This window comes from Notoacmeibacter ruber, assembly GCF_003668555.1.
GTDB classification, from domain to species: domain Bacteria; phylum Pseudomonadota; class Alphaproteobacteria; order Rhizobiales; family Rhizobiaceae; genus Notoacmeibacter; species Notoacmeibacter ruber.
In genome coordinates, this window is sequence record NZ_RCWN01000001.1 from 1,412,501 (window position 1) to 1,641,377 (window position 228,877).

Here is a 228,877-nt window from a genome sequence, read left to right on the forward strand (position 1 = left end):
AAGAGTGCCCTCGAAGTCATCATGACGACGCTGCACGCCGGCGGAAAGTTTGACAGCAAGGTCTATGAAACCTCCGGCGGACTTCATGGCGTCGGTATCAGCGTCGTCAATGCCTTGTCCGACGATTTGACCGTGGAAATCGCGAGAGGACGCCGCCTTTACCGCCAGACCTATTCGAAAGGTCTCCCGCAGGGGGACATAGAAGACCTCGGACCGGTGCAGAATCGGCGAGGTACAAAGCAGCGGTTTCATCCTGATCCGGAAATCTTCGGACGCAATGCGCAGTTCGACCCCGATCGCCTCTACCGCATGGCTCGTTCCAAGGCCTACCTCTTCGGCGGTGTCGAGATTCGTTGGCGCTGCGCGCCTGAACTTCTGAATGAGAAATCCCTAGCAACGTCTTCTGATACCTTCCATTTTCCAAACGGACTGAGAGACTACCTCGCAGCATCGATCGGCAAGGAGCGCCAAGTCACGAACGAGATTTTCGCCGGTCTCAGCGAAAAGAAGAGTGGCCATGGCCGTGTCGAATGGGCGGTGACATGGCACGGCGGCGACGGCTTTCTGGACTCTTACTGCAACACTGTTCCGACGCCTGAGGGCGGGACACACGAAGCAGGAATGCGGGCAGCGCTCGCCAAGGGCCTGCGCGCCTACGCGGAATTGAAGGGCAACAAGCGCGCTGCCATCGTGACCAATGATGATGTCATGCTCAGCGCGGCAGGCATGTTGTCGGTCTTCATCCGCGAGCCCGAATTTGTCGGACAGACAAAGGACAGATTGTCGACGATCGAGGCCTCACGAATCGTCGAAAACGCAATGCGTGACGCATTCGATCATTGGTTGACCGCATCACCGGCCCAAGCCGACAAGCTTCTGGAGTGGGTGATCGACCGCGCGGAAGAGCGCCTTCGCCGGAAAAAGGAACGCGAAGTCAACCGCAAGAGCGCCGTGCGCAAGCTCAGGCTGCCCGGCAAGCTGGCGGACTGTTCGCAAAACGCGGCTGCTGGGGCCGAGCTTTTCATCGTGGAGGGCGACAGCGCTGGGGGCTCTGCCAAACAGGCTCGCAACCGCACCAGCCAGGCGATCCTGCCCCTGCGCGGCAAAATCCTGAATGTCGCTTCCGCCGGACGAGACAAGACCGCGGCCAGCCAGCTGATCCAGGACCTTGTTCTGGCACTCGGCTGCGGCACGGGAAGCAAGTACCGCGACGATGATTTGCGCTACGAGCGCATCATCATCATGACCGATGCCGATGTGGATGGCGCACACATCGCATCTCTTCTCATCACCTTCTTTTATCAGGAAATGCCGGATCTCATCCGAAACGGGCATCTCTATCTGGCCGTGCCGCCGCTTTACCGCATGAGCCAGGGCGGCAAGACTTACTATGCACGCGATGATGCGCACCGTGCGGAATTGATGGAAACGGTTTTCAAAGGTCGGGGAAAGGTGGAAATCGGGCGCTTCAAAGGTCTCGGCGAGATGATGCCGAACCAGTTGAAGGAAACGACCATGGATTCCCGGACGAGAATGCTCTTGAAAGTCGCAATCGAGTCGGAGCCCGAGGCGACCAAGAGCGCGGTCGACGCGCTTATGGGAACCAAGCCGGAAGCCCGCTTCCGCTTCATTCAGGAGAATGCCGCCTTCGCTTCGGAAGAGATGCTGGACGTCTAGATCCAGAGAGCGGGAAGTCAGGCGACGAGGCTCACTTCTCGCCACTCTCCTTGCAGGGAGGCGTTTCAAGTGCATCCAGTTCGACAAGTTTCTGGCCAACGGTGAATTCGCCGTAGTCCATTTCGTAATCGCGAGAGACGCCATTGACGTAAAGGTCGAAGGACAGTCGGAAGATCGGTTCGTCCTCGCCGCTGGCTGGCCGTGAAATGTTGTAATAGGACATGGAGATGGGCCAGAAGGCGCCATCGGCCAACGGTCCGAGATCGGCGGAATCGCCATCGCTTTTCGCTGCCTGATCCACCTTGTCGCCGATTACGATATTCGTCAGAAGGACCTGATCTCCATTTTCCGTGCCGTCGAAGACAGTGGATTTGTAGATTCGCTCACCGGCCTGCGCGCGCCGTAGTAGATCCTGCATGTGACTGACCGGAAAGAAGGCTTCGGGCAGGTCCACCGCTTGGCTGCTGGGTTGGGACAATGAGACCGATACCCCATCGGCCTGACGCGTCGCCTCGCCCTTCACTTCCTTGTCCAGTTCGTTGTCGTTGAAGGTCTGCGTCGTGAAGGAAAACCGCTCCTCGGACGGATTCTCGAACGTCGTCGCCCGCTGATCGATGACCTGCTCCCCCACCTCGCTGCCAAAGGCTGCGACTGAACGGAACCGGACCGCATAGCCCTCGCACTCGCTCCCGCGAAATTCATAGACCATACGTCCGCGAACACCCGTAAGACCGGATTTTTCGCTCGCCTCGATCAGTTCCATGTCATAGACGGCGCGATGCGACGCAAGTTCGGCAGCGCCAGCCATCGTCGGTACAATGATCGCCGCGACGGAGATAGCGAAACCAAGACGTAGAATCATGATCGAGAAATCCTTTTCCAATTTATAGTCCGCCCTATGCTGGCTTTGAAACAGAATCGAGAGCCCCATGACCAACGCCATCGAAAAACGCCTTGCCGACGCGGGCATTGAGTTGCCCGCACCCGGAGCGCCCGTCGCCAATTACGTCGCGACCGTCAAGACCGGCAACCTTCTCCACATCTCCGGCCAACTCCCTCTGGAAGCTGGAAAGGTGGCGGAGACCGGCCTGCTGAAGACAGACACGGATGTTGATCGGGGACAGCATGCGGCGAAGCTCTGTGCCATCAATATCCTGGCTCAGGCAAAATCCGCACTGAGCGGTTTCGATTCGCTCGAACGCCTGGTCAAGATCGGGGTGTTCGTCGCGTCCGCGCCGGAGTTCACGAGTCAGCATCTGGTGGCCAATGGCGCATCCGATTTACTGGTCGAAATCCTCGGAGAGGATATCGGCAAGCATGCGCGCGCAGCCGTCGGCACGGCGGTTTTGCCGCTCAACGCTTCGGTGGAGATCGAGGCGATCTTTTCTCTGAAAAGCGATCAATGATTCCGTGGCTGTTGCCGGCGCCTTTCTGACCGAACGTCCGATCGCGCATCGCGGCCTTCACGATGTTGGCTCAGGGATACCCGAGAATACCCTTGGCGCTGCTTCCGCTGCGATGGAAGCAGGCTACGGCATTGAGTGCGATGTTCGTCTGAGCGCCGATGGTGTCGCTATGGTCTTTCATGATCGCGAACTCGGGAGGCTGACAGCCGAGACCGGCGACTTCGCGGCGATCGGCTCCAGTCAAGCAAACTCTCTTCCCGTAGCGGGATCCAGCGAGCACATCCCGTCCCTGGAGTCCCTGCTGTCGCTTATCGGCGGAAAGGTGCCGCTTCTCATAGAACTGAAGGCGGATGGCCCCACTGCGGATGAACTACCGTCCGCCGTGGCCGATCTCGTAAAGCGCTACCCGGATCAGGTCGCCCTGATGAGCTTCTCGCACGAACAGGTGCGGCAGTTGCAATCGCTCCGGCCGTCTTTCCCGATCGGTCTGACCGCCGCGGGCAGCAGCCCTGGCGATCTTCGCGAGCACCGGCGATTGCTGGACGTCATCGACTTTGTTTCCTTTGAAGTTGAGGAGATCGACAACTCCTTCTGCACAGAAGTGCGTCAGCGCAGCCTGCCCCTCCTCTGCTGGACCGTGAGGAACGCGCAAACCGCCGCCCGGGCGCGGCAATATTGCGATCAAATCACTTTCGAAGGTTTCCGCCCCTGACCTCGGGCAAGAAAAGCCCCATATTCCGCGCATGTCCGATCAATCCCCGCCTCCCGCCGACGGTGAAAATGTTGCCTTGCGCCTTGTCGAGGGCATGGGCGGTTTCAGTCCTCAAGAATGGCGAGGACTAACTGGCACGACATCCGGAAGCGCCGGCTACAATCCTTTTTCCTCCCATGCCTTCCTGTCATCACTGGAAGAGAGTGGTTGCGTATCGGATGAAACCGGATGGCTGCCCCGCCATCTTCGCCTCGAGACCGGGAGTGGCGGCCTCCTTGGTGCGATACCGACCTACGTGAAAAGTCATAGCCAGGGCGAATATGTCTTCGACCATGGCTGGGCGGACGCCTTTGAAAGAGCAGGCGGCCATTATTATCCGAAACTGCAGAGTTGCTATCCTTTCACCCCCGCTAACGGGCCCCGGCTGCTGGTGGCTGATGGGGCCGACGAGTATCGACCTCTGCTCGCGCACGGCCTTCGCTCCGCCTGCGACCAGATCGGACTTTCATCGGCCCATGTCACCTTCCTTCAGAAGGCCGATCGGACTGCGCTTCTTGAAGCCGGTTTTTTGGAGCGCCAGGACATTCAGTTCCATTTTCCGAACCGTGGATATGGCACTTACGACGACTTTCTCGCCACTTTGGCATCGCGTAAACGGAAGGCCTTAAAGCGGGAGCGGCGCGAAGCGCTTGCGGATAATATCGAGATCGAGTGGCTCACGGGCAGCGATCTGACCGAAGAGGTCTGGGACGACTTCCACACCTTCTACATGGATACGGGAAGCCGCAAATGGGGCCGTCCCTATCTCAACCGTGAGTTCTGGTCGCTCATTGGTGAGCGTATGGCCAATGATATTCTGCTCGTAATCGCGAAACGCGACCAGCGCCGCATCGCCGGCGCAATCAACTTTATCGGATGCAAGACGCTCTTCGGGCGCCATTGGGGCTGTGTCGAAGACCACCCCTTCCTTCACTTCGAGCTCTGCTACCATCAGGCCATCGACTATGCCATTCAGCACGGCTTGGAGACTGTCGAAGCCGGCGCCCAGGGAGAGCACAAATTGCAACGGGGCTACATGCCGGTTCTCACACGCTCCGCCCACTATCTGCGGCATGGGGGGCTACGTCAGGCCATCGCGGATTACTTGGACAACGAGCGCCAGGACGAGGCTGCCATCGCGGCCCTTCTGGAACGTCACTCGCCGTATAAGGCCGATACGATGCCAGATCGAAAGCCGGGTTGAGACCGCGATACAGTCTGGATGGAATAAACGAGGGAGAAATGCAGATGTCCGAAACTGAAGCCGCCTACGATGAAAACAATATCTTCGCAAAGATTCTCCGCGGCGAAATCCCGTCGAACAAGATCTATGAGGACGATCAGTGCATCGCGATCATGGACGTTATGCCGAGCGCAGACGGCCACTGCCTCGTCCTGCCGAAAAAGCCTTCGCGCAATCTGCTGGACGCCGATCCGGCCACGCTGAGCCACCTCATCAAGGTAACGCAGACAGTCGCCAAAGCCGCGAAGAAGGCTTTCGATGCCGATGGCCTACGCATTTCACAGTTCAACGAGGTCGCAGCCGGGCAAACGGTGATGCATCTCCATATCCACATCATTCCGATGAAAGAGGGGGTTTCCTTGCGTCGCCACGCCGGCGAGATGGCCGATCCCGAACTCCTGAAAACGCACGCCGAAAAAATTAAGAGCCAGCTTTAAGACTGACGCTCAACATACTGTTATAAAAAAAGGCCCGCTCAATAGCGGGCCTTTTCTTCATTGAGGTCTGGTCAGGCATCCGAGTCGGAAGCTGTCTCTTCGGAAGCTCGATCGTCGCCATCCTTACGGGGCGCAACGGGCGTATCGTCCGGAATGCTCTCCAGCTTCAGGCCCTTCTTGCCGTCCGGCTTCTCTTCAACAGAAACCTTGACGGTCCCGCCATGCTTGAGTTTTCCGAACAGAACCTCTTCCGCCAGCGGCTTCTTGATGTGCTCCTGAATGACGCGGCCGAGTGGACGCGCTCCCATCTTCTGGTCGTAGCCCTTGTCGGCCAGCCATTCGATGGCATCCTGCGTGAGTTCGAAGGTCACGCCACGCTCGGTCAGCTGCGCTTCGAGCTGCATAACGAACTTTTCGACCACGCGATGGATGACCGGCACCGGCAACGGACCGAACGGAATGATTGAATCCAGACGGTTGCGGAATTCCGGCGTGAACAAACGATTGATCGCCTCCTCGTCCTCGCCTGTCCGCCGCGAAGAGCCGAAGCCAATCGCCGCCTTGCTCATCTCCGCTGCGCCCGCATTGGTCGTCATGATCAGTACGACATTGCGGAAGTCGATCTTCTTGCCGTTATGATCGGTGAGCGAGCCATGATCCATGACCTGAAGAAGGATGTTGAACAGGTCCGGATGAGCCTTCTCAATCTCATCAAGGAGAAGGACACAGTGCGGATGCTGATCGACACCGTCGGTCAGAAGACCGCCTTGATCGAACCCGACGTAACCGGGAGGGGCGCCAATCAAACGGCTGACCGTGTGCCGCTCCATATATTCACTCATATCGAAGCGGAGCAGTTCAACGCCGAGCGATGAGGCAAGCTGCTTTGCAACTTCGGTCTTGCCGACGCCGGTCGGACCGGAGAAGAGGTAGGAGCCGATCGGCTTGTCAGGCTCGCGCAGCCCGGCACGCGCCAGCTTGATTGAGCTGGCAAGCGCTTCGATTGCAAGATCCTGACCGTAGACCACCGTCTTGAGCTCTTTCTCCAGATTGGCGAGAACGGCCTCATCGTCCGCCGAGACGGTTTTCGGCGGAATGCGGGCCATGGTCGCGATCGTCGCTTCGATCTGATCCACATCGATCGTTTCGACACGCTCTTCCTTGGCAAGCAGTTTCTGGGCAGCGCCTGACTCGTCGATCACGTCAATCGCCTTGTCCGGTAATTTGCGGTCCGTAATGTAGCGATTGGACAGTTCAACCGATGCCTTGATGGCCTCATCGGTATAGGCAACCTTGTGGAAGTCCTCGAAGTAAGGCTTCAGACCGCGCATAATCGCAATGGCGTCATCCAGAGACGGCTCGATGACGTCGATCTTCTGAAAGCGCCGGACGAGCGCCCTGTCCTTTTCGAAGAACTGCCGATATTCCTTATACGTCGTCGACCCAATGCAGCGGATCGACCCATTGGAAAGAGCCGGCTTCAGCAGGTTGGACGCGTCCATGGCCCCACCGCTCGTCGCACCAGCTCCGATAACGGTGTGAATCTCATCGATGAAAAGGATCGCGCCGGGAAACTCTTCCAGCTCCTTGACCACCTGTTTGAGCCGCTCCTCGAAATCGCCACGATACCGGGTGCCCGCCAGGAGCGTGCCCATATCGAGCGAAAAAACGGTATCCTCAGCGAGAACCTCCGGCACATCGCCTTCCACGATGCGCTTGGCGAGACCTTCCGCGATGGCCGTCTTTCCGACACCGGGATCACCGACGTAAAGCGGATTGTTCTTGGACCGGCGGCAGAGCACCTGAATGGTCCGATCGATCTCAGATTTGCGGCCGATCAGCGGATCGATCTTGCCGTCGCGAGCCTTCTCATTGAGATTGACACAATAGGCCGTCAGGGCGTCCTGCCCCTTCTTGGCACCCGCCTCATCATCGCCATCCGCATCGGCCGCGTCTTCGGTTGCGCCTTTGATGATCCGGCTTTCAGCCGCTCCCGGCTTCTTGGCGATACCGTGACTGATGAAGTTGACCGCGTCGTAGCGCGTCATCTGCTGTTCCTGCAGGAAATAGGCCGCGTGGCTTTCCCGCTCGGCAAAGATGGCGACCAGAACATTGGCGCCCGAGACCTCGTCCCTGCCGGATGACTGAACATGGATAACGGCGCGCTGGATCACGCGCTGGAAGCCGGTGGTCGGCTTTGAATCCTCATCATAGCCAGTGACCAGATTATCGAGCTCATGATCGACGTAATCGGTGACGGTCTTGCGTAGTTCATCCAGTTCCACGCCGCATGCGCGCATCACGGCCGCAGCGTCCTGATCATCGATCAGCGCCAGAAGCAGATGCTCAAGCGTTGCATATTCATGCTCGCGCTCATTCGCGTAGGTCAGCGCGTCATGAATGGCTTTCTCTAGACTATCGGAAAATGCCGGCATCTAAGTCCTCATTTCTTTTCCATCACGCACTGCAGTGGATGCTGGTTCTGATGCGCAAAATCCATCACCTGCGTGACTTTGGTTTCGGCAACCTCGAACGTATAGACGCCGCATTCGCCCACACCCTGCGTGTGAACATGCAACATCACCCTTGTGGCCATCTCGCGGTCCATCTGAAAGAACTGCTCGAGCACAAGGATCACGAACTCCATCGGAGTGTAGTCGTCATTGAGAAGGAGCACCCGATACAGGTTCGGCCGCTTGGTCTTCGCCTTGGTGCGGGTAATAACGGCCGTGCCACGGCCGGTTCCCTCGTCACCGTGATCGGAATTGTCCTCTGGACCAAGATGAAATGGACTGCCGCCGAGAAGCCCTTGCGTCATGCCAGTTGATGTACCTCGTCGCTGCATTTGCGTTCGCAAATCAGATAGGTATTTCCAGACGGAGTTTAAGCCCCTTCGCCCACCATTCAAGCGCGGAATTGGAAGAGACCACTCGCCGGTCTCTCTATCACGGTCACACAAGCACCTGCTTGGAGACCAGGCACGCGACACGCACGGCGTCCCACATACGCAATAGAGGACAAGAGCGAGGCTGATACGGCAAAGAGAACAGTCGTCGTAACCAACAAAAAACCCGCCGGAAAACCGGCGGGTCAAACAGAAATCCATCCCCGCCTTGCTACGGCGGGCGGTTTTGCAAGTCGCTTATTTCGCCTGAGCGGCGGCCTTTTCCATCGGCTTGGCCATTTCCTTGGCCAGATCCTGATAGAGCGCGCCGAACTTCTTGCTTTCGGCAACGAAGTTTTCATAAGCGGTGCGGGCGTATTCCGACTGCACTTCCATGGCGCCTTCCAGGGACTTCTGGCCCATCAGCTTTTCGAAGTAGGAGGCATTCATCTCCATCGACTTCTTCGCGTAATCGGCGGTCTCTGTAGCAATCGTCTGCATCGACTTGGAGACGGCGGCGACGCTTGCGAGCTGGCTGTCCATGACTTCCTTGGAAGCGGCGTTAATCTGTTCGAAGTTCTGGTACATCTGTGTTCCTCTCACTCGTTCCTCGTGTCAGGGCTTCGAGGCCCTTGATCACTTGCCGACTGACTTATTGTGCAGTGCACAAAATGTCAATGGCGCCGCGAAATATTTTCCCCAACGTCAGTGTCTCGATATGGGACGGACTGTTGAGATTGAGGTTTTGCTTAAACGATTTCGAAAGGACGCTTGGCCTATCGATAGTGCTGACGATGGTTGGCCTGTCCCCACTTCTCACCCGTTGGGCCAGCCCGGAACATTGATGCACAGGTGAAGTTTTGCGTTTGCCACCGTCCCCAAGCCCCCTCGCCCGCCGTCTGACTGCAGTCACCGCCATCGCGGCGTCGGTGGTTCTTTCCGGTACAGTTCAGTCCTACGCCGCAGAATATGCCGGTATCGTGGTCGATGCGAAAACGGGCGAAACCCTCTACTCGCATCGGGCTGACTCGATCGGATATCCGGCGTCTCTTACGAAGATGATGACGCTTTATATCACCTTCGAAGCGATGAAGGCCGGCAAGGTCGGGAAGAATACCGAGATCCCGATGAGCGCCTATTGCTCGCGTCGCCCGCCGACAAAAATTGGCATCCGGCCGGGCGGTTCGATCAAGCTCGAGCCCGCCATCCTCTCGCTTGTCACCAAGAGCGCCAACGATGTCTCCTGCGCCCTTGGCGAATATTTCGGCGGCAGTGAAAGCAAGTTCGGCAAGATCATGACCGCCAAGGCCCGCGGCCTCGGCATGTCACGCACCGTCTTCCGCAACCCGCACGGGTTGCCCGACAGCAAGCAGGTGACGACCGCCCGCGACATGGCTCGGCTGGGCATCGCGCTACGCGAGCATTTTCCGGAATATTACTCCTATTTCTCGACCCGCAGCTTTTCCTACCGGGGCGCAAGGCACGGCAACCATAACAAGCTGCTCGGCCGCATCCGCGGCGTTGACGGCATCAAGACTGGCTACACGCGGGCCTCCGGCTTCAACCTCGTATCCAGCGTTCGGGACGATGGCCGCTCGATCGTCGCCGTCGTCATGGGCGGCCGCACGGGCGCGTCTCGCAATGCCCAGATGACCAAACTGATCAACAGCTACCTGCCAAAGGCCTCGCGCAGCGGTGCCGGATCGCTTGTGGCGAGAGCCAACCCGGCCAACGTCCATGCGGGCGCCACGATCGCGATGATCGATCCCGGCAAGCTGCCGGTACCGATGCGCAACCCAGCGCTTCGCCAACCGCAGGTCATCGCTCAGTCCAATTCGGTGGTCGCGGTGGCCGCGGCACCGAAGCTGCCGCCGGCACCCGCCTCGGCCTACGCCCCGGTTTCCAGGCCACAAAAGGCGCTTCCGCAGCATTCAGCAGCCCCGCGCCCTTCGGTAGAAATCGACAGCATCAAGACCTCATCGACCGTCCCCACAGGTGAATGGGTCGTGCAGGTGGCATCCGTCGGTAGCCCGGAGCAGGCGCGCGACATGATTGACCGCATGCAGGCCCGTGCCGCCGGTCTTCTTGGAAAGCGGCAGGGTTTCACCGTTCCGTTCGTCAAGAACGGCACCGAATATCACCGGGTCCGCTTCGCCGGATTTGGCGGCAAGTCCGAAGCCTGGTCGACCTGTTCCGGCCTGAAGCGCCAGGACATCGCCTGCTACGCCGTCCAGCAATAGGCCCCGTTTCGAATACCTTTGGCATCGCGCCTCCGGTTTGTATCCAGTCGAAGGAGTACGCATCCATGAAGATGCAGCACGCACAGAGCAACGATCACGAGCTCGTCCAGCAGAGCCCGTCAGAGAAAATCCACGACAAGGATGCTGCCGTCAGTTCACTTCGTCGCGCGGCGCGCCATCTGGCGGAAGTAGGCACCGGAAAGACCCGGACGCGGGAGATCGTCGGCGTCCTCCTCACTCATGCTTCGCGCAGCAGAAGGGTTGCCATGCCCACAACAGCCATTCGGCTGCGTGTTCAGGGCCCAAAGGGAAAGCCGGCGATCGGTCTTCGTGTCTGAACCAACCTTCGCCTTGATTCTCAAAAACCCGGCACTCTGCCGGGTTTTTATTGAGCTGTTGAATCTAGTGAAGCAGTTCGGCGATCCGGGTTCTGAACTCATTCGGACGGCCAAGCTCGCGACGAATGGCAGCCCTCTGTGCGCCTTCCGCCTCGAGTGGCAAACGCAGCGCTCTTACGAGCCGTTCGATCTCCGCCTTGCCCGCCAAATGCGACGGACTGGTGCGGCTGCAGACGTTGAGGTCATAGAGGACAGCGGAGTCCATAACCGTCAGTCCAAGCGGAAAAAGCTCCCGAAAAACGACCCGTTCCCCGATACCATCGACGAGCCGAAATCCCATCTGCATGGCCAGCTGCCGTAACCCATTATCGACCTTTCGCTCGTTGCGCGAACTGAAGGTCGCCTGCCGGTTACGAACGATCACCCAGTCGAGCATCGCGCCATCGGCATGGCGCCGTTCGCGGCGCGCATGACGGACCGTATCGGCATAATGGGATGTTCCGCCGAACTGGCCGGTCACTGGGTCGATGGAACCAAGAACATCAAAGTCGACGAAACTGTCATTCATCGGCGAGATAAGCGTGTCGGCCTGGCTATGCACGATATCGGAAAGGTTGGTGGAAGCGCCAGGCGTATCGACAATCACGATGTCGCAGTCATTACGCAGATCGAGCAGCAGACGAAAAAGCTTGCATCGCTCTTCATGCTCCACGTCGGCTACCCGCTCGCGACGGACAGCCGGCAAGATCTCGACGCGCGGCATCGGCAGGGCCAGTTTCTTTATCGAAGCTGTCCGCGCCCGGTAAGCGAAAAAGCGCGCCATTGTCTGCTGACGGATATCAAGATCCAGAATGCCGACTCGCAGCCCTCTGTTAAGTAGATCGGTCGCGATATGGATTCCGAGCGTCGATTTGCCGGAGCCACCCTTCTCATTGCCGCAGACAAGAAGATGCGCCGCCCCGCTTCGACCCGACGCCTGCACCCTCTGCCGACCGAACATCGCGTTTCTCAAGCTCCCATTGGTAAAGAAACGCTAGAGAAAGATGGGTAACAAAAGGTTACCAAGGAGAATCGCTTGTTCCAGCCCGCTCAAACGAGACCAAGACTGACAAGCTGCGCCATCAATTCTGGCGGCACATCATCGTCAATGTGTTGGGAAAGATCGGCGGGAGCGCTTTCGGCATCAAGATATCGCCAGCCCTGAAAGGCTTTGCGGGCAACGGGGCGCACGGGATGCAGAACCGGTTCGAGAACGATACCGCAACGCTTCAGCCCATCCGTGTCGGAGAGCGCGCGCAGTTCAAGAATCTTCTGGCGGGCCTGCACCGCCCCCTTGATGACCCAGTAAAGCGAGCCGCCCTGAAGAATCTCGTCTGACCGCTTTGGCATCATCCGGGTCACATGGATCTGCTCGACCGGAACACCTCTTCGCCGCCGGTCCTGCAACCGGCTTTCGATGCTATCACGCAATTGCGTTACGCTATCCACACCAACGCAGAGTTTGATGAGATGCAACGTCATGCTGTGCTTTCAGTCGTTTCAGGCGATTGCAATGAAAACGCCGGCTCCCGGCCGGCGTTTTCGAAACTCATGATTTCTGACAGCTAGGTCTGTTTTCAGTTGGCTGCAAGGATGGTTGCTTCTGCGCCACCAACAAGCCAAGCGACGAAGATCACCGTCGCAAAGGCTGCCACTGCCCAAGCGGTTACGCCCCAGCAGCTCTTCTGGACATTTTCATCCATTCAGATGTGAAACCCCGTTTTTGTGAATCCGGCATACGCATTCACCTGCGAAAGCGCCCCCACCGGAGAAACCAAACATTATGGTAACAAATCCGTGAACGCAAGTGAGGCGACCCAATTCGGCCACAATAAAGCCGCGCCGTCGCCGGAAGTGTTGTTATAAGGTATTGAAAGCCAATACCTCTGCAAAAACATCATGTCTGTTACGCAAAGAGCACAACGCCGTCATAGATGGGATAAGAGAGCCAGCTTGACCCGATAAGGCGAGCCATGGTTTGCCTGTCGCGGCGGTCAATCGGGAGCTTCTATGGATTCGGGTCCAATCGCTGAGCGGGTGCCGCGCGTAAATGCGATCGATGTGGCGCGTACGATCGCCCTGATCGCCATGGCGATCTACCATTTTTCATGGGATCTGGCGATTTTCGGCTATGCTGCGATCGACCTTCCTCAACGCCCCGGGATGATCGTCTTCGCGCGGATGATCGCGGGCAGCTTCATTTTTCTGGCGGGCATTTCACTCGTCCTGGCCCATGGCGAAGGGATACGCTGGCCCTCCTATCGCAAGCGCCTGTTGCAGATCATTGTCGCTGCCGTCCTCGTTACAATCGCAACCCTCATCGCATTTCCCGAAACATTTATCTTTTTCGGCATTCTGCACCTGATCGCGCTCGCTTCGCTTCTCGGTCTCGCCTTCCTCCATTTGAACGCGCTTCTTACCGTGTCTGTAGCGGTGTTCTTTTTAGCGCTGCCACACTTTTTCCGTTCCGAGTTCTTCTCGGCGGGCCCCCTTCTATGGCTGGGGTTGGCAGAGACACCGCGCGTCTCGAACGATTATGTTCCGCTCTTCCCTTGGTTTGGCGTGTTTCTGTTCGGGATGGCGTTCGGGCGGATCGGCCGAGATCGCGGCTGGTTTCGGCGCTTTTCCGAAACCACTTTCGATCGCAGCCTGCCAAACTGGCTTGCGGTGCCCGGACGGCACTCCCTGATTGTCTATCTTATCCACCAGCCGGTTCTGCTGGCGTTGGTCTGGCTGGCTGCGACTCTGGTCCCGCCAGGCATCTCGATCGCGGACGTAAGGGCCCCGTGCGAACGCAGTTGCCTGGCGCAGTCCGAGGACGCAGCTTTCTGCACGCGCTATTGCGGCTGCATCCTGTCAGCCATGGACGAGGAAGACCTTCTTTATCGTGGAGCCTCCCTTGATTCTCTGACAGACGAGCAATTGCAGATGGTCGATCAGCAGAGAAATCAGTGCATGCGAGAGGTCGACACGGAATTATACGGCTCTCCATCCGGCGCTGACGACACCCAGGAAGAGGACTCGACGCGATGAGCAATTCATCGAAATCCGCCCGCTCCAAACACAAATCTTCAGTCGAAACGCCAGCGGGCCAATCAGCTCCGACACGATTCCCATGGCCTCCCGTGATCGCCCTGATCGCCGGCGTTACAGCCTATGTCCTGGGCCGATTTCTGACGCCGCTTGCGATTCTACCCGCCTCGTTCGTGCCCGTTCTTGCAGCTTTTGGATGGCTTCTCGTCGTGATGGGCCTCGGACTGGACCTCTTGGCGATGTGGACACTGCACCGGCACGGGACGACCGTCTCGCCAATGCACGGCTCGGCGAAGCTGGTCACGAGCGGCCCCTACCGGATCAGCCGAAATCCCATTTATCTCGGCAATACGATCATCCTGATCGGCCTTGGCTTCGCCTTCAACAATTTCTGGTTTCCGATTCTCGCCGTCCTCGCCGGATTCGCGGTTACCAAGCTCCAGATCATACCGGAAGAACGGTATCTCGCCGCACGTTTTGGGAAATCCTGGCGGCATTACAGCAAGCGTATCTCGCGCTGGTTCTGAAAAAGAGAGGAACAGCCGCCGCGCGGCGGCGCCTAGCCTTTCACGCCCAGCTCAGCCAGCCGCTCGATGCAGGCTTCTTCACTGGCATTGAGTTCGGCAATCGTCTCCTCGATGTCACGTCGCTTCTGACGCAGCTCGTCGCGCTTCTCCTCGATCTTGGTCACGATCTGCTTCAGTTGCCCGACCTCGCCCGGAGGGTCCCGATACATCTGCACGATCTCGCGGATCTCCGCGATGGAAAACCCCAGTCGTTTGCCGCGCATGATCTGACGCACAAGGTGGCGGTCGGCAGGTCGGAAGAGGCGCGTACGCCCTCGCCGGACAGGCGAAATCAGGCCTTCATCCTCGTAGAAGCGTAGCGTTCGGGTCGAGATACCGAACTCCCGCGTCAGCTCGGTAATCGTGTAGAACTCACGCATCTGACGGACCTGTCTTTCTGCACACTTATTCGATTGAAAATCGTCAGCCAAACTTACGTAAAAGTCAATTTACGCGAGCATCTTTCTGCGGTTTGCTCACAGCAGGTCGAACCACCAGGCAGCAAGGCCGAGAAATGCGAAAAAGCCGACAATATCAGTGACTGTGGTGACAAAGACTCCGGAAGCGATAGCCGGGTCGGCACCAATCTTGTCGAGAACCAGTGGAATCAGAATTCCCGCAAGGGCCGCAGCAAGCATGTTGATCACCATGGCTGCCGCAATGACGCCGCCAAGCGACGGATTGTCGAACCAGAAACCGGCGACCAGACCGATCAGCGCAGCAAACATGACTCCATTGAGGAGCCCGACCAGCGTCTCGCGCCGGATGATCCTCGCGGCATTGTAGATATCGATATCGCGTGTCGCGAGCGCTCGCACGGCCACCGTCATGGTTTGCGTGGCGGCATTACCGCCCATCGAGGCAACAATTGGCATGAGAACAGCAAGTGCGACCATCTGTTCGATCGTGGCATCGAAAAGGCCGATGACCAGCGAAGCCAGCACGGCCGTTCCGAGGTTCATCAACAGCCAGATAAAGCGTGACCGCGCGATCTCCACGGTCGTATCGGAAAGTTCCTCGTCGCCGACGCCGCCCAGCGCCTTGATGTCTTCTTCCGCCTCTTCCTGAATCACATCGACCACGTCATCGATGGTCAGAACGCCGACGAGCCTGTCGTTTTCATCAACCACGGCGGCGGAGAGTAGGTCATAGCGCTCGAAAAGCTGTGCCGCCTCCTCCTGGTCCATTTCGACCGGAATGGCATGACGCGTCTCGTGCATGACCGTCTCGATCTTCTCGGCACGCTGCGTACGCAGAATACGATCCAGATCGACCGCGCCCAGAAGCCGAAAGCCGGGATCGATTACGAAGATCTGGCTAAACGTTTCGGGAAGTTCCTTGTCCTCGCGCATGTAGTCGATCGTCTGTCCGACGGTCCAGAACGGCGGCACCGCCACAAACTCGGTCGCCATGCGGCGGCCAGCCGTCTCCTCTGGATAGTCCAGAGAGCGGCGCAACCGGATACGCTCGGTAAAGGGCAGCTGCCCAAGAATCTCTTCCTGATCCTCAGGCTCGAGATCCTCGAGAATGTAGACCGCATCGTCGGAGTCCAGCTCCTGAACAGCCAGCGCGATCTGATTGTTGGGCAGTTGATCGACGATCTCCAGCCGGATCGCTTCGTCGACTTCCGTTAGCGCGGCAAAGTCGAAATCCGCCTTCATCATCGCCACCACAGCAATACGCTGTTCTGGCGGCAGGGCTTCGATCACATCGCCGAGTTCGGAGCTGTGAAGATGGCTGAGTTGCTCCTTCAGCCAATCTTCGTCCGTATCCTCGACAGCCGCAGCGATAGCCGCCAGGAAATCCTGGCGAACAGCACCCGTCTCGGTGTAGATCGAGCTGTCCTGGTTCTCCTCAGAGACCAGTTCTTCCTCGGTCATGGCAGGATCATCCTCTGGCAGGGGTGCTGGCGATAACGCATCTTCCTAACGGCCTTTCCCGACAGACGTAAAGAAGCAAGAACGCGCCGGACTGCAACTCTTTGGGACTTTGGTACGTCACGTAAGGGTCGTGCAGCGCCGGAGGCCGCCATGTATCCAACTCGCCAATTTCTTTTCGCCCTTGTTCTAACAGCCGCGTACGGCGTTGCCGGCGCCTCGGCAGACGAGCTTTCACCCTGGCAATCCACCGTCGATCAACAATTGCAGTCCTTCCAGTCTGGCGATGATGCCGAGGCCTACTCTCACGCGGCACCCAACATAAAGCGGTTCTTCCCGACGCTCGAAGGTTTCATGGCCATGGTTGAGGGCGGTTATCCGCAGGTCCGCCGACCCAAGAGCTGGTCCATGGGCCGCTCGATTCCTCTTACCGCCAGCTCTGTCGCCCAGGAAGTGATCATTGTCGGTCCGGAGGGAAAGCTCTGGAAAGCGCTCTACACACTAGAACTTCAGGAAGACGGCTCGTGGCAGATCAGCGGTGTGTCGCTTCAGGGAATGAAAAGTTTCGGCGTGTAGCCGTTACCCCCCTGCCCCGTCCCAGATCGCGTTTGCGATCCAGACCGTGGCTGCGGCGGTGAAGCCGGAAATGATCGCCCCCCAGATCGTATCCACCACGGCAACCACCGGATCGTAACCCTCAAGGACCGAATAGCTCGTCGCATCATAAGTGAGATAGGCGAAGAAGCCAAAAAGAGCGCCGTTCAAGGCGGCCTGCGTCCAGCCGGCTCCGCTCATAGCCGGCGAAATGGCGAAATAGACCAGACCGATCACATAAACGGCATAGAAAACGGCCGCGACGCCTAATTTCGGGCTATCGCGCATGATGGAGCCCATCCGCTCGGCATAGAAATTCTTGGCAACGAAACCGAGCCAAACGAAGTCGATGACGAAAAAGATCACAAGCGCGATCAGGTAGAGATAGACAGATCTCATAGGCACTCCATGCAACAGCCGATTAGCGTGTCCTGTCGGGTTGCAATGAAACTGGTGCTCAACTGCGGGGCGGCAAGTCGCCCTTCGCCCAGGCTGCGCGTACTTTTTCGGCATGCTCCTGAAGCCGCGCTTCGGAGATCGCGGCCCTGATGCCGGCCATGAGCTGCTGGTAATAGGCCAGATTGTTCCAGGTCAGCAGCATCCCTGCCAGCGGTTCGCCGGCACGAACCAGATGGTGCAGATAGGCGCGGCTGTAATCGCGCGCCGCCGCGCAGTCACTCTCCTCATCGAGCGGCCTGTCATCTTCCGCATGGCGGGCGTTCTTCAGATTGATCTTGCCATGGCGGGTGAAAGCGAGGCCGTGGCGCCCGGCGCGCGTCGGCATAACGCAGTCGAACATGTCGACCCCGCGTTGAACGGAGCCAAGAATATCATCGGGCGTACCGACGCCCATTAGATAGCGCGGTCTGTCCTTCGGCATGGACGGAATGACGGTTTCGATCATGTCGAACATCACGTTCTGCGGCTCGCCAACCGCCAAGCCGCCAATCGCATAGCCCTTCAGGTCGAGAGCAGCCAATGCCTCCGCAGATTCGATCCTCAGACGAGCATTATCCCCACCCTGAATGATACCGAACATCGCCTTGCCCGGCTGATCACCAAACGCCGCTTTGCAACGCTCGGCCCAGCGTAGCGACAGTTCCATGGCACGGCCGATTTCTTTTTCTTCGGCGGGCAACGCGATGCACTCGTCAAGCTGCATCTGGATATCGGAATCCAAAAGCCCCTGAATCTCGATCGACCGCTCCGGAGACATGAAGTGTTTCGTCCCATCGACATGGCTCTGAAAGGTCACGCCTTCTTCCGTGATCTTTCGCAACCCCGACAGGCTCATCACCTGAAAGCCGCCGCTATCGGTCAGGATCGGATAGGGCCAACGCGCAAAATCATGTAGTCCGCCGAGCCGGGCCACGCGCTCCGCGCCCGGACGCAGCATCAGATGATAGGTGTTGCCGAGAATGATGTCCGCGCCGAGATCCCGGACCTGATCGAGATACATTGCCTTGACGGTGCCGGCCGTCCCGACCGGCATGAAGGCAGGCGTGCGGATCGACCCGCGCGGCATGTCGATCCGGCCGCGACGGGCGGCGCCGTCTTCCGCGAGCTTCGTAAAGAAAAATTGCCCCGAAGGTGTCTGTTCGCGATCAAGATTCATCAGATATCTTTCCGGAAAAGGAGGCACGCATCGCCGTAGGAATAGAAGCGATACCCTTCCGCAATGGCGTGGCTGTAGGCGGCCTGCATCGTGTCGAGGCCACTAAAGGCGCTGACAAGCATGAAGAGCGTCGAGCGCGGCAGATGAAAATTCGTCATCAACACGTCGATGACGCGAAAACGGTAGCCGGGCGTGATGAAAATATCGGTAGCTCCGGACCATGCCGATAGCTGGCCAGCTTCATCCGCCGCACTCTCCAGCAGTCTGAGCGATGTGGTTCCGACGGCAACGACACGCCCGCCATTGGCTCGTACGCGGTTGAGCGCCTCGGCGGTTTCGCCGCTCAGCGTGCCACGTTCGGAATGCATCACATGATCGTTCGTATTTTCCACCTTCACCGGCAGAAAGGTCCCGGCCCCGACGTGCAGCGTCACGAAATGCCGCTCGATGCCAGCACTATCAAGGCGCTCCATCATGGCGTCCGTAAAGTGCAACCCCGCCGTCGGTGCTGCCACGGCCCCGTTTTCACGCGCATAGATCGTCTGATAATCAGCACGATCGCGTTCATCCGCCGTCCTCTTGCCGGAGATATAGGGCGGCAAAGGAACCTCACCCAAAGCATGAAGCGCCTCATCGAGCGCCGCTCCCGAAAGGTCGAAGACCAGGGTGGTTTCTCCACCGTCCCCCTTCTCTTCGACCGCCGCCGACAACACGCCCGACGGATCGGCACTTTGCGCCGAGCCGAACAGGATCCGATCACCCGGCTGAAGCTTTTTCGCCCCGCGCACGAATGCCTTCCAGCGCGCCAAATCGAGCCGCATGTGAAGCGTGGCAGAGATACGCGCGGGCAGAGCCCCTTCTCTCTGCCTGACACCCTCGAGCTGGGCCGGGATGACCTTTGTGTCGTTAAAGACGAGCGCATCTCCCGGCCGGAGGATATCCGGCAGATCCTTTATCCGTGCATCGTTCAGGGCGTCGGGCGCACCCGGCCGCACTTCCAGAAGCCGCGCGGCTTCCCGCGGTTCCGCAGGACGCAGCGCAATCGCGTGCTCGGGCAGGTCGAAATCGAAGAGATCGGTTTTCATGGCGCGGCCATAGCGGGCTGGGAGCGGCTTGGGAAGCACCGAAGGCTATTACCAGCCGCCTCCACCTCCCCCGCCGCCTCCGCCGCCGGAAAATCCACCGCCACTGGAGAAGCCGGAGGAGGACGAGGATGGGGTCGGCATCGCGGATGTGACAGCGCCCCCCATCCGATCGCCGATATCCGCCATGCTGTCGGTCCAGCCGATCCTTTCACCCGGGCCGTCATACCAGCCAGGCGCCCAATGACTGACATAGGCTCCACCCGCAGCCGCGCTTGCCGCGAGCCAGGACCGAAATGTTGTATTCCACGGCTTTTCCAGATCAAGCGCGACAGCGTAGGGCAACAAGCTCTCATAGTGGCTTGGCGACATGGCCGGTGCGCCGCGCAGGTTCATCCGGTCCGCTTCCGCGAGTTCGATGTACGTTCTGAGCCCCTCGATCTCATCCATCTTCTTTCGACCCAAGGGGGTCGGAGCACCCATGATCATCACAAAGAGTATGTTGACCATGATCAGCGCTCCGAGCGCGACGATCGACCAATCAAGCGTCATATTGGCGAGAATCTCGATCGCCGCTCCGACGACGCCCGACAGAAAACCGAATGCGAACAGGCCCGCGAAGAGCACATTGAATATACGTCTTGGAAGGCCAGCGCCGTTCGAACGGAAACTGTTCGCTACGAAGATCGAAATGATTATCGAACCCAAAACCAGCGGAAGACCGATTGGCAGGATTTCAAGCGGCAAAGCACCGGCTGCGAATGCTGCGATCAGAACGAGAGCACTCAGAACGATGCCGAGGATGGTCCAGCCGGCATTGCTCCGATAATACGTATCGCGATGCTCCTTCACCATGACGCGGCGCAGCGCCTTGACCATCTCACGGACCGGCTGGCCGTTTTCCTTGTCGAGCGTCAATCCCTCCTGATAGGGAAGGAGTGAACGCGCCAGCACAGCCTCGCCCACCGGCAGGGCGGCGCTTGCCTGGCCACGCAGCCTTGTGGTCGGCACGATCCGCAAATCGTCCCGAACGTCGTCAAGCCGCACGAGTCCTTTGATCGCCAGGGAAAGCAGGGCTGCGCTTATCATCCGATTGTTTTGGGCCGAACGCTCCTCGATATAGGTGACAAGCGCCGGTGAAAGATCCGCGGGCGGATCCCAGCGTGGCACCATGATCCCTTTTTCAGGGTCACGTCCGACACGACGCCAAATCCAGAAATAATAAGCACCGACCAGTAGCGTCCCGATGGCGAGAATGAGTGTCCCGAGATGGTCTCTCAGGAACCATCTTCCGACCTCGTACGCGTCCGGGGGACTCACGATGTTTTTGGGAAACGCGATACCGACGGTCAGCCCTTCGCCTGCCGCCAGAGGAGCCGTTGTTCGGAAGCTGGCGGTCCTGCTATCGTCCATCAACGAGGCGACCGCATCCTGAGCTGTTTCTCCATAAGCACCGGTGTAGACGACGGTGTTCGATATCTCTCCGCTGGGGAGCGTAATCGTGGCGCGCGCTTTATCGATGGGGAACGCCCATTCCGTGCCGGTCACGTTCCACAGCAACTCGTCGTGATCGTCGAAGAATCGAACCTGTCGATCAGTCTGATAACGGATCTGATAGATATGGCGGCCCGGCACAAGGAAATGGTCAGGATCACCGATGCGAAGGCGGCTGCCGCCAGAAGCGCTTTCCAGCTTGTAATCTTCGGTTTCGCCATCACGCGTGACAGACAAAATGTCGAACGCGACCAACTGCCGCCGGCCTTCGGAACTCATCTGATATCGCGCAAAGTCGCGGTAGATACCGCGCCGGATCTCGTCCCCTTCCGCATCGACCGTTATCGTCTCTCGGACCGTCAACCGACCGTCCGCGGCGACCTGAATAGCACTCTCGTAATCAAGTATCCGTTCGTCGCCAAAAGCGTCCGGAACAAAGTGCAAGAAGAGGAGTAGAGCGAAACCCAGCCCGCCAAGGGAACGTCTGAGGGGTAAAGGGTGGATCATGGACTAGCCCGCGGGGTCGAATTGGACCTTCGGAACAGCCCTATCAGCGGCAGAATCCACCTCGAAATAGCTCGCTTGCTCGAAGCCGAACGGACCGGCCACGAGATTGGAAGGGAAGCTCTCCACCCTCACATTAAGCTCGCGAGCAGCGCCATTGTAGTACCGGCGAGCCATCTGGATTTCGGCCTCGATTTCCTGCAGCGAATCCTGCAGTTCACGATAATTCTCGCTCGCCTTGAGATCCGGATAGGCTTCCGCGACAGCAAGAAGACGCCCCACGGCCTGGCTGAGCATTGATTCCACGGCCGCCCGCTGCTCAACGTCTTCGGCGGGCACGTTCGACGCTCGCGTTCTTAATTCGGTGACGCGTTCCAGCGTCTCGTTTTCATGCGCGGCGTAGCCTTGAACCGTGTTGACGAGGTTCGGAATCAGGTCCGCACGCCTCTTCAATTGAACGTCGATCCCGCTCCAGGCTTCCTTCACCATCTGCCGGGCCTTCACTAGGCCGTTATAGATGATGATGACATATAAGATCACAGCCGCAACTGCGGCGAAAACGACCCAACCGACCATTCTTCGTCTCCCCAGCGCGCCCCGCTCCTCAAATTATATTAAAGCGAGAAGGGGGCAAGGGACGAAACGAAAAACTTGAGCGATTCCCTATACTAAACGGCTGTTTTCCACGGCTGCCTCAATAAAGCTCGCAAAAAGCGGATGCGGCTCGAATGGACGGCTTTTCAACTCAGGATGGTACTGAACGCCGATGAACCACGGATGATCGGGGTACTCGACGGTTTCCGGCAGGACGCCGTCAGGGCTCATGCCAGCAAAGCAGAGCCCGGCCTCTTCCAGCCGTTCACGATAATCGATGTTCACTTCATAGCGATGGCGGTGACGTTCGCTGATCGTTTCCGAACCGTAGATCCCGGAGATTCTGGAATCATCGGCCAGCTTCGACTTATAAGCGCCGAGACGCATCGTCCCGCCGAGATCGCCACTTGCCTTGCGTTTCTCCAGCATATTGCCGCGCAACCATTCGGTCATCAGACCGACCACGGGCTGATCCGTCGGCCCGAATTCCGTCGACGAGGCTTTCTCGATGCCAGCCAAATTGCGAGCAGCTTCGATGCACGCCATCTGCATGCCGAAACAGATTCCGAAGTAAGGCACTTTCCGTTCGCGGGCGAATTGCACGGCCGCAATCTTGCCTTCCGCGCCGCGCTCCCCAAACGCTCCGGGAACGATGATGCCGTTGACCTTCTCCAGATAGGGCGTCGGGTCTTCGCTCTCGAAAATCTCCGACTCGATCCAGTCGAGATTGACCTTCACGCGATTGGCCATGCCGCCATGATTCAACGCCTCGATCAGCGATTTGTAGGCGTCCTTCAGGCCTGTATATTTGCCGACCACGGCAATCGTGACTTCACCTTCCGGATTATGGATCCGACGGGTCACCTCTTCCCACCGCTCCATACGCGGTTTTGGTGCCGGGTCGATGCCAAAGGCCGCGAGAACTTCCTCGTCCAGCCCTTCGCTGTGATAGGCCATGGGCACGTCATAAATATTAGCGACGTCCAGAGCCTGAATGACCGCACTCTCCCGCACATTGCAGAACAGCGACAGCTTGCGGCGCTCCTCCGACGGAATAGCCCTGTCGGCGCGCACGAGAAGAATATCCGGCGCGATACCGATCGAGCGCAACTCCTTGACGGAGTGCTGGGTCGGTTTGGTTTTCAGTTCGCCCGCCGCGGGAATCCACGGCATCAGAGTGAGATGAACATAGATCGCGTTGCCGCGCGGCAGATCGTTGCCGAGCTGGCGGATCGCTTCGAGAAACGGCATCGCTTCAATATCGCCGACCGTACCGCCGATCTCGCAGAGAACGAAATCATAGTCGTCATTCCCGGACAGAACGAAGTCCTTGATCTCGTTCGTCACGTGCGGAATGACCTGAACGGTGGCCCCAAGATAGTCGCCTCGCCGTTCCTTATCGATGATGTTCTTGTAGATGCGGCCCGTGGTGATGTTGTCATCCTGAGTCGCCGACCGGCCCGTGAACCGCTCGTAATGCCCAAGATCGAGATCGGTCTCGGCCCCGTCATCAGTCACGAAGACCTCGCCGTGCTGATAGGGACTCATCGTACCCGGATCGACGTTCAGATAAGGGTCGAGCTTGCGAATGCGGACTCTGTAGCCACGCGCCTGGAGAAGCGCTGCCAAAGCAGCCGCTGCTATACCTTTTCCAAGCGAGGAGACCACGCCGCCAGTGATGAAAATATACCGCGCCATGGGTTTATGGGTCTAACTCGTTCGTTGCGATTCCGAAAGAGCTCAATCGCTGCTTCACACATCTTTGCGCGGCAGCGATGGCCAAAGTGAAATACGGCATGGCCGCAAACCGGACGGACCGGCCAAGAAGTCGAATTTCCTACGAACCCGCCGTATAAAAACGGACAGAGATACGCCCTATCCGCCTGATGGCACCGAAGGCTCGTTATCCGCGGGTGCAGCAGGTTCCGCAGCCGGGGCCGGAGCGTCGGTCCCGCCAGCCGGCGCCGCATCGCCACCAGGAACGGAGGTATCGGGCGCGGCCGGCTGATCGTCGGCTGGGCTGGAAACGCCTCCCCCCAGCTGATCGAGAAGGTTGCCGCCCTCCTCGGTCGTCTGGCTCTGCGGGATCTGGTCCAGAATATCGGTTGGCCGCTCGCCATAGCGGGCCAGAAGGGACAGCCCTAGCGAGGTCGCGAAGAAAAGCGCAGCCAAAATGGCCGTGGTCCGCGTCAGCGTATTTGCGGTTCCCCGGGCGCTCATGAAGCCGGATCCGCCGCCAATACCGAGTCCACCGCCCTCCGACCGCTGGATCAGCACGATCCCGCATAGGGCGACGACGATGATGAGATGAATGACGATAAGGACCGTAGACATGAGATTCCGCTATTGATGTTGGCACAGGCCGCGCCTGAGCGCCGCGCTTCTAGCGCCAATTCACTTCTGTTCCAACCCCGGATCGCTCAGCCGGAGTAAACCGCCGCGATACCGAGAAAATCATCGGCCTTCAGGCTTGCCCCGCCGATCAGCGCGCCGTTGACGTTTTGGACCGCCATCAGTTCCGCCGCGTTGGCTGGCTTGACCGAGCCGCCGTAAAGGATGCGGACGGACTGGCCGGCCTCACCCAACGCTTCAACGAGCCGCGATCTGATATGAGTATGCGCTTCAGCGACATCCTCCACCGTCGGGGTCAGTCCGGTTCCGATCGCCCATACCGGCTCATACGCCACCACCGTGTTTTCGGCATTTGCCTCAGCCGGAACCGAGCCCGCAATCTGCCTTTCCAATATGTCGAGCGTTTCGCCGGCCTTCCGCTGCGCTTCCGTTTCGCCGACGCAGATAATGGCAGTCAGGCCAGCGCGCCAGCCCGCCTTCGCCTTTTGCGCCACCGTCGCGTCGTCCTCGCCATGATTGGTCCTGCGTTCGGAGTGGCCAACGATAACGTAGCTTGCCCCGCAATCGGCAATCATCTCGGCGGAGATATCGCCGGTGTGGGCGCCCTTCTCTTCAACATGGCAGTCCTCAGCGCCAATCGCGAAATCGCTTCCTGCGACGCTCTTGACCGCGCGGTCTATGAGGGTCGCGGGCACGCAGATGAGTGCCTCGGCCGCACCGCCCGAAGCGTCTTCAAAGCCCGTCGCCATCGTTTGAAGCTCCGACAGATGAGCAGCAAGGCCGTTCATCTTCCAGTTACCTGCGACAAGAGGGCGGATAGAAGAAGGCATTTGGCGTTCCTTTGCGCATTGCGTGGCAGATCGGGCGCCTTCTTGAAGCAATTGCCGCGCCGTTGCAATCGAAACTCCATGAGTCGATCACGCGTCAAAGGCGAAGTTCTATGCCTTGATCCATCACCGCCGAGACCGTAAACCGGCCCGAACAGAAACGACCAGACAAGACGGTTTTCATGCTTCAAATGCTCCGCCACGCGGCCGGGACCTGGGTCGCCAAGCTCCTGCTACTCCTCCTCGTTGCCAGTTTTGCCGTCTGGGGGATTTCCGGCCAGGTCGCCGGCGGCTTTGGAGACAAGGTCGTTGTCGCCGGCGATGCGTCTGCCTCCACCACCGATTACCGTCTGGCCTATGACAGAAGAATCCTGACGCTGTCCCGACAGTTCGGCCAGCGGATCACGCGTGAACAGGCGCGCTCGCTCGGGGTCGACAACCAGGCTCTCGCCGAGTTGGTCTCTGGAACATTGCTCGATGCCCAGGCCCAGGATCTCGGCCTCGGTCTTTCGCGTCAGCGCCTTGCCCAGATCGCCGGATCCGATCCGACATTCCGCGGCCCCGACGGGCGTTTCGATCGTGGCACATTCAACGCAGTCCTGCGCGAAGTCGGCATGCGGCCAGAAGATTATCTCCGCAGCCAGTCTCAAGTTGCCGTCCGCCAGCAGATCGTGGCCGCCATTGCCGACGGCACGGACGTTCCCGATACCTACCTGTCAGCGGTTGCCCTCTATCGTGGAGAGCGCCGAAACGCCGAATATATAAGCCTGACACCGAAGGCCTTGCCGGAGCCTGCCGCACCAAGCGACGAAGAGCTTACCGAGTGGTACGAGCAGAACGCCGCACAGTTCGATGCACCGGAATATCGGGATGTGTCTTTGATCGTTCTCGATCCTGCCGCCATCGCGGATCACGAATCGATTACCGACGAAAAAGTAGCCGACGAATATGAACGGACCCAGAGCCGTTATGGCCAGCCTGAAAAGCGAACCGTGCAGCAGCTTCTCTATCCTGACATGCAAGCGGCGGAAGCCGCGCTTGCAAAGCTGGAAGGCGGCGCCGACTATGATGTTCTCCTTTCCGATGCGGGACGCACCGTTTCGCAGGCAACCCTCGGCTCGGTAACCAAATCGGACATTGCCGACCCCGCGATCGCCGATGCGGCCTTTGCGCTTGAGAGTCCCGGCACGACCGACATTGTGGAGGGCAAGTTCGGACCGGCCATCCTGCGTGTTACCGAAGTGACGCCGCCCTCCGCCACGCCACTCGACGAGGTCGCTGATGATATCCGCGAAGAACTTGCCCTGTCGCAGGCGCGCAACGAACTGCTGTCGATTTACGACACCTATGAAGACGCCCGCGCCGGCGGCGCCACCTTGACCGAAGCGGCCGAACGGATCGGCGTGCCGGTCCGCCGTATCGAAGCGATCGATGCGCAGGGCGCGGGCAAGGACGGCGAACCGGTGGCCGACCTCCCGGAGGCTGAGAACCTTCTGACCGGCATCTTCGATGCGGATGAAGGGCTGGAGAACCCCTCAGAGAACCTCAGGGGCGACGGCTTCGTTTTCTACGAGGTGAACGGCATCACCCCTGCTCGTTCACGGCCTCTGGACGAGGTCCGCGAAGAAGCGCTCGCCGCCTACAAGGCCGAAAAAGCGCGCGGCGCGGTCAACGAACTGGCCACGACACTGGAACAACGGCTTCGCGAAGGCGATGAACTTGCCGCAATTGCTGGTGAACTCGGCCTTTCCGTCCAGACGGTCACCGACCTGAAGCGGGACAGCCAGAACCAGTCGCTCGCAGCCAATGCCGTCGAGGCCATCTTCGGCGTACCCAGTGATGGGGCGGGCAATGTGCGCGCTGCCGACGGCCAGACCTACATCGTCTTTCATGTCGCCGATGTCTTCCGTCCTGTCGCAAGTGGCGCGGGCGCGGTGGCCGACAGCGAGCAGACGGCATTCAGCCGGGCTGTTAGCGATGATCTGCTGCGGCAGCTCGTTGATCGCCTCGAGACAGTCTATGCACCCCAGATCGATCAGGGCGCAGCCCAGCGCGCATTGAGTTACTAGGATCGACAATGACTGATGCAATGAAGCCGCTGATCGCCAAACTGGCCGATGGCGCACCCCTGGACCGCAAAGAGGCCTCCAACGCATTTTCCATCATTATGGATGGCGAAGCGCATCCTGCCCAGATCGGCGCATTTCTCATGGCGTTGCGACTGAGGGGTGAAACCAAAGACGAAATCGAGGGCGCCGTCAGAGCGATGCGCGAACGGATGAGCCCTGTCCAGGCACCCGCGGACGCCATCGATATCGTCGGCACAGGGGGGGACGGCTCGGGCAGCTATAACGTCTCGACAGCCGCCGCCTTCATCGTGGCCGGTTGCGGCGTACCGATCGCCAAACACGGCAATCGGGCGCTTTCCAGTCGCTCAGGCACGGCCGATACATTGGCAGCACTGGGCATCAATATCGAGATCGGTGCCGGCGAGATCGCGCAATGCATAAAAGAGGCTGGGATCGGCTTCATGTTTGCGCCCAATCACCACGCTGCGATGCGCCATGTCGGGCCGAGCCGCGTGGCGCTCGGCACACGCACGGTCTTCAATCTCGTCGGACCGATGTCCAATCCAGCGGGTGTCAGGCGTCAACTGATCGGCGTCTTCTCTCCGCAATGGCTCGAACCGATGGCAAAGGCTTTGCGCGAACTCGGCTCTGAAAAACTCTGGATTGTCCACGGTAGCGGACTCGATGAACTGACGACCGCCGGAGAAACCGAGGTCGTCATCCTCGAGAACGGCGAAATCTCGCGGCGTCTCCTGACGCCGGAGGATGCCGGCTTGCCTCGCGGCAACCCCGCCGACCTCAAGGGCGGCGACGCCGAACATAATGCCGAAGCACTCCGCAGACTGCTGGACGGCGAGAAGAGCGCCTATCGCGACATTGCGGTGCTGAACAGCGCAGCCGCACTGGTTATCGCAGACAAGGCAAATGATCTCCGAGAAGGCGCAGAGATCGCCGCAGCGTCGATTGATGAAGGACGGGCCGCGGCAACTCTCGACAGGCTGGTCGAGGTTTCCAACCGCGAAAGCGCTGAGACATGACCGATATCCTGAAGAAGATCGAAGTCTATAAACGCGAGGAAATTGCCGCGGCAAAAGCCTCGATCTCATCCGACGAAATCAGACGACGCGCGATGGAGGCCGCCCCTCCGCGTGATTTTGCCGGCGCTTTGCGAAAGCGCATCGCGGAAGGTCGCCCCGGCCTCATCGCCGAGATCAAGAAGGCGAGCCCATCCAAGGGCCTCATCCGACCCGATTTCGATCCGCCCGCCCTCGCCGCGGCTTATGCGGCAGGCGGTGCGGCCTGCCTGTCGATCCTGACCGACCGGCCCTCCTTTCAGGGCCACCCCGATTATCTGACCCAGGCGAGGAGGGCCTGCGAGCTGCCGGCGCTGCGCAAGGACTTCATGTTCGAGCCCTATCAGGTCTATGAAGCACGCAGTTGGCAGGCCGACGCCATTCTGATCATCATGGCCAGCCTCTCGGACGATGAAGCGCTTGCGCTTGAAGAGACGGCCCATGAATTGGGGATGGCCGCGCTCATCGAAGTGCATGATGAAAACGAATTGGAACGCGCACTTCGCCGTCTCTCATCGCCTCTTATCGGCGTCAACAATCGCGATCTGCGGACATTCGAAGTCACTCTCGAAACATCAGAGCGGCTGGCGGAGATGGTTCCTGACGACCGTATCGTAATTGCAGAGAGCGGCATCGCCACGGCCGATGATTGTGCACGCCTGTCGCGCCATGGTATCGAATGCTTCCTCGTCGGTGAGAGTCTCATGCGTCAAGCCGATGTGACGTCGGCGACGCAACGACTGCTCGCCCGCGCTCAGGCAGGTGCGACGGTATGAGCGAAGATGAACTGACCCATCTGGCCGCATCGGGCGAAGCCAATATGGTCGATGTCGGCGACAAGGCGGAGACAGTTCGCACCGCCGTTGCAGGTGCCACCGTCACAATGAAGCCCGAGACCCTCCGGATCATCCTCGCCGGCGATGCGAAGAAGGGCGATGTCATCGGCACGGCGCGCATTGCCGGCATCATGGCTGCCAAGCGCACCCACGAACTGATTCCCCTCTGCCATCCGCTAATGCTGACCAAGGTCGCCGTCGAAATCGAGCCCGATCAATCCTTGCCGGGCTTGCGCATTCGTGCGCTCGCACGATTGACGGGCAGGACCGGCGTCGAAATGGAGGCGCTGACTGCAGCTTCCGTCACGGCTCTCACCATCTACGACATGGCCAAAGCCGTCGATAAAGGCATGCGAATCGGCGACGTGACTCTCATTGAAAAGACCGGAGGCAAATCCGGCGACTGGCGAACGGAATAGGACGATCCATGGCGTTGCTCCCGGTTGACGAGGCTCTTTCACGCCTTCTGAAGCAGGCATCCCCCTTGTCTGCCGAGACGGTCGCTCTTGACGCTGCGGTGGGACGCATTCTTGCATCGCCGCTTCATGCGAAACGGACCCAGCCTCCCTTTGAAGGCTCCGCCATGGATGGCTATGCCGTGCGGGCTGCTGATCTCGATCCGGATGGCGTGCCCTTGGAACTGATCGGCGAATCGGCCGCCGGACACCCCTTCCCTGGTTCTGTCGAACCGGGCCAGACTGTGCGGATTTTTACCGGCGCGACCATGCCGGACGGCGCCGATACGGTTCTGATGCAGGAAAATGCCGAACGTATTGACGACAAAACCGTCAGACCGACCCAAAAGGAACCGGTGGGACGGCATGTAAGGCCTGCCGGCGTCGACTTTTCCGAGGGCGATCTGATGCTGGAAAGCGGAACGAAACTTGATTTCGCTGCCCTCTCCCTCGCTGCCGCAGCCTCGCATCCCACCGTCGACGTCCACCGCAAGCCGCGCGTCGCCATTCTCGCCACGGGCGACGAACTGAAAGCGCCCGGCGAAAGCCTCGCTCCCGGTCAGATCATCGCTTCCAACACGTATGGCATCTCCGCAATCGTGAGCGAGATGGGCGGCGTTGCACTCGATCTGGGGATTACGCCTGATAAGCCTGCGGCCCTGCAAGCCGCGATCGACAAGGCTCAATCGCAGGACTGCGACGTCATCGTGACGCTGGGAGGAGCTTCGGTCGGTGACCACGATCTGGTGCAGAAGGCCATGGTCGACGCTGGTATGGTCCTTGATTTCTGGAAGATCGCGATGCGGCCCGGAAAGCCCCTCATGGTGGGGCGGCTTGACGGCATTCACGTCCTGGGCCTGCCGGGCAATCCTGTCTCCTCCATGGTCTGCGCGCACCTCTTCCTGCGCCCTCTTCTGTGCCGGCTTCTGGGCTCCACTTACAAACCGAAGACAGTGGCGGCCCAATTGACCGCACATCTCGAGGCCAATTCCGGTCGCCAGCATTACATGCGCGCCTCGGCCTCCTATGATGGCGACTGCTGGACGGTCGAACCGGCCGGTTCGCAGGATTCCTCCCTCCTCCGCGTCATGACCATCGGCAACGCGCTCATTGTTCGCCCGCCGCACGCGCCAGCTGCTGAACCTGGCGAAAAGGTACTTGTCGACCTCTGGCGCTGACCTTACCCTGCGGGACCTACTTGCAGAACATGAGAAGAACAGATAGTGTCTGTTCATTCTATGTATCGCTTTGATTCTGCGAGGCGCAGCGATGTTGACTAAGAAACAGCGTGAACTTCTTCTCTATATCGACCAACGGTTGAAGGAGACAGGCATTCCACCGTCCTTCGACGAGATGAAGGATGCGCTCGATCTCGCATCGAAAAGCGGCATTCACCGACTGATTACGGCACTGGAGGAGCGTGGTTTCATCCGCCGTCTGCCGAACAGGGCGCGTGCGCTGGAAATCATCCGTCTGCCGAATACGGCTGCGCCGGGCGGCAATACGGGTTTTCGTCCCTCTGTCATCGAAGGCAGTCTCGGCAAGAAGAAAGAAGCGCCCTCTTCTTCGGGTCCTGGTCGCGGCCCGTCTGAGGCCGCCAATGAATCTGGCATCAGTGTTCCGGTCATGGGCCGCATCGCCGCGGGTGTTCCGATTTCCGCTATTCAGCAGCAGACCGACAGTATCGCGGTTCCGCCATCCATGATCGCCGGCGGCGTTCATTACGCATTGGAAGTGCGCGGAGATTCGATGGTCGAGGCGGGTATCCTCGACGGTGACACGGTCATTATCAAGGATGGCACCGTTGCTGATCCGGGCGATATTGTGGTCGCTCTCGTCGATGACGAGGAAGCGACGCTGAAGCGCTTTCGCCGCAAGGGAGCCTCCATCGCACTCGAGGCAGCCAATCCCGCCTATGAGACGCGAATCTTCCCCCCCGATCGGGTCAAGGTGCAGGGTCGCCTTGTCGGCCTCCTGCGCCGGTATTAAGGCGCGGCTCGGCCCGCAGCGATTTTCAGGGTTTGTCCTTGTCTCCAGACGTATCGCGTTTGCGCGGAGTCCAGTCTGGCAGGCCGCGGGCGGGGCGGCTCCATCGCCTGGCATCGTGCCAGGGCATCGACATGTCTTTGAACGAATAGCTGACGCTCCAGCCGCCGCCCTCTTTTCTCCACAGAGCGGCGGAGCCGTGTTTGGCCAAATCCATGCGATCGATCGTAAGGGTCGGTGAACGCGTGGAGCATCGTCCGGCCTTGGGCTGCGTCGTGTCCCCAATGACGATAATGGCGGCGCGCCCGCACCATGACGCGCGATCCTCCGCATATTTCAGCCATATGATGGGGAGGCTGTCGGGTGGGTCGTAAAGACAAAGGCGTTCGCTGCAGAAGAAACGCTCGTCAGATCGTGCGATCATAGGGGCGCCACTCGGTTCGACAACTTTTTGGGGACCGATGAGACGTTCAGCGCCGAGCGCAGCCATCCACTGATCGCCGACAAAGTTCGATAGTCTCGCCCGATTGGAGATCATCGTACCCTCGGCACCCGCCAGCGCGACGGCGCGCCCATTATCCAGAATGAAACCGGCGGGCCTCTCGCCGGTCCCCAGCAGGCCGAGGCCGATGATCGCGAACGGAAGTGCTGTCCAGCGCAGGGCGGTCTGCAGGACGGCAAACAGGGCCAGAGCGATTGTCAGAAGCATAACGCCTTGGCCGGCGACGAGCCCGGCACGATCGGGGGGCGAGATTTCCGAAACAAATCTGGCGATCCATAGCATCGCCTCGATGCCCTCACCCATCAGTTTGAGAAACGGTGCTTCGAGTCCGAACGGCATGAGCAGAAGCGAAAGAACGGCCATCGGCATGACAAGGATAGAGATAACCGGCGCCGCGAGTAGATTGCCGAGCGGTGCGAGCGGCGCGACCCGCTGGAAGTGCCACAGCGCGAAGATGGTCGTGGCGGCGCCGGCAATAAGCGTCGTGGCGAGAATACCCGCTCCGAAACGAACCGGTAAATTCAGCAGGCCTGCACCGGCACGGCTCTCGCGGGCGAGGTGTCGCCGCCTCTGCCAGAGGCTGTGCGAGCGATACGCCGCGATGAGCGCGGCGGTCGCCGCGAAAGACATCTGAAAACTCGGCCCTATGACCTCGTGAGGCGCAATCAGAACCACCAGAACCATGGCCAATGCCAGGTTGCGCATGGTGATAGCGGTACGGTCGCACAACAGCGCCGCGAGCATGATCGCCAGCATGATAAAACTGCGCTGTGTAGCGATCGCCGCGCCGCTGAGCACAAGATAGCCACCAGCCGCCAAAAGACCTCCAGCGGCCGCCCATTTACGGATGGAATACCGCGCCGCCATTGTTGGAAACAGGGCAAGGGCAAGCCTGATGGCGCCGATGACCGTGCCCGCAGCGAGGGCCATATGGAGGCCGGAGATGGACAGAACATGCGCCAGGCCGCTAACCCGCAACGCTTCGCGTTCGTCGTCCCCGATCGCTGCGCCGTAACCGGCAATAAGAGCGGATGCGATGGCTGCGCTCGGCCCGTTGAGAACCATCGCGATCCGTCGGTCGATCGTCTCGCGCAGCCGATTGACCCTTGCCTTCACCTGTTCCGCCATGTCGGGCGAAGGCGCTATCTTCACCCGCTCCATTTTTCCCAGGGCGAAACCGATGGCACCCAGCCCGTCGAACCATGCATTGAAGGAAAAATCATATCCGCCAGGTCGGACTGGCCCGGATGGCGGCAGCAATCGTGCGCGTAACCTCACCACCTCGCCCGCTTGGGCCTCGGAACTGCCTCCGCGTATGGTCACGCGCACCTTGTCAGGCGCATAGCGCAACTCCGGTCGGGTTGTTTCCACGACCGAGAGAACCAGCCGTCGGCGCCCATCTCCCAGCCGTTCACTGTTGAGAATACGCCCCGTGAGCACTGTCGCGACGGGTGAGCCGAGGGTCTGGTGATTGCGGAAGGCCACATGCATTGCAGCGGTCGCGGCGCCCGCAAGCATGGCGAACAGCAGCAGAAAAATCGCGCCACTCATTCGCCCCCGCCGGACAAAAGCGATAGCCAAAGCGGGCGTGCCTATCGCGATGAGCTGCCAGTGCTCAAGGGGAGCGCGCATGGCGAAATAGAGAAACGCTCCGCTAGCGAAGAGAAGTGCGGAAGCAACGAAGAGGCTGCCTCGTTCGGTTTCCTCTATCAGAAGCGATCGGGCTTTTCGAAACGTCCCGCGCAAAGCTTGGGCCATTCGTTGCGCCGAATTCGTCGAACGTTTCTCTATGCCTGGTTCGAATGAGGATCTCGCGTCAGTCGCCGGGTCGCCGCGCAGGTGAGAGACGACGCCATCGACGAGCCGCCGTTCATCGATATCTCGCTGCCCGGAAACAGGGTTCATGCTCATATCGCCTCATCCGCGGCTCGGCCTTGCACCGCCGCAGACCTATGCTACACGGGCGGACCGGCCTTGCAAAAATCCGAAGGCCGAATGTCATCAAAGCAGTCCGAGATTTTATGACCGATAAAATTGTCACGCGCTTCGCCCCTTCGCCCACCGGCTTCCTTCACATCGGAGGCGCCCGCACGGCTCTTTTCAACTGGCTCTTTGCGCAAAGGCACGGGGGAACGATGCTGCTCCGTATCGAGGATACGGACCGCGCCCGCTCGACCGAAGAAGCGACGGCGGCCATTCTCGAAGGGCTGTCCTGGCTTGAGCTCGGATGGCAGGGAGAGCCGGTCTCCCAATATGAATGCGCCGGACGCCACCGCGAGATCGCCCAGCAGCTGTTGGAGGCAGGACAGGCCTACAAGTGCTTCGCCACGCCTGAAGAACTCACCGAAATGCGCGAGCAGGCGAAAGCGGAAAAGCGTCCGCCACGCTATGATGGTCGCTGGCGCGACCGCGACCCTGCCGAGGCACCGGAAGGCGCACCCTACTCCATCCGCCTGAAGGCCCCGCGGGATGGCGAAACGATCGTCAGAGACAAGGTGCAGGGAGATGTCCGTTTTCCCAACAAGGATCTGGATGACTTCATCATTTTGCGATCGGACGGGAATCCGACCTATATGCTGGCCGTGGTCGTCGACGATCATGATATGGGCGTGACCCATATCGTTCGTGGCGACGATCACCTGACCAATGCTGCTCGCCAGACTCTGATCTATCAGGCCATGGGTTGGGACGTCCCCGTCATGGCGCATATTCCGTTGATCCACGGCCCGGACGGAGCGAAACTCTCCAAGCGGCACGGCGCACTTGGCGTGGAGGCGTACCGCGCCATGGGCTACCTGCCGCAAGCGCTGCGAAACTATCTCGTGCGACTTGGCTGGAGCCATGGCGACGATGAGGTCATGAGTCTCGATCAGATGATCGAGTGGTTCGCGCTGGAAGATATCAACAAGGGCGCCGCCCGTTTCGACTTCAAGAAGCTCGAAGCGCTGAACGGTCAGTATATGCGGGCGGCAGACGCCGATGAATTGACGCAAACACTGCTAGAGACGCTGCCCCACCTGCCCGGCGGGCCCGAATTAGCCGAGAGGCTCGACGATAGTCGCAAGGAACAGCTTCGCCTCGCCATGCCCGGTCTGAAGGAGCGAGCCAAGACACTTGTCGAACTCGTCGGGGCCTCTGAATTCATCGTGGCGAGCAGACCTGTCCCGCTGGAAGAGAAGGCCGCCCAGCTTCTGGATGCGGATGCAAAGGCACTGCTTTCCAGGCTGGAGCCGCAACTTCAGGCAGTTGATAACTGGGCACCCGAACCGTTGGAGCAGGTTATTCGGGACTTCGCCGAAGCCGAGGAACTGAAGCTCGGCAAGGTGGCGCAGCCGCTCCGGGCCGCGTTGACCGGGCGGGCGGTATCACCCGGCGTCTTTGACGTGATGGTGGTCCTCGGTCGCGACGAATCCCTTGCTCGGCTTGGCGATCAGACGAAGGGGTAGAGCGACCTATCGTGTTGCAGCGCAAGCGAAACGGAGTCGATTGCTTGGCATGGTCTCACAAATAGGATAGTCAGTGCGCAACCCTGCCTTTGGTGCGGCGCAACAAGGTGCGGGAGGAGGTGTGCAAGAACGTGAGGATTTTTTATGAGCGATAAAAAAGCGAAACTGGAACTGGGTGGCGAAAGCTACGAGTTCGGTGTTCATTCCGGCACACTCGGTCCCGACGTTGTGGATATTTCATCACTCTACGCATCGACCGGTGCTTTCACCTATGATCCGGGCTTTACGTCAACTGCAAGCTGTGAATCCGACATCACCTTCATCAACGGTGAAGAAGGCGTCCTACTGCATCGCGGCTACCCGATCGACCAACTCGCCGAGAAAGGCTCGTTCCTCGAGGTCTGCTATCTGCTGCTCTACGGCGAATTGCCGAACAAGGAGCAGATGGAAGATTTCGAATATCGGGTAACGCACCACACCATGGTGCACGAGCAGATGAACCGGTTCTTCTCCGGCTTCCGCCGTGATGCGCATCCGATGGCGATCATGTGCGGCGTGATTGGCGCGATGAGCGCATTCTACCACGATTCCACGGATATTTCCGATCCCCGTCAGCGGATGATTGCGTCGCTCCGCATGATCGCGAAGATGCCGACAATCGCCGCAATGGCTTTCAAGTATCATATCGGCCAGCCCTTCGTTTATCCGAAGAACGACCTTTCCTATGCCGGGAATTTCCTGCGCATGTGCTTCTCGGTTCCCTGTGAGGAGTACGAGGTCAATCCGGTCCTGGCCCGCGCCATGGATCGCATCTTCATCCTCCACGCCGACCACGAGCAGAACGCGTCGACATCGACCGTTCGTCTCGCAGGTTCGTCGGGTGCCAACCCCTTCGCGTGTATCGCGGCCGGTATCGCCTGCCTCTGGGGTCCCGCACATGGCGGCGCCAACGAAGCGGCGCTCAACATGCTGGCCGAGATCGGTTCGGTCGATCAGATCCCGGAATACATCAAGCGTGCAAAGGACAAGAACGATCCCTTCCGCCTGATGGGCTTTGGCCACCGCGTCTACAAGAACTACGATCCGCGCGCCAAGATCATGCAGAAAACCTGCCACGAGGTTCTCGCCGAGCTCGGTATCAAGGACGATCCGCTTCTCGATGTTGCGATGGAGCTGGAAAAGATCGCCCTGACGGACGACTACTTCGTCGAAAAGAAGCTTTATCCTAATATCGACTTCTATTCAGGCATCACGCTAAAGGCGCTCGGTTTCCCGACGACCATGTTCACCGTGCTCTTCGCGCTCGCGCGAACCGTCGGCTGGATCGCCCAGTGGAAGGAAATGATCGAGGATCCGCGCCAGAAGATCGGCCGTCCGCGCCAGCTTTATACCGGCGCCCCGCAGCGCGATTATATTCCGATGGAAAAGCGCTGATTTCTTCTCAGCAGCAGGAAATGGCCAAACCGCCGCGGTCTCCGCGGCGGTTTTATTTTGACCCGCCGAGGCGACCCGCGGAAGCGCTTTCAATCACTTCCATGAGCATACGCGCTCCCACGCGGCCGGGCGGCTCGGAGACATCCATCCGATCCCGGATGGCCGCAAAGCCTTCCTTCTGGGCTCCGCGTGCCTGTTCGCTCTCCAGAAGGCGTGCGAGCTCGCGGGCGATATTGGACGGACGTCCATCGAAATCGTGAAGCTCTGGAATGATTGGCCTGTCCGCGACAAGATTGGGCAATGAGGTCGACCAGACCGGAATGAATTGATGTGCCCACCAGGCGACCTTGTCGATGCGGTATGTGGAGACGAAGGGCAGCCCGCCAAGCGCAAGTTCCAGCGTGACCGTTCCCGATGCGGCTACCGCAATATCGGCTGACGCGAAGGCTTTATGGCGCGCCTGCTCGCCGGTCAGGATGGTGACCTCGCGGGGCCAGTCCGCGACGAGCTCCCGTACGAGCGGTTCGATCCGCGCAACGGTCGGCAGGACAAGCCGCGGACGATGCCCCAGCTCCTCAAGAAGAAGAATGGCTTCTTTGTAACGCGGGAGCAGAACCTTGGCGTCACGGCCGCGAGATCCGGGCAGAAGAAGCAATGTCGGTTCATCGCCCACCTGCCGCGCCTTCTGTACCTCGAAGCTGCTCTTGAGGCTTTCCAGCCGCGCCAGCCGGTGGCCGACATAAGTGGCCGCTGGCCCCTCTAACCGCGCCAAGGCTTCCGGCTCGAAGGGCAGGAGACAGAGGACATGGTCGATGTAAGACGCCATCTCCTTCGCGCGCCACTGACGCCAAGCCCATACCTGAGGGCAGACGAGGTCGATGACCGGAAGGTCCGGCAATGCGGCTCTCACTCGACGCGCGACGCGGTGCGTGAAATCGGGACTGTCGACGATCAGAAGCGCGTCTGGCCGCGCCTTGACGATTGCAGAAGAAACGCGGCGAATATGGTTCAAGAGCTTTGGCAGGCTCGTCAGGACTGCCGCGATGCCTTTGATCGAAATATCCTCTGGATCGATCAGGGAACGCTGTCCGAGCTTTGCAAGATGTTCGCCGCCCGTACCGATCAGATCGATCTGGCGACCGGTCAGGTCCCGCAGCTCGGCAATGAGATCGGCAGCCAGAATGTCACCCGACTCTTCACCGGCGACCACCGCGATCGTAAGCGGTGAACTCAAAGCGTTTCCTCCTTTGCGCCCCAGAGAAAGAGACCCGCTTCGTCAGCGGCGGCAATCGTGTCCTCCAACTTCAGAATCAAAGATCGTTCGGCTTCGACTGCAATTCCGGAAAGGCGGGCATTCAAAGCCTGGCGAACGGTTTCCGGCCCGATCGAGGGCAAGTCGCTGCGCATATCCTGTTCCGGCTTTGCGCATTTGACCAGCACGCCCCGCCTACCACTTCCGATCCGGCCATGGTCACGCATCTCGCCCACGCGGTGGAGCAACCCTTCGGTCCCTTCGATCCCCTCGACTGCGACGGCCCGCTTGCCGAACACAACCGCCGCCTGCCCGATATCGAGTTGGCCGAGTGCCTTGGCGGCGCGAAAGCCAGCAGAGATCGAATCCAGATCTGGTTTGAGGGGCTTGATTTCACCAATCTGACCTGCCGGGGCCAAAAGTTCAGGCAGGATTTCCTGCACCGGCACAAGCTCGACGCCCATCTGCTCCAGCGCCGCGTGAGCCGTCCGAAGGAGTGCGTCGTCTCCGGCCGAGAGCGCGCGGACGGCGGAGGGCAACACGGGCAGAAGTTTCAGCGGAAGGCGGATCGACTGCCATCGGGGTCGCCTGACGATGCCCCCACCCATCACCATCTGCGAAACGTTCTCGCGCGCGAGGATTCGGGCCAATGAGCGCAGATCCTCTATCGGAGCGCGGTAAACTGGCAGGTCGCCAAAGTCCTGGTCAGCCTCGCCTTCGATAGCGAGGATCACCACACGCCTTCCTTTTTGGGACAGGCCTTTCGCCAGCAGAAGAGGCAGATCGCCGCTACCGGCAAGGATTCCAATCGTGGGTTCCTTATCGGTTGTCATTCTACATCAGTGGTGCGTCATCGGATTCGGAACCGGACGAACCAAGCTCACGCCTCGGCCGCATGACGGGCCTCTTCCCACGCTTTTCGAGAAAGTCGATGATCTCCGCGACGATCTTGTGATCGCCGAATTGCTCGCGTGCCAGTTCAAGATTTCCAGCTATGGTCCCGTCCGTCGCATAGATGACGCCATAGGCGGCACGCATCGTATCGATATCCGATCGCTTCATGCCCGACCGCCTCATCCCGATCAGGTTGAAACCATGAAGGACGGCAGGATCGCGCGCCGCGAGACCGAAAGGAATGACATCGTGCCCGACCGCTGAAGCGCCCCCGATGAAGGCGTGATGGCCGATCCTGACGAACTGCAATACCGCCGTGAAACCTCCGACGCTGGCATGGTCCGCGACTTCGACATGACCTGCCAGCGCGCTGGCGCCGCCGATGATCACATGATCGCCGATGTGGCAGTCATGCGCGACGTGACATTGAGCAAAGAGGTGGCAATGCGATCCGATAAGCGTTTTGCCGGTACTGTTCGAGGAGCCGACATGCACCGTGGCGCTTTCGCGAATGATTGTTTCGGCTCCGATCTCCAGAACCGTATCCGAGCCTTCATGTCGAAAGTTCTGCGGTTGCCCACCTAGGACCGCGAAAGGATGGACGACGCACCCCTCCCCCAGTGTGGTCCGACCACTCACGCTGACATGGCTGATCAGCTCCACACGATCATGCAGAACCGCCTGTGAGCGGACGTGGCAGAACGGCCCGATAGTAACATCCGTGCCGAGCTGGGCGCCGTCCTCGACGATTGCGCTGGGATGGATATTCGCCATTAACTTGCGGTCTCGGAACTGCCGAGCATGGCTGAAACGGTAGCCTCGGCGACTTTCTGGCCCGAAACGATGGCCTCGCAGGCAAACCGCCAGATATTGCGGCGCTGCTTTTCTTTCTTCACATGGAGTTCCAGCACATCGCCCGGCCCAACGGGACGACGGAACTTGGCATTATCGATCGTCATGAAATAGACGACGCTCTTGCCGCCACCGCCCGTATGGCGCGCGCAGATAGCTCCGGCCGTCTGGGCCATCGCCTCGATGATCAGCACGCCAGGGAAAACCGGCTGGCCGGGAAAGTGCCCCATGAACTGCGGTTCATTGGCGCTGACATTCTTGATACCGATCGCTTCTTCATCGTCCTTGATGCTGACGATCCGGTCGACCATCAGAAAAGGATAGCGGTGCGGAAGCAGTCCCATGATCTCGGTCATGGAAAGGCTGGGGCGTGTCTCGTCAATCTCAATCATTTCTCGTCATCACTCTTTTTGCGTTCGGCTGGCCGCGCGAGGCGTTGAATGGCTGCGGTCAGGCGGAAGAACTGGCGTGCCGGCATGGCTGGAGCGCCAGCCCACCGCTCTCCGGCAGGTATATCGTTCATGACGCCCGCCTTGGCGGCGATCTGCGCCCGCGATCCGACCTTCAGGTGGTCGGCGAAGCCGACCTGTCCACCGATCAGCACGCCGTCGCCTATCGTCACAGAGCCACTCATGCCCGCTTGGGCAGCAACAGCACAAGCTTGTCCGATGTGAACATTGTGGGCCACCTGCACCTGATTATCGATCTTTGTGCCAGCACCGATAACAGTATCGTCGAGCGCGCCGCGATCGACAGTCACATTGGCGCCGAGTTCGACGCCGTCCTGGATGATGACGCGGCCAATCTGCGGCACTTTCTGCAAACCGCGCGGCCCCGGCACGTAGCCGAACCCGTCCTGGCCGATACGACAGCCCGGGTGAAGAATGACGCCGTCGCCGATATGCGCGCACTGGACGGTCACGCCCGCTCCGATGAAGCAACCTCGCCCGATTGTAACGTCCCGGCCGATTACGACATGCGGCGCGACGACCGAGCCGGCGCCAATTTGCACTCCCGCACCGATAACGGCGAACGGCTCGACAGTGACGCCCTCTTCAAGACTGGCTTTGGGATCGATCGACGCCTGCTCGGACACACCGGTCCCGCCCGTCAGCGATGAAGGCGTGACGGCCTGCGGATAAAGTCGTGCAGCGACAATTGCGAAGGCGGACTGCGGCGAATCGTGGAGCAGACAGGCAATGCCGTTCGGCACCTTATCCCTCAGATCCTTCGGAACCAGCACGGCACTGGCCCGCAGATCGGCAAGTTGGGCAGCGTAACGGGGCGACGCGACCAGAGTGAGATAACCCGGACGAGCGGATGAGAGAGACGAAAGGCCCTCGATCTGGCTGGTGGCATCGGCGCCATTCAGATCGAGACCCGCTCCGGTCAGCTCTGCAATTTCGGCCAGGGACAAAGATATGTTCGGTGAAAAAAACATGCATCCCTCAAAATCAAAGGCCCGCCACTCCTCAGGATGTGACGGGCCTTTCATATAATTGGAAAAAAGCTCCGGTCTAGAACTGCGAGCCGATACCAAAGCTGAAACGCTGAACTTCGTCCTCGTCTTTCTTGACGATCGGCTCGGCGTAATTGACCCGCAACGGACCAAAGGGCGAGGCCCACTGGATCCCGACACCGACCGAAGCGCGGATACCGTCCGACTCGTTGACATCGTCAAACGGGGTACCGCCGACGGTCGCGACGTCGGAGAACACTGCGCCGCGGAAGCCGAGGCTTTCAGGCAGGACCGGCATCGGGAATGTCACTTCGGCGCTGGCGTTGGCGTAAGCCTGATACCCCAGATGATCGCCCGAATCGACCGGACCGATACCGTTATACTCAAAGCCGCGGATCAACCGGTCGTTACTGCGGAACAGGTCGAACGTGCGAAGCTCCTCGTCACCCCAAGAGTCGACATAACCGCCACCGACAGTTCCGACAAAGGCCAGATCATACTCTTCATTGAGAAGGGCGAAATACTGTGCTCGAGCCGTCAGCTTGTAATAGCTTGCGTCGCCACCGACACCCGCCAGTTCTGCTTCGGTTTTTGCGTAAATACCCTCGCGCGGCGAGGTAATGCTATCCAGCGTGTTGAAGGTCAGGCCCAGCGTGACCGCCGAGGTCTGCCAGTCACCACGTGCGATGTCTCTGCCAATGAAGTTGGACAGACCACACGTATTGCTGCCCGTGGAGCTATCGGTGATCGAACAGTCATCCAGATCATATTCATCGATCTTGTAAGTGTAGCCGATCTGCGCCGAAAGCGCTTCCGTGATCGGCAGACCGAACCGTACCGTACCGCCGGTCGTGGCGGTGTCGTAATCGTCCAGCTCCGTAGTCGAACGGAACAGGTCGAAACCTGCGGATATCCGACGGCCGAGGAAGTAAGGCTCGGTGAAGGAAATACGGTAATCACGGCTGTTGGTACCGCCGCTGCCTGCCAGGCGAATATATTGCCCCCGGCCAAGGAAGTTGCGTTCCGTCACCGAGAGTTCGACGCTCGGCCCGGAATTGCTGCCGCCGGTCGAATAACCGCCGCCGACCGTGAATTCACCGGTGCTCTTTTCCACCACGTCGACGACCATGACGACCTGGTCGGGCTCAGAGCCCTGCACGGTCGAAATATTGACGGTTTCGAAGAAGTTCAATGCTTCCAGCCGGCGCTTGGCACGCTGAACCAGAACCTGGTTGAAGGCATCGCCTTCCGCGATATCGAATTCACGCCGGATCACATAATCGCGTGTCCGGTCGTTTCCGCGGATTTCGATGCGCTCCACATAGGTGCGCGGGCCCTGATCGATCGTGTAGACCACCGAAATCGTCCGGTTCGCGACATCACGGTCACCGCGCGGGTTCACCTGCGCGAAGACGTAACCACTACCCGCAACGGCCTCAGCCAGCGAAAGGATCGAATCCTCGACATCCTTGGCCGAATAGACTTCACCCTGCTCGGTCTCAACGTAGCGGAGAAGATCCTGACCACCCAGTTCCGGGATGGTCGAGTCGATCGAGATGTCGCCGAAACGATAGCGCTCGCCCTCTTCGATCGCGAAGGTGACGACATACTCGTTTTCGGCTTCGTTCAGAATGCCGTCCGAGGAAACGATCTGGAAATCCGCATAGCCGCGATTGTAATAGAAGCGGCGCAGCGCCTCTTCGTCCGCACGCAGACGGTTCTCATCGTAGACGTCATTGCGGAAGAGGAAGGAGAGGATGTTCGACTTCTTGGTCGAGATCACATCGCGAAGGCGGCGATCCGAATAGGCATTGTTGCCGACGAACTCGATCCGGGCGATCTTCGTACGGTCGCCTTCCTGGATGTCGTAAACGATATTGACGCGGCCATTTCCGACTTCGCTCACCTGCGGCGTCACCACCACATCGGAGCGACCAATCCGCGAATAGACCTCGCGAACAGCTTCAGTGTCCTGATCGAGCGCCGCCTGACTGAACGTGCCGCGCGGCTTCAACTGAACGGCTGCGGCCAGCTGATCGTCCTTGGCCTTCTTGTTGCCGCGGAAGATGACCGCATTCACTGTCGCGTATTCGGACACTTCGACGACGAGTGTGCTGCCGCTCTGAACGACGCTGACGTCGGAGAACAGACCGGTGCCGTAAAGCGATTTGACCGCCTGATCGACATCGCCAGGGCCATAGTTCTGGCCCGGCCGAATACCGGTATAATTGATGATCGTCTGGTCATCGACGCGCTGATTGCCACGCACTTCGATACGGCTCACAACCGCTGCAAAAGCTGCGTCCGCGCTGAAAAGAAACGCCGCGCCCGAAACCGGCCCCACCAGGCCAACGGTCAAAGCTGCGGCTGAAACAGCACGGGTGAATTTGGAAGATGCCTTCATCGGGCTTGCTTACCTCTTGTCGTATCGTCCGGGCCTTCTGCCCCGCACACGAACCCCCGGAACCGTATGGCCGTGTTCTGGCCACCTAACAAGGTCGGGAGTTAATCCTCGTTTACTAATTCTGCGGTCGTTGCATTCAGGACACGCCCATTCTGTCCGGATGGTAAAGCGCTTCTAAAGATTGAGATTCGCTGCCCCCGGGCCCCTCGAGCGTGGTCTAGCAGCCAAAAATGTCGTTGAACAGTACGAATCCCATGAAGATGAGAACAACGACAAATCCGAACCGGTACCCCATCTCCAGAAGGCGCTCCGACATTGGCCGGCGCATCACCGCCTCTGCTGCATAAAAGACAAGATGGCCGCCATCGAGCGGCGGTATCGGCAGCAAATTCAGAAACCCGATGCCCACCGAAAGCAACGCGATCAATTCGACCAGCCTCTCAAATCCCTGAGAGGCTGCCTGCCCCGCCATATCCGCGATCTTCACCGGTCCGCCAAGCTGACACTTGTCTTCGCGGCCCATGGCAAAGCGGCGCATGAAATGAAACGTACGCTCGAGGATGGAGCCGGTCTCGACAATGGAGCGGGTAAAGGCGGCAGGCAGTTCCATCGTCTGGTGGCGGACGGCATCACTTCCCCGCGCCATTGATGTGATCCCCACAATGCCGATCCGTACCGTATTGCCAGCAGAATCGGTCTGTTCGATGTATTGGGGCGCCGCCGTCAGTTCGATTTGCGAACCGTCACGCTCGACCAGAAAGTCGATCCGATCGCCCGTCCGGCCCGACACGTATTTCTGAATGTCGGAAAACTCGGAAACCTTCCAGCCATCGACCGCGACCACGCGGTCTCCAGGTTCGAAACCGGCTTCCGCCGCGGGCGAATTGGGCCGGACTTCATTGACCACCGGCTCGATGACTGTGCGGCCATAGAGATTGAGAAAAACGGTGAAGACGGCGATGGTGAGGATGAAGTTGGCGACCGGACCGGCCAGCACGGTCAGAAACCGCTTCCAGACCGGCGCGAGATGAAAGGCCCGTTTCCTGCTCTCATCATCGAGGTTCGCCGCTTCGCTCGACGGCGAGCTCGTCACCGTCATGTCGCCGACAAACTTGACGTAACCGCCCAGTGGAATGGCGGACAGTTTCCAGCGTGTGCCGTTCCGATCCGTAAAGCCGGCGATCTCGGGACCGAACCCGATAGAAAAGGCGGTCGCGCCGATTCCGCACCACCGACCGACGAGATAGTGCCCCATCTCGTGGACGAAGACGACGACCAGAATGACGAAGAGAAAGGGCAGGATCGTCCCGATCAGCAGCCCGTCTGTCGAAAGAAACGCGGAAATAAGATCGTTCACGTGCCCGCCGGCTCCCCGTCTGATCGTTCACGTCGTGGATGTGTCAGCGCTGCAGGACCGTTTCGCCCAAAACGTCGAAACCACCCAGCGACAGGCCAATGGCGTAAAGACAAACCGCTGCGACGACAAGCCCGTCGACGCGATCAAGAACACCGCCGTGGCCCGGAATGAGATGGCTCGAATCCTTGACGCCGACTCGCCGCTTGGCTCCGGATTCGAACAGATCGCCCAGTTGCGCCGCGATCGAGAGCAGCAAAGCGATAGGCAACACGACCCAGATGGCCTGGCCTGCATGGGCGCTCACCACCGCAAAACCGCAAAGCGATGCAAGGATCGCACCCCCGATCGCGCCCGACCATGTCTTGCCGGGAGAAATTTTCGGCGCCAGCTTCGGCCCGCCCAACGTCTTGCCGGTAAAATAGGCGAAGATGTCGGTGCCCCAGACGACGGCAAAGAGAAAGAGGATAGCAGCGAGGCCGCCCTCACCGCCGCCTCGCACAACGATCATCGCCAGCGCGGGCAGCGAAGCATAGAGGTAGCCGAAGGCGATACTGTGCGAGAGCTTGCCGCCCCGCCGTCCCGAAACGGATGCGATGACGGCCAGGAAGACATAGACGATGACGATCATCGACAGAGCGCCCATGCCGGTCAGTCCGGCAAGGAGCGCGACACTCGTGATAGCCACTGCGGCCGTTACCGCCATCAGCCAGAACCGCTGCTGAGCGCGACCGAACATGCCGACCCACTCATAGAAGATGGCGGCGGCGGTTATGACAGCCAGAAACCGGAAGGGAAGCCCACCGGCCCAGGTCAGAAGCAGCGCAACGGGCGCCAGAACAACGGCGGAAAGAACACGAGTCGCAAAATTATTTTTCATCGACTAGCCCGTCGCCGATTTCACGGCATCGAGTCCGCCATAGCGTCGCTCCCGGCCCGAAAACTCGGAAACCGCAGCCACGAGGTCATCGAATCCGAAGTCGGGCCAGTGCGTGTCCGTGAAGACCAGTTCGGCGTAAGAGGCCTGCCACATCAGGAAATTCGACAAGCGCCTGTCTCCACCCGTACGAATCAACAGGTCGAGAGGCGGCTGTCCCGCTGTATCGAGACGCGAGGAAATGGCGTCTTCAGAGATATCATCGACCGCAAGATGTCCGGCAGCGACCTCTGCCGCGAGCTGCTGCGCGACCCGGGCGACTTCGTCGCGCGAACCATAATTGAAGGCGATATTGAGTTGGAGTTTGCCATTATCAGCGGTCAGTTGCTCGGCTTTGAGGATCAGAGTTAGAATATCGCCGGCGAGCGTGCTCCGATTGCCGATCATTCTGACGCGAACCCCCGCCTCATGGAGCTTGCGCAGATCGCGCTCCACGAAATGGCGGAACAAACCTAGCAGGTCACTGACTTCCGATTTGGGGCGAGACCAGTTCTCGGACGAGAAGGCGTACACCGTAAGGACCTCGACGCCGATATCGCCAGCCGCACGGACCGTACGCCGAAGAGCCTCCACACCCGCGCGGTGTCCGGCAGATCGCGGCAAGCCGCGAGCCGTGGCCCAGCGTCCATTGCCGTCCATGATGATCGCCACATGACGCGCGGTTACCATCGACTGGCTCCCCTCCCTCGGTCCATTACACGGACAGATCGTCAGACCTGCATGATCTCCTGCTCTTTCTCTGCGACAAGAGCGTCGATCCGGCTGATCGTGTCGTCCGTGTACTTCTGCACCTTATCGGAAAGCGCGTGGCTGTCATCCTGGCCGATCTCGCTGGCCTTTTCCGCTTTCTTGATAACGTCCATGCCATCACGCCGAACGTGACGTACGGCGACACGTGCCTTTTCGGCATAATCGTGGGCGATTTTCACCAATTCCTTGCGGCGCTGCTCGTTCAGTTCCGGTAGCGGGATACGCAACGTCTGGCCGTCGACAATCGGATTGAAGCCGAGATTGCTCTCACGGATCGCCCTGTCGATCGAACCGACCATCGACTTGTCCCAGACATTGACCGCGATCATGCGCGACTCGGGGACGGTGACGTTGGCGACTTGGTTGAGCGGCATCTGCGAGCCATAGGCTTCGACGGTGATGGGGTCGAGAAGATTGGCCGAGGCGCGACCGGTGCGAAGCGACGCAAGATCGCTTTTGAAGGCCTGAACGGCGCCGTCCATACGGCGCTGAATATCGGAAAGGTCTATGGCGTCTGCCATGTTTCACTCCTGTCTTTTCGAGCCGGCAAGAACTGTGGGTTCTAGTCCGCCGGCACCAGAGTATGTCGCCCCTCGCCCGAAAGCACGCCGGCTAGGCCGCCTTCCTGCAGGAGCGAGTAAACGATGATGGGTATGTGCGAATCGCGCGCCACCGCGACAGCGGCCGTATCCATAACGCGCAATCCGCGTGCGAGCACGTTCTCGTGAGAGATCACGTCAAACCGTTCGGCATCCGGATTCTTTTGCGGATCAGCCGAATAAATACCATCCACCTGTGTCGCCTTGAGCAGGACATCGGCGCCGATTTCCGCCGCGCGAAGCGCCGCTGCCGTATCGGTGGTGAAGAACGGGTTGCCTGTGCCTGCCGCGAAGATCACGACACGTCCCGCTTCGAGATGCGCCATGGTCGATCGTTGCGTGAAGCTGTCGCAGATCTCTTCCATCGCAAGAGCCGACAGCACAACGCAATCGACACCGGCCTGGCGCAGCGCGGTCCGCAGGGCCAGCGCGTTCATGACGGTCGCCAGCATACCCATATGATCGCCGGTAACACGATCGCCCCCGGTATTGGCGACCTGCACGCCACGGAAGATATTGCCGCCACCGATGACAATGCCGACCGAGACGCCCTGCTCCCAAACGGTGCGGACATCCTCGGCAAGCCGCTTGCAGATATCCTGATCGATCCCGAACGCCTTCTGCCCCATGAGCGCCTCGCCCGATGCCTTGAGGAGGATACGTTTGTAGCGGGGCGCGTCGGCCATGGAAAACAACTCGTCTTTGGGCGTTTGCAAAAGTCACAGCCCGATACACGAAGGGCGCGGCGATGTCACGCCGCGCCCTTGCCGGATTTCTTTAAACCAAAGATGATTACTTGCCGGCAGCCGCAGCCACTTCGGCAGCGAAATCATCGGCTTCCTTCTCGATGCCTTCACCCACCAGAAAGCGGACGAAACCGGTGATCTGGGCGTCGTCGCCGAGACCCGCATCCTTGAGCGCCTGCTCGACCGTGACGTCCGGGTTCATGACGAAGGCCTGCTTGATCAGCGCCGATTCCTGATAGAATTTGCGCATGCGACCTTCCACCATCTTTTCGATGATGTTGTCCGGCTTGCCGGATTCGCGGGCCTGCTCGATGAAAATCGACTTCTCGCGCTCCGCAACGTCGGCGGGAATATCGTCAGGCGTCAGCGCCACCGGATTGACGGCAGCCACATGCATCGCGACCTGGCGGGCAAAGGCCGCGGCCTTTTCCTTGTCGCCCGACGTCTTCAGCGCAACGAGCACGCCGAGCTTGCCAAGATTGTCGGCAACGGCGTTGTGCACGTAGTTGGCGACCACACCGTTTTCTTCGCTCAGCTTGGCAGAACGGCGAACGGTCATGTTCTCACCGATCGAACCGACGGCCTCGGCGATCGTGTCCTTCACGTTCTTCTCGCCGCCCGGATAGGCGGCATTGGCGACGGCGTCGACGGAACCGTCCGTGCCGAGTGCGGTCTGCGCAACATTGCGAACGATGTCCTGGAAGGCTTCGTTGCGGGCAGCGAAGTCGGTTTCGCAGTTGACCTCGACGACCACCGCGCTGTTGGCGGCGGCGGCAATGCCGATCAAACCTTCGGCAGCGGTGCGTCCGGCCTTTTTATCGGCCTTCGCGATACCCTTTGCGCGCAGCCAGTCGATAGCGGCTTCCATGTCGCCATCATTTTCCTGCAGCGCCTTCTTGCAGTCCATCATGCCAGCGCCGGTCTGGTCGCGCAGCGCTTTCACGTCAGCAGCAGTAAAGCTCATTTTTTTCTTCCCGTGCATGTCAGTTTCTCTGGCATTCCAACGCCTTCAAAGCGCCTACACCAGAAATGAATCGGTCTTGAAACAGAGAGGCCGGCGCGAAACCGCCGGCGACAGCGCCAAAATGGGCGCTCGATAAGCCTGCTTCAACAAGTGGGCGGGCCTATCCGGCCCGCCACGAGTTTGGATCGGTCAGGCGTTGCCCTTAAGCGCATCGGTATCGAGCGGTGCGCTCTTGCCGGCGACGTCGCTGTCGAGGCCCGGCGCTGCGGTGTTGACGTTCTCCGCACCCTCAACACCGGGGACCGGCGCTTCCAGGGTCTCTTCGGCAGCCGGTTCGGCGGATTCGCCGATATCGACGCCCATCGAGCCCTGCTGACGGGCGATACCATCAATCGCAGCCTTGGCGATCAGATCGGCAAAGAGCGCAATGGCGCGGGCCGCGTCGTCATTGGCCGGGATCGGATAATCGACCACTGCCGGATCGCAGTTCGAATCGACCAGCGCGACGACCGGGATGCCAAGGCGCTTGGCTTCCTGAATGGCGATCGCTTCCTTGTTGGTGTCCACGACAAACATCAGATCCGGGATCGAGCCCATATCCTTGATGCCGCCGAGGGCGCGGTCAAGCTTGTCACGTTCGCGCTCGAGATTCAGACGCTCTTTCTTCGTGTAGCCCTGATCTTCACCTTCAAGAAGGTTCTCCAGATTGCGCAGACGGTTGATCGAATTGGAAATGGTCTTCCAGTTCGTCATCATGCCGCCGAGCCAGCGCGAATTGACGTAGTACTGGGCCGAGCGCTTGGCGGAATCGGCGATCAGTTCCGACGCCTGACGCTTGGTACCGACGAAGAGCACGCGACCACCGCCGGCGACCGTGTCGGACACGACCTTGAGCGCCTGGTGCAGCAGCGGCACCGTCTGGGAAAGATCGATAATGTGAATGTTGTTACGTGCGCCGAAGATGTAAGGCGCCATTTTCGGATTCCAGCGGTGTGTCTGGTGTCCGAAGTGCGCACCAGCTTCCAAAAGCTGACGCATGGAGAAGTCAGGCAGAGCCATCTCATATCCTTTCCGGTTGAACCTCCGCGGGCGAAAGGCAGTCTCCTGCCACCGGTGGACCAGACGGGATGTCTCCCCGTCAGGCCCGAAGCCCACGTGTGGAATGATCGCGCAGATAAGCGAAAACGAGCGGGGACGCAAGTGTGGAAGGATTGATGACGGCACGGATGATGCGATCTCATCGCTGCGCAGTCTCGTATTCCTAGCGTTGACGGCGGCGTTGGGTGGAAAGGAGATGGTCCGCTTATGTATGCAGCCGGCTGGAAGCAGACTTTGAGATCGACACAACCAGTGGCATAGGTGCCATCATGGAATGGCTGGAATGGGTGGGTAGGTCCGGTCCGCATTCGGACGACCAACGCGAATGAAGAGACGGTCCATTCAATCAACGTGGCCGACCAGACTGCGCCTTCCCGGCACTTCCGGACGTCGAGCCTAATTCGCCGAACCGGACACTCAAATGCCCATGGCCGGAGGAAAAGATCCTCGTTGTCCTACATCTTTGAGATTTTTGTCGTCAGGCCGCGTCCAATTTAGCGACAAGACAGAGCGCGAACTGGACGATCTCGGCCTAAGGAACCGAGCGAATTTGGTCACGTGGATGACCTTATTTTATCGATCAGTTCCCGACCACCTGAATCGTGAAATTCGCGGACTATTCCGGCTACGACGTTCATAATCCGAGCAACAGTGTTGCAGAATTCTCGATCGAACCTAAACCGGTCGGGTTGCATTAGATGCCTGTTCGTAATTCTGGAAACTCTCTCAGAAGTCACAGGATGGGTGAGCACTGCTCCGTTGGTTGGCGCGGGCGCATCCTTTGTGTCGATAGACCGAAGAATGTCGTTCGCCATAAGTACGAGAACACCCCCGGCGCCAGTCGCTATGTAAGGATTGTCGATCTGAAGGGGTTCGGAACGTAGCTGCTCAGCCAAGCTCATCGCGAAGCTGTCGGCAGCGTATTCTTGTTTGATCGGGTTGTCGCCAACGTTCCGGTGAACGAGTGCATGATGGCCGTATTCATGCGCGAAGGCAAAGTACTCCGTGGCCCAGGCAACCTGCTCGAACAGAAATAGCTCCATCTCCGTTGCAGGCCGGTAAGGGACTAGGGCATGGGTACCTGTCGAGGCAAACGAGACGAAGATTCGATTCCAATAGAGGGTAAGTTCAATATCCCGCAGCAAGAGAAGTCGATCCTCTTCCGGTGACAATTCGGAAGTGCTCCAGTATTTCGGATCGAGCAGGAGAGTTCGCGTGTAGGCTCTTGCGATCAGACCGCACCAGCGAAAAAAGAACGATGTAACCGTGAGGATTGCTTCATCGGTCATGATAACGTTCGTTAGTCCGGCCTCTACGCCAGGCCGCGGATCAATGCCAACAAGAACAGGTGTGTGTGCCAAGCCCTGAGCTGTTATTGCTGCCGAAACGCGATCGGCTATGATCTGCGCGTGGGCTTCTAGATTGGGTGCCACCCCTGGACTCGTCGGCTGTAAGGGCTGCTCAAGCTGCGCATACGCTTCATACCGAGCGTTTATCTTCTCGTCACTCCATCCGGCAGCGCGTAGTGCTTCGCGGAAGCGTTGCGCCTGCTCGCCTTCATTCTCCGGCCTATTGATCGCGGCATCCGGCAACTCCAAAGCGCGACTGAAAATTTGACCCCAAAGATCCTTTGCCGCGTCAGTCATCTGATTCTCGAAGGATTCGTGAACGAATTTATGCTTTCCATACCGGAGTTGTTATTGGCAGCCAACTAAAGACTCATTCCGGTAGAAAGCCAATTGAAAGCGATTGACCGCTTTCGGATGGACTTAAAGTCCCTTGGAGCGGCTCGTTCGGGGTCGAAAGCGGTCGTTGAAGAGTGAGCAGTTATTTCGGCATAGATCCGTCCAGCACGCGCCTTTCTCAAGCCGCTTTCGTGATCGAGAGCGCGTGGCTTCTGGCATTGCGGCGCAATTCATCCAGGTGCATTGCGCGGATCATAGCCAGAATGTCGTCATTTCCGGGCGTCGGCAGACCTTCACGCTCTGCTTCCAACGACTTCATGATGCGATAGCAAACTTCCTGTACCCCGAGGGAACTGCGCCCGTCCGCAACTTCGCGCCAGAGCCGCAGGGCATTGATAATCACATTGGAGCCCGGCTCAGACAGCCCAGCCTTGCGCAGAAGGGCCGCCAGCGCATTGCGACGGCCGCGCGCGAGAATCGCATCCACGCGTAATTTCTCGTCGCCAATGAGATTGCGCAGAACCGCCGACAGAAAACCGAGCCGCCCATGCGCCGCAAGCCGGATCAGAAAGTGTTCGGTCAGGTCGCCGCGCAGCCGAAAATGTTCCGCGAGTGCCGGATAGTCGGCCTTCGGCGTCTTCGTCACCAGTTCAACGGACGCGCGGTGGCACGCTTCCCGCAGCACCCGTGTCGCCCGCATCGGTCCCATCAGGCGTTGAAGAAGCGGCGATTCCGTCAGCACCTCGCCGACCTTGACCAGAAGGAGATGACGGACGTCACCCGGCAGGTCGCTGCGGGCGAAAAGAGCCTCACGCACCGCCCCGACCTGCCCGAAACGCTCCGCCACGCGGCGCAATGAATGACCGGCGGGTCTGGCGGCGCTGTTTTTCACGAGAGCCAGACAGGCATTGCGATCGCCGAGTTCGGAGAGCGTCGCGCAGACGACCGAAGACAGTGGCGCGCGCCGGGCTATGATGGCCTGCGTCCGCGCGTCCCCATCACGAACGCGTTCGATCAGGTCGGCGTCAGATAGCAGAGGAGAGCGCAAAAGCACGTTGCCGGCCACATCCGGCTGGTCGGCCGCCAGCGCCGCGACGATCTGTGGCGGCGCGCCACGCACCGCACAGAAAACGTCGGCCAGCGCCTGACGGACCTTCGGGCTTGGATCATCCAGCAGAAGGGTCAGCGCCGCTTCCGCATTGGCGCGTTCGTCGAAATCGAGACCGGATTTCAGCCAGGCTCGGGCCAGAGCGTTGGCCGCCTGGGCGCGCTGATCGACTTTCGCAGTTTCGAGCCATTTGAGAAAATGCTGTACGATCATACTGGTAACCCGAACGCTGGTAAACTTTGCCCAACATGACAGGCAAAGGTTTACGTTCGGTTCACCATGACGGTCAGCCTTTCGCTAACCATCTCTCAGTCGTTGGTAAAGGGCCATTTCGGCCGGTACATCTCGAAAACCGCGTCGGTGGAAAGGTAGTCCATATAGCCGAGCCGGGCGAGCAGGCGCGCCTGAGTCACGTCGAACCGGCCGTCGCGGATGGCCCCATCGGCAATGTGAACACCGACGACCTGCCCCTTTACGAGGTGATTGTCCGTCTCATTGCCGTCCATATCGATCACGGTCTCGACACTGATCAGCTTGCATTCCATGGCGGCTGCGGCTTCAGCGACCCGCGGCGCCGAAACGACCTCGCATTGGCCCCGCGTTAGACCGGCTATATCGAACTCCGACACATCGGTCGGGGCCGCTGCGGATGAGCGGTTCATCGCCTCGGCCAGATCGTGCGTGGCGATATTGACGACAAACTCGCCGCTTTCCTTTGCGGCACGCGCTGCATCCTTGATACCGACGGACGAGAACATCACGATCGGTGGAGCGGCGGAGATGGCCATGAAGAAGGAGTAAGGCGACAAATTGTCGCGGCCATTGGAATCGCGTGTCGAGATCCAGCCTATCGGTCGCGGCGAAACCAGCGCCTTGAAGGGATCGTGCGGCAACCCGTGGCCGTCTTCGACACGGTAAAACACGAGCTTAGCCCTTACCGTCCGGCGAATAGTCGGTCATCAGGTCTTCGACGCGCGGCCGCTCTCTGTCCGGAAGGTTGATATCCGTGCGTCCGATGTGAACGAAGCCGGCAACACGCTCCTCTGGCTTCAGGCCAAGCAGAGTCCGCGCCTCGGCGTCATCGGAATACCAGTTGGTGATCCAGTTCGCCCGATAGCCGAGCGCCGATGCCGCATGAAGCAGATTCATCGCAACGGCCCCGGAACAGAGGAACTGCTCCCATTCGGGAATCGGCTTCGGGCCGTTATCCTTCGGCACGAAGACCACGCCCACGACGAGCGGAGCGCGCGAAAAACGCTCCTCTTCCTTCTGCCGAGCCGCATCGGAGAGAGGGCCGTCCCGCTCCTGAAGACGGTCGGCCAGCCGCTGTCCGACGACCGTTCGGCTATCGCCGCGATATAGAATAAAACGGAACGGCACCAGCATCCCGTGATCCGGCACGCGAGAGGCGAGTTCGAGCATGCTGCGAATATCCCCATCCGGCACCTCCCCTCCAAGGGACGCGATGGGGGGTGAGCGGCGTGTCGAAAGATGCTGTTGCAGGGCCTGATCGGTCATCCGCGCTTTCCGGTCTTTGGAACAATTCGGTCCGTTGCATCGCATGGCGGTCTTGAAATTGCCACCCATGCAGGTTTGATGGCGTCTCCGAATATTCCCGAGACGATGATGCCAGGCCTCATGAAGCGACTGAAATCTCCTATATTGGCGCTCCTAGCTCTCTCGCTTCTCGGCCTCAATATCGGCATTTCAACTTCCATAGCCGCTCCCTCCGCCACGACCGGGCGCCCTCTGCCGCCTGCACCGATGGCGCGTCCCGGCCACCCGGATCCCCGGCATGATGCGCCGATCCAGCCCCGCTCCGACGCCGCGCAAGCCGCCACGCCCTCCGACGAGATGGGCAAGCCTGATCCATTCTCCGAACTGGACCTGCCCCGCATTCGGATTCGACGTGGAGACCTGAGCGGATCGCGGGACGAAATTCCCCGGGCGCAGCCGCAGGGAGAGGGAAACCTCATCCTCTCCGCGCGATTGGTGCCAGATGGCGATATCGTGCCATCCGGCATGACGTTCCGTGTCTTTGAGCCGGAAACGGGGCCGGAAGGAAACCTGCCGCTGGTCGCTACCGCGACGGGAGGCGAGGCCAAGCTAACGCTACCCGCGGGCTCCTATCTGGTTCATGCCACTTTCGGCCGGGCTGGCGCGACCCGCCGCATCAACATCATGCCAGGCAGCGACAGCGCGGAAATCCTCGTTCTCGATGCTGGAGGCCTCAAATTGTCGGCGCGGCTTCCCGATGACAGCCCTATCAGCGACAGTAAGGTTCGCTTCGCGATCTACGAAAAGCTACCAGGCGTGCCGGCAGAGCGCGGCCCTCTCGTTCTGCCCGATGTGAAGCCGGATGCGATCATCCGCCTGCCTGCCGGCGACTACCATGTCGTCTCCAGCTACGGAAAGGTGAATGCATCGACCGGTGTCGACATTCGCATCGATGCCGGCAAACTCACCGATGCATCGATCGAGGTCGCGGCCTCGGAGGTAACGCTGAAGCTGGTGCGCAACGCCGGTGGCGAGGCGATTGCGGATACGTCATGGATCATTCAGTCCGATACGGGTGAGAAACTCGCGGAGCGAATCGGCGCATTTACGACGCTGGTTCTTGCGGAGGGAGAGTACAATATCATCGCCCGCAACCGCGATCAGTTCTATACCGAGCAGATCAGCGTGACCGCGGGCGACCGCAGCGAGATCGAGGTGGTGGCCAGCCAGGCCAACCAGGCCGACAGCAGCGAATTCCTCCCCGACCGCCTGGAATAAACGAGGTCGCCTGATTTTTAGACGGCTTAAACAGAGTTGCCGCCATAGCTGATCTCATGAGCGTCTCGAAATCTTCTCGCAAGCCGGCTATTCGCCCCTTCCTCAATCGCCTTTATGAAGGCGAGACACCCGGCGCGAAGCGATTTCGCTGGGCGCTTCTGGCCTTCGACATTGTCACCATCGGTTATTTCATCGTCACAGCCTTCGGCCCGATCAGCACCGGCATGGTGGTTCTAGACACCTTCATCGGCGTGGTGCTTCTTGCCGATTTCGTGGCCCGGGTCATCATCAGCAAGCCACTTTGGCGTTTCCTCCTATCGCCGGTGACCTGGGCGGATATCATCGTGCTTCTGTCGCTTCTGGCCCCTCTTCTCATCGGGCCCAACTTCGCCTTCCTGCGGGTCCTACGCGCACTGAGGATCATTCGTTCATTCCGGATCGCGCACGAATTGCGACGGATCACCGGTGATATGCCTGTCAACACCCGCGTGGTGGTTGCTGCCACCAATCTCATGGCGTTCATTTTTGTCGTGACCAGCATCGTCTGGGTGCTCGAGCACGAGCGCAATCCAGCGCTCGATAATTATATGGATGCGCTGTACTTCACCATCACCACCCTGACGACGACCGGCTATGGCGACATCGTTCTGTCGGATCGGCTGGGACGTTTCATCACCATCATCATCATGGTGTTTGGCGTGGGCTTCTTTCTCAACCTGCTGCAGGCGATCTACCGCCCGAACAAGGTCGAGGTGCCCTGCCCCCAATGCGGTCTGCGTCTGCACGATTCTGATGCCAGCCATTGCAAGCATTGCGGTCACATCATGAATATCGAGACCGAAGGCAGCGTCTGAAACGAGAAAGGCGGGCCCGGGAGCCCGCCTTACACGTTCTTGAAATGTCGATCGTTCAGCCGATTGGCGATCGAGCTTCAGTTCGTGGCCATATCCGGCGCCTTCGCCTCCGCCGAAAGTTGAGCGATGGCTTCCTCAACCGTCATCGAGGACTGATCGCGGCTGCCGAGACGACGCATATTGACCGTCCCCTCTTCCGCCTCCCTCTTACCGCAGACCAGTATGACCGGCACCTTTGCCAGACTGTGCTCGCGCACCTTGTAGTTGATCTTCTCGTTGCGAAGATCGGTGTCCACGAGAAGGCCCGCCGCCTTGAGCTTTGCCGCGACTTCGCCAGCATAGCTGTCGGCATCGCTCGTAATGGTTGCCACAACCACCTGAAGCGGAGCGAACCAGAGCGGCATGTGTCCGGCATAGTTCTCAATCAGAATGCCGAGAAAACGCTCCATCGAGCCGCAAATCGCGCGGTGTATCATCACCGGCTGCTTCTTCTCGCCGTCCTTGTCGATGTAGAAGGCGCCGAACCGCTCCGGCAGATTGAAATCCACCTGGGTCGTCCCGCATTGCCAGGACCGCCCGATCGCGTCTTTCAGCACATATTCGAACTTCGGACCGTAAAACGCGCCCTCGCCTGGGTTGATGCCCGTCTTGATCCGATCGCTGGATGCGGCGATCCGCTCCAGAACATCGCCCATGACCGCTTCGGCATGATCCCAGCTCGCATCGTCGCCGACGCGCTTCTCGGGACGGGTCGACAGTAGAACCGTAATTTCTTCGAAGCCGAAATCCTTGTAGGTCGAGAGGATGAGGTCGTTGATCATCATACACTCATCGGCAAGTTGCTCTTCCGTGCAGAAGATATGCGCATCATCCTGGGTGAAGCCGCGCACGCGCATCAGCCCATGCAGCGCGCCGGATGGTTCGTACCGATGTACGTTGCCGAATTCTGCCATACGAATGGGAAGATCACGGTAAGACTTCAAGCCATGCTTGAAGATCTGAACATGGCCGGGGCAGTTCATCGGCTTGATGGCGAAGACCCGGTGATCGGCCTCCTCATCCTTCGGATTGGTGAGAGCGTGCGCACTCTTCACCGCGAACATGTTCTCCTGATACCACCCCCAGTGGCCCGACGTTTCCCATAGCGACTTGTCGAGAATCTGCGGCGCGTTGACCTCTTCATACCCCTCGCTATCAAGGCGGCGGCGCATATAGGAGATCAGTGACTGGAACATCCGCCAGCCCTTGGAATGCCAGAAGACGACACCCGGGCCCTCTTCCTGGAAATGGAAGAGATCCATTTCACGGCCAAGCCGGCGATGGTCCCGCTTTTCGGCTTCTTCCAGCATGTGGAGATAGGCGTCGAGCTGCTTCTTGTCGGCCCAGGCCGTCCCGTAAATACGTGTCAGCATCGGGTTGTTGGCATCGCCGCGCCAGTATGCGCCGGCGACCCGCATCAGCTTGAAGGCATCGCCCACCCGACCGGTCGAATCCATATGCGGCCCACGGCACAAATCGAACCATTCACCCTGCGAGTAGATCTTCACGTCCTGATCGGCCGGGATCGCATCGACCAGTTCGACCTTGTAGGCCTCGCCCTTTTCATCGAAGACCTGCTTGGCCTTTTCCCGGTCCCATACCTCTTTCGCAAAAGGTTTGTTGCGCGCGATGATCTCCCGCATCTTCTTTTCGATCACCGGCAGATCATCGGGGGTGAACGGCTCTTCGCGGGCGAAATCGTAATAGAAACCGTTTTCGATAACCGGGCCGATCGTCACCTGTGTACCCGGCCATAGCTCCTGCACGGCCTCTGCCATGACGTGAGCGGCGTCGTGCCGGATCAGTTCGAGCGCGCGCGGATCGTCGCGCGTGACGATCTCGATGGCGCCATCAGAAACAGGATCGGCGATATCGCGTAGCTCGCCATCAAGCGCGATCGCGACAGACTTTTTGGAAAGCGATTTGGAGATGGAATCAGCGACATCCTTGCCGGTCGTGCCGGTCGGATAGTCGCGAACGGAGCCATCGGGAAATGTCAGAGAAATGGAAGAAGCCATGGAATCGATTCTCCTTTTCCAGTCCCGCCTACGAGCGCGGGTGGCCATGAACGTCGCTGCCACTTAGCGATCCGCAACCTTAGCGTAAAGTCTTCATTCCAGCTCGGCCGCAATGGCGAGGCCTTTAAACCGGCGTGCCACGAGGGAGAACAGCGCGACCGGAATCTCGGAGACGCTCTCCACTTCAATCAGAAGCGGCGTTTCGACTGGTCTGATTGTGAGGGACCGGATCGTATCCTGTTGTCCCACCGGGACGACATTTCACGATGCGACGTGCACCGAGCCATCCTCCGCGTAGCAGGCCATGGCGCGCAATCGCCTCATAGGCGTATTCGGAACAGGTTGGAAGGTGACGGCAGCCATGACCGACGAAGCCAGAAAGCGTAAGCTGGTAGATGCGCACCAGCCCGGTCCCCAGCAGACGGCCCGGCGTCTTGCGCCACGGACCGGAATAATTGCGGCTGGTCAAAATTTTAGGCCGCTTCCTCGGCGCGCTTCTTCTCGATCTGGTCGAGACAGTCGATCACGGCATCGAAGGTCAACATCGTCGACGCATGACGCGCTTTGTAATCACGAACAGGTTGAAGATATTTCAGATCAGCGAAGCGCCCTTCTGGCGGCGCGCCGTTCTCTTTGAGCATGGCACGTAGCGCTTCACCGGCTTCGCGAATTTCATCGGCGCTTGCGCCCACGACATTCTGTGCCATGATCGAAGAGGAGGCCTGTCCAAGCGCGCAGGCTTTCACCTCATGCGCGAAATCGCTGACGACGCCGTCCTCCATCGCAAGGTCAACAGTGACCTTGGAGCCACAGAGCTTGGAATGGGCGGTCGCGGTCGCCTCTGGATCCGCGAGGCGTCCCGTCCGAGAGATATTGCCTGCAAAGCCGAGAATTTTCTCGTTGTAAACGTCGTCGATCATGGGCGCCTTCCGTTTCCGGATACCTTCACCTATATAGGGGCCGAAGCCGCAGACCGGCAAGGTATGGACATATTGAAAATCAAGCCGGTCAGGCCGGGTTTCCACACCCCGGGCACCAGCTGTTTCGACCGTTCAACTCGTCGCGCCATCGAGCGGGACTACGGGAGATACTTATCATGGACGCCACCATCCATAAATTCCTCGACAAGAGCGACAAGAATGAACGCCCGACGCGTTCCGAGGCGGAAGAAGCGGTGCGGACCCTGCTTCGCTATATCGGCGAAGATGAGACACGCGAAGGGCTTCAGGATACGCCATCGCGTGTGGTGCGCGCCTATGAGGAGATGTTCGCCGGCTATGAGCAGGACCCCGAACAGATTCTTGGGCGCACCTTCGAGGAGGTTGCCGGCTACAAGGATATCGTCCTGATCCGCGATATCGCCTTCCACTCGCATTGCGAGCACCACATGGTGCCGATCCATGGCAAGGCCCACATCGCTTATCTGCCCGACGGTAAGGTGCTTGGCCTTTCCAAGGTCGCCCGACTGGTCGACGTCTTCGCCCATCGCCTCCAGACCCAGGAGGCCATGACCGCCCAGATCGCCGATCAGATCCAGTCCGTGCTGCAACCTCTTGGCGTCGCGATCATGATCGAAGCGGAACATATGTGCATGGTGATGCGCGGTATCCGCCGCGAGGGGTCAGATACTGTGACGACTGCATTCACGGGGATTTTCTCCGACGAGGCCTCCGAACGCGCCCGCTTCTTCGATCTGATAAGAACCGGTTCGGGACGACGCTCGTAAAAAACGCTAGGCAAATTAAGTGTCCAACGACGACTATCGTTTTCCCGCCCCACCGCGCGAGAAGACCGAACTTGAAGAGGGAGCGCTCTTCTCTCCGCGCTTCGACGCGAACGGCCTCGTCACGGCAGTCGTGACGGATGCGGAAGACAATACTCTCCTGATGGTCGCCCATATGAACGCGGAAGCGCTGTCGAAGACCCTTTCGACCGGCATCGCGCATTACTGGTCGCGCTCCAGGCAGTCGCTCTGGAAGAAAGGCGAGACCTCCGGCAATCGTCAGCACGTCATCGAAATGCGCACCGATTGCGATCAGGATGTGGTTCACCTCAAAGTACGGGTCGAAGGACACGCTGCGACGTGCCACACTGGGCGGCGCTCGTGCTTCTATCGCATAGTGTTGACCGATGACGGCGAGGCCCGCCTCGAACATGATGGCAGCGCGCCGCTCTTCGAAATCGACGAGGTCTATGGCAGGAAGGGCTGAGAGAGCCCTTCCGATTCGCGCGGAGACCGATGGATCAGCGCAGCCACGTTCCAGACCATCATCCAGACGGCATCGCTTTGGCGCTCGGCGGCGGCATCGGCCGTGGCTGGATTCACATCGGCGTTCTGAGAGCGCTGGATGAAGGCCGAATTCCTATCAATATGATTGCCGGCACTTCGATCGGCGCGATCGTCGCCGGCGCTTATCTGGCCGGCAAGCTCGATGAACTCGAAGCCTTTGCCCGGGCAGCGACATGGCGGCGTATGTTCGGCCTCTTTGATCTGCGGTGGGGCGGCCAAGGCCTCGTGACGGGCGCGAAGATCGAGCGCCTCCTGCGCGCATCACTCGGCGAGATGCAGATCGATGATCTCGACCGTCCGTTCGTCGCCACGGCAACAAGCCTGCCCGGCGGCGAGGAAGTCTGGATCAGTTCCGGCAGTCTGGTCATGGCGATGCGCGCCTCTTACGCCGTACCCGGCATATTCGAGCCGATCAGCTGGGGAAACCGAATGCTCGTCGATGGTGCTTTGACCGCGCCGTTGCCGGTGCGCGCCTGCCGGCTGCACAGCCCCTGCCCAGTTGTCGGCGTAACGCTCTCCGGCGACCCCGGCGTCCGCGAAATCGTCATCGAAGAAGCCAGTATCGATACCGACCCGTCCAGCGTCTACAAATCGTCGGGCGTGCAATCCTCCGGTGGTCAGCTCGGCTTCGGCGGCGTGATTCTCCGGTCTTTTGCCGTCCTGCAGGATCAGATCATACAATCGCTGATGCTCAGCTCGCCGCCGGACATGCTGCTGGCTCCCCCGAGCCAGACCATCGGACTTCTCGACTTTCACCGCGCGGATGAAGCCATCACGATCGGCTACGAGTCCACGATGGCCCAGATCGACGAGATACGCGCCTTTGCGAATGCATAATCCGATTTAAATCAGCACCCTAAGACGATATTTCGATTCAAATTCTCAATCGCCTGAAGCGCTCTCACGTGATCTCCGCGGCATCGTCGACCCGAAACTGAACACGTCTTTGTCCGTTCCAGTGATTGACGCTGAGGGTTCCCGCAAAGTGCAGTGTTTCACCCTGTCGATTCCTGAGAAAGCGACCGAGATCGTTATCGGCGCAGCGAAAGGCGACGGCATCGAGACGACCGCCACTCTGTGAGCGAAGAGAAAGGCGGAGGTGGGCACCATCCCTTCCCATGCTCGCGATGTTCTCCATCCGGTGCCGCGCGAGAACGAAGAACGGGCTGGAATGGCCGGCACCGTACGGTCCTGCCGCCTCGATCCTGTCGCAGAGATCGATCGTCAGGCCTTCCGCGCTGAGCGATCCATCGATCCGACGTGCGGCGGCTTGGCGTAGTACCGCAACAAGCCTCGCCAGCCTGTCTTCCAGAAAGCTGCGAAAACCTCCCAATTGCTCTCGCTGGATTGTGATGCCGGCCGCCATCGCGTGGCCGCCGCCCTTTGCTAGAAGACCACGCTCGACGGCTTCCCGAACAATCTTACCGAGATCGACCCCGGCGATCGACCGGCCTGAGCCGGTGCCTTTTCCATTGCGGTCGAATGCGATTGCAAAGGCAGGCCGGCCGAAACCGTCTTTCAGGCGGGAGGCCAGGAGGCCGACCACGCCAGGATGGAAACGATCGCTCTCGGCGATGAGCACGGCAGGCCCATCGCCTCTGAGAGTTTCAGCCTCGGCCTGGGCTCGCGCGACAGCCAGCATCTCGGCTTCCATCGCCTGGCGTTCACTGTTGAGCCCATCCAGCTTTTCGGCGATCGATTCCGCTTCGGTTGAATCCTCGGTCAGCAGCAGTCGCGAGCCGAGCGAGGCATCACCGATGCGGCCGCCCGCATTGATGCGCGGACCCAGAATGAAGCCAAAATGGAAGGGCCGCAGAGGTTCTCCCAATCGCGCCACCTTCGAGAGGGCAGCAAGACCAGGATTATCCTGGCGGCGGGCAACATCCAGGCCTCGGACGACGAAAGCGCGATTGACGCCGACAAGGGGAACAACGTCACAAACCGTCGCCATCGCAACGAGATCAAGAAGACCCATAAGATCAGGGACCGTCTGTCCCCCATCGCGCAGCACACTGTTTGCCGCGACTAGGGCCAGAAAGGTGACACCAGCCGCGCACAGGTGCCCCTGCCCAGACACATCGTCCTCCCGGTTCGGATTGACCACGGCGAACGCTTCCGCTGGCATGGGACCGGATGGCTGATGGTGATCCAGCACCACGACATCGGCACCTGCCGACTTCGCCGCAGCGATGGCTTCAGCGCTATTGGTCCCGCAGTCCACCGTCACGATCAGCGAGGCTTCGCGCGCAAGCGCTTCCATCGCCGGTGCATTCGGGCCGTAACCCTCGAAAATGCGGTCGGGAATATGGATGGCCGCTTCAGTGCCGAAAGACCGAAACCATCGCGCGAGAATGGCGGCCGAGGCGGCACCATCGACATCGTAGTCCCCGAAAATCGCGACCCGTTCTGCCGTGCGCGCCGCCAGAGCAAGCCTCTCGGCCGCAGGAGCCATATCGGTCAATGTTCTGGGGTCCGGCAGGAGATCGCGTATGGTCGGTTTAAGGAAACCGGCGGCGGCCTGTTGCTCCACCTTTCGCCCCGCGAGGATGCGCGCCACGATCTCGTCGATTCCGTCGCTCTGCGTCATCGCCAGAGCCGTTCGCTCCTGGGCTTCGGTCAGACGATGGTGCCACGCGTGGCCTGTGGCACTCTTTTTGACATTGAGAAAGAATCGCGGCTGCATGGTCTCACTTCCTAACATAGTGATCCATGTCAGCGACTGCGATAATGGTCAGGTTTCGCCGAACTTGGCGAGATCGGTATGGCGCGCACGAATTTCCCGGACTGTACCGGTCGAGGAGCGCATGACAACGGTGTGCGTTTCAATCCGGTCCGGACCGAAGGCGACACCCTCCAGCATGTTGCCGTCCGTGACGCCGGTTGCGGCGAAGATCACGTCGCCGCTTGCCATCTCCTCCATGGAGTAGATCCGCTCCGGGTCGGAGATGCCCATGCGCGCGGCGCGCTCGACCTTTTCCTTACTATCCAGGATGAGCCGCCCTTCCATTTGTCCGCCGATGCAGCGCAAGGCCGCGGCCGCAAGGACCCCCTCGGGTGCACCGCCTATGCCCATATAGATATCGACGCCGGTCTCCTCCGGGTCGGCAGTATGGATCACGCCGGCAACATCGCCGTCTCCGATCAACCGTATGGCGGCACCGGTCGCGCGCACCTCCTGTATCAGTGCCGAGTGGCGGCTGCGATCCAGAATACAGGCCGTTATCCGGTCTGGCTTGACGCCACGGGCCTCGGCCAACGCTTCGATGTTCTGAGTGGGGGTTTTCCGCAAGCTGACTAGCCCCGGCTGAAAGCCAGGTCCGATGGCGATCTTTTCCATATAGACGTCCGGCGCGTTCAGCAGACTGCCTTTCTCCGCGAACGCGATCACCGCCAAAGCATTCGGCAGGTTCTTCGCGCAGATCGTCGTCCCCTCAAGCGGGTCGAGGGCGATGTCCACGGCATCGCCCGTCTTCGTGCCGACCTCTTCGCCGATAAAGAGCATGGGCGCTTCGTCGCGCTCGCCTTCGCCGATGACGATTTTGCCGTCTATGGGCAGACGGTTCAGTTCGGTCCGCATGGCGTCGACCGCAGCCTGGTCAGCCAGCATTTCATCGCCCCGCCCCCGCACGCGAGCTGCTGCGACAGCCGCCGCTTCGGTAACACGGGCGATTTCCAGCGTCAGGATTCGATCAAGTCGCCGATTCTCAGCCATATCAATTCCCCCAAAAAATCGCGGCTGCCCTGCGATCCAGCGCGAAATTGGAGGGCTTGTGTCAGATCGTCGTGACAGGGGCAAGAAGCGCCGGCGCTGCGATCGAGCAAGCAAAGCGGGACACGATAGCCGTGAGAGCCGGGCGTGCGGTAATCGAACCGATTGAACCGTTTCCGGTGGAAAGATACGCGGGAAAGAGCCGGAGCTATCCCGCGGGTTCCATCCGGATCACCTGAGCCGAACCGCGCAAATGCCCATCCGACTCAATATCGGCGATCGCCTGCCGCACAGCGGTCTCCATCGTGGCATGAGTGGTCAGGATGATGGCCTTGCTGTCTTTCTCGGGACTATCGGGATCGTCGCGCTGAACGATCGACTGCAACGAGATATTCGCAGCCGCCATGCGTTGTGCGATCGCGGCGAAAACGCCCACCTCGTCTCGGACCAGAAGCCGGATGAAGTAGCCACCTTCATGGCTGCGCATGCGCGCACGCTGATAGGGAGCCAGTTCCTTCGCCGGGGTGACGAGCGCGGGTACATGCTGACGGCCGGGCCGGCTTTTCGCGATATCGGCAACATCGCCCATCACGGCGGAGGCCGTCGCCTCGCCGCCCGCGCCCGGGCCGCTCATCAGGAGTGCGCCAAGCAGGTCGGTCTCCAGCACGACAGCGTTGATCACGTCATCAACCTGCGCAATCTGCGATTCGATCGGCACCATGGTTGGATGCACGCGCTGTTCGATCCCGCGTTCGGTCTTCTGGGCGACACCAAGAAGCTTGATCCTGTAACCGAGGTCGCGCGCGGCGCGAATATCGGCCAGCGTAATGTTTGAAATGCCTTCCAGATAGATATCGTCGCCCGCAATCTGTGTGCCGAAGGCAATGGAGGTCATGATCGCGAGCTTGTGCGCGGTATCGTTGCCCTCGATATCGAAGGTCGGATCGGCTTCCGCGTAGCCGAGGCGCTGCGCATCGGCCAGTACCTCGGCAAAACCGATTTCTTCCTCCTCCATGCGCGTGAGAATGTAATTGCAGGTGCCGTTGAGAATGCCGTAGAGGCGCGAAACAGTGTTTCCCGCCAAGGCTTCGCGCATTGTCTTGATAACGGGAATCCCCCCCGCCACAGCCGCTTCGAAATTCAGCAGAACACCCTGCTCTTCGGCGAGAATGGCCAATTCAACGCCGTGCTTTGCGATCAAAGCCTTGTTGGCGGTGACAACATGCTTGCCCGACTGGATGGCGGCCTTGACGGCGGACAATGCCGGCTCGCCATCGCCGCCGATCAATTCGACGAAGACATCGAGGTTCGGCGCTTCCGCCAGCTTCACCGCATCGTCATACCATTCCACATTGGACAGATCGACGCCGCGATCTCTGTTTCGGTCACGAGCGCACGCACTGAGCACTTCGATGGGCCGCCCGCACTGACGCGTCAGCAGTGCATTCTTCTGTTCCAGCAGCTTGATGAAGGCCGCGCCGACTGTTCCCAGCCCCGCGAGCCCGATACGGAGGGGCTCGGTGCTCATAGTACCATCCTTGTGTCTGTTCATTTCTTGAGCGGCCCACTTTCATCGCCGCCGATCTCCGGAGAGTTTCCGGAGAGAAAACGCTTGATGTTACGCGCGGCCTGACGAATGCGATGTTCGTTCTCGACAAGCGCGAGACGCACATGGCCATCGCCATGTTCGCCAAAGCCGATGCCAGGAGCCACGGCCACATGGGCCTTTTCGACGAGAAGCTTGGAAAACTCAAGCGACCCCATGTCGCGGAACCGCTCGGGGATCGGCGCCCATGCAAACATGGTCGCGGCCGGAGGCGGAACATCGAAGCCGGCCCGTCCGAAGCTCTCGACCATGACGTCGCGGCGCTTGTGGTAGATTTCGCGAACTTCTTCGATATCCGATCCGTCACCGTTGAGGGCGGCAGCGGCGGCAACCTGAATGGGGGTGAAGGCGCCGTAATCGAGATAGGACTTCACGCGCGCCAGAGCTGCGATCAGACGCTCATTGCCCACGGCAAAACCCATGCGCCAGCCCGGCATGGAGAACGTCTTGCTCATCGAGGTGAATTCAACCGCGACGTCCATCGCGCCCTCCACTTCCAGAATGGAGGGAGGCGGCGTGTCGCCGAAATATATCTCCGAATAGGCAAGATCCGACAGGACGATCAGCTCGTGCTTGCGGGCAAAAGCGATCACATCCCGATAGAAATCGAGTGTCGCGACTTCTGCGGTCGGGTTGGACGGGTAATTCAGGATCAACGCCAGCGGCTTGGGAATGGAGTGGCGCACCGCACGCTCCAGAGCCGGCACGAAATTCTCATCCGGCGCCACGGGCATCGAACGGATGACGCCACCGCTCATGATGAAGCCGAAGGCGTGGATCGGATAGGTCGGGTTGGGACAGAGCACGATATCGCCCGGCGCAGTAATGGCTTGCGCCATGTTGGCGAAACCTTCTTTGGAGCCGAGGGTCGCGACGATCTGGGTATCCGGATTCAGCGTCACGCCGAAGCGTCGCTTATAATAGGCCGCCTGGGCGCGGCGCAGCCCGGGAATGCCGCGAGAGGTCGAGTAGCGGTGGGTACGCGGGTCCTGAACCACCTCGACAAGCTTGTCGACCACGGCCTTCGGCGTCGGCAGATCCGGATTTCCCATCCCGAGATCGATAATGTCGGCTCCCGCCGCCCGTGCCGCCGCCTTGAGCCTGTTGACCTGCTCGAAAACGTAGGGCGGCAATCGGCGAACTTTGTGGAACTCTTCCATCACTCGATCTCGTTGGTTGTGGTGCGATCAGCCGGAGCAATTACCGGCCGGATTGGCGATGCCGGCCTATACACGTTTCGCCGGCCTGCGAGAAGGCATGCGCCGAAGCGCGTTTCGGTCAGTTGGCGTTGGCGGAAGATGCCTCGATCTGACGAATGGCGTCCTGCCCGTGCGTCTGGCCAAGACGGCGTAGCCGCATGGCCTCGGCTTCGGAGGTCGGCAGACTGAGCTGGCCGGGCTCTGACGATTCCACGGACCGGATGGTCGCCTGCGCCTCGGCTTGGCCAATCGCCGGCGCTGCCGCGCCGGATGCCAGGTTAAGGTTGGGGTAGCTACCGTCATCCGCGACCGAATCGGAATAAGGCATGATTTCCGTCTGGCTGCACGAGGCAGAGAAGCCGGTGATCACAATAAGGCCGATCATGACCATGAGCCTTTGCATCACATGTCCTCGCTTCGTGACCGAAATCAGCCTGGGTCGTCTCACCCATTTTACCCATTGGGAATTTTTCTTCTCTGCCATAGTGTTGAAACCATGTCACCTGCGCTGTCGCCAGCGCTGGCGAAATGAACCCTGGGAGGTGGTTCTATGAATAAGCGTGAGGATCCGAAAAAGCCTGATTGCAAACCGCAGACTGACCCGGTCCCCATGACCGTCGAGGATACTGAAGCCTTCACACGGAACATGGCCGTAGCGATCGAAAACGCGGGCAAGGCCGCCGCCGCATGGCTTCGACCGCGCGAACAGCATCCCGAAGACTACCCGTCGGAAACACCGGAAATCGTTCGATCGACGGTCGAGACAATGATGCGTGTACGCCAACACTGGCTGTCGAACCCGGTCCGGGCGATGGATATGCAAACCAGGCTGATGGCCGGAATGCTGGAGGCCTGGAGCACGAATGTCAGCCGCATGGCGGGACAGGATATCCAGCCTGAACCCACCGTGCAGAAAGACAAGCGCTTTGCCGGCGACGACTGGTCCGCGAATCCCTTTTTCGCCTTCTTACGCGACAGCTTCTTTGTTCTGGACAAGTGGACGAAGGGTCTCGTCGAAGACATGGATGAAATGGACCGGGATGAAAAACGCAAGGCGGAGTTCCTGCTCGGTCAGGTGATGAACGCGCTGTCTCCCAGCAATTTCCTTCTGACCAATCCGACCGTGATGCGCGAAATGTTCGAGTCGAACGGCGAGAATCTCGCACGCGGAATGAAGATGCTCGCAGAGGACGTCGAGCGGGGCAAAGGAGAGATCAGACTCCGCCAGGTCGATACGACGCCGTTCAAGGTCGGCGAGAATATCGCCGTCTCCCCCGGCAAGGTCGTCGCCCGCAACCGTCTTTGCGAAATTCTTCAGTACGAGCCAACGACGAAGGACGTTCTGAAACGCCCGCTTCTTATCGTGCCGCCCTGGATCAATAAGTTCTACATTCTCGACCTCAACAAGAAGAAGAGCTTCATTTCCTGGGCGGTCGCGCAAGGCCACACCGTGTTCGTGATCTCTTGGGTCAACCCGGACGAGAGGCACCGGCAGGAGAGTTGGTCCGACTATGCCCGCGATGGCGTCGGCTTTGCCGTGGATACGGCGGAAGAGATTACCGGCGAGGACCGGATCAACACGATCGGCTATTGCGTCGGCGGCACGTTGCTGGCCTCCACGCTGGCCCTGATGGCTCAGGAAGGCGATAAAAGGCCGGCCTCGGCGACACTCTTTACGACACAGGTCGATTTTGAATTTGCCGGCGATCTAAAGGTGTTCGCCAACGAACGCCAGGTCTCGGAGATCGAGCAGGAACTGGACCGAAACGGCTATCTGTCAGGCGACAAGATGGCGACCGCTTTCAATCTTCTGCGATCCAAGGAGCTCATCTGGCCGTACATGGTCAATAATTACATGCGCGGCCAGGAGCCAATGGCCTTCGATCTACTCTACTGGAACGGCGACCAGACGCGGATGACGGCAGCCAATCACAGCTTCTATCTGCGGAACTGCTATCTCGAGAACAACCTTTCCACCGGGCGGATGAAGATCGACGGAAAGTGCGTCAGCCTCTCGGACATTGAGATACCCGTCTATAATCTCGGGACACGAGAAGACCATATCGCCCCGGCAAAATCCATTCACAAGGGCTGCCGGCAATTTGGCGGGCCGGTCCAATTGGTCATTTCCGGGTCGGGTCATATCGCCGGGGTGGTCAATCCACCGGCAGCCGGAAAATACCAGTACTGGACGAATGATAAGGCCGATTTCTCCGAGAGCTTCGAGGGATGGCTGGAAGGAGCAGAGGCGACACCGGGTTCGTGGTGGCCCCATTGGCAGGCCTGGATCGAATCCATGTCCGATGAGAGAGTGCCTGCTCGCCAGATCACCGGCCTGGCGGGAAAAGTGCTCGGCGATGCACCCGGCTCCTATGTCCAGGCTCGGATTTGAGGCCCTCCTGACAGGTTTACCGCAATTGTGCCCAATTCCTGTCACAGCATTGCCAATACTGCTTCGGTGGAGCGCGGGACACGCTAACCAGCAATTAATCGACTCACGATAAGTGGTCGTAATTCTTACGGACTGGCTTCAGACCAATGAGGCCAGTCGCCTAGAGGGGATCACCGGTTGCGCGAGTTGACCACGAGCAGGCGCAGTATGCGACAGGCAGCGCTGCTTCTGCTATCCGCGACGAGTCTTTCCCTCGCCGCCTGCACATCCGGCACTCCCGTCCCTCCCCTCGGACTTGCTTTGGCAGAAGTCGCCGAGTCGCAGGATACCGACGCGACGACCAGCTATAGCACCGATGCGGGTGATCTCATCGAACAGGGCGACGGCGGCGACGAGAGCGAAGACACCACGCTCGCTCTTGCGGCTGACGAGACGTCTGCAGCAGAGAACGGCCCTGCGGTGGGCCCCGAGGCTCTTTCCGCAAATCTGCTCGCACCGCCATCCGGATCCGCGACCCCGCCCCCGCCGATCAAGCTGGCGGCCGCAACGCCGCAGGCTGAGGCGAATCGTGTCGGCGCCGTTACAGCATCTCAGTCCCTCGCCACCAAGGCTTCGGCTGATATCCCAACGCCGATCCGCCTGCCCGACAATGCGATTCCCCGCGCCAAGGGCCAGGGCGAAATCGCGCTTGCTCTTGCCGAGCCACCTCAGCCGATTCAGCTCGACCGATCCATCGCGGCAAGGCCGAGCGCGCCGCCCTCGCCCGTTTCCTCCGTTGCGGCTCTGCCGCAAGATGCTCTGCCCGGCGTGAACAAGGACCGGCTTTTCGAGATCGAACGGCGGGATGGTCAGACCGATAATAGCGACATCGACCTCGACGAACGATCCGAACCGGTGGAAGTGGCGTCCCTTTCGGGCCTTGCACGCTTGGCGCCCAACGGGCTGCGGAAACAGCATGACGATGTCGACGTCAATTGTCTGAAGCCATCCTTGGTTCGCGTCCTGAATCAGGTGGAGAGCAAGTTCGGTCGCCCCGTGGTTGTCACGTCGGGTTACCGCTCGCCCCAGCGCAATCAGCGCGCCAGCGGGGCCAAGAAGTCATTGCACATGTTCTGTGCGGCCGCCGATATCCAGGTCGAAGGCGTCAGCAAGTGGACGCTGGCCGAATATCTGCGGTCCATGCCGGGCCGCGGCGGCGTCGGCACCTATTGCCACACCAAATCGGTCCATATCGATGTCGGTCCGGAGCGCGACTGGAACTGGCGCTGCAAGAGGCGCCGTCGCCGCTAATTCGCCTTCAGTGCTCATGATTGCCGCGGCTCCCTAACCCGCACGCGGCATAAAGTTTTCCCCAAACGTCTTTTTTCTCACTTTCGCAGCAATCCGCACTTGCGTTTCGACGGACCTTCCGACTATACGGCTCACACCTCAGGCGCGCCCTTCGTCTAGCGGTCTAGGACGCCGCCCTTTCACGGCGGAAACACGGGTTCGAGTCCCGTAGGGCGTACCACCTTACTTCTTCTCGACATGATGAAGACTTGCATTTGCGCAGCGACCTTGCCATGTCGCTGCCATGTCCAGCCGACCATACGAAGAAACACTTTTTCGAGAGGGCCCCGATGACACTTTACATTGAGGCGGAGGATGACGTGCGCCGCAATACCGGCCAGATACGTCTCTATGGCCCTGAGGCCTTCGAGGGCATGCGTAAGGCCTGCCAACTCACCGCACAGTGTCTCGATGAACTGGCGCCTCTCGTGACCCCGGGCACGCCGACGCAAAAGATCGACGATTTCGTTTTCGCGTTCGGCATGGACCACGGCGCTGTTCCAGCGACGCTGAATTATCGCGGTTATCGCAAGAGTACCTGCACGTCCAAGAACGAGGTGGTCTGCCACGGCATTCCCGATCGCAAGCCTCTCCGTGAGGGCGATATCGTCAATATTGATGTCACTTACATTCTCGACGGATGGCACGGTGATTCCTCGCGCATGTATCCGGTCGGACGAATCAAGCCGTTCGCCCGAAAATTGCTCGAGGTCACGCATGAATGCCTCATGAAGGGAATCGAGGTCGTCCGCCCGGGCGTCAAGACGGGCGCTATCGGTGAAGCGATTCAGTCTCATGCCGAGGCGCACCGTTATTCCGTGGTACGGGATTTTTGCGGCCACGGCGTCGGCCAGCTTTTTCACGACGCTCCGAACATCCTGCACTATGGCACAGCTCGGGACGGGGTCGAAATTCAGCCGGGCATGATTTTCACGATCGAGCCAATGATCAATCTCGGTCGCCCGCATGTTCGCGTCCTGAACGATGGCTGGACGGCCATTACGGCTGATCGCAAGCTGACGGCGCAGTATGAGCACACCGTGGGCGTAACCGAGGATGGCTGCGAAATCTTCACCCTCAGCCCCGGCGGGCTTGACCGCCCCGGCCTCGACGACCCAAGCTGATCGGGTAGGAGCAGATCATCACTGCGGAGGGAAAATGGACGAGACGGATGAACGAGACTTTCTTGACCGTTTCAACCAGACCAGCCGTCCGAATGCGCCCTCAAAGGCCGCTGCATCCGACAAGCCGAAGAGTTCGAGACCAAAAGACCGCAAGCACTTTCACGGTCACCGGGAGCGGCTGAGAGACCGTTTCGACAGCTATGGCGACGAGAATTTTCGCGACGACGAACTGCTTGAGCTGTTTCTCTTTCGCATCATTCCCCGCGCCGATACCAAGGTCATCGCCAAGGCGCTTCTGGAGCGCTTCGGTACTCTCTCCGCCGTGCTGGCGGCGCCCCGTCACCTCTTGTGCGAAGTTCAGAACGTCGGCGACGCCGTCGCTCAGGAGCTCGCCATCACGGCCGCCCTGCACCGTCGCTGCCTGAAACGCAATATCCAGGGCCGGAAGGTCATCTCGTCATGGTCGTCGCTCATGGATTATTGCCGCACGGCCATGCAGCATGAACCGAGGGAGCAGTTCCGAATCCTCTTCCTTGACAAGAAAAATGCGCTGATCGCCGACGAGGTCCAGGGCGTTGGCACCGTCGACCATACACCGGTTTATCCCCGCGAAGTGATCAGACGCGCTCTGGAGCTTTCGGCGACGGCGCTGATTCTCGTTCACAATCATCCGTCCGGAGACCCGTCGCCCTCGCGGGCAGACATTTCGATGACGAAGACCATTATCGACGTCGCTGCGCCGCTCGGTATCGCAATCCACGATCATGTCATCATAGCGCGGTCTGGCGAAGCCAGCCTGAAGGCCCAAGGATACATCTGAGGCTCCTGCCGCCGAAAGTCACCTCCCAGAAACATGGGCCGGAAAGATAAAGGCCGCGGTCCAGGGACCGCGGCCTTCAAAACGCTTACTGAAAAATCAACGGTATCAGGCTTCGCTGGTCGCCTCGGCCTCCGCAGAAGCCGTTCCCGTGCCGAATTCATCGTCATCTTCAGCCATCAGCTCTTCACGGCTGACGGTCTTGTCGCTCACCTCGACCTGTTCCATCAGGTGGTCGATGACCTTCTCTTCGAAGATCGGGGCGCGAAGCGCATTCACCGCATCGGGTGTATTGCGATAGAATTCCATCACCTGCTGCTCCTGACCGGGATAACGGCGAAGCTGTTCACCGAGAGCCCGCTGCAGTTCTTCATCGGTGACGGTGATGCCTTCCTTCTCGCCAATAGCCGAGAGCACCAGGCCAAGGCGAACCCGGCGGGCGGCAAGCTTGTTATAATCCGCGCGCGCTTCTTCCTCGCTCGTACCTTCGTCCTCGAAGCTCTTGCCGTTGCGCTCCAGGTCTGCTGACACCTGGTTCCAGATATTGTTGAACTCGGCCTCGGTCAGCTTCTCGGGCGTCTCGAACTGATAGCGCTCATCCAGAGCATCGAGCAGCGAACGCTTCACCTTCTGCCGGGTCATCTGGCCGTACTGGCCCTGGATCTGGTCGCGAACGATCTCGCGAAGCTTGTCCATGCTCTCCAGACCGAGCTTCTTGGCCAGTTCGTCGTCGATTTCCTGATCCTGTGGAGCAGCGACTTCGTGCACTGTCACATCGAATGTGGCTTCCTTACCCGCAAGGTGTTCGGCGCCATATTCCTCGGGGAACGTCACGGTGATCGTCTTCTCGTCACCCTTTTTCAGACCGACGAGCTGTTCCTCGAAACCCGGAATGAACTGGCCGGATCCGAGAACAAGATTGGCGCCCTCGGCCTTCCCGCCGTCGAACGGCTCGCCATCGACCTTGCCGAGATAATCCAGTGTCACGCGATCGCCGTCTTCCGCAGCGCCGTCCTTGGTCTCATAGGTCCGTGCGGACTGGGCAATCTGCTTGACCTGGTCCTCGACTTCCTCGTCGGCGACCTCGACCACCGGCCGCTCGATCTTGATGTCGGAGACATCCTGTAATTCGAACTTCGGGACGATTTCGTATTTCAGATCGAATTCGAAGTCCTGCTCGCCGGCAAGAATCTTTTCGGCCTCGTCCTGATCCTCGGTCATCACGACCTCGGGCTGCATCGCCGCCTTCTCGTCGCGCTCGGAAATCACGTTGCGCGTGGAGTTGGAAACGATGTCGTTCACGATCTCGGCCATGAAGGACTTGCCGTACATGCGGCGCAGGTGAGACGTCGGCACCTTGCCGGGCCGGAAGCCCTTGAGCCGCACCTTATCCTTGGAATCGTTGATCCGCTCCATCAGACGCGATTCCATGTCCGCGGCCGGAACGACGACCTTGATTTCGCGCTTCAGGCCTTCGTTGAGCGTTTCGGTTACCTGCATGTTCACTCTCTTTTGTCGCATGTGGGAGATGAACCGGCTTCCTCAGTTCGCCGGATGCACCTCCTGCAAAATTCGGTCGTTGCGAGACTGGACCTGCGGGTGGAGGGACTTGAACCCCCACGCCTTGCGGCACCAGAACCTAAATCTGGCGTGTCTACCAATTTCACCACACCCGCCCATGCCGATGGGAATCCACCCGCAAAAGCGCGGCTCTCTTATCACGGGCTTTCGCCGCTTCAAAGGGAAAATCGGCGCCGTTTCGCAGGAATTCCATCGAATGTGCCGGCAGGTCCCCGACCGAAATCGCTGACGGGGCAGTAAAGAAACCGTTAAACGAAAACGCCTCCAGCCTTGCGCTGTTTGCACCGCACCATTGCAAAGCTATCACTTCTCTTGTGGGTCCAAAAATAGCAAATGCATATCCAGCAGGCAGCAATCAGATGCCTTCTTGTGCAGACGCATTACGAGGAAAACGAAATGAGCATTTTCGCAAACTACCGCCGCTGGCGCATGTATCGCAACACGGTCAACGAACTGTCCCATCTGAGCGACGAACAGCTGCGCGACATCGGCGTTTACCGCGGTTCTATCGAGAAAGTGGCACGGCGCAGCCTTTGATGCTGAGCCAGATCTACGGACGACACAAATTGAAAACTGTTTAGGGCCGCTCCGCAATTGGGATGGCCCTTCTGCTATTCGCTCGCGGAAGGCCAGCGAGGGCAGATATCCCCCTCATGCAATGCTGCTATGCAACATAAATGGTAGCGACACCGACCGCGGTCGCTTAAATGTTTTCTCGACCGGGGCGGAAAACTCCTCCTCCTAATACCGCGCCGGACCATATTCGCCGAAGCCAACTCCTCCTCCCATGGCTTCGACGGAAGGCGAGAGCCGGTCATCCTCCTCCCAGACCGGTTCGAACGCAAAAGGCGCCCGTCGGATCCTCCTCCCCCGACGGGCGTTTTGCGTTTCGGGGGCACTGCCGAAACCTTGTTGTGTCTGAAGAGACAAGCCCCTATTGCCGGCGAAGCAGCTACGGGAGATGTATCATGACGGATCAACCCATTCATGTTGTCGGCGGCGGACTTGCGGGCTCCGAGGCGGCCTGGCAGATCGCGCGTTGTGGTATTCCCGTGATATTGCACGAGATGCGAGGCGTGCGCGGTACTCCCGCCCATCATACCGACGGCCTGGCCGAACTGGTCTGCTCGAACTCTTTCCGCTCGGACGACGCGTCCGCGAATGCCGTGGGCGTCATTCATGCGGAAATGCGCCTGGCGGGATCACTGATCATGCAATGCGCCGATTCCAATCAGGTGCCGGCGGGCTCGGCTCTGGCTGTCGATCGAGTCGGGTTTTCCGACGCGGTCACGGCTGCGATCGACAACGAGCCACTGATTACGGTGACGCGGGAAGAAGTGACCGGTCTCCCGCCCTCTGAATGGGACCAGACGATCATCGCCACCGGCCCTCTCACCGCGCCCTCATTGGCCGAAGCAATTGCCAAGGTAACAGGTTCAGATGCTCTGGCCTTCTTCGACGCGATTGCCCCGATTGTGCACTTCGATTCGATCGACCTCGACACGGCCTGGTTCCAGAGCCGTTATGACAAGGTCGGGCCTGGCGGCACTGGAAAGGATTACCTCAACTGCCCAATGGATGAGGCGCAATACGGCGCCTTCATCGATGCTCTGCTTGCCGGCGACAAGACGGAATTCAGGGAGTGGGAAGGCACGCCCTACTTCGATGGCTGCCTGCCGATCGAGGTGATGGCGGAACGTGGTCGTGAAACCCTGCGCCACGGTCCCATGAAGCCGATGGGCCTGACGAATGCGCACCATCCCGACAAAAAGCCTTATGCGGTGGTTCAGCTTCGGCAGGATAATGCGCTCGGCACGCTCTACAACATGGTCGGTTTTCAGACGAAGCTGAAATATGGCGCTCAGGCTGAGATCTTCCGAATGATCCCGGGCTTGCAGAATGCGGAGTTTGCCCGGCTCGGCGGCATACATCGCAACACCTATCTCGATTCGCCGCGGCTTCTCGATTCGTCTCTTTCGCTCCTGGCCCGTCGCGGGCTTCGCTTCGCCGGCCAGATCACCGGTTGCGAGGGTTACGTCGAATCGGCTGCCATCGGCCTTTTGGCAGGACGTTTCGCAGCCGAGGAGCGCGCCGGTGGCGTCCCCGACATTCCGCCCGCGACCACGGCGTTCGGCGCGCTTCTTAATCACATTACGGGCGGCCACCTCTCAACCGATGACGAGCCCGGTAAGCGTTCGTTTCAGCCCATGAATATCAATTTCGGGCTTTTCCCACCTTTGGCGCCGGGGACCAAGCTCAAGCCCGACGATTGGGAAGGCCGTTTCCGGGGCAAAGACAAGGCTCTGGCAAAGAAGCACGCCCTTTCCGCGAGGGCCTTGGGCGATTGCAAAGCATGGCTGGGCGGAAACGATGGAGCAGCGCAGGCGGCAGAATAGTTTCAGCGACGAAAGGCAATCCAGTCTTGCCGCCTGAAGAGAAGACTGCCGTCCAGGCGGCCCAACTGCTCGTCCTTGTCTGCCTCCGGTTCCGGCCATACCCAGCGCTGCACGAGAAAGCGGACTTTCCGTGCTCCTGAGGAGAGTTCCAGACTACGCGGCAACGGCTCTCCCGGCGCCAAAGATCGCGTCTCTGCCTGCAGGTCGAACGTGGCGCTTTCAGCCCCCACCGTCATGACGATTGTGTTGTTCTGCAAACGCGCTGTTATCGCGGGAGCATTGTCGTCGACCGCTACCTGAAAGGCAGAGCGCTGCTCTTGGTCCGAAAGAAATACATTACGGATCATCACATCGTATCCGGTCAGATCGATCACCTGCCGATCCAGATCGTGCATACCGCTACTCAGATTGCTAGGCGTGCGGTCAGGGTCGAGACCGAAATGCCGCGCATACGCCGTCAAATTGTTTCTATCGTCTACCGTCTTTAGAGGTTCATCGACGGTACGATCGAGAACCCCGGCCTGGTTAAGATAGGCTAGAGCACCCATTGCCTGGAGTTCCGCCTCGGCCTCTCCGTCGCGAAAATCGGCAATTTCCCTCTCAAAACGGGCCAGTTGACTCTCGATGGAGATCGACCGTGCGCTCCACGGGCCGACGCAGGAAAGCAAAAGAGCGCCACCGCCAAGGCAGAGAAGAAGGCGGTAATCGTTTCTCAGCCATTTCGAGACCTGCATGACAGCCCAGACGAGAACAACAAGACCGCCAAGGCCGAGAAGATATCGCTCTTCCGTCACACCGTAGATGCCGACGCGTTCGTAAAGTGAGACGAACAGCAGGCCAACCGGTACAATGATAAGAGCCGGCCAATATCGCATCATGAACCGGCTCGTTGCCGGGCGTCCGGTACGTTCATGCCCGGATGTTATGATCAGCGTGCCAAACAGTGTTAAAAGGTAACCGAGAACCATCCAGCCGATCTGGCCTCTCGGAAGGCTTGCGCTGATTGCAATCTTTGCCGCGTACGCATGAAGGACAAGTGTGTAGATAATCAGCAGCGGAAATGCGCCGAAATCGAACAGCGCCAGCGCAGCGCGGTCGAGCAGAATACGCCCGCCGAGATTGATTTCGCCTCGCTCCGGGATACGACCAAGGGCGAAAAGCGGCGCCACGAATAGGCCAGTCCAGATCCACGTCTGTGCAAAAACACGATCGGGTACCGGCAGTCCGAAAAGATAGCGCAGACTGGCAAGCGTCCCGGACAAACCACCAGCGAAAATCGCCAGCGTGAGTAGACCGAGAGCAGCAGCGAAACCAAGCCCGCCGAGAACGACTGGCAAGTCATCGCGCTTCGCGTTTGATGCCGCCGCAGGCACAAGCAACACCAGCGCGCCCACGATGGACGGTAACGCGTAATCGTCGTCGAGTTGAAAAGCAGCGATCAGCCCCAGCACGACGGCGACAACAACTTCGATCAACCGTATCCAACGATATGAATGTGCCTCACTTGCCAGCCTGATAACGAGGCTCGAAAGGGCCGCGACAAGAAAGAATGCACCGAAGCGCTCAAATGTATTTTCATCCAGCACATCGGCCTGGGCGAGCGATGCTGAGAGACTGAGACCGAAAAGGGCTGTGATGGTGACCGAGAAACGCGCAAACGCCCGCTTCACGCCCTCGGCGGCAAGACCGCGAAGATTTGTGATCGAACGAAGTTTTCGCTGAGGCCAGCCTGCCATGACCGATGTTTTCTTTTCAGTTCCGGATGCGACGTTGCAATAGCGCCAAATGATAGCGAAAGGGCGACAAGTGAAGCGGCGTGCGAGCGACCTCTGCGCTCATTCTATCTGCCTGTCGCAAGAGAAGCCTCGCACCCGCCAACGGCAGATAGACCTGACGAGCCTCTTGCTTGAACTGCTCTATGGCCCGGTTGGCCTTGTCCAGATGCTCCTCGCCAAGCGCGACCATGGCGCCAACCACACGACCAAGAAACGCATTGTCCTCAGCCTTCAGCCAATCTTCGGCGGTTCCGCCAGCGCTCTGCAGCAGATCATCGGGTATCCGAATCTTGCCCGCCCCCCGGTCCATCGCGGCGCTGCTTAATATCTGGCCGATTCCCCACGCACAGCCTGCATGGCCGGAAGCATCGGCAGACAGGGTGAGAGCTTGACGATCTACGATCTGAAGCAACAGTTGAAACAGCGCGCTACGGGTCTGGCCACAATAGGCCTCGAGCTCGGTACGGGTTTCAAAACGGTCCGAGTAGAGATCGGAAATGCGGCCGTCCAGCATCATCCCGAACCCGCTCATCGGCAGCTCGTATTGTGCGACCACATCCATGAGCTGTGAAGCCAAAGGGTGGCTTCGCCCCTCCCCCTGACGTTCGCCCGACAGCACTTCACGCCACCATTGAAGCCGGATCTCCCCGGCCATGGGCTCCTTTATCAGGCCCGGAATACGTGCCAGTTCGAGGTCGAACAGATGCAGTGTCGCCAGCGCTGCCCGATGATCCTCGGCGATGTAGAGGAGCGACGCATATCGCGTCCGGTCGGCGTCACGAAGAGCAGAAAGCGGGTCGAACTCCGCCATCGCCTCAGTCCACCGCGATCAGCATGGCGGCGACGGCGCGTTCCTCGGCGAGAAGAACATTATAGGTTCGGACGGCCGCGCCGGTACTCATCGGATCGGAGGAAATGCCTGCCTCTCGCAAAGCCGTGCGCAATTCCGCAGGTAAAGGCCGAAGGTCCTTTCCCATCCCGACGAGAAGAATCTCGATCTGATCCGCTTCCGCCAGGACACGATCGATATCCGCGGATGAAAGCTTCCCCTCCTCCTCCGGCTCCCAGCCGTGAATACCGGACGGAAGAAGAAGCAGGGAGCCGCGATGGCTCATATCGGCAAAGCGAAAGCCGCCATTGCCGTAAGCGTCGATCGGCGCCCGCCCGGGGAAATGGGCAGGACGCAGAACAATGGGGCCTCCGCCTTCACTCATCTGCGATCAAACCCGCGCACCGGCGGGCGTCACCTTGTCTTCCTCGTCCTTGACCATCTTCGAACCACGCAGCTTGAAAAGGATCAGCAGCGGCGCGGCGTTGAAGATCGACGAGTAGGTGCCGATGAAGATGCCGAAGATCATCGCGGCGGTAAACGAGCGGATCACCTCACCACCGAAGAAGAACAACGCGCCCAGCGCCAGCAGCGTCGTCAGCGATGTCATGACTGTTCGCGACAAGGTGTCGTTCATCGACACATCCAGAAGCTCCGGCAGCGGCATCTTGCGGTATCGCCGCAGATTCTCCCGCACGCGGTCATAGACGACGACCGTATCGTTCAGCGAATAACCGACAATCGTCAGGATGGCCGCAATGGAGGAGATATTGAATTCGATGCCCGTGAGCACGAAGAACCCGATGGTCATGATCACATCGTGCATCGTGGAGATGATCGCACCAAGCGCGAACTGCCACTCGAACCGGAACCAGATGTAAAGCAGGATAGCCAACAAAGAGACACCAACCCCAATCGCGCCGGCGCGCGCCAGCTCGGAACTGATCGTCGGTCCCACCACCTCGGTCCGGCGGAAGTCATAATCGGAAGCCAGTTCATCCTGGACCTTCGTCGCCGCACTCTGCTCCGCATTGTCACCGGCATCCTGAGCGCCGACGCGGATCAGAACCTCACGCTCCGACCCGAAGGACTGAACCTGAACCTCGCCGAGATTGAGGTCGGAGAGCCGCGAACGGATATCGCCGATATCGGCCTGACCCGTCTTGGACTGGGCTTCGATCAGCGTACCGCCCTTGAAGTCGATGCCGAGATTCATGCCGACCGTGAAGAACGCGACAAGCGCGGCCACGGACAAGATTGCGGAGATCGTGAACCCGGCCTTGCGAAGCCACATGAAGGGGATCTTCGTGACGTCCGGCACCAGTTTGATCGGCGCACCCGGCAATTCCTTTGCACGCGTGCGCTTGTACCAAAAGCCGACCAGCCACCGGGTCAGGGTGAAAGCAGTGAAGACCGTCGTGACGATGCCGATCGCCAGCGTGACCGCAAAACCGCGAACGGGCCCGGTTCCAAGATAGAACAGGATCACCGCGGCGATCAGCGTGGTCACATTGGCATCCACGATCGTGCTCAGCGCGCGCTCGAAGCCCGTTTCGATGGCGTTCAGAACCTTTCGCCCATTGCGGCGCTCCTCGCGGATACGCTCATAGATCAGAACGTTCGAATCGACCGCCATGCCGACCGTCAGGACGATACCCGCGATGCCTGGTAGGGTAAGGGTCGCACCAAGAAACGTCAGTATCGCGATCAGGAGCACGATGTTAGCAACCAGAGCAACGTTCGCGATCAAGCCGAGCGTGCCGTAAACGGCGAACATGAAGCCAACGACGAGAATGGACCCGATGATCGATGCCATAAGTCCCGCATCGATGGAGTCCTGCCCGAGCCCCGGGCCGACGGTCCGTTCTTCTACGATATTAAGCGTGGCCGGCAGTGCGCCGGCTCGAAGCAGAACGGCCAGATCCTTGGCCGACTCCGTCGTGAAGCTACCGGAAATCTGTCCCGAACCACCCGTGATCGGCTCACGGATAACAGGGGCCGAAATGACTGCCTCGTCGAGAATAATGGCGAACGGACGTCCCACATTCTGCTGGGTGGCCTGACCGAAACGAACCGCTCCGCGATTGTCGAAACGGAAGGAAACAACGGCTTCACCAGTCCGCTGATCGAAGGTGGGCTGGGCGTCCACAAGGCTCTCGCCCGAAACGATCACCCTGTCCTCAATGAGATAGGGAACGGGCGGGTCATCCGTCGAATACATAATGGTCGACCCTGCAGGCGGGCGCCCTTCGATGGCGTCCTGAACAGGCGTCGAGGTGTCGACCATCTGGAAGGTGAGCTGCGCGGTCTGACCGAGAAGGTTTTTCAAGCGCTCCGGATCATCCAGGCCCGGCACCTGAACGAGAATGCGGTCATCCCCCTGACGCTGAATGACGGGCTCCGTCGTGCCGAGCTCATTGACGCGGCGACCGACCACCTCGACCGATTGCGTCAGGGCCGAAGAGACCCGATAGGCCAGCCCCTGTTCGGTCAGGTTCAGCCGGACGAGACCGTTCTGCGCCTCGTCCATTTCGACTTCCGTCACCTGACCACCGGAAAATAGACCGGCGGAGATGGGCGAAAGCGTATCGGACAGCGCTTCACGGGCCGCATCCATCTGGCTCGGGTCACGCAGACGAAACTGCACAGCATTGCCACTGACCGCCAGACCCGTGTAGCCGATGCGCTCGCCACGCAGTGCGCTACGCGCCTCGTCGCGGATCGATTTCAGCCGGTTTTCGCGTATCTCGTTGGTATCGATCTGCAGAAGGATGTGAGAACCGCCCTGCAGGTCGAGACCAAGTGTCATCTGCCGGGTCGGAACGAAGTCCGGCAGGGCATCGAGCGTCGAACGCGAGAACAGGTTCGGCAGAGCCACGATAACGCCGGCGAGAACCGTCAGCCAGATGAGTACGGTCTTCCAACGGGCAAATTGCAGCATAACGGTTCCGGGGTCCTGAATAAGATTGCACCGCCTTTTGGCGGCGCAAGGCGGCAGAGATTTGGCAAGAAGGGCGGCAGAGCCGCCTGCTTCGAATTATTTCGTATTGGCCGGCACGGGCTCGCCCTTGACGCGAACGTCCAGGAGGCTGGTGCGCAGGACCTTGACGCGGGTATCGGGCGCGATTTCGACTTCGAGTTCAACGTCGTCGGCTTTCGTCACCTTGCCGACAATGCCGCCGCCGGTCACAACCGTATCGCCGCGACGCACCGCCTTCAGCATCTCGTCGCGACGCTTGGCCGCCGTGCGCTGCGGACGGATGATGAGGAAATACATCACCACGAAGATGAGAACGAAGGGCATGAACTGCAAAAAGGCGTCTCCTGCACCGGCCGCGCCGGTCCCCTGTGCGAAGGCGGGGGTTACGAACATGAACAAGCTCCTGCGGAAATAACGGTTGAAAGGGCGGCGAATCCGCCATCGAAACGCGCGCGAAATATAGGACTTTGCACCCTCCGCGCAACCGTGGCACATGACGACACGGCAATGAGGCCGTCCCATGCCCTTTTAAATGCAGGAGAACAAGTGCTGATGGTCGACAAGGAAGAGATATGCCTTCAGTTGGCAGGCATCCGCCAGGCATTGGAACGACTGGCGCCGGCACCGCCCATGTCACTGGATATCTCTTCTGCGTCTGCATTCATCTGGCAGCCCGAGCCTTTTCCAGGTTGGCTCGAACCTGTGGATGAGGTCGCGCGTGTGCCCATTTCCCTGATCCGCGGCGTGGATTCCAGCCGCGACCGCCTGCTGAATAATACGAGACGTTTCGCCGCGGGCCTGCCCGCCAATAATGCCCTTCTCTGGGGCGCGAGGGGCATGGGCAAATCATCGCTCGTCAAAGCCGTTCACGCCGTCTGCTCGGACGAGCTTCCGCCCGGCGAAAGCCTCAAACTCGTCGAGATCAACCGCGACGACATCGAAACGCTTCCGCGGCTTCTGTCGACACTGAAGAAGGCCTCGGCCCGCTTCATTCTGTTTTGCGACGATCTGTCCTTCGATCACGATGATACATCGTACAAGTCGCTGAAGGCGGCGTTGGATGGCGGGATCGAGGGGCGGCCCGAAAATGTTCTCTTCTATGCCACGTCGAACCGTCGACATCTCCTGCCGCGCGACATGATCGACAATGAAAGGTCGACCGCCATCAATCCGGGAGAAGCCATCGAAGAAAAGGTGTCGCTTTCGGACAGATTCGGATTGTGGCTGGGCTTTCATAAATCCAACCAGGACGAGTATCTCGCAATGGTGACAGGCTACGCCGACCATTTCGGCTTGGAGGTTCAGCCGGACGATCTGCGCCGCCGCGCGCTGCAATGGTCTGCGGAGCGAGGCAGCCGTTCGGGCCGCACCGCATGGCAGTTCATCCAGGATCTGGCCGGACAATTGGGCCAGCGGCTGTGAACCCGTAATGCGCAAAAGAAAAGGCCGGCTTGCGAGCCGGCCTTTTTGTATTTCAGTTTGAGCGGCTTTTATTCAAGCCACTTTGCCGGATCAACCGGGTTCGACTTCTTGCGAACTTCGAAGTGAACCTGCGGCGCGCTCGCATTTCCGGTCGTGCCTGCCCGTGCAACCTGCTGTCCACGAACAACCTTGTCGCCCTTCTTCACCGACAGCTCCGAGGCGTTGCCATAGACAGTGGTGGTGCCGTCATCGTGCTGAATGAGAACGGTGTTGCCGAGATCCTTCAAACCGCTGCCGGAATAGACGACCACGCCGTTTTCCGCAGCCTTCACCGGAGTGCCCATCGGCACGGCGATATCGATACCCGAATTGCCGCCGCCGAAGCCTCTGATGACTCTGCCCTTGGCCGGCCAGCGCAATTTGGAAACACCGGTCGCCTTCGGCGCGTTTTCGGTAGCCTCAGCCGCCTTGGCAATGGTTTTCACCTCTTCGCTCTTGGGCTTCTCATAGCTCGGCAACTTGGCCTTGGCTTCGGACTTGGCCGCCTCGGTCTTGGCGTTGCTCTTCGCCTCGAGCGGCCCGGTTGCGATCGGATCGACGGAAGCGCTGGAGGCACCGCCCGCCGACGCCAGTTCGCGGCCGGGCAATGTCAGGACCTGCCCGACCCGGATCGTATCGTCCGACATGCGGTTAGCAGCCTTCAACGAAGAAACGCTTGTGCCCGCACGCCGGGCAATCGCTGCCAGCGTATCGCCGGCAACCACCCGGTACTGCCCATCCTTGCCGCTCGAGGACGAAGGTGCTGTGGCCGCAGACGCACTGCTGGCCTGATTCGAGGCCGGAGCAGCGTTCGACTGACCGAAGGAAAGACGGGGAATGACCAATGTCTGACCCGCACGCACATCGGATGCGTTACCCAGATTGTTGGCCTTCGTAATCGCTTCGACCGGAACGCCGTAGCGCCGCGAAATACTGTAAACGGTCTCGCCGTCGCCAAGTGTGACCTTCGTGCCTTGCCCGTTCCACTCGGCCTTATTGGCGGTCCTAGCGGGGGTTGGAGAGGAAGTCGTCGTTTCAGCCGGCGAACCTTGCGATTGGGAGGCCGGCGCAAGCGGCGCACTGACCACACGGGTGGGCACCGATCCCGTTGAGATGGTGTCGGCACGGCTGGGCGGCGCCAGCAGCGTCGAGCCGCCGTTAGAATTGGAAGGCGGAAGCTGGCGTCGATCGTAAATCGGCGTCCGCGCCGCTGATGGCTGAGAGCTGTAGACCGGCGTCGTAGGCGCAGCACTTGCGTAAGTGCCGGGTGCATTTGCCACCGCAGCCGAGCCTCGGAGATCCTGATTGGGCCGTGCCGGCCCTCCTACCCGCTGAGGACTGGAGCTGACCGAGCCGGTGCTCATGGAGTCCACGCCGCCGGCGCTAGGAACCGCACTGTTGTAGAACCCGTCCTGATCGAAGCGAAGCGCGTCCGTGCTACAACCAGCCAGAAGACCCGCTGCAAGAAGAAGGACAACACCCCTCCCTGTCACGAGACGGTTGCGCCGCGTTACTGAAACGTCACTCCGCATGAAACACCTGCCCTTATACCCAAAACGCGTACTGGCCGGCATTAGAACCTATTAATCTTACTGCCCGGTTAAATCATTGGACCGACAGACGAGAAGCGTCCTCATGGCGAGGCGATGCTCAGAGAAAAAGCGCCTTTTCCTCGGCAAGAGGCTGCATCCGGGCAGTGGCAAAATCGGTTCGCTCGAACCGGCTGCCAACCTTCTCCAACCGGGCGACGGTTTGCTGCTGCTCAGGCTCTCCGATGGCGAGCACGGCGATACCGCCGCTGGCCATCATGTTCGAAATATTTCGCGGGAGTTCGGAAAAGGAGGACCAGACGATCATCCGGTCGAACGGCCCCTCGCCCGTCTCCAACACGTCGAAGGCACTGCCGTGACGTATCGAAACATGCGTAAAGCCCAGACGCTTCATCTGACCGGCGGCGGCGGTGGCCAGTGTTCGGTAGCGTTCGACGGATATGAGCTTTTCAGCCTGCGCTCCGATTACGGCGGCTGTGAACCCGCTACCGGTTCCTATTTCCAGCACATTTAGGCCGGGCTTCAGATCGAGGCGGGCGAGAATCCTGATCTGCTGATCCGGGCTTTCCAGCGTCTCTCCGCATTTGATCGGCAAGGAACGCGGCTGCCAAATAGCGTCGCGATACGCCGGATCAACGAAATGATCGCGCCCCGCCTTCTCGAAGGCGGAAACAAGAGCGGGATCGGTTATGCCGTTCTCCCGCGCACGCAGCGCGAATGCGGCAAATCCTTCACTCATCATCAGCCGAGGCGATCTTTCAGCGCGCCGAGTGTCTCATCATCGGTCAGGTTCAGCTTAAGCGCCGAGACCGAGATGTGCTTGTTCCGCAGGGCCTGAATGTCGGTTCCCTCCTGCTCGTCAACCTTCTCGCGTCCGAACCGCACCCAGTAATACGGGAAGCCGCGACCATCGGACCGCTGCTCGACACCGATCGTATGCATCATCCGTCCTTGGCGCGTCACTTCCACACCTTCGACCTCATCGGCGGCACATAGCGGGAAGTTGATATTGAGAAGGGTACCATCCGGCAGATCCATGCCGACGAGTTTTTTGAGGACCTCGGGACCGTGAACCTCTGCTGGCTCATAAGAGACGCTTCGTTCGCTGCTGCCGTCCCATTGATAGGCCTGGCTCAACGCGATGGATGGAATTCCCATCAACGTGCCCTCGATAGCTCCCGCGACAGTACCGGAATAGGTCACGTCGTCGGCAATGTTTACGCCGGAATTGATGCCGGAGAGGATGAGATCGGGCGGACTGTCCATAATGTGCTTGACGGCCATGATGACGCAATCGGTCGGCGTCCCGCGCACGGCATAGTGCCGCTTGTCGATTTCTCGCATCCGCAAGGGGTGCGACAGGGTGAAGGAGTGGGACAGACCGGACTGGTCCGTTTCCGGCGCCACTGTCCAGACATCGTCCGACAGTGTCTTCGCCACACGCTCCAGCGCGGCCAGTCCTTCGGAGAGAATACCATCGTCATTGGTCAGCAGAATACGCATTCGGTCCTCGTTGCCTCTCCTCGGAGCAAATGAATCATCGCATTGATGAATTCGCCCAGATCGTTCTTTTGATTCAGCTTATGCCTTCGCGACCCGATCGATACCGCCCATATAGGGCCGCAGGACATCCGGCACGGTGATGGACCCGTCCTCGTTCTGATAGGTTTCCATCACAGCAATCAACGCACGGCCGACCGCCACACCGGATCCGTTCAATGTATGAACAAACTGGGTCTGTTTCTCACCCGCGCTGCGATAGCGGGCATTCATGCGGCGCCCCTGAAAGTCACCGCAGACAGAACACGATGAGATCTCCCGATAGGCATTCTGGCCCGGCAGCCAGACCTCGATATCGTAAGTCTTGCGAGCGCCAAAACCCATATCGCCCGTGCAAAGCACGACCGTGCGAAAATGGAGCCCAAGTTTGTCCAGGACGGTCTCGGCGCATTTCGTCATGCGCTCCAGCTCTTCAACACTGCTGTCAGCGTCGGTAATGGAGACCATCTCCACCTTGTAGAACTGGTGCTGGCGCAGATATCCGCGCGTATCGCGCCCGGCTGAGCCCGCCTCGGATCGGAAACATGGCGTCAGGGCCGTATAGCGCCTCGGCAGATAGTCATGGTCGATGATTTCCCCGCTGACGATATTTGTCAGCGAGACCTCGGCCGTCGGGATCAGCCAACGATCGTCCGTGGTACGAAACAGATCCTCGGCGAATTTTGGCAATTGCCCGGTGCCATAGAGCGCTTCGTCACGGACGAGAAGCGGCGGCTGGCATTCGGTGTAGCCATGCTCTTGCGTATGCGTATCGAGGAAGAACTGACCAAGCGCCCGTTCCAGTCGAGCCAACGGGCCGGAGAGCAGCGTAAATCGCGTGCCGCTCATCTTGGCTGCCGTTTCAGGGTCCATCATTCCGAGTGCTTCGCCCAGTTCGAAATGCTCTTTCGGGGCAAAAGCGTATTCGCGCTTTTCGCCGACCTTGCGCACCTCGACATTGTCGTCTTCATCCGCACCAACCGGCACGTCGGGCAATGGGACATTGGGCAGCGTCGCCAGAAGATCATTCAGCTCGGCGTCGAGCTCGCGCGCCCGCGCCTCTCCTGCCTGCAGATCGCTTTTTAGCGTCGACACTTCCGCCTTCAGGGCTTCGGCTGTTTCCTTGTCGCCCTGCCCCATCGCCTGGCCGATCTGCTTGGAAGCCGCGTTACGGCGCTCCTGCATATCGTTCAGCTTGGCCTGGTGAGCACGGCGATCGGCATCGAGGCCGAGAATTTCGCGTGCTTTGGGCTCTGCGCCGCGATAAGCCAGCGCTTTATCGAGGTCGTCGGGATTCTGGCGAATCCATTTGATGTCGAGCATGAAAAGGCTCTCGAAAAGGAGATGTCGGGATCGTTCGAATACTGGCGCCCCTCTTGCCATGCGTCGGCATGAAAGAAAACCGCCAACCGACCCTCATCACCGGAAAGACAGAGAGCCTATTCGGAAGCCGTTTCGTCCCCGTCCTCGACTTCGCGCGGACGCTCGACACGCTTCGCCATGAAGATCGCGATCTCGTAGAGAATGATCGTCGGCAGCGCGAGACCGATCTGACTGATCGGATCGGGAGGTGTGAGGACTGCTGCCGCTACGAAGGCCAGCACGATCGCATATTTGCGCTTGTCCTTCAGCCCTTCGGAGGTGACCATACCGACCCGGGCCATCAGCGTGGTCGCCACGGGAAGCTGAAAGACCAGCCCGAAGGCGAAAATCAGCGTCATGCAGAGGCCGAGATATTCCGAGACCTTCGGTAGAAGCGAAATTTCCACCTGGCCGGGCGTACCGATCTGTTCCTGGCTCAGGAAAAACCACATCACCATCGGCATCGTGAAGAAATAGACAAGCGCCGCCCCGACCAGAAAGAGGATCGGAGAAGCCACCATGAACGGCAGAAAGGCAGAGCGTTCGTTTCGATAGAGGCCCGGCGCGACGAATTTCCAGATTTGTGCAGCGATCAACGGAAACGCCAGTACGAGGCCGCCAAACATGGCGATCTTCAACTGGGTGAAAAAGAATTCCTGTGGCGCGGTGTAGATCAGCTCTACATTACGGTGATCGAGCCCGGCCCAATCCACCGCCCAGCGAAATGGCTGCACGAGAAGGTTGAAAAGCTGCTTGGCAAAATAGAAGCAGATGAGAAATGCGACGAAGAATCCGCCAACAGCCCAGATGAGGCGTTGCCGCAATTCGATCAGATGCTCGATCAGCGGAGCGCTGGAGCTCTCGATATCGTCGTCATCATTGAAGGTGCTCACGTCCGCCCCTCTTCAGCCGGATCGGCTTTCGAGGCAGACGCCGCGGGCGCGCTCTGGCCTTCTATAGGTGCAGTCTGCGCGGGAGCCGGCGCCTCGCCGTCGCTGGCACCCGAGCCCTTGACCGGCGTCGCCGGCTTCGCATCGGACGGCTTCGTGGTCGTCGCGGTCCGCAGGTCGGATTCCATCTCGCGCCCGATCTTGTTCAGCGACGAAAGTTCACGGCGAATCGCGGTTTTCGGATTGAGAGAACGGGCATCGTCGACGATGCTTTTGACATCGTCGAGTTCCGCCTCCTTCAACGCTTCATCGAACTGCTTGCGAAAATCGCCCGCCATGGATCGCATTTTCGACGTGGTTCGGCCGAAGGTCCGCAGCATGCGCGGCAGATCCTTTGGTCCAACCACCACGACCAGCACGATCGCGACGACCAGCAGTTCTGGCCAGCCAATATCAAGCATCAGACTTCAGCGCTCCGAAGACCATCACGCATGGACGTGGAATCAGGCCTTGCGGTCTTCCGACGTCGGCTCGTTATCGATGGTCGTACCGGTTGCATCACGGCGATGCTCGACGGAAGCCTTGTCGCTGTCCTCGTCGCTCATCCCCTTCTTGAAACTCTTGATACCCTTGGCGACATCGCCCATCAGTTCCGGGATCTTGCCGCGGCCAAACAGCAGCAGAACCACAACCAGAACGATCAGCCAGTGCCAGATCGAAAACGTACCCATTGTCTTTTCCTCAATCCCCGGCGTTGGAACCTCGATGTAGGCCTAGTCGGGCTTCGATGCAAACACAAGAACGTCTGAACGACGCAATGAAAGCCTGACTTTTTTTACCTCGGGCGGCAGATAGCCTTCGCGTATCGTCGCCCGGACCCGCTCTTCCGCCCCGGCCACGGCGAGCTCTAGAATTTCACTCACTCCGAGAAACCGGCGCTTGACGATTCGCGCCTCGATGTCTCCCTCAGCTTCGGAAACCCCGATACCCACTAGCCGAATGGCGACATGGACTGTGGAGCCGTTGACGAAGCCTCTCGCCTCCATGATGCCCAGCGGCGTCTCGACGGTGCCGTTCTCGACCGTCCCCTTGAACAGGTTTACTTCGCTGAAGAAACGTGCGGTGAAGAGGTCGACAGGCTGATGATAGAGTGTCTCGGCCGTACCCACCTGAACGACGCGACCGTCCTTCAAGAGCGCAATCCGGTCGGCGATGCGCATCGCTTCTTCCGCGTCATGTGTCACGATGATCGCCGTGGTCCGGCTTTGCCGCAAGATAGCAAGCGTCTCGGCCCTCACCGTGTCCTTCAGGCGCGAATCGAGGCCCGAGAACGGCTCGTCCATCAACAGCACGGCCGGCCGCGGGGCAAGTGCGCGGGCAAGGGCGACTCTCTGTTGCTGCCCGCCGGAAAGCTCATGCGGATAAGCATCAACCTTATCGGAAAGGCCGACCCGCGCCAAAGCCACCCTGGCTTCCGCGGCACCATCCTTGCGGCTTAATTCCGTCAGGCCGAAACGGGTGTTTTCCAGCAAGGTCAGGTGCGGAAACAGCGCGAAATCCTGAAACACCATTCCAATGGAGCGTTTTTCCGGGGGCAGAAAATGCGACGGCCCGGCAATCTCCCTGTCATTCAGCATGACCCGTCCGGCACGTTGAGGCTCGATCCCGGCCGCAATGCGCAGAAGGGTCGATTTACCCGACCCGGAAGGCCCAAGCAGGCAGAGAACCTCACCGGCTTCGGCGACCAGATTGACGTCATTGAGAACCGGCTTTTCGTCGTAGGCATGTTCGACATGCTCGAAGGCCAGACGCGCCGCGAAACTGACACCCACGGATGTGGGCAGATCATCGACCTTCTTATGAATTACGGACATTCGATCACGCTTCGCTTTATCCATCGCCTCCGTCGTGAAGCATGGAACTGGCTCGGGTCAATATCCAGACTCAAGAAAGAAGGAATTCAGGCCAGAACGGCCGTCAGTTCCTCAAACTCCGAGCGGCATGCGCCTTCATCGGCATAATCTTGTCGGCCCAGCGGTTTCAAGGCGCGCTCCGCGCGCTCGGCAATTAGACCAGTCACTGCGGGCGTACGGCTCGCCAGATCGATCATCTCGTGCAATTCACCGTTACAGTGCAGCGCCATATCGCAACCGGCGGCAAAAACGTCAGCTGCGCGCTGGGCATAGCTACCGCTCATCGCATGCATGCAGAGATCGTCGCTCATCAAGAGGCCGTCAAAGCCGATCTCGCCGCGAATGATCTCCTCGACGACCTTGCGGGACGTCGTCGCCGGTCGATCCGCATCGAGAGCCGAATAGATGACATGCGCCGTCATGCCCATCACGGCTTCATTCAAACCACGAAACGGCGCGAAATCCTGTTTCAACTCGTCAAGCGAAGCATCCACCACCGGCAGTTCAACATGGCTGTCAGCACCCGCGCGACCGTGTCCCGGAATGTGCTTGATGACCGGCAGAAGCCCCCCGTCGAGCAGGCCCTGCATGACGGCGCGGCCGATAGCCTCGACCTGCTCGGGCTGATGGCCGTAGGCCCGATCTCCGATAATATCGTGCGCACCAGCTACGGGAACGTCAAGGATCGGCAGGCAATCGGCATTGATGCCGTAGCGGGCGAGGTCGAATGCATGCAGGCGAGCGAGAAGCCATGCCGCGCGAAGGCCCTCGTCACGATCGCGCTCGTAGATACGACCAAGAACCGCTCCTGGCGGATAATGGGGTGCCAGCGGTGGCGTCAGGCGCTGAACGCGCCCGCCTTCCTGATCGATGAATACGGGCATGTCCGGGCGACCGACACAATCCCGAACCGAAGCCACGAGGTCGGTTAATTGGTCCGCCCCGCCGATATTGCGCGAAAAGACGATAAATCCCCACGGCCGCTCATCGCGGAAGAAGGCGATCTCATCGTCCGTTAGCGCCTTTCCGGCAGCTCCGACGATCATGGCTTTCGATTCGGTCATGGATGATGGTTGCGCCGGTTGAGCGTGGTCTGAAAGAGTAAGAAAACGTTTTGCACGGGGAAAGTTCACCAGTGCCAGTGTCGCCGCCACACCAGCGGTGAGCCCGAGCGCCGTACGTCGTGTGAATGGCCTCATGCGCTCACCGTGGGTGCGTTGATCAGCGGCGTGGCAGGCAATCGCCTCCGGCAGACTTGATCTGTCCGCAAAGGGCCTGCGCATCGGAGAAGCTGGATGCCGAGATATTGACGCGATAATAGGTCCCGCGCCCTGGAATATCCGCGGGCACGATGTTTACGCCACGACCGGAAAGCAACGATCCATAGCGCTGGCTCATCGCGGTGTAGCTGACCTGAGCCGCCTCGCGGGACGGATGCGAGGAGATCTGCACCCAGGCCGCAGGCGTCGCACCCGAAGACGTGGTTTCTGCAACCGGCGCCTGTGCGACCGACGCGGATGCCTGCGTGTTTTCTACCGAAGCAGTTTGCTGCGGCGTGACCCGGCCAACATTCGGTCGAACCTGCGGCAGTGGGATTTCGACGATTTGCGCGGCAATCGACGCAGCATCGGGATCATCGTCCACCGCCTCGGCGGCCGCGGCTTCCGTCGCGCTGGAGGCTAGCGATTCGGTCGACGCATCACCGCTAGCAGGCGCAAGAGCAACCTCCAGGCCGCTCTGATCGTTCGCGCCACCATTCTCATCGATGGTTGACGCAGCCGAAGCACTCGCAGTGTCGGGAGCGAGAGCGCCCGCATCGGGATTCGCTGCCTTCTCGGCTGCATCCGCGCTGACGACGGCTGTCGCGCCGGCGGCAGTCGAACCTGTGGCCGCGACATTGCTCGATGCTCCTCTCGGAACGATCGAGCCGTCAGGCTTCACGATGAAGGTACGCACCTTTCGTGGCTCAATGGACACCACATTCGGGCGATCCGCTGTGCCACCTTCGACATCTTCGGCTGCAATACGGGTTTCGTCCTTACTGGCGATCTCGAGCGGTTGCTCCGTCGTATCGACCAGCTGATCCTGTCGGGGTTGCTCTCCGTCGCGTCCTTCGACGGTCTCGTAGACCTCGTTTTCAGCGACGGCGGATTTCGCAGCGGTCGATTCAGCCGGCTTTACCTTTACCGGCTCGCTGTCGGCCCGCACGATGGCAACGTCGCCATCCGACTCTCCGCCAGAGAAATAGGCATAACCGCCGCCGGCCAGAAGCAGTACCGCGAGTGCGACACCCCCGTAAAGCCCGTAGCGGGAAAACGACGAACCCCGGCTCGGTGGCAGAGCACCAAGCCGCTGATCACTGTCGGCAAAATCGTGACGGAAGTCTTCCGAATCTTCGGCAGGCGATAGCTGGCTCACATCAAAGGCAGGATCGGCAGCGGCCGTGGCGTACAACCATTCCGCATTACCATTCCGCTCGATGGCACCATCAGCATCGGCAGACAGGTTTTCCGCGTCATCATCGGACGCCGCATAGACGTCCTGAGGCGCGGCCGTCATGCCCTCGGCACGAAGGATATCGGCGAACTCGTCCGCCAGCGCATCCTCTTGTAGTGTAGTGCCGGCGTTCGTCTCCCCGGAAGACAATTCCGGAAGATCAAGCGGCTCGGTAGCAGGAACAACGGCTTCGTCATAAACGCGTGTTTCGATTTCCGGGGCTTCTGGATCGCCATAGTCCGAAACATCTGCGACAGGTTCTTCGGCAGCGCTATCGTACGCTTCATAGGCGGCCGCCGAGACTACAGCGACCATCGCCTCATCCTCGTGATCGATCATCGAGCGATCGTCCGCCGCCTCGGATCCGTCTCCATCAAGCTCGAACTGAAAATCATCTTCGGAGACCGCGGAAGTGTCCTCATACGAAACCGCATCGTCATACGATAGATGATCGTCGTTGCTGGCATCCGCGCTGTCGAGAATCTCCGTCAATTCAGCAGTTTCCGTTTGCGAGGCCTGCGCCCCCGGCTGCATATCGGCCGCACCGAGTGTTTCCCAAACGGCTCTGGCATCTTCATCACCGGCCGTAGCGGTCATCTCATCATAAGAAACCGGGGCCTCTGCCTGATCCGCATCGGCAAGGTCTTCGCGCAAAGCCGCATCGAATGCGTTGGCAAAGTCCTCTTCATCGAATTCGGCGGCAGTGAGCGTTTCCTCTGCTTCAGCAGGTCGCTCGTCGAAAAAATTGCTCTCATCGAACTCGGTCATGTCGAGATCGTTGGCATCGAGATCGATATCGAACTCATCGGGGCTGGAGGCGGACAGGGAGACATCTTCCATATCGTTGCCGGCAGCCGAAGCCTCATGAGACGCGTCCGGCATCGGCTCGATCCCGTCTTTTTGGAGAAACTCATCAGGCCGAGACGCGGGCAGGTCCGAGCCTGACAAAATAAGGTCGAGATCGTCCATCTCGCGGGCTTCCACAGCCACCGAAGACTCATCAGAAAGAGCCGGTTCAGGAGCGTCAAGCTCACTACGCTCGGCCTCGAAATCATCCGGACCGATGTTCGAAACTACGGCCTCTTGGTCAGAGTTCTCAGGCGAGACCGCTGCGTCCGAGGGTGAGGCATGCCAACCCTCTGTGACGGCCTGACTTTCGGTTTCGACAGGATCGTCGACACCGGAGAAATCGAAATTCGGTTCGTTGTCGCCATAGGCCGGCGATTCGGTCGTAGGCTCTTGCGGGTCGCGCAGCAGTTCGTCGTCCTGCATCGGGACAAATGAGGCATCCAGCATTTCTGCCAGATGCGACTCGACCGGCTCGTCTGCCGGATCATCGGCCCGTGATGAATTATCGAGCCCGATAATACGCGTCAGCTCGGCCAGCGGATCGTCGTCCGCTAGCGAGAAGTCGCGATCAGAAGGCTTCTTCTGCGAATTGGCTGCCATAATTTTCTCCGCACGCCATACCTGCTCGGAGCGCTGCAGGCATCCGGCCCCACTGTGGCCGGATAGCAACGCAATGTGGGCAAATGGTGACGGTAACTATGCAGACGCCTTGACAGATCTAGCGCATCTCTTCCGGAGCTGAGGCACCGGTGACCGCAAGACCCGCAGAAAGAACATTCCGCACGGCCATCACCAGACCCAACCTGGCTCGCGTCAACACTGCATCATCATGCTTAACGAACCGTAACTGAGCGTTCTCGGTCCCGCGATTGTAATGGGTATGGAAAGCACTGGCGAGATCGTAGAGGTAAAAGGCAACACGATGCGGCTCCATCGCGGTCGCCGCCGACTCGACCAGGCGCGGCCACTCGGCGAGCTTACGGATGAGCGCGATCTCGCCTTCGTCCGTCAATTGATCCGCGCCCTGACCGATCCCCTCCTGTGCGGCGACCTCGGGCCCGAAAGCCTCGACGGCCTGGCGAATGATCGAATGAGCGCGTGCGGCGGCGTATTGCACGTAAAAGACCGGATTATCCTTGCTTTGCTCGGTCACCTTCGCGAAATCGAAGTCGAGCGGCGCATCGGCCTTGCGGTAAAGCATCATGAAGCGGACAGCGTCGACACCCACCTCATCGACAACGTCGCGAAGCGTAACGAAATTACCCGTCCGCTTGCCCATGCGAACCGGCTCGCCTTCCCGGTACAGCTTGACAAGCTGGCAGAGCAGAACATCGATATCGATCGTCTCGGAGATCGCGCGTGCCAGCGCCTCCATGCGCTTGACGTAGCCGCCATGATCGGCGCCGAGCACGAAGATCAGCTTGTCGAAGCCGCGCTCGAACTTGTCTTCCATATAGGCGACATCTGCGGCGAAATAGGTGTAGGCGCCGTCGCTCTTGACGAGCGGCCGATCCATATCGTCCCCGACCTCGGTCGAGCGGAAAAGGACCTGCTCGCGGTCCTCCCAGTCTTCCGGCAGTTGACCCTTCGGCGGAGGCAAAGTGCCCTCATAGACGAAACCTTTCTGCCGCAGACCCTCGACAGCTGCACCGATCTTTCCGCCATTGTCGCCGTGAAGAGTCCGCTCTGAGAAGAAAACGTCATGCCGGATGTTGAGGGCGGCCAGATCTTCACGGATAAGATCCATCATCATCGAGACGGCCTTGTCCTTGGCGATAGCGAGCGCATCCGCTCCGCTCATGTCCAGCAAGGCGCGGCCATGCTCTTCGGCCAGCGCCGTGCCGACCGGAACCAGATAATCGCCCGGATAGAGCCCTTCGGGAATTGAGATCGTCTCGCCGAGCGCCTCGCGGTAACGCAGAATCACCGATTCACCGAGAACGTTGATCTGCCCGCCCGCATCGTTGACATAATATTCGCGCGTGACGGCGTAGCCTGCGAAAGCGAGAAGTCGTGCCAGCGCATCGCCGACGACCGCACCACGGCAATGGCCGACATGCATCGGGCCTGTCGGATTGGCGGAGACATATTCCACATTCGTTGCGCGACCCGCCCCAAGATCGGAGCGGCCATAATCCTCGCCAGCATCGAGCATAGTCCGCAACTGACTGTGCCAGAAACCGTCAGAGAGCCGCAGATTGATGAAGCCGGGCCCCGCCACCTCAATCGAGGAGACGTCCTCATCCTTGGCCAGTTCATCGGCGATGTTCTGCGCCAGATCACGCGGTTTCATGCCGAGGGATTTCGCCAGGACCATGGCCACATTGGAGGCAAGGTCACCATGGGCAGGATCGCGCGGCGGCTCAACCGTCAGGCGTGACAGATCAGGCGACACACCCTCTTTATCTTTAAGATCAAGAGATTGGACGACCGAACGGATTCTCTGCGCGAAATCGGCAAAAAGGTTCATAGGAGTTCTCGTTTCTTATCGGCGGCAGGGTCTCTGAACGGCGAGCCACGTCGGGCTGCCGCGTAGCCGATCGCTTGTCAGGCGTCAAACAGCCGTTCGATCTCTTTCAGGGCGTAACTGTCGGTCATACCGGCGATAAAGTCGGCTACGATACGTGCTGCTCGCGCCTCATCACCCTGTAACACCGCCTCACGCCGCCACTCGGAAGGAATCGAGGATAGATCTGTGATATAGCGCTCGAACAAGCGTGTGACTGTGTCTTCGGCCAAGGCCCGAAACGTCATGATGCCCGGCGCGCGATACATGCGATCGAAGAGAAAGGCCTTCAGCAGACGGTCCGTCTCTCTCATCTCCGGCGAAAAACCGACAGTCTGCGAACCGCGGCGGCGGATCGCGTCAGCATTCTCGGGCTTCTCTTGCGAGATGATCGTACGCGCGCCTTCGATCACGTCTTCCACCATAGCGGTGATCTGACGGCGCTGAAATTCGTGAGTGATGCGCGAAAACTCCAGCCCCGGCCAGCGGTCCCTCACCTCATTCAGCGTGTCTGCAACGAAGGGGACCGCCTCGGCCAAATCGTCGAGCGTGAAGAGCCCGGCACGAATGCCGTCATCAATATCGTGCGTGTTGTAGGCGATGTCGTCGGCAATGGCGGCCGCCTGCCCTTCAATGCCGCACCACTCGGACAGTCCCAGAGGAAATTGCGCATCGAACTCCAGAAAATAGGCAGGCACTGTCTCATCGGCCGAAGCACCGTCTCCCGTTACCGGCCCGTTATGCTTGACCAAACCGTCCAGCGTTTCCCAGCACAGATTGAGCCCATCGAAGGCGGCATAACGCCGCTCCAGCTTGGTGACGACCCGTAGCGATTGCGCATTATGATCGAAGCCGCCGAACGGCTTCATCATCGCATTGAGCGCATCTTCGCCGGCATGACCGAATGGCGTATGGCCGAAATCATGGCAAAGCGCGACCGCTTCCGCAAGATCCTCGTCGGCTTCCAGGGCACGGGAAATCGCTCGCGCGATCTGCGAGACCTCGATCGTATGTGTTAGCCGGGTCCGATAATGATCGCCGTCATCGCTGATGAAGACCTGTGTCTTGAGCTTGAGCCGGCGAAAGGCCGTGGAATGGATGATTCGATCTCGATCGCGCTGAAATGCCGTCCGCGTTGGGCTTTCGGGTTCGGGGATCAATCGGCCTCGTGTCGCTTCCGGGTCACACGCCCAGGGGGCGCGAGGCCTGTAGCCGAAACCGATTCCGGTCAATCTGGATGAGGCGTCTTCTTGCATTTCGTTCTCTTGCTTCGAGTAGCCTGCGTTGACGTTACGCCGAATGCTTCTTACCTCTGTCAGGAAACCAGACAAAGGCGACCTGCGCCATGAATGCTATCGACCATCCCATGAAAACGGTCAGCATCACTGAGAGTGCTGCCAAGCGCATCGTGCGCATCGTCGACGATTCGGAAGACAAGATCGGCCTTCGCGTCACCGTCGAGGGCGGCGGGTGCTCGGGCTTCTCCTATCTGATCGACCTGACCGATTCCAGGAACGATGACGACAAGGTGTTCGAGCGTGACGGCGCCAAAGTCCTGATAGATGAGCTTTCCATGGTTTACATGGCGGGTTCGCAGATCGATTTCGTCGACGATCTGATCGGCCAGGCCTTCAAGATCGACAATCCGAACGCCGTCGCCTCGTGCGGCTGCGGCACCTCCTTCTCTATCTGAGATCGTCTGCCGCTTTACCTCGCCTTCGTGTCCCGCTAGGTCCTTCAGCCTGAGTATGGGAGACCGGGCAGCATGAAGATCGCGACCTTCAACATCAACGGCATCAAGGCACGCCTCGATGTTCTGCTGGCCTGGCTGGATGAAAGCCAGCCGGATATTGTCGGTCTCCAGGAGATCAAGAGCCAGGATGAAACCTTTCCTCGCTCGGCGCTTGAAGATCGTGGCTGGCATGTCGAGACACATGGCCAGAAAGGTTTCAACGGCGTCGCCCTGATCTCAAAGACCCCGCCTTCGGAAGTCAATCGCGGCCTGCCAGGGGACGATAATGGCGACGCCGACGAACAGGCCCGCTTTATCGAAGGCGTGTGGGAAACGGCGGACGGGCCGCTGCGTGTCGTCTCGCTCTACCTTCCCAATGGCAACCCCGTCGGCGAGGATCGCAAATGGGGCTACAAGCTGCGGTGGATGGAACGTTTGCAGCTCTGGGCACGCGAACGGCTGGATTTCGAGGAGATGCTGGTTCTCGCCGGTGACTACAACGTCATCCCTCAGCCCCGCGATGCCCGGCATCCGGAGAACTGGAGCGACGACGCGCTGTTCCAGCCTGAGAGCCGCGAAGCCTTTCGCAAATTGCTGGCCCTCGGCTTTACCGATGCCATAAGGGCCTGCCAGAGCGAAGGCGATATCTACACGTTCTGGGACTATCAGGCCGGCGCCTGGCAGAAGAACAACGGCATCCGCATCGACCACATGCTTCTTTCACCGGAAGCTGCCGATCGCCTGGTTTCAACCGATGTGGAAAAGCACGTCCGAGCCTGGGAAAAGCCGTCCGACCATGTGCCTGCCATCGTTAATCTGCGTTTGAGTTGATCCGGGTCGGAAACCGCTATTCCGCGCTGACGACGATCTCGCCAAGCTGGTGACGGCTCATTTCATAGGCCAGTCGCCGTTCGGCCTCCGAAGCCAAACCGAAAGCCTGTTCCTGCCGCTGGCGGATCCAGCCGCGGTCGTTGCTGCCTGCCTTGTTCAGCGCTGTCGTCAGCATCGCCAGTCCCTCGACGGTCCGCCCCTTCTGGAAAAGCAGGTCTCCGAGTAGAGCTTGGGCGCCGGCATGGCCCTTGCCCGCTGCAAGCTGCAGCCAGCGCGCCGCACGGCGAAGGTTGCGCTGCTCGTCCAGAAGCATGTGACCGATCTCGAACTGCGCCTGTGTGTTACCGTAAACGGACGCGGCGCGAACATAGAGATCCATGGCCGCGCTTTCATTGGGCCGCACTTCCGTATTGGCTATGCCGGTGCGGAAATAACGCGCCAGCGCCACAAGCGCGTCGGAAACGAAAATTTCTTCCTGCGAGCCGGGAACGGCTCCATCGTCCACGATCTTCCGGAACATCTGGAAAGCGCGATAATCATCTTCAGCGATGCCATCGCCATCAGCATACATCCGCGCCATTTTCCACTTGGCGCCGGCATGTCCTTCCTGAGCGGCCTTAGCATAGGCGGCAAGCGCCCCGTCCTTGTCTCCACTACGATAGAGTTGGTAGCCGCTGCGAAACTGCGCCCACGGATCCGCGCTGCGCTCGCCCTCGTCGGCGGCAAGCGCACTTGTCCCGATCGAAACGACCAACGCTGCAGCAGCCACGAACGGCCCACAAAAATCCCACGGTGATGAGCGTCGCAAACGCATCATCGCATCCTCTCTCATGCCCCTTTACCCAACCGGATCATCTCATCGAACCGGTCGCCATCCCCTTAAGAGATGATCACGCCGTCCACGCAGCGGCGTCGTCCTCTCACCTGTAACGGGTTTGTGGCGGCATCCGGGCACAGTTCCGAATCGCACGCCGCTTTCCAGCGACGTGACGCGAGTCTGTTGCGCAATTCACACAGATTCGTGCCGAGCCTCGGACTCGTCTCCCATGGGGCCGGACTTGCCGTGCTCGGGATCGGAAGCTGGAAACAGCCGCGACAGTATTATGCCTCCGGCGAGGATAAAGAGTGTACCGAGAAGGACAGCCATGGACGGAACGTGAACCACCTCGTGCAGGAGCATACGCGCGCCGATCAAGACGAGGATCAGCGCGAGAGCGGGCTCCAGAAAGCGGAAATGCCGCATTACTCCCGCCAGAATGAAGAACAGGACGCGCAAACCCAAAATCGCGAAAACATTGGACGAGAACACAATGAAGGCGCGGTCCGACACGGCAAGCACGGCCGGAATGGAATCGACAGCAAAGATCAGATCCGTCACCTCGACGGTGACCAGAACGATGAAGAGGGGAGTCATCCAATAGCGGCCATCGCGCCGGATCAGAAAACGCTCGCCATGATATCTGTCGACGGCGCGGCCCGTTTTCATCAGTAGACGGACAGTTCGGCTCTGCTGCGGGTCGAATTCCTCGCTGCTGTCGCCGAACATCATTTTCGCGCCGGATACCAGCAGGATCAGTCCGAGCACGTAACCAATCCAGTAATAGCGATCGACCAGTTCCGCACCTGGCAGGATAAGCGAAAGCCGGATCAGGATTGCCCCCGCAATACCGTAGAAAAGCACTCTGTGCTGGGCCTCCTCAGGAACCGAGAACGCCTTGAAGATCAGGGCAATGACAAAGATATTATCGAGGGAAAGCGAGACCTCGATCAGATAGGCTGTCAGAAATTCCGAGCCCGCATCCGGTCCATCCAGCGTGAAGAGAGCTGCGGCGAAAAGGAAAGCAAGCGCCACATAGCATGACCAGGTGATGACTGCTTCGCGAACGCCGATAATGTGCGCTTTGCGGTGAAAGACAAAGAGGTCGAGAAAGAGAAGAAGAGCGACGCCCGACAGAAATGCTGGCCAGAGATAGGGAAAGTCGAGCACGTTCGTGTCTGTCCACTTCAGGGTGAGAGGAGGCGCGGTAAACTTCTGTATGGTTCGTGACCAAGAGATAAGAAGGCCAGTGCCAAGATAGAAGCCCGTGGCGTGGCTTCCTGTCCGGTTATCCGGTCATCTTGACGCCACGTTGCCGAAACTGAATGTCGACGCGGTGCGTACCGCAGATTCTTGCAAAACCAAAGGAGTCGACACAATCCGTCGCATTCTGTCCGGTATAGGTGATCTTCTGGCGGCTATCGTGCTTCTTGGCACAGCCATCGTTGCATGCGCCGGTGTGTGGTTGGCCAGCATGACGGTCGATGGCGACTATGACCGCGCGTCTCTCCATCACCGCGCTTACTCGTCTTGGGCTCACGTCGACCCGGGAACAAACGGCATTCGTAGCCAGGATGTCCAGATCGTCGCTCCTCTGCATCTGCAACCGCACCAGATCTCGGAAACCGTGCGAGAGGCATTCCTGACGGCCGAGGATCGCTGGTTCGAGGTGCATCCGGGCTTCAACCCGCTCACCTTCGGCCGCGCCATCCTTCAGGAGATGCAGGCGACGCTCGGGTTTGGGGGTAGCGGCGGCGGTGGCTCGACCATCACCCAGCAACTGGTCAAGAACCTCATTCTGACCAGTGAGCGGGACTATCTCAGGAAATTTCGTGAACTGCTGATCGCTTTGCGTCTGGAGACCATCTTCAGCAAGGACGAAATCCTTGCCATGTATCTCAACAACATTTTCTTCGGTCACGGCGCCTACGGCATCGAAGCGGCGTCACGCACCTATTTCGGTCGTAGCACGGTTTGGCCCCGGCGTAGCGGCACGATCAACATCGGCGAAACCGCATTACTCGCGCTCAGCGTTCGCGCGCCTTCGCGCAGCAACCCCGATAATGGCCGCGTACGTCTCGAAAGCGAAGCACGCCAGCTCATCAGCGCTATGAAGACACGAGGCTTCCTGACCGCTGCGGAGGCGAGAAATGCCGACGCGCAACTGCATCGCGCCAAGGGCGATCTCGACTGGGCCATGCATATTGCTCGAGCTCGCGATTTCGCGCTTGGCGTGGGCCTGCCGGAAGACCTTCAGAACCGAGCACAGCCAATGGTGGTCTCCACAACGCTTGAGCCGGAGGCCCAGCTCTATGCCGACCGGGCGGTTGAGCGTCTGCTGCAACGCGCGCGCAGAGTGGATTCCGCCTATGATGATGCAGCTGTGGTCATTCTTCGGCCCGACGGGGCCATCGCAGCCATGTCTGCCGCACAATCCTATCGCGATGCGGGTGGCTTCAACGTGCTGGCCGAAGGACGGCGATCGCCGGGCTCCACGATAAAGCCCTTCATCTATCTGTGCGCCTTCGCCGATGGAAAGACGCTGGAAACCCCTGTCCAGGACACCGCCAAGGAGTTCCGCGATGGATGGACGCCGCGCAATAGCGATGGGCGCTATCTCGGCCGGATGACGGCAGGCCGCGCACTGGCCTTGTCGCGCAATCCGCCCGCTGTCGCCCTATGGTTCGATTACGCGAACTGTTTCAATCGAACCATGCAGCAACTTGGAATCAGCGGCACGTTGCCGAACCAGCCGAGCGCCGTTCTCGGAACAGCTTCGGTGGCACCCCTCGATATCGCCCGCTGGTATGCGACGCTTGCGAATGGTGGTCGTACGGTCGAGCCCTATGCGATCTGGCACGCCAGAAGCACGGAGGGTCGAACCATCTATCACCATGAACTGCCGCCTGCCGAACCGACCCTGCTCTCTACGAACCGCTCTGCGCGCTGCACTCTCGAACGTGGTCTGAAAGGCGTCGTATCGTCAGGGGGAACGGGAAAACGCGCCGCGTTCGCCCATCCTATGGCCGGCAAGACCGGCACCAGCCAGAACGGTCGTGATGCCTGGTTCGTCGGCTATACCGGCCGCTATGTCGCGGTGGTCTGGCTGGGCGCCAAGCAGCGAACCCCGAAGCAAGCCATATCGGGTAGCGGCCTGCCGGCGCTTATCTTCGCCAATATGATGGCCACCCTCCATCAGGGCAAAGCGCGTCTGCCCCTGCCTTGCGACAGCCGGTCGCCGAGACCCGAAGGCCCCGGCGACCTAGCGCTGACGGACTGACGCTCGTCAGGAACGAAGATTGGCGACAGCCAGTTCTAGCCGCGCCGCCTGACGCGAAAGTTCGGCCGCTTTTTCCCGTTCGGCAGCGACAACTTCGGGGTCCGCCTTGGCGACGAACTTCTCGTTGGCAAGTTTCTTTTCGCTACGCGCAAGGTCATCCCTCGCCCCTTTCAGGGCCTTCTCCAGACGAAGGGTCTCGGCATCGATATCGATGAGTTCTCCAAGCGGCAGACAGAAGGTCGATTCGCCAATCACGACCTGGGCAGACCGTGGCGGAGCTGCCTCCTGATGATCGATGCTCTCGATGCGAGCCAAGCGTTCGATCGCGGAATGATGGTGACTGAGCCGGCGCTTCGTTTCGTCCGGTGCGCCCGTCACGACCAGAGGCGCCTTTGCCGCGGCCGGAACATTCATCTCGGCTCTGAGCGAGCGAACACCGCTGATGACATCGATCAGCCAGTTGATCTCCAGCGCAGCATCTTCGTCCCGCATTTCAGCGCGGGGCCATGCAGCATGGCAGAGCAAACCGTCGCGCTCCGCAGTGCCAGCCCAGAGCTCCTCGGTCAGGAACGGCATGAACGGATGCAGCAGCGCGAACGACTGGTCGAGAACATAGCCGAGGCAGGCGCGTGCTTCGGCTTTCGCCGTTTCATCTTCACCGTTGAAAACCGGCTTCAGCAGTTCGAGGTACCAGTCGCAGAGATGGTTCCATACGAACCGGTAGAGAGCCCCGGCAGCCTCGTTGAAGCGATAGTCGCCGAGCGCCTTGTCGACCGTGTCGACGGTGCGGGATAGCTCGGTCAGGATCCAGCGATTGAGCTGGTCGCTGGCCGAGGCCGGATCAAAATCGCCGCCATGGACCGCACCGTTCATACCGGCGAAGCGCACCGCGTTCCAAAGCTTCGTGCCGAAGTTGCGATAGCCGGCGATCCGCTGTTCGTCGAGCTTCACGTCGCGACCCTGTGCGGCCATGATCGCCAGAGTGAAACGCAGGGCGTCCGCGCCATATTCATCGATCAGCTTGAGCGGATCGATAACGTTGCCCTTGGATTTGCTCATCTTCTGGCCGTGCTTGTCGCGCACGAGCGCATGGACATACACCGTCTCGAACGGCTCCTTCTCCATGAAGTGAAGCCCCATCATCATCATCCGAGCCACCCAGAAGAAGATGATGTCGAAACCCGTGACCAGAACATTCGTCGGATACCAGGTCGCCAGTTCCTTGGTCTCGTCGGGCCAGCCCAGCGTAGAGAAAGGCCAGAGCGCCGAGGAGAACCAGGTGTCGAGGACGTCGGGATCCCGGGTCAGAAGATCGCCCGGCTCCAGATTTTCCAGCTTCTCCTCGACGAAGGCCTTCCACGGTCCTTCATGAGCGATGTAGTGCTGGATGGCGGCGCCAAGCGCCTCCTCCTCGGTCTTGCGAACAAAAACCTGTCCATCGGGACCGTACCAGGCCGGAATGCGATGGCCCCACCAGAGCTGCCGCGAGATGCACCACGGCTCGATATTCTCCATCCACGCAAAGTACGTGTTTTCCCAGTTCTTCGGCACGAAGTTCGTGCGTCCCTCCCGGACCGACTCGATCGCCGGCTCGGCCAGAGTCTTGGCGTCGGCAAACCACTGATCGGTCAACATCGGCTCGATGACATCACCGGACCGATCGCCAAAGGGCTGCATGATCTTCTTGTTTTCGACCAGAGGGATCGTCTCTCCCTCTTCATTGGTCACGGTAACCGCAAGGCCCTCTGCATTGATCGCTTCGACCACACGTTTGCGGGCCTCGTAACGATCGAGGCCTCTCAGCTCATCGGGAACCAGATTGATCGCGTCGACCGTGACCGGGTCCGGCTTTTCGCCGGAGCGGACCAACGCCATCGCCTTTGCGGCCTCATCAGCGTAAGGCTCTCCATCGGCGCGCATCTGTGCCTTTTCGTCCATCAGCCGATAGAGCGGAATATCGTTACGCTGAGCGACGCCATAGTCGTTGAAATCGTGCGCGCCGGTGATCTTAACGGCTCCGGAACCGAATTCGGGATCCGGATACTCGTCGGTGATGATTGGAATCAGGCGGCGATGCTCTCTAGGGCCGACCGGAATTTCGCAAAGTTTGCCGATGATTGGCGCATAGCGCTCGTCCGATGGATGGACGGCAACCGCTCCGTCGCCCAGCATCGTCTCCGGCCGGGTCGTGGCGATTGAAATGTAGTCGCGCGTTTCACGAAGGGTTTCGTTGCCCTCCGCATCCTTCTCGACATATTCGTAGGTCTCGCCGCCGGCCAGCGGATATTTGAAGTGCCACATATGGCCGTCGGCTTCCTTGTTCTCCACCTCCAGATCGGAGATGGCCGTCTCGAAAGTCGGATCCCAGTTCACCAGCCTTTTGCCGCGATAGATCAGGCCCTCATCATAGAGCCGAACGAAGACCTCGAGCACGGCTTCCGAGAGACCGTCATCCATCGTGAACCGCTCGCGGCTCCAGTCGCAGGAGGCCCCGAGGCGCTTCAACTGGTTGAAGATCGTGCCGCCCGATTCCTCTTTCCACTGCCAGATACGTTCGACGAAGGCATCTCGGCCCATGTCCCGCCGGCCCTGTTCTCCCCGCTCGGCCAGTTGGCGCTCGACGACCATCTGCGTTGCGATACCGGCATGATCCATGCCCGGCTGCCACAAAACATTGTCGCCCAACATACGACGCCAGCGGATCAGCACATCCTGCAACGTATTGTTGAGGGCATGGCCCATATGCAGCGAGCCGGTTACATTCGGAGGCGGAATGACGATGCAGTAAGGATCCGCGCCTGACTTGGACCCCGCGCCGGCAGCGAAAGCATCGGCATCATCCCAGCGTGCAGCGATCTTCGGTTCGATGGAGGAAGCGTCGTAAGTCTTGTCCAGCATGGCCTTCGGGTCCTTTTAGGGAAGGCCATGCATATCGCGAGCGTGCGCCCCGAAGTCAACCGAACTTCTGGCAGCGACCTGGTTTGTGCGCCGAACCTAGTCAGCCGCCCTGAGCGATCCGTTCGATTTCTTCCTTCACGAGACGCTCCACAAGCGTCGGAAGATTGTTGTCCAGCCAATCCTGAAGCATCGGCCGCAGCATCTCTTCGGCCATCTCGTCGAAATTGCGCTGCCGGCTGGCAAAGAACGCCTCTTTCAATTGTCCGAAGGAGTCGGCCACGGCACGTCCGGCCTCGCGAGAGAGGATCGGCGTCAGCCCGCCCGCAATGTCCAGCTCCCGGTCAGTCGAGGCGGCCGGTTCGGAAGGGCGGGACGCCGGCTGGCTCGGCAGCGACTGACGTTCAAGGGCCTTGCCGCGCTCAAGACGCTCGGCAACGGCGCGGAAACTATCTTCCGACGGCACCCTGTGCGGCATATCCGCTACCTTTTCAGCAGGGGAAGTCGCATCGTCTGGCGTTGCGGTTTCAGCGCTTGCAGTCGTCTCGGTCGCTTCGGTCTCTGGCTCTGATTCCACCTCAACCTCAGCCTCAGCCTCGGTCAAATCGTCGTCGCTTTCGGAGATCAACGAAGACTGCCAGCTTGGCGTTTCCGGTTTCGCGTCGACCTCATCCTCGGAAGTCCCGCCAAAATCATCGGCCGAGCGCGAAAGCCGTGCCTGAATGTCGGCGAGGCTGAGCGGGCGGCTGACTTGCGGTTCGCCCGATGCGACAGAAGGAGAAATCTCCTCCTTTTCAGCGAAGACCTCTTTTGCAGCAGGAGGCGGTGCCGGCGACGTATCGGTGACTGCTTCGCGGAAGGCGTTCAGTTCCGCTTCACCGGCTGCGATCACATCGCTGTCGACATCGTCGCCGTTATCATCGTCAAAGCTGACGAAATCATCGAGAACAGTGCTGGCCTCGTCGCTCTCGTCTTCATCGCGGTAGCGGTCGAACCCGGTCGTCTGTCGCTCATACCGCTCCTTCTGCCCTTCGGCAGCCGAAGCCGCTGCATCCGATTCCTCGATAATCTTGCGAATGGATGCGAGTATCTCATCCATCGAAGCCTCGCGTGCAGCACCGCTAGCCTGCGACATTACTACGCCCTCTCCCCGAACATTATCCGGTCTATGGCAATACGAATCGCCCTGACCCTACCGGAGGCCGGATCGGATGAGAATCCCTCTCACACCGTCACGGGTGGCGATTCACAGCTATCGGAGTCAGCGGTTTTCAGCGGCCGTCGGGCGTCCGCAAGCCATACCAGGCGTCCTCGACCGCTTCCAGATGCTCGTCCGGATCGTGGCGCTTCACGCCAAGACCAAGCGAATCGGCGGTCAGACGTCCGGTGGCCGAAAGAATACCGAGCGATGCGACAACCGCATCGCGCTCCGCCCCCACCTGGGTGACCTGCGCCGTGATGAGAGCCGACTGTGCATCCAGAACGTCAAGCGTCGTGCGCTGCCCGACATTTCGCTCCTCAATGACCCCGTTCAGGGCCAGCGTCTGAGCTCCGATCAGATCGAGGCCGGCGGTGATGGCCTCGCGGGCAGCGACATACTGGTTCCACGCGGCGATCACATTGGCGCGCACCTGATCGATAGTGACGTCGACATTGATCCGCGCCTGGCTGAGCTGTTCCTTGGCCTGCCGGGTCTGGGCCGAAGCGATGCCGCCCTGATAGATCGGTACGGTGACCTGCGCACCGATCGTCGCCGTCAGCGTGTCCGTCGACGATGAGGGCGCCGGGCCGTCGATGGAAGTATCGCTGAACCCCTGCTCGATTGAGGCCGTCGCACCCACCTGAGGCATGAAGGCGCCTTCACGCGACTTGACGGTGAAACTGGATGCATCGACGAGGTGCCGGTTGGCCTGAATCGCCGGATGGTTGTTCAAGGCGATGGCCATAGCGGTATTGAGCGAACCGGGAAGGTTCTTCGTCAGCGGCGAGGTCGGCCGCAGGTCGCCGGGCATGCGACCAACGACCTGGCGATAAGTGGCTTCGCTGACCGCTAGATTGGAACGCGCCAGATAGAGCAGCGCCTGCGCCTGCGAGAGCGACGCCTGCGCCTGCGAAACGTCCGTCCGGGTCGATTCGCCCACATCGAAACGGGCCCGGGCACTGCGAACCTGCTCGCGCAGGAATTCAAGGTTGCGCGTCCGAAGGTTGACGAGTTGGCGGTCCCGCAGAACGTCCATATAGGCCGTACCGGCGTTAAAGAGCGTATTCTGCTCGGTATTCACCAGATTGGCCTGGCTGGCATACACATTCGATTCGGCAGACCTGACATTGTTACGGGTCTGAAACCCGTCGAAGAGGGTCTGATTGATCTGAACGCCGAAATCGATCGAAAGCGTATCGGAATCCCTGGTCGTGGTCGCGCCGGCGGACGACGTTTCCTGACGCTGGGCGACACCGGCCAGCGAACTCGTCGCGCTGATCTGTGGCCGCATCCCGCCCTTGGCGATCGGGATATTCTCATCGGCCACGCGGACGCCCGCACGAGCACTGTTGAGGTTCGCATTATAACCATAGGCCGACGCCATCGCGCCGAAGATCGTTTCCGCATTTGCCGGAGCAGTTGCCAATGCGAAAGCGCATGAAAAGCTTATCACCTTGAGAGTGTTACGGAACACGTTCTCATCCAATCGCAGTACTTTGACTCTTACGTTTTCGTACGGGGCCGGATCGAAGAGGTCCAGTCCCAAGAGCCGAGCATCGAAATCGCTTCCGAAGATCGGCCATCAGGTGTGTCTCAAAAGACAAAGCCGGGCTGACGACGAAATCCGGGAACCGGTTTGACAGCGCAATTGAACGCCGTCCTGCCGCCGCCGACTCCGTTACCGCCAATATAGAGAACGGCGTTGGCGGCATTGCCGTGACCTTCAACGGTCACAAGGCGGCCGCCCGGCTTGAGCTGCTTGAGAATCGCATCGGGCACATAGTCCACCGCTCCGCCGATCAGAATGACGTCGAACGGCGCTTCGTCCTCACACCCATTTTCCGGATTGCCGTTGAGCACAGCAACATTGTCGTAACCGAGGGCCGAAAGACGCTCGCTCGCTGTTTCCGAAAGGCCTTCATCAGGCTCGATGGCAATCACGCTCGAGGCGATCGTCGCCATGATTGCCGAGGAATAACCCGTGGCGCAGCAGAGATCGAGAACGACGTCGCTGGCCTTCACATCCGCCAGCTGGACCATCTTAGCCAGGGGCCCCGGCTCGATAAGGTAGCGCGCCGGCGCCACTTCGATGTCCTCATCGATATAGGCGAGATCGCGAAGCCGCGATGGCACGAACTCCTCGCGCGGAACGTTAAGGAAGGCCTCGAGCACCGGTAGTGCCGTCACGGCGGTCGTCCGTAACTGTCCATCAACCATCTTGCGGCGAAGCTCTGTAAAACCCTGGCTCATCATCATCCCCATTACGCTGCGCGGATCGTCTCCGGCAGGCGGATATTCGATCAGGTCGATAGCAACAAGCCTGCGGCATCGCAAGGCGGCAGCCTTCCCATCTGATCTTGCCAAGCGCCTACAAAATTGCGCCACGCTCGCGGTGAAGAGGGCTTGACGGAGCGAAACCAGTGAAGATATGCAAAGCCCGCTGAGGACGGAGATTTTTATCCGGCTAGTTGTTTAGCTTCAAGTCTTTGGCATAGCGTGTTTTTCCACGTAAATGGCCTCGTGGCGGAGTGGTTACGCAGAGGACTGCAAATCCTTGCACCCCGGTTCGATTCCGGGCGAGGCCTCCATCACTCTTCATCAACCGATTTTTTCGTGCTTCGCCGCGCGTTGCGCCAGCGTCCGAACCAGCTGACGAAGCGCCGACGTGTCCGCCGCATCCGTGGATTGTCGATGGAAAGCACCGTCAGGCCGAGCGGTATCATCCAGAAACCCAGAACGGGCAGAAAGCCAAGCGCTCCGCCGGCGACGAGAGCCCAGCCAAGAATGAGGCGACCCGGACGCGAGCGGGGAATCGCCACGGACCGGCCGAAGAGGTCGAATGTGCGCCGACCCTTGCGAGGCTCGTGATCGTCCATCGATTTTTTTCCTTGTTGAACATCGCGAATGGCCGGGAAGCGACAAAAGATCGAGAGATTTTTTAACATGGCGGCTTGGCAAGTCGGAAAGGCCTCTGCTATAGGCCGCTTCGCTTGAGCCGCTGTTCCCCGGTAGCTCAGTGGTAGAGCAACCGGCTGTTAACCGGTTGGTCGCTGGTTCGAATCCGGCCCGGGGAGCCACTTTCTTCCATTCATCGTTCGCCACTTTGATCGACACCGACGCTATATCTGCTGTTCGGTAGCGCTTCTTTATAGGTCGAAGCCCGACGAGCCGCTCCTACAATCCGCCTTCCCTAACGGACCGTCTTCCATTTTGGGTGTTGATGGAATCGGACGGAACGCCAAGAGTGCTGAACTGATCCGTAAAGGTTTGGATTCATGATCAAACGTGACACCAGCATCGACGAAGCGGCGCGGGCCGGCTGGCTCTATTATGTGGCCGGCAAGACCCAGGATCAGATTGCGACTCAACTCGGGGTCTCACGCCAGCGCGCGCAGCGTCTTGTGAGTCGGGCGGTCAGCGAGGGATTGGTCAAGGTCCGGATCGACCATCCCATCGGCGAGTGCATGGAATTGGCAAGACAACTCGCCGCCCGTTACGATCTTAGATATGCCGAGGTCGCACCGACAGATCTGGATGCGCCCAATTCGCTGGTCGGTCTGGCGACACAGGCTGCCGCCGCAATGGAATACTGGCTGCGAAAGCCCGAGCCGCTGACGATCGCCGTAGGCACCGGCCGCTCTCTCAAGGCCATGATCGAACAGCTTTCCCCGATCCAGTGTCCGCAGCACAAGCTCGTTTCGCTCACCGGCAATGTGCGGCCCGATGGTGCGGCCGCCGTCTATAATGTCATTTTCACCCTGAACGACATTCTGAGCGTCAATGCCTACCCCATGCCCCTCCCGGTCATCGCTTCGTCGGCTGAGGAACGGCAAATGCTGCTGGCCCAAAAGACCGTCGCGCATACGATGAAGCTGGCTGCGCAATCGGACGTCGCCTTCGTCGGCGTCGGTGAACTGGACGAGCGTGCTCCCCTCATGGTCGAGGGCATGGTGACAGCCGACGAACTATCTGATCTCCGAGCCCAGGGCATTGTTGGGGAAATGCTCGGCTGGGTTTTCGATCGCGACGGACGACTCGTCGAAAATGCCCTCAATGCGCGCGTTGCAAGCTCGCCGATCCCCGACCGGGAAACATGCCTGGTTATTGGTGTTGCAAATGGCGAGCGCAAATTAGGCGCGATCCGCGCCGCACTGGTCGGGCGGCTTGTCAATGGAATGATGACCGATGAGAGCACGGCCCGTGCGCTTCTCCAGGACGACGTCTCCTCCCCTAACGAGCCCTAAAGTTCCATCGTTTCACCCACACAAATATCGGCAAAATTTCCTGTCGGAACCTTGCAGAGAGCTTTTGCTCATGCGAAATGCAACTGCTCACCGACATCGCCCTTCAATACCGGTGAACCGCAAGCAAGGCTTGCTTGCCGTGCCGCTCAGGCGGCAGCTTGCCACAGATGGCGGGGGCTCATAACACACCGGGCATTTAGTCGTTTGCCCGCAGGGAGGAAAGTTGGATTGCTGATTCTGCTCGCCCCGCCTTCGGGCTGCGTGGTGCCCGCACCCGCGCCGATCAGCGCCCGCCGCGCCACCTGCCAGTGAAATGTCACGCGAGGATCCTTTGATGGCCGTTGCCCTGAAGTCTTCCACCCTTTCCGAGATCGAGAACGCCAAGGTCCCCTCCTACGACCGCACGGCTCTGAAAGCCGGCATCCTTCACATTGGAGTCGGCAATTTTCATCGCGCTCATCAGGTCGCCTATCTCGACCGCCTGTTCGAAAGTGGAGAAGATCACGATTGGGCCATCTGCGGGGCAGGCCTCATGCCCTTCGATACGACGGTTCGCGACACGCTGGCGAAGCAGGATTTTCTCTCCACGATCGTCGCGCAGGAAGCGGGAAGCTCGGCGGCCCGTGTCACCGGTCCGATGATCGAGTTCGTCGAGCCGGGGGATCCGCAGGCCGTTGTCGACCGTCTTGCAGACCCGGCCATCCGCATTGCCTCGCTGACGATCACGGAGGGCGGCTACTTCCTCGATGCGTCGGGCCATTTCAATCCGGACCATCCGGCAATCGTTGCCGATAGCCGAAAACCGGAGAGCCCGGAAACGGTCTTCGGCGTTCTCGTCAAGGCCCTGAAGCAAAGGCGCGACAGTGGCCAGACGCCATTCACGGTGATGAGCTGCGACAACCTCCCGCATAATGGCGTCATCGCCCGCGAAGCGGTCACAGGGCTCGCGCGCCTTTCCAATCCCGAACTGGCCGACTGGATCGATATAAATGTCACCTTCCCCAATGCCATGGTGGACCGCATCACGCCCGCCACGGGAGATCGCGAACGAGAGCTGGTTCGCGAACTGTTCGGTATCGCCGATCAATGGCCGGTTTTCTGCGAAGAGTTCATTCAGTGGGTTCTGGAAGACAAGTTCGTCAATGGCCGTCCTTCGCTCGACAAGGTGGGCGTGCAGTTCGTAACGGACGTCACGCCCTACGAGACGATGAAGATCCGCATTCTGAACGGCGGTCATGCGGTGATCGCCTATCCGAGCGGACTGATGGACATTCACTTCGTCCACGAAGCAATGGAAAACGAGCTTGTCCGTGACTTCCTGACAAAGGTCGAGCAGGAAGAGATCATTCCAACGGTGCCACCTGTCCCAGAGACCGATCTCGACGAGTATCACCAGCTCACCCAGCAACGGTTTGCCAATCCCAAGATCGGCGACACGGTGCGTCGCCTCTGTCTCGACGGGTCGAACAGGCAGCCCAAATTCATTATTCCGTCCATTGCGGACAATCTGAAGAGCGGTCGCGCGCCGAACGGCCTGGCTCTGGAGAGTGCTTTGTGGTGCCGCTATTGCTACGGAGAAACGGAAAGCGGCGCCGTCATCGAAGCGAACGACCCGAACTGGGACCGCCTGAAGAAACAGGCCAGGGCTGCCAAAGACGACCCGATGGAATGGCTCGCTATGGATGACATCTATGGCACCGTCGGAGCCGATCATTCCTTCCGCGAACTGTTCGCCGGCTGGTTGAACATGCTTTGGCGCGTCGGAACCCGAAAGACTCTGGAGACATATCTCGAGCGCTGACCGAGCGGCGCTTTCAGCGCAATTTCACATCTTTCAACGAAGGGTGCATTGAACCCTGCACCGCGCGCGATACAACCATCCGGAGAACCCTCAGACACGGATGGATCGTGCCCTCACCAGACGACAATCGCCCGGCTCTGGTCCTGTTTCGCAACGATCTGCGGCTTGAGGACAACCCTGCCCTGAATGCCGCTCGGCTAAGCGGCTGTCCGCTCGTGTGCGTCTACATTTACGAGACCGAGGGCGACGCGGCGTTTCGACGACCGGGTAGTGCAAGCCGCTGGTGGCTGCACCACTCGCTGGAAAGCCTCTCCTCGTCAATCCGGTCAAAAGGCGGAAGCCTGATTTTGCGCTCTGGTCGGCTTGTCTCCGCCGTTGAAAGCCTCATTGCCGAGACAGGTGCTTGCGAAGTCCACGCATCGCGCCGTTATGATCCGGCCGGGCTGGAGGCGGATACCGAACTGGCCGACGCACTTCGCGACGGCGATATCCCCTTTTATCGGCATGAAGGCTTTCTGCTTCACGAGCCCTCCTCGGTCCGAACGTCGTCGAACCGATTTTACCGTGTTTTTTCACCGTTCGCCCGCAAGGTCATTCCGCTGGTTCAGGATGCGCGGCCAGAAACATGCGATCTGCCTTTCCATTTCGCATCGCCACCCGAGAGCGATAAACTCGGCGATTATGCATTTCTGCCCAGCGAGCCGGACTGGGCTTCAGGTTTCTCGCCGCAATGGCAACCCGGTGAGGAAGGCGCTCAGACAACGCTTCAACACTTCCTGTCAAACGGTTTGAGTGATTATACGGTTGGCCGCGATCATCCCGGCAAATACGGAACATCTCGCCTCTCGGCGCATCTGGCTTTTGGCGAGATCAGCCCTCGCCAGGTCTGGCACGGTGTGGAGACGGCGGCGCCACGTAATCCCGGGCGCGGCGTCACGACCTTTCAGCGCGAATTGATCTTTCGGGAGTTTGCCTGGCATCTGCTGACCAACCTGCCCCAGATGGCCTGGAGCAATATCGACAGCCGGTTCGACCGTTTTCCCTGGCAAGAAGACGCCAACGACCCTTCGCTTATCGACTGGCAAAAGGGCCTTACGGGCTATCCCATCGTCGACGCCGGCATGCGCGAGCTCTGGCAGACAGGCTGGATGCACAACCGTGTCAGGATGATCGTCGCAAGTTTTCTGACCAAACATCTGATGGTGCATTGGAAGCGCGGCGAAGAATGGTTTTACGACACGCTTGTCGATGCCGACCCGGCCAATAATGCTTTCAACTGGCAATGGACAGCAGGATCCGGCGCCGACGCTGCGCCTTTTTTTCGTATTTTCGCGCCCGTGACCCAGGGACGCCGCTTCGATGCCGACGGCAGATATGTCCGGGCGTTCGTGCCAGAGATCGCTGCCCTTCCAGACAAGTTTCTGCATGCCCCATGGGAAGCACCGGATGACGTACTTTCCGCCGCCAATGTGAAACTCGGCGTCGACTATCCTCGTCCTTTGGTAGACCACGCTGCGGCACGCCAGCGAGCGCTCGACGCATTTAAAGGCCTGAAGGACGATTGATGAATTTTGTAGACCCTGCCCTGTCCCGCCAAACGCGTGAAGGCCAAAAGGAAAAGCCCGACATTGCGGTCATAGGCAGCGGTATTTCAGGCGCCTCTTGCGCATGGGCCTTGCGGCATTGTGCCAATGTGACCCTTTTCGAAGCCGAAGACCGTGCAGGTGGCCATACAGCCACACGCGACGTGCAGATTGGCGACCGGAAGATTCCGGTCGACACCGGCTTTATTGTTTTCAATACGCTCACCTACCCCTTGCTGACCACGCTTTTTGATCATCTGCGGGTCAGGACGGAAGAGAGCGAGATGAGCTTTTCGCTCTCGATGGATAACGGCAGTTTCGAATGGGCTGGCTCCGATGACTGGCGGCAGGCAATCGCTCAGAAACGCAACATATTCCGTCCGCGGTTCTGGCAGATGCTCTGGGGCATGAAGCGTTTCAACGAACGCTCCGCAGAAGAACGGGGCTCCGCCTATCTGAAATCGCTCACCCTTGGGGAGTGGCTGGATCATCATAATTTCAGTCAGGCATTCCGCGACGATTACCTGATCCCGATGAGCGCAGCTATCTGGTCGACACCGCGCGAAGCGATGCTCGATTTTCCCGCAGACGCGTTCCTCTCCTTCTTCCACAACCACCGCCTCAACAGCATGGACCGGCCGAAATGGCGAACCGTGAGCGGCGGTGCGCGCAACTATCTCGATCGCCTTCTGGCTCCGGTCGGCCGCGATGGCCGAGTGCTGCTGAATGCGAAGGTGGACGCCGTGCTTCCATCGGAAGCCGGACCGATCGTCCGGACGAGCCGGATCGAGCGGCGGTTCGACCATGTGGTTCTCGCCAGCCATAGCGATCAGTCGCTCGCAATGCTGTCAGCCGATACCAACACGCGGAGGAAGTCGGTTCTCTCCGCCATTGGCTACCGGCCGAACCGTGTGATTTTGCACAGCGACTCATCTTTCATGCCCAAGCGTCGGCGCGCATGGGCAGCGTGGAACTATCACCGCTCCTCAGAGGAAGAGGGCAACGGAGAGGTCTCCGTGACCTATTGGATGAACAGGCTGCAGAATATCGATTCCGAGATTCCGCTGTTCGTCACGCTCAATCCCAGTACCGAGCCCGATCCTGCAACGATTTTCGGCGAATGGCGCTACGATCACCCACAGTTCAATGCAGGTGGAATGGCGGCGCAAGGCATTCTGGAGGCGGTTCAAGGCAAAGACGGCATCTGGCTGGCTGGTGCATGGACCGGTTACGGCTTCCATGAAGATGGCCTCCGTTCGGGCTTGCGTATCGCCGCCGCCCTCGGGGCCGACATCCCATTCCCTGCCGAATTGGAGCCGTTTTATCCCACCGATGCGGACGTCGAAACACCAAAGGACGGCTTGAGGAGAAAAGAGGCGGCCGAGTGAAGCGACGCCTGCCCTCCACGATGACTGCAAACGGTGCGCCGCCAGAAGACGCCGCCGTCCTCTATGCGGGGAAGGTGATGCATCATCGCCTTCATCCTGTCGGCCATCGCTTTTCCTACAAGGTTTATTCCCTGCTGATCGACGTCGACCGCCTGGACGAGGCCAACCGCCTGTCTTTCCTTCTGGGTATTGAAGCTCCCGGTCTTCTCTCCTTTCGTGCGACCGACCATCTGCGAAAAGACCAGACAGACCTGCGCCACCAGGCGGACGCTTGGTTTCGCGAGGCAAAGCCGTCCTCACCCCTACCCCACCGCTGGCTCCTGCTGTGCTATCCGCGCATGTTCGGATGGGTCTTCAATCCGATCAGCGTCTGGTTCGGATTGAGCGAGGACGATACGGTGCAGATGATCGTCTACGATGTCCGCAATACCTTTGGCGGAAGACATGCATATCTCGCGCCAGTGATTGAGAGCGAAATCAGCAATGCGGGGATCCGGCAGAGCAGCGACAAGCGCCTCCACGTCTCGCCCTTCATCGGCCCTGAGATGACCTATGATTTTCGCGTCCTGCCACCGGGAGAGGCGGTCAAGCTGCGTATTCACGAAACCGACAGGGAGGGGCCGCTGTTCGAGGCCGTGTTTGCCGGTCGGCAGCATCCCGTCACTACCCGCTCTCTGCTGGGGTACCTCTTCGCCATCCCCTTCCTGCCGTTCAAGATTTATGCTGCAATCCACTGGGAAGCCTTGAAGCTCTGGATCAAAGGCGTGAAATTTCGTGGCGCCGGTGATCAGGACCGTGACGATCATGACACGATCCAAAGCCGATCTGCTTCTTGCGGCGCGCGACCTGAAGGACACGAGTTTCCATGACCGACACAAGCCTTCAAGAGATTCACATTCGTCCTGGCATGGAATTGCCAAAGGCTCTGAAGGACATTCCCCTTACTGCTCGCAAGGCATTGGCCAGCCTCTCCTCGATCCGCGCCGGGTCGTTGCGAGCGACCCTGCCGGACGGCCGCCTCATCGTTATAGAGGCCAACAAGGCTGGCCCTGCCGGCCAATTGCATCTCTACAATTGGCGCCTACCACGCCGTGCTTTTATGGATGGAACGGTTGGCGTTGCCGAGAGCTGGTTTGACGGCGATTGGGACAGCCCCGACATCGTCACCTTTCTGGAGCTTTTCCTCGCGAATACCGAAACCTTGAACGAGGTTGCGAGCACCGGCAGCAGGCTCTCGCACATGGTGCAGAAGGTCCGGCACTGGCTGAACAGCAATTCGCGAAGGGGTGCCCGTCGCAATATCTCGGCTCACTACGACCTAGGCAACGATTTCTATCGTCTCTGGCTCGACCCTACCATGACGTATTCATCGGCCCTTTGGCAGGCTGGCACCGAGACGCTGGAAGAGGCGCAGAAAGCGAAATACGAGGCGTTGCTGGATGCCATGAATGTGAGCGCCGGCGAACACATTCTGGAAATCGGCTGCGGCTGGGGGGGCTTTGCAGAAAGCGCGGCCCGGAGGGGATGCCATGTCACGGGGCTGACCATCAGCCAGCAGCAACATGATTTTGCCGAGCAGCGCCTTGCGGATGCCGGGTTTGCTGACAGGAGCGAGATCATTTTTCGCGATTACCGGGACGAAACGGGCCTTTACGACCATGTTGCTTCCATCGAAATGTTCGAGGCGGTGGGCGAGCGTTGGTGGTCTACCTACTTCGAAACGCTCAGGCGAACGCTCAAGCCTGGGGGCACGGCAGGGCTCCAGATCATCACGATTCACGAGAGCGCATTCGAGGATTATCGCCGCTACCCCGATTTCATACAGCGTTACGTCTTTCCAGGCGGCATGCTGCCGACGCCCACCCATCTGCGAGCGCTGGCAAGCGAGGTGGGCCTCTCCATCGAATATGAAAATCCATTTCCTCAGGATTATGCCCGCACGCTTGCCCTCTGGCGTGAGCGGTTCGAAGAGGCATGGCCGAAGGTCCGGGCTCTGGGATTCGACGAGCGCTTTCGAAAGGTCTGGCTGTTTTATCTCTATTATTGCGAAGCCGGTTTCCGGCAGGAGCATATCGACGTTCGGCAGATCATCCTGCGCAAGCCCGCTTAGGAAAGCCCACCGAGTTTCTGAAACCGTTCAGGCTCGCTCAATGGCCGTATCGTGCCCTGCGAGCGCTCGGTGACTTCAAATCCGAAACGCTGATAGAGCCGTAATGCAGCGGGGTGATCGAGCGACGTCGTACCGATCGTGACGCGCTCCGTCCCTTCATTCCATGCTGCCGACAAGGCCGCGTGAAAGAACCAGCGCGACAGTTTGCGCCCCTGAGCATGCGCCATAAGGCCGAAGTGGACGATATGCGCAACGCCGTCACGCTTCCGGTCGATCTCGAAAAGCCCGGCTGGTGCGCCATCAAGATAGAGCACCGCGATATCCGTCGTGGATGCATCGAGGATGGACCGCAACGTATCGTCCGGAAGACGCATCCGCTGCACCCAGTGATGATTGCGGCCGATCTGGTCGAGGAGGAACCGATAGAATGCAAGTGGCACGTTGGATACGCGCATCAGGGCCATCTGCCCCGCCAGAGGCGCCGGCGGCATCGGGCCGGGTGGCTCCGTTCTTTGAAGCCAGGTGAAAACCGCTTTCAGTTCACTCATTTGTGCTGACAGTCACGGCTCCGCTCAACCACCGGCTCGCGCCGGTCCGGTCTCCACATCCGTTTCCGGTCGAGAGCCCCACTCCGACCAGGAGCCGTCATAGAGTCGAACATTCTCATACCCGGCTTGCTCCAGCGCCAGAAGCAGAGCCGCCGCTGTCACGCCGGACCCGCAACTGGTGATGACAGGCCGGTCCTTTTGAACACCTGCGTCTTCAAAGAGCGATGCGAGAGCCGCTTCGTCCTTGAGGGCCCCGTCTTTCGACAGACTTGTTGTCGGGACATTGCGCGAACCGGGGATGTGACCGGACTTCATGCCTTCGCGTGGTTCAGGCTCCTCTCCGGTGAAGCGGCCGGCAGGGCGAGCGTCGACGATCACGGCATCGCCCGAGCCGGCAACAGCTTTCATCTCATCGAGCGAGACAACGGCATTTTCATCGAAATCGGTTTCGAACAGGCAGGGTGCGACCTTCGTCGGCTCCTTGGTAACTGGGCGCCCCTCGGCTTTCCAGCCATCCGCGCCGCCACTCAGAACCGCAACATTTTTGGCTCCCATTGTGCGGAGCATCCACCAGACCCGCGGCGCCGTGAAGAATCCTGGCCCGTCATACACGACGATCCGGTCATGCACGGCGACGCCCATGGAACCGACATGCTGCGCGAAATGTCGTGGCGAAGGCAAAGTGTGAGGCAGATCGGAGCCAGGCTCGACGACCAGATCCTGATCGAAGAAGACCGCGCCGGGAATGTGACCGGCCTCATACTCTTCTTCCGCATCCCGGCCCTGCGCCGGCAGATACCAGGAGGCATCCAGGATCGACAGCCCCGGCTCATGCAGGTGCTCTTCAAGCCATTCGGCGGAAACCATCGGCTGCGGCAATTCGTCGGTCATGAAGGCGCCTTCCATTCGTGTCGCGTGTGCCATTCGGCGAGCGATTCATCGGGATATTCATCAAAGTGCTTATCGCCTGGCCCATCATGCACCTCGGCCCAATTGGCCTTGGAATCGAGCATGAGGGAGGTGATCGCCGGCGGCTCCGGCAGATCATTGTCGATGGCGGAGGCAAAGGGATGAATGAGGTCCGGCCAGGTGGGATCGAAAAGCCAAAGCCCCGATCCGCAGCGGCTACAGAAATGCCGTTCGCCGGAACTCGTTCCATGCTCCATCTCGGCATGATAGACGGTGACATTCTCCCGGCCCTCGACCTGCATCGTATCGGCATCAGCGCCCAGATTGATCGCATAGCCGCCACCGCCCTGTTGCTTTCGGCAAATGGAGCAATAGCAGCGCTGATACGGAACGGGAGCTGAGGACTCGCAGGTGAAGCGAACCGCCCCGCAATGGCAGGAACCTTCGAGTTTCATATTGCCCCTTCTTTCCTTCACCGATCGGTCAGGAAGAATCTAGGGCACCGAAGCGAATTCGGAAACGCCGGTTTTCACGCCCTTTCTTTTCGATCTTGCCAATGTGGACCGGTCCGACTTCGCCCGTCTCGGTAACATGGGTGCCGCCGCAGGGCTGGCTGTCGACATTCGCGTCATCCCCGATGCATACGAGACGGATCGACCCTGTTCCGCGCGGCGGTCGGACATTCTTGCTTTTGACAAGGCCGGGATTGGCTTCCAGCTCGCTCTCCTGGATCGTACGCGTGAAAATCGGATGATTTTCGCTAACAAGACGCATGATTTGGCTGGTGATTTCCGCCTTGTCCGGGGCATCGGCCATGTCGAAATCGACACGGCTCTCCTCCTCACCCACCGAAGCGCCGGTGATCGGAAAAGGGCAAACGACAGAGAGCAGATGGCAAGCCGTATGCATCCGCATCAGCTTATGCCGACGCTCCCAATCGATGTGAAGGATAAGCTTTTCGCCGGGTTCCGGTAGCACGCCTCCCCCGGTCAGGTGGCGGATGACGGATTTGGACGGATCACCATAGACCGTGCCGGTGACAGCTATCTGAGTGCCGTCGGCACGTTCCAGAAAGCCGGTATCGCCCGGCTGCCCGCCAGAGGTCGCGTAAAAGTTTGTCCGGTCGAGAAGGATCGCGCCATCGCCGTCTACGGCGACGACGTTTGCTTCCACCGTCGATAGATAGGCATCGGCCGCAAAGAGCTGCTCGGTCGGATCAGCCATCGGACGTCACGCGTCTTCGAAGGGGATGTCGATCTGCGGCGTCGTTTCCATCCAGCCGGGGACCGGCAGTCCCTTCCCTTCGAGAAAATCAGGGTTGAAGAGCTTGCTCTGATAGCGTGTGCCGTAATCGCAGAGGATGGTCACGATGGTGTGGCCGGGTCCCAGATCCTTGGCAAGGCGGATTGCGCCGGCAATGTTGATCCCGGAGGAGCCGCCCAGGCATAGGCCTTCCTCCTGCACCAGATCGAAGATGATCGGCAGCGCTTCCTCGTCGGGAATACGATAGGCAAAGTCCGGTGTGAAGCCTTCGAGATTGGCGGTGATGCGCCCTTGGCCGATCCCTTCGGTGATCGACGTACCTTCGCTCTTCAATTCGCCATCGGTGTAATAGCTGTAGAGAGCAGCACCGCCCGGATCGGCAAGCGCCGATTTGATCTGCGGGTTGTGCTCCTTCAATCCCATCGCCGTGCCTGCCAGCGTGCCGCCGGTGCCCACAGCCGCGACGAACCCGTCGACCTTTCCGTCAGTCTGGCGCCATATCTCCTGCGCGGTGGTCCGAATGTGTCCATCGCGATTGGCCACATTGTCGAACTGGTTCGCCCAGATCGCGCCCTTGTTGGATTCGCGGGCGAGCTTTTCAGCCAACCGGCCCGAAACCTTCACGTAATTGTTCGGGTTCTTGTAGGGAACAGCGGGAACCTCGAGCAATTCGGCTCCCAGAAGGCGGAGCGCATCCTTCTTCTCCTGGCTCTGCGTTTCCGGAATCACGATGACGGTCCGGTAGCCGAGCGCCTTGGCCACGACGGTGAGGCCGATACCCGTATTGCCGGCCGTCCCCTCGACGATGACTCCGCCAGGCTGCAACAACCCCTTTTCCTCCGCATCGCGGATAATGAAGAGGCCGGCCCGGTCCTTCACGGACTGACCGGGATTGAGAAATTCCGCCTTGCCGAGAATTTCGCAGCCGGTCAGCTCCGATGCCTTGTGGAGGCGAATGAGCGGCGTTTCGCCGATGCAATCGAGAACTGAGCGAGCCATTTGTTTTTCCATCGTTTCGAGTTTCTGCAACAGAGGCGGGAAACTATGAGGCCACTCAAACCGGTTCAAGCGCTCCTGTTCCACCTCTCCGGCCTGACACGCAAAATCAGCCTTTTCTTCAGCCGCTTCACGCAACGCCCTGAAACCCTATCTGGCGCTGCAAGACAGTTTTCAAGTTGGAGACGAACCGATGTCCCTCTACCGAGCAAAGCCAGCCGATGGCGTCTGTTTCCTGACCGGCGCTTCATCGGGCATCGGGCGTGCTACCGCCCTGATCCTGGCGCGAAAGGGATGGACGGTTCTCGGCGTGGCCCGCAGTGAAGACAAGCTCAAGAGCCTTGCTGATGAAGCGGAAGCATTGCCGGGTAAAATCATCCCCGCTCCCTGCGACGTCACCGACGAAGATGCTTTGCAGGCCTTGATGGAACGATCTGTTGCCGAACATGGCGCGATCGCCCTCGCCGTTTTTGTCGCAGGCAATTACTGGCCGGTCATCGGCACGGACCCCAGTCTGGAGAACCTAAAAAAGACATACAAAATCAACGTATTTGGAACGTTGAACGGACTTGTTCCAGCCATCCTGCACATGCGCGAGCGTGGCCGCGGACACGTCGCCATCGTCGGGTCGGTTTCAGCCTATGGCGGCCTGCCCATGGCTTCGGCCTATGGCGCTTCGAAAGCCGCCCTCAACAACATGGCCGCGGCGCTGAAATTCGATCTCGACAAGATCAACATCCGGACTCAGATCATCAATCCGGGCTTTGTAGATACGCCGCTTACCGAGCAGAACAACTTTCAGATGCCGTTCCTGATGGAGGTGGACGACGCCGCCGAAGCCCTGGTCGACGGCCTCGAACATGGCGGGTTCGAAGTGACCTTCCCGAAATCGCTCGCCTATATCCTGAAATTCATCAACCTCTTCCCCTATGGGGTCTATTTCCCCGTCATGCGCCGGGCGATGGGCTGGAAGGACAGAAAAGTTCGCGAGCCAAAGCATTTTTTCGCCAGACCCGATCGCGAAAAGCGGCCCGATGCCTCTGGTGACGATGTCGACTAGGGCGTCAGGGTGACCGACTCGGTTTCAATCCGGCTGCGAAGCTCTGTCTGAGCGTCTTCATCCAGCGGAAAGTTCCACATCAGTGCAATGGCGATCAGCTTGAAAACGATGGGTGTCCAGCCATAGAGCGCGGCGAGCGTGAAAAGCGCCGTCCCGCTGTTGTTCGTACCGTCTGACGCGTTAAAGCCGACCGATTGCAAGATTGGAAAGGCTATTCCGACGCCAAGCGCCAGCGATAATTTGGTGGCCAGCGACCATGCCGAAAAATAGAGCCCCGAGCGTTGCTCCCCTGTCGCAGCGGTATCGATATCGATGACATCGGCCTGGATCGATGATGGCAGCGACAGGTCGAAGCCGAGCGCCAGGCCGGTAACGACGACGATAACGGCAAATATGATCGCTCCCATCGGCCCGGTCAGGAACGGTACCACCACGAAAACCGCGCACGCAAAGAGCATGGCCCAGCACCAGGCGCGGTGTTTTGAGAGCTGCCTGGAAAGAAAAAGAGCCAGCGGCACGCCCAATACGCCACAGGCGAAATAGGTGAAGAGAAGCGGGCCCTGCCAATCCGGCAGACCAAAACGCGCCTCCACGAAATAAAGAAAGAGCGTCGCCGGCACGCCATTAGCCAGCCCATTCAGCAGATAGGCGGCGATGAGACGGAGGAACGGGCGGTTGGCGGCCATTGCCGCCAGACCTTCCCGAAACGCGATGCGATAGCGGCGGCTATGCTCATCGGGTTCCGGCACCACAGCGAGCGCAAGGCCACCCGAAAAGACAAGCACCAACCCTATCGAAAGCCCGAGTACGGCGAGGCCGTGCCATCCCTCGGTGCTGTCGGTGACACGTCCACCATCGATCGCGAAAGGCAAGGCGATGGCAACGAGCGTGCCAATCAGAGTGCCGCACTCGCGAAAACCCGCCACACGACTGCGTCCGCGATAATCGGTTTCCAGCTCTGCACCCCAAGCCACATAGGGCAGGTAAGCGACGGTGAAGGAAACTGCCAGCGCCGTGGCCCATGCGAACAGATAGCCAAGCCCCGCGCCCGCCGGTGGCGCCAAGAGCATATAGGCGCTGACCGCTGTCGGCAGGATGGATATGGCCACCGCCGTGCGGCGCCGTCCGAATGCCGGGCGATAACGATCAGCCATCCAGCCAACACACGGATCCGAGATCGCGTCTATCAATCGGACAGCGAGCAGCACCACCCCGACAGCGCCGAGCGGCAAGCCAAGGACATCCGTGTAGAAGGTCGGAACGACCATGTAGAGCGGCAACGTCAAAGCCGCGAGCGGCAGCGCCGGCAGAGCGTAGATACCAAGACGCCATGCCGACAGACGCTTCGCAGGGTTTCGACTGGGACGGGCCGCATTCGTCATCAGGTCGAATTAGCGCGCTGCCAAGCAGAAGGAAGCGATCTCAGATCATCGCGAAAAACTGTATATCCACAATGCATTGAACGAAAAACCGGAATCAAGACGCGAATAGCCGCCGACCGGTTCAAGATGATTGCGGCTTGGCGTCCCGGGAAAACAGGTAGATCAAGAGACCAAGCGCCAGAACAATGGCGTAGAACCCGAAAACGGCCTCGTAGCGCCACGCCGGAGAAACAGCCGCCCCGATGCCCCCGCTCAGCCACTGGCAGACACCTGCTCCGCCGATGCAGAAGAAATTGATGAGTGTCACACCCCGCCCTGTCAGTTCCTCGGGAATGAACGCCCGGCCATGCGCCATGCTGACGCCGTAGGCTGCACCGAAAAGACCGATGAGCACGAAGAGGACCGAGGCCGCCATGATAGACAGATCACCGGAAACCATCAGCAGGATCAGGGCCAGCAACACGACCACATTACCGAAGAAGATCACCCATTTTCGGGTTCGCAGCAGCGTATCGAGAGGCCCGTAAACGACCGAGCCGATGACCATGGCAATCGCCATGGCGAGGGTGACATTGCCGATCACGACCGAACTGGCGTCAAAACGCTCTGCGAGATAAGGACCCGTCCACAAGCCGCGAATGTTGGCGGCAGGGCTGTAGACGACCACCGACACGGCAAGCACGGGCCATAACGCCCTGATCTTCAGAAGGCGCAATATCCCGGCAACTCCGCCAGAGGAAGAGCCGGCCGCAAGTCGTGGCGGATCCCGCAAGAGGAAAAACGCAAGGACCGCCGTGGCAATGGTCACTGCCGCAAGGCCCATCATGACGACGCGCCATCCATAGGCCTCTGCGGCCAGCGCCAGCGGCGTCGTCCCGACGACATTGCCCGCCGAGCCGATCCCGATAAAAACGCTCATCAGGAGGGCCAGTCGCGCCGGATCGAAGCGCCGCGCAAACAGGAAGGTCATCGCCATCAGTACGGGAGCGCAACCCAATCCCAGCAACCCCATGGCAATGACGATCATGAACGGCTCGGTTGCCATGGCGAAAATGATCGCGCCGCCGCCACCCGCAAACAAAAGAAGAGCCGAAGCCGTCCGCCTTGGACCGATCCGGTCGAGCGCCATGCCGACACCGAATTGGGATAGGGCGAAGACGATGAAGAAGGCGCCCGCCGCCATGGAGAGCGTGCCATCGCTTGCTCCAAGGTCTTCTTTCAAGGCGGGAACGAGGACGGCGAGAAACGAGCGATAGAACTGGGACAGCACATAGGCCGTGCCCAGTATGACAAGATCGATCATGGTCCCTCCTCCAGCGGAAGGAGAACCTGACGTCTCATTCTCCTCTTTGCAATCCGCGCTTGTCTGCGAACAGCGTCAGATCAGGAGGTTGGCCAGCAGATCGTTGCCGGTAATGTCCTGCCATTCCCATCCCGCCTCATCGAAACGGGCGATCAGGGCCGGAAAATTCGATGGATGGTCCGTTTCGATTCCGATCACCACCGAGCCGAAATTGCGCGCGCTCTTCTTCAGATATTCGAAGCGCACAATGTCGTCCTTCGGTCCCAGAAGGCTCAGAAAGTCGCGCAGCGCACCCGGCCGCTGCGGAAAGCGGAAGATGAAATACTTCTTGAGCCCTTCCGATCGAAGTGCTCGCTCCTTGACCTCCGGCAGGCGCTCGAAGTCGAAATTGCCGCCGGACGTGACGCAGAGTACTCTTTTCCCTTCCAGCGCGCGGCCATCCGGACCGGCCAGATCCTTCAGCGCGTCAATCGATAGCGCACCTGCCGGCTCCAGAACGATCCCCTCTATATTGAGCATCTCGACGATTGTTGAGCAGACACGATTCTCGGGAATGGAAAGCACGGCGTCCGGATCGAAATCACGCAGGGCGTTGAAGGGCAGTTCGCCGATCTGAGCGACCGCTGCGCCATCCACAAATCCGTCGATGCGCGGCAGCTTCAGGCGCTCACCGGCCTCAAGGCTCCGTTTCAGGCTCGGCGCGCCGGCGGGTTCGCATAAAGTAGCCTGCAACGACAGACCGGCATCCTCTGCAACGGCCAGCATTCCGGTCGCCAGACCTCCGCCGCCAACCGGCAGGACAAGATGATCGAGTGGCTGTCCGTCCGGCCACTGTTCCAGAACTTCGGTCATGACCGTGCCCTGCCCCTCGATGATATCGGTATGATCGAAAGGCGGCACCATCAGAGCAGCGTTGTGCGACGCGTACTCCTTCGCAGCCTCGTTGCATTGGTCGAAGATATCGCCGATCAGTTCGATATCAACGAACTCACCTCCGAAAGCCCGCGTCTTGCCGATCTTCTGCGAAGGCGTCGTCACCGGCATGAACACGGTGCCCTTCCGCCCGAAATGGCGGCAGGCAAAGGCGAATCCCTGCGCATGATTGCCGGCCGACGCACAGACGAAGCCGCCTTCGTGGTGCATCACCGACTTGCGCATGAAATTGAACGCTCCACGCAATTTGTAGGAGCGTACGGGCGTAAGATCTTCGCGCTTCAACCAGATTTCGGCGCCGTACCGTTCCGAAAGATAGGCATTCTGTTGTAAGGGGGTGGGACCGAACAGTTCCCGCAGCGCTTTCTGGGCCCGCCGGGCAGCGCCAAGCATGTCATGAACGTCAGACTGGAAGCGATGTTGCAAAACGGAATTCTCCATGCCTGATCCCGCTACACACCCTCGTTCTCGGGCGGTAAGCTACGGAGGGCGGAACGGAACGGTTATCCTTCCGTCATGGCAGCAAGACACTGGCGCCGCAAGTCACCCCGGAAGAAGTGAGCCAACGTGACCACCTCGATCGTCCGCGCCACGCTCTTCATATCCGCCTATTTTGCCCTCTATCTCTCCATGCTCATGCTGATCCCCGCAGCGGTGGATCTCTATGTCGGCAATCCGGACTGGCAGATCTTCGCTCTGTCGGCATTTTGTGTCGCGGGCCTAGCGCTTTGCACCATATTGGCAACCCAGGCTCCGCCCCCGCCGCCAAGTTCGCGCCTCGCCTTCCTCGTCGTGAATGCCCTTTGGTTGACACTCAGTCTCGTCGGCGCGCTGCCGCTCTACATGTCGTCGCTCGATATCAGTTTCGTCGAAGCGCTGTTCGAGGGCGTAGCCGGCGCCACCACCACCGGATCGACCGTCCTGATCGGGCTGGACGACATGCCGCCGGGTCTGTTGCTATGGCGGTCGATCCTGCAATGGATGGGCGGCGTGGGCGTGATCGCCCTCGGGGTCTTTATCCTGCCCTATCTGAACATCGGTGGGTTCAGCTTTTTCCGTATCGAAAGCTCGGACATCGAAGACCGCCCCTTTGCGCGGTTCTCGACCTTTTCTATTTCGATTCTGCTGATCTACACCGCACTGACCGCCCTCTGCGCCTTCTTCTACGTTATGGGCGGCATGACGGCGTTCGATGCGATCAACCACTCCATGACCACACTGGCGACCGCCGGGTTTTCGACCCACGATGCCAGTTTCGGGCACTTCGCCAGCCAGCCGCACCTGCTCTGGACGGCTATCGTCTTCATGCTGATCGGCGGATTGCCGTTCACTGTCCTGGTGCTTTTTGCATTCCGCGGACAGACCGAAGCCGCGCGCGACCCGCAAATCAAGCTGTTTCTCGGTCTCGTGGCAACGGCTGCGATCGCCGCGACGATCTGGCTGGTCGTTTATCAGGACTGGCCATTCTTCCAGGCGCTGACTCACGCTGCGTTCAACGTCGTCTCGATCATCACCACGACGGGCTATGCCAGCGACGATTATACGAGTTGGGGACCGTTCGCAGTGGTCCTGTTCTTCGGGGCCAGTTGGTTCGGGGGCTGCTCCGGCTCCACATCCGGCGGCACCAAGGCCTACAGGTTCCTCATCCTCTGGCAGCTTCTGAGAACAGGCCTCCAGCGCCTCCTCTTTCCGAAGATCGTGACACCTATCCGCTATGGCGGACGGTTGGTGACACCGGAGATGCAGGCGGCCGTCATGCTGTTCGTTTCGATTTCCCTGTGTCTGTGGATCGTGCTTGCCATCGCGCTGTCCGCCATGGGGCTGGATCTCGTCACAGCGCTCTCCGGCTCCCTCAGCGCTCTGATGAATGTGGGACCGGCCTTCGGTCCCATTATCGGACCATCCGGCAATTTCCAGCCTCTCAACGACGGTGCGCTGCTCGTCCTGATCTTCGGCATGCTTCTTGGACGTCTCGAGATCCTCACCGTGCTGGTTCTTTTCACGCCCCTTTTCTGGCGTCGCTAGCGTCTGGAGTGGGTCGCTTCCGAAAGAAGGCCTCTGGCGCCATCAAAATCAAAACGGAATGAAAGACAGCGTGTTGCGTTCGATAGCGCTACACACCAAGCCAACGTCGCTCTAGAATGATCTTACGAAAGCCGATATCGCGTTCCGTGAGGCACGCGCCTTCTTGTCGGCATCAAGGGACCAGAACAATTTGAGCCTCGATCTCCTTCGAACGGCCCTGCATATCGCGGCGCATTTCGCACTCTATCTGGCCGTCACAATGCTCCTACCCGGCGCGGTCGATCTTTATGTCGGCAACCCGGACTGGCGCGTTTTCGCCATGACCTCGTTCATTGTTGCCGGACTGGCCTTGGCCCTGATACTCGCCACGCGCGGCCCCGCTCCAAGACCGTCGATCCGGCTGGCATTCCTGGTCGTGAATATTCTCTGGGTGACGCTCAGCTTTGCCGGCGCGATGCCACTTTACTTCTCTTCGCTGCCCATCGATTTCGTGCATGCCCTTTTCGAAAGTGTGTCCGCTGTGACGACGACGGGCTCGACTGTCATCACCGGTCTCGATGAGTTGCCGCCGGGCCTTCTCCTCTGGCGTTCGCTACTGCAATGGATCGGCGGCATAGGCGTCATCGCGCTCGGCCTCTTCGTCCTTCCCTATCTGAGGGTCGGCGGCTTTTCCTATTTCCGCATCGAAAGTTCCGATATCGAGGACCGGCCTTTTGCACGTTTCTCGACATTTTCCGTCGCCCTCGTGACGGTCTATATCGGTTTGACCTTCCTCTGTGCGTTCTTCTACCTGGTCGGCGGGATGACCTTTTTCGATGCCGTCAACCACGCATTGACGACTCTGGCGACAGGCGGCTTCTCCACCCATGACGCCTCCTTCGGCTATTTTCAGGATCCATGGCTGATATGGACCTGCACGGTCTTCATGACGCTCGCCGGCCTGCCCTTCACGATCCTCGCCATCGTCGCCTTCAGGCGCCAGACCGATGCCGCTCATGATCCTCAGATCGAAACCTATCTGGCGATCCTCGTTGGCCTGATCGCCCTTTGCAGCATCTGGCTGATCCTGACCGAGCAGTACGAGCCGTTCGACGCCCTTACCCACAGCGCCTTCACCTTCGTATCGGTGGTCACGACCACGGGATATGCAACGGAGGATTACGGCAATTGGGGACCGTTTGCTCTTCTGCTCGTCTTCGGCGCGATGTGGCTGGGCGGCTGCTCCGGCTCCACGGCCGGAGGCATCAAGACCTATCGGCTGATCATCCTCTGGCAGTCCTTCGTCAACAATCTCAAGCAGCTTCTCTTCCAGCGCATCGTGGCGCCGATCCGCTATGGCGATCGCGTCGTGACAAGCCAGATGGAAAAGGGCGTGATCCTCTTCATCGCCTCCTATGTCTGCATCTGGCTGATACTGTCGATCGCGCTCGCTGCGACGGGTCTCGACATCTTGACGTCGCTGACGGGAGCGCTCACGGCCATCTCGAATGTCGGTCCGGGACTCGGCACCCTGATTGGCCCTTCGGGCAATTTTCATACCCTCAGCGACACCTCGCTCTCCATCCTGATCGTCGGAATGATTCTGGGACGTCTGGAGATCGCGACAGTGCTCATGCTCCTGATGCCACTGTTCTGGCGGCGATAAAGAAGCCGAAATTCACCTTTGCTCAGGTTTGGCTGGCGGTCGATTCGCCAAGATGATCGGCGACAAACGCGCCGCGTGTTCCGAGGGGCTTTTCGGGACGGACCGTCGTATCCTCTGCGGTCTGGTGCTCGATCTCAGAGTTCAGCTCGGCCCCGAGCATCACGATGGTGAGCGTCAGCCAGATCAGAGTCATGAAGCCCACAATGGCCCCAAGCGACCCATAGGTCGCGTTGTAGTCGGCAAAGTTGGAAACGTAATAGGAAAAGGCAACCGAGACGATCATGACCAGAACGACGGCTGCGACGGCGCCGACCGGCAGCCATTTCCACTGTGCATTCTTGCGGCTGGGACCATAGCGATAAAGCAGCATCAGGCCGAAGATCATCATCACCGCCAGAAAAGCGAAACCGCCGATGCGTATAACCGGGTCCAGCCCACCGAGGTGAAGGAACTCGAGCACCACGGGCGTCACGATCACGACGGCCACCATGCAGATAACGGCGAAGACGGCGCCGAGAGTGAAGAGCAGAGAGACGGCGTTCAGGAGAAAGAAGTTCCGGCTCTCCGTCTCATTGTAGGCGACGTTCATGGCCTCGAAGACGCCCTTCATGCCGGAATTGGCGCTCCAGATCGCAATGGCGAGAGAGAACAGGAAAGCAAAGGAGAGCGTCGCGCTGTCCTGCCCCGTCAGCCGCTCAAGCTGCCCGCGGATCAGGTCTATGGCGGCCGCCGGCATGAATGCCGACATCAGCGCGAGATGGTCCGCCAGTGAGGCCGGGTCGAAGAGCAACCCGTAGGTGCTGATGAGCACCGAAAGGGCCGGCACGAGAGCAAGGAGGACGTAAAACGTTCCGCCGCCGGCCACGAGCATGACCCTGTCAGCGCTGATCGAGCGAAAGGTGCGAAGCAGAATGTCCTTCCATCCCTTCAAGGGAATCTCGGAAAACGATTTTGCGCCGCGGCCGCGGCCCCGTTCATGAATCAGGACATCGTTCATTGCTGTTCCGCGCTCTGCACACCTTGTTCTTTAAGAAAGCAGATTTGCCACCCCCATGAAATATGCGGGCCGACCGTTCCCCCAGCCTTGTGCCATAGATTTTCTGTGCTTGCGGATAGCCGGAGGCCGCTATACCGTCCGCGCCGCATTAAGGCGCCCCCTTGGCGGAACAGGTAGACGCAAGGGACTTAAAATCCCTCGACCTCGGTCGTGCCGGTTCGAGTCCGGCAGGGGGCACCATTCTCGATCTTCACGCCACGAATGCGAACCCCCTCACCCCGCTCAGGATGACGATGCCTCCTACCGACAAACCACCAACTGCCGCGATGCTCGTCATCGGCGACGAGATTCTTTCGGGCCGAACGAAAGACCGCAATGCCGGCCATCTGGCTGAACGCCTGGACCCGGTCGGCATTGCCCTACGCGAAATTCGGGTCGTTCCCGATGAGACGGCGCGCATCGTGGATGCAGTAAACGCGCTGCGCCGTTCCTACACATACGTTTTTACAAGTGGCGGTATCGGCCCGACCCATGACGACATCACCGCCGCGGCGATCGCAGAGGCGGTCGGACAACCGCTGATCGAGGATGATAGGGCTATCGCCATTCTCGAAGAGTATTACCACGAGCGGAACCTGCCCTTCACGGCGGCGAGACGCCGCATGACGCGCATGCCCGAGGGTTCGTCCCTGATCCAGAACCGCGTGTCGGCCGCGCCGGGCTTCGTCGCGCTGAACATCTATGTGATGGCCGGTATTCCATCGGTCTTTTCCGCCATGCTTGATGCGGTCCTGCCGACCCTGCAGCTTTCCGAGCCGCTCAAGATCGAAACCGTGGCGACCGGCCTCGGCGAAGGCGTCTTCGGTGAGGCTCTCGCCGAGATCGCAGAGCGCTACCCGTCGATGTCCATCGGTTCCTACCCGCGCCATGACGGTACGCACTACACTGCCGAGATCGTCATCCGTGGCATCGATGCGGGCGCTGTCGCCGATGCGAGGGCCGATATTATTGCCATGCTCGACGAACTGGTCGGGGAAAACTAGCCGCAGAGCCTTCTCATTGGGGCTTCGGGAAGACACAAGCTTGCTGACCACGCATGCGCCCAATAGGTTGCAAGAGCGCTCGCGGTTGCATCCAAACGGAGACCTGCTTTCATGACCCTTCCCGATAAAGCCTTTCCCGTTTCCTGGGATCAGTTTCACCGCGATGCCCGCGCTCTTGCCTGGCGCCTCTCAGGTCGTGAAAAGTCCTTCCGGGCCATCGTCTGCATCACGAGAGGCGGACTGGTGCCGGCGGCGATCGTCTCGCGCGAACTGAATATCCGGACGATCGAAACGGTCTGCGTTGTCTCCTATACCGGCGAGATCGGCACCGAACAGAACGAGCTGCGCCTTCTGAAAGAGATTGATGCCTCCATCAGCAGCGACGGTGGACGCGATGTTCTGATCGTGGACGAACTGACGGATACAGGCCGTACCGCCTCATTCGTCCGGGAGATGCTGCCCGAAGCCCACTTTGCCACAGTCTATGCAAAGCCGGCCGGCCGGCCGCTCGTCGATACCTACATCACCGAGGTCAGTCAGGACACATGGATCTATTTCCCATGGGATCTGGACGTGACCTACGCACAGCCGATTGCCGGCGCGGATTTTGACTAGGATCAGAGCGCTGACCGGATGAAGTTCCTCCGCGCCGTCGATTACAGCCTCGGATGGATCGCCTCCCTCATGGGAGCCCCGCCGCCCAAGCTGCAGGCTGCGGCGCTGGCCTATCGGGTCGAAGAAGACGGCGCGTTGCAATTCCTGCTGATCACGAGCCGTCGCACCAAGCGATGGATCCTTCCCAAGGGCGGCATCGAAAAGGGCGAAGGGACGGCCGAGGCTGCGCAACGCGAGGCATTCGAGGAAGCAGGCGTCGTCGGGCAAATCCACAAAGAGCCACTCGGCATATATGACGGACGGAAATATCTCGGTGCCGGCGCCACGCGGCGCATGCGCATCGTTGTCCATGCCCTCCAAGTCGAGCGCCTGGCGGAAGATTACCCCGAAGCCGGACAACGGCAGGTCCGATGGATGTCGCCGGACGAAGCTGCTACGGCCGTCGACGAAAGCCAACTTGCGGCCTTGATCCATGACGCCGCCCAGAAACTCTTGGATTGATCGATCCAAGAGGGCTCCTTTGGTTGTCAGCGTGATAATGGCATGGCCTAGTCCGACGACAGACATGGAAGAAGAACCAGGGAGACGCCGCCCGCATGGCCGATACATTCCGTAAGGATACGCTCGACAAGGATCTGTCACGCGTCGGCGAAATCGAAGCCGCCACGAGTGCCGTGAACCGTCCTTTGGTCGGCGTCGGCATTGCCTTCCTCTTCATGGTGCTGGTCATCACGCTGGTATCGATCGGCTTGTCCGGTTCTCCGGCGATGATCACGATCGTCGCGGCAGCGGCGATCGGCGCTTACATGGCGATGAATATCGGCGCCAACGATGTCGCCAACAATGTCGGCCCCGCCGTCGGCGCCAAAGCTATGACCCTGGGCGGCGCGCTCGTGATTGCCGCCGTCTGCGAAACCGCAGGCGCTCTTATCGCCGGTGGCGATGTCGTCGATACGATCTCCAAGGGCATCGTCAATCCGGGCGACCTTGCCGACACGCACGTCTTTATCGCTGCCATGATGGCCGCTCTCATCGCGGCGGGTCTTTGGGTCAACCTCGCCACTGCCATCAATGCGCCGGCCTCGACCACCCATTCGATTGTGGGCGGTGTGATGGGCGGCGGCATCGCGGCTGCAGGTTTTTCGACGGTCGACTGGAGCGTGATGGGCGCAATTGCCGCCAGTTGGGTGATCTCGCCGGTGCTCGGCGGCCTCATTGCCGCTTTCTTCCTCTATCTGGTCAAGGCTCTGATCGTCTATCGCGAAGACAAGATTGCAGCGGCGCGCCGATGGGTGCCGATATTTGTGGCCATCATGTTCGGAGCCTTCGCCGCCTATCTCACCATGAAAGGTCTGAAAAAGATCGTCACAGTCGATGGCGCGATGATCTGGATGATCGGCGCGACCACCTTCGCGCTCAGCTGGGCGATCTTTCATCCACTCATCCGGTCGCAATCCGAAGGGATGGAAAACCGCAATCAGTCGCTCCGCAAGCTGTTTCGCATTCCGCTCATCATTTCCGCAGCCTTGCTGTCTTTTGCCCACGGAGCCAACGATGTGGCCAATGCGGTCGGTCCTCTCGCCGCGGTGGTCAATGCGACCACGGCCGACAGCGTCGCGGCCGAGGTCGGAATCCCGCTATGGGTGATGCTGATCGGAGCTGCCGGCATATCGCTCGGCCTTCTGCTTTTCGGGCCCAAGCTGATTCGGCTGGTCGGCAGTCAGATCACCAAGCTTAATCCGATGCGGGCCTTCTGCGTCGCCCTATCGGCCGCCATAACCGTCATCATCGCATCCTGGTTCGGCCTGCCTGTCTCTTCCACACATATCGCGGTTGGCGCCGTCTTCGGCGTCGGCTTTTTCCGTGAAATGTGGACCTCGCGTTCCAGGCGCCGCCGTCGCTATATCGCCGCCCGCCGCGAGGCATCCGGGGGAACTTCGATCAATATGAAAACGTCTGCGCAAGACCGGACCGTCCCTCCGCCTTCGCCGGAAGTCGTTCGTCAGCGCCGGCTTGTGCGCCGCGCCCACGTCACCACCATCGGCGCGGCATGGGTCGTCACCGTCCCGGCCACTGCGGTAATGTCCGCGATTATCTTCCACATACTCCGGGCTTTCGTCTGAGGGCTCGCGCCAGACGGGTAGGCGACAAGCCCTGCCCGTCTGCAAAATCCACTACTCCACGATATCCCCAATCCTCCCAATACAAGATTTAGTATTTTCGGGATATTCCGGCCTCGCTTTGGCCTGCCTATTGATATGAGGAGCGACTCGGCTCTTTTTAGGCGGACAGGGGTGGTGCAGCCCTGTCACACTGTCTCGTTCCGTGACAAAGATTTGAACGGGACGGCGAAAATTAGGGGTTGATTAACCCCACATCTAGTAGTCTACTCACCATCGAAGCGCGACATGTAGAGGTCGCTGTTTCAAAACCAACGAAATCCATGATCGGGCCGGCCTGCGGAACCAGCGGAGAACGGGGATGTCCGCGCTATGCCGAATTTCGGGCCGCTCAGGATCCATGATGTTTTGAAGATGGGCCGTGCCTGCGAGGAATTGGCCGCGTCCGACACTATATATAGGGCCTGAAAAGCGCCCACAAACGAGGGAAGCAAGATGCAGATCACGCGACGTTTCACCGAGGCTGGGCAGTCGGCCTACGAATCCATCGCCTTTCGCAAGGCGACCAGCGAGATCCGCAATCCCGACGGTTCGATCGTATTCCGCGCCGAGAATATCGACGTGCCTGCGCAGTTCAGCCAGGTGGCCGCCGACATCATCGCGCAGAAATATTTCCGCAAGGCCGGCGTACCGGCACGCCTGAAGAAGGTCGAGGAAAACGATGTGCCGTCCTTCCTCTGGCGTTCGGTTGCCGATGAAGAGGCACTCGCCGAACTGCCGGAAGACGAGCGCTATGTCGGTGAAAGCGATTCCCGCCAGGTTTTTGACCGCCTTGCCGGCACCTGGACCTATTGGGGCTGGAAAGGCGGCTATTTCGACAGCGAGGAAGACGCCTCCGCCTTCCGCGATGAGTTGGCCTACATGCTCGCAACCCAGCGCGTCGCGCCAAACAGCCCGCAATGGTTCAACACCGGGCTGCACTGGGCATACGGCATTGACGGTCCCGGCCAGGGCCATTTCTACGTCGACCCCTTCACCGGCAAGCTTGAGCAGAGCCAGTCGGCCTATGAGCACCCTCAGCCGCATGCCTGCTTCATCCAGTCCGTGGCCGACGATCTGGTGAACGATGGCGGCATCATGGATCTGTGGGTGCGTGAGGCGCGCCTGTTCAAATATGGCTCCGGCACGGGCTCCAACTTCTCCTCGCTTCGCGGCGAAGGCGAAAAGCTCTCCGGTGGCGGCAAGTCCTCCGGCCTGATGAGCTTTCTGAAGATCGGTGACCGCGCCGCCGGCGCCATCAAATCCGGCGGCACCACGCGCCGCGCCGCCAAGATGGTGGTCGTCGATATCGATCACCCGGATGTCGAGAACTACATCGACTGGAAGGTGAACGAAGAGCAGAAGGTTGCCGCGCTCGTCACCGGCTCCAAGATCGTCAAGAAGCATCTGGCAGCGATCATCCGCGCCTGTGTCCATTGCGAAGGCCCCGATGGCGATTGCTTCGATCCGAAGAAGAACCCGGAGCTGAAGCGCACGATCAAGGCGGCCAAGCGCGATCAGGTGCCCGAGAACTACATTCAGCGCGTCATCCAGTTCGCGCGACAGGGCTACATCGATATCGAGTTCAAGACCTACGACACCGACTGGGACAGCGAAGCCTACCTCACCGTCGCCGGCCAGAACTCTAACAACTCCGTCTCGCTGAAGGATGACTTCCTGCGCGCTGTCGAGGCCGATCTCGACTGGCACCTCACCTCGCGCAAGACCGGCGAGCCGATGAAGACGCTCCGCGCCCGCGATCTTTGGGACAAGATCGGCTATGCCGCATGGGCCTCTGCCGATCCGGGCCTGCACTTCAACACCACCATGAACGACTGGCACACTTGCCCGTCGGGCGGCCGCATCAACGCCTCCAATCCGTGCAGCGAATACATGTTCCTAGACGACACGGCGTGCAACCTCGCCTCGCTGAACCTGCTGCAGTTCTACGACCGTGAAACCCGTCGCATGAAGCTCGACGATTACGAGCATGCCGTACGCCTGTGGACCGTCGTGCTGGAAGTCTCGGTCATGATGGCGCAGTTCCCGAGCCGGCAGATCGCCGAACTCTCCTACCGCTACCGCACGCTCGGCCTCGGCTTTGCGAACATTGGCGGCGTGCTGATGACCGCCGGCATTCCCTATGACAGCGACGAAGGCCGCGCGATCTGCGGGGCGCTGTCCGCCATCATGACGGGCGTGGCCTACGAGACCTCCGCCGAAATGGCATCCGAACTTGGCGCCTTCCCCGGCTACGAGGACAATGCCGACGCCATGCTGCGGGTGATCCGCAATCACCGCCGTGCGGCGCATGGCGAAGCGGATGGCTACGAGCATCTCGCCGTCAATCCGGTGCCGCTCGACCACGCCAATCTGGAAGATGACGACCTGGCCACCCGCGCCAAGGCCGCCTGGGACCGCGCTCTCGAAAAGGGCCAGGAACACGGCTACCGCAACGCGCAGGCGACCGTCGTCGCACCGACCGGCACGATCGGTCTCGTCATGGATTGCGATACGACGGGCATCGAGCCGGACTTCGCCCTCGTGAAGTTCAAGAAGCTGGCCGGCGGCGGCTACTTCAAGATCATCAACCGCGCCGTGCCGGAGGCGCTGCGCACACTCGGCTACAGCGAAAGCGATATTGCCGAGATCGAAGCCTACGCCGTCGGCCATGGCAACATGAACCAGGCGCCCGCCATCAACCCGGCGACGCTTGCCGCCAAGGGCCTGCCGGACGACAAGATCGCCATGCTGAACGAGGCGATGAAGAACGCCTTCGACATCAAGTTCGTCTTCAACAAGTGGACGCTTGGCGAAGACCTGCTGAAGGATCTCGGCGTCACCGACGAGCAGCTCGAGGATATGAGCTTCGAACTGCTGCCGCATCTCGGCTTCTCCAAGAAGGAGATCGAGGCCGCCAACATCCACGTCTGCGGCGCGATGACGCTGGAAGGCGCACCGCACCTGAAGGATGAGCACCTGCCCGTCTTCGACTGCGCCAATGCCTGCGGCAAGGTCGGCAAGCGCTATCTGTCGGTCGACAGCCACATCCGCATGATGGCGGCCGCCCAGCCCTTCATCTCCGGTGCGATCTCCAAGACCATCAACATGCCGAACGAGGCGACGGTCGAGGATTGCAAGGCGGCCTACATGCTCTCATGGAAGCTGGCGCTGAAGGCGAACGCCCTCTACCGCGATGGCAGCAAGCTCAGCCAGCCGCTCAACGCCTCGCTCGTGGAAGATGATGAAGACGAGGACGATCTGCTGGAAGAGCTGCTGGAGGCCCCGGCCTCGGCCCGCGCCGCCCATGTGACGGAGAAGATCGTCGAAAAGATCATCGAGCGCGAGGTGCAGGTTCGCAGTCTTCGCGACAAGCTGCCGAACCGCCGCAAGGGCTACACCCAGAAGGCTGTCATTGGCGGGCACAAGGTCTATCTGCGCACCGGCGAATTCGATGATGGCCGCCTCGGCGAGATCTTCATCGACATGCACAAGGAAGGTGCCGCCTTCCGCGCCATGATGAACAACTTCGCCATCGCCATCTCGCTGGGCCTGCAATATGGCGTGCCGCTGGAAGAATATGTGGAGGCCTTCACCTTCACCAAGTTCGATCCCGCCGGCCCCGTCATCGGCAATGACGCCATCAAGAGCGCCACCTCGATCCTTGACTACGTCTTCCGCGAACTGGCCGTCTCCTATCTCGGCCAGAACGAACTGGCCCATGTCGACCAGTCCAATTTCGAGACGACGGCCCTCGGCAAGGGCATCAAGGAAGGCAAGACCGTCCCGGTTTCCAAGGGCTGGACGCGTGGCCACACGCTGAAGCTGGTCCCGGGCCGCGACGCGATCGACGCCGTGCCGGCAGGTTTTGCCGGTGGCAGCGGCGCCCCGACAGGCGCCAACACCAACACGGCCAGCGCCAAGTCGGGCAATGCAGCAGCCACGGCGGCAGCATCGAAGGGTGGCGCGGCGGTTGCCGTCGCGCTCGACCTCAACGAGGACCCCGCCGCCTTTAAGCGTGACTATGAGGAGCGCCAGAAGGACTTTGCCGAGGACATCGCCCTCGACCATCAGGAGGAAGGCGCGACCGGCCTCTTCACCGAGGACAACGCCTCTTCCGCCGAAGCCGCCCGCGCCGAAGCCAAGAAGCTGGAAGCCAATCGCCGCGTGAAGGCCCTCTCCATGGGCTATACGGGCAATAGCTGCCCCGAATGCCAGAACTTCACGATGGTCCGCAACGGCACCTGCGAGAAGTGCGACACGTGTGGAAGCACGAGTGGGTGTAGCTAAAAGGTAATGAAGGAGAGGCGCGGGCAACCGCGCCTCTTTTGCCAGAAGAACAAATAGAGAATTCTTATCTGCAAAGCCCAGCTTGCATCGAAGGACGAACGACTACCCAAATTCTGTGGACGACTTGCAAAGCGGGTGTGGAAAAGCTGGAAAAACCGAACGAGTGGAGATTTCCACAAAAACCTGCCATTTGTCCGAATCGCCGCTTGCGCGACTTAAGCCACTAGATATAGTAGCATCATATAGATCGAAATACGAAATCCAGACGCCAGCGCAACCTAAGAGATTCCAATAGTGCTCCACAATCACTTCCTCCATGTTTTCCACACGTTTGGAAAAAGTGAGTCAGTTGACGGGAGCGGAGGGGGAGAAGAAATTAAAAGGGCGATGCAGTTACCGCTGCATCGCCCTGGAACAGACAGGGAGCTCACGCCGCCCTGAGTCCCGTGCACTAGTCCGTGCGAGACAATGCTGTTCCTCCGACCAACAGATGTCAACCAGTGTGCCTGGTCGACAGCGTAACGTTGCGTGAGAAAGGAGGAGAGTGATGCCTCAAACTGTTCGGTACCACTGCCTTAACTGTGGCCATAATTTCTCTTGTGAAATATTGACTCACGACGAACTGCGCGACGCTAGGAGTCAATTGAAATCTCTATCGCCAGTCCATTGCCCTCAATGTAATCGAACCGATTTGCGACGCGAATAAACGTGGCAATCAATAGCGCTGACGACTGTTGGCGCTATTTTTTCTAGGAAAATGGAAAATGAAGATATTTCTCAGTTCTGTAATGCGTGATTTCGAGGATGATAGAGAAGCCGCCTTCCGCGCTATTCGAATGATCGGCCATCAGATCATCCGCGCTGAGGATTTTGACCCTTCATCCACATCACCACGAAATACATGCTTACGTGGGGTGCGTGAATCGGATTTAGTTATTCTCCTTTTGGGGGAGCGCTATGGATTTCCACAAGCTTCCGGCTTGTCGGCTACCCACGAAGAATTCCGAGAAGCTGCGGGCACGAAAGATCTAATAGTTTATATAAAAAATATGTCTAATCGAGAACCGGATCAGCAGCAGTTTGTCGAGGAGGTTCAGAAATGGGAGAATGGTTGTTTTACAGGAAATTACGATCATCCCAGCGAGCTCACTGATAAGCTCGTTGGTGTCTTGCATCGAAAAAGTTTGGAGAACGCAGCTGGTCAACCAGATGATTCAATTTTGAAGAAGCGTGCAATTTCCATGCTGGCCGAAAATTCCATTCGGCACAATAATCACAGAGCGTTTTTGGAAATGGCTGTGGCGGTGGGCCCCGAGCAGCAAATTTTACGACCTAGCCAGATCGACGCTCCCGAACTTAAGGATTTTATGTTTTCGCTTCTTTTTTCGAGAGCGTCGGCGTTTTTCGATCGAAATGATGGAAGCAAGATGCACGTAGTGGATGACAATCTCATATGTGAACAACATGATAGAAGTGTTACTATATATCCAAACGGCGATATATTAATGTCACTGCCGATTGAATCAAATAATACCAGCCAAATGGCTATTATCCAAGAAAATATTTTGGACCAGATCGAGATGTGCTTCTCGATTTCTGATATGATTCTTAAACATACCGATGAAACCGAGCGCATTCGACGTGTGGCTCCCGCAGTCAATATTCATGGAGCCGATCACTGGGGATGGCGCACCCGCGGTGACGCAAACAACAATCCGAACGGAATAAAAATCCGAATATGGGGGACCGAACCAACTCCGGTGCTTCTACAGCCAGCTGTAAGGCCAAGAGCCGTTTTGAGCACTCAGAAAAGTGAAATGGCCGAGGATCTTACGGTTTTACTTAGTCGACAATTTTGATTTTCGAAGGCGTCATCGTCCTTTATCCACCCCTCGCCCACCTCCCTTATCCTCACCACCATCGCCTTCCATGGAGTGCCGGGTCGCGGACCGGAGGCCCGGCGGGGGCGAGGCTTTGCATGGCGGGGCGTCCGCAGCCGGTGCGTTCGCCCGTGGATACAGCACGTCCTTTGGCCACTGCGCTGGAGTGAAGTCGATTGGTGGGCTTTGAAAACTGCCGCTGACGCGGAGGCCAAACCACGCCTTTTTCGAAGTCACGGGCCCCTACCTCCCGAAAGGGAGACGTGGCCGGGAAGGCTTCGGGATCGAACGCCCAGAGACAAATGAGCCGGGCTGGCGGAACCCGTTTCGCCCCCTTACCAACCAGGCTTATTGGCGCGACGCTCCGCCGGCCCTGAACTCCACCTCTTCCAATAGCCAGACGGCATCGGCTGGGCGTGGTGCCAATAGAGCGCGTCCTCTCCGCGCAACCACCCTCCCCGTCGAGCATTCCCCTTTCGAACCGCAATGACATGCCCCATCGAAAGGACGGACAATGAGCGAAGACATCACCCCCGCAATGCGCGAGAACGAAGGCAAGGACTGGAGCGATGACGAGATCGCCATGCTCCGCCAGCTCAATGACGAGAACGCGCCGGTGAAGGTTGCCTCGGTCAAGCTCGGCCGCCCGCCGCAGGAAATCAAGGCCAAGTGCTTTGAGGAAAAGATCGACCTGCATATGCTGGACGACTGACGCGTCCCGATCGCGCTCGATACAAAAAGGCCGGGCTCGATGCCCGGCCTTTTTCGGATCGGCTTACATCTTCACCTGCTTGTTATCGCCGGAGGATGGCTGCTTGCCGGTCACTGCGGCCTTCAGATAGCCAAAGCCATAGACGATGGCCGAACTGGGCGAATCCCAATATTCGGCGGTTTCCAGCTCCACGCGGATCAGCCGCAGGCGCGGATCGTCGGTGCCGTCGGGAAACCAGGTGCGCACCGGCTCGGACCACAGTTCCTCGATCTTCTGCCGATCATTGTGGATCGATGCGCGGCCGACCGCCGAAACCCAGTTTTTGTTGTCATCATCGGAGTAATGCAGCGTGACGCGCGGGTCGGCTTCGATCTCGCCGATCTTGCGGCTCTCGGCGCTGGTGAAGAACCAGAGTTCGTCGCCATATTCATGGCTGACCGCCGCCATCGGACGCGAATGGTGAAGCCCTTCCCGCGTATAGGTGCCGAACATGCAGGACCGCGCCTGTTTGACCAGTTCGACGACCTTCTTGCGATGTTCGGCATCGCTGACGGTATCCATGTCGGTAGCGGGTTCGGTGGAAGGCTGCATGATGATCGGTCCTTTATCGGTTGCCCGCCATCAATGTTCGCAAAAGGCTGCCGTTCCGAAGAGGGAGGAGGAAATCTGCGTCCCCCCGGAATTACGGTTTCATCCGCCACCCGGTCTTGAAGATCCACGAAATGATGGCCAGCGCGATCGCCATGAAGACGAGCGTCATGCCGAGGCTGATCGCCACCGTCACGTCGCTGCTCTCATAGAAGGCCCAGCGGAAGCCCGAGACGAGATAGACCACCGGATTGATAAGGCTGACATCCTGCCAGAAGGGCGGCAGCATATCGATGGAGTAGAAGGTGCCGCCGAGAAAGGCGAGCGGCGTGACCACCAGAAGCGGCACGATCTGCAGCTTCTCGAAGCCGTCCGCCCATATGCCGATGATAAACCCGTAAAGCGCAAAGGTCGCGGCGGTCAGCACCAGAAAGAGCAGCATCAGAAATGGATGGCGGATCTCGAAATCCATGAACACCATCGCCGTCGCAAGGATGATGAGACCGAGAAAGATCGATTTGGTCGCCGCCGCGCCGACATAGCCGAGCACCACCTCGATGGCCGAGATGGGCGCGCTCAGGACTTCATAGATCGTCCCCGCAAAGCGTGGAAAATAGATGCCGAAGGAGGCGTTGCTGATCGACTGCGTCAGAAGCTGAAGCATGATCAGACCGGGCACGATGAAGGCGCCATAGGACACCCCGTCGACCTCGTCGATGCGCGAGCCAATCGCCGCGCCGAAGACGACGAAATAGAGCGATGTCGAGATGACCGGAGAAATGATCGATTGCGTGAAGGTTCTGAGGGCGCGCGCGATTTCGAACTTGTAGATGGCCCAGACGGCATACCAGTTCATCGGTTCTGCTCCACGAGGTTCACGAAAATATCCTCCAGGGTGGATTGGTGCGTTTCGACATCGCGCACCGCAATGCCGCTCTCGGCGATATCGCTCATCAGCCGGGCGATGCCGGTCCGCTCGGCCTGCGTGTCGTAGCTGTAGCGTAGCGTCCGGCCGCCCTCTTCCAGCGAAAGGCCGTCGCGTTCGAGGCCCGCGGGCAGCGTATCGATCGGGTCTTGAAGGACGATGGTGAGGTCCTTGGAGCCCAGCTTTCGCATCAGTTCGGCCTTTTCCTCGACCACGATCAGCCGGCCGCCCGAAATGACGCCGATCCGGTCGGCCATTTCCTCGGCCTCCTCGATATAGTGCGTGGTCAGGATCACCGTGACGCCGCCTTCACGCAATTCGCCGACCACGTTCCACATCTCGCGGCGCAGCGACACATCGACGCCGGCGGTCGGTTCGTCGAGGAACAGCACTTCCGGCTCGTGGGCTAGGGCCTTGGCGATCAGGACGCGCCGCTTCATGCCGCCCGACAGGGTGCGCAACTGATTGTCCCGCTTGTCCCAAAGGGTCAGCGCCTTCAATGTCCGTTCGATGACGGCATCGTCCGCCGGCTTGCCGAACAGGCCTCGCGAAAAGGCCACCGTATTGTGGACCGTCTCGAAAGCGTCGGTCGTCAGTTCCTGGGGAACGAGGCCGATCTTCGCCCGCGCCGCGCGGAAATCCTTGACGACGTCATGGCCGTCGACCCGGATCGTGCCTTCCTTGAGCTGGGCGAGACCGCAGATCAGCGAGATCAGCGTCGTCTTGCCGGCGCCATTAGGCCCGAGCAGCGCAAAAATCTCGCCCTTCCTGATCTGCAGGTCGATGTTCTGGAGGGCCTTGAAGCCGTCATCATAGGTTTTCGAAACGTTCTGAACGTCCAGTATGAATTGTGCCGGCGCGGCAGACATGGCGGTTCCATCACAAATAATCGGTCGGCAGCCTTAGCTGGGGCGCCAGCTCAAAAAATCGATACATGGCGGCAGGTGACGCTCCGTTCCCATTTCGAGACCTCAGGCAAATAGCTGCATTCGATACTGACCTTGCCGGGTGCCCTCTTGCTGCCATAGCGATTGCGCAACGCGCTGTAACAACCTCACGGAGCCGATTCGATGCCGATAAACCGCCGCGCCCTCATCGCAACGTCGCTTTTTGCGCTTGCGGGGTGTTCTACAGGTCGCTTCGATGCCAACCTTCTCACGCTCTCTGGCGATCAGGCGGTGAATGAACTGAGGCGCGATGCGGGCCTCTCATCACTTCGGCGCGATAGCGGTCTCGTCCGTGCGGCCCAGCGGCAGGCCGATGCCATGGCGTCAAAAGAAACGATGAGCCACGCGGCAGGCGGCCCGTTCGCCGAGCGTGTCCGGCCCTATTACCGCGGACAGTACTACGCCGAGAACATCGCCGCAGGACAAAGCAACCTCGGGCGCGCGGTGGCCTCTTGGATTCAATCCCCGCCCCACCGTCGCAACATGCTCGACAAACATATGCAGGCCTACGGCATCGCCTCGGCGAAAAGTCAGAGCGGCAAGCTCTACTGGGCGATGGTTCTGGCGGGTTAGACGTGCCAGTATCGGCGATAGGCCAGCGGATCGAAATCCACGACGAGACACGAGTCATGACGCCCGAGATCGAAATCAACCGAGAAGAAGGCGAGACCAAAGGTCGATACATCGCCAGAATCGACGGCCATGAAGCCGAGATGACCTATTCGCGCGTGGGCCAAGGCTCCATTATCATCGACCACACCGGCGTGCCGGACTCCCTTCGAGGCAGGGGTGTGGGCGAGGCGCTGGTCAAGCGCGGGGTTGAAGATGCGCGCGCCGAAAGCCGGACGATCATTCCGCTCTGCCCTTTCGCCAAGGCGCAGATCGAGCGCCACAGCGATTGGCAGGACGTCCTGAAGCGTTAGATCGACGGGTGCCGTTTTCTATTGAGAGGTAAGCGTCATGTCCTTTTCGCCCTGTCCCGATCCTGTTCCCGGCAATGCGGAAAGTGTCGATGCGATCGAGACGCTGATCGTCCCCCGCGCTGTCGACCTTGGCGGAATGGAGGTGCGGCGCGCCCTTCCCTCGACCAAACGGCAAATGGTCGGCCCTTTCATCTTCTTCGACCAGATGGGGCCTGCGGAATTTCTGACCGATCAGGGTATCGATGTGCGACCACATCCGCACATCAACCTGGCGACCGTCACCTACCTGTTCGACGGCGAAATTCGCCACCGCGATTCCCTTGGCACCGACATCGCCATACAGCCAGGCGCGGTGAACTGGATGATGGCCGGGCGCGGCATCGTCCATTCGGAACGGACCAGCGAAGATCGCCGGCAGAACGGTCAGAAACTCTTCGGGATTCAGACTTGGGTCGCGCTTCCGGAAGACGCCGAGGAACGCGACCCGGCTTTCAAACATCATGGCGTGTCCGATTTGCCGATCATTTCCGATCATGGCGTAGAGGCACGCCTGATCGCCGGAGAATGGATGGGCGCTTCATCGCCGCTCCAGACCGCATCGGAAACGCTATACGCCGACGTGCAATTGCAGAGCGGACGGTCCGCACCGATCGATGCGAATTTTGAAGAGCGGGCGCTCTACACGATCGGCGGCAATATCGAGATCGCCGGACAGAGTTTCGGACCTAATCAGCTTCTGGTTCTTCGGCCAGGCGATCCCATCACCGTGAAGGCAACCGAAGACGCCCGATTCATGCTCTTCGGCGGATCGCCGATGGGTGGCCCACGCTATATCTGGTGGAACTTTGTCTCTTCTCGCGCCGAGCGCATCGCGCAGGCGAAGGAGGAATGGCGACAGGGACGGTTCACGACGGTACCGGGCGACGAAGACGATTTCATCCCGCTACCCGAAAATTCTGGCAAGCCACGCCGCGCCACGGGTGGCGTTGTCTATCCCTAGGAGGGTGCCGCCGCCCTCAACCGGCCTCAATTAACTGCCAACCCTTGAAAACGCTGATAGGGGACTAGGCGGAGAATCGCTGTGGCGATAACGTTTGAACAGGGACGAACGCGCGGGCTGACGGTTCGTGAAAACCGCTTGATGTCGATGGAAATCGAGGGAGCTGGCCGCTGGATTTTCGCCGCCGCTGCATTCGTGATCGCGTTTGGCGTACGCTATGCGCTCAACCTCGATCTGCCGATCGGCTTCCCTTACATCACTTTCCTGCCTGCCGTTATCATCACCACATTCGTCGCCGGGCTTTGGCCGGGAATTGTGACGTCCATCGCAGGCGGACTGGCGGCTTGGTACTTCTTCATTGCACCTTATGGCAGCTTTGCCCTGAACGCCAATTCGGCCTTGGCGCTCGGCTTTTATATCTTCATCGTCGGTATCGACCTCGCAATTATCAACATCATGAGCCGCGCTCTTCACAGGCTGGCGGAAGAGCGTCGTCGCAGTGCGGAACTCGCTCAAAGCCGGGAGTTCATGTTCAGTGAATTGCAGCACCGCGTGTCCAATAATCTGCAGGTCGTCGCATCGCTGATGCAGATGCAGAAACGGCGCATCAGCGATGCGGAGGCGATGAAAATCGTCGACGAAGCTATTCGGCGACTGCAACTGGTCAGCAAAATCCAGCGTGCACTGCACAATCCCCATGGTCAGCGCATCCCGCTCAAGGATTTTCTCAATGAGATGGTGCCCGACGTGATCGAAGCCGCTGGCGGCAGTCATTCTATCTCGCATCGTGTGGTAACGGACGAGTCCACGAAGGACGTTGTCCTTTCCAGTACGCAGTCCGTTCCTGTCGGCCTTATTGCCGCGGAACTGGTCGCCAACTCGATCGAACACGGCTTTGAGGGCCGTGAAAACGGACATATTCAGATCGAGGTCAAAAAGTCGGATACCGACATGGTCGCGCTATGCATTGCGGATGACGGTCATGGAATTCCAGACGGTTTCGAACTCTCACAATCTGACTCGCTCGGTATGCAGATCGCGCGTGCTTTTGCCATGCAGCTCGGCGGCGAACTCATCATGAAGCGAGAGAATGGCACCCGTGCCGTCCTCACCTTCCCGCAGGCCGATCCGGACGATCTGAGCGAACAAGAGCCACATGCGCTGACCGAGGCTTGAAGCGATTTTGCATGGCTCCTGCAAGCCATGCATTCTTGCAATGCTGCTCCGCAACATAAGCGCTTCAACATATCCCTGAGCGCGGCCATATTCCCTTCAACAGCAGCCGAAAAAACCCGAGGGGAAGTAACGATGGCTAACCGTTTTTTCCGTTTCCGGAGCCGCCGCGTGCGCGAGGAAGAGTACCTGTCCCGTGCGACCGATCTGGCCGACCTGGAACGCCGCATGCGTAATCTCGACAATGGTCGGATTGGCAGCTTCTGAAAGCCGCCCTTATCGCAGTTTTAAAAACCCGCCTTTCGTGGCGGGTTTTTTATTTAGCCAAAGACCTCTCCGGCTTTCTGCGGTTCGGTCCGGATCAGACGCGACGTCAAAACGGCAGCCTGGCGATGCTTCACCGCCTTGCGATAGACGGGATCGCGAATCATATCTACAAACGCTGAAAGGCTTGGATATTCAGCGATGAAACAATGGTCCCATTGCTCCTCCGATGGGCCGATCAGCATGAATTCGAAACGGCCGCGCCAAACGATCTTTCCGCCGAGCCGCCGAAAGACCGGGCCGCTTTCACGGCCGTAGGCGGCATAGGCTTCGGCGCCGGATACCTCCCGCCCGTCTTCATATTCGGCGCTCTCGCGCAACCTCACAAGGTTGAGCATATGCAAGGGTCCCTCGCGATCCATCTCCCGAAACGCACGAAAGGTCTCTTTGTCTGGATCGACATGGTGGTCTGTCATCTTACCTCCTTTTGGGCAGCCAATATCCAGTTGATGACGCTTCGCCAGTCCACCATCCTGATCGGCGTGCCGTGATTGCCGCTTTCATAGCGGGTCATACGCACGGGATACGTTCCCGATGAAGAAAGGCGCCGATAGAGCTGCTCTGCGCCTTCAATCGGAAAGACGGGATCGCGGCTGCCATGCCCGATGAAGACCGGCAGCCGTTTCCGAAACGCGGCAGTGGCGGAAAAGTCGGAGCTCGATGGCGCAGCCAGATAGATCATCCCGGCGAGCCGGTCGACGGTATCGGAACGTTGAGCCAGCCGGTCGCAAATATATCCGCCCATCGATGCGCAGGCGAGAATGACGGGAGCACCAGGCGAACGCGCAGCCAATGCCCCGATCAGCGCTGCAATCTGTGCCGCGCCTTTATCTTGGAAGTCCGCGAATGTCGGCGTGACATAGAGGCCTCCATTGCGTGCCATGAGGTTTCGAATGCGGTTGAAGTTACCGCCGAAAATAAGATCCCGGCTACCAAGTTCTTCATCGCCGCCCTTGCCGTGCAGAAAGACTGTGATGACCGAAGCCTCATTCATCTTCCCGGTCGCGATGAAGGGCACCACCCCGTCATCGACCGGCATCGCCAGACGTCGTTCCTGCTCCCTTACCGACATATCGATATATTTGCGTTGCACGCGGCGTTCGGGAACGGCATCCCGGCCGTTGATGTCGCGCTTTTCCTGATAATCGACGACGCGAAATGCGCCACCATCACGCTCGCCAATGACGATATTTGCAAACAGCGCATCCTTGTAGGGCGCAAGCTGCAGGCCATCCGCCATGGCTGCTGCAGGGCATGACAGCGAGATCCAGAGCAGGCCAAGCCCCGCGCTCATCGTTCTGGCTAAGCTCATCGAAGCAGCATCAGATCATTCCATCGCGATGACAAGAGGCGTGCCGCGAGACCTGACCCATGAGGATGGAAGCGATTTGCGCCGCGCTTTGACTGGGGTCCTGCCATCAATCGGCAAACTTTCCACCGGCTGCCAGCAACGCTTCCGGCGTGTCGATATCCGTCAGCGCGGCCTCGCCAATATCGACCAGATCGATCGGCGCGCCACTTGCCTCGATAAGATGACGCGCACCGGTATCTCCGGTCAGCAATGCCGCCTCCCGAACGATCCCCGGCGGAAGAATGACCGGATTGCCGGCGCGGCCCTCGCAGCTTCCGCGGATGACGGCTCTGCCCCCTCGTCGCTCGAACGCCTCGATAAGCACGTTCAGATGCCGCGTTTCCACATGAGGCATATCTCCCAAGAGGATCAGGGCTCCATGCCCCTCTTCGATAGCCGTGAGACCGCTGCGTAGCGAACTCGCCATGCCTTCGGCAAAGTCGGTATTGTTTACGACCGTCACATCGAGCCCCGAAACCGCATCATGAATCCGCTCGGCCTCGTATCCGCAGACCAGAACAGTCTCGACCGCATCACTTTCGACCGCAATCCGGGTTGCCCGATGGACGGCGGGCTCTCCGTCGAACAAGGCCAGCAATTTGTTCCGATCACCCATGCGCCTGGACCCGCCCGCTGCCAATATGATCGCAGAGACGGGAACGTGCCGGGGACCCGTCTCTCTCGGACGCGGCCTCGTTTCGATTTCCTGCAAAAGACCGCCAACGCCCATCGCAGCGATATCGTCCGAAGATGGCGAGTGACCCGCGAGAACCCGATCGAGCACCCAATCGAAGCCATTCTCCTTGGGGCTACGCGCACACCCAGGCGCGCCGATGACGGGTTTTCCCGCCAGCGTCCCGAGCACCAGCAGATTGCCGGGGTCGACCGGCATGCCGACGCGTTCGACGCGGCCACCAGCGCGCTCAAGCGCGGCCGGGATGATATCGTCAGTATCGGCGACCGCGCTTGCGCCGAAGACGATCAGGACATCATGCTCAGCTTCAAGCCGCCGAAGGGCTTGGGACAACGCATCGGTTTCGTGCGGAACGCGCATTTCACGAGCGATATGACTACCGGCACGCGCCAGGCGCGCAGCGGCGACAGCCGCCGTCTTGTCGAGCATTTTTTCCGCGATGTCGGGAACACGCGTCTGAACGAGGCCGGCCCGCATGGAGCGAAACGCAGTCAACCGGATCGCGCGCGCCCCATTTGTCGCCCAGGACAAGGCTTTATCGACCATCGTTTCAGATACAAAAAACGGGATGATCTTGACCGTCGCGACCATCTGCCCGGCACGGACTGGCGCATTGTCCGGAAGTGTCGCAATGGTGATGGCGGGATCGACCGCATTGAAAGCGTTGATGATGCCGGCATTGATCGACACCAGACCAGCCCGCTCGGCATGGAGGTTCACCCGGCCCGTCGTGGCTTCGCCAGAAAAGATATCCGGTCCTTGAAATGCCGCGGCAATACGCGCAGCCGCCGCATCCTCCGTCAGGTCACCCTCATCTGCACGCGCGACGATCACTTCCTCAAAACCCGCATCCGCCAGTTTCCGCAGATTTTCGCGGTCGAGAACCGTGCCCTTGGACAGGCGCTTATCCGCCACATTGATCGAATGAGCAAGCGTCGCGCCAGCCGCGTCTTCGATAGAGACGGAGCCGAACCGCATCAGTGTTGCGTCTCGATGCCGCGGCGACGAAACACCGCAATCATTTGGGCCAGGATCGCGACGGCGATTTCCGCAGGATTGGCCGCCCCGATATCCATTCCGATCGGTGCATCGATACGGGCGATGGCCGCGTCATCGAAACCGGCCTCCCTGAGCCGTTCGACACGCCGCCCATGCGTCTTTCGGCTTCCAAGCGCGCCGATATAGAAGCAGTTCGCTTCGAGCGCCGCCGACAGGGCCGGATCGTCGATCTTCGGATCATGTGTGATCGCCGCCAGCGCCGTATAGGCATCCAGAGGACTGTTCATCAGAACATCCTGCGGCCAATCTGCGTGCAAAGCGACATCTGGGAAGCGCTCGGGCGTTGCGAACGCAGCGCGCGGATCGATGATTTCCATCTCATAACCGGCGAGACGGGCCATCGGCGCCAGAGCCTGCGAAATATGTACGGCACCGATCACCACAAAGCGGACCGGCGGAACATAGGGATTGAAGAAAAGGAGCTCGCCATCGATCTCCTGGCTCATCGCCTTGCCCGTTCTCAGCGCCTTGCCGGTGGCATCTCCTAGCAGGCCTTCGGGCATGGCATCTTCGAGAAAAAGCTCACGGACGCCTTCCGCTTCGGTGGAGACCGTGACCGCGCCCTTTCGACGTTGGCGCGCTTCGTTGATCTGGTTGAGAATGGACGCTTTCACAATCGTCAGCCCAATGGTTCGATGAGAACGCGAATGCGTCCGCCGCAAGAAAGCCCGACCCGCCAGGCGGTCTCGTCGGCAACACCGAATTCCAGCGTCTTCGGCTCGGCCCGTCCGATCACATCGACCGCTTCTGCGACGACAGCGCCTTCGACGCAGCCGCCCGACACGGACCCTTCAAACTCACCATCCTCCGTGATGGCCAGATGACTTCCGGCCGGGCGTGGCGCCGAACCCCAGGTCTCTATGACCGTTGCAAGGGCAACCCCTTTTCCTTCCGAAAGCCAGCTTTCAGCGGCCAGTAACGGGTCATGCGTTTGATAGGCGGCGTCTTCCGGCATGATGGGTCTCCTTGCCTGTAAAGGAATAACGGTGCGGCTCGACGGGCCGGCCTTCCATCATCCATGGTCGCGGGTCGGCCTCACCCGCCTTCAATTGCCCGGACAATGCAGCGCACAGTCCCGCGAGGCTTTCAAGATTATGCACCGGACGAAACTCATCAACGAAAGGCAGCATGGCGCGCACGCCTGCTGCCCTCGCCTCGAACCCATCAAATCGCAGAAGCGGGTTGAGCCAGATGAGGCGCCGGCAACTCTTCTGCAAGCGCTCCATCTCACGTGAGAGGGTCTCGCTGCCCTCACGTTCGAGACCGTCCGTTATGAGCAGTAGAACAGCCCCCTGCCCCAAAACTCTGCGGGACCAATCGCGATTGAAGCGGTGCAACGTCTCGCCGATCCGAGTGCCTCCCGACCAGTCCTTCACACTCGCAGCAACGTCCGCCAGCGCCTCATCGGGGTCTTTGTGGCGCAGTTGGCGGCTGAGATTGGTGAGGCGCGTTCCGAAAACGAAGGAGTGGACGGTGCGTTGGTGGCCGAGAGCATGAAGGAAGTGGAGGACCACACGGCTATACTGGCTCATCGAACCCGAAATATCGCACAGAGCCACGAGAGGCGGGTGAACCGCCTTCTGTTTCTTGTAACGCGGAAGGATGATATCGCCGCCGCTGCGCATGGCGTGGCGCATGGTCGATCGCCCATCGAATCGATGACCGCGCGAATTCGGTCGAAAACGCCGCGTCGGTACTTCGTCCATCGTGAGCCGCAACTCGGCAATCGAGCGGCGCGTCTCGGCAAGTTCCGCCGCCGTCATCTGGGCGAAGTCCTTCTCGCGGAGAATCTCGTTGCCGGACACCGTATGCCGGGCATCAACCTCGATCTCCGGCTTCTCGCGTACAGGTTGGGCGCTATGGTGTTTTTCAAACAGCGCTTCGCTGACCCGCTGCTCCGCTGCTTTCGGCTTTTGCGGCTCGATTTCCTTGCGCATGGTCGGCGAGAACATCGCAATCATCTTTTCCATCAGCTCTCGCGAGCGCCAGAACAGCCGAAACGCTTCGTCGAATGTGGCATGGTCTTCACGGCGCTTCACAAAGACGGCATGCAACGTCCAGTAGAAATCGCTTCTGCTGCCGATGCCCGCCGCCATAACGGCCTCGATCGCCGTCACAACCGATGACGGCCCCACCTTCATGCCCGCCTTGCGCAATGTACGGCCGAAATGGACGATATTATCGGCGAGTTTGCTGTGCTCCGGCGAATTGACGAGCATTCCCTCCAAGGATGGGCCGAATGTTCCCATCCCGCTGGTTGTATCGTCGTTCGGAACCCTGCCGCCCGGCTCTGTCAGGTTTGCGGCACTACCGAATTTTGGAGCGTCTTCGGAGCCGGCCAAACCACTTACTCCGCCGCCGAGAGTTCGCGTTTCACCTCACCCAGTATGTCTGCCGCTTCTCCCTCGGAAAGACGCTGGATGTCATCCTGGTACTTGAGAAGAACCCCAAGCGTGTCGGAAACGGTTTCAGGATCAATCGCCATCTTGTCGAGTTCGATCAGGGCGGTAGCCCAATCGATCGTTTCGGCCACGCCCGGCACCTTGAAGAGATCCATTTCGCGAAGCCGCTGGACGAAGGCTACCACTTCGGCCGCGAGCTTCTCCGAGGCATCGGGCACACGACGGGAGACGATCTCCAGTTCACGGTCGGCCGAGGGATAATCAACCCAGTGATAGAGACAGCGCCGCTTCAGCGCGTCGTGGATCTCGCGCGTCCGGTTAGTGGTGATGATGACAATCGGAGGTTCATCGGCCCTGATTGTGCCGAGTTCGGGCACCGTGACCTGAAAATCCGACAGGATCTCCAATAGAAACGCCTCGAAGGCCTCATCCGTCCGGTCCAGTTCGTCGATCAGAAAGATGGGGGGACCTTCCGCCTGCGGCTCCAGAGCTTCCAGCACAGGCCGTCGGATCAGGTAACGTTCCGAGAAGACGTTGTCTTCCAGATCATCGCCGATCGCTCCACCACTCGCCTCGGCGGCACGGATGGCGATCATCTGCGCCGCATAATTCCACTCATAGACCGCCGAGGAGATATCCAGCCCTTCATAACACTGCAGGCGGATGAGTTTGCGCCCCAGACCGGCGGAAAGGACCTTCGCGATCTCGGTCTTGCCGACCCCGGCCTCGCCTTCCAGAAAAAGCGGCCGCTTCATTCGCATGGAGAGATAGAGAACCGTCGCCAGCGAGCGATCCGCGACATAATCCTGACGGGAAAGGAGATCCTGCGTCTGGTCGATGGAGCGCGGCAGATCGATCATCCACGACCACTCCCCGATGCGGTCATCTTTTGCTCCTCCTCCGGCGAGAGAAGGCGATAGCCCCGATTGTAATAGATCAGCGGTGCAAGGCTGGGACCGATTGCGAGAGCCGCCACCCGCCCGAAAAGAACGCGATGGGTGGCATGATCGTGCACATGCTCGATTTCACAGTCGAAAACGGAGGCTGCATCTGAAAGCACGGGCGCGCCCGTCTCGAGTGTCGTCCAGTCCCCACGTGCAAAACGCGCATCCTGGGGCTCCTTCGTGAAGCCTGCGAAGGCATCGGCCAGATCCATCTTGCCGCTCGGCAGTGTATTGAGCGCGAACCGGCCATTCTCGATGAAAGCGTCATTGGCTGGATTATGCCGGTTGAGACAGACCAGCACTGTAGGCGGATCGTCCGAAACGGAACAGCCGGCAATGATCGTCACACCACGCTTTCCCGCGTCTCCATCCGTTGTCACGACATGAACAGCGCCGGCAAATCGCGCCATCGCATCACGATAGGAGTTCGGATCGACGTCTCGACTGACAAGCAAGGGCCACCTTTGCGCTGAGTGTTCACTTTCCTCTAGCGGAAAGCCATTCATAACTGCCCCGGCATATAGGAAGTGGAGCGGAGGGCTCAATGCCGGCAAGAGCCCTAGACAATCTGGCGGTAAGGAATTGAAAATTCTAGTGTCGGGACGACAGACTGCTCCAGGCAGCGAAACGGAGAGATGAATGAAAGCTGGACCCCGCAACACGATAGCGGATATTGCCGGCATCCTTATCGGCCACGCCTCCGATGAGAGCGCCAAGAGCGGCGTGACGGTCCTGCGCCCGCCGGCCCCGTCGATCGCTGCTGTGCATGTTGCCGGCGGCGCTCCGGGCACGCGAGAGACCGACCTGCTAGCCCCGGAAAATACTGTCGAACGCATTCACGCGCTCGTCCTTTCCGGTGGCTCGGCCTTTGGCCTTGCCGCGGCCGACGGGGTGATGAAAGGACTTGCCGATCAGGGTGAAGGATACGCGGTTGGCCCTCACCACGTCCCAATCGTGCCGGCAGCAATCATTTTCGATCTCATGGCAGGCGGCGACGGCTCCCGACCTGACTACGCCGGGCTCGGCCACCAAGCGCTGGAAAACGCTTCTTCCGACGTCGAGCTCGGTTCCGTCGGCGCTGGCACCGGTGCCATGACAGCGACGGTACGCGGCGGCATCGGCTCTGCGTCCTCCATCGTCGAGGGCGCCGGAACGATCGGTGCGTTGGTCGCGGTCAATGCGCTTGGCAATCCGCTTGTCGGGTCGAGCCGCCATTTCTGGGCCGCTCCCTTCGAAGAGCAGGGCGAGCTCGGATATCTCGGATGGCCCGCGCTGATGCCCGAAGACGCCGCAAAAATCACGCTGAAGCATCGCCCTGTGCCACCAAACGCCAATACCACCATCGGCGTGGTTGCAACGGATGCGGCCCTGACGAAGGCCCAGTGCAAGCGTCTGGCGATCGCCGCTCATGACGGATATTCACGCGCCTTGTGGCCATCTCATACGCCCATGGACGGCGATCTTGTCTTTGCCCTTTCGACGGCCGAGCCGGGCAGAAAGGCGGTCGAGACAGAGGAAATGATCGATCTTTGCGCGGCTGCGGCATCGACGATGGCGAGAGCCATTGCGCGAGGCGTATACGAAGCGACGTCCATGCCGGGCGATCCAAAGCCGGCCTGGAGAGAGCTTTAGGAGATCCGCGTTGGCTGTTTTGCGCATCGTCCCCAACATTCTGGCAGACGATCCGGCAGAAGCTCAAAGATTCTACGGCGATCTGATCGGGCTTGAGCTGCCCTTCGACATGGGCTGGATACGGACCTACCAATCAGGACAAAGGAGCCACCCGCAGGTAACGTTTGCGACCGAGGGCGGGTCTGGCACACCCCTCCCCGCTATCTCGATTGAAGTAGATGATTTCGATGAGGCCGTTCGGCGCTTCGAGGCAGCAAATATTGCTTTAGAATATGGGCCGGTGGACGAGCCGTGGGGCGTTCGTCGGTTCTTCGCCCGCGATCCGTTTGGCACGCTCATCAACATCGTAACGCACGATTGAGCGCCGACTCCTTTCTTGTCCGCTTCGGCAGGCTCTGCTAGGCGGTCAGCATCCTGCCGGCCATCTTCAAAGGACATCCAATGACCGCCCGCCCGCTCGTCATCGCTCCCTCCATCCTGTCGGCCGATTTTTCGAGAATCGGCGAAGAGGTAAAGGATGTTGTCGAGGCCGGCGCCGATTGGGTGCACCTTGATGTGATGGATGGCCATTTCGTACCGAACATCACCTTCGGCCCGCCTGTGGTCAAAGCACTGCGCCGCTGGACTGATGCGTCCTTCGACTGCCACCTCATGATTGCGCCAGCCGATCCCTACCTTGCAGCCTTTGCCGATGCCGGATGCGATATCATAACCGTCCACGCGGAGGCCGGCCCGCATCTGCATCGCTCGCTGCAGACCATCCGCAACCTCGGAAAGAAGGCTGGCGTGTCACTCAATCCGGCGACCCCGGAAAGCGTGATCGAATACTGTCTCGATGTTGTCGATCTCATACTGGTCATGAGCGTCAATCCCGGCTTTGGCGGGCAGAAGTTTATCGAAAGCCAGGTCGAGAAGATCCGGCGCATCAAAGCCATGATCGGCGACCGGCCAATCGATATCGAAGTCGATGGCGGCGTGACGCCCGACACCGTGGGCTCGCTCGTGAGCGCCGGCGCCAACGCCTTTGTTGCCGGTTCGGCTGTCTTCAAGGGCGATGGAAAGCCGGCTTACGAAGCCAACATTGCAGCTATTCGCTCCTCCGCGCAGGCGAGACTTGCTATATGACGGGATCGGTCTGCCGAGCCATGTCCGGTCGGAAATGAAACCGCGCACCAGCCCGCTCTTTCTTCTGGCGGCGCTGGCGGGCTGGCCGGCGGTGTGTGCAGCGAGCACGATTTTCACCGTTTTGCTGCGGCGTCATCAAAGCCTGGGCTCTTCCCTTTCGCTCATCGGTGTTCAGGCTTTCGGCGGGCTTGTGGCGGTGGTCGTGTGGCTCGTTCTGCAGAAATGGTGGATCGCTCGCTTCAAAAAACCGGCGACCAGGTTCATTCTGTCCTTCATCGCTCTGGCTGCGCTCACTGCCGGAGCGTGCGCCGGCATCTTTGCGCTTCAGTTCTGGGCCTACTTCAGACATTGGCACGAGCCGATCTTCAGCCATATCGGGCTGATCCAGTTCGTCTGGACGATCAGCGCGGCGATTTATCAATATGCGGTCCTCGGCGTCCGCCAGCTCGTCCCCCTCGCCATGCCCGCCGGCGCAATATTGTCGTTGCTGGTGAACGATGGGCTGCGCATTGAAGCGCACGGCCGGATACGATAACGACCGCCGGGTAACCCAGCACACTCAAAAAGGCCCCGCCGATGATCCCGCGCTATTCGCGACCCGATATGGTCGCCATCTGGTCCCAGGAAACGAAATTCCGAATCTGGTTCGAGATCGAGGCGCACGCCTGCGACGCGCTTGCCGAAAGCGGGGTGATCCCAAAGGAAGCAGCCAAAACCATTTGGGAAAAGGGCGGATCAGCGACCTTCAGCGTCGAGCGCATCGACGAGATCGAGCGCGAGACAAAACATGACGTCATAGCCTTTCTGACGCATCTGGCCGAATTCATCGGTCAGGATTCCCGCTTCGTGCACCAGGGGATGACCTCCTCGGATGTATTGGATACCTGCTTCAACGTGCAGCTCGTCCGCGCCACCGACCTGCTGCTGAAAGATATCGATGCGCTTCTGCAGGCATTGAGAACGCGCGCTTTCGAACACAAAGAGACGGTGACCATTGGCCGCTCGCACGGCATCCACGCCGAGCCGACCACCTTTGGTGTCAAACTCGCCCAGGCCTATGCCGAGTTCGACCGCTGCCGCACACGGCTGGTCAATGCGCGCGAAGAGGTCGCAACCGTTGCAATCTCAGGCGCCGTTGGGACTTTCGCCAATATCAGCCCCAAGATCGAAGAGCATGTCGCCGAAAAGATGGGGTTGAAGCCGGAGCCTGTTTCGACCCAGGTCATTCCGCGCGACCGCCATGCCATGTATTTCGCGACCCTCGGTGTCGTTGCATCATCGATCGAGCGTTTGGCGACAGAAATCCGTCATCTGCAGAGAACGGAAGTCTTGGAGGCAGAGGAGTTTTTCTCCAAGGGCCAGAAGGGATCGTCCGCAATGCCGCATAAGCGCAATCCGGTGCTGACGGAAAACCTGACCGGACTTGCGCGCATGGTCCGCGCCTACGCGATGCCGGCCATGGAAAATGTCGCGCTCTGGCATGAGAGGGACATCTCGCATTCTTCCGTCGAACGGATGATTGGCCCAGACGCGACCGTGACGCTCGATTTCGCTCTCGCCCGCCTGACCAATGTCATCCAGAACCTGGTGGTCTATCCGGAGCGTATGGAAGCCAATATGGACCGTCTCGGCGGGCTCGTTCACAGCCAGCGCATCCTCCTCGCGCTCACTCAAGCCGGCGTCTCCCGCGAAGACGCTTACCGGCTGGTCCAGAGAAACGCGATGAAGGTTTGGGACAGCTATCAGCAGTCCGGCGCAGCGACGGTCGATTTTCTCGATGAACTTCTCGCTGACGAAGAGGTCAGAGAGCATCTGTCGGAGACAGCAATCCGCTCCCGCTTCGATATAGGATATCATACCAAACATGCCGATACGATCTTCCAGAGAGTCTTCGGCGAAAGCTGACAATTGAGCTCAGCCTGGCCTTCCAAAAATCAGCCTCAGGCGCCGGTGCGTGGCCTCGCCAAAAACATTTACGGCGAGGCCCGCAAAAATCAGACAAATCCCGATAATGGAAAGCATCTGCAACCGTTCGCCAAAAGCGATCGCGCCGCCGGATAGGCCGAAGACCGGTATCAGCAAGGCGAAGGGCGTCACCCTGGCTGCCGAATGCGCCCGCAGCAGGAAGACCCAGGCGGTAAACGCATAAACGGTCGTCGGCCACGCCAGAAACGCGATCGAACCGATAACTGGCCAGCTCGGCATATGCGCTGGCAAGCCGAAGGTCGTGCCTTCAACCATGGCCGAGACGGCAAAAAGCGGAATGGGCACCACCAGCGAAGACCACGCCACGAAAGGCAGAGGTTCCGTATTCGGCATTGCCTTGGCGATCATGTTGGCAACGCCCCAGGCCGCGGCAGACGCAAGGCAGAGCGCGAACGGCAGGAGGGGCGCAACGCTGGCGCGGCCAACTCCGATGGCAAAAATCCCGGCGAAGGCTGTGAGAGCGCCCAGCGCCTGCATGGGTGAGATCTTCTCACTCATGAGCATTGCCGAAAAGGCGATGGTGAAGAAGACCTGCATTTGAACCACGACCGATGCGAGGCCGGCCGGAAGACCGGCAGCGATCGACATGAAAAGCAGGCCGAACATCACCGCACCCTGCATGAGTCCGAAGGCGATTAGCCAACGCCACGGGATTTTGGGTAACGGCACGAACAAAACGAGCGGAATGGCTGCAAAGATATAGCGATAGCCCGTCAGAAGAAGAGGCGGTATCTCCTCCACACCGATCCGGATCGCGACGAAAGCCAGCCCGTAAATGGCGGCCACGCTGATGGCCAGGGCGATGTGACGAATGGGCATGGGGCAAGGTCCGGACGCGCGTATTGAGGCGTCTTAGCTGTTCCGGCTGTTTCAGCAAGTTTTTCAAGTGTTACAGTGACGCCAAACCGTTTTTGGCCGTTGCGCGCGGCAAGAGACATCCTATCTGCGTCGCCATGAAAGCAAAGAACGCGACTATTCTCTTTCTGCCGGATTATGATGGGGCAAGCGACGATCATTGGCTGACGCGCTGGCAAACCAAGCTCTCCACAGGTCGAAAACTTCACCTTGAACGGGAGACCGATCCCACGTCCGCAGATGGGAAGGCCGCGCTGGCGGTCGAAATCGATGCGACCGAAAAGCCGGTCGTTCTGGTCGGTCACGGCCTTGGCGCAAGCCTGGCCGTTCTTGCGGCTCATGATCATCCAGACCGGGTCCGAGGCGCATTCCTCGTTGCTCCGCGGGATCTCGAAGGCTCCGCCTTCGGCCCCTATCCGCGAGAACCCCTTCCCTTTCCATCCCTTGTCGTGGCGAGCCGGAACGATCCGCATTGCGCATTTGCCGTCGCAGAAGATCTGGCGGGAGCCTGGGGGTCTTTATTCATCGATGGTGGCGATATAGGCCGGATCAACGAAGAGAGCGGCCACGGGCCGTGGCCGGAAGGCTCTCTCACTTTCGCGCGTTTCGTGTCGCGACTGCCGGACTGATCACACAAAGCGGCTGCTCCCGGCTCACTCGCCGAGAGCCGGACGCATTGTGGTTCTGCTTTACGGCAGAATAGATGTCAGCTCTTTTCGATGTCCGTTACTGCACGGGCCATCAATTCGCTCATCTTCGAGCGAATATCGAGATCGCTGACACCATCGGGCAGGTCGCCCCGAAGTTTACGGAAGACATCCTCGTCGCCGACCTCTTCGAAATCGGAGGCGATCACCTCTTTGGCATAGGCTTCCTTATCGTCGCCATCCTTGCCGAGATGATCGGCAGCCCAATAGCCGAGCAGCCGGTTGCGACGGACCGTCGCCTTGAATCGCAGCTCTTCGTCATGGGCGAACTTCGCTTCGTATCCCCTTTCGCGATCGTTCATGCTGGCCATCAAAAATTCCTTTCCTCTTCCACCGGAAAACCGGCCCTTTGATTTAAATAGCTAGTACCGTTTTCGAGCCGGAAAAAGGCGTGGCGGTACGAAAATTACGCTTATTGCCGTATTGGCGGCGAAGACATAACCCGACATAGATTGAGCACTCCTAAAGATTGCGCTACAGGAAGCCCGAAACACGACCTGCCGTAGCTTTCCCGAGCTGCTGAAAAGACGTTGCAGGTCAGATTGCAAAGGCCAATTTCATGAACCGTCGCCGGCGTATCTACGAGGGCAAGGCCAAGATCCTCTACGAGGGGCCTGAGCCGGGAACCCTCGTCCAGTTCTTCAAGGACGATGCCACGGCCTTCAATGCCAAGAAGCATGAAGTGATCGATGGCAAGGGCGTGCTGAACAACCGCATCAGCGAATACATCTTCACGCATCTGAACCGGATCGGCGTTCCGACTCACTTCATCAAACGGCTCAACATGCGCGAACAGCTGATTCGCGAGGTCGAGATCGTGCCGCTGGAAGTGGTCGTTCGCAATGTTGCTGCCGGCTCGCTGGCCAAGCGCCTGGGAATCGACGAAGGCACCCTGCTCCCGCGTTCCATCATCGAGTTCTATTACAAGAGCGATGCGCTGGACGATCCGATGGTCAGCGAAGAGCACATCACCGCGTTCGGATGGGCCAGCCCGCAGGAACTCGATGACATCATGGCCCTGGCCATTCGTATCAACGACTTTCTCTCGGGCATGTTTCTCGGTGTCGGCATTCAGCTCGTCGACTTCAAGATCGAAATGGGCCGTCTGTGGGAGAACGATATGATGCGCATCGTTCTGGCAGACGAGATTTCGCCCGATAGCTGCCGGCTATGGGATATCGCCACGCAGGACAAGCTCGACAAGGACCGCTTTCGCCGCGACATGGGCGGGTTGCTGGAAGCCTATCGCGATGTTGCGAAGCGCCTCGGTATTCTGACAGAAGACAATGGAAACCGGGGATCAGGTCCGGTGCTCGTTTCGTCCAATGACGGAACACCCCCCGATACGACCCACTGATCCGCTTCTCCAGAGACGACAGAAAACGGAAGACATATGAAAGCCCGCGTAACCGTGACCCTCAAGAACGGCGTTCTGGATCCGCAAGGCAAGGCGATCGAGAGCGCCCTTGGAACACTCGGTTTTGATGGCGTCGGCTCCGTCAGACAAGGCAAGGTGTTTGACATCGAGCTTGACCATGAGGATCGGGCCAAGGCGCAAACAGACCTGACCGCCATGTGCGAGCAGCTCCTCGCCAATACGGTCATCGAAAACTACACAATCGAGATTCAGTAGGCATCTGGCATGAAAGCCGCCGTCATCCTTCTTCCCGGCCTGAACAGAGACCGTGACATGATCGCGGCGCTGACCAAGATCTCGGGCACAGCGCCGCAGACGATCTGGCAGACGGAAACCTCGATTCCCTCGGATATCGACCTGGTTGTGATCCCGGGTGGATTTTCCTACGGGGATTATCTGCGTTGCGGTGCCATCGCCGCGCGCATGCCGGTCATGCAGGCCGTGATCGAACGCGCCAAGGCCGGCACACGGATCATGGGTGTCTGCAACGGCTTTCAGATCCTGCTTGAAATGGGCCTCCTGCCCGGAGCGCTGATGCGCAATGCGCATCTGAATTTCGTCTGTAAGGAAGTCGAGCTGGAAGTTACCAATGCCGGCACGGCCTTTTCGAACCGATACGAAAAGGGGCAGGTCATTCGCTGTCCCGTGGCCCATCACGACGGCAATTATTTTGCCGATGGCGAGACACTCGCGCGTCTTGAAGGCGAAGAGCGGGTCGTCTTCCGCTATGCGAATGGCGGCAATCCGAATGGTTCGGTCAACGATATTGCCGGCATTGTGAACGAAGGGGGCAATGTTCTTGGCATGATGCCCCATCCGGAGAACCTGATCGAACCGGCTCATGGCGGCGATCATGGCCGCGGCATTTTCGAAAGCGCGCTCGATCTGGCCCTCGCCTGACCGCGCCGAGACGGGTAGAGTGCCCCGATGATCCGTCGCCAGTCACTCAGCCTTCTACTTCTGATCGCCACCGGCGGCTGCACCGCAGCCGTCGACACGCCGCCGTCGGGCTCAACCGTGCCGATTCTTCAGAGAATCAACGATACCGCACAGCGATGCTGGATGCGAAGCGGCGATCCGGCCTTCCAGCCCTACCGGATCGTGCCAGAACTCGACACGCGAACCGGCAAACCCCGAATCCTGATGCTGAAGGCCGGCAATGCCGCAGGCCTCCCGCAACTGGTTATCGAAATCAATGGCGGAACGATCGACGCCTACGGACCGATACAGAACACGCCATTGGCCGCCAGGATCAACCGTGACATTGTGCGTTGGGCCAATGGTACGACAAGCTGCGAGGCGTGACGGACAAGACCTGAACAGGTTCGCCCGCCCCTCTTCTCAGTACCAGTCGCCGCGCCAGAGAAAACGTTCCGATTCACGAAGCGCCTGGTCGCGTGTCACGCCGATATCCCGCAGGCGATCATCGCAAAGACGGGAGAGCGCTCGCCGCGTGCGGCGCTTGGCGAGGAAGGTCGCGTATACGGCGATCAATGCATAAGGATGCATCCAGCGCGGATTGAAATTCCGCGAGAACCGACGAGGGGCCGGTCTCCTCGCGCTAGAGTAATCTCTTAATATTGTATCGATTGCCATCGCTCAATTCCTTCGCCTTTCCAATATTGACGTTGCAATTGCGAAAATACAGAGATAACGTACAGAGACAATCCAATGAATTGTCCCAGAAACACGATATTGTAATTGTTAAATCCGGAGATTGTAACGATGACAGACTGGATTCCCACGCTTCCAGAGAGTCGTCAGCCCATCTATTTGCGATTGGCCGATGCAATCGAAAAAGCCATCATATCAAGCGAATTGGCCCCCGGAGCGAAGTTGCCGCCGCAGCGCAATCTGGCTTTCGATCTTGGCGTCACTCTCGGGACGGTTACCCGTGCCTATCAGACAGCGCGGGAACGGGGCCTGCTGACCGGGGAAGTCGGCCGCGGCACTTTCGTACGCAACGGGGAAGAGGCCGAGAGCAGTAATCTGTCGTCGAATTCCGATCCTGTCTTCGGAATGCTTGGTAAAAGATATTCCAGTACGCCCCAGTCCAAGGGACCGCTGATATTTTCGTCGACATCAGCGCCGAATGTCGGCCAGATGGAGGCCATCAAGGCGACATTCGAAAACACTGTCGCCAAGGACGAACACCGGCTGATCGATTATGTCCGACGGTTGCCTCCCTCGTGGTCCGAGGCGGGCGCGCGATGGCTTTCAATGGGCGGATGGCAGCCCAACCCGGAATCGACCTTTGCGACGAATGGTGCCGATCCCGCGATTCTCGCGGCCATGGCGACGGTTGCAGCCCCCGGCGAACGCATCGTCATGGAAACGCCAACCTACAAATGCGCAGCGCAGGCGATCGGACTGATCGGCCGCATTCCGATCGCCGGCCAATGCGATGAGGAAGGCTTGCGACCCGACGAGTTCGAGCGTCTCTGTGCCCGTCAGCATCCGAGAGCCGTTTTTCTGATGCCTGCCCTTCAAAATCCGACCCTTGCAACGATGAGCGAAACACGCCGTCGCGAGATTGTCGAGATTGCGCGGCGGCACAATGTCTGGATCATTGAGGACAATGTGTATGGCTCGCTGTTGGACGACCATTTCACTCCGCTGGCGGCACTGGCACCGGAACGCACGTTCCACCTTTCAAGCCTATCCAAGGCTGTTGCGGCGGGCCTGCGGGTCGGCTGGATGAATTGTCCCCCAGGGCAGGCCGCACGCGCTGCCTCGGCCCACAAGCTTCTTGCCGGGCCGAAATCGTTCATGCAGGCCCAGCTCGGCGCAGAGATCGTGCTCAGCGGCGCTGCGGACGACATTCGCAAAAACGTCAAGGAAGAGCTTGCCGGCCGCCACGCTCTGACATGCCGGTATCTGGAAGGCTTCGAGTTCTCGTCCAATCCGCATATGCCGTTTTTCTGGATCAAATTGCCGGAACAGTGGAGTTCGTCGAGCTTCGTCAAGGCTGCCGAGGCCCACGGCATCCGGGTCGACAGCGAGGATGAATACAAGCCCGTTCGCTCCGAGACCCAACTCCATCGCGTGCGCATCGGTGTGTCGGCCGTACCGGATCGCGATAAGCTGGAGCAGGGCCTGACTGTCCTTTCGAACCTGCTGCACAATGGCGCCGCGTCCTACGAAACCTTTGCATAGACGGTGGCGCGCGGTGATCTGTTTGATACTCGCACTTGTCCAGCCATATGAGGCGATGTAGCAGGGGCGATGCATCTGCCAGGCCGGAGAACTTGTTTATGAGCGCCCCGAACGAAACGCCCATTACAGCCGATCTCATCCAGTCGCACGGCCTCAAACCGGACGAGTATCAGCGTATTCTTGACCTGATCGGCCGCGAACCGACATTGACCGAGCTTGGCATTTTCTCGGCGATGTGGAACGAGCACTGCTCGTATAAATCTTCGAAGAAATGGCTTCGGACGCTGCCCACAAAGGGCCCCCGCGTCATTCAGGGACCTGGAGAGAATGCCGGTGTCGTGGATATCGGCGACGGAGACGTCGTGGTCTTCAAGATGGAGAGCCACAACCACCCCTCTTATATCGAACCGTTTCAGGGCGCAGCGACCGGCGTCGGCGGCATCCTCCGCGATGTCTTCACCATGGGCGCTCGCCCGATTGCGGCCATGAATGCACTGCGCTTCGGCGCGCCTGATCACCCGAAGACCCGGCACCTGGTTTCTGGCGTTGTCGCCGGTGTCGGTGGCTATGGCAATTCCTTCGGCGTCCCGACCGTCGGCGGCGAGGTCGAGTTCGATGCGCGATACAATGGCAACATTCTGGTGAATGCTTTTGCCGCCGGTCTTGCCAAGGCCGATGCCATTTTTCTGTCTGAAGCCAAGGGCGTCGGCCTGCCGGTCGTATATCTCGGCGCGAAAACCGGGCGCGATGGCGTCGGCGGCGCGACCATGGCCTCCGCCGAATTCGACGAGTCGATCGAAGAGAAGCGTCCGACCGTCCAGGTGGGGGATCCTTTCACCGAGAAGTGCCTTCTGGAAGCCTGTCTTGAATTGATGCAGACCGGCGCGGTCATCGCCATCCAGGATATGGGTGCCGCCGGCCTCACATGTTCGGCGGTCGAGATGGGCGCCAAGGGCAATCTCGGCATCGAGCTGAACCTTGACGACGTTCCCGTTCGCGAGGACGCGATGAGCGCCTACGAGATGATGCTCTCCGAGAGCCAGGAGCGCATGCTCATGGTGCTGCGGCCAGAAAAGGAAGACGAGGCCTCGGCAATCTTCCGCAAATGGGGACTGGATTTTGCCATTGTCGGCAAGACCACCGACGATCTTCGCTTCCGTGTGAAAATAGCCGGAGCAGAGGTCGCCGATTTGCCGATCAAGGAACTCGGCGACGAGGCCCCTGAATATGATCGCCCGCACGAGCCCACCGCTCCGATCCCGGCGCTTGATGCGGAGACCGTCGCACCGCCTCATGACTTCAACGAGGCATTGCTGACCCTGATCGGCAATGCTAATGGCGCATCGCGCCGATGGGTCTGGGAGCAGTATGACACCATGATCCAGGGCAATACGCTGGTCCGGCCGGGTGGTGATGCAGGCGTGGTGCGCGTGGAAGGCCACGAAACGAAGGCGCTTGCGTTCTCTTCCGACGTCACACCCCGTTACGTGGAAGCCAACCCATATGAGGGCGGCAAGCAGGCTGTCGCCGAATGCTGGCGCAATATCAACGCGACCGGTGCAGAGCCACTCGCCGCAACCGACAATCTCAATTTCGGCAATCCCGAGAAGCCTGAGATCATGGGTCAACTCGTGGGTGCGATCAAAGGCATCGGCGAAGCCTGCGAGACGCTCGCCTTCCCAATCGTTTCGGGCAATGTCAGCCTCTATAACGAGACCAACGGCGTTGCCATTCTGCCGACACCAACCATCGCCGGTGTGGGATTATTGCCCGACTGGAACCGCATGGCGCGCATCGACGCCATGGCCGATGGAGACGCGCTGTTTCTCGTCGGCGATGATGGTACCCATCTCGGACAATCCGCCTTCCTCCGCGATGTGAGCGGCAAGATCGACGGGCCGCCGCCACCGGTCGATCTGGACAAGGAAAAAGCGCATGGTCTCTTCGTTCGCTCGGCCATCCGTTCCGGTCAGTTGACGGCATGTCACGACATCTCGTCCGGAGGCTTGGCTGTAGCGCTTGCCGAAATGGTGATCGGTGCGAAGACAGGTGCAAGGATCGATGATCTGGGTGACGGTCCCGCCCACGCGCTTCTCTTCGGAGAAGACCAGGCCCGCTATGTGGTCGCCGTTTCCGCCGAGCAGGAGGCTTCATTCACGGAAGGCGCGAGCGAGGCCGGCATACCGTTGCGCCGACTGGGTGTAGCGGGTGGAACGGCGCTTGCCATCAGGGATCTGGTCAACGTTGATTTGAGCCATCTGGTTGGCGCTCACGAGAGCTGGTTCCCCGATTACATGAGCGGGACCGTTGCTGAGCACCCGGCAGCGGCCGAATAGGATCAAACCCGATTGCAAAGGCTTCCTCGCCATGGTCTGCTTGGCGAAGGATGAGAGGAGTATGCGGCCCATGCCGATGAACGCAAACGACATTCAGCGCCTTATCGAAGAAGCCATTCCGGACGCGGAGGTAACGATCCGCGACCTCGCCGGAGACGGCGACCACTATGCGGCCGAGGTGGTTTCGGAGGCGTTTCGCGGCAAGAGCCGTGTCGCTCAGCACCAGATGGTCTATCAGGCTCTGAAGGGAAATATGGGGGGCGAGCTGCACGCCTTGGCCCTCCAGACCAGCGTCCCGCCTGAGGAATAGGTGGTTTTGCCCCGAGCGGGTTGAGTCGAGGTGGCCAAAGGTCTATCTCGGAGGAAAGTCCCAGAGAGCGGCAATGCCGCTCGCTTGCTATTCAATGAGGAGCCAAAGATGGCGGAGATCAACGACTGGATCGACAACGAGGTCAAGAACAACGACGTGGTTCTCTTCATGAAGGGAACCCCGGGTTTTCCGCAGTGCGGCTTCTCCGGTCAGGTCGTCCAGATTCTCGACTACCTCGGTGTCGAATATAAAGGCATCAACGTTCTATCGTCGGACGAGCTCCGCCAGGGCATCAAGGAATACTCCTCCTGGCCGACCATTCCGCAGCTTTACGTAAAGGGCGAGTTTGTCGGTGGCTGCGATATCATCCGCGACATGTTCCAGGCGGGAGAGCTTCAGACGCACCTCACCGAAAATAACATCGCGGTAAAGGGCGCAGCCTGAGAGCTGGCCAAAACAAAATAGAGCTTTAGCTAAAGCAGGCGCCGGCGTTCCCGGCGCCTGTCGTTTTTTGGGTAGAGATGCGTGAGACCGTCTACCGGAATGGGTAGACGGTTTGTGCATTCTTCCCTCCCCAAGAGGTTTGAGATGCAGCGCTTGGCAAATAATAAGCAGGGCGAAGAAATGGTCGATTCCGCGAGGCACGCGCCCACCGGACAGGCCTTGGGCCTGCCATTGGGTATCGGTCGCGCAGAGTTCGTTTCGATTCTTGCTCTTCTGATGGCGCTCAATGCCTTGGCGATCGATATCATCCTGCCCGCCTTTCGACCGATCGCCGATGAATTCAACCTGCAGCAATCGACGGACACGCAATTCACCATCCTGGCCTATCTGATCGGTTTTGGCGCGGCTCAACCGTTCTTCGGACCGATTTCGGATCGCTTCGGGCGAAAGATGCCCATGGTGTTCGGCATCGTCACATATATTCTTTGCGCAGCGGCGGGCGCACTCGCTCCGACCTACGAATTGCTCCTGCTTTCCCGCGTCATCCAGGGCATCGGCGCCGCATCGACACGAATCATCGCCTTTTCGATCATTCGCGATACGCATGAAGGTCGTGCCATGGCATCGATCATGAGCCTCGTGCTGATGGTCTTTATGACGGTTCCCGTGATTGCGCCGGCGATTGGCGAGCTCATTGTCCTCTTCGCCGACTGGCAGTGGATCTTCGCTGCCATGTCGCTCATCGCCCTCATATGTGGGCTTTGGACATGGTTCCGCATGCCCGAGACCCTTCCTGTGGAAAGGCGGCGCCCTCTGACGGGGCGCAACGTGATCGAAGCGTTCCGCATCGTTCTGACCACACATTCGGCTTTCTGGTACGCGTTCGCCGCCGCCGGGGCGTTTTCCGTGCTCTTCGCCTATATCAATGTCGCCCAGCCCATCCTGGCCGATTATTATGAGCTTAACCGTTGGTTTCCTGTCGCGTTCGCCGTGGTCGCGGGCCTGATGGCGTGCACATCCTACACCAACTCGCGTCTGGTGCAGAAACTCGGACAGCGAACCATTTCGCACGCGGCTTTGTGCACACAGCTTATCGTGACCGGCATCTTCGTTCTCAGTGCCGCTTTCTTCGACGTGCCACTCTGGCTGTTCATCGTGCTGTCCAGCTTGATCATGACGAGCTTCAGCCTGATGGGAGCCAACTTCAATTCTCTCGCGATGGAAGACGTCGGCCATGTCGCCGGCTCCGCCTCGTCTATCCTTGGCTTCACCCAGACGGTCATCGGCGGAATTGTCGGCACCGCCGTGGGTCAGCTATGGAATGGTACGCTCCTGCCCGTAGCTTTCGGTTTCGCGGCTATATCGCTTTCGACTCTCGCAATCGTCCTGATTGGCGAGAAAGGAGAGCTTTTCGGCAGCGGAGAAAGCTGAATCTATTCAGCAGGGTCGGCCGTCGGATCCTGCACAGTTGCTGCCGCCAGGCCGGCGAAATCGAACAATGACCGGTCCAGCATCTGGCTTGGGCGTATATTGGCCATGGCGCGGATCATCGTATCCTTGCGTCCCGGCATGCGCCGTTCGATATCCTCAATCATGACCTTCATCGCATTTCTTTGAAGGCCGTCCTGCGAGCCGCAGAGATCGCAGGGAATGATCGGGAACAAGAGGGCATCTGCCAGCTTCGTCATATCGGCCTCGGCGCAGAAGGCGAGAGGACGCAGCACTTCCACATCCCCGTCGTCATTCAGCAGTTTCGGCGGCATGGCCGCCAGACGCCCACCATGGAAGAGATTCATGAAGAACGTCTCCAGAATGTCCTCTCGATGGTGGCCGAGGACGAGCGCGGAACAGCCCTCTTCCCGCGCAATGCGGTAGAGATGGCCCCGGCGCAACCGCGAACAAAGCGAACAATAGGTAGCATTGTCCGAGAGTTTATCCGTAACAATCGAATAGGTATCCCGATATTCGATGCGGTGGGGCACACCATTGGCGCTCAGCCAATCGGGCAGAATATGCTTGGGAAAATTCGGTTGGCCCTGATCGAGATTACAGGCCAGAAGCTCCACCGGCAGGAGGCCACGCCATTTAAGGTCGAGTAATAAGGCCAGCAACCCATAGGAATCCTTGCCGCCGGACAGCGCCACCAGCCAGCGCTCCCCGGGACGGATCATCCCGTAATCATCCATCACCTGTCTGATCTGACGGATCAGACGCTTGCGAAGCTTGTTGAATTCCACCGAAGTCGGCGCGTCACGAAAGAGAGGCGGTAGCTCGCTGGCCTCGACCGAACTCTCATGCGTGGCGATACTCATGGCTTCCACCAAAGCTGTTTGAATTCGTAGCCCATAGCAAAAGGGCCGCCCGATGGCAGCCCTTTTCCAAAATTCGAAGAAGGCGTCGCGTTTAGCGCGAGTAGAACTCGACGACCAGGTTCGGTTCCATCACGACAGCATAGGGCACGTCGCTGAGGCTCGGTACGCGAACGTAAGTTGCAGTCATCTTGCTGTGATCGGCCTCAATGTAATCCGGCACGTCACGCTCTGCGAGCTGCACGGCTTCCAGAACAGCTACGTTCTGCTTGGACTTTTCGCGAACTTCGATCACGTCACCGGCACGGCAACGGTAGGACGGGATGTTGACCCGCCTGCCGTTGACCAGAACATGGCCGTGATTGACGAACTGACGGGCTGCGAAAACGGTCGGCACGAACTTCGCGCGATAGACAACAGCGTCCAGACGGCTTTCGAGAAGACCGATCAGATTGTCCGGCGTATCGCCCTTGCGGCGGGTCGCTTCTTCGTAGGTGTGGCGGAACTGCTTTTCGGAAATGTCGCCATAGAAGCCCTTGAGCTTCTGCTTGGCGCGCAGCTGAATGCCGAAGTCGGACAGCTTGCCCTTGCGGCGCTGGCCGTGCTCACCGGGGCCGTATTCACGGCGGTTTACGGGAGACTTGGGACGGCCCCAGATGTTTTCGCCCATACGGCGATCGATTTTGTATTTTGCAGATTCGCGCTTGCTCATCGCATTTCCTCTCAAAAAGTTAGCGCCAACACTTCAAGTGTTGAACGAAGGAAACGCGCCCTCCTCTGCCCGATCTCTCGGACTGACAGGCCGACCCACGCACGCATTGCGGTTGAAGGCCACGGGACACGTCAAAAAAGACACCGGCCTTGAAGCAGAGCCGGCATCGGGTGTTCGTCTATTGTGAGAGCTCGGAAAAGTCAACGCTTGGGACGATCAGCTGCCCTGCCCCTGATCACGGTCGAAGCGAGCCTGGGCATCGCGTAAACGGCTCCTATTTTCCGCGGCCCAATTCCCCAAAGCAGAGATGGGCTGGGCAAGCGACTGGCCGAAGGTGGTTAGCCGATATTCAACAGATGGCGGCGTCGTATCAAACACTGTGCGGCTGACCAGTCCGTCTCGCTCGAGCGACCGAAGGGTCACCGTCAGCATACGCTGGGAGATGCCCTCGACCTGACGCTTTAGCTCATTGAACCGCATTGGCTTCGGCTGCAACGTGAAGATCACGTAGAGGCTCCATTTGTCACCAATGCGGGTGAGCACTTCGCGAACCGGACAGCTTCCCCCGTCAAAGACGAAACCCGGATTTGTCTTCAGCAGCGGCGTTGCCGCCTCTCCTATCGGCTTCATCTCCACCTTCGTTCTCCTGCATTGAGACCTGACATCGCGCGGTTCCTTCAGGGTGACCACCTTCTTTGAAAGTGCCTCCTTACGGATCTGACGATGAGGATCTATGTAGTTACTGATCGTAACCAAATACCATTTCCAAACCGCCTATGCCAGCGCGTCGGATCTAAAGAAAGCAAGGAGAAGTGAAATGAAGATCGTACTCATCGGAGCGACCGGCATGGTCGGAAGCGACGTGCTGAAAGAGGCGACATCGCGCGGACATGACGTGACGGCGATCGTCCGGGAGACCGCAAAACTGCCAGAGGGCGAAAAGATAACGCTCCTCTCTCTGGATATCCATCAGGAAGAAGACCTGAAAAAGGCTCTATCGGACGCCGATGTGCTGATTTCCGCCTTCAATCCCGGATGGGACGACCCGGAGATCTATCAGCATCATCTCGAAGGCAGTCGCACGATCGCACGAGCGGCTCAGCAGGCCGGCATTCGTCTGATCATGGTCGGTGGCGCCGGTTCGCTCTACGCGCCGGACGGGAGCCAGTTCGTGGATGGCGAAGCGTTTCCGGACGAATGGCGCGCCGGCGCAAAGGCCGCTCGCGATATTCTGAAAGAACTGGAGAATGGCGATTTCTCGCCACTCGACTGGTCCTTTGTATCGCCGGCTTTCGAGCTATCACCGGGCAAAAAAAAAGGTGGCTTTGAACTCGGCAAGGACCATCCGGTCGCCGACGCGGAAGGCCGAAGCAGGATCAGCAGCGGCGACCTGGCGGAAGCTATCGTCGATGAAGCGGAAACACCACGGCACACTGGCGAGCGCTTTACGCTCGCTTACGCAGCCTGACGCATCAGCAAGGCTCGCTTTCAGCTGGAGCGGGCCTTGCCTTTTCATAATTCGTATCTCTGACAGGCTCCAGTCACTCGACCGCGGAACCACTCTGCTTCTCTTGGATGGCGATATGGCTCATCGCGGCAGTTACTGTCGCGCCATGCCAGTGTTTCTCGCCGGATGGAAACCGGATCACGTCGCCCGGCGATATCGTTTCGACCGGTCGCCCTCGCGTTGGACACAGCCACAGCAGAGTAATCCCGCAACGGCTGAGATCCGCTCCGCTTGATTTCCATCATGGCCTCCTTTGGCGCAACTGGAGAGATTAGATGGTGCGGGCGACATGGAAGTCATCCTCTGAACGAAAGAGGCGCACATGGATAAGCTCCACGCGCGCCCCGTACTGCATCTTGAAACGGGATCAGACGCCGATCTTGCCGCCATCCTGCTTGGTGATCACCACCACGGAGGGGCGAACCGGAAGATCATCGCTGAAGTCCGGCCAACGCGTCGCCGGCTTTTCAAAGGTCGCCAGACCGGCGTCTCCCGGGTGCTGCACAGCGAGGAAGAGCGTCTCCCCATTGGGCGTAAAGACAGGGCCGCACATTTCCGCACCCACCGGGCAGCGGAAGAACAGTTTCGACGTCGCGCGATCCTCGCCTTCCGTTCCAACGGCCCAGAGACCATCGGTCCGGCCCGTCTTCTCCTCGCTGTTGCCATCCGTCGAGACCCACAGGCGTCCGTCGGCATCGACTGCGGCGTTGTCCGGCATCCCGAACCAGCCATTCTCGCTGGTTGCCGGAGAGAAGGTCGCACCCACCTCGGCAATGGATGGATCACCACATTTCAGCAGGATTTCCCACGTCGATTTGGTGGAGGCGAAATCGCCGTCGGTCTCGGTGATTTCGATGATATGCCCGAACGCATTGTCCGCACGTGGGTTGGCCGGATTGGTGTCGCCCTCCTCACGTTTGGTATTGTTGGTAAGCATGACATAGACCTTGCCGGTCTCGGTGTTCGGCTGCACATCTTCGGGGCGGTCCATCTTCGTCGCGCCAAGAAGGTCAGCCGCGCGACGCGTTTCCACCAGAACATCGGCCTGGCTTTCGAAGCCATTTTCAGAGGTCAGCGGCCCCTCGCCATGAACGAGCGGCATCCATTCGACGGTGCCGTCCTCGTCGAATCGAGCAACGTGCAAGGTGCCCTCGTCAAGAAGGTCCATATTCGCCTGCCGGTTGTCATCATCGATCGTGCCGCTGGTCACGAACTTGTAGACGTAATCGAACCGCTCATCGTCACCGGAGTACGAGACAGCGCGGCCATCCTTGTTGCGGATCGTCTCGCAGCCTTCGTGCTTGTACCGGCCAAGCGCGGTACGTTTCTTCGGTATCGCGTTGGGATCCATCGGGTCGACTTCGACGATCCAGCCGAAGCGATTCGGCTCGTTCGGCTCTTTCGACAGGTCGAACCGATCGTGGAACTTGCCCCAATTGTACCAACCGCCTGGAACGCCCATACGTTCGTAATTGGCAGCTTCCTTGTGATCGGCGGGCAGTTCGCCAAGAAAATAACCGTGGGTATTTTCCTCGGCCATGAGGTAGGTGCCCCATGGCGTCACGCCACCGGCGCAATTGTTCAGTGTACCGAAGACCTTGCGGCCGGTTTCGTCTGCACTGGTCTGCAGCCGGGGATGACCTGCAGCCGGGCCTGAAATCTCCATCGGCGTATTGACGCTGATGCGACGGTTCATCTCGCCGTCACGAACCGGCGACCAGGAACCGTCGGCCCCTTTCTGAATCTCGATGATGGTGCCGCCATGCGCCGCCATCTCGATGTCGACCATATCCTTGGTCCATTCGTCGATGACGATTTCGTCATCACGCTCCACAGCCGCACCCGGGAACATGAGCTCCGGATTGGTGTATTCATGATTCACGACCAGCAGACCGCGGTCATCGCTGCCGTCCAGCGGGATGAAGCCGACATAGTCATTGTTGTAGCCAAACTGCTTTTCCTGCGCGGCAGGCGTTTGATTTTTCGGATCAAACTCCGGTGCATCGGCCAGGACCGGGTCGCCCCAGCGCAACAGGATATTGGCATTGTAGCCCGGCGCGACACGGTGATTTTCGTCGCTGCCTGCCGCGATCTCCTCAAATGAGAAGGCGCTGGCTTTCTCTTGGGCATGCGCCTCGTCGGCTGCCATCAGCGCGAGTGGGCTGACCGTGACCGCGATGGCGCTGGTCGCCAGGGTGCCCTGAAGAAATCCGCGGCGCGAATAGCGGCGATTGATGATATCGCCCATCGTCGGATTGTCGGCAGCATTGCGCCCCACATCTTCGGTAGCTTCCCGTTTCTCGGTCGGTGTCTGGATCATTTTCGACATTTTCGGCTCCCCATTCTTCAAGAAGGTATTGCGTCCGAATGCCGACTACATCAGCCGCATGACACAGCTGTAACAGCCGGTCACCGATTTCGGACTCCACTGCATTTTCAGACAGGGGACCAGCGCTCTTGAATCCGGCTGGACTTCCGCTCCCTGCTAAATCAGAAGGGCGGCTGCCGACTGCCCGCCCCCGAAGAAAGAGCGCTTCATGATCTACGAACTGGCCGCACTATGCGCCGCATTATGCTGGGCGTTTGCGGGCATCATTTCGCACGGCCCCTCCACGAAGCTTGGCGCCGTTGCGTTCGTTCGCCTGCGGCTCGTGATCGTTTCAGTGCTTTTCGCGTTCTGGGTGGCTTTCACAGGCTCGTGGTCGACCCTGTCGGCAGAAGCGACGGGCGGTCTTGTCATTTCAGGTCTTGTCGGCATCTTTCTGGGGGACTGGGCGCTTTTCGCGACAATGAACCGTCTTGGACCGAGGCTGACCGCCATTCTGTTTTCGCTCAACGCGCCGATGGCGGTCATTCTCGGATGGTTGGTTCTGGACGAACGGCTGAAGCCCATTTCCATGTTCGCGATCGGCCTGACGCTGGTGGGCGTGATCCTGGCCGTCTTCTTCGGAAGGCGGGCTTCCCAGCGGCACATATTCGAAACCACCCAAGGACGTCTGGACGTTGGCATCGCACTCGGTCTGACTGCTGCGTTCTGTCAGGCCGCCGCGTCGCTGATCGCGCGGCCCGTCATGGCCGCAGGACCGGATCCGGTCGCTGCTTCACTCGTTCGACTCGCAACGGGCGCGATCGCGCTCAGCCTGCTGATGATATTTGTGCGATCCACCCGTCAAAAAGCCCCGCTCGACCGCAGCACGATCATCGTCGTCGTCATATCCGCGCTTCTCGCCATGGCACTTGGGATGACTCTCGTTCTGTTCGCGCTTGTCGGTGGAGAAGTGGGTATCGTCTCTACGTTGACGGCGACGACGCCGGTTCTCATCCTGCCCTTGCTCTGGATCACAACCCACGAACGACCGGCAGCGGGCGCATTTGCCGGCGCCGTGCTGGTCGTCATAGGCACGGCACTTCTTTTCAACCGCTGACTATTTTCGGACGGGTCCAACGGCGAAGCCGAAGCCCTGCGCCAGCCGGCACAGTTCGGGTGGTGTCCGGCCCGACGTGAAGACCGCAAGATCCGGCAAATCAGAATGATTGTTCGGCTGCATATCGGTGATCAGGCTGAGCGCGCGGCGAGCGATGGCCTCTGATGTATCGATCCAGTCGACCGGCCATGGCGCCACCTTGCGCATCCGGTTGACCAGAAATGGATAATGCGTGCAGGCCAGCACGACGATGTCCGTTCGCTGACCGTCCTGCTCGACAAAGCACTGCGCGATTTCCTTGCCAACGGCGCCCTCATCGACAAAGCCGTTGCGCATGTAGTGTTCAGCCAGAGCCGCCAGTTTCTCACTGCCGACAAGACGCACATGCACGCGCGCCGCATAACGGTCGATCAGATCGCGCGTATATTGCCGCTTCACCGTTCCCGGTGTTGCGAGAACCGAGACGAGACCGGAAACGGTGCGCTCCGCGGCCGGTTTGATGGCCGGGACGGTGCCGACAAAGGCCTGATCGGGAAAGGCATCGCGCAAGGCAGCGATAGCGAGGGTCGAGGCTGTATTGCAGGCGATGACGATCAGATCGGGCCGATGCTCTGCGATCAGTTGGCCGAACAGTTCGATCATCCGCTCCAGAAGAGCCACCTCCTCCCACGCGCCATAGGGAAAGGCAGCGTCATCCGCGACATAGATCGAACGATACTCCGGCAGCAGGATCCGCGCTTCTTTGACAACTGAAAGGCCGCCAATGCCGCTGTCAAAGTAGAGAATCGTTCCCTTTGACCTCACTTGTCGTTGCCCTCGGATGGCGCGCCACGCGGTCGAAAGCGGTCAAGCGCCGTGAACACGCCGCGAAGAACGGCGATCTCGTCAGCCGAAAAGCCAGGTCGCGTGAGAACGGCGCGAAGGTTTTCCATCATCTTCGGTTTTTTCTGTTCGGTCCGGAAATAGCCGCGCTGATCAAGCGCAGGCTCGAGCCAATCGAACATGGCGTTCAGAACTTGTTTCTCGGCCGGGCGCCTATCAGGCGCTGAGAAATTCGGTCGGTCACTGCGACCGCGCGCCAATTCATAGGCCATCAAGAGAACGGCCTGGGCGATGTTGAGGGAAGCGAAAGCCGGATCGACGGGGAACGTCACGATAGCATCGGCCTGCCCGACCTCTTCATTGTTCAGGCCCCAGCGCTCGCGTCCGAACAGAATGCCGCTTCGTGAGCCGCCCTCGCCGAGCCCGGCGATCTTCTGGCAGGCCTCGACCGGTCCGAGCACCTCCTTGTGCCCATCGCGTTGACGCGCCGTGGTCGCCAGCACGAAATTCAGATCGGCAATCGCGCTGGGGAGGTCGTCGAAAACCCGTGCGGCATCGATCACGTGATCGGCCTTTGAAGCTGTCGCGCGAGCACGTTCGTTCGGCCATCCATCCCGGGGGGTAACGAGGCGCAGATCGGCGAGGCCGAAATTGGCCATGGCACGGGCCACCATGCCTATATTGTCGCCAAGCTGGGGCTCGACGAGAATGATGGCGGGTTTGAACGACGCGTTATCGCCTGCCGCGTTCTCGGCCATGCTGTTTCTCCTTTTAGGGAATTAGCCGATACATTACCTCACGGCGCACGCAAAGACGTCGTTATGGTTCCGAAGCAAGCATGGGTATCGAAGGGCGTTTCCTCGACCGCTTTCACCGTCTTCCGAACGGCTATTGCCTCGGTCGATACCAAGGTCGCCGCTGGGGTGTCACCAAGAAAGCGGCGAAAGACGAACGACGTTTCTGGCTTTATGCAGAGGAACTCGGCGGTTCGGACTTCGTCAGCCTCAATCTCTATCGTGGCAGCCAAGGCCGTTTCTACCTGCGCCCCTGCGAGATGGCGGAAGCGAAGGTCAGACGGTTCGTTCTCGGATTTCATCCTGAACCGCACCGGATCAGCTAGGCTCCTTCAGGAAAGCCCTCATTAATTCTGCGACCTTTTGCGGCTTTTCGTGAAGGACCCAATGACCGGCGCCCGGGATAAACACCTTACGCAGATCATCGACATGATCTTCCAACCCCTTGAGAACCGACGGGCGTAGCGCCGTATCCTCCTCCCCCCAGATCACGAGATGCGGCATCGTCACCTGAACCAGTGAGTCATCGAGGTTCAAAAGCGGCGCGTCTTCCACTCCGTCTTCGTCGTTCGGCACGATAATGGGTGATGCACGATACCAGTTCAGCATGGCGGTCAGTGCACCGGGCTGACTCCATGCTTCCTTGTAGGACTGCCGCTTTTCATCGGAAAGAAAGGGGCAGGCCGAAAAATCCGCCATCATCGAGAGCAATCGCTCATAGTCGTTTTCGGTCAGGCGCTCTTCGGCATCCTCCGCCTTCAGCTTTGCAATATAGCTGCTCGCGCGCCGCTGCTTTTCGTCATGAAAGATCGCCTGTTGAAAAGTCACCGGATGGGGCCCGTTCACGATGACGAGGCGCTCGATCAGTTCGGGTTTCGAAAAGGCCATGGCATAGGCGACGGAGGCGCCCCAGTCGTGCCCGGCCAGAAAGAAGGTCTCACCGGGCGCGACAGACTCCATCAAGGCGAACATGTCCGCAGCCAAATGACGGGTGCGATAGGATTGGACACCCTGTGGCTTTTCCGTCTGGCCATAGCCCCGCTGATCGGGGCGAATAATACGAAAGTCCTTATTCAGGATCGAGGCGATATCGGACCAGCCTGCGCGATATTCCGGAAAGCCGTGAAGACACAGAAGAAGCGGCGCGTTTTCCGGACCGTCCGCCTCGTAAGCGATCTCGATCCCATTTGCCTCGACGCTTTGCACCTCTGTCATATCTCTATCCTTCAACCGGTTTCAGGGCACAGCACGCGGACAGAAGCCTTCCGAAGTCTATGCACTCGCGTGGATGGCTGCTATGGGGCCATCACAAACGGCCAGTAGGCCCAGGACAGCGATAGATAGAGGGATCGAAACTGATGGCGAAGATCAAGGTGGACAATCCGGTCGTCGAGCTCGACGGCGATGAGATGACGCGGATCATCTGGCAGTTCATCAAGGAAAAGCTCATTCATCCATATCTGGATATCGACCTGCTCTACTACGACCTGGGCGTCGAGAAGCGCGACGAGACGGACGACCAGATCACGATCGATGCAGCCAATGCGATCAAGGAGCACGGCGTCGGCGTCAAATGCGCCACGATCACGCCTGACGAAGGCCGTGTCGAGGAGTTCGGCCTCAAGAAGATGTGGCGTTCGCCGAACGGTACGATCCGCAACATTCTGGGCGGTGTCATCTTCCGCGAGCCGATCATCTGCAAGAACGTACCGCGTCTGGTTCCGGGTTGGACCGAGCCGGTCATCGTCGGCCGTCACGCCTTCGGCGATCAGTACCGCGCGACCGACTTCAAGTTTCCCGGCGCCGGCAAGCTGACGATCAAGTTCGTCGGCGAAGATGGCACCGAAATCGAACACGAGGTGTTCGACGCGCCGTCCTCCGGCATTGCCATGGCGATGTACAATCTGGACGACTCGATCCGCGACTTCGCACGCGCTTCGCTCAACTATGGCCTGCAGCGCGGCTATCCGGTCTACCTTTCCACCAAGAATACGATCCTCAAGGCCTATGATGGTCGCTTCAAGGATATCTTCCAGGAGGTCTACGAGACCGAATTCGAGGACCAGTTCAAGGAAGCCGGCATCACCTATGAGCATCGTCTGATCGACGACATGGTTGCCGCCAATCTGAAATGGTCGGGCGGATATATCTGGGCCTGTAAGAACTATGATGGCGATGTGCAGTCCGATACGGTGGCGCAGGGCTTCGGTTCGCTCGGCCTGATGACATCGGTTCTCATGACGCCGGATGGCAAGACCGTCGAGGCCGAAGCCGCACACGGCACCGTGACGCGCCACTACCGCCAGCACCAGCAGGGTCAGGAAACGTCGACCAACTCGATTGCTTCGATCTTTGCCTGGACGCGTGGCCTGAAGCACCGTGCCAAGCTCGACGGCAATGATGAGCTGAACAATTTCGCCGAGACGCTGGAAAAGGTCTGCGTTTCCACCGTCGAAAGCGGCTTCATGACCAAGGACCTAGCGCTTCTGATCGGGCCGGATCAGCCTTGGCTCTCGACCACGGGCTTCCTCGACAAGATCGACGAGAACCTTCAGAAGGCAATGAGCAAATAAGCTCCTGCCGGAATTGAACGAAATCGAACAAGCGGCGCTTCCGGGCGCCGCTTTTTTTAATCCTGATTGCGGTTCATCGCACAGGCTTGGCTCTCAACTCAAATTTCGACGAAAATGAACCGTCCCTAAGGACCGGTACAGCGCCGTTTCAGCGCCTCGATCTTCACATTCATGCCTGTCGACCTAGTAGCCGACCCACCAGTCGATAACCGCAAGGCCCCATGTCCAGATCGCGATAATGGAGGCGATCAGCACCGCTAACGAGCCGCAATCCTTTGCCACTTTGATCTGCTCGTGAAAGCTTGTCGAAAGGGCGTCGCACGCCTTTTCGATGCCGGTATTAAGCGCCTCGACGAGCATCAGGATCAGGATGACGGAGATGAGCAGGGCGTATCCGCGCCAATCTTCTGAAATGGGAAGCGCCACGAAAAGCGCGACCACGAGAAGAAAGCACTCCTGCCGGAACGCCTTCTCATGCGTTGCAAGAAACAGAAACCCGTCTACCGAGTTCCAGAAGGCATCGACCAACCGCTTCATGAGGCGCCCCAAACGTCATTGTGCAGCGCCGGGATACAAGAAGCCTCTTCTGTTGGCTAGTCGAAGCGGTAGACGTCGAAGGAGAGAACGCCTCCTACACGGGAATGATGAATCCGCCGACCGTCACTCTTCTCCCCCGCCGCGCCATGGGCAAAGAAGATCGGCATGAGATGCTCGTCGGTCGGATGATTGTCGGCGACGAAGGGCGCCTTCTCTTTCCATTCCAGGAGAGCTCCACCACCCTTCTTTTCGACGGCGTCGGCAAACCAGTCCGTGAACGCGTCGATGCGTTCGGTAAATTCACGCGGTACCGCTTTCCCGGTTCTCATTTCGCTGAAGACAGCGCGCAGATTGTGCGTGATGTGGCCGGAACCAACGAGCAGAACGCCCTCCTCCCGCAATGGTGCGAGCGCCTTGCCGATGCTGTGATGCCATGCCGCATCACGCGAGGGGTCGATCGAAATCTGAACGATCGGAATGTCGGCTTCCGGATAGATCAGCCGCATCATGGTCCACGTGCCATGATCGTAACCTCGCTGAGGTATGCGCGTTGGGGTAAGCCCCTGCTCATCCAACATCGTGAACACACGCTCGGCCAGTGCTGCTTCTCCGCGCGCCGGATAGACCATCTCAAACAACTCGGCGGGGAAACCGCGACCGAAATCATAGATCATGCCTGGCTCGGGATCGGTCACGACCGAGACACCGCTCGTCTCGAAATGCGCACTCATGATCACCACAGCTTTCGGCCTAGGCAGCTCCGCCGCAAGGTTCTCATAGAAATGTTTGGCCGGCGTATCGTCGAGCATCACATTCGGGCCGCCATGGGAAAGAAAAAGCGTGGGCATGGAATGTGTTTCGGTTGTCAAATGAGACATGGGATTTCTCCTTGTCTCGCTAAGATGAGGGACAGCGAGGAATGAGAAAATCCCTCCTGCAAGGACAGATCATCGCCGTTTTGTGAACGAAAAAACCCGCCCCGTTCACAGACGGGGCGGGTTTGAAGTTGGCAGGCGCTCTGGAGGTCAGCCAGCTGCCGCCGTCTTCTGCTGCTGTTCCTGATTCTTCCGCAGCAATTCCGCAACCATGAAAGCCAGTTCGAGCGCTTGCTCGGCATTCAGGCGCGGGTCGCAGTGGGTGTGATAGCGGCTGCCGAGATCGGCTTCGCCAATGGCACGGGCCCCGCCCATGCACTCGGTCACATCCTTGCCCGTCATTTCTACGTGAACACCGCCGGGATAGGTCCCCTCGGCACGGTGGATGTCGAAGAAGGACTGGACTTCCCGCGTGATCCGCTCGAACGGTCGCGTCTTGTAGCTGCCGGCAGAAATGGTGTTGCCGTGCATCGGATCGCAGGACCAGACCACGGTCCGCCCTTCCTGCTCGACCCGGCGGATCAGGCGCGGCAGATGTTCGCCCACCTTGTCGCTGCCGAAACGGCCGATCAGGGTCAGACGCCCGGGTTCATCCTCCGGGTTGAGGCGGTCAATCAGACGAATGAGATCGTCTTCGTCCATCGAGGGGCCGCACTTCAAACCGATCGGGTTCTTCACCCCGCGGCAAAATTCGATATGCGCATGATCGTATTGGCGTGTCCGGTCGCCGATCCAGATCATGTGACCCGAAGTGGCATAGTAGTCGTTCGAGGTGGAATCGATCCGCGTCAGCGCCTCTTCATAGCCGAGCAGCAGCGCTTCGTGGCTGGTATACATATCGGTCTCGCGGAGGCGGCGATAATTATCCGAATTGATGCCGATTGCCGACATGAAGTCCATGGTCTCGGAAATGCGTGCGGCAAGCGCCTCGTAGCGATTGCGCTGCGGGCTGTCGGATACGAAACCGAGCATCCATTTGTGCACATTCTCCAGGCTGGCATAACCGCCTTGGGCAAAAGCACGCAGCAGGTTCAGCGTAGCGGCTGCCTGCCGGTAGGCCATCTCCTGGCGCATCGGATCGGGAATACGCGAAGCTTCATCGAAATCGATGCCGTTGATAATATCGCCGCGATAGGACGGAAGCTCTACACCATCCTTGCTTTCCATATCGGAAGAGCGTGGCTTGGCGAACTGCCCTGCAATGCGCCCGACCTTCACCACCGGCTTCCCACCCGCGAAGGTCAGCACAACCGACATCTGGAGAAACGCGCGGAAGAAGTCCCGAATGTTGTCGGCGCCATGCTCGGCAAAGCTCTCGGCGCAATCGCCACCCTGAAGAAGAAAAGCACGACCCGCAGCAACGTCCGCAAGCTTCTCGCGCAGAGAACGCACTTCGCCGGCGAAAACCAAAGGCGGAAAGGAACTGAGGCGCTCCTCGACTTCTTTCAGAACGCTCGCATCGGGATAGGCGGGGACCTGCTTGATCGGCTTCTCGCGCCAGGATGACGGCGACCACGGTTCTGCGTTCACGTGACGGCCCTCCTTCTTTGAATCTGTCTTGTGAGTATTATCGACCGCAATACGGGGACGCAGCGGTGCATGGCTCGGATCGGCGAATGCCGAATGAGGCGGAATGGCCAGCGCGGCTTCGTCTGCGAGACCACGGATCTTCACAGCCGCAATTGTCTCGAAAGGACGATCAGCCTCTGATTCCATTCGGTTAACCGTTGGCTGGGAAACACCCGTGCGACGCGCAAGTTCGCTCTGGCTCAAATCCAGCATCGCGCGGATATAGCGAATCTGGCGCCCGGTCAGGCTCGGAATATCGACCATGAAGTGCCTCCAATCGGTTCGAGGCACCCCTATTCTACTCTACAATTCTATTCAACCCGAAAAACGAAATGAATAGAAAATTCATGCCGAGACGCGTTCACCGTCTCGGATGCGGTAGCTGGGCTCATACATCGTCACGATTTCCTCGGCAGCAGACGGGTGAAGCGCCATGGTGGAATCGAAGTCAGCTTTTGTCAGGCCGGCCTTCACCGCTATGGCCAGGATTTGCGCCAATTCACCAGCGTCCGGTCCAAGAATATGTGCGCCCAGCACACGATCGCTTTCGGCATCGACGACGATCTTGATCATCATCCGCTCATCCCGCTGCGCCAGGGTATTGCGCATCGGCCTGAAGGATGACTTGTAAATGTCGAGATCGTCGAACTCCTCACAGGCATCATCCTCGGAGAGCCCGACCGTTCCGATCTCAGGCTGCGAGAAGACCGCTGTCGGAATGCAGCCATAATCAGGCTTTGTGGGATTGTCGTGATAAAGCGTCTGAATGAGGCACATCGCCTCGTGAATGGCGACCGGCGTCAGCTGAACCCGATCCGTCACATCTCCCAAGGCCCAAACGTTCTCGACATTGGTACGTGAAAACTCGTCGACGCAGATCGCGCCCTTTTGATCGGTCTCAACTCCGGCCGCATCCAATCCGAGAGCCTCGGTATTGGGCTCGCGACCGATCGCCATCATCACCTGGTCGAATGCGAGCGCCTCATCCGCATTGTGAAGGCACGCATCGATGCGGCCGTCCTCGCGTTTCTCCAGCTTGCGCAGATTGTCACGAGTGATGATGCGAATGCCCTTGCGCGCCATCGCGTCATGCAGCCCGCGGCGAATATCGCGATCAAAACGACCGAGAATTTCCACGCCGCGATAAAGCAATGTCGTCTCGACGCCGAGGCCATGAAAGATATTGGCGAACTCGACAGCGATATACCCTCCGCCATAGATGAGGATCGATTTCGGTAGCGTCTCGAGGTGGAAAGCATCGTTGCTGTCGATTGCGAGATCGAAGCCCGGCAGCGCGATGTGCTCGCTCGGCCTGCTGCCGGTCGCCACGACGATCTGGTCCGCTGTCACGACCATGTCCTGGCATGAGAGGCGAAGCGTGTGCGCATCTTCCAGAACCGCGCGACCGCAGAAAATGTCGACATCGGCCTTTTCGAGACCGTCATTATAGAGGCTTTCTAGTCGGTCGATTTCGGCATCTTTGTTTTGGATGAGCGTCTGCCAGTCGAAGGAGCTTTTTCCAACGGTCCAACCGTAACCTGCGGCGTCTTCAAAATGCTCGTGGAACTGGCTGGCATAAACGAAGAGCTTCTTCGGGACACAACCGCGAATAACACACGTGCCGCCAAGACGATATTCCTCCGCAATCGCCACCTTCTTTCCGAGTTCGCCGGCGCGTCGGGCCGCGCGTACTCCGGCGGAACCTCCACCGATGACGAACAGATCATAATCGTAACGCTGCATAGGAATTCACCAATCTTTGGAGCGGTATGCCGAAAAAAGAAACCGGCGCGAAAACTGGTTCCGCGCCGGGCAAAATCAAGCAGTCGGCTGTCGACGGTCAGTTTGCAGCCGGCTCTTCAGGCTCTGCACTTTCGTCGGAAGCCGCGTCCTCGGCAGGCTGGCCCTGGCCTTGACTTGCGACTTCTTCAACACGGCTCTGCACCGCGGTAGCAAGATCCTTGCGAAAGCCCTCACGCCAGATTTCGGCGGCGCGGCCAACTTCCCGATACATGATTTCCTGCTCGTTCAGCATCTTCTGGCCGACATCGGTGGAAAAGAAATCTGCGAGCTGGCGGAGCTCTTCTTCCGTGAAGGCCTTCGCATAGATCAGCGCCGCTTCACCCTTGAACGCCTGGAAGCGGTCGGCGAGGTTGAGCGCCTCTTCCTGAACGATCTCATTCACCTGATCGGCCAGGTTGGGATAGGCCACGACGATCTGCGATTCGATGGCGAGCGCATCCTTGATCGGATAGTCGGCGAACATGTCTGTGACGTGAATGGCATCGATCAGCCGCAACGCCTGCTCTTTCTGCGCGTCGGTAACGGTCTGCGCAAAGGCGGAGCCGGTCAGCATCATACCAAGCGCGGCCATTCCAAACATTACCCTGCGAAATGTTGGCATCAAATACTCCATCATTATACGGCGAGCGGCGTAAACCGTTTCACTCCCTCAGAACTGGCAATCACGGCCAGAACTGCAACATCGAGAAAAAGACCATGCTCGACGACACCCGCAATGTCGTGCAGCGATCTGGATAGCGCTCTTGAATCCGGAATGCGGCCAAATGATGCATCGACGATGAGATGGCCGCCATCGGTCACGAATGGATCGTCCTCTCCACCCCTTAAAGACAAGGTTCCGGATAATCCGAGAGACTTGGCCACCTCTTCAATCGCCAGTCGAGTCGCTTCAAGCCCGAACCGGTTGACTTCAATCGGCAGTGGAAAACGGCCCAGCGTGTCGACCATCTTGCTTTCATCGGCAATGACGATCATCCGCTGACTGGCCTTGGCGACGATCTTCTCGCGCAGCAGAGCGCCACCGCCTCCCTTGATGAGGCCAAGCGAAGGGTCGATCTCATCTGCGCCATCAATGGTCAGATCGAGCGCCGGCGTTTCCTTCAGCGTCGACAAGGGCACGCCAAGTTTCTCACAGAGCGCCGCGGTACGTTCGGAGGTCGGAACGCCGATGATTGAAAGGCCGTCGGCCACGCGCTCCGCCAGAAGATGGATGAAGGCCTCCGCCGTGGAACCGGTGCCAATTCCGAGCTTCATTCCGCTCTGGACTTCCGAAAGAGCGTCTCGAGCCGCTTCTGTTTTCAGCGCTACAGCATCCATTCCTGCATTCCGCCTTATTGATCCCGGCTGCTCGCTTAACAGCTTTACCCCAAGCGTCAAAGCCCCGGCTTGACCTGAAGATGTTCAACGGCAAGGAAAGCGCTTGCCGATCTGCGGCGACATCCAAAGGAGACCGATTTGCGACCAACGCTTGTTTTCGATCTGGACGGCACGCTCGTCGATACCGCCCCGGATCTGGTCGACTCGCTGAACGAGTGCCTTGTCTCTCGTGGGCTCTCTCCCGCAGAGGAGAAGGACATCCGCCACCTTGCGGGGCATGGCGCTCGAGTCATGATTCAACGCGCATTCGAAGCGCAAGGCAAGCTCGACGATCTAACCGACGATGCCCTGAATGCACTCCTTGAGCGCTTTATCGGTCATTACGAAGCCAATATTCCGGGGCGCAGCAAGCCCTTTCCGGGCGCGGTAGAATCGATGAAGCGCTTTGCTGACGAAGGCTGGACGCTGGCAGTCTGCACCAACAAGTTCGAATCTCTGGCTACCCATCTCCTGGAGGGTCTCGGGATCCGAACGGCCTTCGCGACCGTATCAGGCTCAGACACCTTTGCCTTCCGCAAGCCCGATCCACGCCATCTAACGGAGACGATTGCCGCGAGCGGCGGTGATCCGAAACACAGCCTCATGCTCGGCGACTCGCGAACCGACATTGCGACGGCCAAGGCTGCCGCAATCCCTGTCGTGGCTGTCAGTTTTGGCTATAGCGACGTCCCAATCGCCGAGCTTCAGCCGGAGCGCATCATCGATCATTTCGATGAACTGACGATCGCCATGGCCGACGAATTGCTGACACCAAAGCAATAGCGAGTAGAAGGTGGCAGGAGTCACAAAGTCCTGCCTCTCGGGCGGGGAAATATCGTCTGAAAGCAGGGTGGCGAAATCTCGGCACGGAACCGAGATTGCCTTTTTCGTCAGAAAGGTTTGCCTCTCACGGCCCGCCTGGCGCTCGCCAGCGGCAGAAGCTGCCGTTCAGGCAGCGCGCGGCGAACGGCCGGAAGGAGCCCTTCCAGTTCATCGCTGTGCGAGGAAGCTAGGTCCGCTCCGGGTGGTAAAGCTCTCGGTCTGCTTTTGAGCTACCGCGCTGAAAGCAGACCTTTGATGTTCGGTGCCGTCTTCCTCGCGCACATCGGCCAAGAAGTTCCACAGGGACGGTTGGGCGCAGAGGTATCGAGACGTGCAGCTCAGACTCTGGACTGGAGGAGTTCGATCACATTGCTCCAGGGGTCCACCACGAAGGCAACCCGAACCTTCCAATCATCATTGTCGGTGGGCTCCAGCGTGACCGTCACGCCGCGATCTCGCAGCGTCTCGACGGCCGTATCGACGTCGTCGACCCACAGGCCGAGATGATGCCAGCCGTGTGCGCCGAAGCTTGTGTAGAGGTCGTCACTCTGAGCCCCGCCCTCTGCGCCTGGACCGGACACGAGTTCAATCCGGAAGGTTGGATCGCCAGCCAGCGCCATCTCGGTGAAAGTCATGCCCATGAGGTCGAACGCCCTCGTTTCGTGCATGTCCAGTTTTTCCCGGTACCACTTCACTGCGGCATCGCGCTCGGCGACGCGCAGTCCGACATGGGCTCCTCGAAGTGTTTTCAGAACGTTGGTCATGGTCTTTCCTTTCAGGTGTCGCGCTGGACTGAGCGCGTGGTGGCAGAAGCTGCCATCGGCTGCGTCCAGCTGATCCGTTCCAAACGCTCCGTAGGAGCATCCCCTCCGGATTACCCAGCGTACGATCCAGCCGCGAAGGTTCGGTTTGGTAGAGGGTGAGACCCATAGTCCCGCGCTCGACTAGCTTGGCAACATGCTGTCAACACATCGGATGTTGACAGCATGCTGTCAAGTCTAGAAGTTTGCTCCAACGTCTTCCGAACTGGAGTATCTCTGCCGATGTCGTCCGATCCGATAACCCGGCTCATCCTCGCGATCATGCGCGCCAACAGCCGTCTGATCTTGAGAGGGGACCAGTTGACGGCGCCGATCGGGCTGACGAGTGCGCGCTGGCAGGTCTTGGGAAGCGTGGCGGAGGTGGACTCGGCGCGGACGGTCTCGGAACTGGCACGGGGTCTCGGCGTCTCGCGACAGGGCGTACAGCGGATCTGCGGCGAACTGGTCGCGGAGGGAACCCTCGCCTATCAGCCGAACCCCTGCCACAAGCGTGCGCAGCTCGTCGTCTTCACCACAGAAGGGCGCCGCCTGTACGACCGCGCGCTGGCTGTGCAGGCTCCTTGGGCGCGATCGCTGGCCGAAAACCTGACGCCCGAGCAGATCGAAACCGCCACGATTGCCCTCGGCGTCCTGACAAGCCGCTTGGAGGAAGAGTTGCAGGGTGTCAGAGCAACGGTTGTCGAATGACCTTGTCTTCGGTCTGAAGCGATGTCCGCTTCAGACATCGGTTAGCGAACTGCTTAACGTCGTACGAGAGGCGGGACCGGACATGACTACGCCCGGCGGAAGCGGCGGCTTCGTCCGCATTGCGGCCGCTCGCGCCAGCCGCAGCGAAGGTCCGCTTCGGCTTAGGCCGCCCGGTCAGAGGTAATGCTTCTGACGAAAAAGGCAGAACTATGTGGTGCTGTTCAGAAGGCTGGAATGGTGGGCGGTACTGGGATTGAACCAGTGACCCCTCGCGTGTGAAGCGAGTGCTCTCCCGCTGAGCTAACCGCCCGTCATGACCCGGCGTTGCGAAGCGCCGTCCAGACCGCGCGTCCTATAAGGTGGGCTTGTTCATTTCGTCAAGCGTTGAGACAGCCGAAATGACGATCCAGGCTGTCTCGAACTTTTCCGGCTTCAGATGGCCCGTGTCTCGCTCACTTTCTGCAGCGACTCCAACAGATGCTCGTCGCGACCGTACACATCGTCGAACATATTCACGCGACCGCTTTTGTCGGGCCACGCCGTGAAGTAACCGAGATAGACCGGTATCTTCGCAGTCACCTTTTCCCGCTCCGCATTACCTGCCGAAGCAAGGCGCGAGTCGATCGTCAGCCGGTCGGTGCCAAGCACCTTGGCCGCCATCAGGCGCGGATCGGAGAGCCGGACGCAGCCATGGGAGTAGGCACGGTTCGAGCGCGAGAAGAGATGCTTCGAAGGCGTGTCATGCATGTATATATTGTGGCTGTTCGGAAAGAGGATCTTCAGTTCGCCGAGGGCGTTTGACGCCCCCGGCTTCTGGCGAACGCCCACATTCAGGCTGGAGGCCGACGCCCACCAGTTCACCGATGATGACGATACGGCGCGGCCGCCTTGGACGACTTCATAACCCTTGCGGTCGAAATAGCTGGGATCGGCGCGCAGCTTACCGAGATATTCATTGATGATGATCGAGCGCGGAAGCCCCCAATAAGGTCGGAAGACGACCGTTTCGATCTCGTCATAGAAGAAATTGGTCTGGTTCGTCTTCGTGCCGACAACGACGGCCATCTGCGTGTCTTCGACACCGCTTTCGTAATAGCGGGCGACATATTCCGGCTGGTTGATGAAGACGCGCCGTTCCCCCAGTTCGCGCGGTAGCCAGCGCATCCGCTCGAGAGCCAGTTCGATCTTTTCCATCTTTTCGGCCGGGCTGTCCGGCACGAGACCAGCGATGGTCCGCGGGCCGATAACACCATCCTGGCTCAGCCCTTCACTCTTCTGAAGAGCCTTGATGAGGGGCACCAGTTCCGGCGCATAGGTATCGCCACGATGCGCAGTAAGGACGTCGCGATATTCAGCCAGAACATCCGCCGGCGCCGTGGCTTCGACGATGGTCAGAAAATCGGCAAAACGCGGATCGGTCTCACCCGCCTTCCAAAGAACGCGTCCCTCGATCCGTGGCAGAGAAGAGGACTTGCCCCGCACTGCCGCCAATTCATCCAGCAGCATACGATAGGCCGGATCCTTCGGGGCGAAAGCCCGGCTTGCCGTGGCGACCGACTGGCCGTCTGCAACCGCATTCAAAAGTGAGACACCGTCGAAAGGCTGCCGTGGCAGATCATGGAAACCGGAGAGCTTGTTGGCGTCCAACCGGCCCTTGGCCAGGTCCCGGGCATAACGAAGAAGGCGTGCCGACAAGGCCATCTCGAAGCGGATCGCGAGATCACGCGCGCTCTGCCCGCTCCGCTCCGGATCGACAGAGCCGGTGGTCTCGCCACTCGGCGACAAGGGAACTTCGGTTCCTTTTGCGCCATTCGAAGCGGCAACCGGTATCGCCAGAGAGCGGGCTACGACCGGCTCGCTCCGCGGAACAGGCGTTCCCAGGCTGTAATCGGATGCACGAAGTCCGTCATCTTCCGCCGACTGGAGGAAAGCGAGCGCAGCGCGGGCCTGTTCGTTCGGCTTCAAGCCGTCCAGCCAGAGGGGCTCGAACCGGTTTGCATAAAACGTCGTCAACGCCTCGGCGACATCGGCCTCAGCCTTGAGGGTAAAGCTCTCCAGACGGGGCAGCATCGAAAGATAGAGGCCGCTTGCGACCATCTCGGAACGCTCGGGGCGGATCGACTTCAGCGAGGAGAAATCGACGGTCGTCAGACCCTCGGCGGTGAAAGCCTTGAATGTCGGAGGCGCGACCTTCTTGATCGGCGCTGCCGCTCTTTTGGGCTGCGATTGCTGGGTCGACCGACGAATGACCCGCCGCTCCGGCTGGCGGCGGATGACGCGCCGTTCAACGCGCGGGCGCACCACGCGTCGATCTTCGCCAGCCCGGAAAATACGACGAAAAACGCCAGGCAGTCCGCCTTCGGAAGCGAGGTGGACCTGCGCCTGCTGGGCGTAACTCGGGCCCACGGGCATGGCGACCCCGGCACTGAGGGCGAGGATTGCGAGCATCGTCAGTGAAGGTCGGCGAAGCAAAATCTGTTCTCCCTCTATCGACCGGCACACATCACCGGTTCGAGGTATACGTCACGAACGCAGTGACGGTTCCTTTGATTCATTATCGTGATCCTACCGGATCGGGACGGAATCACGAATGCTCTGGCAGCTTCATCCGAAAATGGTTTCCAAGTCGTGTCATTCCGGCAACCCTCAGGCCGATTGGCATTTGTCCGTCATGCCGCTAAAGACCAGCCCCACGAGCTGTTTATGATAATTTCGAGGTTCCCATGGCCCAATCCGCAGTGACCGAGATATTCCCGCTTTCCAGTGACGAGACGCCCTGGAGAAAAATATCCAGCGATCATGTTTCGGTCGATACGTTTCGCGGCGAAGAGATCCTGACGGTCGAACCGGAGGCTCTGCGGCTTCTTTCCGAAGCGGCTTTTTCCGATATCAACCATCTGCTGCGCCCCGGACATCTGGCGCAGCTGCGGAAGATCCTCGAGGATCCCGAGGCGACGGAAAACGATCGCTTTGTCGCATACGACCTCTTGAAGAATGCCAACATCGCCGCAGGCGGAATCCTGCCGATGTGCCAGGACACCGGGACCGCCATCGTCATGGCAAAGAAGGGCCGGCGCGTATGGACGAAAGGCGGCGATTCCGAAGCGCTCGGAAAGGGCGTATTGGATGCCTACGAGAAGAAGAACCTGCGCTATAGCCAGCTTGCACCACTGAAGATGTTCGAGGAGAAGAACACCCGCAACAATCTTCCCGCACAGATCGATATCTATGAAGAAGGCGAGGATGCCTACAAGTTCCTCTTCGTTGCGAAGGGCGGCGGTTCGGCCAACAAGACCTTTCTCTATCAGGGAACCCCTTCCCTGCTGACGCATGACAGGATGATCGACTTTCTGAAGGAGAAGATCCTGACGCTCGGCACGGCTGCGTGTCCGCCCTATCACCTCGCCATTGTCATCGGCGGCACAAGTGCCGAGATGAACCTGAAGACGGTGAAACTGGCCTCGACGCGATATCTGGACGAATTGCCGACGGAAGGCTCCGAAGCTGGCCACGCGTTTCGTGACCTGGAAATGGAAGCCGAAGTTCACAAGCTCACGCAACAAATGGGTGTCGGTGCCCAGTTTGGCGGCAAATATTTCTGTCACGATGTGAGGGTTGTCCGCCTTCCGCGTCACGGCGCATCTCTGCCGATCGGAATTGGCGTCTCGTGCTCCGCCGATCGCCAGGCCAAGGGCAAGATCACCAAGGACGGAATTTTCGTCGAAGCACTGGAGCGTGACCCTGGCAAATATCTGCCGGAGATCGAGGACAGCCATCTCGGCGGCGATGTCGTCCAGATCGACCTCAACCAGCCGATGAGTCAGATTCTCAAGACGCTCTCGCAATACCCGGTAAAGACTCGCCTTTCGCTCACCGGCCCGATCATCGTTGCGCGTGACATCGCCCATGCGAAGATACGGGCGCGGCTCGAAGCCGGAGAAGAGATGCCGGCCTATTTCAAGGATCATCCTGTCTACTACGCCGGCCCTGCCAAGACGCCGGAGGGCTATGCTTCCGGCTCATTCGGACCGACGACAGCCGGGCGTATGGATTCCTATGTGGACCAATTCCAGAGCTTCGGAGGGTCGATGGTCATGCTGGCCAAGGGCAACCGCTCGGCTCAGGTCCGGCAAGCCTGCGAGCGCCATGGCGGCTTCTATCTCGGCTCGATCGGCGGCCCCGCCGCCCGGCTCGCGCAGGACTGCATCAAGAGTGTCGAGGTCGTCGAATATCCCGAACTCGGCATGGAGGCGATCTGGAAGATCGAGGTCGAGGATTTCCCCGCCTTCATTGTGATCGACGACAAGGGCAACGATTTCTTCAAGGAGCTCAATCTCAGCTAATAGGGGAACGGCTGATCGATGATGACAGCGTCACCTGTTGCGCGGCTATCGCTATAAAGGCGCTGGTGACCGCCAGTTTATCGGCGGACGAGATTGCGGCGTGTCACCATACCGCGGGAGCTTCGCCGTCTGGCGCGAGCGGGCTGCCGGTCGAAAATGCCAAAGGAGAAATCTAGACCATCGGTCTATGGCGGATTTGCCACGCTCGCCGCACGGAGTCCAAAAATCACGCAAATTTGATCGGCCTGTTATTTGACCCTTTACGAACTGACCTGAAGGTTGCGGTCCATGTCGAATTAGAGGACCACCCGCTCATGAAGATCTTCCGCACCGCTTCGGCCATGATTCTGGCCCTTGGCCTAGCACTCCCCCTCGGCGCGACAGCCACCAAACCGGCTATGGCTGAAAGCTCGTTCGCCAAGTTTCTCCGAGGCGGGCGAGAGCCGATCCGGCACGGTAACTACCGGTCGGACAAGAGCCCTGTCCCCCGCAAGACGGTCCGCTTCGATCAATATCCGCCCAATACGATCTTCATCGATACGGCAGAGCGGCGGCTTTACTATACGATCGGCAATGGCAAGGCGATCCGCTATGGCGTCGGTGTCGGCCGCGACGGGTTCCGCTGGTCCGGCTCTCACAAGATCACCCGTAAGGCGGAATGGCCGGGCTGGACCCCGCCGGCAGTGATGCGCGCCCGCGTAAAGCGCCAGACGGGAAAGACCCTGCCGGCTTACGTGCCCGGCGGCGAAGACAACCCGCTCGGCGCGCGCGCCCTCTATATCGGCTCCACCATCTACCGGATTCACGGCACCAATCAGCCATGGACGATCGGCAAGGCCATGAGCTCCGGGTGCATTCGGATGGCCAATGAAGACGTTATCGACCTTTATCAGCGTGCCAACGTCGGCACTCGGGTCGTCGTCCGGCAGTAAATTCTGCCAGACCCGAAATGAGGACCAGCCTTTGTGTGAGTGGGCGGCTCCGGCCGCCCACCAACGTTTGGGAACTCATTCAGTCCAATGTACGGGCCGCACGTTGCGGCCACTGCCGATCATACGCCGCACCACCCAGCTCGTTATCGCTTGCCTCGGCGAGAATTTCGCCGGCCGTCGGAAGGCTTTCGGCCAGAGCGTGATGCTCGGGGTTCCAAAGGTCGGCGCGCATGACGGCGCGGGCGCATTGGAAGTAGACGCTGTCGATCGATATCACGATTGCGCTTCGCGGCATCTTTCCGTTCAGGGCAAGCGATTCCAACAGCTCCGCATCGATGGTGACGATGGCCCGCCCATTGACCCGGAGTGTCGTGCCTGATCCCGGGATGAGAAAGAGCAGCGCGACGCGGGGGTCCGCGACGATATTGCGCAGGGTATCGATGCGATTGTTGCCACGGCGATCCGGGATGATGAGCGTCCGCTCGTCGGCGATCGTTACTGCGCCGCCCCTTTCGCCACGGGGCGAACAATCCAGCCCGTCCGGCCCCGCGCTCGCCAGTGCGAAAAACGGAGATGCTTCGATGAGGGCGCGGTAGGAAGCTATGAGGTGGTCGGTTTCCTTTACCAGCGACGCAGGAACCGGCTCCCCATAGATCGTGTTAAGAGTCTCGTCGTCGATCGGTGTCCACTTCAACGGCTTAACCCCTTCTGATCGAGTTCATCCAGATAAGCTGCCCACCGCTTTTCCTTCGCATTCGCCAGATCGGCGAAAAAGGTCCAGGTGTAAAGACCGCTATCGTGCATATCGTCGAATCCGATACGCACCGCATAATTGCCGACAGGCTTGACCGACAGGATCATGACCTCGCGCTTGCCGGCCTGAATTTTGCGTTGGTCGGGCGTGTGTCCCTGCACTTCGGCGGAGGGACTGAACACCCGCAGCATCTCCGCGGGAAACTCGTTGCTTGTCCCGTCGGGCCAGTCGACAGTCAACGCCTTCCGATCGGTTGAAACGCGGATCCCCCTTGGAGCTGTAACCACAAGACTGTCCTTCCAAACTGGTTGCAGGGCGGCGGAAAGTAGCCATATTAAGTGTGTACGGCAAAGGGGAATTCTGCCGGCGTTAGGGGAGTGCAATGAACTCGGTAATTACATCGACGGATAAGGCCAAGCCTGCCATGATTGATCCGTTCGGTCGTCACGTCACCTATCTTCGGGTTTCCGTAACGGACCGCTGCGATTTTCGCTGTACCTACTGCATGGCCGAAAACATGACCTTCCTGCCGAAGAAGGATCTGCTGACACTGGAAGAGCTGGATCGCGTCTGTTCGACCTTTGTGGATAAGGGCGTGCGCAAGCTGCGACTGACCGGCGGAGAGCCCCTTGTCCGCAAGAACATCATGAGCCTGATCCGCAACCTTTCGCGGCATCTGGAAACCGGGGCACTGGACGAGCTCACACTGACGACAAACGGCAGCCAGCTCGGCCGTTTCGCCGATGAACTCGCCGAATGCGGCGTCCGCCGCATCAACGTTTCCCTCGACACACTGGACCCCGAAAAATTTCGCCAGATCACCCGATGGGGAGATCTCGGCAAGGTGATGGACGGCATTGCCGCGGCGCAGGCCGCGGGCATCAAGCTGAAGATCAATGCTGTCGCGCTGAAAGACTTCAACGAGCACGAATTGCCCAGCATGATCGAATGGGCACACGGTCAGGGCATGGACTTCACGGTCATTGAAACCATGCCGATGGGCGAGATCGAATCGGATCGTACCCACCAATATCTGCCGCTCTCCGTCTTGCGCGAGCAGTTGGAAGCACGTTGGACGCTGCAGGACATTCCCTACAAGACAGGCGGTCCGGCACGTTACGTCGAGATCGCCGAAACGGGCGGTCGTCTCGGCTTCATCACGCCGCTGACCCACAATTTCTGTGAAGGCTGCAACCGTGTGCGCCTGACATGCACGGGCACGCTCTACATGTGCCTCGGCCAGGAGGATGCAGCCGATCTGCGCGATCCGCTGCGCGCTTCGGAAGGCAATGAAGCACTCTCCCTTGCAATCGATGAAGCGATCGGCCGCAAGCCGGAAGGACACGATTTCGTGATCGACCGCAACGCCCGTCCTTCGGTGGGTCGCCATATGAGCGTGACCGGGGGCTGACGGGCCATCGCCCGTCATCCCGACGCATCCTTTTCGCCGCAGGAGCATTGGCCTTCGAAGAGATCGAAGGAGAATATGCATATGCGCCTATGCCTCTCACAGATCGGCGGCATGACTCTGCTGATGATCGCAGCGCTTCTTGTCGGAGCGGCTTCCGCGGCGGCGGAAGATACGCTCACCTATCGGAACGACCGCTTTGGCACCGAGATCCGTTTCCCCACGGGGCTGTTTGATACGCTGACCTCGCCGCCGACCGATGGTGACGGCCAGACCTTCCTCGGCAAGGACAATGCGGAACTGCTCGTCTATGGCAGTCGTGGCCAAGACATGGAGAGCCTCGCAAGGGTGGCGCGCGAGCAGCTCGATGAGATTACCCTAGACCGTGTGACGCGAAACTGGTTTGCGATCTCCGGCTTCGATTCCCGCGGCAATGTCTTCTATCAGCGGACGGAAAGCGGTGCGGACGGCGTGCTTCATTCCGCCATACTGCGTTATCCACCGTCCCAGAAAAGCCGTATCGACCCTCAGGTCGGGCCAATCATGAACTCACTGTCAGGCCCCTGACCATACCGCCCGCTCATAGCTCTCTTTCGCCCTTTGCGTGGCTTTCGGCTATCCGAGCATGAAACCTTGGGGTAACGCTTTTGCAGACTGCCGCTTCGCGGTGCACTGACCGCGGAGTCGCGCTTTGCCGTTCCTATCCTTCTGGCATGACCGCCTGTCTTCCAACCTGAAAGCAGCGCTCCTGACACTGTTCGGGGTCAGTGCGTTCGTCGTGAACGATTCGCTCACGCGTGTCGCGGGCAATACCCTGCCCGTCAGCCAGGTCATGCTCCTGAGAGGTCTGTTTGCTTCGCTGACGCTTTTTATCTGGCTCAGAACAAAAGGCCCTCTTCCGCCCATTCGCGCGATGCTGGACCTGCGACTGCTGGCGCGCAATATACTCGACGGCACGGCGACCATTCTGTTTCTGATGGCGCTGGCGAAAATGCCTCTGGCCAACGTCTTTGCCATTCTACAGGGCATCCCGCTCGCGGTCACCGCTGCCGCTGCAATCCTGCTTCGCGAGCCAGTCGGATGGCGCCGATGGGGCGCGATCGGGATCGGGTTTCTCGGCGTTCTCATCTGCCTCCGTCCCGGTCCAGACGGCTTCAGCATCTACGCAATCTGCCTCCTGCTCAGCGTGATCTGCTCGGCGCTACGGGAGATCGTCACCCGCACCATACGGCCGGAACTGCCCTCCTCCGTCGTGTCCTTCGTGACGTCGATCGCCGTCGGCCTCTTCGGCCTTCTGATCCTTCCGTTCGAGACGCGGTCCTGGCAGACACCCGGCTGGGCCGAACTGCTGGCGCTCTTCTTCGCCGGCGTCTTCGTCATCCTCGGGCTGATTTCCACGACGGCAGCGATCCGTGGCGGCGACGTCTCGTTCGCGGCACCGTTTCGCTACGGCAATCTGATCGTCGCCATCCTCATTGGCTGGCTCTTTTTCGCCGAACTTCCCGATGCGCTGACGCTCATCGGCTCGGCGATCATCGTCGGCTCCGGTCTCTTCACGCTTTACCGCGAGAGGGTTCGAAAGGACGCGCAGCCTATCGCAGCGGAAAACATGGCGCGCGGCGCGCCCCGAGGTATTTGAGCACCGATCTCCTGCAATATTGAACGAAATGCTTGCAATCGGATCCAGAGACGCGAAATAATTGCAATCGCGGGACAACGCCATTTCCCTCCTTCCGCCACTAAAGGATAAGCACGAATGCAGCCGGCCGGCATTATTCTCGCGGGTGGAGAGGCTCGCCGAATGGGAGGCCGCGATAAACCTCTTCTGGAATTGGCCGGCAAACCGTTGATGGGCCATATCGTCGAGCGGCTTTCCCCTCAGGTCAGCTCACTTGCGATCAGTGCGAACGGCGATCCCGAACGGTTTTCCCGCTTTGCCCTGCCCGTTCTACCTGATGATACGCCGATGGGGCCACTATCCGGCGTATTGTCGGGCATGGACTGGGCGGCTTCCCTCGAAAATCCGCCAAGGCAGATCGTGACGATCGCCGGCGACACGCCATTCGTACCACGCGATCTGGTGCTCAGGTTCGATATCGCCGCCGAGGGGGAGGCAGAACGCATCGTTCTCGCCACCTCAAATGGGCGACGACATCCTACGATCTGCCTTTGGCCGGTCAGCTTGCGTCACGCCCTGCGCAGATGGCTTGCCGAGTCCGAAAGCTCCAAGGTGCTCGGGTTCATCCACCGCCATGACTTTTCTCTGGCCGATTTTCAAACGGCAGAAGACGCCGATCCTTTCTTCAACATCAATACGCCGGAAGATCTTGAGGCAGCACGTATACGGGCCGAAGACGAGTCATAGATGTGAGTGCCGTTAAGAAAGGCACTAAAACGGGATTGCCTTTTCCCTTCGCAGTCTGCGACTAATTCAGAATGCATAGATCGTGATGGCATCCCGCCTCACGACAAGCAGAAGGATTGCACCCATATGATGATACGCCGCACATTTCTCGCGCTCTCAGTTCTCGCTCTTTCCGTTCCGGCCGCTATGGCACAGGACAAGATGAACCTGAAAATCGGCAGTGAGGGCGCGTATCCTCCCTTCAACCAGCTGAACTCCAACGGCGAACTTGAAGGTTTCGATATCGATATCGCGAAAGCGCTCTGCGAAGAGATGAACGCCGAATGCGAATTCGTGACCCAGGACTGGGATGGCATCATTCCCGCCCTACAGGCCGGCAAGTTCGATGCGATCATTGCGTCCATGAGCATTACGCCCGAGCGCCAAGAGCAGGTCAGCTTCTCCGCTCCCTATTACATCAACTCGCTCCGTCTTGCTGTTCCAAGCGATGGCAATATCGAAGACGCATCCGCTGAGACCCTGGCTGGCAAGACCATTGGCGTCCAGCAGGGCACCGTCGCCGAGACGTACATGACCGAGAATATGGGCGACGTCAGCATCAAGCCCTATCCAACGCAGGAAGAAGCCTATCTCGATCTCAAGAATGGCCGTCTCGACGGCGTCGTGGCTGACTTCGGCGTACAGGACGAGTTCATCAAGCAAAATGATGGCTTTGAGGTCGTCGGCGAGCCTCTTCTGGAAGATGACCAGATCGCGATCGCCGTCCGTAAGGACGAGCAGGAGCTGGCCGACAAGTTCTCCGAGGCCATCAAGGCCATCCGTGAAAACGGCACCTACCAGGAGATCAACCAGAAGTATTTCGGCTTCGACATCTACGGCGAGTAATGCGATGCTCATCCCGGCCGACCCGAACGGGCCGGCCGGGCACCTCTCGTAAGCCAGCAAGGATCTAGTCGATGGAGAACAGCATCTGGCCACTCCTCGGTTTTGGGGCCGAGGGCTGGGGAGATCAACTTCTCTGGGGCGCGCTCCTCACAGTAACGCTGGCGCTTTCGACACTTCCTCTGGGTCTAACGGTCGGTTTCCTTGTCGCGCTCGGGCGCCGCAGTGAAGAGCGGTCGCTTCGTTTCAGCGCAACACTTTTCGCGACGATATTCCGCGGCCTGCCTGAACTGCTGACCCTTTTCCTGATCTATTACGGGGCCCAGCTCGGCCTCTCCGCCGGGCTTCAGGCAGCAGGCATCGAGACCGCAATCGAAATCAATGCCTTTTTGGCCGGCATGATCGCTCTCGGCCTCGTCTTCGCGGCCTATGCCAGCGAGGTCTTCGTATCGGCCTTTTCGGCGATTCCGGACGGTCAGGCGGAGGCGGCTCGCGCACTCGGCATCCGCAAGATGACGACAATGCGAAAGGTCATTTTTCCGCAACTGTTCCGTTTTGCCCTGCCCGGCCTCGGCAATCTATGGCTGATCCTGCTGAAGGATACGGCCCTTGTCTCCGTGATTGGCTTGTCGGACATTCTCCGTCAAAGCTCCATCGCGGCACGTGTTACGCAGCATCCCCTGCTCTTCTATGTGACCGCCTGTCTGCTCTACCTGACCTTCTCTCTCATTTTCACGGTTCTGATCGGCTGGCTGGAGAAGCGCTCCGATCGGGGGCTGATCCGGACATGAGCGCTTATCCCGCAAACACCGCAGACAACATCGCAGGCATGGCCCCGGCCTTTGGAATCGAGGCGCGCCCGGCCCCTGAGCCAAAGCCGCGCGGCTGGTCGTCTGCGCGGATTGGAGGCTACGCGGTCGCCGGACTCTGGCTTGCTCTTCTCGGTCTGCTGCTCGCCTACCTCATCAGCGTCTTTTCGCCCGACTTTATGATGCGGTACGGCCCACGCTATCTCGATGGCCTTTGGACGACGCTGCTCCTCGTCGGAATATCCGTTACCCTGGGCGGTCTTCTTTCCCTCCCCCTCGCTCTGGCGCGACTGTCGGGCAATGCGTTTTTAAACGGCGCCGCACTCAGCTATACGACCTTCTTTCGCGGCACGCCGCTCATCGCTCAGACCTTCCTGGTCTATTACGGGCTGGGGGCGCTGAATGACGAGTTGAAAGCCATTGGGCTCTGGTGGTTCTTCAGAGAGGCCTGGTACTGCGCGCTCTTCGCCTTCACCCTGCATACGGCGGCCTATCAGGCGGAGATCTTGCGCGGCGCGATCCGCACCGTTCCAAGCGGTCAGCGAGAAGCGTCCAAGGCCATGGGACTATCCCGCTGGACCACCTTCCAAAAGATCATCCTGCCGCAAGCTCTGATCGTCGCGCTCCGGCCTTACGGCAACGAGATCGTCCTGATGATCAAGGCGTCGGCCATCGTCGCCGTGATCACCGTCTACGACCTGATGGGGCAGACACGCTTCGTCTTCTCGCGTTCCTTCGACTTCCAGGCCTACCTCTGGGCGGCGCTGCTCTACCTCGCCGTGGTCGAAACACTGCGTCGGATATGGGACGTTCTGGAACAACGCCTCACACGTCATCTAAAACGATAACAAAGACTTGCCGGCGGAATCGGAATCGTTCCGCGAACGGCTTGAATCGATATGGGAGAATGAGCGGTATGGCCCGGACAGCATTTATCGGATTGGGCGTCATGGGTTTTCCAATGGCAGGTCACCTCAAGAAAAAGGGCGGGCACGACGTCACGGTCTACAACCGCTCCTCCGAGAAGGCCGCTCGATGGGTCGATGAATATGCTGGAGAGAAAGCCGATACGCCGCGTGCGGCGGCCGAGGACGCCGACTTCGTTTTTACCTGCGTCGGCAATGATGACGATGTCCGCTCGGTCGTCTTCGGCGACGATGGCGTTCTGGCCGGTATGAAAGCCGGTTCGATTCTCATCGACAACACGACCGCCAGCGCCATCCTCGCCGAAGAGATCGCCGCGAGCGCCGCACAGAAGGAGATCGGCTTTCTCGACGCCCCAGTTTCTGGCGGGCAGGCCGGAGCCGAAAACGGCGCGCTGACCGTGATGTGCGGCGGCGATCAGGCGACATTCGACGAGGCGCGCCCCATCATTGAAAGCTACGCCAGGATGGTCGGGCTGCTTGGCCCGAACGGAGCCGGCCAGCTTGCCAAGATGTGCAACCAGACAGCCATCGCCGGTCTCGTGCAGGGGCTGTCCGAAGCCATTCACCTCGCCAAGAAGTCCGGCCTCGATGTCGAAAAGCTGATCGAGGTGATTTCCAAGGGCGCGGCAGGTTCCTGGCAGATGGAAAACCGCTATGCCACTATGGCAGCCGGCGAGTTTGACCACGGCTTCGCCGTAGACTGGATGCGCAAGGACCTCGCCATCGTCCTGCAACAGGCGGACGAGGTGGGCGCAAGCCTGCCAGTTACGGCGCTCGTCGATCAGTTCTACAAGGACGTGCAGAAGATGGGCGGCCGACGCTGGGATACGTCGTCCCTGATTGCACGCCTTGAGGCAGCCGATAAAAACTGAGCGAGACGGATTATTCGCCCTTTTCCAACACCATGTAGTCGAGCGGCAATTCCGTCGTGTATTTGATCCGCTCCATGGCGAAGGCCGAGGAAACGTCGCTGATTTCGATCTTCTCGATCAGCTTGCGATAGAAGGTGTCGTAGGCGGCAATATCCGGCACGACGACGCGCAAAAGGTAATCAACCTCACCGCTCATCCGGTAGAATTCCTGAACCTCCGGGAAAGAGGTGATCACCTCGGCAAAGCGCTTGAGCCACTCGACCGAATGGGAATTTGTCCGGATGGAAACGAAGACGGTTACGGCCGTATTCACCTTGGCGGGATCGAGAATGGCCACCCGCCGCTGAATGACGCCTTCTTCTTCCAGTTTCTGGATACGCCGCCAGCACGGCGTAGTGGAAAGGCCCACTTTCTTGGCGACATCGGCAACGGCGTAGGTCGTATCTTCCTGCAAGATCCGCAGGATCTTTCGATCCAGTCTGTCCATCTTGTCCTCTGAGCGTTCTGGCGACGGAACGCGCCTTTTGCCGGAAAGCGTCAGGTCCGGCAAGCCGGCATCGGCGCAGGTCGGTGCCGTATTACTCCACGCAGTCGAGTTCCGCCGCGACGCTGCGCCTAAGTACCGGCAACAGTTCAGCCTCAAACCACGGGTTTTTTCGAAGCCATCCGGTGTTGCGCCATGATGGGTGCGGCAGCGGTATGACTGCCCGTCCTTGCTCCTCGCTTGTCACGGCAAGGATGGCCTGCCAGTTCTTGACGGTATCGGTCATGCGCGGCTGGCGGAGCGCCCCGAGGTGATAGCGCTGGCTATAGAGCCCGATGCTCAGGACAAGCCGTATATTCGGCAGCCGCGCCATCAAGCCGTCGCGCCATGTGGGCGCGCACTCCCGGCGGGGCGGCAAATCGCCGCCGTGACGATCATAACCCGGGAAGCAAAAGCCCATGGCTGCGATAGCGATCCGTTCGCTTTCATAAAAAGTCTGCCGGTTGATCCCCATCCACTCCCGGAGCCTGTCGCCAGACCTGTCGTTGAAGGATTGTCCGGTTTCATGGACACGTAGGCCCGGCGCCTGCCCGGCGATGAGGATGGTTGCGCTTTCGGACGCGCTCAGCGTTGGCCGCGGTTCGTGTGGCAAGGGCGCACCGAGCGGATCGTCCCGGCAGATCGTGCAGCGGCGAACCCTGCCCAGATAGTCCTCGAGGGAGGAACATTCCGGCAAAGCGCACGCCTCTTGCATCGAAGAAACCAATTCAGGCCTTGTAGCTCGGTCGGGATTGAAGGGTCTCGATATAGCGGACGACATTCGGGAGGTCGTCCGGCATGGTGATTTTTGCCGGCTTCATGAAACCCGCAGCCACCATGGCCGTGATATCGGCCACGCTGAACCGGTCGCCGACAAGAAACGCCCGTCCATCCAGATCAGCGTCGAGAAGGCGTAGATAGCGTCTGACGCGATCGCGGTTGGCTTCCCCCCATTCCTCGATCTGGGGCTTCTCCCATTCCTTCATGGCCGGGTGGGTATGGCGAAAGGCGTGGGCCGTCGGCAGAAAGAAATGCATCTCGATACGCCGCTGCCACATCTCGACCTGTGCGCGTTCGAGCGGGGTCGTGCCAAACAATGGCGGCTCCGGATGAAGCTCTTCGAAATACCGGCAGATGGCGATACTCTCAGTGAGAATCGTGCCATCATCCAGTTCCAGCACGGGAAGTGATTTGAGCGGATTGCGCGTTGCGACCTTCGGATTGCGATGCTCGAGCGCTCCCATATCCACCGCCTCGAGTGGAACCTCGATGCCCTTCTCCGCCAGATAGATCCTCACCCGTCTCGGGTTGGGCGCCATGCCTCCGTCAAACAACTTCATTGCATCCTCCTCCATGAATTCGTCCTGCTGCTCTAGCAGCTAGATCAAAGGCTGCGAAGCGCCACCGGAGACGTTGGAGGCTGCTGAAAGGACAAGGCCACCCGGCCCTCCTCGGCCACAGGAAAGGCTATCTTAACCGTGCTTATTCACTATTGGGGAGCACTGGCCTCTACCTTCGGATGAGCAGGTGCGGGTCCGGCCGAACTCTGTCACGTTGATGAAATGTCCTTTACCGAGATCGGCAGTGCCGACAAGATCATTGTCGATCGAACGAAGCGCTCGCGAAACGCGACACTGGCGCGCACTTTGCGCGAGCAACGGGACAAGATGCGCGAACGCGCCGGCGACGTGCATTTTGCCCGTACGCTTCTTCTCATCAATGCCCGAACCATCCGTTCGACCGCGCTGTTTTTCCCGGTCATCGCGCTCGCCGCTGCCGCTCTCGGCCATTATCGCGGCACCGTATCAATCGGCTTTCTCTGGGCGTTCGGCGCGATCCTGTTCTTTCTTCCGCGTCAGATCGTTGCCTGGCAGGTGCTGCGGCAAAAGGAAAGCAAGGTCGATCTGGCTGCCTATCGGCGCCTTTTCCGTCTGACCCATTTTCTGGCAAGCCTGCCATGGGTCGCTTTCATCTTCGTGCCGTGGCAGATCACCGGCGTCGCTGGCGACATGGTTTTCCGCGCCGCGACCGTTCTTCTCGTCATCGCTGCCAGCGCCTTCATCATGAGTGCCATCAGGGGCGCCCTTCTCCTGTCATTCGCTCCAGTGGTCGCAGCCTTCTGCTTCGTGGCCGTCCGAAATGGCGATCCGACCAGCGCCATGCTCGCATTGATGCTCATTGTCGGGCTGACATTCTTCATCTTCATGGCGCGCCAGTTGCACGCCAGCCAGTTGCTGGAAATCTCCTACCGCGCGGAAAAGGACTCGTTGATCGCAGAGCTCGAGACGGCCAACGGCATCTCCAATGAGGCGCGTCGCCGGGCCGAGGAAGCAAACCTCGCCAAGAGCCGGTTCCTGGCCTCAATGAGCCATGAGTTGAGGACCCCACTTAACGCCATTCTCGGATTTTCCGAGGTAATGGCGGAAGAAGTGCTGGGGCCGATGCAGAACGACACCTACAAGGAATATGCCGGCGATATCCACGCCTCGGGCAAGCATCTTCTCGAACTGATCAACGAAATTCTCGATCTCTCCCGCATCGAGGCCGGGCGTTATCAGATGAACGAGCAGCCCCTATCGCTAGCTCATATGATCGAAGCCTGCTGCCACATGGTCGAGCTCAGGATGCGCAACAAGGATGTGCAGCTCGACGTCAAGATCGAGGCGGGCTTGCCGCCGCTGATTGCGGATGAACGCTCGGTCCGCCAGGTTTTGCTCAATCTGCTTTCCAATGCGATCAAGTTCACGCCTGTCGGTGGTTCGATCACGGTGAAGGCCGGATGGACGACCAAAGGCGGACAGTACCTCTCGGTGACCGATGATGGCCCCGGCATCGCAGAGGACGAGATACCGATCGTGCTTTCCGCCTTCGGCCAGGGCTCGATCGCCATCAAGAGCGCGGAACAGGGTGCCGGTCTCGGTCTTCCGATCGTCCAGGCAATCATGCACATGCATGAAGGACAGTTCGCTCTTCGCTCCCGTTTGCGCAGCGGCACGACGGCACTGGCAAGCTTTCCGAAGAAACGCGTTGTGGTGGAGCCGCCCTCTCTTGCCGGGGAAGCGCCACTGCATGAGACGCCTGCGAAACCCGCCGACGAAGCGCTCGGCGTAGAGACGCACTCAGAGGTCTAGCGCCCCGGCAACGGCTGCAGTCGTGTTTACCGCCGTTTTGACAAGCCCCGCTCCAAGAGCCGCGGCGGCACCGTCGTCCGTATCGATGCCGTAATCGAGAAGCGGTGTCATGCCGAGCTTTCGGGCGGCTTTCTCCGCGCCCGGCTGACCGCCTGGATCCGCCAGGATACAGTGACCAGTGGTCATGGCATTGGCCTTGTGGAGAACCGCGACCGCTGCCAGCGCGGCACGGCCCGATATCACGACAGGCACATTCTCCAGCCGCGCGGCCAGCAGCAGTCCGACCATGGCTGCATATTCCCGCCCTCCGAGACGGCGCAGCGCTTCGAACGGGTCGGAAAGGTGGCCCTTATGGGTTCGAAGAGCCGCCTTTACCGTCTCGGCGCGCTTTCTGATGACCGGATCGTCACCTTCACCGATGAACATGTCGGCCGGTTCGCCCAGCATCGCCGTCAAAAGCGCAGCCGAGCATATTTCCGTCCCCTCACCCAGCGCGCCAATAGCCAAAAGGTCGGTCCCGCCAGCCATTGCCTCCATACCGAAGGCCATCGTCGCCGCGCAGCCCCGTTCGTCGAGAGCCGCCTCATTGCGAATGTCGGCGGTCGGATGATCCAGCGCCAGATCGAGAATGCGCAGGCCGACATCCTGAGCGATGCAGACACCGTTCACGACGCTGCCTCCAGTCGCGGCCAGATCGACTGCTGCCTGGGTGCGTGCGACGTCCCATGCCGTATCGCTCGCGGCGGCGTGGCCATGATTGCCGGCAAAGATCGCGCAAAGCGGACGCGTGACCGGTGACAGGGATTTTCCGGACCACGTTGCATACCATCTGGCGGTCGCGCCGAGACGCCCCAATTGCTGCTGCGGCGCCAGCGCATCCAGCGCTTTTTCGACCCAGTCGCCACCGGCGTGATCTGGGGCCGGCAACATTGTCAGCAGGTTGCGAAAATCATCGAAGGGAAGGCCAGATGCCATGAACTCTCCAAGGCTGCGGCTATATACGCAAGAAAATGATCGTCGCCACGGCCATACTGGCTCTTCAGGATATCGACAAGGGCAAGCCAAACTTGCGGCACAGGACGAGCGCCACCATCTAGAATCGAAAGACGAAGCCTGTGAGCCCTGCCCTGACACCCTGCATCAACATCTGTTCCATCGACGATGAATCGGCGCTCTGCATGGGTTGCGGGCGCTCACTGGCCGAAATCGCTGACTGGGGTAAACTCAAGACCAGCGAGCGACGTTCGATCATGATTCAATTGCCCACCCGTATGGAGGCGGCCGGGCTCCGTCCGGGGCGAAAGCTGATGAGGCTGATATCCAAATGCTGAAGTGGATCGCAATAGGCGGCCTGGGCGTGCTGCTTATCGTCTACATGCTGGAGTCCGGCATCATGGAGGCTTTCGGCCTGCCTGCCGAAGACGGTGCGGAAGTCATCTACCTATCATTGTGGGCAGCCATGCTTGCACCCGTCATTCTCTTTTCCGGCATGCCGTTCGGGCGCGTTTTCCGTAGCCTGGCGACCTGGGTGGTGATCGGCGTGGTGCTGGTCGTCGGCTATGAACGGCGGGATGAACTTCGCAATTTCGCCATGGATATCTCGGCGGGCTTGTCACCCGGCACACCCGTGACCTCCGTATCCGATGACGGCCGGACCACTGTGACCCTCAAGAAGGGCCTGGGAGGTCATTTTTACGCACAGGCCAATCTCGACAACGCCGAGATCCGGCTTCTTGTCGATACGGGTGCGACGACAACGACCTTGCGGGAAAGCGACGCGAAGCGGATCGGTATCGATCCACGGCAATTGCGCTTCGTGATACCGGTCATGACCGCAAACGGGCCGACCCTTGCCGCGCGGGCCAATGTTTCCCGGTTCGTGATTGGCGGCATCGAACGACGCGACGTTTCGGTAATGGTCGCTCGGGATGCCCAACTCGGTCAGTCCCTCCTTGGTATGAACTTTCTGGGCTCTCTTGAAGCTTTCGAGTTCCGGCAGGACCGCCTTGTTCTGAAGGGATAGGCTTGCGCTTCAGACCAGCGAATAGAAAAAGCGGGCCGAGACCAGCAAAAGGAAAAGGCCGAAACCGATCCGCATCGAGCGTTCCGGGAGACGGTGGGCGAGCGAGACCCCGACCGGCGCCATGAGAAGCGTGACCGGCACCACAATCGCGACCGTCAGAAAATTGACGAAGCCGAGGGAAAAGGGTGGCAGTCCACTTTCACCCCATCCCGCCCAGATATAGCCGAACAGTCCGGGCACCGCGATCAGCACGCCGACCGCGGCGGAGGTGGAGACCGCCTCCTTCATGGGTCGGTTGTAGAGCGTCATGAAGGTATTGGTCAGTACGCCCCCGCCAATGCCCATCAGCGCGGAGAGCAGACCGATCAGAAAGCCGACCACGCTCCGCCCTGCAATACCCGGCAATTGATTGCCAAGCGAAAAGTCCAGCCGGCCGGACAGCAATCGGATGGCGATCAGGATGGCGATCGTGGCAAAGATCGCGCGGAGTGTTGCCCCGGAGATGGAAGCCGTCACCGCACTAGCTGCCAGCGCCCCCAGCGGCACGGCGATCAGGAAGGTCTTCAGCAGAGCGTCATTCATCTGCCCATAGGCACGGTGAGAGAAGAACGACCGCAGGGAGGTGGCGACGATGATGGCAAGCGATGTGCCAACCGCCACATGCATTCGGACACCGTCGGCAATGCCCGCTATGCCAAGCATCTGATAGAAGACGGGCACAAGGATCGCGCCTCCGCCAATGCCGAACAACCCTGCCAAGAAGCCCGCAATGACGCCCGATATCAGAGTAAGGACGCCGAAACCGATGATCTCGGGCGTCAGAAGATCAATGTAACTCAAAAGCTGCGGCTCCCGCCGAAATGATAAAATGCACTATGCCACCGCTGCATCGGTGTCTGATGAGGCGAGATGCGGCGCAACCTCTTCGAAGGCTCGTTCGATGATCTCGGGACCTGCATCGTAACGCGTGGCATCGGTCGAGAGGATCTGTCTCCACCGCCTTGCACCGGGAACGCCGGAAAAGAGCCCGACCATATGACGGGTAACGGCCGAGAGCCTTGCGCCCTCTGCCCTGCGCTGCGCCGCATAACACATCATCGTCTCGATGATACGGGGCCAGTCCGGCTCCTCCTTGCGATCCCCCCACAGCGTATCCACCTCCGTCAGAAAAGCAGGCTCGCCATAGGCTTTGCGACCGACCATCACGCCATCCATGATGGTTAGGTGGTCCCGGATCTCGGCCATGCTCGCGATCCCGCCATTGATCCCGATGAACCAATCCGGATAGTCCGCCTTGAGTGCGTGTACGAGAGCATAATCCAGCGGAGGAATGTCGCGGTTCTCCTTCGGAGAGAGGCCTTTCAACCAGGCCTTGCGGGCATGAACCCAGAGAGCATCCGCCCCGCCCTCACGCATATGCCGCGCGAAATCCGGCAGCACTTCTTCGGCATTCTGGTCATCGACGCCAATGCGGCATTTCACCGTGACTGGCACCGTACCGGCCGCGTCCTTCATCGCCGACACGCAGCGTCGAACAAGGTCGGAATCACGCATGAGACAGGCGCCGAAGGCCCCGGATTGCACCCTGTCGGACGGGCAACCGACATTCAGATTGATCTCGTCATAGCCGAAATCGACACCGATGCGCGTGGCTTCTGCCAGCTTCTGCGGATCTGACCCGCCGATCTGCAATGCCAGCGGATGCTGAACCGTGTCGAACCCCAAAAGCCGTTCACGATCGCCATGGATGATCGCATCTGCCACCACCATCTCCGTGTAGAGCAGCGCCCGCCGGGTCAATTGCCGGTGAAAGAAACGGCATTCGCGCACCGTCCAGTCGATCATCGGCGCGACGGCAAAGATTGGTGAAGGGGATGACATAAACAGTTGAACCGGTGCGTTCAGAAAAATTCCGGAGGGTCGATCCGGCGCTTAAGCGCGCTCCCTATATCACGCCTCTTTGTCCAATGCACAGGCCGTTGGCCTGCCATCTCTTGCTCATCGGGCCTTAACGACTATAGAAACGCGCCAACGATAACGGCCACCTGCAAAGCCCTCCGGGCTCTTCTGCTGAAGGCTCAATGATCAATTCACCCGCCACATGAAAAAAGTCGAAGGGTTCGTTATGACGACGCGCAGTCTCTCGTTCATCGCTTTGTTTGCCGCCTTCATTGCCGTGCTCGGCCTCGTGCCGCCGATCCAGATCCCCGTCGTCCCTGTACCCATCACCGCGCAGACACTCGGCGTGATGCTGGCCGGAGCGATCCTTGGCGCACGCCGCGGGTTTCTGGCGGTCTTGCTCTTTCTTGTTCTGGTCGCGATCGGATTGCCGCTTCTGCCAGGTGGCCGGGGCGGCCTCGGTGCCTTTGCCGGTCCGTCGGCCGGCTTCCTCTTCTCCTGGCCGATCGGCGCCTTCGTAGTTGGCTGGATGGTCGAGAGGTTCTGGAGCCGCATGAACTTCTTCTGGATGATGATGGCGTGCGTCATCGGCGGTATCGTCGCCGTTTATCCGCTCGGCATCCTCTGGTTGTCCTACGCCACCGATATCTCGGTCCTCACCACCACCATCGGGTCGGCCAGCTACATTCCGGGTGACCTCATCAAGGCTGTAGTCGCCTCGGCCATCGCCCTGATGGTCCGACGTTCTTATCCTTTGATTGCGACGCGTGAGCGCTCCATGTCGTGAAACTGACGTTTTCCGGCACGACTTTAGAACGAAACCGCAAGACCGCGCTGTATCCCCTCGATCTGGAGTTAACGGAGCGGCGCGTCGGTCTGATCGGCGCGAACGGGTCGGGAAAATCGACCCTGGCCCGTCTCGCCGGGGGCCTGATACGCCCGTCCGGCGGAACGGTTCAGGTGGCCGGTTACGACACGGCAAAAGATGCGAAAGAAGTTCGCCGCATCACCGGGTTTGTCTTCCAGAACCCCGATAGCCAGATCGTCTATCCGGTCGTCGAGGAGGACCTCGCATTCGGCCTCAAAGAGCGTGGCTTTCCAAAGGCCGAGCATGCCGAGCGTATCTCCCGCGTGATGGAGCGACTGCGCATAAGCCACCTTCGCGGCCGCCTCGCCCACGAACTATCGGGCGGCGAGCGACAGCTTGTCGCTCTGGCGGGGGTACTCGTGACCGAGCCCGACCTGCTGATCCTCGATGAGCCGACGACTCTTCTCGATCTGCGGCACAGTCGGCAGATTTCAGAGCATGTCGCGGCCCTGCCCCAGACGGTCATCTTCGTCACGCATCAGCTTGAATTGCTCACCGAATTCGAACGCGTCATCGTACTGGATCAGGGCAGGATTATCGCCGATAGCGACCCCGACGACGCGATCGCCCGCTATAAAAAGGCGATGGCGTGATCAACGGCCTCTACCGCCCTGGCACGAGCCCGATCCATCGGATGCGGGCCGGGCTGAAAATGACGCTTCTGGCCGTGACATGCACGATCGTCTTTTTTCTGGATGTCTGGCCTCTTGCGGTCGTCCTGGCGTGTGCGGCAGCGCTTTATGCCGTCGCGCGCTTCGATATACAGACCGTGTATCGGCAGCTTCGTCCCGCCCTTCCCTTTATCCTTCTGCTGGCCTTGTTTCAGGTGTTTGCCGCCAGTTGGGTCGAAGCAGTCGAAACGATCCTGCGGTTCAGCAGTCTGATCCTTCTCGCCGCTCTCTTGTCGCTGACAACCTCGCCAGCCGCCCTTTCCGATGCGTTGCTTGCCGCCATGCGGCCGTTCAAGCGGTTCGGGCTGCCGGCGGAACAGATCGCGCTCGCCATGACGCTTGCGATCCGTTTCATACCCGTCATCACCCAGGCCTCCGAAGATGTGCGCGAAGCGCAACGGGCAAGAGGCGCGCGAACCGGCTTTTTCCGAAGTGCGGGTCCCACCCTGATCCGCACGCTTAAAATCGCCGATGAACTGGCCGAAGCGCTTGAAGCCCGCGGCTATGGTCTCGGCGCCAAAAGCAACGAGAAATAGGAAAGTCCGCCACGTCCTGCATTGATCCGGCGCTTGCCGTATAGCGCAAGAAATCCATCTTCCGCACAAAGCAGAAGAAACAGGACGATCATGACCCATTTCAACGAAGCAATACTGGCTGAACTGGCTCCGAAAGGCCCCCTGCGCGCCGCTATCAATCTCGGCAATGCCGCGCTCGCCCGAAAGCGCGATGACGGGACACTGGAAGGGATATCACCCGATCTTGCGCGGGAGCTGGCGCGTCAGACCGGCCGCGAACTTGAAACAATCGTCTATGAGGGCGCCGGCAAAGCGTTCGCCGATGCGCAGAATGACGTCTGGGACGTGGCCTTTCTCGCGGTCGATGAAAGCCGCGCGCAGAAAATTGACTACACGCCGGCCTATGTCGAGATCGAGGCGACTTATGCTGTCCGGTCCGATGCCCCTTTCCAGGAAATGGAACAGCTCGACGTACCGCACGCGAAAATTCTCGTCGCACAGAACTCGGCCTACGATTTGTACCTTTCGACCGAACTCGAAGCTGCGGAAATCGTCCGCGCCGAGACGCCAGCAGCCTCCCTCGACCAGTTCGACAGAGGCGGTCATGATGCTGTGGCCGGCGTACGGCAGACATTGGAGGCGCGCTATGGCGGGCGGGACGATATTCACATCCTTCCCGGCAGCATCACCTCGATCTATCAAGCCATGTGCGTACCGAAGGGCCGCCCGGCAGCGCTGGAGGCTCTGACCTCATTCGTGGAAGATGCGAAAAGGAGCGGCTTTGTCCATGAGCGGCTCGAGGCGAATGGCAACGGAACATTGAAAATAGCGCCAGCAGCCAAGTGATTTTCAGATTTTTTCCGCCCAAGAAAGATCAAATAAAAGCGAGGGAAAATGCAGCGCACCATCTTCGAACGCCGGGCGGAAATTTTTCTGGCGAAAGAAAGGTGAAACAAACCCAAAATCTTTCTTCGACAAGGCATGGCTAGCCGTCCCCTGCGTTAGTCTCGAACCTCCTGTTGCCAAGGGGTTCACAATCGTTATGGTGACAGAAATAGTCGTCTGATATCGCTCTTCAGGTTGGAGGCGCGGTCATTCGATACGTCACACGGGAGAGCGACGAAATATGACAAACAAACGACTTTTGACCCTTGCCGCCGGCGCCGCTGCCCTGGCTTTCAGCGCCAGTGGTGCGATGGCTCAGGACTCATGCGGCAGCGTTTCGATGGCCGAATTCGATTGGCCGTCCGGTGAATTGCTGGCCAATGTCGACAAGATTATTTTGGAAGAAGGCTATGGCTGCGACGTCCAGCTCGTAAATGGCGGGACAACGACCATTTTTGCCTCGATGAACGAGAAGGGCGAGCCGGAAGTAGCTGGCGAACTGTGGATCAACGCGGTTCGTGATCTGCTGGAAAAAGGCATCGACGAAGGCGAGCTTAAGATCGTCAATGACGGTCCGATCACCGGTCTCGGCGAAGGCTGGTGGGTCACGCCGAAATTCGCAGAAGAGCATCCCGATCTTGATACTGTCGAGAAGCTTCTCGAACATCCCGAACTGTTCCCCTACGCCGAAGATGAATCCAAGGGCGCTTTTATTGGCTGCCCGGCCGGTTGGGGCTGCCAGCTCATCAACGCCAACATGTACCGCGCCTTCGACATGGAAGAGAAGGGCTGGGAACTCGTCGATCCGGGTTCGGCGGCGGGCCTCGACGGCTCGATGGCCAAGGCTGCCGAGCGTGGAGAACCGTGGTTCGGCTATTACTGGGCGCCGACGGCGATGATCGGCAAATATGAGATGGTCCTGCTCCCGTTTGAGGTGGACTACGCCGGCGACGAGAATTGGAACGGCTGTATCGCTCTGGCGGAACAGGATTGCGAAGACCCGCAGAAGACCGCGTGGACCAAGTCGGAAGTCCGCACCGTGGTGACCGATGAATTCGCCGAGAAAGCGGGACCCGCGCAGGATTACCTGTCCAAGCGGATTTTCCCCGGCGAAATCATGAACAAGATGCTCGTCTACATGCAGGACGAGCAGGCCAGCGGCGAGGACGCCGCCTACTACTTCCTCGAAAACCACGAAGATATCTGGACGGAATGGGTCTCCGACGAGGTGGTCTCGAAGGTGAAGGAAGAACTGTAAGCCGACAACAGGCCGTCCGTTTCGCGGGCGGCCTGATTATCGTGGCGGGACTGGTTCGGCTGAAAATCAGATAAATGGGTGGGGCTTATGGAGTTCTTTGACGAATTCCCGACCATGGGCCGGTCGGATCTTCGTGACTTGAAGAAAGCAATCGATGGCGGTTTCCGCAGTTTCTCGCGCGCTTATGGCGAAGGGCTCGAAAACTTCTTTGATCCGCTTCTTCACTTTCTCGTCTGGTTTGAACGACTCCTGACCAATACCCCCTGGCCCATTGTGCTGCTGGTCATCTCCGGCCTCGTCTGGCTCGGTTCGCGGTCATGGGTCATGGTCGTTGGCACACTGATCTGCTTTTCAGTGATCGGTTACCTCGACATGTGGGAAGACACCATGGCCACGCTGGCGATCGTTTCCGTCGCCACGGCCATTTGCATTCTCATCGGCTTGCCCGTCGGCATCCTGATGGCCCGATCGAACAAGACGCAGGCGGCCATCACACCGATCCTGGACGTGATGCAGACCATTCCCAGCTTCGTCTACCTTATCCCGGTCGTAATGCTGCTTGGCATCGGCAAGGTGCCCGGCCTCCTGGCCGTTTGCATCTACGCCCTGCCCCCGATGGCGCGCCTCACCAATCTCGGCATCCGCCTTGTCGACAAGGAGGTGCTGGAAGCCGCGACCGCCTTTGGCGCCGATTATCGTCAGAAGCTTTTCGGTGTTCAGATTCCCCTTGCACTTCCCACCATTTTCGCCGGCGTGAACCAGACCATCATGATGGCGCTCTCCATGGTCGTCATCGCCTCGCTGATCGGGGTGGCCGGTCTGGGCGTGCCGGTGCTGCGCGCGGTCTCCAACCAATATCTGGCCCTCGGCCTGATGAACGGCCTCGCCATTGTCGCGCTGGCCATCATATTCGACCGTGTTTCACAACGCTTCGGCCAGCGCATGCAGGCTCACCGGGACCAGGGAGCGGGCCATTGAGCGAGAACATCACCATGGCCCCGGCCTCTCCGCCGGAAGAGACGAAGGTCTCGATCCGTAACCTCTATAAGATCTTCGGAGAGGACCCGAAATCCGTCATCGACGAAGTTCGGGCCGGAATTTCCAAGAGCGAGCTCCTGGAAAAGCACGGTCATGTCCTCGGACTGAAAAACATCAATGTCGATCTTCCGGCCAATCAGCTATCGGTTATCATGGGCCTTTCCGGCTCCGGCAAATCCACCTTGATCCGCCACGTTAATCGTTTGATCGACCCGACCGCCGGCGAACTGATCGTCGATGGCGAAAACGTTCTCGAATACGACCAGAAGCAGCTGAAAGAATTTCGCCGCCACAAGATCTCGATGGTATTTCAGCGCTTCGGCCTGTTTCCCCACCGGACGGTCGCCGAAAATGTCGCTTACGGGCTGACCGTGCAAGGGATCGACAAGAAGAAGGCCGTAGAGACGAGCCAGCGCTGGATCGACAAGGTCGGCCTTGCGGGCTATGGCGACCATTATCCCAATCAGCTATCGGGCGGCATGCAGCAGCGCGTCGGCCTCGCTCGCGCCCTCGCAACCGATGCCGAAATCCTCTTGATGGACGAAGCCTTCTCGGCGCTCGATCCGTTGATCCGCACCGACATGCAGAACCTGCTGCTGGAACTTCAACGGGATCTCCACAAGACCATCATCTTCATCACGCACGATCTCGATGAGGCGCTGAAACTGGCCGATATGCTCGTTATTCTGAAGGATGGCGAGGTCATCCAGCAGGGCGAGCCGCAGCACATCCTACTCCATCCGAGCGATCCTTACATCGAAGACTTCGTCGCCGACATCAACCGCGCCCGCGTTCTTCGTGTCCGCTCGGTCATGGAACCGCTGACGACCCCGGATTCCGCCCAGATCGCACGGGCTCAGTCCGGCGAGTATGTCATCGACCACGATCAGACGCTCGAAGACGTGATCGGCATATCGCGTGGCGATGTCAGCCACGACTACCTCGTCTTGCGCGATGGTACGCCGGTCGGCACTCTTCACATGAAGGATCTGGTCCGCGCTCTCGTGCCGCGGGTGCCGGCGAATGCGGATAGTGATAGTGAGGCGGCGGCCTAGCCGCCGTCACTGGCGCTCTGGATTAGTTTAGTTTTTGATCACGACCCGCATATTGCCCATACCGACCTGACGCGTCCACTTGAACAGCTGCGCGGCGTGGTTCGGATGAAGACGCACACAGCCATGAGAGGCGGGACGGCCGAGCGAACGGACGGCACCTGTCCCATGAATGGCGTACCCACCGTGAAAGAAGATCGAATAGGGCATGGGCGACATGTCGTATTTGCGGCTGTACCACTGCCGATGCATACGCTTCGCTGAGTAGGTGCCTCGCGGTGTGTAGTAACCTCGACGCGCCGTAGAGACCTTCCATCTGCTCAGCACGCGCCCATTCTTGAGCACCGTCATGCGCTGTTGGGAGATATCGATCTGTGCAACCAGCCTGGCGGCCGATGCGGACAGTGGACTGACAAAAATAAGAAGTGCGGCGAAAAACGCGACATAAATCGACTTCATGAGAACCCTCACACAACCATTCGTACATCCCTTACGCCTCTGCACGCTGCCAGAAATTGAACATGCTTTCATCACAAAACTGCCTTAAAGTAGGCCGTGGCCATTTCGTCATTGACGAGAAATTCGAGACGTAATTCGTAAATCTCTGTAAATAAAAGCGTTTTCTATCTTTTCTCAAGGTCCCGCATGTCCGTTCAAACTTTCGTGAGCGTATCCGCTGACGGTTCCCATGGCTGACCCCGACATTATTTTTGCCGCCCTCATTGCAGTTGGATTTGCGGCAGGGCTTATCGATGCGATTGCAGGAGGCGGCGGTCTTCTCACAATTCCCGCGCTTCTGATCGCCGGCCTGCCGCCTGTCACGGCGCTCGGCACGAATAAGCTACAGGCCATGTTCGGCTCCGGCTCCGCCTGCTTGCGCTATGCCCGCGCCGGAAAGCTCGACTGGGCATTGTGGTGGCCGTTCGCCTTTGTCTCAGGTTTGGCGGCCATGGGGGGCGCGGCGCTGGCCGGGGTTCTCTCACCCGCTGTCCTCTCGACCCTCCTGCCCTTCTTCCTGATCGTGATCGGCGTCTGGTTCGCCTTCCGGCGAGAGCCGGAAGAGATCGCAATCGAACGCCCTCGCCTCGGTCGCACCACCTTCGGCATCACCGCCGTTCCATCGATCGGTTTCTACGACGGATTGTTCGGGCCAGGTACGGGATCGTTCTTCGTTCTCGCCTTTACGACTTTGCGCGGACAGACCCTTCTTCGCGCTACCGCCCACACCAAGCTCATGAACTTCGCCTCCAATATAGGCGGTCTCGCAGGGTTTCTCGCGCTTGGAGCGGTCGACTGGCGGATCGGGCTATCGATGGGAGTCGCCCAGTTCGTCGGCGCGCGCTGCGGGGCCGCGCTCGCCATCCGTGGAGGCGGCTGGCTCATTCGTCCATTGCTGACGCTGATCTGCCTGGCCACGGCTCTCAAGCTCCTGTCGGATCAGAACCATCCGGTCGGGCGCTTCCTTCTCGGCTTGATAAGCTGATTATTATTGGCGGGTTTTACCCTTTGCTAAGACGGCGATAACCGCAAAGTAACGAAGACGCCCTACAAAGGAAGACGAAGCGGACAGCCCGCTTCGACGCCCCGGATCAGGTATTGCGTACCGGGGCTCGGTACCTTCGCCATAGTGTGTCGGCGAAGCGCCAGCGTTGAAATGGCAAAGCCGTGTTTCACCGGAGATCCGGAGAAACACGGCTTTTGCGTTCTGGGTTGAAAATTTTAATAAATACCCGCTTAAATTGTATCGTGATTCAAGGAGAACACGTATGCGTGTAGTGGTCGGTATTATTTCAGCCTCTATCTTTCTTCTCTGCAGCTCCGGCTGGGCACAGACATTCGACAAAGAGAAACAGCCTTCCGCCTTGGATATCAGGGGGCTCGTCAAGGCAAGTGATCGGGTCGAGATCAGCACGGACATTGTTGCTGCCATTACAGAAACGCCCTTTCGAGACGGCGAGCGATTTCGAAAGGGCGACATTCTGATCCGTCTCGATTGCGGGCAATATCGTGCCGAACTGACGGCAGCGCGTGCGGCGGTCAACTCAGCCCGGCTGGAATACAACCAGAAAGTGCAGTTGAAGACCTACGGCGCCGCCGGAAAAGGCGAAGTCGATATCGCGGCTTCTCGTTTCAGACGCAGCGAAGCCGAGGCGGAGGCGCTGGCCGAAAGGCTCCGCCGCTGCGAGATACCAGCGCCCTTTGACGGGCGGGTTGTTGCCATGAATGTCGCCGTCTCCGAGTTTCCGGAAGGTGGTGGATCGCCACTGATGATCGTACTGGACGACCGTAGGCTCGAAATCGAGTTCGTTGCGCCAAGTCACTGGCTGCGCTGGATCGCGGTCGACTGGCCGTTCGCGTTCGAGGTCGATGAAACGGGCGAGACCTTGAATGGCTCGATCGAACGGATAGCCGCCGAGGTCGATCCGATCAGCCAGACAATCCGCATCATAGGCCGGATCGACGGCGAAAAAGGCCGGACCCTCGCCGGCATGAGTGGAAACGTTCAGATCCTGAGTGAGACGACCGGCGCGATCTCCAGATGAACAAGTGTGTCCATCCGAGCCAATTCCCGAAAGCTGCGGATCGTGCCGGCCAAACGGTTCGCCGTCTGAATGCAGACAATCCACCCCAGAGGGTCTCAAGCCGCCTCGCGGCGCTGCTTCTTTATGAAGGCCGGTTGCGCCAACCGCGCTCACGCGACGGGCTTGGCATCACGATAACCACAGGGCTCAAGGCCGATCTCATACCGGGCCTTGAGCGCGTCTTTCTCTTTCAGGCAAATGCCGGTGGCGCTCTCCGACTGACCCACGCCAGCGACGTCGCGCAGCCCGACAGGGACGCTCCGGCAATGCAGTGCCTTGAGAAGGCTGTCGGCATTCACCAGCGCGCAATGCTCTGCATCACCACATTCGGCAAGAATGAATTTCTGCAATCGGGCAATGGGGCTGGCGGTGATTGCCTGCAAGATGGACCCGCCGGAGCCTTCTTCACTTTGCTGCCGATACCGCTTCGCCATGGCCGCGACGACCGCAGCAATCGCCAGCGGCGTCCCGATTGCATCCTGCTTCTCGAAACAGACCGGCCGCTCGAAACGTCCGATCCGGTTCTTCTACGTATCGCGGACGCCTGCAACCACGCGCTTACTCTGTTTCAAAGGCCTTCGAGCCTTGGCCACCGGCTCAGGCAGAAGCGAACACGTATCACGGTGGCAGCGATGGCCGCGCTCGGCTTGCTGGCATGTGTGCCGGTTCCTTTTTCTGCTCTCGCCCCGGCGGAGATCGTTGCGGCCGATCCCTTCATTGTCGCCTCCCCTCTGGACGGCATCATTCACGATATTGTGGTTCCGCCAAACGCCACCATCAAAGCAGGCGATCTGCTTTTCACCTTCGACGACACGGAACTGGCCGGTCGACGGGCGATCGCTCGTGAAACGCTCTCGGTGGCGCGGGCACGCGAGCAGCGCCTTCGTCAGGCAGCATTCTCCGAACCGGCGGCGCGGCGCGAACTGGCCGAAGCGGAAGCGGCGCGCCAGATTGCCGAAGCGGAATTGCAGCAGGCCGAAAATCGTCTGGCGCGCACGAGAGTGCTGGCACAGCGCGGCGGAACCGTTCTCTACAGCCGCCCGGATCATTGGATCGGACGCCCCGTGTCGACCGGCGAACGCATCATGGAGATTGCCGACCCCAGAGCGGTGAAACTACATGCCGATCTGCCCGTCGGCGATGCGATCGTTCTGGACTCCCATCCGTCACTCCGCTTCTTTGTTGAGGGGCAGCCGTTTCGTCCGGTGGCCGGCAAGGTTCTCAGCGCCGGGTATCGCGCCGAAGTCACACCGGACCAGCGTCTCGCCTATAAGATAACAGCCGAGCTGAGCGACAAAACCGGTCTGCGCATCGGAATGCGCGGCACGGCCCAGTTGCTCGGCAAGAGGGTGGCGCTTGGCTATTATCTGCTTCGCCGGCCGATTGCAGCGCTGCGGCAGAGGGTGGGGCTTTAGAAATGCCCGGCAAATCCCTTCCCGCCCTGCGCAAGGACTTGCGTTTTCACAGAGATCCGGAAGGCGACGCGCTCTTCATTGAGGATCCGCTCCGCAACCGGTTCTTTCGTGTTCCGGCCGAGATGGCGGGATGGCTCACCGGCCGGGAGGGTGAAACGGATGCTGATCTCCAGCAGCGCCTTGAAGCGACTGGCAGCGCCGCTCCATCAGATAACGACCTTTCGGAACTGCATGCTTTCTTGCGCGAAAATCAGCTCCTCTCGAATGCCGATATCGACGATCTGTCAGAACGGGCGAAACCAAATGACCGGTCCGCTCTCTCTCGCCTCTTTCACACCTATCTCTTCTTTCGAATACCTCTGTTCCGCCCGCAGCGTGCCATCGAGCGGAGCTGGCGCTTCGTAGCCCCTCTCTGTTCACGGGGCTTCCTGATCACAACCATTGCAGCGGGACTGCTGGGCTTGTGGCTGGCCGGTCGCCAATGGGACGCCTTTGAGGATACGTTCTCTCGTCTCATGACGGTGCAGGGCGCGGTACTCTACGGAGCGAGTCTTCTGCTGCTGAAAGTGTTGCATGAGGGTGGCCATGCCTTCATGGCACACCGCTGTGGCGTATCGGTGCCGCGCATCGGCGTCGCTTTCATATTCATGACACCAGTGCTTTACACCGACACGACGGCCGCCTGGCGATTGCCTCGACGTGATCGCATGATGATCGGAGCCGGTGGTCTGCTGGTGGAACTCGCCATCGCCGCGCATGCGACGCTTGCCTGGGCGCTACTGCCGGATGGCGCCGCGCGATCGGTCGCATTCACACTTGCCACGCTTAGTTGGGTTGTCAGCCTCGCGGTCAATCTGAACCCGCTCATGCGGTTCGACGGCTATTATCTGTTTTCCGACCTGATCGGCGTGGAAAATCTTCAACAGCGCGGCTTCGCTCTGGCACGGTGGCGACTGCGCGAAACTCTTTTTGGCTGGGGCGAGCCGCCGCCCGAGTACTTTGCTCCCGCCAAACGCCGTATCGTCCTGCTCCACGCCTATGCGACGTGGATCTACCGCTTCTTTCTCTTCCTTGGCATTGCGCTTCTTATTTATCACAGCGTCGCAAAGGCCCTCGGCATTGCGCTCTTTATCATGGAAGTCGGCATATTCATTGTTCGCCCGTTATGGACCGAACTGCGCCTGTGGGCCGGCAACAGAAGTCGGTTTCGCATCAATTGGCACTCGCTTCTGAGCCTTTCGGCACTCGCGATCCTTCTATCGATCCTTTTTCTGCCTTGGCAGGGAAAGATACACGCGCCCGCCGTCATGAGAGCAGGCAAGGTCTGGGATCTTCATATGCCGGTGCCGGCGCGCATCGACAGCGTCGAAGAGACCGTGGCGGGGGGCCGACGCCTACTCTCCATCACCAGCATGGAGCCGGATCGGCCTTTCGATCACAAGGCAGCGATGGCACGACACACGCTTGCAAACCGACGCTATGCCCGCATCGCTGCCGACCGCAAGGAAAGGAACGACAGAGCAATCTTCATAAGGCAGGGCGAAGCGGCCGAGGCGGAGATGGAGACACTGAAGGACCGGGCGTCAGCCTTGCACATTGTAGCCCCGCCTCCGAGGCTCAAGCAGGCCAGATTGGTCTGGGTATCATCCAATCTGCACGAGGGCCTCTGGATCGCTCCCCAAACCCCTCTCGCGACCTTGGTAGAACGTGGCCGACCGACGGTCACCGCGCTTGTGCCGGAAGCCGAACTCCCACGTCTTCGTGCCGGCAGCGCCGTGCGCTTCATACCGGACGAGCCGGAAAGGTCCGTGCGCCATGGTAGGATTACCGAGATTGCAGCCGCTCCTCTGCACTCTTTCGACCTGCCCTTGCTATCCTCGCAATATGGCGGGCCAGTCGCAGTCCAGGACGTTCCCGGCCTCGGCCCGGTGCCACAAAAGCCGCATTATGCAATCACCATCGAATTGGATGCGCCCGATGAGGAGCCTGTCAGAGAACTTCGCGGCATCGCAATTCTGGAGGCCGACAGGCAGGCACCGATCGCCCGCTATCTTCGCCACGCCGCCGGGGTTCTCATTCGCGAGTTCGATTTCTAGCGTGTCAGGCGGCGGTAGTTCTTCCTTACCTGTCGGTTGGCCGGCGCCATCGCCTGTCGAGCCGCCTGTTTCTGCGCGGCTTCAAGCGTCGACTCGACGGACCGACCGGCCATCAGATCATAGGGCAGCCAAGCCGCCCGTATCACATAAGCCATCGTCCCGGCCCACATGCCGACCTGAGCGGCAATGATCTTCTCCGAAAAGGCGGTGGTGCTTTCGGGCCGCTCATCCAATGGACGGCCAGCTTCCGCAAGCAGAAGCGGTGTTCGAAGGGTCATGACAGCAGGCACCAAGAAAAGCGTACGAAGCGGCTCCGCAACTTTAAACATGTTGATAATCTTTCTGCCATTTGGCGCCAGGGAGGATGTTCGTTCAATAACGAACTGATAAGGAAACGCGGCGCATGGCACGCCGTTCCCACCCTTTCGGATGACAGCAACGCTTGCCGACGCGCCCTCTGCCGACTATCTGCGTGGCCGCCGACCTAGAAACCTCCGGAGCACCGCTCACCTTGGATCTGCCAGCCCCTCAACGGCCGCCTTTCAGACGCCTATCGGAGGTCTTGCGGCAGATCAAACCGGGCGCGGATGGAAGCGTCGGCATCCGGACGATCGCCGACGCTCTAGGCGACCGCTCCTTTGCCACGATTCTGATGGTCTTCGCCTCGTTCAATCTGCTGCCCCTGCCATTTGGCACCAGCGTGTTCCTGGGTCTGCCGCTGGTGATCATCGCATGGCAGATGGTGATGCGTCATGAACGGGTCTGGCTGCCGCGCTTCATTCTCGACCGCCATCTCCCCAGCCGGGCATGGGCGTTTCTGATGGACCGCATCGTGCCGCTCATCGAAAAGGGCGAGCGTATCATCAAACCGCGCTACTGGCCGACCAACCGCGCACGCGCCGAGCGACTGATCGGATTGCTGCTTCTCATTTTGGGAATTGCCGTGGTGATGCCGATTCCGCTCGGCAATTGGCTTCCCGCCCTCGCCTGCTTCACAGTCGCTCTGGGCCTTTCGGAGCGCGACGGCATCGTCCTTCTGATCGGCAGTCTGATCGGGCTCATCTCCCTGATCGTGATCGCCATCGTGTTGTCGGGGGCAGGTTTCGCTGTCGAGTGGGTCAGCGAAAAGATCGAAGCCATGCCGGACAAGCACCCAAGACCTTGAGCAGCGCCCCGGCATTGCGATCTGCCAGGACCGCAATACGGGCCGATAGGCACGCTTATCGAATGAGACCGCGGGCGCCGATTGGCGCATCGCGACCTTTACGTCTGGTTCAATGCTTCGCCGACGCTGCTAGCCGACCTGGCTCGCCACGAAATCCTTGACGATCCGTACGACCCCTTTGGCCAGCACGGCGTCGAACGCATCGATGAACTCGTCGACATGCGCACGCGTCGCGATCAAAGGCGGCTCAATACGTATGACGTTGCGATTGTATTCGGTGAAGGCAACCAGGACCCCATGATCGCGCAGCAGCGCTGAGCCAATGAAACCTGGAAGCGATCCCTTCAGCTTGTCGTCGAGCATGGCAATCATGGGCTTGACGACCATCGGCATCGCCTGGCTGAAGTCGTGAAACTCGACCCCTACCATCATGCCCCTGCCCCGGACGTCCTTGATGAGCTTCGGATAGCGGGCTTTCATCTCTTCCAGCCGATCAAGCAGATACGCGCCGGTTTGCGCCGAGTTCTCGATCAAGTCCTCGTCATAGAGAACATTCAGCGCCTCGATCGCCGTTGCGCAGGCTTCGCCGATACCGCCAAATGTCGCTTGGGCATGAATCATGGCATTCTTTGGTGAACCATAGGCCTTCATGTAGATATCGCGTTTCGCGATCATCGCGGCCATGGCGGTTTTGCCACCGCCGAGGCTTTTGGCGAGTGCGGTGATGTCCGGCACAATGCCATAATGCTCGAAGGCGTAGAATTTGCCCGTGCGCCCGTAGCCGCACTGAACTTCGTCGCAAACCATGATCACGCCGTAGCGGTCGCAAAGCGAGCGAAGTTTCTGCCAGAAATCATCCGGGGCCTCTATGATTCCGCCGCCGCCCTGAACGGTCTCGAGAACGATGACGCCGATGCCCCGATCGGCGCGGAACGCTCGCTCGATGGCCTCAATATCGCCGAATGGAATACGCACCGTATTGTCGACCAGCTTGAACTGGCCGCGATAAAGCTCGCCATCGGTGATGGACAGAACGCCCTTCGTCTTGCCGTGGAAGGAATTGATCGCGTAGACGACCTTGGGCCTGTCGGGACCAGCGGCGCGCTCGGCTAGTTTGATCGCGGCTTCCATCGCTTCGGAGCCGGAAGAGCCGAAGAAGACCATATCGAGATCGCCCGGAGAGACCGTTGCCAGGTTCTTCGCCAACGCCGCCGCATATTGGCTCATGAACGCAATTGCGATCTCGTGGCGGTTTTCATCCTGAAACTGCTTACGGGCCGCAAGGATGCGCGGATGATTGTGGCCGAGCGCCAGCGATCCGAACCCGCCGAAGAAATCCAGAATTTTACGGTTGTGCTGGTCGTAATAATACATGCCTTCGGCGCGCTCGACCTTCACTTTGTGAAAGCCGAGGAGCTTCATAAAATGCATCTGACCCGGATTGATGTGCGCCATGAAGAGATCGGCCATGGTGCCAAGCTTCATCGCCTTGGCGTCCTCTACCGACAGGAGATCCGGTCGCCGGACCGTGGGGATTTCGGCAGGAACGGTGTTCGGGGCCGTCACGTCAACGCGCGCGGAATTCGTCGGATTATCCATTACGGTCAATGCTTGGCCCTCACTCTGCCGCTTCCATGAGATCGTTTTTTCGGCCGCCTGAACTCGCCGGCGGCGCGATCCCGGCCTTCTTGGCGCGGTACTCGTCATAAGCGGCGATCAGCATATCCTCGTCGCGATATTGGGGCACCCATCCGAGATCCCGCTCGCCCTTCGAGACATCGAGGAGGCAGTCCTCATCGGCGATGAGATATTGTTCCGGGTCCATCAGCGGCATGTTGACCAGATCGAGAAGATCGAGCGTTCGCTTGACTGCCCACCCCGGCGTAGGCACCAGCATCGATTTCGATCCTGCGTGCCGGATCAGTTTCGTCAGCAATGCACGAACCGAAGGCGGATTGAGCGAGCCGAGGTTATAGGCCTCGTTCGGGCAACCATGGATGGCCCCGAGGCGCGCCGCTTCGGCGCAATCAAAGACTGAAATGAACTGATAGGGGTTCTTCCCGGAACCGATCATCGGAACAGGCAGATTGCGATCCACCAGCTTGAAAAGCTTCTCCAGAATCCCGAGGCGGCCCGGTCCGATGATGAGGCGCGGACGAAACAGCGTGATGTTCATCCCCTTGGCGCGCCACTCCTCGGTCAGTTCCTCGGTGCGGAGCTTGGACAAGCCATACTCGCCGAGGGGCGCGACCGGGTGGTCCTCAGTCATGGGATATCGCAGCGTATGGCCGTAGACCATGTCGGTGGTGAAATGGACGAGGTTCGGCGCTCCCGCCGCATCCATCGCTTCGATAATATTGACTGTTCCGTGATAATTCACCGGAAAGAAGAAGTCGTGACGCTTGGCGCGAACCTGGATGGGCGACAGCATCTTGGCCGACAAATTGTAGACCATGTCTTCCGGACCGATACCGATAGCTTCGACGGATCGTTTATCTGTGACGTCGCAATGCTGGAAGGCAACGCCATTTTCATAATGCGGCAGAGTGCTCTTCACGATATCGGCGACCACGACCTCGTGGCCGTCCTCGACCAGTTTCGGCGCCAGATGACGCCCGACAAAACCGTCTCCGCCAAAAATGATGTGACGTTGTTTGGACATGGCAGTTGCACTCATTTGAAGGTTGAAGGAGAGGCCGGATCGGACGCGCTGATTGTGGTCGGCTCGGCGGTATCCGCGCGGCCTTCGCGGCCCGACTGGGCGATCAGGAACGTTCCAACGCAGATCAGCGCGATCCCGCCGACGCGAAGCGCATTCAGGTCTTCGCCAAAGAGCTGCCAGGCCAGTACGGCGACGAGCACGTAGGCCAGCGACAGAAACGGATAGGCGAAGGAAAGATCGACCTTGGACAGCACGAAGAGATGGCTTGCCATCGAGACGACGAATGTCAGGAGGCCGAAGAAGACCCAGGGCTGAAATACAATCTGGAAGAGCCTCATGACGGGATGAACACCCGGCGCGACAAGGTCGCCAAGCTGCATCATGCCGTGCTTCAGCATCAGCTGGGCGAACGCGTTGGTCGCAACGGTAAACAGAATGAAGGGAATATATTTCATTTCGGCACAGCTCAGTTTCGGTCAGGTCAATCTAACCGGCAAAGCATGAAAAGGCGTAAATACGAGAGAGCATTACGCCGCCAAAGCATCCTTTTACCCAGTAGCGTTAATATTTTGAATTGACTGTATTCCTGTGGCTTCCGCTTACGCATTTGCTTTGCAAACGAGAGCCGTACGCCGCCAGAAGTCACTTAGGATCGCAGGGTCCCGCATCACCTCCAGCTGGGGCCATTGCGGAAAGCCGGCTGCGAAGGTCTCAGGGCTCATGCGCGCATCCTTGTAAGGATTGACCGCGCCACCGGCATCGACGGTGATCGAATCGAGCCGATCGAGAAGGCGTAGAGTCCTTTCGCCCTGATTGGGAAAATCCAGGGTCAACGTGTAGCCCGGCCGGGCAAACCCCATCAGCCCTGCACTCCCCGCCGTGCCGAACCGCTTCAGAACGGTGAGAAACGATCCCACCCCACCCTCCTCAGCAGCGGCCAGCAAAGCCGGCAGGGCATCGGCTGCGGCACTATAGGGAATGACGGACTGGTGCTGATAAAGGCCCCGAGGACCATAAAGCCGGTTCCAGTGAGCCACACCGTCGAGCGGGTAGAAATAGCTCTGCCATCCTGTCTTCACCTCTCTGCCCGCCTTGCGAATTTGGCTAAAGCGGTAGGCCGCGTTGAAAAGTTTCAGAAAAGGACGGTTCAGCACATTGAGCGGAGGCTGGACGGGCACCGACAACATCTGCCGTCTTCTAACGAAAAGCGCTGGCGATTCACCATCGTCAGCGTGGTTGGCCGACAACAGAACGCCCCTGCCCCGCCTGGAGCCGGAAGCAAGCTGATCGATCCAGGCAACAGAATATTCGTTCTGTGCGTCGGCTTCCTCTGCGAGTGTTAGGTAATCGGCAATCGAGCCGAAGGGCCTGACATTCTGAATGACATCGAGCGACGGCACCCTCATCAACTGTATCTCGGCAGAAAGGATGATGCCGGTCAGGCCCATGCCTCCGATCGTAGCCGAAAACAGGGCCGGATCGCCCTCGCGGTCTAACCTCTGTTCCCCGCAATCGC

Annotated in this window: 219 protein-coding genes, 6 tRNA genes and 1 pseudogene (2 of these 226 cut by a window edge); 104 read left to right on the forward strand and 122 right to left on the reverse strand. The window is 59.6% G+C overall.

Annotated elements, in window-relative coordinates; genetic code table 11:
- On the forward strand, positions 1–1,677 hold the 3' portion of the coding sequence (gene parE / locus D8780_RS06680) for a DNA topoisomerase IV subunit B (protein ID WP_121644898.1). Its footprint begins 399 nt before the window's first position; 1,677 of the gene's 2,076 nt are visible here — the last part of the coding sequence; its start codon lies off the left edge, out of view; the stop codon is at positions 1,675–1,677.
- Between the two features lie 31 nt (positions 1,678–1,708).
- Here the strand turns inward: parE and D8780_RS06685 are convergent, their stop codons facing one another.
- Entirely contained in the window at positions 1,709–2,539 is an 831-nt protein-coding gene (locus D8780_RS06685) for a cell envelope integrity EipB family protein (protein WP_158598454.1), read from the reverse strand.
- 67 nt (positions 2,540–2,606) lie between these two features.
- Between D8780_RS06685 and D8780_RS06690 the strand changes: the two genes are divergently transcribed.
- The 4 genes from D8780_RS06690 to D8780_RS06705 are packed head-to-tail and all read left to right on the forward strand — an operon-like array spanning position 2,607 to position 5,514.
- Complete coding sequence (locus tag D8780_RS06690) at positions 2,607–3,083, forward strand: RidA family protein (protein ID WP_121644900.1); 477 nt, start codon at positions 2,607–2,609, stop codon at positions 3,081–3,083.
- 4 nt (positions 3,084–3,087) lie between these two features.
- A complete protein-coding gene (locus tag D8780_RS06695; RefSeq protein ID WP_158598455.1) occupies positions 3,088–3,795 on the forward strand; it encodes a glycerophosphodiester phosphodiesterase family protein in 708 nt (235 codons plus the stop codon).
- A gap of 31 nt (positions 3,796–3,826) precedes the next feature.
- Positions 3,827–5,038, forward strand: a complete 1,212-nt coding sequence (locus tag D8780_RS06700; protein ID WP_121644902.1) for a GNAT family N-acetyltransferase — start codon at positions 3,827–3,829, stop codon at positions 5,036–5,038.
- Between the two features lie 44 nt (positions 5,039–5,082).
- Positions 5,083–5,514, forward strand: coding sequence for an HIT family protein (locus tag D8780_RS06705; RefSeq protein ID WP_121644903.1), 432 nt, complete (start codon positions 5,083–5,085; stop codon positions 5,512–5,514).
- Between the two features lie 119 nt (positions 5,515–5,633).
- On the opposite strand, the pseudogene clpA reads toward D8780_RS06705, so the two are convergent.
- The 3 genes and pseudogenes from clpA to D8780_RS06720 form a co-directional block, all read right to left on the reverse strand.
- Positions 5,634–7,949: pseudogene (clpA, locus tag D8780_RS06710) on the reverse strand (ATP-dependent Clp protease ATP-binding subunit ClpA); the annotation flags it as partial.
- Positions 7,950–7,957: 8 nt separating this feature from the next.
- Positions 7,958–8,332 carry an ATP-dependent Clp protease adapter ClpS gene (gene clpS / locus D8780_RS06715; protein WP_121644905.1) on the reverse strand — a complete coding sequence of 125 codons (375 nt, stop codon included), beginning with the start codon at positions 8,330–8,332 and terminating at the stop codon, positions 7,958–7,960.
- A 324-nt stretch (positions 8,333–8,656) separates the two neighbouring features.
- Positions 8,657–8,986 (reverse strand): phasin family protein, encoded by a 330-nt coding sequence (locus tag D8780_RS06720; protein ID WP_121644906.1) that lies wholly within the window; start codon positions 8,984–8,986, stop codon positions 8,657–8,659.
- Between the two features lie 272 nt (positions 8,987–9,258).
- On the opposite strand from D8780_RS06720, the gene D8780_RS06725 reads away from it, so the two are divergent.
- Positions 9,259–10,638 carry a D-alanyl-D-alanine carboxypeptidase gene (locus tag D8780_RS06725; RefSeq protein ID WP_121644907.1) on the forward strand — a complete coding sequence of 460 codons (1,380 nt, stop codon included), beginning with the start codon at positions 9,259–9,261 and terminating at the stop codon, positions 10,636–10,638.
- A gap of 65 nt (positions 10,639–10,703) precedes the next feature.
- Positions 10,704–10,976 carry a hypothetical protein gene (locus tag D8780_RS06730; RefSeq protein WP_121644908.1) on the forward strand — a complete coding sequence of 91 codons (273 nt, stop codon included), beginning with the start codon at positions 10,704–10,706 and terminating at the stop codon, positions 10,974–10,976.
- Positions 10,977–11,040: 64 nt separating this feature from the next.
- On the opposite strand, the gene D8780_RS06735 is transcribed toward D8780_RS06730, so the two are convergent.
- Positions 11,041–11,976, reverse strand: coding sequence for a division plane positioning ATPase MipZ (locus D8780_RS06735; RefSeq protein ID WP_121644909.1), 936 nt, complete (start codon positions 11,974–11,976; stop codon positions 11,041–11,043).
- Between the two features lie 89 nt (positions 11,977–12,065).
- Positions 12,066–12,497, reverse strand: coding sequence for a DUF1489 family protein (locus tag D8780_RS06740; RefSeq protein ID WP_121644910.1), 432 nt, complete (start codon positions 12,495–12,497; stop codon positions 12,066–12,068).
- A 528-nt stretch (positions 12,498–13,025) separates the two neighbouring features.
- Here D8780_RS06740 and D8780_RS06745 point away from each other — a divergent pair.
- Positions 13,026–14,048, forward strand: coding sequence for a heparan-alpha-glucosaminide N-acetyltransferase (locus D8780_RS06745; RefSeq protein WP_121644911.1), 1,023 nt, complete (start codon positions 13,026–13,028; stop codon positions 14,046–14,048).
- A 92-nt stretch (positions 14,049–14,140) separates the two neighbouring features.
- A complete protein-coding gene (locus D8780_RS06750) occupies positions 14,141–14,575 on the forward strand; it encodes a methyltransferase family protein (RefSeq protein ID WP_210209458.1) in 435 nt (144 codons plus the stop codon).
- Positions 14,576–14,607: 32 nt separating this feature from the next.
- On the opposite strand, the gene D8780_RS06755 is transcribed toward D8780_RS06750, so the two are convergent.
- Together D8780_RS06755 and mgtE are read right to left on the reverse strand one after the other, a co-directional pair.
- Entirely contained in the window at positions 14,608–14,994 is a 387-nt protein-coding gene (locus D8780_RS06755) for a MerR family transcriptional regulator (protein ID WP_121644913.1), read from the reverse strand.
- Between the two features lie 96 nt (positions 14,995–15,090).
- Entirely contained in the window at positions 15,091–16,494 is a 1,404-nt protein-coding gene (mgtE, locus tag D8780_RS06760; RefSeq protein WP_121644914.1) for a magnesium transporter, read from the reverse strand.
- Between the two features lie 150 nt (positions 16,495–16,644).
- Here mgtE and D8780_RS06765 point away from each other — a divergent pair, with 150 nt between their 5' ends.
- Positions 16,645–17,067, forward strand: a complete 423-nt coding sequence (locus D8780_RS06765; protein WP_121644915.1) for a DUF4864 domain-containing protein — start codon at positions 16,645–16,647, stop codon at positions 17,065–17,067.
- 3 nt (positions 17,068–17,070) lie between these two features.
- On the opposite strand, the gene D8780_RS06770 is transcribed toward D8780_RS06765, so the two are convergent.
- From D8780_RS06770 to tpiA, 8 genes are all read right to left on the reverse strand, one after another.
- Positions 17,071–17,484: a DUF2177 family protein gene (locus tag D8780_RS06770; RefSeq protein ID WP_121644916.1), complete on the reverse strand. Its 414-nt coding sequence runs from the start codon at positions 17,482–17,484 to the stop codon at positions 17,071–17,073.
- A gap of 58 nt (positions 17,485–17,542) precedes the next feature.
- Positions 17,543–18,700: a tRNA guanosine(34) transglycosylase Tgt gene (tgt, locus tag D8780_RS06775; RefSeq protein WP_121644917.1), complete on the reverse strand. Its 1,158-nt coding sequence runs from the start codon at positions 18,698–18,700 to the stop codon at positions 17,543–17,545.
- Positions 18,700–19,785 (reverse strand): tRNA preQ1(34) S-adenosylmethionine ribosyltransferase-isomerase QueA, encoded by a 1,086-nt coding sequence (gene queA / locus D8780_RS06780; RefSeq protein WP_121646420.1) that lies wholly within the window; start codon positions 19,783–19,785, stop codon positions 18,700–18,702. Before queA ends, tgt begins: the two co-directional genes overlap by 1 nt.
- Before the next feature lie 48 nt (positions 19,786–19,833).
- Positions 19,834–21,783, reverse strand: a complete 1,950-nt coding sequence (locus D8780_RS06785; RefSeq protein ID WP_121644918.1) for a DUF2207 domain-containing protein — start codon at positions 21,781–21,783, stop codon at positions 19,834–19,836.
- A gap of 3 nt (positions 21,784–21,786) precedes the next feature.
- Complete coding sequence (locus D8780_RS06790) at positions 21,787–22,356, reverse strand: LemA family protein (protein ID WP_121644919.1); 570 nt, start codon at positions 22,354–22,356, stop codon at positions 21,787–21,789.
- A gap of 87 nt (positions 22,357–22,443) precedes the next feature.
- On the reverse strand, positions 22,444–24,072 hold the full coding sequence (locus D8780_RS06795) for a CTP synthase (protein WP_121644920.1): 1,629 nt from the start codon (positions 24,070–24,072) through the stop codon (positions 22,444–22,446).
- 177 nt (positions 24,073–24,249) lie between these two features.
- Entirely contained in the window at positions 24,250–24,708 is a 459-nt protein-coding gene (gene secG / locus D8780_RS06800; protein WP_121644921.1) for a preprotein translocase subunit SecG, read from the reverse strand.
- Between the two features lie 86 nt (positions 24,709–24,794).
- The gene (gene tpiA, locus D8780_RS06805) at positions 24,795–25,556 is read right to left on the reverse strand and encodes a triose-phosphate isomerase (protein ID WP_121644922.1); all 762 of its coding nucleotides are present in this window, start codon (positions 25,554–25,556) and stop codon (positions 24,795–24,797) included.
- Positions 25,557–25,735: 179 nt separating this feature from the next.
- On the opposite strand from tpiA, the gene D8780_RS06810 reads away from it, so the two are divergent.
- The 6 genes from D8780_RS06810 (at position 25,736) to lexA (ending at position 31,975) form a co-directional block, all read left to right on the forward strand.
- On the forward strand, positions 25,736–27,622 hold the full coding sequence (locus tag D8780_RS06810; protein WP_121644923.1) for a SurA N-terminal domain-containing protein: 1,887 nt from the start codon (positions 25,736–25,738) through the stop codon (positions 27,620–27,622).
- Positions 27,623–27,630: 8 nt separating this feature from the next.
- Positions 27,631–28,659, forward strand: a complete 1,029-nt coding sequence (gene trpD, locus D8780_RS06815) for an anthranilate phosphoribosyltransferase (RefSeq protein WP_121644924.1) — start codon at positions 27,631–27,633, stop codon at positions 28,657–28,659.
- The gene (trpC, locus tag D8780_RS06820) at positions 28,656–29,471 is read left to right on the forward strand and encodes an indole-3-glycerol phosphate synthase TrpC (RefSeq protein WP_121644925.1); all 816 of its coding nucleotides are present in this window, start codon (positions 28,656–28,658) and stop codon (positions 29,469–29,471) included. Before trpD ends, trpC begins: the two co-directional genes overlap by 4 nt.
- Entirely contained in the window at positions 29,468–29,950 is a 483-nt protein-coding gene (moaC, locus tag D8780_RS06825; RefSeq protein ID WP_121644926.1) for a cyclic pyranopterin monophosphate synthase MoaC, read from the forward strand. Before trpC ends, moaC begins: the two co-directional genes overlap by 4 nt.
- Before the next feature lie 8 nt (positions 29,951–29,958).
- Complete coding sequence (locus D8780_RS06830) at positions 29,959–31,164, forward strand: molybdopterin molybdotransferase MoeA (protein WP_121644927.1); 1,206 nt, start codon at positions 29,959–29,961, stop codon at positions 31,162–31,164.
- Between the two features lie 91 nt (positions 31,165–31,255).
- Positions 31,256–31,975 carry a transcriptional repressor LexA gene (gene lexA / locus D8780_RS06835; RefSeq protein WP_121646421.1) on the forward strand — a complete coding sequence of 240 codons (720 nt, stop codon included), beginning with the start codon at positions 31,256–31,258 and terminating at the stop codon, positions 31,973–31,975.
- 25 nt (positions 31,976–32,000) lie between these two features.
- Here lexA and D8780_RS06840 read toward each other — a convergent pair whose 3' ends face one another.
- Positions 32,001–34,232 (reverse strand): ComEC/Rec2 family competence protein, encoded by a 2,232-nt coding sequence (locus D8780_RS06840; RefSeq protein ID WP_158598456.1) that lies wholly within the window; start codon positions 34,230–34,232, stop codon positions 32,001–32,003.
- Between the two features lie 263 nt (positions 34,233–34,495).
- Between D8780_RS06840 and gltX the strand changes: the two genes are divergently transcribed.
- Together gltX and gltA are read left to right on the forward strand one after the other, a co-directional pair.
- Entirely contained in the window at positions 34,496–35,920 is a 1,425-nt protein-coding gene (gene gltX / locus D8780_RS06845; RefSeq protein ID WP_121644929.1) for a glutamate--tRNA ligase, read from the forward strand.
- Positions 35,921–36,064: 144 nt separating this feature from the next.
- Positions 36,065–37,354: a citrate synthase gene (gltA, locus tag D8780_RS06850; protein ID WP_121644930.1), complete on the forward strand. Its 1,290-nt coding sequence runs from the start codon at positions 36,065–36,067 to the stop codon at positions 37,352–37,354.
- 52 nt (positions 37,355–37,406) lie between these two features.
- On the opposite strand, the gene lpxB is transcribed toward gltA, so the two are convergent.
- From lpxB to D8780_RS06935, 17 genes are all read right to left on the reverse strand, one after another.
- Positions 37,407–38,588: a lipid-A-disaccharide synthase gene (lpxB, locus tag D8780_RS06855; protein ID WP_158598457.1), complete on the reverse strand. Its 1,182-nt coding sequence runs from the start codon at positions 38,586–38,588 to the stop codon at positions 37,407–37,409.
- Positions 38,585–39,439 carry an LpxI family protein gene (locus D8780_RS06860; RefSeq protein ID WP_121644932.1) on the reverse strand — a complete coding sequence of 285 codons (855 nt, stop codon included), beginning with the start codon at positions 39,437–39,439 and terminating at the stop codon, positions 38,585–38,587. The genes lpxB and D8780_RS06860 overlap by 4 nt, the downstream gene beginning before the upstream one ends.
- A gap of 1 nt (position 39,440) precedes the next feature.
- Positions 39,441–40,274, reverse strand: coding sequence for an acyl-ACP--UDP-N-acetylglucosamine O-acyltransferase (gene lpxA / locus D8780_RS06865; protein ID WP_121644933.1), 834 nt, complete (start codon positions 40,272–40,274; stop codon positions 39,441–39,443).
- The gene (gene fabZ, locus D8780_RS06870; protein ID WP_121644934.1) at positions 40,274–40,744 is read right to left on the reverse strand and encodes a 3-hydroxyacyl-ACP dehydratase FabZ; all 471 of its coding nucleotides are present in this window, start codon (positions 40,742–40,744) and stop codon (positions 40,274–40,276) included. Before fabZ ends, lpxA begins: the two co-directional genes overlap by 1 nt.
- The gene (gene lpxD, locus D8780_RS06875; RefSeq protein ID WP_121644935.1) at positions 40,741–41,793 is read right to left on the reverse strand and encodes a UDP-3-O-(3-hydroxymyristoyl)glucosamine N-acyltransferase; all 1,053 of its coding nucleotides are present in this window, start codon (positions 41,791–41,793) and stop codon (positions 40,741–40,743) included. Before lpxD ends, fabZ begins: the two co-directional genes overlap by 4 nt.
- Positions 41,794–41,869: 76 nt before the next feature.
- Positions 41,870–44,215: an outer membrane protein assembly factor BamA gene (gene bamA, locus D8780_RS06880; RefSeq protein ID WP_121644936.1), complete on the reverse strand. Its 2,346-nt coding sequence runs from the start codon at positions 44,213–44,215 to the stop codon at positions 41,870–41,872.
- Between the two features lie 217 nt (positions 44,216–44,432).
- Complete coding sequence (gene rseP / locus D8780_RS06885; protein WP_121644937.1) at positions 44,433–45,572, reverse strand: RIP metalloprotease RseP; 1,140 nt, start codon at positions 45,570–45,572, stop codon at positions 44,433–44,435.
- 43 nt (positions 45,573–45,615) lie between these two features.
- Positions 45,616–46,449, reverse strand: coding sequence for a phosphatidate cytidylyltransferase (locus D8780_RS06890; protein WP_121644938.1), 834 nt, complete (start codon positions 46,447–46,449; stop codon positions 45,616–45,618).
- A 3-nt stretch (positions 46,450–46,452) separates the two neighbouring features.
- Positions 46,453–47,214 carry an isoprenyl transferase gene (locus D8780_RS06895; protein ID WP_281004580.1) on the reverse strand — a complete coding sequence of 254 codons (762 nt, stop codon included), beginning with the start codon at positions 47,212–47,214 and terminating at the stop codon, positions 46,453–46,455.
- A gap of 2 nt (positions 47,215–47,216) precedes the next feature.
- Positions 47,217–47,777, reverse strand: coding sequence for a ribosome recycling factor (gene frr / locus D8780_RS06900; RefSeq protein WP_121644940.1), 561 nt, complete (start codon positions 47,775–47,777; stop codon positions 47,217–47,219).
- A gap of 41 nt (positions 47,778–47,818) precedes the next feature.
- Complete coding sequence (gene pyrH, locus D8780_RS06905; RefSeq protein ID WP_121644941.1) at positions 47,819–48,541, reverse strand: UMP kinase; 723 nt, start codon at positions 48,539–48,541, stop codon at positions 47,819–47,821.
- Positions 48,542–48,647: 106 nt separating this feature from the next.
- The gene (gene tsf / locus D8780_RS06910) at positions 48,648–49,565 is read right to left on the reverse strand and encodes a translation elongation factor Ts (protein WP_121644942.1); all 918 of its coding nucleotides are present in this window, start codon (positions 49,563–49,565) and stop codon (positions 48,648–48,650) included.
- Between the two features lie 189 nt (positions 49,566–49,754).
- On the reverse strand, positions 49,755–50,624 hold the full coding sequence (rpsB, locus tag D8780_RS06915; protein WP_121644943.1) for a 30S ribosomal protein S2: 870 nt from the start codon (positions 50,622–50,624) through the stop codon (positions 49,755–49,757).
- Positions 50,625–51,217: 593 nt separating this feature from the next.
- The gene (locus D8780_RS06920; protein ID WP_121644944.1) at positions 51,218–52,309 is read right to left on the reverse strand and encodes a M48 family metalloprotease; all 1,092 of its coding nucleotides are present in this window, start codon (positions 52,307–52,309) and stop codon (positions 51,218–51,220) included.
- Positions 52,310–52,526: 217 nt separating this feature from the next.
- Positions 52,527–53,669 (reverse strand): DUF2336 domain-containing protein, encoded by a 1,143-nt coding sequence (locus D8780_RS06925; RefSeq protein WP_121644945.1) that lies wholly within the window; start codon positions 53,667–53,669, stop codon positions 52,527–52,529.
- A gap of 95 nt (positions 53,670–53,764) precedes the next feature.
- Positions 53,765–54,379, reverse strand: coding sequence for a flavin reductase family protein (locus D8780_RS06930; RefSeq protein WP_121644946.1), 615 nt, complete (start codon positions 54,377–54,379; stop codon positions 53,765–53,767).
- A 4-nt stretch (positions 54,380–54,383) separates the two neighbouring features.
- A complete protein-coding gene (locus tag D8780_RS06935; RefSeq protein ID WP_121646422.1) occupies positions 54,384–54,974 on the reverse strand; it encodes a nitroreductase family protein in 591 nt (196 codons plus the stop codon).
- A gap of 78 nt (positions 54,975–55,052) precedes the next feature.
- Here D8780_RS06935 and D8780_RS06940 point away from each other — a divergent pair, with 78 nt between their 5' ends.
- Positions 55,053–56,231 (forward strand): hypothetical protein, encoded by a 1,179-nt coding sequence (locus D8780_RS06940; RefSeq protein WP_121644947.1) that lies wholly within the window; start codon positions 55,053–55,055, stop codon positions 56,229–56,231.
- A 56-nt stretch (positions 56,232–56,287) separates the two neighbouring features.
- Positions 56,288–57,085 (forward strand): ion channel, encoded by a 798-nt coding sequence (locus D8780_RS06945; protein ID WP_121644948.1) that lies wholly within the window; start codon positions 56,288–56,290, stop codon positions 57,083–57,085.
- Positions 57,086–57,162: 77 nt separating this feature from the next.
- Here D8780_RS06945 and thrS read toward each other — a convergent pair whose 3' ends face one another.
- The 4 genes from thrS to D8780_RS06960 all read right to left on the reverse strand — a co-directional run bounded on the left by thrS (position 57,163) and on the right by D8780_RS06960 (position 60,062).
- Positions 57,163–59,142: a threonine--tRNA ligase gene (gene thrS / locus D8780_RS06950; protein WP_121644949.1), complete on the reverse strand. Its 1,980-nt coding sequence runs from the start codon at positions 59,140–59,142 to the stop codon at positions 57,163–57,165.
- Positions 59,143–59,235: 93 nt separating this feature from the next.
- Complete coding sequence (locus tag D8780_RS15725; protein WP_158598458.1) at positions 59,236–59,391, reverse strand: hypothetical protein; 156 nt, start codon at positions 59,389–59,391, stop codon at positions 59,236–59,238.
- Positions 59,327–59,614 carry a membrane protein insertion efficiency factor YidD gene (gene yidD, locus D8780_RS06955; protein WP_121644950.1) on the reverse strand — a complete coding sequence of 96 codons (288 nt, stop codon included), beginning with the start codon at positions 59,612–59,614 and terminating at the stop codon, positions 59,327–59,329. The genes D8780_RS15725 and yidD overlap by 65 nt, the downstream gene beginning before the upstream one ends.
- A gap of 1 nt (position 59,615) precedes the next feature.
- Positions 59,616–60,062: an iron-sulfur cluster assembly scaffold protein gene (locus D8780_RS06960; RefSeq protein WP_121644951.1), complete on the reverse strand. Its 447-nt coding sequence runs from the start codon at positions 60,060–60,062 to the stop codon at positions 59,616–59,618.
- A 176-nt stretch (positions 60,063–60,238) separates the two neighbouring features.
- Here D8780_RS06960 and folE point away from each other — a divergent pair, with 176 nt between their 5' ends.
- Genes folE through D8780_RS06975 form a run of 3 tightly spaced genes read left to right on the forward strand, consistent with a single transcriptional unit; the run spans position 60,239 to position 62,269 of the window.
- On the forward strand, positions 60,239–60,868 hold the full coding sequence (folE, locus tag D8780_RS06965) for a GTP cyclohydrolase I FolE (RefSeq protein WP_121644952.1): 630 nt from the start codon (positions 60,239–60,241) through the stop codon (positions 60,866–60,868).
- 19 nt (positions 60,869–60,887) lie between these two features.
- Positions 60,888–61,352, forward strand: a complete 465-nt coding sequence (gene hisI, locus D8780_RS06970; RefSeq protein ID WP_121644953.1) for a phosphoribosyl-AMP cyclohydrolase — start codon at positions 60,888–60,890, stop codon at positions 61,350–61,352.
- Positions 61,353–61,381: 29 nt separating this feature from the next.
- Positions 61,382–62,269 (forward strand): patatin-like phospholipase family protein, encoded by an 888-nt coding sequence (locus D8780_RS06975; RefSeq protein ID WP_121644954.1) that lies wholly within the window; start codon positions 61,382–61,384, stop codon positions 62,267–62,269.
- 64 nt (positions 62,270–62,333) lie between these two features.
- Here D8780_RS06975 and recJ read toward each other — a convergent pair whose 3' ends face one another.
- The 5 genes from recJ to D8780_RS07000 form a co-directional block, all read right to left on the reverse strand.
- Positions 62,334–64,115, reverse strand: a complete 1,782-nt coding sequence (gene recJ, locus D8780_RS06980; RefSeq protein WP_245412282.1) for a single-stranded-DNA-specific exonuclease RecJ — start codon at positions 64,113–64,115, stop codon at positions 62,334–62,336.
- 48 nt (positions 64,116–64,163) lie between these two features.
- Positions 64,164–65,144 carry a class II fructose-bisphosphatase gene (gene glpX / locus D8780_RS06985; RefSeq protein WP_121644956.1) on the reverse strand — a complete coding sequence of 327 codons (981 nt, stop codon included), beginning with the start codon at positions 65,142–65,144 and terminating at the stop codon, positions 64,164–64,166.
- Positions 65,145–65,349: 205 nt separating this feature from the next.
- A complete protein-coding gene (locus D8780_RS06990; RefSeq protein ID WP_121644957.1) occupies positions 65,350–66,669 on the reverse strand; it encodes a homoserine dehydrogenase in 1,320 nt (439 codons plus the stop codon).
- A 20-nt stretch (positions 66,670–66,689) separates the two neighbouring features.
- A complete protein-coding gene (locus D8780_RS06995) occupies positions 66,690–67,907 on the reverse strand; it encodes an LL-diaminopimelate aminotransferase (RefSeq protein WP_121644958.1) in 1,218 nt (405 codons plus the stop codon).
- Positions 67,908–68,025: 118 nt separating this feature from the next.
- On the reverse strand, positions 68,026–68,349 hold the full coding sequence (locus D8780_RS07000; RefSeq protein WP_121644959.1) for a hypothetical protein: 324 nt from the start codon (positions 68,347–68,349) through the stop codon (positions 68,026–68,028).
- A gap of 147 nt (positions 68,350–68,496) precedes the next feature.
- Between D8780_RS07000 and D8780_RS07005 the strand changes: the two genes are divergently transcribed.
- The 5 genes from D8780_RS07005 to radC all read left to right on the forward strand — a co-directional run bounded on the left by D8780_RS07005 (position 68,497) and on the right by radC (position 73,611).
- Positions 68,497–70,338, forward strand: coding sequence for a PHA/PHB synthase family protein (locus D8780_RS07005; protein ID WP_121644960.1), 1,842 nt, complete (start codon positions 68,497–68,499; stop codon positions 70,336–70,338).
- 207 nt (positions 70,339–70,545) lie between these two features.
- Positions 70,546–71,628, forward strand: coding sequence for a D-Ala-D-Ala carboxypeptidase family metallohydrolase (locus tag D8780_RS07010; protein WP_121644961.1), 1,083 nt, complete (start codon positions 70,546–70,548; stop codon positions 71,626–71,628).
- A gap of 144 nt (positions 71,629–71,772) precedes the next feature.
- Positions 71,773–71,848: transfer RNA gene (locus tag D8780_RS07015), tRNA-Glu, on the forward strand.
- A gap of 109 nt (positions 71,849–71,957) precedes the next feature.
- Positions 71,958–72,791, forward strand: a complete 834-nt coding sequence (gene map / locus D8780_RS07020; protein ID WP_121646423.1) for a type I methionyl aminopeptidase — start codon at positions 71,958–71,960, stop codon at positions 72,789–72,791.
- Positions 72,724–73,611 (forward strand): RadC family protein, encoded by an 888-nt coding sequence (gene radC, locus D8780_RS07025; RefSeq protein WP_121644962.1) that lies wholly within the window; start codon positions 72,724–72,726, stop codon positions 73,609–73,611. Before map ends, radC begins: the two co-directional genes overlap by 68 nt.
- A 105-nt stretch (positions 73,612–73,716) precedes the next feature.
- On the opposite strand, the gene tig is transcribed toward radC, so the two are convergent.
- Together tig and D8780_RS07035 are read right to left on the reverse strand one after the other, a co-directional pair.
- Positions 73,717–75,108, reverse strand: coding sequence for a trigger factor (gene tig, locus D8780_RS07030; protein ID WP_121644963.1), 1,392 nt, complete (start codon positions 75,106–75,108; stop codon positions 73,717–73,719).
- 94 nt (positions 75,109–75,202) lie between these two features.
- A tRNA-Leu gene (locus D8780_RS07035) sits at positions 75,203–75,284 on the reverse strand.
- Positions 75,285–75,585: 301 nt separating this feature from the next.
- Between D8780_RS07035 and D8780_RS07040 the strand changes: the two genes are divergently transcribed.
- Complete coding sequence (locus D8780_RS07040; RefSeq protein ID WP_121646424.1) at positions 75,586–75,726, forward strand: DUF1127 domain-containing protein; 141 nt, start codon at positions 75,586–75,588, stop codon at positions 75,724–75,726.
- Between the two features lie 431 nt (positions 75,727–76,157).
- Positions 76,158–77,585: a methylenetetrahydrofolate--tRNA-(uracil(54)-C(5))-methyltransferase (FADH(2)-oxidizing) TrmFO gene (trmFO, locus tag D8780_RS07045; RefSeq protein WP_121644964.1), complete on the forward strand. Its 1,428-nt coding sequence runs from the start codon at positions 76,158–76,160 to the stop codon at positions 77,583–77,585.
- 2 nt (positions 77,586–77,587) lie between these two features.
- Here trmFO and D8780_RS07050 read toward each other — a convergent pair whose 3' ends face one another.
- The 5 genes from D8780_RS07050 to yajC all read right to left on the reverse strand — a co-directional run bounded on the left by D8780_RS07050 (position 77,588) and on the right by yajC (position 83,562).
- Entirely contained in the window at positions 77,588–79,321 is a 1,734-nt protein-coding gene (locus D8780_RS07050; protein WP_121644965.1) for a DUF4153 domain-containing protein, read from the reverse strand.
- A gap of 16 nt (positions 79,322–79,337) precedes the next feature.
- Positions 79,338–80,171: a phytoene/squalene synthase family protein gene (locus D8780_RS07055; protein ID WP_121644966.1), complete on the reverse strand. Its 834-nt coding sequence runs from the start codon at positions 80,169–80,171 to the stop codon at positions 79,338–79,340.
- Between the two features lie 4 nt (positions 80,172–80,175).
- Positions 80,176–80,574 carry an Mth938-like domain-containing protein gene (locus D8780_RS07060; protein WP_121644967.1) on the reverse strand — a complete coding sequence of 133 codons (399 nt, stop codon included), beginning with the start codon at positions 80,572–80,574 and terminating at the stop codon, positions 80,176–80,178.
- Positions 80,575–80,580: 6 nt separating this feature from the next.
- Positions 80,581–83,130, reverse strand: a complete 2,550-nt coding sequence (gene secDF / locus D8780_RS07065) for a protein translocase subunit SecDF (RefSeq protein ID WP_121644968.1) — start codon at positions 83,128–83,130, stop codon at positions 80,581–80,583.
- 96 nt (positions 83,131–83,226) lie between these two features.
- Positions 83,227–83,562: a preprotein translocase subunit YajC gene (gene yajC, locus D8780_RS07070; RefSeq protein WP_121644969.1), complete on the reverse strand. Its 336-nt coding sequence runs from the start codon at positions 83,560–83,562 to the stop codon at positions 83,227–83,229.
- A 159-nt stretch (positions 83,563–83,721) separates the two neighbouring features.
- On the opposite strand from yajC, the gene D8780_RS07075 reads away from it, so the two are divergent.
- Positions 83,722–84,591 (forward strand): ATP-binding protein, encoded by an 870-nt coding sequence (locus D8780_RS07075; protein WP_121644970.1) that lies wholly within the window; start codon positions 83,722–83,724, stop codon positions 84,589–84,591.
- A 68-nt stretch (positions 84,592–84,659) separates the two neighbouring features.
- Here the strand turns inward: D8780_RS07075 and D8780_RS07080 are convergent, their stop codons facing one another.
- The 12 genes from D8780_RS07080 to D8780_RS07135 all read right to left on the reverse strand — a co-directional run bounded on the left by D8780_RS07080 (position 84,660) and on the right by D8780_RS07135 (position 98,991).
- Complete coding sequence (locus D8780_RS07080) at positions 84,660–86,162, reverse strand: peptidoglycan DD-metalloendopeptidase family protein (protein ID WP_158598459.1); 1,503 nt, start codon at positions 86,160–86,162, stop codon at positions 84,660–84,662.
- 118 nt (positions 86,163–86,280) lie between these two features.
- On the reverse strand, positions 86,281–86,922 hold the full coding sequence (locus tag D8780_RS07085; RefSeq protein ID WP_121644972.1) for a class I SAM-dependent methyltransferase: 642 nt from the start codon (positions 86,920–86,922) through the stop codon (positions 86,281–86,283).
- A complete protein-coding gene (surE, locus tag D8780_RS07090; RefSeq protein ID WP_121644973.1) occupies positions 86,922–87,683 on the reverse strand; it encodes a 5'/3'-nucleotidase SurE in 762 nt (253 codons plus the stop codon). The genes D8780_RS07085 and surE overlap by 1 nt, the downstream gene beginning before the upstream one ends.
- A 78-nt stretch (positions 87,684–87,761) precedes the next feature.
- Positions 87,762–89,042 carry a serine--tRNA ligase gene (serS, locus tag D8780_RS07095; protein WP_121644974.1) on the reverse strand — a complete coding sequence of 427 codons (1,281 nt, stop codon included), beginning with the start codon at positions 89,040–89,042 and terminating at the stop codon, positions 87,762–87,764.
- Positions 89,043–89,158: 116 nt separating this feature from the next.
- Complete coding sequence (gene tatC, locus D8780_RS07100) at positions 89,159–89,974, reverse strand: twin-arginine translocase subunit TatC (protein WP_121644975.1); 816 nt, start codon at positions 89,972–89,974, stop codon at positions 89,159–89,161.
- The gene (gene tatB, locus D8780_RS07105; protein ID WP_121644976.1) at positions 89,971–90,432 is read right to left on the reverse strand and encodes a Sec-independent protein translocase protein TatB; all 462 of its coding nucleotides are present in this window, start codon (positions 90,430–90,432) and stop codon (positions 89,971–89,973) included. Before tatB ends, tatC begins: the two co-directional genes overlap by 4 nt.
- A gap of 42 nt (positions 90,433–90,474) precedes the next feature.
- The gene (locus tag D8780_RS07110) at positions 90,475–90,702 is read right to left on the reverse strand and encodes a twin-arginine translocase TatA/TatE family subunit (RefSeq protein ID WP_121644977.1); all 228 of its coding nucleotides are present in this window, start codon (positions 90,700–90,702) and stop codon (positions 90,475–90,477) included.
- A gap of 42 nt (positions 90,703–90,744) precedes the next feature.
- Positions 90,745–91,845: an ABC transporter ATP-binding protein gene (locus D8780_RS07115; protein WP_121644978.1), complete on the reverse strand. Its 1,101-nt coding sequence runs from the start codon at positions 91,843–91,845 to the stop codon at positions 90,745–90,747.
- An 86-nt stretch (positions 91,846–91,931) separates the two neighbouring features.
- The gene (gene nagZ / locus D8780_RS07120) at positions 91,932–92,948 is read right to left on the reverse strand and encodes a beta-N-acetylhexosaminidase (protein ID WP_121644979.1); all 1,017 of its coding nucleotides are present in this window, start codon (positions 92,946–92,948) and stop codon (positions 91,932–91,934) included.
- 157 nt (positions 92,949–93,105) lie between these two features.
- Positions 93,106–95,829, reverse strand: coding sequence for an SPOR domain-containing protein (locus D8780_RS07125; protein WP_121644980.1), 2,724 nt, complete (start codon positions 95,827–95,829; stop codon positions 93,106–93,108).
- A gap of 118 nt (positions 95,830–95,947) precedes the next feature.
- A complete protein-coding gene (gene argS / locus D8780_RS07130) occupies positions 95,948–97,699 on the reverse strand; it encodes an arginine--tRNA ligase (RefSeq protein WP_121644981.1) in 1,752 nt (583 codons plus the stop codon).
- 77 nt (positions 97,700–97,776) lie between these two features.
- Positions 97,777–98,991, reverse strand: coding sequence for a deoxyguanosinetriphosphate triphosphohydrolase (locus D8780_RS07135; protein ID WP_121644982.1), 1,215 nt, complete (start codon positions 98,989–98,991; stop codon positions 97,777–97,779).
- A gap of 110 nt (positions 98,992–99,101) precedes the next feature.
- Between D8780_RS07135 and erpA the strand changes: the two genes are divergently transcribed.
- Together erpA and xth are read left to right on the forward strand one after the other, a co-directional pair.
- Complete coding sequence (gene erpA, locus D8780_RS07140; protein WP_121646425.1) at positions 99,102–99,428, forward strand: iron-sulfur cluster insertion protein ErpA; 327 nt, start codon at positions 99,102–99,104, stop codon at positions 99,426–99,428.
- 72 nt (positions 99,429–99,500) lie between these two features.
- On the forward strand, positions 99,501–100,298 hold the full coding sequence (gene xth / locus D8780_RS07145) for an exodeoxyribonuclease III (protein WP_121644983.1): 798 nt from the start codon (positions 99,501–99,503) through the stop codon (positions 100,296–100,298).
- A 16-nt stretch (positions 100,299–100,314) separates the two neighbouring features.
- Here the strand turns inward: xth and D8780_RS07150 are convergent, their stop codons facing one another.
- Together D8780_RS07150 and D8780_RS07155 are read right to left on the reverse strand one after the other, a co-directional pair.
- Positions 100,315–101,115: a tetratricopeptide repeat protein gene (locus D8780_RS07150; RefSeq protein ID WP_245412283.1), complete on the reverse strand. Its 801-nt coding sequence runs from the start codon at positions 101,113–101,115 to the stop codon at positions 100,315–100,317.
- 192 nt (positions 101,116–101,307) lie between these two features.
- On the reverse strand, positions 101,308–102,285 hold the full coding sequence (locus D8780_RS07155; protein ID WP_121644984.1) for a TerC/Alx family metal homeostasis membrane protein: 978 nt from the start codon (positions 102,283–102,285) through the stop codon (positions 101,308–101,310).
- A 253-nt stretch (positions 102,286–102,538) separates the two neighbouring features.
- Here D8780_RS07155 and D8780_RS07160 point away from each other — a divergent pair, with 253 nt between their 5' ends.
- Entirely contained in the window at positions 102,539–104,395 is a 1,857-nt protein-coding gene (locus D8780_RS07160; RefSeq protein ID WP_147440294.1) for a transglycosylase domain-containing protein, read from the forward strand.
- 6 nt (positions 104,396–104,401) lie between these two features.
- Here the strand turns inward: D8780_RS07160 and D8780_RS07165 are convergent, their stop codons facing one another.
- The 4 genes from D8780_RS07165 to D8780_RS07180 all read right to left on the reverse strand — a co-directional run bounded on the left by D8780_RS07165 (position 104,402) and on the right by D8780_RS07180 (position 110,741).
- On the reverse strand, positions 104,402–107,293 hold the full coding sequence (locus tag D8780_RS07165; protein WP_121644986.1) for a valine--tRNA ligase: 2,892 nt from the start codon (positions 107,291–107,293) through the stop codon (positions 104,402–104,404).
- Positions 107,294–107,393: 100 nt separating this feature from the next.
- On the reverse strand, positions 107,394–108,425 hold the full coding sequence (locus tag D8780_RS07170) for a PopZ family protein (protein WP_121644987.1): 1,032 nt from the start codon (positions 108,423–108,425) through the stop codon (positions 107,394–107,396).
- A 136-nt stretch (positions 108,426–108,561) separates the two neighbouring features.
- Positions 108,562–109,965: a TolC family outer membrane protein gene (locus tag D8780_RS07175; protein ID WP_245412284.1), complete on the reverse strand. Its 1,404-nt coding sequence runs from the start codon at positions 109,963–109,965 to the stop codon at positions 108,562–108,564.
- Between the two features lie 119 nt (positions 109,966–110,084).
- The gene (locus D8780_RS07180) at positions 110,085–110,741 is read right to left on the reverse strand and encodes a protein-L-isoaspartate O-methyltransferase family protein (RefSeq protein WP_121646428.1); all 657 of its coding nucleotides are present in this window, start codon (positions 110,739–110,741) and stop codon (positions 110,085–110,087) included.
- Between the two features lie 264 nt (positions 110,742–111,005).
- On the opposite strand from D8780_RS07180, the gene D8780_RS07185 reads away from it, so the two are divergent.
- Positions 111,006–111,079, forward strand: a tRNA-Cys gene (locus D8780_RS07185).
- On the opposite strand, the gene D8780_RS07190 is transcribed toward D8780_RS07185, so the two are convergent.
- A complete protein-coding gene (locus D8780_RS07190; protein ID WP_121644988.1) occupies positions 111,080–111,367 on the reverse strand; it encodes a hypothetical protein in 288 nt (95 codons plus the stop codon).
- A gap of 126 nt (positions 111,368–111,493) precedes the next feature.
- On the opposite strand from D8780_RS07190, the gene D8780_RS07195 reads away from it, so the two are divergent.
- The 7 genes from D8780_RS07195 to D8780_RS07225 all read left to right on the forward strand — a co-directional run bounded on the left by D8780_RS07195 (position 111,494) and on the right by D8780_RS07225 (position 119,617).
- Positions 111,494–111,568 (forward strand) — tRNA-Asn (locus D8780_RS07195).
- A gap of 198 nt (positions 111,569–111,766) precedes the next feature.
- Entirely contained in the window at positions 111,767–112,735 is a 969-nt protein-coding gene (locus tag D8780_RS07200; protein ID WP_121644989.1) for a sugar-binding transcriptional regulator, read from the forward strand.
- A gap of 334 nt (positions 112,736–113,069) precedes the next feature.
- A complete protein-coding gene (locus D8780_RS07205; RefSeq protein WP_121644990.1) occupies positions 113,070–114,536 on the forward strand; it encodes a mannitol dehydrogenase family protein in 1,467 nt (488 codons plus the stop codon).
- Positions 114,537–114,643: 107 nt separating this feature from the next.
- A complete protein-coding gene (locus tag D8780_RS07210) occupies positions 114,644–116,101 on the forward strand; it encodes a cryptochrome/photolyase family protein (protein WP_121644991.1) in 1,458 nt (485 codons plus the stop codon).
- Positions 116,101–117,507: an NAD(P)/FAD-dependent oxidoreductase gene (locus D8780_RS07215; protein WP_121644992.1), complete on the forward strand. Its 1,407-nt coding sequence runs from the start codon at positions 116,101–116,103 to the stop codon at positions 117,505–117,507. Before D8780_RS07210 ends, D8780_RS07215 begins: the two co-directional genes overlap by 1 nt.
- Positions 117,504–118,376 (forward strand): DUF1365 domain-containing protein, encoded by an 873-nt coding sequence (locus tag D8780_RS07220; protein ID WP_121644993.1) that lies wholly within the window; start codon positions 117,504–117,506, stop codon positions 118,374–118,376. Before D8780_RS07215 ends, D8780_RS07220 begins: the two co-directional genes overlap by 4 nt.
- Positions 118,373–119,617 (forward strand): SAM-dependent methyltransferase, encoded by a 1,245-nt coding sequence (locus D8780_RS07225; protein WP_121644994.1) that lies wholly within the window; start codon positions 118,373–118,375, stop codon positions 119,615–119,617. Before D8780_RS07220 ends, D8780_RS07225 begins: the two co-directional genes overlap by 4 nt.
- Here the strand turns inward: D8780_RS07225 and D8780_RS07230 are convergent.
- The 5 genes from D8780_RS07230 to D8780_RS07250 are packed head-to-tail and all read right to left on the reverse strand — an operon-like array spanning position 119,614 to position 123,336.
- The gene (locus tag D8780_RS07230; RefSeq protein ID WP_121644995.1) at positions 119,614–120,165 is read right to left on the reverse strand and encodes a GNAT family N-acetyltransferase; all 552 of its coding nucleotides are present in this window, start codon (positions 120,163–120,165) and stop codon (positions 119,614–119,616) included. The genes D8780_RS07225 and D8780_RS07230 overlap by 4 nt on opposite strands.
- Before the next feature lie 24 nt (positions 120,166–120,189).
- Entirely contained in the window at positions 120,190–121,056 is an 867-nt protein-coding gene (gene sseA, locus D8780_RS07235; protein ID WP_121644996.1) for a 3-mercaptopyruvate sulfurtransferase, read from the reverse strand.
- Complete coding sequence (locus tag D8780_RS07240) at positions 121,053–121,529, reverse strand: GFA family protein (RefSeq protein WP_121644997.1); 477 nt, start codon at positions 121,527–121,529, stop codon at positions 121,053–121,055. Before D8780_RS07240 ends, sseA begins: the two co-directional genes overlap by 4 nt.
- 28 nt (positions 121,530–121,557) lie before the next feature.
- Positions 121,558–122,298 (reverse strand): alanyl-tRNA editing protein, encoded by a 741-nt coding sequence (locus D8780_RS07245; protein WP_121644998.1) that lies wholly within the window; start codon positions 122,296–122,298, stop codon positions 121,558–121,560.
- Between the two features lie 6 nt (positions 122,299–122,304).
- Positions 122,305–123,336 carry a cysteine synthase A gene (locus D8780_RS07250; RefSeq protein ID WP_121646429.1) on the reverse strand — a complete coding sequence of 344 codons (1,032 nt, stop codon included), beginning with the start codon at positions 123,334–123,336 and terminating at the stop codon, positions 122,305–122,307.
- Between the two features lie 190 nt (positions 123,337–123,526).
- Here D8780_RS07250 and D8780_RS07255 point away from each other — a divergent pair, with 190 nt between their 5' ends.
- A complete protein-coding gene (locus tag D8780_RS07255) occupies positions 123,527–124,393 on the forward strand; it encodes an SDR family NAD(P)-dependent oxidoreductase (protein WP_121644999.1) in 867 nt (288 codons plus the stop codon).
- On the opposite strand, the gene D8780_RS07260 is transcribed toward D8780_RS07255, so the two are convergent.
- The 3 genes from D8780_RS07260 to ilvA form a co-directional block, all read right to left on the reverse strand.
- The gene (locus tag D8780_RS07260) at positions 124,390–125,775 is read right to left on the reverse strand and encodes an MFS transporter (protein ID WP_121645000.1); all 1,386 of its coding nucleotides are present in this window, start codon (positions 125,773–125,775) and stop codon (positions 124,390–124,392) included. The two genes, D8780_RS07255 and D8780_RS07260, sit on opposite strands and share 4 nt — an antisense overlap.
- Before the next feature lie 121 nt (positions 125,776–125,896).
- On the reverse strand, positions 125,897–127,078 hold the full coding sequence (locus D8780_RS07265) for an MFS transporter (RefSeq protein ID WP_121645001.1): 1,182 nt from the start codon (positions 127,076–127,078) through the stop codon (positions 125,897–125,899).
- A 75-nt stretch (positions 127,079–127,153) separates the two neighbouring features.
- Positions 127,154–128,404, reverse strand: a complete 1,251-nt coding sequence (gene ilvA, locus D8780_RS07270) for a threonine ammonia-lyase IlvA (RefSeq protein WP_121646430.1) — start codon at positions 128,402–128,404, stop codon at positions 127,154–127,156.
- 174 nt (positions 128,405–128,578) lie between these two features.
- Between ilvA and D8780_RS07275 the strand changes: the two genes are divergently transcribed.
- Positions 128,579–130,036 (forward strand): TrkH family potassium uptake protein, encoded by a 1,458-nt coding sequence (locus D8780_RS07275; RefSeq protein WP_245412285.1) that lies wholly within the window; start codon positions 128,579–128,581, stop codon positions 130,034–130,036.
- Positions 130,037–130,226: 190 nt separating this feature from the next.
- Positions 130,227–131,681, forward strand: a complete 1,455-nt coding sequence (locus tag D8780_RS07280) for a TrkH family potassium uptake protein (protein WP_245412286.1) — start codon at positions 130,227–130,229, stop codon at positions 131,679–131,681.
- 22 nt (positions 131,682–131,703) lie between these two features.
- On the opposite strand, the gene D8780_RS07285 is transcribed toward D8780_RS07280, so the two are convergent.
- On the reverse strand, positions 131,704–132,678 hold the full coding sequence (locus D8780_RS07285; RefSeq protein WP_121645002.1) for a YihY/virulence factor BrkB family protein: 975 nt from the start codon (positions 132,676–132,678) through the stop codon (positions 131,704–131,706).
- Between the two features lie 155 nt (positions 132,679–132,833).
- On the opposite strand from D8780_RS07285, the gene D8780_RS07290 reads away from it, so the two are divergent.
- The 8 genes from D8780_RS07290 (at position 132,834) to D8780_RS07330 (ending at position 143,377) form a co-directional block, all read left to right on the forward strand.
- Positions 132,834–132,918 (forward strand) — tRNA-Leu (locus D8780_RS07290).
- 47 nt (positions 132,919–132,965) lie between these two features.
- Positions 132,966–133,721, forward strand: coding sequence for a competence/damage-inducible protein A (locus D8780_RS07295; RefSeq protein ID WP_425373623.1), 756 nt, complete (start codon positions 132,966–132,968; stop codon positions 133,719–133,721).
- A gap of 111 nt (positions 133,722–133,832) precedes the next feature.
- Positions 133,833–134,336 (forward strand): xanthine phosphoribosyltransferase, encoded by a 504-nt coding sequence (gene gpt, locus D8780_RS07300; protein WP_121645004.1) that lies wholly within the window; start codon positions 133,833–133,835, stop codon positions 134,334–134,336.
- A gap of 18 nt (positions 134,337–134,354) precedes the next feature.
- The gene (locus tag D8780_RS07305; protein WP_121645005.1) at positions 134,355–134,837 is read left to right on the forward strand and encodes an NUDIX hydrolase; all 483 of its coding nucleotides are present in this window, start codon (positions 134,355–134,357) and stop codon (positions 134,835–134,837) included.
- Positions 134,838–134,932: 95 nt separating this feature from the next.
- Positions 134,933–136,459, forward strand: coding sequence for an inorganic phosphate transporter (locus D8780_RS07310; RefSeq protein WP_121645006.1), 1,527 nt, complete (start codon positions 134,933–134,935; stop codon positions 136,457–136,459).
- Between the two features lie 492 nt (positions 136,460–136,951).
- Positions 136,952–140,785 carry a vitamin B12-dependent ribonucleotide reductase gene (locus D8780_RS07315; protein ID WP_121645007.1) on the forward strand — a complete coding sequence of 1,278 codons (3,834 nt, stop codon included), beginning with the start codon at positions 136,952–136,954 and terminating at the stop codon, positions 140,783–140,785.
- A gap of 764 nt (positions 140,786–141,549) precedes the next feature.
- On the forward strand, positions 141,550–142,644 hold the full coding sequence (locus D8780_RS07325) for a DUF4062 domain-containing protein (RefSeq protein ID WP_121645009.1): 1,095 nt from the start codon (positions 141,550–141,552) through the stop codon (positions 142,642–142,644).
- 535 nt (positions 142,645–143,179) lie between these two features.
- The gene (locus D8780_RS07330) at positions 143,180–143,377 is read left to right on the forward strand and encodes a hypothetical protein (RefSeq protein WP_121645010.1); all 198 of its coding nucleotides are present in this window, start codon (positions 143,180–143,182) and stop codon (positions 143,375–143,377) included.
- A gap of 63 nt (positions 143,378–143,440) precedes the next feature.
- On the opposite strand, the gene D8780_RS07335 is transcribed toward D8780_RS07330, so the two are convergent.
- The 3 genes from D8780_RS07335 to D8780_RS07345 all read right to left on the reverse strand — a co-directional run bounded on the left by D8780_RS07335 (position 143,441) and on the right by D8780_RS07345 (position 145,759).
- Entirely contained in the window at positions 143,441–143,968 is a 528-nt protein-coding gene (locus tag D8780_RS07335) for a pyridoxamine 5'-phosphate oxidase family protein (protein WP_121645011.1), read from the reverse strand.
- A 91-nt stretch (positions 143,969–144,059) separates the two neighbouring features.
- Positions 144,060–144,821 (reverse strand): ABC transporter permease, encoded by a 762-nt coding sequence (locus D8780_RS07340; RefSeq protein ID WP_121645012.1) that lies wholly within the window; start codon positions 144,819–144,821, stop codon positions 144,060–144,062.
- On the reverse strand, positions 144,818–145,759 hold the full coding sequence (locus tag D8780_RS07345; protein WP_121645013.1) for an ABC transporter ATP-binding protein: 942 nt from the start codon (positions 145,757–145,759) through the stop codon (positions 144,818–144,820). The genes D8780_RS07340 and D8780_RS07345 overlap by 4 nt, the downstream gene beginning before the upstream one ends.
- 201 nt (positions 145,760–145,960) lie before the next feature.
- Between D8780_RS07345 and D8780_RS07350 the strand changes: the two genes are divergently transcribed.
- From D8780_RS07350 to D8780_RS15730, 5 genes are all read left to right on the forward strand, one after another.
- On the forward strand, positions 145,961–146,410 hold the full coding sequence (locus D8780_RS07350; protein WP_121645014.1) for a CAP domain-containing protein: 450 nt from the start codon (positions 145,961–145,963) through the stop codon (positions 146,408–146,410).
- Positions 146,411–146,466: 56 nt separating this feature from the next.
- Entirely contained in the window at positions 146,467–146,760 is a 294-nt protein-coding gene (locus D8780_RS07355; RefSeq protein ID WP_121645015.1) for a GNAT family N-acetyltransferase, read from the forward strand.
- A gap of 37 nt (positions 146,761–146,797) precedes the next feature.
- Positions 146,798–147,760, forward strand: coding sequence for a pirin family protein (locus tag D8780_RS07360; RefSeq protein WP_121645016.1), 963 nt, complete (start codon positions 146,798–146,800; stop codon positions 147,758–147,760).
- An 81-nt stretch (positions 147,761–147,841) separates the two neighbouring features.
- Positions 147,842–148,936, forward strand: a complete 1,095-nt coding sequence (locus D8780_RS07365) for a sensor histidine kinase (protein ID WP_121645017.1) — start codon at positions 147,842–147,844, stop codon at positions 148,934–148,936.
- 132 nt (positions 148,937–149,068) lie between these two features.
- Positions 149,069–149,200 (forward strand): DUF3563 family protein, encoded by a 132-nt coding sequence (locus D8780_RS15730; protein ID WP_158598460.1) that lies wholly within the window; start codon positions 149,069–149,071, stop codon positions 149,198–149,200.
- 53 nt (positions 149,201–149,253) lie between these two features.
- Here D8780_RS15730 and D8780_RS07375 read toward each other — a convergent pair whose 3' ends face one another.
- The 8 genes from D8780_RS07375 to D8780_RS07410 all read right to left on the reverse strand — a co-directional run bounded on the left by D8780_RS07375 (position 149,254) and on the right by D8780_RS07410 (position 156,162).
- A complete protein-coding gene (locus D8780_RS07375) occupies positions 149,254–149,673 on the reverse strand; it encodes a DUF1330 domain-containing protein (RefSeq protein WP_121645019.1) in 420 nt (139 codons plus the stop codon).
- Complete coding sequence (locus tag D8780_RS07380; protein ID WP_121645020.1) at positions 149,670–150,569, reverse strand: alpha/beta fold hydrolase; 900 nt, start codon at positions 150,567–150,569, stop codon at positions 149,670–149,672. The genes D8780_RS07375 and D8780_RS07380 overlap by 4 nt, the downstream gene beginning before the upstream one ends.
- Before the next feature lie 106 nt (positions 150,570–150,675).
- Complete coding sequence (locus D8780_RS07385; protein ID WP_121645021.1) at positions 150,676–152,280, reverse strand: NTP transferase domain-containing protein; 1,605 nt, start codon at positions 152,278–152,280, stop codon at positions 150,676–150,678.
- Complete coding sequence (locus D8780_RS07390) at positions 152,280–152,975, reverse strand: XdhC family protein (protein ID WP_245412287.1); 696 nt, start codon at positions 152,973–152,975, stop codon at positions 152,280–152,282. Before D8780_RS07390 ends, D8780_RS07385 begins: the two co-directional genes overlap by 1 nt.
- A gap of 5 nt (positions 152,976–152,980) precedes the next feature.
- Entirely contained in the window at positions 152,981–153,316 is a 336-nt protein-coding gene (locus D8780_RS07395) for an XdhC family protein (RefSeq protein ID WP_121645022.1), read from the reverse strand.
- Positions 153,285–154,580 carry a vWA domain-containing protein gene (locus D8780_RS07400; protein ID WP_121645023.1) on the reverse strand — a complete coding sequence of 432 codons (1,296 nt, stop codon included), beginning with the start codon at positions 154,578–154,580 and terminating at the stop codon, positions 153,285–153,287. Before D8780_RS07400 ends, D8780_RS07395 begins: the two co-directional genes overlap by 32 nt.
- 128 nt (positions 154,581–154,708) lie before the next feature.
- Complete coding sequence (locus D8780_RS07405; RefSeq protein ID WP_121645024.1) at positions 154,709–155,623, reverse strand: AAA family ATPase; 915 nt, start codon at positions 155,621–155,623, stop codon at positions 154,709–154,711.
- On the reverse strand, positions 155,620–156,162 hold the full coding sequence (locus D8780_RS07410; RefSeq protein WP_121645025.1) for a flavin reductase: 543 nt from the start codon (positions 156,160–156,162) through the stop codon (positions 155,620–155,622). The genes D8780_RS07405 and D8780_RS07410 overlap by 4 nt, the downstream gene beginning before the upstream one ends.
- Before the next feature lie 184 nt (positions 156,163–156,346).
- Here D8780_RS07410 and D8780_RS07415 point away from each other — a divergent pair, with 184 nt between their 5' ends.
- The 5 genes from D8780_RS07415 (at position 156,347) to purB (ending at position 160,369) form a co-directional block, all read left to right on the forward strand.
- On the forward strand, positions 156,347–157,339 hold the full coding sequence (locus D8780_RS07415; RefSeq protein ID WP_121645026.1) for a P1 family peptidase: 993 nt from the start codon (positions 156,347–156,349) through the stop codon (positions 157,337–157,339).
- 10 nt (positions 157,340–157,349) lie between these two features.
- Complete coding sequence (locus tag D8780_RS07420) at positions 157,350–157,700, forward strand: VOC family protein (protein WP_121645027.1); 351 nt, start codon at positions 157,350–157,352, stop codon at positions 157,698–157,700.
- A gap of 80 nt (positions 157,701–157,780) precedes the next feature.
- Positions 157,781–158,464, forward strand: coding sequence for a ribulose-phosphate 3-epimerase (gene rpe, locus D8780_RS07425; protein ID WP_121645028.1), 684 nt, complete (start codon positions 157,781–157,783; stop codon positions 158,462–158,464).
- Between the two features lie 34 nt (positions 158,465–158,498).
- A complete protein-coding gene (locus D8780_RS07430; protein ID WP_147440295.1) occupies positions 158,499–158,999 on the forward strand; it encodes a hypothetical protein in 501 nt (166 codons plus the stop codon).
- Between the two features lie 41 nt (positions 159,000–159,040).
- Positions 159,041–160,369, forward strand: a complete 1,329-nt coding sequence (purB, locus tag D8780_RS07435; protein WP_121645030.1) for an adenylosuccinate lyase — start codon at positions 159,041–159,043, stop codon at positions 160,367–160,369.
- A 9-nt stretch (positions 160,370–160,378) separates the two neighbouring features.
- Here the strand turns inward: purB and D8780_RS07440 are convergent, their stop codons facing one another.
- Positions 160,379–161,269, reverse strand: coding sequence for an EamA family transporter (locus tag D8780_RS07440; RefSeq protein ID WP_121645031.1), 891 nt, complete (start codon positions 161,267–161,269; stop codon positions 160,379–160,381).
- A gap of 134 nt (positions 161,270–161,403) precedes the next feature.
- Between D8780_RS07440 and D8780_RS07445 the strand changes: the two genes are divergently transcribed.
- Positions 161,404–161,934 (forward strand): RBBP9/YdeN family alpha/beta hydrolase, encoded by a 531-nt coding sequence (locus tag D8780_RS07445; protein WP_121645032.1) that lies wholly within the window; start codon positions 161,404–161,406, stop codon positions 161,932–161,934.
- Positions 161,935–162,011: 77 nt separating this feature from the next.
- On the opposite strand, the gene D8780_RS07450 is transcribed toward D8780_RS07445, so the two are convergent.
- Positions 162,012–162,323 (reverse strand): DUF1476 domain-containing protein, encoded by a 312-nt coding sequence (locus D8780_RS07450; protein WP_121645033.1) that lies wholly within the window; start codon positions 162,321–162,323, stop codon positions 162,012–162,014.
- A 248-nt stretch (positions 162,324–162,571) separates the two neighbouring features.
- On the opposite strand from D8780_RS07450, the gene purC reads away from it, so the two are divergent.
- The 4 genes from purC to D8780_RS07470 are packed head-to-tail and all read left to right on the forward strand — an operon-like array spanning position 162,572 to position 164,734.
- Positions 162,572–163,369: a phosphoribosylaminoimidazolesuccinocarboxamide synthase gene (gene purC / locus D8780_RS07455; protein ID WP_121645034.1), complete on the forward strand. Its 798-nt coding sequence runs from the start codon at positions 162,572–162,574 to the stop codon at positions 163,367–163,369.
- Between the two features lie 36 nt (positions 163,370–163,405).
- Positions 163,406–163,645 (forward strand): phosphoribosylformylglycinamidine synthase subunit PurS, encoded by a 240-nt coding sequence (gene purS / locus D8780_RS07460; RefSeq protein ID WP_121645035.1) that lies wholly within the window; start codon positions 163,406–163,408, stop codon positions 163,643–163,645.
- A 9-nt stretch (positions 163,646–163,654) separates the two neighbouring features.
- The gene (gene purQ / locus D8780_RS07465; RefSeq protein WP_121645036.1) at positions 163,655–164,329 is read left to right on the forward strand and encodes a phosphoribosylformylglycinamidine synthase subunit PurQ; all 675 of its coding nucleotides are present in this window, start codon (positions 163,655–163,657) and stop codon (positions 164,327–164,329) included.
- Between the two features lie 27 nt (positions 164,330–164,356).
- Positions 164,357–164,734, forward strand: coding sequence for a hypothetical protein (locus D8780_RS07470; protein ID WP_121645037.1), 378 nt, complete (start codon positions 164,357–164,359; stop codon positions 164,732–164,734).
- A gap of 36 nt (positions 164,735–164,770) precedes the next feature.
- Here D8780_RS07470 and D8780_RS07475 read toward each other — a convergent pair whose 3' ends face one another.
- On the reverse strand, positions 164,771–164,923 hold the full coding sequence (locus D8780_RS07475) for a DUF1127 domain-containing protein (protein WP_245412288.1): 153 nt from the start codon (positions 164,921–164,923) through the stop codon (positions 164,771–164,773).
- 231 nt (positions 164,924–165,154) lie between these two features.
- Here D8780_RS07475 and D8780_RS07480 point away from each other — a divergent pair, with 231 nt between their 5' ends.
- The 5 genes from D8780_RS07480 to D8780_RS07500 all read left to right on the forward strand — a co-directional run bounded on the left by D8780_RS07480 (position 165,155) and on the right by D8780_RS07500 (position 171,106).
- The gene (locus D8780_RS07480) at positions 165,155–166,585 is read left to right on the forward strand and encodes an aminotransferase-like domain-containing protein (protein WP_121645038.1); all 1,431 of its coding nucleotides are present in this window, start codon (positions 165,155–165,157) and stop codon (positions 166,583–166,585) included.
- Positions 166,586–166,683: 98 nt separating this feature from the next.
- Positions 166,684–168,921, forward strand: coding sequence for a phosphoribosylformylglycinamidine synthase subunit PurL (purL, locus tag D8780_RS07485; protein WP_121645039.1), 2,238 nt, complete (start codon positions 166,684–166,686; stop codon positions 168,919–168,921).
- A gap of 70 nt (positions 168,922–168,991) precedes the next feature.
- Positions 168,992–169,231 carry a BolA family protein gene (locus D8780_RS07490; RefSeq protein ID WP_121646435.1) on the forward strand — a complete coding sequence of 80 codons (240 nt, stop codon included), beginning with the start codon at positions 168,992–168,994 and terminating at the stop codon, positions 169,229–169,231.
- 108 nt (positions 169,232–169,339) lie between these two features.
- Positions 169,340–169,675: a Grx4 family monothiol glutaredoxin gene (gene grxD, locus D8780_RS07495; RefSeq protein WP_121645040.1), complete on the forward strand. Its 336-nt coding sequence runs from the start codon at positions 169,340–169,342 to the stop codon at positions 169,673–169,675.
- Between the two features lie 153 nt (positions 169,676–169,828).
- The gene (locus tag D8780_RS07500; RefSeq protein WP_245412289.1) at positions 169,829–171,106 is read left to right on the forward strand and encodes a multidrug effflux MFS transporter; all 1,278 of its coding nucleotides are present in this window, start codon (positions 169,829–169,831) and stop codon (positions 171,104–171,106) included.
- A 2-nt stretch (positions 171,107–171,108) separates the two neighbouring features.
- On the opposite strand, the gene ttcA is transcribed toward D8780_RS07500, so the two are convergent.
- The 3 genes from ttcA to D8780_RS07515 all read right to left on the reverse strand — a co-directional run bounded on the left by ttcA (position 171,109) and on the right by D8780_RS07515 (position 173,452).
- Positions 171,109–171,987, reverse strand: a complete 879-nt coding sequence (ttcA, locus tag D8780_RS07505; RefSeq protein WP_121645041.1) for a tRNA 2-thiocytidine(32) synthetase TtcA — start codon at positions 171,985–171,987, stop codon at positions 171,109–171,111.
- A 91-nt stretch (positions 171,988–172,078) separates the two neighbouring features.
- Complete coding sequence (gene rpsD, locus D8780_RS07510) at positions 172,079–172,696, reverse strand: 30S ribosomal protein S4 (RefSeq protein WP_121645042.1); 618 nt, start codon at positions 172,694–172,696, stop codon at positions 172,079–172,081.
- Positions 172,697–172,912: 216 nt separating this feature from the next.
- A complete protein-coding gene (locus D8780_RS07515; protein WP_342633427.1) occupies positions 172,913–173,452 on the reverse strand; it encodes a winged helix-turn-helix transcriptional regulator in 540 nt (179 codons plus the stop codon).
- Positions 173,453–173,513: 61 nt separating this feature from the next.
- Here D8780_RS07515 and D8780_RS07520 point away from each other — a divergent pair, with 61 nt between their 5' ends.
- Positions 173,514–174,164 (forward strand): NAD(P)-dependent oxidoreductase, encoded by a 651-nt coding sequence (locus tag D8780_RS07520; protein WP_121645043.1) that lies wholly within the window; start codon positions 173,514–173,516, stop codon positions 174,162–174,164.
- A gap of 406 nt (positions 174,165–174,570) precedes the next feature.
- On the opposite strand, the gene D8780_RS07530 is transcribed toward D8780_RS07520, so the two are convergent.
- Entirely contained in the window at positions 174,571–176,523 is a 1,953-nt protein-coding gene (locus tag D8780_RS07530; RefSeq protein ID WP_425373646.1) for a PhoX family protein, read from the reverse strand.
- A 217-nt stretch (positions 176,524–176,740) separates the two neighbouring features.
- Between D8780_RS07530 and D8780_RS07535 the strand changes: the two genes are divergently transcribed.
- Entirely contained in the window at positions 176,741–177,628 is an 888-nt protein-coding gene (locus tag D8780_RS07535; protein WP_121645045.1) for a DMT family transporter, read from the forward strand.
- Here D8780_RS07535 and murI read toward each other — a convergent pair whose 3' ends face one another.
- Both murI and D8780_RS07545 read right to left on the reverse strand, forming a co-directional pair.
- Positions 177,629–178,432 carry a glutamate racemase gene (gene murI, locus D8780_RS07540; protein ID WP_121645046.1) on the reverse strand — a complete coding sequence of 268 codons (804 nt, stop codon included), beginning with the start codon at positions 178,430–178,432 and terminating at the stop codon, positions 177,629–177,631.
- Positions 178,429–179,208, reverse strand: a complete 780-nt coding sequence (locus D8780_RS07545) for an RNA methyltransferase (RefSeq protein ID WP_121645047.1) — start codon at positions 179,206–179,208, stop codon at positions 178,429–178,431. The genes murI and D8780_RS07545 overlap by 4 nt, the downstream gene beginning before the upstream one ends.
- Before the next feature lie 80 nt (positions 179,209–179,288).
- Between D8780_RS07545 and D8780_RS07550 the strand changes: the two genes are divergently transcribed.
- The gene (locus D8780_RS07550; protein ID WP_121645048.1) at positions 179,289–179,570 is read left to right on the forward strand and encodes a hypothetical protein; all 282 of its coding nucleotides are present in this window, start codon (positions 179,289–179,291) and stop codon (positions 179,568–179,570) included.
- Here D8780_RS07550 and D8780_RS07555 read toward each other — a convergent pair.
- A complete protein-coding gene (locus tag D8780_RS07555) occupies positions 179,563–180,459 on the reverse strand; it encodes an alpha/beta fold hydrolase (protein ID WP_121645049.1) in 897 nt (298 codons plus the stop codon). The two genes, D8780_RS07550 and D8780_RS07555, sit on opposite strands and share 8 nt — an antisense overlap.
- Before the next feature lie 143 nt (positions 180,460–180,602).
- Between D8780_RS07555 and D8780_RS07560 the strand changes: the two genes are divergently transcribed.
- Positions 180,603–181,817: an NADP-dependent isocitrate dehydrogenase gene (locus D8780_RS07560; protein WP_121645050.1), complete on the forward strand. Its 1,215-nt coding sequence runs from the start codon at positions 180,603–180,605 to the stop codon at positions 181,815–181,817.
- Positions 181,818–182,000: 183 nt separating this feature from the next.
- On the opposite strand, the gene D8780_RS07565 is transcribed toward D8780_RS07560, so the two are convergent.
- The 6 genes from D8780_RS07565 to rpiA all read right to left on the reverse strand — a co-directional run bounded on the left by D8780_RS07565 (position 182,001) and on the right by rpiA (position 187,918).
- Positions 182,001–182,354: a diacylglycerol kinase gene (locus tag D8780_RS07565; RefSeq protein ID WP_121645051.1), complete on the reverse strand. Its 354-nt coding sequence runs from the start codon at positions 182,352–182,354 to the stop codon at positions 182,001–182,003.
- 56 nt (positions 182,355–182,410) lie between these two features.
- A complete protein-coding gene (locus D8780_RS07570) occupies positions 182,411–183,232 on the reverse strand; it encodes a DODA-type extradiol aromatic ring-opening family dioxygenase (protein ID WP_121645052.1) in 822 nt (273 codons plus the stop codon).
- 147 nt (positions 183,233–183,379) lie between these two features.
- A complete protein-coding gene (locus D8780_RS07575; protein WP_158598461.1) occupies positions 183,380–185,062 on the reverse strand; it encodes a class II 3-deoxy-7-phosphoheptulonate synthase in 1,683 nt (560 codons plus the stop codon).
- A gap of 81 nt (positions 185,063–185,143) precedes the next feature.
- Complete coding sequence (gene gor / locus D8780_RS07580) at positions 185,144–186,541, reverse strand: glutathione-disulfide reductase (RefSeq protein ID WP_121645053.1); 1,398 nt, start codon at positions 186,539–186,541, stop codon at positions 185,144–185,146.
- Between the two features lie 97 nt (positions 186,542–186,638).
- Positions 186,639–187,202, reverse strand: a complete 564-nt coding sequence (locus D8780_RS07585) for a DUF2059 domain-containing protein (RefSeq protein WP_158598462.1) — start codon at positions 187,200–187,202, stop codon at positions 186,639–186,641.
- Between the two features lie 14 nt (positions 187,203–187,216).
- Complete coding sequence (gene rpiA, locus D8780_RS07590; RefSeq protein WP_121645055.1) at positions 187,217–187,918, reverse strand: ribose-5-phosphate isomerase RpiA; 702 nt, start codon at positions 187,916–187,918, stop codon at positions 187,217–187,219.
- A 138-nt stretch (positions 187,919–188,056) separates the two neighbouring features.
- On the opposite strand from rpiA, the gene D8780_RS07595 reads away from it, so the two are divergent.
- A complete protein-coding gene (locus D8780_RS07595; RefSeq protein ID WP_121645056.1) occupies positions 188,057–188,740 on the forward strand; it encodes an HAD family hydrolase in 684 nt (227 codons plus the stop codon).
- Between the two features lie 377 nt (positions 188,741–189,117).
- Here the strand turns inward: D8780_RS07595 and D8780_RS07600 are convergent, their stop codons facing one another.
- Positions 189,118–189,543: a VOC family protein gene (locus tag D8780_RS07600; RefSeq protein ID WP_121645057.1), complete on the reverse strand. Its 426-nt coding sequence runs from the start codon at positions 189,541–189,543 to the stop codon at positions 189,118–189,120.
- A 279-nt stretch (positions 189,544–189,822) separates the two neighbouring features.
- Here D8780_RS07600 and D8780_RS07605 point away from each other — a divergent pair, with 279 nt between their 5' ends.
- Positions 189,823–190,287 carry a MarR family winged helix-turn-helix transcriptional regulator gene (locus D8780_RS07605; protein ID WP_121645058.1) on the forward strand — a complete coding sequence of 155 codons (465 nt, stop codon included), beginning with the start codon at positions 189,823–189,825 and terminating at the stop codon, positions 190,285–190,287.
- Between the two features lie 235 nt (positions 190,288–190,522).
- On the opposite strand, the gene D8780_RS07610 is transcribed toward D8780_RS07605, so the two are convergent.
- A tRNA-Val gene (locus tag D8780_RS07610) sits at positions 190,523–190,597 on the reverse strand.
- A gap of 122 nt (positions 190,598–190,719) precedes the next feature.
- Positions 190,720–192,759, reverse strand: a complete 2,040-nt coding sequence (locus D8780_RS07615; RefSeq protein WP_147440296.1) for a L,D-transpeptidase family protein — start codon at positions 192,757–192,759, stop codon at positions 190,720–190,722.
- A 251-nt stretch (positions 192,760–193,010) separates the two neighbouring features.
- Between D8780_RS07615 and D8780_RS07620 the strand changes: the two genes are divergently transcribed.
- Together D8780_RS07620 and D8780_RS07625 are read left to right on the forward strand one after the other, a co-directional pair.
- Positions 193,011–194,630, forward strand: a complete 1,620-nt coding sequence (locus D8780_RS07620) for a fumarate hydratase (RefSeq protein WP_121645060.1) — start codon at positions 193,011–193,013, stop codon at positions 194,628–194,630.
- A 314-nt stretch (positions 194,631–194,944) separates the two neighbouring features.
- Positions 194,945–195,562, forward strand: coding sequence for a L,D-transpeptidase (locus tag D8780_RS07625; protein ID WP_245412290.1), 618 nt, complete (start codon positions 194,945–194,947; stop codon positions 195,560–195,562).
- Between the two features lie 79 nt (positions 195,563–195,641).
- On the opposite strand, the gene D8780_RS07630 is transcribed toward D8780_RS07625, so the two are convergent.
- A complete protein-coding gene (locus D8780_RS07630) occupies positions 195,642–196,256 on the reverse strand; it encodes a pyridoxamine 5'-phosphate oxidase family protein (protein ID WP_245412291.1) in 615 nt (204 codons plus the stop codon).
- On the reverse strand, positions 196,253–196,603 hold the full coding sequence (locus tag D8780_RS07635) for a gamma-butyrobetaine hydroxylase family protein (protein WP_121645061.1): 351 nt from the start codon (positions 196,601–196,603) through the stop codon (positions 196,253–196,255). Before D8780_RS07635 ends, D8780_RS07630 begins: the two co-directional genes overlap by 4 nt.
- A gap of 95 nt (positions 196,604–196,698) precedes the next feature.
- Between D8780_RS07635 and moaA the strand changes: the two genes are divergently transcribed.
- The 8 genes from moaA (at position 196,699) to D8780_RS07675 (ending at position 203,578) form a co-directional block, all read left to right on the forward strand.
- Positions 196,699–197,727 (forward strand): GTP 3',8-cyclase MoaA, encoded by a 1,029-nt coding sequence (gene moaA / locus D8780_RS07640; RefSeq protein WP_121645062.1) that lies wholly within the window; start codon positions 196,699–196,701, stop codon positions 197,725–197,727.
- An 81-nt stretch (positions 197,728–197,808) separates the two neighbouring features.
- Positions 197,809–198,291, forward strand: coding sequence for a hypothetical protein (locus D8780_RS07645; protein ID WP_121645063.1), 483 nt, complete (start codon positions 197,809–197,811; stop codon positions 198,289–198,291).
- 124 nt (positions 198,292–198,415) lie between these two features.
- The gene (locus D8780_RS07650; RefSeq protein WP_121645064.1) at positions 198,416–199,363 is read left to right on the forward strand and encodes a DMT family transporter; all 948 of its coding nucleotides are present in this window, start codon (positions 198,416–198,418) and stop codon (positions 199,361–199,363) included.
- Positions 199,364–199,480: 117 nt separating this feature from the next.
- The gene (gene mobA, locus D8780_RS07655; RefSeq protein WP_121645065.1) at positions 199,481–200,089 is read left to right on the forward strand and encodes a molybdenum cofactor guanylyltransferase MobA; all 609 of its coding nucleotides are present in this window, start codon (positions 199,481–199,483) and stop codon (positions 200,087–200,089) included.
- Between the two features lie 126 nt (positions 200,090–200,215).
- Positions 200,216–200,974 (forward strand): transporter substrate-binding domain-containing protein, encoded by a 759-nt coding sequence (locus D8780_RS07660; protein WP_121645066.1) that lies wholly within the window; start codon positions 200,216–200,218, stop codon positions 200,972–200,974.
- Between the two features lie 71 nt (positions 200,975–201,045).
- Positions 201,046–201,762 carry an ABC transporter permease gene (locus tag D8780_RS07665; protein WP_121645067.1) on the forward strand — a complete coding sequence of 239 codons (717 nt, stop codon included), beginning with the start codon at positions 201,046–201,048 and terminating at the stop codon, positions 201,760–201,762.
- Between the two features lie 38 nt (positions 201,763–201,800).
- The gene (locus D8780_RS07670) at positions 201,801–202,628 is read left to right on the forward strand and encodes an ABC transporter permease (protein ID WP_121646441.1); all 828 of its coding nucleotides are present in this window, start codon (positions 201,801–201,803) and stop codon (positions 202,626–202,628) included.
- Positions 202,629–202,696: 68 nt separating this feature from the next.
- Positions 202,697–203,578 carry an NAD(P)-dependent oxidoreductase gene (locus D8780_RS07675; protein WP_121645068.1) on the forward strand — a complete coding sequence of 294 codons (882 nt, stop codon included), beginning with the start codon at positions 202,697–202,699 and terminating at the stop codon, positions 203,576–203,578.
- Positions 203,579–203,588: 10 nt separating this feature from the next.
- Here the strand turns inward: D8780_RS07675 and D8780_RS07680 are convergent, their stop codons facing one another.
- The 3 genes from D8780_RS07680 to D8780_RS07690 form a co-directional block, all read right to left on the reverse strand.
- Positions 203,589–204,065: an Lrp/AsnC family transcriptional regulator gene (locus D8780_RS07680; RefSeq protein WP_121646442.1), complete on the reverse strand. Its 477-nt coding sequence runs from the start codon at positions 204,063–204,065 to the stop codon at positions 203,589–203,591.
- 91 nt (positions 204,066–204,156) lie between these two features.
- Positions 204,157–204,816, reverse strand: coding sequence for a uracil-DNA glycosylase family protein (locus D8780_RS07685; RefSeq protein WP_121646443.1), 660 nt, complete (start codon positions 204,814–204,816; stop codon positions 204,157–204,159).
- Positions 204,817–204,829: 13 nt separating this feature from the next.
- Complete coding sequence (locus tag D8780_RS07690) at positions 204,830–205,441, reverse strand: glutathione S-transferase family protein (RefSeq protein WP_121646444.1); 612 nt, start codon at positions 205,439–205,441, stop codon at positions 204,830–204,832.
- Between the two features lie 222 nt (positions 205,442–205,663).
- Between D8780_RS07690 and D8780_RS07695 the strand changes: the two genes are divergently transcribed.
- Entirely contained in the window at positions 205,664–207,232 is a 1,569-nt protein-coding gene (locus D8780_RS07695) for a sensor histidine kinase (protein ID WP_121645069.1), read from the forward strand.
- Here D8780_RS07695 and D8780_RS07700 read toward each other — a convergent pair.
- Positions 207,221–208,207, reverse strand: coding sequence for a nicotinate-nucleotide--dimethylbenzimidazole phosphoribosyltransferase (locus D8780_RS07700; RefSeq protein WP_121645070.1), 987 nt, complete (start codon positions 208,205–208,207; stop codon positions 207,221–207,223). The two genes, D8780_RS07695 and D8780_RS07700, sit on opposite strands and share 12 nt — an antisense overlap.
- A 140-nt stretch (positions 208,208–208,347) precedes the next feature.
- Between D8780_RS07700 and D8780_RS07705 the strand changes: the two genes are divergently transcribed.
- Together D8780_RS07705 and D8780_RS07710 are read left to right on the forward strand one after the other, a co-directional pair.
- Positions 208,348–208,563 (forward strand): DUF1289 domain-containing protein, encoded by a 216-nt coding sequence (locus D8780_RS07705; protein WP_121645071.1) that lies wholly within the window; start codon positions 208,348–208,350, stop codon positions 208,561–208,563.
- Positions 208,557–209,255: a retropepsin-like aspartic protease family protein gene (locus D8780_RS07710; RefSeq protein WP_121645072.1), complete on the forward strand. Its 699-nt coding sequence runs from the start codon at positions 208,557–208,559 to the stop codon at positions 209,253–209,255. Before D8780_RS07705 ends, D8780_RS07710 begins: the two co-directional genes overlap by 7 nt.
- A 9-nt stretch (positions 209,256–209,264) precedes the next feature.
- Here D8780_RS07710 and D8780_RS07715 read toward each other — a convergent pair whose 3' ends face one another.
- A complete protein-coding gene (locus tag D8780_RS07715) occupies positions 209,265–210,086 on the reverse strand; it encodes a sulfite exporter TauE/SafE family protein (RefSeq protein WP_121646445.1) in 822 nt (273 codons plus the stop codon).
- Positions 210,087–210,128: 42 nt separating this feature from the next.
- Entirely contained in the window at positions 210,129–211,136 is a 1,008-nt protein-coding gene (gene dusA, locus D8780_RS07720) for a tRNA dihydrouridine(20/20a) synthase DusA (protein WP_121645073.1), read from the reverse strand.
- A 244-nt stretch (positions 211,137–211,380) separates the two neighbouring features.
- Between dusA and D8780_RS07725 the strand changes: the two genes are divergently transcribed.
- From D8780_RS07725 to D8780_RS07755, 7 genes are all read left to right on the forward strand, one after another.
- Positions 211,381–211,941 (forward strand): biotin transporter BioY, encoded by a 561-nt coding sequence (locus D8780_RS07725; protein ID WP_121646446.1) that lies wholly within the window; start codon positions 211,381–211,383, stop codon positions 211,939–211,941.
- Positions 211,938–212,615 (forward strand): energy-coupling factor ABC transporter ATP-binding protein, encoded by a 678-nt coding sequence (locus D8780_RS07730; protein ID WP_245412294.1) that lies wholly within the window; start codon positions 211,938–211,940, stop codon positions 212,613–212,615. Before D8780_RS07725 ends, D8780_RS07730 begins: the two co-directional genes overlap by 4 nt.
- Positions 212,612–213,229, forward strand: coding sequence for an energy-coupling factor transporter transmembrane component T family protein (locus D8780_RS07735; RefSeq protein WP_121645074.1), 618 nt, complete (start codon positions 212,612–212,614; stop codon positions 213,227–213,229). The genes D8780_RS07730 and D8780_RS07735 overlap by 4 nt, the downstream gene beginning before the upstream one ends.
- Positions 213,230–213,319: 90 nt before the next feature.
- The gene (locus tag D8780_RS07740; RefSeq protein ID WP_121645075.1) at positions 213,320–214,054 is read left to right on the forward strand and encodes a transporter substrate-binding domain-containing protein; all 735 of its coding nucleotides are present in this window, start codon (positions 213,320–213,322) and stop codon (positions 214,052–214,054) included.
- Between the two features lie 280 nt (positions 214,055–214,334).
- A complete protein-coding gene (locus tag D8780_RS07745; protein ID WP_121645076.1) occupies positions 214,335–215,351 on the forward strand; it encodes an ABC transporter substrate-binding protein in 1,017 nt (338 codons plus the stop codon).
- 87 nt (positions 215,352–215,438) lie between these two features.
- Positions 215,439–216,329, forward strand: coding sequence for an ABC transporter permease (locus D8780_RS07750; RefSeq protein WP_121645077.1), 891 nt, complete (start codon positions 215,439–215,441; stop codon positions 216,327–216,329).
- A gap of 14 nt (positions 216,330–216,343) precedes the next feature.
- A complete protein-coding gene (locus D8780_RS07755; protein WP_121646448.1) occupies positions 216,344–217,444 on the forward strand; it encodes a quaternary amine ABC transporter ATP-binding protein in 1,101 nt (366 codons plus the stop codon).
- Between the two features lie 27 nt (positions 217,445–217,471).
- Here D8780_RS07755 and D8780_RS07760 read toward each other — a convergent pair whose 3' ends face one another.
- A complete protein-coding gene (locus tag D8780_RS07760; protein WP_121645078.1) occupies positions 217,472–217,900 on the reverse strand; it encodes a L,D-transpeptidase in 429 nt (142 codons plus the stop codon).
- Positions 217,901–218,129: 229 nt separating this feature from the next.
- Here D8780_RS07760 and D8780_RS07765 point away from each other — a divergent pair, with 229 nt between their 5' ends.
- From D8780_RS07765 to D8780_RS07780, 4 genes are all read left to right on the forward strand, one after another.
- Complete coding sequence (locus tag D8780_RS07765) at positions 218,130–218,924, forward strand: TSUP family transporter (protein ID WP_121645079.1); 795 nt, start codon at positions 218,130–218,132, stop codon at positions 218,922–218,924.
- A gap of 283 nt (positions 218,925–219,207) precedes the next feature.
- Entirely contained in the window at positions 219,208–219,984 is a 777-nt protein-coding gene (locus tag D8780_RS07770) for an efflux RND transporter periplasmic adaptor subunit (RefSeq protein WP_121645080.1), read from the forward strand.
- Complete coding sequence (locus D8780_RS07775) at positions 219,981–221,438, forward strand: efflux RND transporter periplasmic adaptor subunit (protein ID WP_121645081.1); 1,458 nt, start codon at positions 219,981–219,983, stop codon at positions 221,436–221,438. Before D8780_RS07770 ends, D8780_RS07775 begins: the two co-directional genes overlap by 4 nt.
- 2 nt (positions 221,439–221,440) lie before the next feature.
- Positions 221,441–223,534 carry an HlyD family efflux transporter periplasmic adaptor subunit gene (locus D8780_RS07780; protein ID WP_121645082.1) on the forward strand — a complete coding sequence of 698 codons (2,094 nt, stop codon included), beginning with the start codon at positions 221,441–221,443 and terminating at the stop codon, positions 223,532–223,534.
- On the opposite strand, the gene D8780_RS07785 is transcribed toward D8780_RS07780, so the two are convergent.
- The gene (locus D8780_RS07785; protein WP_121645083.1) at positions 223,531–223,863 is read right to left on the reverse strand and encodes a hypothetical protein; all 333 of its coding nucleotides are present in this window, start codon (positions 223,861–223,863) and stop codon (positions 223,531–223,533) included. The genes D8780_RS07780 and D8780_RS07785 overlap by 4 nt on opposite strands.
- Positions 223,864–224,096: 233 nt before the next feature.
- On the opposite strand from D8780_RS07785, the gene D8780_RS07790 reads away from it, so the two are divergent.
- Positions 224,097–224,699, forward strand: coding sequence for an exopolysaccharide biosynthesis protein (locus D8780_RS07790; protein ID WP_158598463.1), 603 nt, complete (start codon positions 224,097–224,099; stop codon positions 224,697–224,699).
- Between the two features lie 129 nt (positions 224,700–224,828).
- Here the strand turns inward: D8780_RS07790 and D8780_RS07795 are convergent, their stop codons facing one another.
- The 4 genes from D8780_RS07795 to D8780_RS07810 form a co-directional block, all read right to left on the reverse strand.
- Positions 224,829–226,184 (reverse strand): aspartate aminotransferase family protein, encoded by a 1,356-nt coding sequence (locus tag D8780_RS07795; protein ID WP_245412387.1) that lies wholly within the window; start codon positions 226,182–226,184, stop codon positions 224,829–224,831.
- A gap of 133 nt (positions 226,185–226,317) precedes the next feature.
- Positions 226,318–227,361: an NAD-dependent epimerase/dehydratase family protein gene (locus D8780_RS07800; protein ID WP_121645086.1), complete on the reverse strand. Its 1,044-nt coding sequence runs from the start codon at positions 227,359–227,361 to the stop codon at positions 226,318–226,320.
- An 11-nt stretch (positions 227,362–227,372) separates the two neighbouring features.
- Positions 227,373–227,816: an EamA family transporter gene (locus D8780_RS07805; protein ID WP_121645087.1), complete on the reverse strand. Its 444-nt coding sequence runs from the start codon at positions 227,814–227,816 to the stop codon at positions 227,373–227,375.
- A 144-nt stretch (positions 227,817–227,960) separates the two neighbouring features.
- On the reverse strand, positions 227,961–228,877 hold the 3' portion of the coding sequence (locus D8780_RS07810; RefSeq protein ID WP_121645088.1) for an FAD-binding oxidoreductase. 421 nt of this gene lie beyond the right edge of the window; 917 of the gene's 1,338 nt are visible here — the last part of the coding sequence; its start codon lies beyond the right edge, outside the window — the gene reads right to left on this strand; it ends in the stop codon at positions 227,961–227,963.

Excerpts from the sequence above, each read along its gene's own strand:
- trpC (WP_121644925.1), top strand. The coding sequence starts at position 28,656 with ATGACCGATATCCTGAAGAAGATCGAAGTCTATAAACGCGAGGAAATT.
- D8780_RS07625 (WP_245412290.1), top strand. The coding sequence starts at position 194,945 with ATGAAGATCTTCCGCACCGCTTCGGCCATGATTCTGGCCCTTGGCCTA.
- D8780_RS07445 (WP_121645032.1), top strand. The coding sequence starts at position 161,404 with ATGAAAGCAAAGAACGCGACTATTCTCTTTCTGCCGGATTATGATGGG.
- D8780_RS07795 (WP_245412387.1), bottom strand. The coding sequence starts at position 226,184 with ATGAAGCTTGGCACCATGGCCGATCTCTTCATGGCGCACATCAATCCG.
- D8780_RS06785 (WP_121644918.1), bottom strand. The coding sequence starts at position 21,783 with ATGATCCACCCTTTACCCCTCAGACGTTCCCTTGGCGGGCTGGGTTTC.
- D8780_RS07060 (WP_121644967.1), bottom strand. The coding sequence starts at position 80,574 with ATGAGTGAAGGCGGAGGCCCCATTGTTCTGCGTCCTGCCCATTTCCCC.
- D8780_RS07010 (WP_121644961.1), top strand. The coding sequence starts at position 70,546 with ATGCGACAGGCAGCGCTGCTTCTGCTATCCGCGACGAGTCTTTCCCTC.
- D8780_RS06755 (WP_121644913.1), bottom strand. The coding sequence starts at position 14,994 with ATGCGTGAGTTCTACACGATTACCGAGCTGACGCGGGAGTTCGGTATC.
- D8780_RS07575 (WP_158598461.1), bottom strand. The coding sequence starts at position 185,062 with ATGGTCGATATTCCGAGCCTGACCGGGCGCCAGATTCGCTATATCCGC.
- D8780_RS07115 (WP_121644978.1), bottom strand. The coding sequence starts at position 91,845 with ATGTCCGTAATTCATAAGAAGGTCGATGATCTGCCCACATCCGTGGGT.
- D8780_RS06860 (WP_121644932.1), bottom strand. The coding sequence starts at position 39,439 with ATGACAACCGATAAGGAACCCACGATTGGAATCCTTGCCGGTAGCGGC.
- D8780_RS06690 (WP_121644900.1), top strand. The coding sequence starts at position 2,607 with ATGACCAACGCCATCGAAAAACGCCTTGCCGACGCGGGCATTGAGTTG.
- D8780_RS07775 (WP_121645081.1), top strand. The coding sequence starts at position 219,981 with ATGAACAAGTGTGTCCATCCGAGCCAATTCCCGAAAGCTGCGGATCGT.
- D8780_RS07055 (WP_121644966.1), bottom strand. The coding sequence starts at position 80,171 with ATGGCGGAGTTCGACCCGCTTTCTGCTCTTCGTGACGCCGACCGGACG.
- D8780_RS07665 (WP_121645067.1), top strand. The coding sequence starts at position 201,046 with ATGGAGAACAGCATCTGGCCACTCCTCGGTTTTGGGGCCGAGGGCTGG.
- erpA (WP_121646425.1), top strand. The coding sequence starts at position 99,102 with ATGAAAACGGTCAGCATCACTGAGAGTGCTGCCAAGCGCATCGTGCGC.
- D8780_RS06935 (WP_121646422.1), bottom strand. The coding sequence starts at position 54,974 with ATGACCGATCAGGCCCTGCAACAGCATCTTTCGACACGCCGCTCACCC.
- D8780_RS06720 (WP_121644906.1), bottom strand. The coding sequence starts at position 8,986 with ATGTACCAGAACTTCGAACAGATTAACGCCGCTTCCAAGGAAGTCATG.
- glpX (WP_121644956.1), bottom strand. The coding sequence starts at position 65,144 with ATGGCTGAGAATCGGCGACTTGATCGAATCCTGACGCTGGAAATCGCC.
- gpt (WP_121645004.1), top strand. The coding sequence starts at position 133,833 with ATGACCCTTCCCGATAAAGCCTTTCCCGTTTCCTGGGATCAGTTTCAC.
- secDF (WP_121644968.1), bottom strand. The coding sequence starts at position 83,130 with ATGCTGCAATTTGCCCGTTGGAAGACCGTACTCATCTGGCTGACGGTT.
- D8780_RS07415 (WP_121645026.1), top strand. The coding sequence starts at position 156,347 with ATGAAAGCTGGACCCCGCAACACGATAGCGGATATTGCCGGCATCCTT.
- D8780_RS06975 (WP_121644954.1), top strand. The coding sequence starts at position 61,382 with ATGGATCAGCGCAGCCACGTTCCAGACCATCATCCAGACGGCATCGCT.
- D8780_RS07600 (WP_121645057.1), bottom strand. The coding sequence starts at position 189,543 with ATGACCAACGTTCTGAAAACACTTCGAGGAGCCCATGTCGGACTGCGC.
- argS (WP_121644981.1), bottom strand. The coding sequence starts at position 97,699 with ATGAACCTTTTTGCCGATTTCGCGCAGAGAATCCGTTCGGTCGTCCAA.
- D8780_RS07620 (WP_121645060.1), top strand. The coding sequence starts at position 193,011 with ATGGCCCAATCCGCAGTGACCGAGATATTCCCGCTTTCCAGTGACGAG.
- purQ (WP_121645036.1), top strand. The coding sequence starts at position 163,655 with ATGAAAGCCGCCGTCATCCTTCTTCCCGGCCTGAACAGAGACCGTGAC.
- mobA (WP_121645065.1), top strand. The coding sequence starts at position 199,481 with ATGCAGCCGGCCGGCATTATTCTCGCGGGTGGAGAGGCTCGCCGAATG.
- D8780_RS07350 (WP_121645014.1), top strand. The coding sequence starts at position 145,961 with ATGCCGATAAACCGCCGCGCCCTCATCGCAACGTCGCTTTTTGCGCTT.
- D8780_RS07605 (WP_121645058.1), top strand. The coding sequence starts at position 189,823 with ATGTCGTCCGATCCGATAACCCGGCTCATCCTCGCGATCATGCGCGCC.
- bamA (WP_121644936.1), bottom strand. The coding sequence starts at position 44,215 with ATGAAGGCATCTTCCAAATTCACCCGTGCTGTTTCAGCCGCAGCTTTG.
- D8780_RS07480 (WP_121645038.1), top strand. The coding sequence starts at position 165,155 with ATGACAGACTGGATTCCCACGCTTCCAGAGAGTCGTCAGCCCATCTAT.
- D8780_RS07135 (WP_121644982.1), bottom strand. The coding sequence starts at position 98,991 with ATGCAAGAAGACGCCTCATCCAGATTGACCGGAATCGGTTTCGGCTAC.
- D8780_RS06735 (WP_121644909.1), bottom strand. The coding sequence starts at position 11,976 with ATGTTCGGTCGGCAGAGGGTGCAGGCGTCGGGTCGAAGCGGGGCGGCG.
- D8780_RS07335 (WP_121645011.1), bottom strand. The coding sequence starts at position 143,968 with ATGCAGCCTTCCACCGAACCCGCTACCGACATGGATACCGTCAGCGAT.
- clpS (WP_121644905.1), bottom strand. The coding sequence starts at position 8,332 with ATGACGCAAGGGCTTCTCGGCGGCAGTCCATTTCATCTTGGTCCAGAG.
- D8780_RS07040 (WP_121646424.1), top strand. The coding sequence starts at position 75,586 with ATGAGCATTTTCGCAAACTACCGCCGCTGGCGCATGTATCGCAACACG.
- D8780_RS07645 (WP_121645063.1), top strand. The coding sequence starts at position 197,809 with ATGCGCCTATGCCTCTCACAGATCGGCGGCATGACTCTGCTGATGATC.
- D8780_RS07700 (WP_121645070.1), bottom strand. The coding sequence starts at position 208,207 with ATGGCATCTGGCCTTCCCTTCGATGATTTTCGCAACCTGCTGACAATG.
- D8780_RS07165 (WP_121644986.1), bottom strand. The coding sequence starts at position 107,293 with ATGCTGGACAAGACTTACGACGCTTCCTCCATCGAACCGAAGATCGCT.
- D8780_RS07170 (WP_121644987.1), bottom strand. The coding sequence starts at position 108,425 with ATGTCGCAGGCTAGCGGTGCTGCACGCGAGGCTTCGATGGATGAGATA.
- D8780_RS07050 (WP_121644965.1), bottom strand. The coding sequence starts at position 79,321 with ATGGCAGGCTGGCCTCAGCGAAAACTTCGTTCGATCACAAATCTTCGC.
- D8780_RS07535 (WP_121645045.1), top strand. The coding sequence starts at position 176,741 with ATGATCTACGAACTGGCCGCACTATGCGCCGCATTATGCTGGGCGTTT.
- D8780_RS07265 (WP_121645001.1), bottom strand. The coding sequence starts at position 127,078 with ATGATCGATCTTGTCATACTGGGCACGGCCTATGTGCTGTCCCAGTTC.
- gltA (WP_121644930.1), top strand. The coding sequence starts at position 36,065 with ATGAGCGATAAAAAAGCGAAACTGGAACTGGGTGGCGAAAGCTACGAG.
- D8780_RS07695 (WP_121645069.1), top strand. The coding sequence starts at position 205,664 with ATGTCCTTTACCGAGATCGGCAGTGCCGACAAGATCATTGTCGATCGA.
- D8780_RS06995 (WP_121644958.1), bottom strand. The coding sequence starts at position 67,907 with ATGGAAGAGTTCCACAAAGTTCGCCGATTGCCGCCCTACGTTTTCGAG.
- D8780_RS06830 (WP_121644927.1), top strand. The coding sequence starts at position 29,959 with ATGGCGTTGCTCCCGGTTGACGAGGCTCTTTCACGCCTTCTGAAGCAG.
- D8780_RS06990 (WP_121644957.1), bottom strand. The coding sequence starts at position 66,669 with ATGAGCACCGAGCCCCTCCGTATCGGGCTCGCGGGGCTGGGAACAGTC.
- D8780_RS07000 (WP_121644959.1), bottom strand. The coding sequence starts at position 68,349 with ATGCAAAGGCTCATGGTCATGATCGGCCTTATTGTGATCACCGGCTTC.
- D8780_RS06730 (WP_121644908.1), top strand. The coding sequence starts at position 10,704 with ATGAAGATGCAGCACGCACAGAGCAACGATCACGAGCTCGTCCAGCAG.
- D8780_RS07545 (WP_121645047.1), bottom strand. The coding sequence starts at position 179,208 with ATGGCCGAGAACGCGGCAGGCGATAACGCGTCGTTCAAACCCGCCATC.
- D8780_RS07675 (WP_121645068.1), top strand. The coding sequence starts at position 202,697 with ATGGCCCGGACAGCATTTATCGGATTGGGCGTCATGGGTTTTCCAATG.
- D8780_RS07760 (WP_121645078.1), bottom strand. The coding sequence starts at position 217,900 with ATGAAGTCGATTTATGTCGCGTTTTTCGCCGCACTTCTTATTTTTGTC.
- D8780_RS07245 (WP_121644998.1), bottom strand. The coding sequence starts at position 122,298 with ATGGCTGATCCGACCGAGCAGCTCTTTGCGGCCGATGCCTATCTATCG.
- D8780_RS07215 (WP_121644992.1), top strand. The coding sequence starts at position 116,101 with ATGAATTTTGTAGACCCTGCCCTGTCCCGCCAAACGCGTGAAGGCCAA.
- D8780_RS06745 (WP_121644911.1), top strand. The coding sequence starts at position 13,026 with ATGGATTCGGGTCCAATCGCTGAGCGGGTGCCGCGCGTAAATGCGATC.
- D8780_RS07315 (WP_121645007.1), top strand. The coding sequence starts at position 136,952 with ATGCAGATCACGCGACGTTTCACCGAGGCTGGGCAGTCGGCCTACGAA.
- D8780_RS07125 (WP_121644980.1), bottom strand. The coding sequence starts at position 95,829 with ATGGCAGCCAATTCGCAGAAGAAGCCTTCTGATCGCGACTTCTCGCTA.
- grxD (WP_121645040.1), top strand. The coding sequence starts at position 169,340 with ATGGCGGAGATCAACGACTGGATCGACAACGAGGTCAAGAACAACGAC.
- pyrH (WP_121644941.1), bottom strand. The coding sequence starts at position 48,541 with ATGGCCGACGCGCCCCGCTACAAACGTATCCTCCTCAAGGCATCGGGC.
- surE (WP_121644973.1), bottom strand. The coding sequence starts at position 87,683 with ATGCGTATTCTGCTGACCAATGACGATGGTATTCTCTCCGAAGGACTG.
- gor (WP_121645053.1), bottom strand. The coding sequence starts at position 186,541 with ATGCAGCGTTACGATTATGATCTGTTCGTCATCGGTGGAGGTTCCGCC.
- D8780_RS07660 (WP_121645066.1), top strand. The coding sequence starts at position 200,216 with ATGATGATACGCCGCACATTTCTCGCGCTCTCAGTTCTCGCTCTTTCC.
- D8780_RS07345 (WP_121645013.1), bottom strand. The coding sequence starts at position 145,759 with ATGTCTGCCGCGCCGGCACAATTCATACTGGACGTTCAGAACGTTTCG.
- lpxD (WP_121644935.1), bottom strand. The coding sequence starts at position 41,793 with ATGTTTTTTTCACCGAACATATCTTTGTCCCTGGCCGAAATTGCAGAG.
- rpsD (WP_121645042.1), bottom strand. The coding sequence starts at position 172,696 with ATGAGCAAGCGCGAATCTGCAAAATACAAAATCGATCGCCGTATGGGC.
- D8780_RS07325 (WP_121645009.1), top strand. The coding sequence starts at position 141,550 with ATGAAGATATTTCTCAGTTCTGTAATGCGTGATTTCGAGGATGATAGA.
- D8780_RS07440 (WP_121645031.1), bottom strand. The coding sequence starts at position 161,269 with ATGCCCATTCGTCACATCGCCCTGGCCATCAGCGTGGCCGCCATTTAC.
- moaA (WP_121645062.1), top strand. The coding sequence starts at position 196,699 with ATGAACTCGGTAATTACATCGACGGATAAGGCCAAGCCTGCCATGATT.
- nagZ (WP_121644979.1), bottom strand. The coding sequence starts at position 92,948 with ATGACCGAATCGAAAGCCATGATCGTCGGAGCTGCCGGAAAGGCGCTA.
- D8780_RS07785 (WP_121645083.1), bottom strand. The coding sequence starts at position 223,863 with ATGTTTAAAGTTGCGGAGCCGCTTCGTACGCTTTTCTTGGTGCCTGCT.
- D8780_RS07400 (WP_121645023.1), bottom strand. The coding sequence starts at position 154,580 with ATGCTCGTCAATTCGCCGGAGCACAGCAAACTCGCCGATAATATCGTC.
- serS (WP_121644974.1), bottom strand. The coding sequence starts at position 89,042 with ATGCTCGACATCAAATGGATTCGCCAGAATCCCGACGACCTCGATAAA.
- D8780_RS07110 (WP_121644977.1), bottom strand. The coding sequence starts at position 90,702 with ATGGGTACGTTTTCGATCTGGCACTGGCTGATCGTTCTGGTTGTGGTT.
- D8780_RS07800 (WP_121645086.1), bottom strand. The coding sequence starts at position 227,361 with ATGTCCAAACAACGTCACATCATTTTTGGCGGAGACGGTTTTGTCGGG.
- D8780_RS06920 (WP_121644944.1), bottom strand. The coding sequence starts at position 52,309 with ATGACTGACGCGGCAAAGGATCTTTGGGGTCAAATTTTCAGTCGCGCT.
- radC (WP_121644962.1), top strand. The coding sequence starts at position 72,724 with ATGGCTGCGAAATCTTCACCCTCAGCCCCGGCGGGCTTGACCGCCCCG.
- D8780_RS06960 (WP_121644951.1), bottom strand. The coding sequence starts at position 60,062 with ATGATCGACGACGTTTACAACGAGAAAATTCTCGGCTTTGCAGGCAAT.
- D8780_RS07690 (WP_121646444.1), bottom strand. The coding sequence starts at position 205,441 with ATGAAGTTGTTTGACGGAGGCATGGCGCCCAACCCGAGACGGGTGAGG.
- D8780_RS07330 (WP_121645010.1), top strand. The coding sequence starts at position 143,180 with ATGAGCGAAGACATCACCCCCGCAATGCGCGAGAACGAAGGCAAGGAC.
- sseA (WP_121644996.1), bottom strand. The coding sequence starts at position 121,056 with ATGACCGACGAATTGCCGCAGCCGATGGTTTCCGCCGAATGGCTTGAA.
- D8780_RS07765 (WP_121645079.1), top strand. The coding sequence starts at position 218,130 with ATGGCTGACCCCGACATTATTTTTGCCGCCCTCATTGCAGTTGGATTT.
- lexA (WP_121646421.1), top strand. The coding sequence starts at position 31,256 with ATGTTGACTAAGAAACAGCGTGAACTTCTTCTCTATATCGACCAACGG.
- D8780_RS07340 (WP_121645012.1), bottom strand. The coding sequence starts at position 144,821 with ATGAACTGGTATGCCGTCTGGGCCATCTACAAGTTCGAAATCGCGCGC.
- D8780_RS07555 (WP_121645049.1), bottom strand. The coding sequence starts at position 180,459 with ATGACAGAGGTGCAAAGCGTCGAGGCAAATGGGATCGAGATCGCTTAC.
- D8780_RS07240 (WP_121644997.1), bottom strand. The coding sequence starts at position 121,529 with ATGAAACTCGAAGGTTCCTGCCATTGCGGGGCGGTTCGCTTCACCTGC.
- purS (WP_121645035.1), top strand. The coding sequence starts at position 163,406 with ATGAAAGCCCGCGTAACCGTGACCCTCAAGAACGGCGTTCTGGATCCG.
- D8780_RS07230 (WP_121644995.1), bottom strand. The coding sequence starts at position 120,165 with ATGAGTGAACTGAAAGCGGTTTTCACCTGGCTTCAAAGAACGGAGCCA.
- rpsB (WP_121644943.1), bottom strand. The coding sequence starts at position 50,624 with ATGGCTCTGCCTGACTTCTCCATGCGTCAGCTTTTGGAAGCTGGTGCG.
- D8780_RS07285 (WP_121645002.1), bottom strand. The coding sequence starts at position 132,678 with ATGAACGATGTCCTGATTCATGAACGGGGCCGCGGCCGCGGCGCAAAA.
- tig (WP_121644963.1), bottom strand. The coding sequence starts at position 75,108 with ATGCAGGTAACCGAAACGCTCAACGAAGGCCTGAAGCGCGAAATCAAG.
- secG (WP_121644921.1), bottom strand. The coding sequence starts at position 24,708 with ATGTCTACGGTCCTTATCGTCATTCATCTCATCATCGTCGTCGCCCTA.
- D8780_RS07005 (WP_121644960.1), top strand. The coding sequence starts at position 68,497 with ATGAATAAGCGTGAGGATCCGAAAAAGCCTGATTGCAAACCGCAGACT.
- thrS (WP_121644949.1), bottom strand. The coding sequence starts at position 59,142 with ATGGCTTCTTCCATTTCTCTGACATTTCCCGATGGCTCCGTTCGCGAC.
- moaC (WP_121644926.1), top strand. The coding sequence starts at position 29,468 with ATGAGCGAAGATGAACTGACCCATCTGGCCGCATCGGGCGAAGCCAAT.
- D8780_RS06940 (WP_121644947.1), top strand. The coding sequence starts at position 55,053 with ATGGCGTCTCCGAATATTCCCGAGACGATGATGCCAGGCCTCATGAAG.
- D8780_RS07260 (WP_121645000.1), bottom strand. The coding sequence starts at position 125,775 with ATGACGAATGCGGCCCGTCCCAGTCGAAACCCTGCGAAGCGTCTGTCG.
- D8780_RS07490 (WP_121646435.1), top strand. The coding sequence starts at position 168,992 with ATGCCGATGAACGCAAACGACATTCAGCGCCTTATCGAAGAAGCCATT.
- D8780_RS07470 (WP_121645037.1), top strand. The coding sequence starts at position 164,357 with ATGATCCGTCGCCAGTCACTCAGCCTTCTACTTCTGATCGCCACCGGC.
- fabZ (WP_121644934.1), bottom strand. The coding sequence starts at position 40,744 with ATGATTGAGATTGACGAGACACGCCCCAGCCTTTCCATGACCGAGATC.
- frr (WP_121644940.1), bottom strand. The coding sequence starts at position 47,777 with ATGGCAGACGCCATAGACCTTTCCGATATTCAGCGCCGTATGGACGGC.
- D8780_RS07570 (WP_121645052.1), bottom strand. The coding sequence starts at position 183,232 with ATGTCTCATTTGACAACCGAAACACATTCCATGCCCACGCTTTTTCTT.
- D8780_RS07710 (WP_121645072.1), top strand. The coding sequence starts at position 208,557 with ATGCTGAAGTGGATCGCAATAGGCGGCCTGGGCGTGCTGCTTATCGTC.
- D8780_RS07085 (WP_121644972.1), bottom strand. The coding sequence starts at position 86,922 with ATGATGAGTGAAGGATTTGCCGCATTCGCGCTGCGTGCGCGGGAGAAC.
- D8780_RS07680 (WP_121646442.1), bottom strand. The coding sequence starts at position 204,065 with ATGGACAGACTGGATCGAAAGATCCTGCGGATCTTGCAGGAAGATACG.
- D8780_RS07225 (WP_121644994.1), top strand. The coding sequence starts at position 118,373 with ATGACCGACACAAGCCTTCAAGAGATTCACATTCGTCCTGGCATGGAA.
- D8780_RS06700 (WP_121644902.1), top strand. The coding sequence starts at position 3,827 with ATGTCCGATCAATCCCCGCCTCCCGCCGACGGTGAAAATGTTGCCTTG.
- D8780_RS06765 (WP_121644915.1), top strand. The coding sequence starts at position 16,645 with ATGTATCCAACTCGCCAATTTCTTTTCGCCCTTGTTCTAACAGCCGCG.
- ttcA (WP_121645041.1), bottom strand. The coding sequence starts at position 171,987 with ATGAGTATCGCCACGCATGAGAGTTCGGTCGAGGCCAGCGAGCTACCG.
- D8780_RS07295 (WP_425373623.1), top strand. The coding sequence starts at position 132,966 with ATGACGATGCCTCCTACCGACAAACCACCAACTGCCGCGATGCTCGTC.
- D8780_RS07805 (WP_121645087.1), bottom strand. The coding sequence starts at position 227,816 with ATGAAATATATTCCCTTCATTCTGTTTACCGTTGCGACCAACGCGTTC.
- D8780_RS07755 (WP_121646448.1), top strand. The coding sequence starts at position 216,344 with ATGGCCCCGGCCTCTCCGCCGGAAGAGACGAAGGTCTCGATCCGTAAC.
- trpD (WP_121644924.1), top strand. The coding sequence starts at position 27,631 with ATGACTGATGCAATGAAGCCGCTGATCGCCAAACTGGCCGATGGCGCA.
- D8780_RS07550 (WP_121645048.1), top strand. The coding sequence starts at position 179,289 with ATGGGTATCGAAGGGCGTTTCCTCGACCGCTTTCACCGTCTTCCGAAC.
- tatB (WP_121644976.1), bottom strand. The coding sequence starts at position 90,432 with ATGCTTGATATTGGCTGGCCAGAACTGCTGGTCGTCGCGATCGTGCTG.
- D8780_RS07075 (WP_121644970.1), top strand. The coding sequence starts at position 83,722 with ATGGTCGACAAGGAAGAGATATGCCTTCAGTTGGCAGGCATCCGCCAG.
- purL (WP_121645039.1), top strand. The coding sequence starts at position 166,684 with ATGAGCGCCCCGAACGAAACGCCCATTACAGCCGATCTCATCCAGTCG.
- D8780_RS06925 (WP_121644945.1), bottom strand. The coding sequence starts at position 53,669 with ATGATCGTACAGCATTTTCTCAAATGGCTCGAAACTGCGAAAGTCGAT.
- trmFO (WP_121644964.1), top strand. The coding sequence starts at position 76,158 with ATGACGGATCAACCCATTCATGTTGTCGGCGGCGGACTTGCGGGCTCC.
- D8780_RS06810 (WP_121644923.1), top strand. The coding sequence starts at position 25,736 with ATGCTTCAAATGCTCCGCCACGCGGCCGGGACCTGGGTCGCCAAGCTC.
- D8780_RS07375 (WP_121645019.1), bottom strand. The coding sequence starts at position 149,673 with ATGACAGACCACCATGTCGATCCAGACAAAGAGACCTTTCGTGCGTTT.
- D8780_RS07255 (WP_121644999.1), top strand. The coding sequence starts at position 123,527 with ATGTCCCTCTACCGAGCAAAGCCAGCCGATGGCGTCTGTTTCCTGACC.
- yajC (WP_121644969.1), bottom strand. The coding sequence starts at position 83,562 with ATGTTCGTAACCCCCGCCTTCGCACAGGGGACCGGCGCGGCCGGTGCA.
- D8780_RS07250 (WP_121646429.1), bottom strand. The coding sequence starts at position 123,336 with ATGGCTCGCTCAGTTCTCGATTGCATCGGCGAAACGCCGCTCATTCGC.
- D8780_RS07740 (WP_121645075.1), top strand. The coding sequence starts at position 213,320 with ATGACCCATTTCAACGAAGCAATACTGGCTGAACTGGCTCCGAAAGGC.
- D8780_RS07725 (WP_121646446.1), top strand. The coding sequence starts at position 211,381 with ATGACGACGCGCAGTCTCTCGTTCATCGCTTTGTTTGCCGCCTTCATT.
- D8780_RS07770 (WP_121645080.1), top strand. The coding sequence starts at position 219,208 with ATGCGTGTAGTGGTCGGTATTATTTCAGCCTCTATCTTTCTTCTCTGC.
- lpxA (WP_121644933.1), bottom strand. The coding sequence starts at position 40,274 with ATGGCGAATATCCATCCCAGCGCAATCGTCGAGGACGGCGCCCAGCTC.
- queA (WP_121646420.1), bottom strand. The coding sequence starts at position 19,785 with ATGAAAACCGATCTCTTCGATTTCGACCTGCCCGAGCACGCGATTGCG.
- tsf (WP_121644942.1), bottom strand. The coding sequence starts at position 49,565 with ATGAGCTTTACTGCTGCTGACGTGAAAGCGCTGCGCGACCAGACCGGC.
- D8780_RS07430 (WP_147440295.1), top strand. The coding sequence starts at position 158,499 with ATGAAACCGCGCACCAGCCCGCTCTTTCTTCTGGCGGCGCTGGCGGGC.
- xth (WP_121644983.1), top strand. The coding sequence starts at position 99,501 with ATGAAGATCGCGACCTTCAACATCAACGGCATCAAGGCACGCCTCGAT.
- D8780_RS07750 (WP_121645077.1), top strand. The coding sequence starts at position 215,439 with ATGGAGTTCTTTGACGAATTCCCGACCATGGGCCGGTCGGATCTTCGT.
- D8780_RS07780 (WP_121645082.1), top strand. The coding sequence starts at position 221,441 with ATGCCCGGCAAATCCCTTCCCGCCCTGCGCAAGGACTTGCGTTTTCAC.
- D8780_RS07150 (WP_245412283.1), bottom strand. The coding sequence starts at position 101,115 with ATGATGCGTTTGCGACGCTCATCACCGTGGGATTTTTGTGGGCCGTTC.
- D8780_RS07685 (WP_121646443.1), bottom strand. The coding sequence starts at position 204,816 with ATGCAAGAGGCGTGCGCTTTGCCGGAATGTTCCTCCCTCGAGGACTAT.
- purC (WP_121645034.1), top strand. The coding sequence starts at position 162,572 with ATGAACCGTCGCCGGCGTATCTACGAGGGCAAGGCCAAGATCCTCTAC.
- D8780_RS07080 (WP_158598459.1), bottom strand. The coding sequence starts at position 86,162 with ATGCGGAGTGACGTTTCAGTAACGCGGCGCAACCGTCTCGTGACAGGG.
- gltX (WP_121644929.1), top strand. The coding sequence starts at position 34,496 with ATGACCGATAAAATTGTCACGCGCTTCGCCCCTTCGCCCACCGGCTTC.
- D8780_RS07180 (WP_121646428.1), bottom strand. The coding sequence starts at position 110,741 with ATGAGCCAGGGTTTTACAGAGCTTCGCCGCAAGATGGTTGATGGACAG.
- purB (WP_121645030.1), top strand. The coding sequence starts at position 159,041 with ATGATCCCGCGCTATTCGCGACCCGATATGGTCGCCATCTGGTCCCAG.
- map (WP_121646423.1), top strand. The coding sequence starts at position 71,958 with ATGACACTTTACATTGAGGCGGAGGATGACGTGCGCCGCAATACCGGC.
- D8780_RS07450 (WP_121645033.1), bottom strand. The coding sequence starts at position 162,323 with ATGGCCAGCATGAACGATCGCGAAAGGGGATACGAAGCGAAGTTCGCC.
- D8780_RS06770 (WP_121644916.1), bottom strand. The coding sequence starts at position 17,484 with ATGAGATCTGTCTATCTCTACCTGATCGCGCTTGTGATCTTTTTCGTC.
- D8780_RS07530 (WP_425373646.1), bottom strand. The coding sequence starts at position 176,523 with ATGATCCAGACACCGACCGAGAAACGGGAAGCTACCGAAGATGTGGGG.
- D8780_RS07360 (WP_121645016.1), top strand. The coding sequence starts at position 146,798 with ATGTCCTTTTCGCCCTGTCCCGATCCTGTTCCCGGCAATGCGGAAAGT.
- mgtE (WP_121644914.1), bottom strand. The coding sequence starts at position 16,494 with ATGACCGAGGAAGAACTGGTCTCTGAGGAGAACCAGGACAGCTCGATC.
- D8780_RS07745 (WP_121645076.1), top strand. The coding sequence starts at position 214,335 with ATGACAAACAAACGACTTTTGACCCTTGCCGCCGGCGCCGCTGCCCTG.
- D8780_RS06945 (WP_121644948.1), top strand. The coding sequence starts at position 56,288 with ATGAGCGTCTCGAAATCTTCTCGCAAGCCGGCTATTCGCCCCTTCCTC.
- D8780_RS06705 (WP_121644903.1), top strand. The coding sequence starts at position 5,083 with ATGTCCGAAACTGAAGCCGCCTACGATGAAAACAATATCTTCGCAAAG.
- D8780_RS07395 (WP_121645022.1), bottom strand. The coding sequence starts at position 153,316 with ATGCCGGAAGACGCCGCCTATCAAACGCATGACCCGTTACTGGCCGCT.
- D8780_RS07585 (WP_158598462.1), bottom strand. The coding sequence starts at position 187,202 with ATGCCAACATTTCGCAGGGTAATGTTTGGAATGGCCGCGCTTGGTATG.
- D8780_RS07310 (WP_121645006.1), top strand. The coding sequence starts at position 134,933 with ATGGCCGATACATTCCGTAAGGATACGCTCGACAAGGATCTGTCACGC.
- recJ (WP_245412282.1), bottom strand. The coding sequence starts at position 64,115 with ATGCAGCCGCGATTCTTTCTCAATGTCAAAAAGAGTGCCACAGGCCAC.
- D8780_RS07560 (WP_121645050.1), top strand. The coding sequence starts at position 180,603 with ATGGCGAAGATCAAGGTGGACAATCCGGTCGTCGAGCTCGACGGCGAT.
- D8780_RS07355 (WP_121645015.1), top strand. The coding sequence starts at position 146,467 with ATGACGCCCGAGATCGAAATCAACCGAGAAGAAGGCGAGACCAAAGGT.
- D8780_RS06685 (WP_158598454.1), bottom strand. The coding sequence starts at position 2,539 with ATGATTCTACGTCTTGGTTTCGCTATCTCCGTCGCGGCGATCATTGTA.
- rpiA (WP_121645055.1), bottom strand. The coding sequence starts at position 187,918 with ATGGATGCTGTAGCGCTGAAAACAGAAGCGGCTCGAGACGCTCTTTCG.
- dusA (WP_121645073.1), bottom strand. The coding sequence starts at position 211,136 with ATGTCATCCCCTTCACCAATCTTTGCCGTCGCGCCGATGATCGACTGG.
- D8780_RS07405 (WP_121645024.1), bottom strand. The coding sequence starts at position 155,623 with ATGATCGATCTGCCGCGCTCCATCGACCAGACGCAGGATCTCCTTTCC.
- D8780_RS07385 (WP_121645021.1), bottom strand. The coding sequence starts at position 152,280 with ATGCGGTTCGGCTCCGTCTCTATCGAAGACGCGGCTGGCGCGACGCTT.
- D8780_RS07305 (WP_121645005.1), top strand. The coding sequence starts at position 134,355 with ATGAAGTTCCTCCGCGCCGTCGATTACAGCCTCGGATGGATCGCCTCC.
- D8780_RS07380 (WP_121645020.1), bottom strand. The coding sequence starts at position 150,569 with ATGAGCTTAGCCAGAACGATGAGCGCGGGGCTTGGCCTGCTCTGGATC.
- D8780_RS06795 (WP_121644920.1), bottom strand. The coding sequence starts at position 24,072 with ATGGCGCGGTATATTTTCATCACTGGCGGCGTGGTCTCCTCGCTTGGA.
- rpe (WP_121645028.1), top strand. The coding sequence starts at position 157,781 with ATGACCGCCCGCCCGCTCGTCATCGCTCCCTCCATCCTGTCGGCCGAT.
- D8780_RS07565 (WP_121645051.1), bottom strand. The coding sequence starts at position 182,354 with ATGAAGCGGTTGGTCGATGCCTTCTGGAACTCGGTAGACGGGTTTCTG.
- D8780_RS07670 (WP_121646441.1), top strand. The coding sequence starts at position 201,801 with ATGGCCCCGGCCTTTGGAATCGAGGCGCGCCCGGCCCCTGAGCCAAAG.
- tgt (WP_121644917.1), bottom strand. The coding sequence starts at position 18,700 with ATGAATCTTGATCGCGAACAGACACCTTCGGGGCAATTTTTCTTTACG.
- D8780_RS15730 (WP_158598460.1), top strand. The coding sequence starts at position 149,069 with ATGGCTAACCGTTTTTTCCGTTTCCGGAGCCGCCGCGTGCGCGAGGAA.
- D8780_RS06840 (WP_158598456.1), bottom strand. The coding sequence starts at position 34,232 with ATGGCCCAAGCTTTGCGCGGGACGTTTCGAAAAGCCCGATCGCTTCTG.
- tpiA (WP_121644922.1), bottom strand. The coding sequence starts at position 25,556 with ATGCCTTCTTCTATCCGCCCTCTTGTCGCAGGTAACTGGAAGATGAAC.
- D8780_RS07520 (WP_121645043.1), top strand. The coding sequence starts at position 173,514 with ATGAAGATCGTACTCATCGGAGCGACCGGCATGGTCGGAAGCGACGTG.
- D8780_RS06890 (WP_121644938.1), bottom strand. The coding sequence starts at position 46,449 with ATGAAAAATAATTTTGCGACTCGTGTTCTTTCCGCCGTTGTTCTGGCG.
- D8780_RS07190 (WP_121644988.1), bottom strand. The coding sequence starts at position 111,367 with ATGGACGATCACGAGCCTCGCAAGGGTCGGCGCACATTCGACCTCTTC.
- D8780_RS07205 (WP_121644990.1), top strand. The coding sequence starts at position 113,070 with ATGGCCGTTGCCCTGAAGTCTTCCACCCTTTCCGAGATCGAGAACGCC.
- D8780_RS06740 (WP_121644910.1), bottom strand. The coding sequence starts at position 12,497 with ATGACGTTGCATCTCATCAAACTCTGCGTTGGTGTGGATAGCGTAACG.
- ilvA (WP_121646430.1), bottom strand. The coding sequence starts at position 128,404 with ATGCTTGGCGCTGCCCGGCGGGCCCAGAAAGCGCTGCGGGAACTGTTC.
- folE (WP_121644952.1), top strand. The coding sequence starts at position 60,239 with ATGGACGCCACCATCCATAAATTCCTCGACAAGAGCGACAAGAATGAA.
- D8780_RS06790 (WP_121644919.1), bottom strand. The coding sequence starts at position 22,356 with ATGGTCGGTTGGGTCGTTTTCGCCGCAGTTGCGGCTGTGATCTTATAT.
- D8780_RS07200 (WP_121644989.1), top strand. The coding sequence starts at position 111,767 with ATGATCAAACGTGACACCAGCATCGACGAAGCGGCGCGGGCCGGCTGG.